General features: G+C 73.4%; 194 protein-coding genes, 7 tRNA genes, 3 rRNA genes, 1 other RNA gene, 2 pseudogenes and 1 riboswitch (2 of these 208 running past the window's edge). Of the genes and pseudogenes, 76 read left to right on the plus strand and 131 right to left on the minus strand.

From position 1 onward, the window contains the following. On the plus strand, positions 1–166 hold the end of the coding sequence (locus tag SCATT_RS08475) for an alpha/beta fold hydrolase (protein WP_014142583.1). 632 nt of this gene lie to the left of the window's left edge; only the last 166 of its 798 coding nucleotides appear in the window; its start codon lies off the left edge, out of view; it ends in the stop codon at positions 164–166. Further along, positions 160–1,020: a class I SAM-dependent methyltransferase gene (locus tag SCATT_RS08480; RefSeq protein ID WP_014142584.1), complete on the plus strand. Its 861-nt coding sequence runs from the start codon at positions 160–162 to the stop codon at positions 1,018–1,020. The genes SCATT_RS08475 and SCATT_RS08480 overlap by 7 nt, the downstream gene beginning before the upstream one ends. 11 nt (positions 1,021–1,031) lie before the next feature. Here SCATT_RS08480 and SCATT_RS08485 read toward each other — a convergent pair whose 3' ends face one another. Together SCATT_RS08485 and soxR are read right to left on the minus strand one after the other, a co-directional pair. Beyond that, on the minus strand, positions 1,032–1,673 hold the full coding sequence (locus SCATT_RS08485; RefSeq protein WP_173405629.1) for a ScbR family autoregulator-binding transcription factor: 642 nt from the start codon (positions 1,671–1,673) through the stop codon (positions 1,032–1,034). A gap of 90 nt (positions 1,674–1,763) precedes the next feature. Then, a complete protein-coding gene (soxR, locus tag SCATT_RS08490) occupies positions 1,764–2,237 on the minus strand; it encodes a redox-sensitive transcriptional activator SoxR (protein WP_014142586.1) in 474 nt (157 codons plus the stop codon). A gap of 161 nt (positions 2,238–2,398) precedes the next feature. Here soxR and SCATT_RS08495 point away from each other — a divergent pair, with 161 nt between their 5' ends. From SCATT_RS08495 to SCATT_RS08520, 6 genes are all read left to right on the plus strand, one after another. Next, entirely contained in the window at positions 2,399–3,292 is an 894-nt protein-coding gene (locus tag SCATT_RS08495) for a helix-turn-helix domain-containing protein (protein ID WP_014627712.1), read from the plus strand. A gap of 412 nt (positions 3,293–3,704) precedes the next feature. Beyond that, complete coding sequence (locus tag SCATT_RS08500; protein WP_014142588.1) at positions 3,705–4,157, plus strand: MarR family winged helix-turn-helix transcriptional regulator; 453 nt, start codon at positions 3,705–3,707, stop codon at positions 4,155–4,157. Positions 4,158–4,231: 74 nt separating this feature from the next. Next, positions 4,232–4,798 (plus strand): TetR/AcrR family transcriptional regulator, encoded by a 567-nt coding sequence (locus SCATT_RS08505; protein WP_014142589.1) that lies wholly within the window; start codon positions 4,232–4,234, stop codon positions 4,796–4,798. Between the two features lie 25 nt (positions 4,799–4,823). Continuing rightward, entirely contained in the window at positions 4,824–5,417 is a 594-nt protein-coding gene (locus SCATT_RS08510; protein ID WP_014142590.1) for a DUF4865 family protein, read from the plus strand. A 169-nt stretch (positions 5,418–5,586) separates the two neighbouring features. Further along, a complete protein-coding gene (locus tag SCATT_RS08515; protein WP_014142591.1) occupies positions 5,587–5,781 on the plus strand; it encodes a hypothetical protein in 195 nt (64 codons plus the stop codon). A 153-nt stretch (positions 5,782–5,934) separates the two neighbouring features. Next, positions 5,935–6,192, plus strand: coding sequence for a heavy-metal-associated domain-containing protein (locus SCATT_RS08520; RefSeq protein WP_014142592.1), 258 nt, complete (start codon positions 5,935–5,937; stop codon positions 6,190–6,192). Positions 6,193–6,316: 124 nt separating this feature from the next. On the opposite strand, the gene SCATT_RS08525 is transcribed toward SCATT_RS08520, so the two are convergent. The 3 genes from SCATT_RS08525 to recD2 all read right to left on the minus strand — a co-directional run bounded on the left by SCATT_RS08525 (position 6,317) and on the right by recD2 (position 11,380). Further along, on the minus strand, positions 6,317–7,084 hold the full coding sequence (locus SCATT_RS08525; RefSeq protein WP_014142593.1) for an SDR family NAD(P)-dependent oxidoreductase: 768 nt from the start codon (positions 7,082–7,084) through the stop codon (positions 6,317–6,319). Positions 7,085–7,594: 510 nt separating this feature from the next. After that, complete coding sequence (locus tag SCATT_RS08530; protein WP_014142595.1) at positions 7,595–8,884, minus strand: citrate synthase; 1,290 nt, start codon at positions 8,882–8,884, stop codon at positions 7,595–7,597. A gap of 207 nt (positions 8,885–9,091) precedes the next feature. Next, positions 9,092–11,380: an SF1B family DNA helicase RecD2 gene (gene recD2 / locus SCATT_RS08535; protein ID WP_014142596.1), complete on the minus strand. Its 2,289-nt coding sequence runs from the start codon at positions 11,378–11,380 to the stop codon at positions 9,092–9,094. A 223-nt stretch (positions 11,381–11,603) separates the two neighbouring features. On the opposite strand from recD2, the gene SCATT_RS08540 reads away from it, so the two are divergent. Next, positions 11,604–12,527: a ribokinase gene (locus tag SCATT_RS08540; RefSeq protein ID WP_014142597.1), complete on the plus strand. Its 924-nt coding sequence runs from the start codon at positions 11,604–11,606 to the stop codon at positions 12,525–12,527. A gap of 160 nt (positions 12,528–12,687) precedes the next feature. Here the strand turns inward: SCATT_RS08540 and SCATT_RS08545 are convergent, their stop codons facing one another. The 4 genes from SCATT_RS08545 to SCATT_RS08560 all read right to left on the minus strand — a co-directional run bounded on the left by SCATT_RS08545 (position 12,688) and on the right by SCATT_RS08560 (position 18,075). Further along, a complete protein-coding gene (locus tag SCATT_RS08545) occupies positions 12,688–13,497 on the minus strand; it encodes a putative protein N(5)-glutamine methyltransferase (protein WP_014142598.1) in 810 nt (269 codons plus the stop codon). A gap of 245 nt (positions 13,498–13,742) precedes the next feature. Next, positions 13,743–14,597: a sugar phosphate isomerase/epimerase family protein gene (locus SCATT_RS08550; protein WP_014142599.1), complete on the minus strand. Its 855-nt coding sequence runs from the start codon at positions 14,595–14,597 to the stop codon at positions 13,743–13,745. Next, positions 14,594–15,745: a dihydrodipicolinate synthase family protein gene (locus SCATT_RS08555; protein ID WP_041824564.1), complete on the minus strand. Its 1,152-nt coding sequence runs from the start codon at positions 15,743–15,745 to the stop codon at positions 14,594–14,596. Before SCATT_RS08555 ends, SCATT_RS08550 begins: the two co-directional genes overlap by 4 nt. A gap of 1,178 nt (positions 15,746–16,923) precedes the next feature. Then, positions 16,924–18,075: a Gfo/Idh/MocA family protein gene (locus SCATT_RS08560; RefSeq protein ID WP_014142601.1), complete on the minus strand. Its 1,152-nt coding sequence runs from the start codon at positions 18,073–18,075 to the stop codon at positions 16,924–16,926. A gap of 237 nt (positions 18,076–18,312) precedes the next feature. On the opposite strand from SCATT_RS08560, the gene SCATT_RS08565 reads away from it, so the two are divergent. From SCATT_RS08565 to SCATT_RS08575, 3 genes are all read left to right on the plus strand, one after another. Further along, on the plus strand, positions 18,313–19,539 hold the full coding sequence (locus tag SCATT_RS08565; protein ID WP_014142602.1) for a LacI family DNA-binding transcriptional regulator: 1,227 nt from the start codon (positions 18,313–18,315) through the stop codon (positions 19,537–19,539). Positions 19,540–19,599: 60 nt separating this feature from the next. Continuing rightward, positions 19,600–20,400, plus strand: coding sequence for a sugar phosphate isomerase/epimerase family protein (locus tag SCATT_RS08570; RefSeq protein ID WP_014142603.1), 801 nt, complete (start codon positions 19,600–19,602; stop codon positions 20,398–20,400). A 130-nt stretch (positions 20,401–20,530) separates the two neighbouring features. Continuing rightward, entirely contained in the window at positions 20,531–21,433 is a 903-nt protein-coding gene (locus SCATT_RS08575) for a LysR family transcriptional regulator (RefSeq protein WP_014142604.1), read from the plus strand. A 3-nt stretch (positions 21,434–21,436) separates the two neighbouring features. Here the strand turns inward: SCATT_RS08575 and SCATT_RS08580 are convergent, their stop codons facing one another. Both SCATT_RS08580 and speB read right to left on the minus strand, forming a co-directional pair. Further along, positions 21,437–25,312, minus strand: a complete 3,876-nt coding sequence (locus SCATT_RS08580; protein WP_014142605.1) for an ABC transporter ATP-binding protein — start codon at positions 25,310–25,312, stop codon at positions 21,437–21,439. Between the two features lie 118 nt (positions 25,313–25,430). After that, positions 25,431–26,402, minus strand: coding sequence for an agmatinase (gene speB / locus SCATT_RS08585; protein WP_014142606.1), 972 nt, complete (start codon positions 26,400–26,402; stop codon positions 25,431–25,433). A 151-nt stretch (positions 26,403–26,553) separates the two neighbouring features. Here speB and SCATT_RS08590 point away from each other — a divergent pair, with 151 nt between their 5' ends. Then, positions 26,554–28,050, plus strand: coding sequence for a PucR family transcriptional regulator (locus tag SCATT_RS08590; RefSeq protein WP_014142607.1), 1,497 nt, complete (start codon positions 26,554–26,556; stop codon positions 28,048–28,050). 165 nt (positions 28,051–28,215) lie between these two features. Continuing rightward, on the plus strand, positions 28,216–29,010 hold the full coding sequence (locus tag SCATT_RS08595) for a phosphatase (RefSeq protein WP_014142608.1): 795 nt from the start codon (positions 28,216–28,218) through the stop codon (positions 29,008–29,010). Positions 29,011–29,032: 22 nt separating this feature from the next. On the opposite strand, the gene SCATT_RS08600 is transcribed toward SCATT_RS08595, so the two are convergent. From SCATT_RS08600 to SCATT_RS08610, 3 genes are all read right to left on the minus strand, one after another. Then, positions 29,033–29,911, minus strand: a complete 879-nt coding sequence (locus SCATT_RS08600) for an acyl-CoA thioesterase (protein WP_014142609.1) — start codon at positions 29,909–29,911, stop codon at positions 29,033–29,035. 7 nt (positions 29,912–29,918) lie between these two features. After that, complete coding sequence (locus tag SCATT_RS08605) at positions 29,919–31,076, minus strand: acyl-CoA dehydrogenase family protein (protein ID WP_014142610.1); 1,158 nt, start codon at positions 31,074–31,076, stop codon at positions 29,919–29,921. Between the two features lie 173 nt (positions 31,077–31,249). Further along, positions 31,250–31,837: an SACE_7040 family transcriptional regulator gene (locus tag SCATT_RS08610; protein WP_014142611.1), complete on the minus strand. Its 588-nt coding sequence runs from the start codon at positions 31,835–31,837 to the stop codon at positions 31,250–31,252. Positions 31,838–31,998: 161 nt separating this feature from the next. Between SCATT_RS08610 and SCATT_RS08615 the strand changes: the two genes are divergently transcribed. The 6 genes from SCATT_RS08615 (at position 31,999) to glmS (ending at position 40,140) form a co-directional block, all read left to right on the plus strand. Beyond that, a complete protein-coding gene (locus SCATT_RS08615; RefSeq protein ID WP_014142612.1) occupies positions 31,999–33,669 on the plus strand; it encodes a carboxyl transferase domain-containing protein in 1,671 nt (556 codons plus the stop codon). 13 nt (positions 33,670–33,682) lie between these two features. Further along, positions 33,683–35,698 (plus strand): acetyl/propionyl/methylcrotonyl-CoA carboxylase subunit alpha, encoded by a 2,016-nt coding sequence (locus SCATT_RS08620; RefSeq protein WP_014142613.1) that lies wholly within the window; start codon positions 33,683–33,685, stop codon positions 35,696–35,698. After that, complete coding sequence (locus tag SCATT_RS08625; protein WP_014142614.1) at positions 35,695–36,654, plus strand: hydroxymethylglutaryl-CoA lyase; 960 nt, start codon at positions 35,695–35,697, stop codon at positions 36,652–36,654. Before SCATT_RS08620 ends, SCATT_RS08625 begins: the two co-directional genes overlap by 4 nt. Continuing rightward, entirely contained in the window at positions 36,651–37,820 is a 1,170-nt protein-coding gene (locus SCATT_RS08630; protein ID WP_014142615.1) for an acyl-CoA dehydrogenase family protein, read from the plus strand. The genes SCATT_RS08625 and SCATT_RS08630 overlap by 4 nt, the downstream gene beginning before the upstream one ends. A gap of 90 nt (positions 37,821–37,910) precedes the next feature. Continuing rightward, positions 37,911–38,186 carry a hypothetical protein gene (locus SCATT_RS08635; protein WP_014142616.1) on the plus strand — a complete coding sequence of 92 codons (276 nt, stop codon included), beginning with the start codon at positions 37,911–37,913 and terminating at the stop codon, positions 38,184–38,186. A 139-nt stretch (positions 38,187–38,325) separates the two neighbouring features. Then, entirely contained in the window at positions 38,326–40,140 is a 1,815-nt protein-coding gene (glmS, locus tag SCATT_RS08640) for a glutamine--fructose-6-phosphate transaminase (isomerizing) (protein WP_014142617.1), read from the plus strand. 37 nt (positions 40,141–40,177) lie between these two features. Here the strand turns inward: glmS and SCATT_RS08645 are convergent, their stop codons facing one another. After that, positions 40,178–40,699 carry a universal stress protein gene (locus SCATT_RS08645; RefSeq protein ID WP_014142618.1) on the minus strand — a complete coding sequence of 174 codons (522 nt, stop codon included), beginning with the start codon at positions 40,697–40,699 and terminating at the stop codon, positions 40,178–40,180. Positions 40,700–41,563: 864 nt separating this feature from the next. Here SCATT_RS08645 and SCATT_RS08650 point away from each other — a divergent pair. The 4 genes from SCATT_RS08650 (at position 41,564) to SCATT_RS08665 (ending at position 44,295) form a co-directional block, all read left to right on the plus strand. Continuing rightward, the gene (locus SCATT_RS08650) at positions 41,564–43,054 is read left to right on the plus strand and encodes a GlxA family transcriptional regulator (protein ID WP_014142619.1); all 1,491 of its coding nucleotides are present in this window, start codon (positions 41,564–41,566) and stop codon (positions 43,052–43,054) included. Positions 43,055–43,059: 5 nt separating this feature from the next. Then, on the plus strand, positions 43,060–43,674 hold the full coding sequence (gene orn / locus SCATT_RS08655; RefSeq protein WP_014142620.1) for an oligoribonuclease: 615 nt from the start codon (positions 43,060–43,062) through the stop codon (positions 43,672–43,674). Between the two features lie 111 nt (positions 43,675–43,785). After that, positions 43,786–43,861, plus strand: a tRNA-His gene (locus SCATT_RS08660). A gap of 83 nt (positions 43,862–43,944) precedes the next feature. Further along, complete coding sequence (locus SCATT_RS08665; RefSeq protein WP_014142621.1) at positions 43,945–44,295, plus strand: chorismate mutase; 351 nt, start codon at positions 43,945–43,947, stop codon at positions 44,293–44,295. Between the two features lie 19 nt (positions 44,296–44,314). Here SCATT_RS08665 and SCATT_RS08670 read toward each other — a convergent pair whose 3' ends face one another. From SCATT_RS08670 to SCATT_RS08680, 3 genes are all read right to left on the minus strand, one after another. Then, on the minus strand, positions 44,315–45,748 hold the full coding sequence (locus tag SCATT_RS08670; RefSeq protein ID WP_014142622.1) for a cellulose binding domain-containing protein: 1,434 nt from the start codon (positions 45,746–45,748) through the stop codon (positions 44,315–44,317). A 105-nt stretch (positions 45,749–45,853) separates the two neighbouring features. Continuing rightward, positions 45,854–47,281 carry a sensor histidine kinase gene (locus SCATT_RS08675; protein WP_014142624.1) on the minus strand — a complete coding sequence of 476 codons (1,428 nt, stop codon included), beginning with the start codon at positions 47,279–47,281 and terminating at the stop codon, positions 45,854–45,856. Further along, complete coding sequence (locus SCATT_RS08680; RefSeq protein ID WP_041824571.1) at positions 47,278–47,979, minus strand: response regulator transcription factor; 702 nt, start codon at positions 47,977–47,979, stop codon at positions 47,278–47,280. The genes SCATT_RS08675 and SCATT_RS08680 overlap by 4 nt, the downstream gene beginning before the upstream one ends. A 44-nt stretch (positions 47,980–48,023) precedes the next feature. Here SCATT_RS08680 and SCATT_RS08685 point away from each other — a divergent pair, with 44 nt between their 5' ends. Next, on the plus strand, positions 48,024–48,536 hold the full coding sequence (locus SCATT_RS08685; protein ID WP_014627722.1) for a hypothetical protein: 513 nt from the start codon (positions 48,024–48,026) through the stop codon (positions 48,534–48,536). Between the two features lie 19 nt (positions 48,537–48,555). On the opposite strand, the gene SCATT_RS08690 is transcribed toward SCATT_RS08685, so the two are convergent. Together SCATT_RS08690 and SCATT_RS08695 are read right to left on the minus strand one after the other, a co-directional pair. After that, positions 48,556–49,413 (minus strand): spermidine synthase, encoded by an 858-nt coding sequence (locus SCATT_RS08690; protein ID WP_014142628.1) that lies wholly within the window; start codon positions 49,411–49,413, stop codon positions 48,556–48,558. 184 nt (positions 49,414–49,597) lie between these two features. Further along, positions 49,598–50,050, minus strand: coding sequence for a hypothetical protein (locus tag SCATT_RS08695; protein WP_014142629.1), 453 nt, complete (start codon positions 50,048–50,050; stop codon positions 49,598–49,600). A gap of 219 nt (positions 50,051–50,269) precedes the next feature. On the opposite strand from SCATT_RS08695, the gene SCATT_RS08700 reads away from it, so the two are divergent. After that, a complete protein-coding gene (locus SCATT_RS08700) occupies positions 50,270–51,613 on the plus strand; it encodes a hypothetical protein (RefSeq protein WP_014142630.1) in 1,344 nt (447 codons plus the stop codon). Between the two features lie 28 nt (positions 51,614–51,641). On the opposite strand, the gene SCATT_RS08705 is transcribed toward SCATT_RS08700, so the two are convergent. Then, positions 51,642–52,241 (minus strand): histidine phosphatase family protein, encoded by a 600-nt coding sequence (locus tag SCATT_RS08705; RefSeq protein WP_014142631.1) that lies wholly within the window; start codon positions 52,239–52,241, stop codon positions 51,642–51,644. A 73-nt stretch (positions 52,242–52,314) separates the two neighbouring features. Next, positions 52,315–53,160 (minus strand): TetR/AcrR family transcriptional regulator, encoded by an 846-nt coding sequence (locus SCATT_RS08710; RefSeq protein ID WP_014142632.1) that lies wholly within the window; start codon positions 53,158–53,160, stop codon positions 52,315–52,317. Between the two features lie 276 nt (positions 53,161–53,436). On the opposite strand from SCATT_RS08710, the gene SCATT_RS08715 reads away from it, so the two are divergent. The 8 genes from SCATT_RS08715 to SCATT_RS08750 all read left to right on the plus strand — a co-directional run bounded on the left by SCATT_RS08715 (position 53,437) and on the right by SCATT_RS08750 (position 60,373). Next, the gene (locus tag SCATT_RS08715; protein ID WP_106435584.1) at positions 53,437–54,423 is read left to right on the plus strand and encodes a phosphatase PAP2 family protein; all 987 of its coding nucleotides are present in this window, start codon (positions 53,437–53,439) and stop codon (positions 54,421–54,423) included. Between the two features lie 61 nt (positions 54,424–54,484). Further along, positions 54,485–55,603 carry a hypothetical protein gene (locus tag SCATT_RS08720; protein WP_014142634.1) on the plus strand — a complete coding sequence of 373 codons (1,119 nt, stop codon included), beginning with the start codon at positions 54,485–54,487 and terminating at the stop codon, positions 55,601–55,603. Further along, entirely contained in the window at positions 55,600–57,159 is a 1,560-nt protein-coding gene (locus SCATT_RS08725) for a hypothetical protein (protein WP_014142635.1), read from the plus strand. The genes SCATT_RS08720 and SCATT_RS08725 overlap by 4 nt, the downstream gene beginning before the upstream one ends. A gap of 147 nt (positions 57,160–57,306) precedes the next feature. Beyond that, entirely contained in the window at positions 57,307–58,674 is a 1,368-nt protein-coding gene (locus SCATT_RS08730) for an AAA family ATPase (RefSeq protein ID WP_014142636.1), read from the plus strand. Positions 58,675–58,814: 140 nt separating this feature from the next. Further along, entirely contained in the window at positions 58,815–59,183 is a 369-nt protein-coding gene (locus tag SCATT_RS08735; protein ID WP_014142637.1) for a hypothetical protein, read from the plus strand. Positions 59,184–59,340: 157 nt separating this feature from the next. Next, the gene (locus SCATT_RS08740) at positions 59,341–59,985 is read left to right on the plus strand and encodes a bifunctional DNA primase/polymerase (RefSeq protein ID WP_014142638.1); all 645 of its coding nucleotides are present in this window, start codon (positions 59,341–59,343) and stop codon (positions 59,983–59,985) included. A 62-nt stretch (positions 59,986–60,047) separates the two neighbouring features. Further along, a tRNA-Lys gene (locus SCATT_RS08745) sits at positions 60,048–60,120 on the plus strand. Between the two features lie 180 nt (positions 60,121–60,300). After that, positions 60,301–60,373, plus strand: a tRNA-Lys gene (locus tag SCATT_RS08750). Positions 60,374–60,436: 63 nt separating this feature from the next. Here the strand turns inward: SCATT_RS08750 and SCATT_RS08755 are convergent. Next, the gene (locus SCATT_RS08755) at positions 60,437–61,699 is read right to left on the minus strand and encodes a M6 family metalloprotease domain-containing protein (protein ID WP_202446631.1); all 1,263 of its coding nucleotides are present in this window, start codon (positions 61,697–61,699) and stop codon (positions 60,437–60,439) included. A gap of 7 nt (positions 61,700–61,706) precedes the next feature. Then, a complete protein-coding gene (locus tag SCATT_RS08760; RefSeq protein ID WP_014142640.1) occupies positions 61,707–62,951 on the minus strand; it encodes a M6 family metalloprotease domain-containing protein in 1,245 nt (414 codons plus the stop codon). 358 nt (positions 62,952–63,309) lie between these two features. Between SCATT_RS08760 and SCATT_RS08765 the strand changes: the two genes are divergently transcribed. Next, entirely contained in the window at positions 63,310–65,169 is a 1,860-nt protein-coding gene (locus SCATT_RS08765) for a putative bifunctional diguanylate cyclase/phosphodiesterase (RefSeq protein WP_014142641.1), read from the plus strand. 38 nt (positions 65,170–65,207) lie between these two features. Here SCATT_RS08765 and SCATT_RS08770 read toward each other — a convergent pair whose 3' ends face one another. The 3 genes from SCATT_RS08770 to SCATT_RS08780 form a co-directional block, all read right to left on the minus strand. Then, positions 65,208–66,944: a glycosyl hydrolase family 18 protein gene (locus SCATT_RS08770; protein ID WP_014142642.1), complete on the minus strand. Its 1,737-nt coding sequence runs from the start codon at positions 66,942–66,944 to the stop codon at positions 65,208–65,210. Positions 66,945–67,198: 254 nt separating this feature from the next. Then, positions 67,199–68,350 carry an LLM class flavin-dependent oxidoreductase gene (locus SCATT_RS08775; protein ID WP_014142643.1) on the minus strand — a complete coding sequence of 384 codons (1,152 nt, stop codon included), beginning with the start codon at positions 68,348–68,350 and terminating at the stop codon, positions 67,199–67,201. Positions 68,351–68,445: 95 nt separating this feature from the next. Next, positions 68,446–68,964 carry a universal stress protein gene (locus SCATT_RS08780; RefSeq protein ID WP_014142644.1) on the minus strand — a complete coding sequence of 173 codons (519 nt, stop codon included), beginning with the start codon at positions 68,962–68,964 and terminating at the stop codon, positions 68,446–68,448. Positions 68,965–69,391: 427 nt separating this feature from the next. Here SCATT_RS08780 and SCATT_RS08785 point away from each other — a divergent pair, with 427 nt between their 5' ends. After that, entirely contained in the window at positions 69,392–70,147 is a 756-nt protein-coding gene (locus SCATT_RS08785; protein WP_014142646.1) for an IclR family transcriptional regulator, read from the plus strand. Between the two features lie 85 nt (positions 70,148–70,232). Here the strand turns inward: SCATT_RS08785 and SCATT_RS08790 are convergent, their stop codons facing one another. Further along, entirely contained in the window at positions 70,233–71,480 is a 1,248-nt protein-coding gene (locus SCATT_RS08790) for a chitinase (RefSeq protein WP_014142647.1), read from the minus strand. A 194-nt stretch (positions 71,481–71,674) separates the two neighbouring features. Between SCATT_RS08790 and SCATT_RS08795 the strand changes: the two genes are divergently transcribed. From SCATT_RS08795 to SCATT_RS08810, 4 genes are all read left to right on the plus strand, one after another. Then, positions 71,675–71,747, plus strand: a tRNA-Lys gene (locus SCATT_RS08795). A 165-nt stretch (positions 71,748–71,912) separates the two neighbouring features. Further along, entirely contained in the window at positions 71,913–72,245 is a 333-nt protein-coding gene (locus SCATT_RS08800; RefSeq protein ID WP_014627726.1) for a hypothetical protein, read from the plus strand. A gap of 126 nt (positions 72,246–72,371) precedes the next feature. After that, a tRNA-Lys gene (locus tag SCATT_RS08805) sits at positions 72,372–72,444 on the plus strand. Positions 72,445–72,584: 140 nt separating this feature from the next. Continuing rightward, complete coding sequence (locus tag SCATT_RS08810) at positions 72,585–73,577, plus strand: bile acid:sodium symporter family protein (RefSeq protein ID WP_014142648.1); 993 nt, start codon at positions 72,585–72,587, stop codon at positions 73,575–73,577. Between the two features lie 9 nt (positions 73,578–73,586). Here the strand turns inward: SCATT_RS08810 and SCATT_RS08815 are convergent, their stop codons facing one another. Continuing rightward, on the minus strand, positions 73,587–74,087 hold the full coding sequence (locus tag SCATT_RS08815) for a nucleoside/nucleotide kinase family protein (RefSeq protein ID WP_014142649.1): 501 nt from the start codon (positions 74,085–74,087) through the stop codon (positions 73,587–73,589). 243 nt (positions 74,088–74,330) lie between these two features. On the opposite strand from SCATT_RS08815, the pseudogene SCATT_RS38940 reads away from it, so the two are divergent. Beyond that, positions 74,331–74,931 (plus strand): annotated as a pseudogene (locus SCATT_RS38940) (GNAT family N-acetyltransferase). Here SCATT_RS38940 and SCATT_RS08830 read toward each other — a convergent pair. From SCATT_RS08830 to SCATT_RS08860, 7 genes are all read right to left on the minus strand, one after another. After that, on the minus strand, positions 74,891–75,775 hold the full coding sequence (locus SCATT_RS08830; protein ID WP_014142652.1) for an ABC transporter permease: 885 nt from the start codon (positions 75,773–75,775) through the stop codon (positions 74,891–74,893). The pseudogene SCATT_RS38940 and the gene SCATT_RS08830 sit on opposite strands and share 41 nt — an antisense overlap. Then, the gene (locus SCATT_RS08835; RefSeq protein ID WP_014142653.1) at positions 75,735–76,616 is read right to left on the minus strand and encodes an ABC transporter ATP-binding protein; all 882 of its coding nucleotides are present in this window, start codon (positions 76,614–76,616) and stop codon (positions 75,735–75,737) included. Before SCATT_RS08835 ends, SCATT_RS08830 begins: the two co-directional genes overlap by 41 nt. Next, a complete protein-coding gene (locus tag SCATT_RS08840; RefSeq protein ID WP_014142654.1) occupies positions 76,613–77,068 on the minus strand; it encodes a MarR family winged helix-turn-helix transcriptional regulator in 456 nt (151 codons plus the stop codon). Before SCATT_RS08840 ends, SCATT_RS08835 begins: the two co-directional genes overlap by 4 nt. Positions 77,069–77,190: 122 nt before the next feature. Then, positions 77,191–77,790 carry a lytic polysaccharide monooxygenase auxiliary activity family 9 protein gene (locus SCATT_RS08845; RefSeq protein ID WP_014142655.1) on the minus strand — a complete coding sequence of 200 codons (600 nt, stop codon included), beginning with the start codon at positions 77,788–77,790 and terminating at the stop codon, positions 77,191–77,193. A gap of 222 nt (positions 77,791–78,012) precedes the next feature. After that, positions 78,013–79,194, minus strand: a complete 1,182-nt coding sequence (locus tag SCATT_RS08850) for a low temperature requirement protein A (RefSeq protein WP_014142656.1) — start codon at positions 79,192–79,194, stop codon at positions 78,013–78,015. Between the two features lie 115 nt (positions 79,195–79,309). Continuing rightward, positions 79,310–80,815 carry a M1 family metallopeptidase gene (locus SCATT_RS08855; RefSeq protein WP_014142657.1) on the minus strand — a complete coding sequence of 502 codons (1,506 nt, stop codon included), beginning with the start codon at positions 80,813–80,815 and terminating at the stop codon, positions 79,310–79,312. Positions 80,816–81,011: 196 nt separating this feature from the next. Continuing rightward, the gene (locus SCATT_RS08860) at positions 81,012–82,469 is read right to left on the minus strand and encodes a peptidoglycan D,D-transpeptidase FtsI family protein (RefSeq protein ID WP_014142658.1); all 1,458 of its coding nucleotides are present in this window, start codon (positions 82,467–82,469) and stop codon (positions 81,012–81,014) included. Positions 82,470–82,574: 105 nt separating this feature from the next. Here SCATT_RS08860 and SCATT_RS08865 point away from each other — a divergent pair, with 105 nt between their 5' ends. Further along, on the plus strand, positions 82,575–83,858 hold the full coding sequence (locus tag SCATT_RS08865) for a PP2C family protein-serine/threonine phosphatase (protein ID WP_014142659.1): 1,284 nt from the start codon (positions 82,575–82,577) through the stop codon (positions 83,856–83,858). Here the strand turns inward: SCATT_RS08865 and SCATT_RS08870 are convergent. From SCATT_RS08870 to SCATT_RS08920, 11 genes are all read right to left on the minus strand, one after another. Beyond that, positions 83,747–84,757 (minus strand): glycoside hydrolase family 6 protein, encoded by a 1,011-nt coding sequence (locus SCATT_RS08870; RefSeq protein WP_014142660.1) that lies wholly within the window; start codon positions 84,755–84,757, stop codon positions 83,747–83,749. The two genes, SCATT_RS08865 and SCATT_RS08870, sit on opposite strands and share 112 nt — an antisense overlap. Before the next feature lie 508 nt (positions 84,758–85,265). Beyond that, a complete protein-coding gene (locus tag SCATT_RS08875; RefSeq protein WP_014142662.1) occupies positions 85,266–86,045 on the minus strand; it encodes an HAD-IIA family hydrolase in 780 nt (259 codons plus the stop codon). Positions 86,046–86,143: 98 nt separating this feature from the next. Next, positions 86,144–87,199 (minus strand): 2-aminoethylphosphonate ABC transporter substrate-binding protein, encoded by a 1,056-nt coding sequence (locus SCATT_RS08880; protein ID WP_014142663.1) that lies wholly within the window; start codon positions 87,197–87,199, stop codon positions 86,144–86,146. A 44-nt stretch (positions 87,200–87,243) separates the two neighbouring features. Then, positions 87,244–88,041 (minus strand): ABC transporter permease, encoded by a 798-nt coding sequence (locus SCATT_RS08885; RefSeq protein WP_014142664.1) that lies wholly within the window; start codon positions 88,039–88,041, stop codon positions 87,244–87,246. Next, positions 88,028–88,909, minus strand: coding sequence for a 2-aminoethylphosphonate ABC transporter permease subunit (locus tag SCATT_RS08890; protein WP_014142665.1), 882 nt, complete (start codon positions 88,907–88,909; stop codon positions 88,028–88,030). Before SCATT_RS08890 ends, SCATT_RS08885 begins: the two co-directional genes overlap by 14 nt. Further along, entirely contained in the window at positions 88,902–89,966 is a 1,065-nt protein-coding gene (locus SCATT_RS08895; RefSeq protein WP_014142666.1) for an ABC transporter ATP-binding protein, read from the minus strand. The genes SCATT_RS08890 and SCATT_RS08895 overlap by 8 nt, the downstream gene beginning before the upstream one ends. After that, positions 89,966–90,673 (minus strand): phosphonatase-like hydrolase, encoded by a 708-nt coding sequence (locus SCATT_RS08900; RefSeq protein ID WP_014142667.1) that lies wholly within the window; start codon positions 90,671–90,673, stop codon positions 89,966–89,968. Before SCATT_RS08900 ends, SCATT_RS08895 begins: the two co-directional genes overlap by 1 nt. Then, positions 90,670–91,788, minus strand: coding sequence for a TIGR03364 family FAD-dependent oxidoreductase (locus tag SCATT_RS08905; RefSeq protein ID WP_014142668.1), 1,119 nt, complete (start codon positions 91,786–91,788; stop codon positions 90,670–90,672). Before SCATT_RS08905 ends, SCATT_RS08900 begins: the two co-directional genes overlap by 4 nt. 144 nt (positions 91,789–91,932) lie before the next feature. Then, entirely contained in the window at positions 91,933–92,739 is an 807-nt protein-coding gene (locus SCATT_RS08910; RefSeq protein WP_014142669.1) for a GntR family transcriptional regulator, read from the minus strand. Between the two features lie 29 nt (positions 92,740–92,768). Then, positions 92,769–93,629 (minus strand): hypothetical protein, encoded by an 861-nt coding sequence (locus tag SCATT_RS08915; protein WP_014142670.1) that lies wholly within the window; start codon positions 93,627–93,629, stop codon positions 92,769–92,771. Between the two features lie 775 nt (positions 93,630–94,404). Next, positions 94,405–95,523, minus strand: a complete 1,119-nt coding sequence (locus SCATT_RS08920; protein WP_014142671.1) for an ROK family transcriptional regulator — start codon at positions 95,521–95,523, stop codon at positions 94,405–94,407. Between the two features lie 96 nt (positions 95,524–95,619). Here SCATT_RS08920 and SCATT_RS08925 point away from each other — a divergent pair, with 96 nt between their 5' ends. Together SCATT_RS08925 and SCATT_RS08930 are read left to right on the plus strand one after the other, a co-directional pair. Continuing rightward, positions 95,620–96,699 carry a Gfo/Idh/MocA family protein gene (locus SCATT_RS08925; RefSeq protein WP_014142672.1) on the plus strand — a complete coding sequence of 360 codons (1,080 nt, stop codon included), beginning with the start codon at positions 95,620–95,622 and terminating at the stop codon, positions 96,697–96,699. Continuing rightward, entirely contained in the window at positions 96,696–97,229 is a 534-nt protein-coding gene (locus SCATT_RS08930) for a heme-degrading domain-containing protein (RefSeq protein WP_014142673.1), read from the plus strand. Before SCATT_RS08925 ends, SCATT_RS08930 begins: the two co-directional genes overlap by 4 nt. A gap of 38 nt (positions 97,230–97,267) precedes the next feature. On the opposite strand, the gene SCATT_RS08935 is transcribed toward SCATT_RS08930, so the two are convergent. The 6 genes from SCATT_RS08935 to SCATT_RS08960 form a co-directional block, all read right to left on the minus strand. After that, the gene (locus tag SCATT_RS08935; protein ID WP_014142674.1) at positions 97,268–98,125 is read right to left on the minus strand and encodes a fumarylacetoacetate hydrolase family protein; all 858 of its coding nucleotides are present in this window, start codon (positions 98,123–98,125) and stop codon (positions 97,268–97,270) included. 131 nt (positions 98,126–98,256) lie between these two features. After that, positions 98,257–98,478, minus strand: a complete 222-nt coding sequence (locus SCATT_RS08940; protein ID WP_231905055.1) for a hypothetical protein — start codon at positions 98,476–98,478, stop codon at positions 98,257–98,259. Continuing rightward, the gene (locus tag SCATT_RS08945; protein WP_014142676.1) at positions 98,475–99,980 is read right to left on the minus strand and encodes a sodium:solute symporter family protein; all 1,506 of its coding nucleotides are present in this window, start codon (positions 99,978–99,980) and stop codon (positions 98,475–98,477) included. The genes SCATT_RS08940 and SCATT_RS08945 overlap by 4 nt, the downstream gene beginning before the upstream one ends. Further along, positions 99,977–100,183: a DUF3311 domain-containing protein gene (locus SCATT_RS08950; protein ID WP_014142677.1), complete on the minus strand. Its 207-nt coding sequence runs from the start codon at positions 100,181–100,183 to the stop codon at positions 99,977–99,979. The genes SCATT_RS08945 and SCATT_RS08950 overlap by 4 nt, the downstream gene beginning before the upstream one ends. A 10-nt stretch (positions 100,184–100,193) precedes the next feature. After that, positions 100,194–100,949: a class E sortase gene (locus SCATT_RS08955; protein WP_014142678.1), complete on the minus strand. Its 756-nt coding sequence runs from the start codon at positions 100,947–100,949 to the stop codon at positions 100,194–100,196. A 40-nt stretch (positions 100,950–100,989) separates the two neighbouring features. Continuing rightward, complete coding sequence (locus SCATT_RS08960; protein WP_202447161.1) at positions 100,990–102,318, minus strand: DUF445 domain-containing protein; 1,329 nt, start codon at positions 102,316–102,318, stop codon at positions 100,990–100,992. A 257-nt stretch (positions 102,319–102,575) separates the two neighbouring features. Here SCATT_RS08960 and SCATT_RS08965 point away from each other — a divergent pair, with 257 nt between their 5' ends. Further along, a complete protein-coding gene (locus tag SCATT_RS08965) occupies positions 102,576–103,895 on the plus strand; it encodes an SGNH/GDSL hydrolase family protein (protein WP_014142680.1) in 1,320 nt (439 codons plus the stop codon). Here the strand turns inward: SCATT_RS08965 and SCATT_RS08970 are convergent. Further along, the gene (locus SCATT_RS08970) at positions 103,829–104,221 is read right to left on the minus strand and encodes a MazG-like family protein (protein ID WP_231905056.1); all 393 of its coding nucleotides are present in this window, start codon (positions 104,219–104,221) and stop codon (positions 103,829–103,831) included. The genes SCATT_RS08965 and SCATT_RS08970 overlap by 67 nt on opposite strands. A 26-nt stretch (positions 104,222–104,247) precedes the next feature. Next, positions 104,248–104,688 carry an ATP-binding protein gene (locus SCATT_RS08975; protein ID WP_014142682.1) on the minus strand — a complete coding sequence of 147 codons (441 nt, stop codon included), beginning with the start codon at positions 104,686–104,688 and terminating at the stop codon, positions 104,248–104,250. A 204-nt stretch (positions 104,689–104,892) separates the two neighbouring features. On the opposite strand from SCATT_RS08975, the gene SCATT_RS08980 reads away from it, so the two are divergent. The 4 genes from SCATT_RS08980 to SCATT_RS08995 all read left to right on the plus strand — a co-directional run bounded on the left by SCATT_RS08980 (position 104,893) and on the right by SCATT_RS08995 (position 108,851). Beyond that, positions 104,893–105,753: a helix-turn-helix domain-containing protein gene (locus tag SCATT_RS08980; RefSeq protein WP_014142683.1), complete on the plus strand. Its 861-nt coding sequence runs from the start codon at positions 104,893–104,895 to the stop codon at positions 105,751–105,753. A gap of 3 nt (positions 105,754–105,756) precedes the next feature. Then, the gene (locus SCATT_RS08985; protein WP_014142684.1) at positions 105,757–105,972 is read left to right on the plus strand and encodes a DUF397 domain-containing protein; all 216 of its coding nucleotides are present in this window, start codon (positions 105,757–105,759) and stop codon (positions 105,970–105,972) included. Between the two features lie 17 nt (positions 105,973–105,989). Next, positions 105,990–106,295 (plus strand): hypothetical protein, encoded by a 306-nt coding sequence (locus tag SCATT_RS08990; RefSeq protein WP_014142685.1) that lies wholly within the window; start codon positions 105,990–105,992, stop codon positions 106,293–106,295. A 114-nt stretch (positions 106,296–106,409) separates the two neighbouring features. Continuing rightward, complete coding sequence (locus SCATT_RS08995; RefSeq protein ID WP_014142686.1) at positions 106,410–108,851, plus strand: transglycosylase domain-containing protein; 2,442 nt, start codon at positions 106,410–106,412, stop codon at positions 108,849–108,851. Positions 108,852–108,870: 19 nt separating this feature from the next. Here the strand turns inward: SCATT_RS08995 and SCATT_RS09000 are convergent, their stop codons facing one another. The 3 genes from SCATT_RS09000 to SCATT_RS09010 all read right to left on the minus strand — a co-directional run bounded on the left by SCATT_RS09000 (position 108,871) and on the right by SCATT_RS09010 (position 110,118). Then, on the minus strand, positions 108,871–109,188 hold the full coding sequence (locus tag SCATT_RS09000) for a DMT family transporter (RefSeq protein ID WP_014142687.1): 318 nt from the start codon (positions 109,186–109,188) through the stop codon (positions 108,871–108,873). Between the two features lie 37 nt (positions 109,189–109,225). Beyond that, a riboswitch (guanidine-III (ykkC-III) riboswitch) is annotated at positions 109,226–109,292 on the minus strand. Positions 109,293–109,311: 19 nt separating this feature from the next. Further along, on the minus strand, positions 109,312–109,614 hold the full coding sequence (locus tag SCATT_RS09005; protein WP_042507628.1) for a GroES family chaperonin: 303 nt from the start codon (positions 109,612–109,614) through the stop codon (positions 109,312–109,314). Positions 109,615–109,788: 174 nt separating this feature from the next. Beyond that, positions 109,789–110,118, minus strand: a complete 330-nt coding sequence (locus SCATT_RS09010; protein ID WP_014142689.1) for a DUF3618 domain-containing protein — start codon at positions 110,116–110,118, stop codon at positions 109,789–109,791. Between the two features lie 162 nt (positions 110,119–110,280). Between SCATT_RS09010 and bcp the strand changes: the two genes are divergently transcribed. The 3 genes from bcp (at position 110,281) to SCATT_RS09025 (ending at position 112,594) form a co-directional block, all read left to right on the plus strand. Then, positions 110,281–110,748 (plus strand): thioredoxin-dependent thiol peroxidase, encoded by a 468-nt coding sequence (gene bcp / locus SCATT_RS09015; RefSeq protein ID WP_014142690.1) that lies wholly within the window; start codon positions 110,281–110,283, stop codon positions 110,746–110,748. A gap of 200 nt (positions 110,749–110,948) precedes the next feature. Beyond that, on the plus strand, positions 110,949–112,472 hold the full coding sequence (locus SCATT_RS09020) for an MFS transporter (RefSeq protein ID WP_014142691.1): 1,524 nt from the start codon (positions 110,949–110,951) through the stop codon (positions 112,470–112,472). 39 nt (positions 112,473–112,511) lie between these two features. Then, positions 112,512–112,594: transfer RNA gene (locus SCATT_RS09025), tRNA-Leu, on the plus strand. Positions 112,595–112,660: 66 nt separating this feature from the next. Here the strand turns inward: SCATT_RS09025 and rdgB are convergent. The 4 genes from rdgB to SCATT_RS09045 form a co-directional block, all read right to left on the minus strand. Then, complete coding sequence (rdgB, locus tag SCATT_RS09030; RefSeq protein ID WP_014142692.1) at positions 112,661–113,275, minus strand: RdgB/HAM1 family non-canonical purine NTP pyrophosphatase; 615 nt, start codon at positions 113,273–113,275, stop codon at positions 112,661–112,663. Further along, positions 113,272–113,661: a hypothetical protein gene (locus tag SCATT_RS09035; protein WP_014142693.1), complete on the minus strand. Its 390-nt coding sequence runs from the start codon at positions 113,659–113,661 to the stop codon at positions 113,272–113,274. The genes rdgB and SCATT_RS09035 overlap by 4 nt, the downstream gene beginning before the upstream one ends. A gap of 2 nt (positions 113,662–113,663) precedes the next feature. Beyond that, positions 113,664–114,413: a ribonuclease PH gene (rph, locus tag SCATT_RS09040; RefSeq protein WP_014142694.1), complete on the minus strand. Its 750-nt coding sequence runs from the start codon at positions 114,411–114,413 to the stop codon at positions 113,664–113,666. 84 nt (positions 114,414–114,497) lie between these two features. Beyond that, positions 114,498–114,737: a PTS glucose/sucrose transporter subunit IIB gene (locus SCATT_RS09045; RefSeq protein ID WP_265736682.1), complete on the minus strand. Its 240-nt coding sequence runs from the start codon at positions 114,735–114,737 to the stop codon at positions 114,498–114,500. 371 nt (positions 114,738–115,108) lie between these two features. Between SCATT_RS09045 and SCATT_RS09050 the strand changes: the two genes are divergently transcribed. Continuing rightward, positions 115,109–116,410 carry a PTS transporter subunit EIIC gene (locus tag SCATT_RS09050; RefSeq protein WP_014627735.1) on the plus strand — a complete coding sequence of 434 codons (1,302 nt, stop codon included), beginning with the start codon at positions 115,109–115,111 and terminating at the stop codon, positions 116,408–116,410. A gap of 97 nt (positions 116,411–116,507) precedes the next feature. On the opposite strand, the gene SCATT_RS09055 is transcribed toward SCATT_RS09050, so the two are convergent. The 8 genes from SCATT_RS09055 to clpS form a co-directional block, all read right to left on the minus strand. Further along, positions 116,508–117,260 (minus strand): MBL fold metallo-hydrolase, encoded by a 753-nt coding sequence (locus tag SCATT_RS09055; RefSeq protein WP_014142695.1) that lies wholly within the window; start codon positions 117,258–117,260, stop codon positions 116,508–116,510. Between the two features lie 393 nt (positions 117,261–117,653). Further along, positions 117,654–118,604, minus strand: coding sequence for a PLP-dependent cysteine synthase family protein (locus SCATT_RS09060; protein ID WP_014142696.1), 951 nt, complete (start codon positions 118,602–118,604; stop codon positions 117,654–117,656). Further along, the gene (locus SCATT_RS09065; RefSeq protein WP_014142697.1) at positions 118,604–118,900 is read right to left on the minus strand and encodes a MoaD/ThiS family protein; all 297 of its coding nucleotides are present in this window, start codon (positions 118,898–118,900) and stop codon (positions 118,604–118,606) included. Before SCATT_RS09065 ends, SCATT_RS09060 begins: the two co-directional genes overlap by 1 nt. A 97-nt stretch (positions 118,901–118,997) precedes the next feature. Then, positions 118,998–119,126, minus strand: coding sequence for a putative leader peptide (locus tag SCATT_RS40285; protein ID WP_014142698.1), 129 nt, complete (start codon positions 119,124–119,126; stop codon positions 118,998–119,000). A gap of 93 nt (positions 119,127–119,219) precedes the next feature. Continuing rightward, positions 119,220–119,660, minus strand: coding sequence for a M67 family metallopeptidase (locus SCATT_RS09070; protein WP_014142699.1), 441 nt, complete (start codon positions 119,658–119,660; stop codon positions 119,220–119,222). A 132-nt stretch (positions 119,661–119,792) separates the two neighbouring features. Next, complete coding sequence (locus SCATT_RS09075) at positions 119,793–121,268, minus strand: amino acid permease (RefSeq protein ID WP_014142700.1); 1,476 nt, start codon at positions 121,266–121,268, stop codon at positions 119,793–119,795. A 388-nt stretch (positions 121,269–121,656) separates the two neighbouring features. Continuing rightward, complete coding sequence (locus tag SCATT_RS09080; RefSeq protein ID WP_014142701.1) at positions 121,657–122,253, minus strand: DUF2017 domain-containing protein; 597 nt, start codon at positions 122,251–122,253, stop codon at positions 121,657–121,659. A 53-nt stretch (positions 122,254–122,306) separates the two neighbouring features. Beyond that, complete coding sequence (gene clpS / locus SCATT_RS09085; RefSeq protein WP_014142702.1) at positions 122,307–122,609, minus strand: ATP-dependent Clp protease adapter ClpS; 303 nt, start codon at positions 122,607–122,609, stop codon at positions 122,307–122,309. Between the two features lie 145 nt (positions 122,610–122,754). On the opposite strand from clpS, the gene SCATT_RS09090 reads away from it, so the two are divergent. Both SCATT_RS09090 and SCATT_RS09095 read left to right on the plus strand, forming a co-directional pair. Then, positions 122,755–124,131 carry a nicotinate phosphoribosyltransferase gene (locus SCATT_RS09090; RefSeq protein ID WP_014142703.1) on the plus strand — a complete coding sequence of 459 codons (1,377 nt, stop codon included), beginning with the start codon at positions 122,755–122,757 and terminating at the stop codon, positions 124,129–124,131. A gap of 97 nt (positions 124,132–124,228) precedes the next feature. Beyond that, positions 124,229–124,816, plus strand: a complete 588-nt coding sequence (locus tag SCATT_RS09095) for an isochorismatase family protein (RefSeq protein WP_014142704.1) — start codon at positions 124,229–124,231, stop codon at positions 124,814–124,816. A 13-nt stretch (positions 124,817–124,829) separates the two neighbouring features. Here the strand turns inward: SCATT_RS09095 and SCATT_RS09100 are convergent, their stop codons facing one another. Beyond that, positions 124,830–125,132, minus strand: coding sequence for a hypothetical protein (locus SCATT_RS09100; protein WP_014142705.1), 303 nt, complete (start codon positions 125,130–125,132; stop codon positions 124,830–124,832). 292 nt (positions 125,133–125,424) lie between these two features. Between SCATT_RS09100 and SCATT_RS09105 the strand changes: the two genes are divergently transcribed. Then, positions 125,425–125,697 carry a hypothetical protein gene (locus SCATT_RS09105; protein WP_014142706.1) on the plus strand — a complete coding sequence of 91 codons (273 nt, stop codon included), beginning with the start codon at positions 125,425–125,427 and terminating at the stop codon, positions 125,695–125,697. A 10-nt stretch (positions 125,698–125,707) separates the two neighbouring features. Here SCATT_RS09105 and SCATT_RS09110 read toward each other — a convergent pair whose 3' ends face one another. From SCATT_RS09110 to SCATT_RS09120, 3 genes are all read right to left on the minus strand, one after another. Further along, complete coding sequence (locus SCATT_RS09110) at positions 125,708–126,334, minus strand: RDD family protein (RefSeq protein ID WP_014142707.1); 627 nt, start codon at positions 126,332–126,334, stop codon at positions 125,708–125,710. A 69-nt stretch (positions 126,335–126,403) separates the two neighbouring features. Beyond that, complete coding sequence (locus tag SCATT_RS09115) at positions 126,404–127,582, minus strand: RDD family protein (protein ID WP_014627737.1); 1,179 nt, start codon at positions 127,580–127,582, stop codon at positions 126,404–126,406. 307 nt (positions 127,583–127,889) lie between these two features. After that, positions 127,890–128,438, minus strand: a complete 549-nt coding sequence (locus SCATT_RS09120) for an ATP-binding protein (RefSeq protein ID WP_014142709.1) — start codon at positions 128,436–128,438, stop codon at positions 127,890–127,892. 340 nt (positions 128,439–128,778) lie between these two features. Between SCATT_RS09120 and SCATT_RS09125 the strand changes: the two genes are divergently transcribed. Next, a complete protein-coding gene (locus tag SCATT_RS09125; RefSeq protein ID WP_014142710.1) occupies positions 128,779–129,258 on the plus strand; it encodes an SsgA family sporulation/cell division regulator in 480 nt (159 codons plus the stop codon). A gap of 61 nt (positions 129,259–129,319) precedes the next feature. Here the strand turns inward: SCATT_RS09125 and SCATT_RS09130 are convergent, their stop codons facing one another. Both SCATT_RS09130 and hppD read right to left on the minus strand, forming a co-directional pair. Further along, positions 129,320–130,687 (minus strand): FAD-binding oxidoreductase, encoded by a 1,368-nt coding sequence (locus tag SCATT_RS09130; protein ID WP_014142711.1) that lies wholly within the window; start codon positions 130,685–130,687, stop codon positions 129,320–129,322. Between the two features lie 68 nt (positions 130,688–130,755). Next, positions 130,756–131,868: a 4-hydroxyphenylpyruvate dioxygenase gene (gene hppD / locus SCATT_RS09135; RefSeq protein WP_014142712.1), complete on the minus strand. Its 1,113-nt coding sequence runs from the start codon at positions 131,866–131,868 to the stop codon at positions 130,756–130,758. Between the two features lie 135 nt (positions 131,869–132,003). On the opposite strand from hppD, the gene SCATT_RS09140 reads away from it, so the two are divergent. After that, the gene (locus tag SCATT_RS09140) at positions 132,004–132,480 is read left to right on the plus strand and encodes an Lrp/AsnC family transcriptional regulator (RefSeq protein ID WP_014142713.1); all 477 of its coding nucleotides are present in this window, start codon (positions 132,004–132,006) and stop codon (positions 132,478–132,480) included. A 6-nt stretch (positions 132,481–132,486) separates the two neighbouring features. Here SCATT_RS09140 and SCATT_RS09145 read toward each other — a convergent pair whose 3' ends face one another. The 3 genes from SCATT_RS09145 to SCATT_RS09155 all read right to left on the minus strand — a co-directional run bounded on the left by SCATT_RS09145 (position 132,487) and on the right by SCATT_RS09155 (position 136,222). Further along, entirely contained in the window at positions 132,487–133,275 is a 789-nt protein-coding gene (locus SCATT_RS09145; protein ID WP_014142714.1) for a hypothetical protein, read from the minus strand. A gap of 69 nt (positions 133,276–133,344) precedes the next feature. Continuing rightward, the gene (locus SCATT_RS09150; RefSeq protein WP_014142715.1) at positions 133,345–134,052 is read right to left on the minus strand and encodes an IclR family transcriptional regulator; all 708 of its coding nucleotides are present in this window, start codon (positions 134,050–134,052) and stop codon (positions 133,345–133,347) included. 388 nt (positions 134,053–134,440) lie between these two features. Further along, the gene (locus tag SCATT_RS09155; RefSeq protein WP_014142716.1) at positions 134,441–136,222 is read right to left on the minus strand and encodes a DEAD/DEAH box helicase; all 1,782 of its coding nucleotides are present in this window, start codon (positions 136,220–136,222) and stop codon (positions 134,441–134,443) included. Between the two features lie 254 nt (positions 136,223–136,476). Between SCATT_RS09155 and SCATT_RS38515 the strand changes: the two genes are divergently transcribed. Further along, positions 136,477–136,575: transfer RNA gene (locus SCATT_RS38515), tRNA-OTHER, on the plus strand. A 102-nt stretch (positions 136,576–136,677) separates the two neighbouring features. Here SCATT_RS38515 and SCATT_RS09160 read toward each other — a convergent pair. The 10 genes from SCATT_RS09160 to SCATT_RS09205 form a co-directional block, all read right to left on the minus strand. Continuing rightward, on the minus strand, positions 136,678–137,433 hold the full coding sequence (locus tag SCATT_RS09160; protein WP_014142717.1) for a transglycosylase SLT domain-containing protein: 756 nt from the start codon (positions 137,431–137,433) through the stop codon (positions 136,678–136,680). A 499-nt stretch (positions 137,434–137,932) separates the two neighbouring features. After that, entirely contained in the window at positions 137,933–140,248 is a 2,316-nt protein-coding gene (locus SCATT_RS09165; protein WP_014142719.1) for a xanthine dehydrogenase family protein molybdopterin-binding subunit, read from the minus strand. A 43-nt stretch (positions 140,249–140,291) separates the two neighbouring features. Further along, positions 140,292–141,674, minus strand: coding sequence for a (2Fe-2S)-binding protein (locus SCATT_RS09170; RefSeq protein ID WP_014142720.1), 1,383 nt, complete (start codon positions 141,672–141,674; stop codon positions 140,292–140,294). Further along, the gene (locus SCATT_RS09175) at positions 141,671–142,543 is read right to left on the minus strand and encodes an FAD binding domain-containing protein (protein WP_014142721.1); all 873 of its coding nucleotides are present in this window, start codon (positions 142,541–142,543) and stop codon (positions 141,671–141,673) included. Before SCATT_RS09175 ends, SCATT_RS09170 begins: the two co-directional genes overlap by 4 nt. Positions 142,544–142,839: 296 nt before the next feature. Next, positions 142,840–144,450 carry a beta-N-acetylhexosaminidase gene (locus tag SCATT_RS09180; protein WP_014142722.1) on the minus strand — a complete coding sequence of 537 codons (1,611 nt, stop codon included), beginning with the start codon at positions 144,448–144,450 and terminating at the stop codon, positions 142,840–142,842. 68 nt (positions 144,451–144,518) lie between these two features. Further along, positions 144,519–144,986, minus strand: a complete 468-nt coding sequence (locus tag SCATT_RS09185) for a hypothetical protein (protein ID WP_014142723.1) — start codon at positions 144,984–144,986, stop codon at positions 144,519–144,521. A gap of 117 nt (positions 144,987–145,103) precedes the next feature. After that, on the minus strand, positions 145,104–146,765 hold the full coding sequence (locus SCATT_RS09190; RefSeq protein WP_014142724.1) for an alpha/beta hydrolase: 1,662 nt from the start codon (positions 146,763–146,765) through the stop codon (positions 145,104–145,106). Then, a complete protein-coding gene (locus SCATT_RS09195) occupies positions 146,762–147,172 on the minus strand; it encodes a hypothetical protein (RefSeq protein WP_014142725.1) in 411 nt (136 codons plus the stop codon). Before SCATT_RS09195 ends, SCATT_RS09190 begins: the two co-directional genes overlap by 4 nt. A gap of 178 nt (positions 147,173–147,350) precedes the next feature. Beyond that, the gene (locus SCATT_RS09200) at positions 147,351–147,638 is read right to left on the minus strand and encodes a DUF3039 domain-containing protein (protein ID WP_078590670.1); all 288 of its coding nucleotides are present in this window, start codon (positions 147,636–147,638) and stop codon (positions 147,351–147,353) included. A 30-nt stretch (positions 147,639–147,668) separates the two neighbouring features. Then, positions 147,669–148,253, minus strand: a complete 585-nt coding sequence (locus SCATT_RS09205; RefSeq protein ID WP_014142727.1) for a YqgE/AlgH family protein — start codon at positions 148,251–148,253, stop codon at positions 147,669–147,671. Between the two features lie 373 nt (positions 148,254–148,626). Here SCATT_RS09205 and murA point away from each other — a divergent pair, with 373 nt between their 5' ends. Then, positions 148,627–149,961, plus strand: a complete 1,335-nt coding sequence (gene murA, locus SCATT_RS09210) for a UDP-N-acetylglucosamine 1-carboxyvinyltransferase (protein WP_014142728.1) — start codon at positions 148,627–148,629, stop codon at positions 149,959–149,961. A 146-nt stretch (positions 149,962–150,107) separates the two neighbouring features. Here murA and SCATT_RS09215 read toward each other — a convergent pair whose 3' ends face one another. From SCATT_RS09215 to SCATT_RS09225, 3 genes are all read right to left on the minus strand, one after another. Continuing rightward, entirely contained in the window at positions 150,108–150,389 is a 282-nt protein-coding gene (locus SCATT_RS09215; protein ID WP_014142729.1) for an HU family DNA-binding protein, read from the minus strand. Positions 150,390–150,781: 392 nt separating this feature from the next. Further along, entirely contained in the window at positions 150,782–152,224 is a 1,443-nt protein-coding gene (locus tag SCATT_RS09220) for an NAD-dependent malic enzyme (RefSeq protein WP_014142731.1), read from the minus strand. A 470-nt stretch (positions 152,225–152,694) separates the two neighbouring features. Beyond that, positions 152,695–154,944 carry a HelD family protein gene (locus tag SCATT_RS09225; RefSeq protein WP_014627745.1) on the minus strand — a complete coding sequence of 750 codons (2,250 nt, stop codon included), beginning with the start codon at positions 154,942–154,944 and terminating at the stop codon, positions 152,695–152,697. A gap of 1,215 nt (positions 154,945–156,159) precedes the next feature. Here SCATT_RS09225 and SCATT_RS09230 point away from each other — a divergent pair. Further along, entirely contained in the window at positions 156,160–156,867 is a 708-nt protein-coding gene (locus tag SCATT_RS09230; protein ID WP_014142734.1) for an ANTAR domain-containing protein, read from the plus strand. Between the two features lie 23 nt (positions 156,868–156,890). Next, positions 156,891–157,622, plus strand: coding sequence for a GAF and ANTAR domain-containing protein (locus tag SCATT_RS09235; RefSeq protein WP_014627748.1), 732 nt, complete (start codon positions 156,891–156,893; stop codon positions 157,620–157,622). Between the two features lie 3 nt (positions 157,623–157,625). Here the strand turns inward: SCATT_RS09235 and SCATT_RS09240 are convergent, their stop codons facing one another. Genes SCATT_RS09240 through SCATT_RS38945 form a run of 6 tightly spaced genes read right to left on the minus strand, consistent with a single transcriptional unit; the run spans position 157,626 to position 161,341 of the window. Beyond that, complete coding sequence (locus SCATT_RS09240) at positions 157,626–159,413, minus strand: complex I subunit 5 family protein (protein WP_014142736.1); 1,788 nt, start codon at positions 159,411–159,413, stop codon at positions 157,626–157,628. Positions 159,414–159,417: 4 nt separating this feature from the next. After that, the gene (locus SCATT_RS09245) at positions 159,418–159,762 is read right to left on the minus strand and encodes a sodium:proton antiporter (RefSeq protein ID WP_014142737.1); all 345 of its coding nucleotides are present in this window, start codon (positions 159,760–159,762) and stop codon (positions 159,418–159,420) included. Then, positions 159,759–160,499, minus strand: a complete 741-nt coding sequence (locus SCATT_RS09250) for an MnhB domain-containing protein (RefSeq protein ID WP_014142738.1) — start codon at positions 160,497–160,499, stop codon at positions 159,759–159,761. Before SCATT_RS09250 ends, SCATT_RS09245 begins: the two co-directional genes overlap by 4 nt. Beyond that, complete coding sequence (locus tag SCATT_RS09255; protein WP_014142739.1) at positions 160,496–160,744, minus strand: hydrogenase subunit MbhD domain-containing protein; 249 nt, start codon at positions 160,742–160,744, stop codon at positions 160,496–160,498. Before SCATT_RS09255 ends, SCATT_RS09250 begins: the two co-directional genes overlap by 4 nt. Continuing rightward, the gene (locus tag SCATT_RS09260; RefSeq protein WP_014142740.1) at positions 160,737–161,168 is read right to left on the minus strand and encodes a monovalent cation/H+ antiporter complex subunit F; all 432 of its coding nucleotides are present in this window, start codon (positions 161,166–161,168) and stop codon (positions 160,737–160,739) included. Before SCATT_RS09260 ends, SCATT_RS09255 begins: the two co-directional genes overlap by 8 nt. Then, on the minus strand, positions 161,165–161,341 hold the full coding sequence (locus tag SCATT_RS38945; protein ID WP_014142741.1) for a hypothetical protein: 177 nt from the start codon (positions 161,339–161,341) through the stop codon (positions 161,165–161,167). The genes SCATT_RS09260 and SCATT_RS38945 overlap by 4 nt, the downstream gene beginning before the upstream one ends. Before the next feature lie 251 nt (positions 161,342–161,592). Between SCATT_RS38945 and SCATT_RS09265 the strand changes: the two genes are divergently transcribed. Beyond that, positions 161,593–162,741: a GDSL-type esterase/lipase family protein gene (locus SCATT_RS09265; RefSeq protein ID WP_014142742.1), complete on the plus strand. Its 1,149-nt coding sequence runs from the start codon at positions 161,593–161,595 to the stop codon at positions 162,739–162,741. Between the two features lie 75 nt (positions 162,742–162,816). Here the strand turns inward: SCATT_RS09265 and ssrA are convergent. From ssrA to ftsE, 5 genes are all read right to left on the minus strand, one after another. After that, positions 162,817–163,187: a transfer-messenger RNA gene (gene ssrA, locus SCATT_RS36190) on the minus strand. Between the two features lie 127 nt (positions 163,188–163,314). Then, entirely contained in the window at positions 163,315–163,794 is a 480-nt protein-coding gene (smpB, locus tag SCATT_RS09270; protein WP_014142743.1) for an SsrA-binding protein SmpB, read from the minus strand. Between the two features lie 18 nt (positions 163,795–163,812). Then, the gene (locus SCATT_RS09275; protein WP_014142744.1) at positions 163,813–165,018 is read right to left on the minus strand and encodes a S41 family peptidase; all 1,206 of its coding nucleotides are present in this window, start codon (positions 165,016–165,018) and stop codon (positions 163,813–163,815) included. Positions 165,019–165,184: 166 nt separating this feature from the next. Further along, on the minus strand, positions 165,185–166,102 hold the full coding sequence (gene ftsX / locus SCATT_RS09280) for a permease-like cell division protein FtsX (protein ID WP_014142745.1): 918 nt from the start codon (positions 166,100–166,102) through the stop codon (positions 165,185–165,187). A 39-nt stretch (positions 166,103–166,141) separates the two neighbouring features. After that, entirely contained in the window at positions 166,142–166,831 is a 690-nt protein-coding gene (gene ftsE / locus SCATT_RS09285) for a cell division ATP-binding protein FtsE (protein ID WP_014142746.1), read from the minus strand. 327 nt (positions 166,832–167,158) lie between these two features. Here ftsE and SCATT_RS09290 point away from each other — a divergent pair, with 327 nt between their 5' ends. Further along, positions 167,159–167,347 (plus strand): hypothetical protein, encoded by a 189-nt coding sequence (locus tag SCATT_RS09290; RefSeq protein WP_014142747.1) that lies wholly within the window; start codon positions 167,159–167,161, stop codon positions 167,345–167,347. Between the two features lie 83 nt (positions 167,348–167,430). Here the strand turns inward: SCATT_RS09290 and SCATT_RS09295 are convergent, their stop codons facing one another. The 4 genes and pseudogenes from SCATT_RS09295 to SCATT_RS09310 form a co-directional block, all read right to left on the minus strand. Next, positions 167,431–168,294, minus strand: a complete 864-nt coding sequence (locus SCATT_RS09295) for a hypothetical protein (RefSeq protein ID WP_239013300.1) — start codon at positions 168,292–168,294, stop codon at positions 167,431–167,433. A gap of 327 nt (positions 168,295–168,621) precedes the next feature. After that, the gene (prfB, locus tag SCATT_RS09300) at positions 168,622–169,728 is read right to left on the minus strand and encodes a peptide chain release factor 2 (protein WP_014142749.1); all 1,107 of its coding nucleotides are present in this window, start codon (positions 169,726–169,728) and stop codon (positions 168,622–168,624) included. A gap of 979 nt (positions 169,729–170,707) precedes the next feature. After that, positions 170,708–171,919: pseudogene (locus tag SCATT_RS39425) on the minus strand (serine/threonine-protein kinase); the annotation flags it as partial. Positions 171,920–172,131: 212 nt separating this feature from the next. Next, positions 172,132–173,814: a serine/threonine-protein kinase gene (locus SCATT_RS09310; RefSeq protein ID WP_014142751.1), complete on the minus strand. Its 1,683-nt coding sequence runs from the start codon at positions 173,812–173,814 to the stop codon at positions 172,132–172,134. 321 nt (positions 173,815–174,135) lie between these two features. Between SCATT_RS09310 and SCATT_RS09315 the strand changes: the two genes are divergently transcribed. The 5 genes from SCATT_RS09315 (at position 174,136) to SCATT_RS09335 (ending at position 183,628) form a co-directional block, all read left to right on the plus strand. Continuing rightward, on the plus strand, positions 174,136–177,162 hold the full coding sequence (locus tag SCATT_RS09315; RefSeq protein WP_014142752.1) for an FtsK/SpoIIIE domain-containing protein: 3,027 nt from the start codon (positions 174,136–174,138) through the stop codon (positions 177,160–177,162). Positions 177,163–177,401: 239 nt separating this feature from the next. Then, positions 177,402–178,772, plus strand: a complete 1,371-nt coding sequence (locus SCATT_RS09320) for an ABC transporter substrate-binding protein (RefSeq protein ID WP_014142754.1) — start codon at positions 177,402–177,404, stop codon at positions 178,770–178,772. Between the two features lie 4 nt (positions 178,773–178,776). Beyond that, positions 178,777–180,141 (plus strand): carbohydrate ABC transporter permease, encoded by a 1,365-nt coding sequence (locus SCATT_RS09325; protein WP_014142755.1) that lies wholly within the window; start codon positions 178,777–178,779, stop codon positions 180,139–180,141. Then, the gene (locus SCATT_RS09330) at positions 180,138–181,043 is read left to right on the plus strand and encodes a carbohydrate ABC transporter permease (protein WP_014142756.1); all 906 of its coding nucleotides are present in this window, start codon (positions 180,138–180,140) and stop codon (positions 181,041–181,043) included. The genes SCATT_RS09325 and SCATT_RS09330 overlap by 4 nt, the downstream gene beginning before the upstream one ends. A 194-nt stretch (positions 181,044–181,237) precedes the next feature. After that, the gene (locus SCATT_RS09335; RefSeq protein WP_014142757.1) at positions 181,238–183,628 is read left to right on the plus strand and encodes a bifunctional glycosyltransferase/CDP-glycerol:glycerophosphate glycerophosphotransferase; all 2,391 of its coding nucleotides are present in this window, start codon (positions 181,238–181,240) and stop codon (positions 183,626–183,628) included. Here the strand turns inward: SCATT_RS09335 and SCATT_RS09340 are convergent. Then, positions 183,537–184,625: an acyltransferase family protein gene (locus tag SCATT_RS09340; protein ID WP_014142758.1), complete on the minus strand. Its 1,089-nt coding sequence runs from the start codon at positions 184,623–184,625 to the stop codon at positions 183,537–183,539. The two genes, SCATT_RS09335 and SCATT_RS09340, sit on opposite strands and share 92 nt — an antisense overlap. Before the next feature lie 260 nt (positions 184,626–184,885). Here SCATT_RS09340 and SCATT_RS09345 point away from each other — a divergent pair, with 260 nt between their 5' ends. Continuing rightward, positions 184,886–186,448, plus strand: coding sequence for a hypothetical protein (locus SCATT_RS09345; RefSeq protein ID WP_014142759.1), 1,563 nt, complete (start codon positions 184,886–184,888; stop codon positions 186,446–186,448). A 66-nt stretch (positions 186,449–186,514) separates the two neighbouring features. Here the strand turns inward: SCATT_RS09345 and SCATT_RS09350 are convergent, their stop codons facing one another. The 3 genes from SCATT_RS09350 to SCATT_RS09360 all read right to left on the minus strand — a co-directional run bounded on the left by SCATT_RS09350 (position 186,515) and on the right by SCATT_RS09360 (position 193,111). Then, the gene (locus SCATT_RS09350) at positions 186,515–191,488 is read right to left on the minus strand and encodes an NAD-glutamate dehydrogenase (protein ID WP_014142760.1); all 4,974 of its coding nucleotides are present in this window, start codon (positions 191,486–191,488) and stop codon (positions 186,515–186,517) included. A 403-nt stretch (positions 191,489–191,891) separates the two neighbouring features. Further along, positions 191,892–192,554: an HAD family hydrolase gene (locus tag SCATT_RS09355; protein WP_014142761.1), complete on the minus strand. Its 663-nt coding sequence runs from the start codon at positions 192,552–192,554 to the stop codon at positions 191,892–191,894. Positions 192,555–192,604: 50 nt separating this feature from the next. Beyond that, positions 192,605–193,111 (minus strand): DUF6912 family protein, encoded by a 507-nt coding sequence (locus SCATT_RS09360; RefSeq protein WP_014142762.1) that lies wholly within the window; start codon positions 193,109–193,111, stop codon positions 192,605–192,607. 445 nt (positions 193,112–193,556) lie between these two features. Here SCATT_RS09360 and SCATT_RS09365 point away from each other — a divergent pair, with 445 nt between their 5' ends. Next, on the plus strand, positions 193,557–194,003 hold the full coding sequence (locus SCATT_RS09365; RefSeq protein WP_014142763.1) for an Rv3235 family protein: 447 nt from the start codon (positions 193,557–193,559) through the stop codon (positions 194,001–194,003). A gap of 83 nt (positions 194,004–194,086) precedes the next feature. Here SCATT_RS09365 and secA read toward each other — a convergent pair whose 3' ends face one another. Then, on the minus strand, positions 194,087–196,861 hold the full coding sequence (secA, locus tag SCATT_RS09370; protein ID WP_014142764.1) for a preprotein translocase subunit SecA: 2,775 nt from the start codon (positions 196,859–196,861) through the stop codon (positions 194,087–194,089). 296 nt (positions 196,862–197,157) lie between these two features. Here secA and SCATT_RS09375 point away from each other — a divergent pair, with 296 nt between their 5' ends. Together SCATT_RS09375 and SCATT_RS09380 are read left to right on the plus strand one after the other, a co-directional pair. Further along, positions 197,158–197,754 carry a GNAT family N-acetyltransferase gene (locus SCATT_RS09375; protein ID WP_014142765.1) on the plus strand — a complete coding sequence of 199 codons (597 nt, stop codon included), beginning with the start codon at positions 197,158–197,160 and terminating at the stop codon, positions 197,752–197,754. Positions 197,755–197,789: 35 nt separating this feature from the next. Continuing rightward, entirely contained in the window at positions 197,790–198,968 is a 1,179-nt protein-coding gene (locus SCATT_RS09380; RefSeq protein WP_041824585.1) for a winged helix-turn-helix domain-containing protein, read from the plus strand. A 65-nt stretch (positions 198,969–199,033) separates the two neighbouring features. On the opposite strand, the gene SCATT_RS09385 is transcribed toward SCATT_RS09380, so the two are convergent. The 7 genes from SCATT_RS09385 to mtnA all read right to left on the minus strand — a co-directional run bounded on the left by SCATT_RS09385 (position 199,034) and on the right by mtnA (position 208,427). Then, on the minus strand, positions 199,034–199,762 hold the full coding sequence (locus SCATT_RS09385; protein WP_014142767.1) for a response regulator: 729 nt from the start codon (positions 199,760–199,762) through the stop codon (positions 199,034–199,036). 199 nt (positions 199,763–199,961) lie between these two features. Beyond that, positions 199,962–200,642, minus strand: a complete 681-nt coding sequence (gene hpf / locus SCATT_RS09390) for a ribosome hibernation-promoting factor, HPF/YfiA family (RefSeq protein WP_014142768.1) — start codon at positions 200,640–200,642, stop codon at positions 199,962–199,964. Positions 200,643–201,248: 606 nt separating this feature from the next. Beyond that, positions 201,249–201,971, minus strand: coding sequence for a ComF family protein (locus tag SCATT_RS09395; protein ID WP_014142769.1), 723 nt, complete (start codon positions 201,969–201,971; stop codon positions 201,249–201,251). 114 nt (positions 201,972–202,085) lie between these two features. Continuing rightward, the gene (locus tag SCATT_RS09400) at positions 202,086–203,936 is read right to left on the minus strand and encodes an LpqB family beta-propeller domain-containing protein (RefSeq protein ID WP_014142770.1); all 1,851 of its coding nucleotides are present in this window, start codon (positions 203,934–203,936) and stop codon (positions 202,086–202,088) included. 44 nt (positions 203,937–203,980) lie between these two features. After that, complete coding sequence (mtrB, locus tag SCATT_RS09405) at positions 203,981–206,308, minus strand: MtrAB system histidine kinase MtrB (RefSeq protein WP_014142771.1); 2,328 nt, start codon at positions 206,306–206,308, stop codon at positions 203,981–203,983. Positions 206,309–206,315: 7 nt separating this feature from the next. Then, positions 206,316–206,993, minus strand: a complete 678-nt coding sequence (gene mtrA, locus SCATT_RS09410; RefSeq protein ID WP_014142772.1) for a two-component system response regulator MtrA — start codon at positions 206,991–206,993, stop codon at positions 206,316–206,318. 273 nt (positions 206,994–207,266) lie between these two features. Then, positions 207,267–208,427: an S-methyl-5-thioribose-1-phosphate isomerase gene (mtnA, locus tag SCATT_RS09415; RefSeq protein WP_237694764.1), complete on the minus strand. Its 1,161-nt coding sequence runs from the start codon at positions 208,425–208,427 to the stop codon at positions 207,267–207,269. Between the two features lie 559 nt (positions 208,428–208,986). On the opposite strand from mtnA, the gene SCATT_RS09420 reads away from it, so the two are divergent. Next, positions 208,987–209,982, plus strand: coding sequence for a glycerophosphoryl diester phosphodiesterase membrane domain-containing protein (locus tag SCATT_RS09420; RefSeq protein WP_231905058.1), 996 nt, complete (start codon positions 208,987–208,989; stop codon positions 209,980–209,982). A 140-nt stretch (positions 209,983–210,122) separates the two neighbouring features. On the opposite strand, the gene rrf is transcribed toward SCATT_RS09420, so the two are convergent. From rrf to ahcY, 5 genes are all read right to left on the minus strand, one after another. Continuing rightward, positions 210,123–210,239 (minus strand): 5S ribosomal RNA (gene rrf / locus SCATT_RS09425). Positions 210,240–210,336: 97 nt separating this feature from the next. Then, positions 210,337–213,459: ribosomal RNA gene (locus SCATT_RS09430) — 23S ribosomal RNA — on the minus strand. Positions 213,460–213,733: 274 nt separating this feature from the next. Next, positions 213,734–215,259: ribosomal RNA gene (locus SCATT_RS09435) — 16S ribosomal RNA — on the minus strand. Together the 16S, 23S and 5S rRNA genes form the textbook arrangement of a ribosomal RNA operon. Positions 215,260–215,924: 665 nt before the next feature. Then, entirely contained in the window at positions 215,925–216,539 is a 615-nt protein-coding gene (locus SCATT_RS09440; RefSeq protein WP_014142776.1) for a hypothetical protein, read from the minus strand. 141 nt (positions 216,540–216,680) lie between these two features. Next, the gene (gene ahcY / locus SCATT_RS09445) at positions 216,681–218,138 is read right to left on the minus strand and encodes an adenosylhomocysteinase (RefSeq protein ID WP_014142777.1); all 1,458 of its coding nucleotides are present in this window, start codon (positions 218,136–218,138) and stop codon (positions 216,681–216,683) included. 412 nt (positions 218,139–218,550) lie between these two features. Here ahcY and SCATT_RS09450 point away from each other — a divergent pair, with 412 nt between their 5' ends. Continuing rightward, positions 218,551–220,632, plus strand: a complete 2,082-nt coding sequence (locus SCATT_RS09450; protein WP_014142778.1) for a fructose-specific PTS transporter subunit EIIC — start codon at positions 218,551–218,553, stop codon at positions 220,630–220,632. 620 nt (positions 220,633–221,252) lie between these two features. Here SCATT_RS09450 and SCATT_RS09455 read toward each other — a convergent pair. From SCATT_RS09455 to SCATT_RS09480, 6 genes are all read right to left on the minus strand, one after another. Then, complete coding sequence (locus SCATT_RS09455; RefSeq protein ID WP_014142779.1) at positions 221,253–222,218, minus strand: cation diffusion facilitator family transporter; 966 nt, start codon at positions 222,216–222,218, stop codon at positions 221,253–221,255. A 113-nt stretch (positions 222,219–222,331) separates the two neighbouring features. Continuing rightward, a complete protein-coding gene (gene manA, locus SCATT_RS09460) occupies positions 222,332–223,528 on the minus strand; it encodes a mannose-6-phosphate isomerase, class I (RefSeq protein WP_014142780.1) in 1,197 nt (398 codons plus the stop codon). Between the two features lie 59 nt (positions 223,529–223,587). Continuing rightward, positions 223,588–224,745 (minus strand): SIS domain-containing protein, encoded by a 1,158-nt coding sequence (locus SCATT_RS09465; RefSeq protein WP_014142781.1) that lies wholly within the window; start codon positions 224,743–224,745, stop codon positions 223,588–223,590. Between the two features lie 33 nt (positions 224,746–224,778). Next, positions 224,779–224,964: a Trm112 family protein gene (locus SCATT_RS09470; RefSeq protein WP_014142782.1), complete on the minus strand. Its 186-nt coding sequence runs from the start codon at positions 224,962–224,964 to the stop codon at positions 224,779–224,781. Positions 224,965–225,088: 124 nt separating this feature from the next. Continuing rightward, the gene (locus SCATT_RS09475) at positions 225,089–226,447 is read right to left on the minus strand and encodes a phosphomannomutase/phosphoglucomutase (RefSeq protein WP_014142783.1); all 1,359 of its coding nucleotides are present in this window, start codon (positions 226,445–226,447) and stop codon (positions 225,089–225,091) included. Positions 226,448–226,679: 232 nt separating this feature from the next. Next, on the minus strand, positions 226,680–227,096 hold the full coding sequence (locus SCATT_RS09480; RefSeq protein WP_014142784.1) for a DUF3499 domain-containing protein: 417 nt from the start codon (positions 227,094–227,096) through the stop codon (positions 226,680–226,682). Positions 227,097–227,363: 267 nt separating this feature from the next. Between SCATT_RS09480 and SCATT_RS09485 the strand changes: the two genes are divergently transcribed. Continuing rightward, on the plus strand, positions 227,364–227,834 hold the full coding sequence (locus tag SCATT_RS09485) for a metallopeptidase family protein (RefSeq protein WP_041824592.1): 471 nt from the start codon (positions 227,364–227,366) through the stop codon (positions 227,832–227,834). Between the two features lie 18 nt (positions 227,835–227,852). Here SCATT_RS09485 and SCATT_RS09490 read toward each other — a convergent pair whose 3' ends face one another. Continuing rightward, positions 227,853–228,776, minus strand: the 3' portion of a protein-coding gene (locus tag SCATT_RS09490) for a DUF5719 family protein (RefSeq protein WP_014142785.1). It continues 573 nt past the right edge of the window; 924 of the gene's 1,497 nt are visible here — the last part of the coding sequence; its start codon lies off the right edge, out of view; its stop codon occupies positions 227,853–227,855.

The raw sequence follows: 228,776 nt of genomic DNA on the forward strand, positions 1-228,776 counted from the left end.
GGAGTCCGGCGCGCTGGCCGCCGCGCTGCCCGGGGCACGGCTGGTGACCCTGCCCGCCACCGGCCACCTGCCGCCGCTGGAGGCGCCGGAGCGGACCACCGCGGCGCTGGCCGCACTGCTGGACGAGACCGTGGCGGCGGACCGGAAGGGAGCAGCCGCATGCTGACGCAGGACCACTCCTCCTGGGGCCACACCGCCTCCACCGGGCTCGGCTTCACCAGCGAGGAGATCGTGGAGGCCCACTTCGCGGCGTGCGCCCCGCAGTACCGGGCCGCGCTGGAGACGGCGGGCATCACCCCGGGCGCCACCGTGCTCGACGCGGGCTGCGGCAGCGGCGCGTTCCTGCCCTGGCTGGCCGAACTCACCGGTCCCGACGGCCGGGTGCACGCCATCGACCTCGCCGCCGAGAACGCCGCTGCCGCCGCCGAACGGCTGCGCCGCGCGGTCCCCGGCCGCGGCCCCGACGTCCGCCAGGGCGACCTGCTGGACCTGCCGTACGCGGACGACACCTTCGACGCCGTGTGGTGCGCCAACACCACGCAGTACCTGGACGACGCCGAACTCGCCCGCGCGCTCGCCGAGTTGCGCCGCGTGGTGCGCCCCGGCGGCGTGGTGGCCGTCAAGGACCTGGACGCGTCCTTGATCACCGTGCGCCCCGGGGACCCGTTCCTGTTCACCGACTTCTTCCGGTCCGCCGCCGGAACCCCCGGCTACGCCCGTCAGCTGCTGCGCACCCGCGACCTGTACCGCCTGCTCGCCGAGGCCGGACTGGTCTCGGTACGGCAGCGGACCTTCGTCATCGAACACCGCGCCCCGCTGCCGCCCGCCGCCCGCCACTTCTACGGCCTGGCCTGCGCCAGCATCGCCCGCCAGGCGCTCGCCATGCCCACCCCGCCCGGCTCCCCCGCCGCCTGGCACCCCTTCCTCGACCCCGCCTCCCCCACCCACCCGCTGTGCTCCCCGAGCGGTTACATCAGTGAGGGGAACACGGTGGCGGTGGGGAGGGTGCCGGGGGGATGACCGGGCCGGGGTCAGCCCCCTTGCGGCTCCGCAACGGTGGCGCCCGGACGTACTCGGGGGCTGGTGTCGAGGTGGGTGAGGAGGCCGGGGACGGCGAGGGCGGGGAGCAGGTAGCGCCACAGGACGCTGATGCGGGGCAGCAGGTCGGCGCGGTTGGTGGCGGCCTGGGAGAGCAGTTGGATGCCGGTGAAGGCGCCGACCAGCAGCCGGGCGATCTCCTCCTCGTCCACGCCGGGCAGCAGCTCGCCCGCCCCGCGGGCCTCGCGCAGCAGCCCCAGGACGACCTCGCGCAGCCCCTCGTACGGGGTGGAGTCGGGCTTGCGGTAAGCGGCCTGCTCGACGGAGAGGCGTACGGCGCCGCGCAGCACCGGGTCGTGGCGCAGCCGCTCGGCGTACTCCATGGTCAGGTCGATCACCGCCTGGAGCCTGACCTTGCCGGGGCGCGGCACCAGGATGTCGGTCTGGTAGGCGACCACGGCGTCGGCGATGGCCTCCTTGGAGGGGAAGTGGAAGTAGAGGGCGCCCCGGGTGACCCCGCTGCGGGCGAGGATCTCGGTGGTGCTGGCGGCGGTGTAGCCGACTTCGTCGAAGACCTCGCCGGCCGCTTCGACGATCAAGCGGCGGGTCCTGACCGCCCGCGCCTGTCTCGCCATCGCCGCTACACGTCCCTCCTCAATAGAAACCAGCTCGTCCGCATCTTATGCGCCGAGTCCTTGCCCCCGACCGGCCGCCGCTCGCCTCCGCTACGCCCCGCCGCACCCGGCCCGGCGGAGCAGCCGGCGTGGGCCGGGGCCCTCCCGGCCCAGCCGGTCCAGCGGGTTGGCCAGCGGGCAGCGGTCGATGGACATGCAGCCGCAGCCCACGCAGTCGGTGAACTCGTCGCGCAGTTGCTGGAGTTGGCGGATCCGCGCGTCCAGGTCGTCGCGCCAGCGCCGGGAGAGGCTGGCCCAGTCCGCCCGGTTGGGCAGCCGGCCCTCCGGCAGCGTGGCCAGCGCCTCGCCGACCTCGGCGAGCGGGATGCCGACCCGTTGCGCGATCCTGATCAGCGCCACCCGGCGCAGCGTCTCGCGGCGGTAACGGCGTTGGTTCCCAGCGGTACGGCGGCTGGTGATCAGGTTCTGCCGCTCGTAGAAGTGGAGGGCGGAGACGGCCACCCCGCTGCGCCGGGAGAGTTCGCCGACGGTCAGCTCGTGCGCCTCGGGTGTCGCTGGGTCCATGGCCCGATCCTCGCACCGCACCGGGGGTACCTCAAGGAAACTTGAGGTTTTCGAGAGGTTTCCGGTGCCCCGGGACGGTTGGCGGGGGCCGTCGCGGCGCAGGCTTCCGGACGGGACGCGGCGGCCGGAGGGGGCGCGGCGGCCCGGCGTGGCGGAAGGGCGTGAGGCCGGTGCGCTACCAGGTCTGTCCCGAGGGGACATGGGAGACGGCGAGCCGTCGCCCCCATCCGCGGCTGCGCCCCGGGGTCATCTGCTACCGCGGCCACCGGCTGGCGCTGCCCGCGCCGCGCCGGCGGCTGGAGACCCCGGTGGGCGCGGTGACGCTGGTGCTGGGTTTCGGGTCCCGGCTGCGGATCACCGGGCCGGTGGCCCCGCCCGACTGGTTCGACTCCTGCCTGGCCGGGCTGCACACCGCCGCGTCGCTCGGCGAGCACGACGGACGGCTGCACGGCGTCGAGGTGCTCTTCACGCCGTGGGAGGCGTTCCGGATCTTCGCGGTCCCGCTGCACGAACTGGCCGACCGGGCGGTCCGCCCGCGCGATCTGCTCGGCCGCCGGCTCGACGACCTGGCCGGCGCGCTGGCCGCCCTGCCCGGCTGGGCGCCCCGGTTCGCGCTGCTGGACTCGGTGCTGGCCCGGTGGTCGGCGGGCGGCCCGGCCTGCGCGCCGCAGGTGGTACGGGCCTGGGACGAGCTGTGCCGTACCCACGGGCGGCTGCCGATCGCACGGCTCGCCGCCGACGTCGGCTGGAGCACCCGGCAACTGGAGAACCGCTTCCGCGAGCAGATCGGGCTGCGCCCGAAGGCCGCCGCCCGGGTGCTGCGGCTCCAGCACGCGCTGCGGCTGCTGACCGCCCACCGTCCGCCCGCGCAGGTGGCCGCCGCGTGCGGCTACTACGACCAGGCGCACCTGGGCGGCGAGATCAAGGCGATGACCGGCCGCACCCCGCTGGAGTTCGTCGCCCAGCGCGACCCCGCCACCACTCCGTCCCCGCCGGGCCCGCCCTCCCTGGACCGCCTCGCGGGCGCGGTGACGAGCGTCATCCTGCCGTCCTGAAGCCCCGGCCGGGGTTGCCCGGGGACCCGGTTCGGATTCTTCCAATACGGCCGGGGCCGGGGGTGGGAACGTGCTGGGGAAGCGGGGTCGTCCGGCCCGGGCAAGGGTTCACGGGAGAGCGGGCCGGGGGACGTCGCGGGGCGGGTGGACCGATGCCGTGGGGGACGGGAGAGCCCACGGCCGCGTACGGACACGGTGATCGGGGAGAGCGGCCCGGTGTCCGGCGCCGGCCATCCGTACCGCGTCCCGCTCCGCCCGGGGCTTCTCGGCACCCCGGGGACGGACCGGCCGTGCCGTCCGTCGGGCGTGGCGCCGCGACCCCGCCGATTCCCCGGGGACGCGGCGCCCGCCGCCCGTGCGCGAAGGTCCTTGCACAGGCCGCCAATCGTCGTGGACGGCTTACACTTGGCGTATGTCCGATGACCCGACGGAGGCGCTCGCCCAGGGGTGGTGCGCGCTGGCGGCGTTGCACGCGCGGATCGCCAACCGGGTCGAACGCGCCCTGCAGTCCGAGCACGGCATCGGGGTCACCGAATACTCGGTGCTCCGGGTCCTCGACCGGCAGCGCGAGCACCACATGCGGATGCAGCAGCTCGCCGCGGCTGTGGTGCTGAGCCAGAGCGCCACCACCCGGGTGGTCAACAAGCTGGAGGGCCAGGGGCTGCTCACCCGCTACCTGTGCCCCACCGACCGGCGGGGCATCTACACCGAGGTCACCGACGCCGGCCGCGAGCTGCTCCAGGAGGCGCGGCCGACCAACGACGCCGCGCTGCGCGAAGCCCTCGACGAGGCCGCGCACCTCCCCGAACTGGCCCCGCTGGTCAGGGCCGTCGAGGCCACCGACCCGGCCGCGGCCCCCGCGTAACCCGTACGCCCCCGCCCACGCCTGCCACCTCGGAACGTTGCTCACTGTACCTATCGGTATGTACAGTGCGGATCATGGACACCGCGGAACGGTTGATCGAGAGCACCCGTGAACTGCTCTGGGAGCGCGGGTACGTGGGCACCAGCCCCAAGGCGATCCTGGAACGGGCCGGCGCCGGACAGGGCAGCATGTACCACCACTTCAAGGGCAAGCCCGACCTGGCCCTGGCCGCCGTCCGCCGCACCGTGGCCGAGATGCGCGCCGAGGTCGACGCGCTGCTGTCGGCACCGGGCACGGCACGCCGGCGGATCGCCGCCTACCTGGGCCGGGAGCGCGACGCGCTGCGCGGCTGCCCGGTCGGCCGGCTGACCATGGACCCCGACATCGTGGCCAGCGACGAACTGCGGGCCCCGGTGGACGAGCTCTTCGACTGGCTGCGGCACCGGCTCGCCGAGGTGGTGCGGGAGGGCCGCGCCCGAGGCGAACTCCCCGCCACCGCCGACCCGGAGCAGCTCGCCGCCGCCGTCGCCGCCACCGTGCAGGGCGGTTACGTACTGGCCCGCGCGGCCGGTTCCGCCGAGCCCTTCGACCGCGCCGTCGAGGGCATCCTCGCCCTGCTGGCCGCGGCCGGCGCCGCCTGACCACCGCCTACCGCGAGGATCCGCCGTGTACGCGATGAGCTACGAGATCACCCTGCCCGCCGACTACGACATGGCGGTCATCCGCCACCGGGTGGCCACCCGGGGCGCCGCGCTGGACGACTTCCCCGGGCTCGCCGTCAAGGCGTACCTGATCCGGGAACGGGCGGCGGGCTCGCCGGTCAACCAGTACGCGCCGTTCTACCTGTGGCGCGAGACCTCCGGCATGAACCGCTTCCTGTGGGGTGGCGGCGGCTTCCAGGGCATCGTCGCCGACTTCGGCCGCCCGGCGGTACGGCACTGGACGGGGGTGGGGTTCGCGTACGGCCCGGCCCGGCACGGACTGCCCCGCACGGCGGTCCGTTCGGCGCGGCCCGTCCCGCAGGGCACCGACCTGACCGCGCTGGCCGAACGCGAACTCGCCGCGCTGCGCCGCCTGTCCGCCGCCCCCGGACTCCACAGCGCCGCCCTCGCCATCGACCCGCACACCTGGGAGCTGATCCGCTTCACGCTGTGGGAGCAGGCCCCGGCGGACGCCCCGGGCGAGGACGGGACGCGGTACGAGGTGCTGCGGCTGAACACCCCGGAGCTGGACGCTCTCCCGGCCGGCCGCCACTGGTGACATCCGGATAAGTCCGATCATCACTCCTTCTCGGCCCGGTGACGATTGTCACCGTTACGCCGGTTGTCGGTCACAGGAGTCTCACAGCAATCGGTCGCCCCCGGGTGCGGTCGTTCACCGGTCACAGGGTGATTGACCGACAGTCACCGTCCATCCGGGAGGTTCGACGATGCCCGACCGGGCCCTGTGGTCGTACACCGATATCGCCGCCCACATCAGAGTGCGGACCGACACCGTGCGCTCGTACCGCAAGTGCGGGCTGCTGCCGGATCCGGACGTGGTCGAGGGCGGCAGGCCGTTCTGGTACGCCGACACCATCCGGCTGTGGAGTTCACGGCGCCCCGGCAACCGCTCGGGCCGCTGACCGCGCGGGCGGCCGGGTGACGCGCGGGCCGGCCGGCGGGTGACGGAGGCGACACGCCCGGACGGCGCCCCCGCTCCCCCATGTACCCCCCAGGGGTATAAAGTCGTTCTCCGTACGGCCCCCAGGGACAGGTACCACCGGAGGAGAACAGACATGGGCACCGACAACTCCACGCTCGCCGCGACCGGTTCCGGGCCGGGCACCACGGTCGTCTACGCGGTCTCCGGCATGAGCTGCGCGCACTGCGAGAAGGCGATCGGCGAGGAGGTCTCCGCGCTGCCGGGGGTCACCGCGGTCGCCGCGGACGCCGCCACCGGCCGGGTGTCGGTGACCTCCACCGCGCCCCTGGACGACGAGGCGGTCCGCGCCGCCGTCGACGAGGCCGGATACGAGCTGACCGGCCGGGTCTGACCCCGCCGACCCGAACGCCACACGGGCGAGGGGCGGACGGAACCGGTCACGGTTTCCGTCCGCCCCTCGTCGTACGGGCGTTTCCGGCGCCGGACGGGGCTGCCGCACCCACGCGTCCGGCGGGTCAGCGGCCGAGCAGCTCGCCGCCGTTGCACTGGAGGATCTCGCCGGTGATGAACCCGGCCTCCTCGGACGCCAGGAAGACCACGGCCGCCGCGACGTCCCCCGGTCGTCCGACCCGGCCCACCAGCGTGCGCCCGGCCCGCCGGGTCAGCTCCGCCTCGTTGAGCCGGGCGCCGAAGAACTCGGTGCCGGCCACCGTGCCGGGGGCGACCACGTTGCACGTCACACCCTGCGGGCCGAGCTGGGCGGCCAGCGAGTGGTTCCAGGCGTGCAACGCCGCCTTGGAGGCGCCGTACGAGCCGCCGCCGCGCAGCGCGGCCAGCGAGGTGACGGTGATCACCCGGCCCCGGTCGCGGGTGAGCCGGTCCTTGACGGATTCGGTGACCAGCACGGCGGTGAGCACGTTGCGTTCGAAGTCGCCCCGCCACCGGGCCAGGATCCCGTGCGGTCCGGCGCCCACCGCCACCTCGCGGCTGCCCGCGTTGTTGACCAGCACGTCGATCCGCTCCGGCAGCCGGGCCAGCGCCGCCTCGACGTCGTCGGGGTCGGCGAGGTCGCAGGTGATCGGGGTGACCGCCAGGCCGTGGGCGGCGGAGATCTCGTCCGCGGCGGTCCGGAGCACCTCACGGCGCCGGCCGACGATCACCAACCGGTCACCGGCCGCGGCGAACCGTTCCGCGATCGCCCGCCCGATGCCCGTGCCACCACCGGTGACCACAACGGTGCGGGGACCCTCGTCCTCCGCCTGGACCGTTTCGTTCTGCGCCATTCGTGCCTTCCGCCCCAACACCCGGTGCCGACTGGGGGTTTAACGCTACGCGATGGGGTACCCGCACCCGGCGCAGGGGGCGCCCTCCACCCGCGTCGTACATCTGGCGTAGCCTGGACGGATTTGTCCCCGGACCGGCGCCGATCAAGGGAGACCTAGATCACACTCTGTGCAACGTAACCATGGAGGGGGGTCGTTGGTCTAACCGATCGATCACCGGGCTCCCGGCGGACCCGGTGACCACGATGGGCACGCCGTCTTGGGGGACGGCGGCCCGCGTAGCCGGGGCGAAGTGACCGGAGAGCTTGAGCGGCCCTCCCGGACGGTTTCGTCCCGGCATAGGCGCCTCTCGGCGCCCACCAGACGCCCGGTACGGACCCGTGGGGGGATCCGCTTCCGGGGCACGGGGGCGCCCCGCTCCGGACCCGTGGGGGGATCCGGCGCGGGGCGCTCTTCTGATTCGTGTCCGCTCGCCCCCGGGCGCTCCTGCCTTCCCCGGGGACGCCTGGCTCAGCGGGCCTCTACGGGGACGTAGTCGCGCAGCTCGACGCCGGTGTAGATCTGGCGGGGGCGGCCGATGCGGGAGCCGGGCTCCTTGATCATCTCGTGCCACTGGGCGATCCAGCCGGGGAGCCGGCCGAGCGCGAAGAGCACGGTGAACATCTCGGTCGGGAAGCCCATCGCCCGGTAGATCAGGCCGGTGTAGAAGTCCACGTTCGGGTAGAGCTTGCGGCTGACGAAGTAGTCGTCGCTGAGCGCGTGCTCCTCGAGGCGGAGCGCGATGTCGAGCAGCTCGTCGGACTTGCCGAGCGCGGAGAGGACGTCGTGCGCCGCCGCCTTGATGATCTTCGCCCGGGGGTCGAAGTTCTTGTAGACGCGGTGCCCGAAGCCCATGAGCTTCACGCCGTCTTCCTTGTTCTTCACCTTGCGGATGAAGGTGTCGACGTCGCCGCCGCTCGCCTGGATGCCCTCCAGCATCTCCAGCACCGCCTGGTTGGCGCCGCCGTGCAGCGGACCCCACAGGGCGTTGATGCCGGCCGAGATGGAGGCGAACAGGTTGGCCTGCGAGGAGCCGACCAGGCGCACGGTGGAGGTCGAGCAGTTCTGCTCGTGGTCGGCGTGGAGGATCAGCAGCTTGTCCAGGGCGCTGACCACGACCGGGTCGAGCTCGTACTCCTCGGCCGGGACGGCGAAGGTCATCCGCAGGAAGTTCTCGACGTAGCCGAGGTCGTTACGCGGGTAGACGAACGGGTGGCCGACCGACTTCTTGTAGGCGTAGGCCGCGATCGTCGGCAGCTTGGCGAGCAGCCGGATCGTCGAGAGGTTGCGCTGCTTCTCGTCGAACGGGTTGTGGCTGTCCTGGTAGAACGTCGACAGGGCGCTCACCACGGACGACAGCATCGCCATCGGGTGGGCGTCCCGCGGGAAGCCGTCGTAGAACCGTTTGACGTCCTCGTGCAGCAAGGTGTGTTTGGTGATCTCGCTCTTGAAGGAGCTGAGCTCGTCGACGGTGGGCAGCTCACCGTTGATGAGCAGGTAGGCCGTCTCCAGGAACGTGCCACGCTCGGCGAGCTGCTCGATCGGGTAACCGCGGTAGCGGAGGATCCCCTGCTCACCGTCGAGGAAGGTAATCGCGGACTTGTAGGCCGCGGTGTTCCCGTAACCGCTGTCCAGGGTGACCAGCCCGGTCTGGGCGCGCAGCTTGCCGATGTCGAAGCCCTTGTCACCAACGGTGCTCTCGACCACCGGGTAGCTGTACTCGCCGTCCCCGTACCGCAGTACTACAGAGTTGTCGCTCACGTCATCCTCACCGACGTTGTGCCTCTTCTTCGAGGTGCCCTGACTGGTTCTACCTTCCCCCATTTGCCGCACATACGTGCACCCGGGGTCAGTCAGACGGTGATTGGGTGGCACGCAGTGCCTATCTTCCCCCTCGGGAAGACCGCCCAACACCCCGGCCGGGCCCCGCCGCACGGATGGCCGCACGCCGCCCCGGGCCGGTCCCGGTCAGCTCTCCCGCACCGCGCCGCGCAGCCGGTGATCGAGTGCGGTGAAGCGTCGGCCTGCGGAAACGGTGCGTACCGCCTGTGCGAGTGCCCGCCGTGAGCCGACCAGAACCACCAACCGCTTTGCCCGGGTCACGGCCGTATAGAGCAGATTGCGCTGGAGCATCATCCAGGCGCCCGTGGTGACCGGGATCACCACGGCGGGATACTCGCTGCCCTGGGAACGGTGGATGGTCACCGCGTAGGCATGTGCCAGTTCGTCCAGTTCGTCGAAGTCGTAGCCGACCTCCTCGTCCTCGTCGGTGCGCACGGTGAGCCGGTGTTCGTCGTTGTCGAGCGCGGTGACCACGCCGACCGTGCCGTTGAAGACACCGTTGGCGCCTTTGTCGTAGTTGTTGCGGATCTGGGTGACCTTGTCGCCGACCCGGAAGACCCGGCCGCCGAAGCGGCGCTCGGGCAGGTCGGGGCGGCCGGGGGTGACCGCCTGCTGGAGGAGCCCGTTGAGCACCCCGGCGCCGGCCGGTCCGCGGTGCATCGGGGCGAGCACCTGGACGTCGCGGCGCGGGTCGAGGCCGAACTTGGCCGGGATGCGCCGCGCCACCACGTCCACCGTGAGCCGCCCGGCCTCCTCGGTGTCCTCCTCGGGGAAGAGGAAGAAGTCGGCGAGCCCCTGGGTGACCGGCGGCAGCCCGGAGTTGATCCGGTGGGCGTTGGTGACCACCCCGGACTGCTGGGCCTGGCGGAAGATCCGGGTGAGCCGCACCGCGGGCACCGGACTGCCCTCGGCCAGCAGGTCGCGCAGCACCTCTCCCGCGCCCACGCTCGGCAGCTGGTCGACATCGCCCACGAAGAGCAGGTGGGCCCCCGGCGGCACCGCCTTGACCAGCTTGTTGGCGAGGATCAGGTCGAGCATGGACGCCTCGTCGACCACGACCAGGTCGGCGTCGAGCGGGCGGTCGCGGTCGTAGGCGGCGTCACCGCCGGGCTTGAGCTCCAGCAGCCGGTGGACGGTGGACGCCTCCGCCCCGGTCAGCTCGGCCAGCCGCTTGGCGGCCCGCCCGGTCGGGGCGGCCAGCACCACCTTGGCCTTCTTGGCCCGGGCCAGGGTCACCACCGATTTCACGGTGAACGACTTGCCGCAGCCGGGGCCGCCGGTGAGCACCGCGACCTTCTCGGTGAGCGCCAGCCGCACCGCCTGCTCCTGCTCCGGGGCGAGCTCGGCGCCGGTCCGGTCGCGCAGCCAGGCCAGCGCCTTGTCCCAGGCCACGTCGCGGAAGGCGGGCATCCGGTCCTCCGGGCCGCGCAGCAGCCGCAGCACCTGGCCGGCCAGCGATATCTCGGCGCGGTGGAAGGGCACCAGGTAGACCGCGCGGATCGCGTCACCGCCGTCCGGATCCGGCACCCGCTCCCGGACCACCCCCTCGGCCTCGACCAGCTCCCCCAGGCAGTCGATGACCAGCCCGGTGTCGACCTGGAGGAGTTTGACGGCGTCGGCGATGAGGCGTTCCTCGGGCAGGAAGCAGTTGCCGTTGTCGGTGGCCTGGGAGAGCGCGTACTGGAGCCCGGCCTTGACCCGCTCCGGGCTGTCGTGCGGTATGCCGACGGCCTGGGCGATGCGGTCGGCGGTGAGGAAGCCGATGCCCCACACGTCGGCGGCGAGGCGGTAGGGCTCGTTGCGCACCACGGAGATCGAGGCGTCGCCGTACTGCTTGTAGATGCGCACCGCGATCGAGGTGGAGACGCCCACGCCCTGGAGGAAGACCATCACTTCCTTGATCGCCTTCTGCTCCTCCCAGGCGGCGGCGATCTTCCTGGTGCGTTTGGGGCCGAGGCCGGGGACCTCGATGAGGCGGGCCGGGTCCTGCTCGATCACCTCCAGGGTGTCGGTGCCGAAGTGGGAGACGATGCGCTCGGCGATGCGCGGGCCGACCCCCTTGATCAGCCCGGAGCCCAGGTAGCGGCGGATGCCCTGGATGGTGGCGGGCAGGACGGTGGTGTAGTTCTCCACGGTGAACTGCTTGCCGTACTGCGGGTGGGAGCCCCAGCGGCCCTCCATGCGCAGGGATTCGCCGGGCTGCGCGCCGAGCAGGGCGCCGACGACGGTGAGCAGGTCGCCCGAGCCGCGGCCGGTGTCGACGCGGGCCACCGTGTAGCCGTTCTCCTTGTTGGCGTACGTGATGCGTTCCAGCACGGCCTCCAGGACGGCGGGGCGGAACTCGCCCTGGCCCGGGGGCCGTTGCGGCTGCTTCCCCGGCTGCGGGCGGGGTTGTGACGGCGGTCGCGGATCCATCCGGTCGGCCTCCCTCCTGGCGTACGGGCCGCGGCCGGCTGCGCCGCCACCTCGATGTGACTGAGACGTTATCTCCCGTCACCGACATCGCGGGCGTGGGATCTCCAGCCTGTGGACAACTTCCGCGCGAGGGGATCGCCCCGCCGCGCTACCGTCGCAGAAGTGGTCAAAAACAGTCGTTAACGCGCCATAGCGAACGAAAAGGTCCGCAGAGAGGGCACCGATGCGGGACGGCGAGGACGGTTACGACCTGGTGGTCGTGGGGTCGGCCAACGCCGACCTGGTGGTACGGGTGGAGCGCCGCCCGGCGCCCGGCGAGACCGTGATCGGCACCGGCCCGGCCACCCACCCCGGCGGCAAGGGCGCCAACCAGGCGGTGGCCGCCGCCCGGCTCGGCGCCCGCACGGCGCTGCTGGCCCGGGTCGGCGACGACGACCACGGACGGCTGCTGCTGGACACCCAGCGTTCGGCGGGCGTGGACACCGGCGGCGTCCTGGTCGGCGGCGCCCCCACCGGGGTCGCGCTGGTCGCCGTCGATCCCTCCGGTGACCGCGGCGTCGTGCTGGTCCCCGGCGCCAACGCCCGGCTCACCCCGCACGACGTCGCCGCGGCCGGCGCGCTGCTGGCCGCCGCCCGGGTGGTCGCCGTGCAGCTGGAGATACCGCTGGAGACGGTGGCCGCGGCGGTCCGGGAGGCGGTACGGGCCCGTACCCGGGTGGTGCTCAACGCCTCGCCGCCGGCCCGGCTGCCCGCCGAGGTGCTGGCCGCCTGCGATCCGCTGCTGGTCGACGGGGACGAGGCGCGCGCCCTGCTGCGCGACGCCGGCGACCCCGCCGCGGACTCGGCGGCGCCGAAGACGTGGGCCGAGGCGCTCGCCGCGCGCGGCCCGCGCTCGGTGGTGATCACCCTGGGCGCCTCGGGGGCGCTGGCGGCGGGGCCGGACGGCATCGTCCACGTGCCCGGGCGCACCGTCGAGGCCGTGGACACCACCGGCGCCGGGGACGCCTTCGCCGGCGCCCTGGCCTGGCGGCTGGCGGCCGGGGACGGCCTCGCGGAGGCGGTGCGCCTGGCGGTGCGGGCGGGCGCCGCCGCCGTCACCCGGCCCGGCGCGCAGGCCGCGTTCCCCACCGCGCGTGAGCTGCCGTGACGCACGTCCCGGAACGCCGGAAGGGACCCGTGGCCGGGTCCCTTCCGTCTTCCCCCCAAGGTTCCCCGAGCCCCCCGGGAACCTGGCGAGGAGTACGACACGGCAGGCCGCCGGATGGTTGCACGCGCGGCGCGGGAAAGCCGCCGGAGCCGCCCGCCGGTCAGGCGGGCGGCGCGGTGCCGATGACGACCGTCGCCCCCAGATCGTCGCAGGAGACCACCCGGGCGCGCAGCCCGCCGCGGGTGAACGCCTCGGCGGTGCGCGGCGCCTGGCGTTCACCGGTCTCGATCAGCAGGTGGCCACCGGGGGCGAGCCAGCGGGACGCGCCGGCGGTGACCCGGCGCTGCACCTCGACCCCGTCCGCGCCCCCGTCGAGGGCGACCGCCGGCTCGTGGTCGCGGGCCTCGGACGGCAGCAGCCCGATCGCCCCGGTGGGTACGTACGGCGCGTTGGCCACCAGCACCTCGACCCGGCCGCGCAGCGCGGCGGGCAGCGGCTCGTACAGGTCGCCGTGGTGGACCGTGCCGCCCAGGCCGGCCAGGTTGCGGCGGGCGCAGCGCACCGCGGCCGGGTCGATGTCGGCGGCGTGGAGTTCGAGCCCGGCCACCGCGGTGGCGAGCGCCGCGCCGACCGCTCCCGTACCGCAGCACAGGTCGACCACGACCGCCCCGGGCCGGAGCAGGGCGGCGGCCTGACGGGCCAGGAACTCGGTACGCCGCCGGGGGACGAAGACACCGGGGTCCACGGCTATCCGCAGACCGCAGAACTCCGCCCAGCCCAGGACGTGTTCGAGCGGCAGCCCGCGGACGCGCCGTTCGACCATGGCGGCGAGCGCGGCGGGGTCGCCGGCGGCGTCGAGCAGCAGCCGCGCCTCGTCCTCGGCGAAGACGCAGCCCGCGGCCCGCAACCGGGCGACGACCTCGGCGGCGAGGAGCGGATCGGGGGAAACGGGTGACGACGGGACCGACATGAGAGCCTTTCGGGACACCGACGGGGGCTCCCTGGCGGTCGGTTACGCCCGGGTCACCGGACGGCCGCGGGAGGGGAGCACCCGGCCTGACACAGCGGTGATGGGTCCCACCTCCTCGGTTCCTCGACGGCTGCGGCGCGGGACGCGTCGTAACGCGCCCGGCACCGGGACGGCAACCCTACCCGACCACGGGCCACGCCTTCCCGTCCTTTTCCGCGGCGCGGCGCCGTCCTCCCCGCGGGACGTCAGCACACCAGCCGGCGGTAGCGCTCCGCCGTCCCGGCCACCACGCGCTTCCCGTCCCCGGCCCACAGCGCCGGGTTGAAGACCTCCACCTCGATGGGGCCGGTGTATCCGGCGGCGTCGACCATCTCGCGGAAGGCGCGCAGGTCCACGCAGCCGTCGCCGAGCTGTCCCCGGCCGAGCAGGACGCCCTCGGGCAACGGGGTGATCCAGTCGGCGAGTTGGAAGGCGGCGATGCGCCGTTCGGCGCCGGCCCGGGCGATCAGGTCCGGCACCCGGTCGTCCCACCACAGGTGGTAGGTGTCGACCACCACGCCCACCTGGTCGGCGGGGAAACGCTCGGCGAGGTCGAGCGCCTGGCCGAGGGTGGAGACCACGCAGCGGTCGGAGGCGTACATCGGGTGGAGCGCCTCGACGGCCAGGCGTACGCCGTGCCGGGCGGCGTACGGGGCGAGTTCGGCGAGGGCGTCGGCGACGCGTTCGCGGGCCGCCGTCAAGTCCTTGGCACCGGCGGGCAGTCCGCCGGAGACGAGGACGAGGGTGCCGGTGCCGAGGGTGGCCGCCTCCTCCACGGCGGCCCGGTTGTCGGCGAGGGCGGCGGCCCGCTCGTCCGGGTCGACGGCGGTGAGGAAGCCGCCGCGGCACAGCGAGCTGACGGTGAGCCCGGCCGCCCGCACCGTCTCGGCGGCCCGCCGCACCCCCAACTCCCGTACCGGACCGCGCCACAGGCCCACCCCGCCGATGCCGAGCGCGGCACAGACCCGGACCAGGTCGGGTACGGACAGCTGCCGGACGGTCTCCTGGTTGATGCTGAGCCGCCCGGCGGCGGGCGGGACGGGGGCGTTGTCGGTGGTCACTGGCAGACTCCGTGGACGGAGAGGAGGGATGCCATGCGGGATGCCGCGAGTTCCGGGTCGGGGAACAGGCCGAGTCCGTCGGCGAGCCGGTAGGCACGGGCCAGATGGGGCAGGGTACGGGCCGACTGGAACCCGCCGACCATGGTGAAGTGCGACTGGTGGCCGGCGAGCCAGGCGAGCAGCACGACGCCCGTCTTGTAGTAGCGGGTGGGCGGCGCGAACAGGTGGCGGGCGAGTTCCACGGTGGGGTCGAGCCGCGCGCGGAACGCCTCGGTGTCCCCGTGGTCGAGCAGGCGCACGGCCTCGGCGGCCAGCGGGGCCAGCGGGTCGAAGACGCCGAGCAGGGCGTGGCTGAAGCCGTGGTCGTCGCCCTGGATCAGCTCGGGGTAGTGGAAGTCGTCGCCGGTGTAGCAGCGCACCCCGGGCGGCAGCCGCCTGCGCAGGGCCACTTCGCGGCCGGCGTCCAGGAGGGAGACCTTGACGCCGTCCACCGCGCCGGGGCGGGCGGCGACGACGGCGAGGAAGGTCTCGGTGGCCGCGTCGAGGTCCGTGCTGCCCCAGTAACCGGTGAGGGCGGGGTCGAACATGGGGCCCAGCCAGTGCAGGATCACCGGGCGGCGGACCTGGCGCAGCAGCCGGTCGTAGGTGTCGGCGTAGTCGTCGGGGCCGGTGGCCAGCGCGGCCAGGGCGCGGGACGCCATCAGGACCGGCTGGGCGCCGCCGGCCTCGACGAGGGCGAGCTGTTCCTCGTAGGCGGCGGTCACCTCGGCGAGGGTGGCCGGGGGGCGGGTGAGCTGGTCGGTGCCGGCGCCGGCCGCGATCCGGCCGCCGCAGGCCGCCGCCTCGGCCGCCGAGCGGCGGATCAACTCGGCCGCGGCCGGCCAGTCGAGCCCCATGCCCCGCTGCGCGGTGTCCATCGCCTCGGCCACGCCCAGCCCGTGCGCCCACAGATGCCGCCGGAACGCCAGCGTCGCCTCCCAGTCCACCGCCGCCGGGGCCTCCGCCGCGGCCCGCCACGGATCCGCCACCACATGCGCCGCCGCGAACACCACCCTCCCCCGCGCCTCCGCCCCGCCCACCCACCCCACCCCGTCCCCCCGAGGCACATACCCCCGCAGCCCCCCACCCTCCTCCGGAAGCCGAAGCACCCGACAACGGGCCGCGCCGCCCGACCCGCCGGACGGGGTGGGGTGGGCTCCGCCCGGGGTGGGGTTGGCGCCCGGCGCGGGCGGCGGACCGCCGGGTGGGGCGGGTCGGCTGGCGCCCGGCGGAGTCGGCTGGCCGCCGCCGGGCGGGACGGGTCGGCCGGCGCCGGGCATGACGAGGTGGGCTGCGCCGGAAGCGGGACCAGCACCCGGCTCGGACGGGGTACCGGCGGGCGCGGCCGAAAGGGAGCTGGCGGGGCGGCCGTCGGCGAACGTGACAGCGTGGGCCCCGGCCGAAGCAGGGCAAGCGCCCGACGCGGGCGGCGGACCGTCAGGTGCGAGCGCCCCGCCGACCGGCACGCCGGGAACAGCGCCGGAGGCGGCCGGAGCAGAACCGGGAAGGGTGACGCCGGGCGTGGAAGGGTGGGCTCCGCCCGAGACGGGACGAGCGCCCGGCACGGCCGACCCGCCAACGGCCACCGCACACCCGCTCCGGGACACGGCCAACCCGCCGCCCGGCGGGATCGGATGGCCGCCGACCGCGACGGGACGGCTGCGGTCAGGCACCCCGGGGCGGGCCTCGCCCGAAGCGGGGCAGGCACGCGCCCCGGGCGGCGAACCGGCGGGCACGGCCAACCCGCCGCCAGGCGCCCCCTGGCGGGCCCCGCCCGAAGCGAGGCGGGACCCCGGCTCGGGCACGGAACCGCCGGACGGAGTCCGCCCGTCGGCCGACGCGGACGGAACGCCGTCCCGCACCGAGCACCCGTCCCCGGACGCGGACGGACCGTCGCCGGGCGGGGTGGGGTGCGACGCGGCCGAGATGGGCGGGGTAGCGGCGGCGACGCCGTCCCGCACCGAACACCCGTCCAGGGACGCGGACGGCCCGTCGCCGGGCGGAGCGGGGTGCGATCCGGCCGACGCGGGCGGGGTAACGGCGGCGACGCCGTCCCGCACCGAACACCCGTCCCCGGACGCAGCCGGCCCGTCGCCGGGCGGAGCGGGGTGCGATCCGGCCGACGCGGGCGGGGTAACGGCGGCGACGCCGTCCCGCACCGAACACCCGTCCCCGGACGCAGCCGGACCGTCGCCGGGCGGAGCGGGGTGCGATCCGGCCGACGCGGGCGGGGTAACGGCGGCGATGCTATCCCGCACCCGGATTCCGTCCTCCGGCGGAGTCGGTGTCATCGGGGGAGCTCCGGGACGGGGAGGCGGCGGGCTTGGGTGGAGGATTCCAGGGCCAGGGCGGCGAGGTGGACGCCGCGGGCGCCGGCGAGGAGGTCCCAGGGCCAGGGGTCGCCGAGGGTGACGTGGCGGAGGAAGAGTTCCCACTGGGCCTTGAAGCCGTTGTCCCAGACGCCGTTGTCGGGGACGTCCTGCCAGTGGTCGCGGAAGCGTTCGGTGGCCGGCTGGTCGGGGTTCCAGACCGGCCGGGGGGTGGCGGCGCGGTGCTGGAAGCGGCAGGAGCGCAGTCCGGCGACGGCCGAGCCGTGGGTGCCGTCCACCTGGAACTCCACGAGTTCGTCGCGGTGGACCCGGACCGCCCAGGAGGAGTTGATCTGGGCCACGATGCCGCCGGCCAGCTCGAAGATGCCGTAGACCGCGTCGTCGGCGGTGGCCGGGTAGGGCTTGCCGGCCTCGTCCCAGCGCCGTGGGATGTGCGTGGTGGCCAGCGCCTGCACGGAGGTGACCGGGCCGAAGAGTTCGTGGAGGACGTACTCCCAGTGCGGGAGCATGTCGAGGGTGATCCCGCCGCCGTCCTCGGCGCGGTAGTTCCACGAGGGGCGTTGCGCCTGCTGCCAGTCGCCCTCGAAGACCCAGTAGCCGAACTCGCCGCGCACGGAGAGGACCCGGCCGAAGAAGCCGCCGTCGACGAGGCGTTTGAGCTTGCGCAGCCCCGGCAGGAAGAGCTTGTCCTGGACGACGCCGTTGCGTACCCCGGCCTGTTGGGCGAGGCGGGCCAGGCGCACCGCGTCCGCCACTCCGGGGGCGGTCGGCTTCTCGCAGTAGACGTGTTTGCCGGCGGCGATCGCCCGTTCCACCGCGGCCACCCGCGCGGAGGTGACCTGCGCGTCGAAGTAGATCTCCACGGCGGGGTCGGCGAGGACGGCGTCGAGGTCGGTGGTCCAGTGGTCGAGGCCGTGCTGGGCGGCGATCTCCTCCAGCGCGAGGCCGCGGCGGCCGACGAGTACCGGTTCGGGCCACAGCGTGGTGCCGTCGCCCAGGTCGAGGCCGCCCTGCTCGCGCAGCGCCAGCACGGAACGGACCAGGTGCTGCCGGTACCCCATCCGCCCGGTCACCCCGTTCATCGCGATGCGCACCGTCCTGCGTGTCACGCGGACCTCCCGGTCTCGGCGATGGGGAAAGGCGGTAGCAAGCGCTTTCTGTCCGTCGCGTACGCTAGCCGCGCCCCGTCGCCGCGGACAAGAGGGACACCGCCCGGGACCGGTCCGGTCACCCGGGCCACACCGGGGGCCGCCCGGTGAGAGCATGTGGCCGTCAAACGGCACCGGGCGCGGCCCGGTCCGGCGGGGGCGGCGTGCCGCGGCACGCATCACGGAGGCGTACCAGCGATGACGGTGACACTGGCCGACGTGGCGGCGCGCGCGGGGGTCTCGGCCGCGACCGTCTCGCGCGTCCTGAACGGCAACTACCCGGTGGCCGACAGCACCCGCGAACGCGTGCTGCGCGCCGTCGACGAGCTGGAGTACGTGGTCAACGGGCCCGCCAGGGCGCTCGCGGCGGCCACCTCCGACCTGGTCGGGGTGCTCGTCAACGACATCGCCGACCCGTTCTTCGGCATCCTGGCCGGGGCCGCCCAGACCGAGATCGCCCGCGGGGCGGGTCCCTCCGGCACCCCGGCCCCGGCCGGAAGCGGAACCCCGTCCGGGCACCCCGGCGGCAAGCTCGCGGTGGTCTGCAACACCGGCGGATCGCCCGCGGCCGAGCTGACCTACCTCACCCTGCTGCAACGTCAGCGCGCCGCCGGCGTCATCCTGACCGGTGGCGCCGTCGAGGGCACCGAACACACCGCGGCCGTGGCGGACCGGCTCGCCCGGCTCGCCGCACAGGGCACCCGGATCGTGCTGTGCGGCCGGCCCGGGGTGGAAGCGGAATCGATACCCAGGGCCCGGCCGGAGGAGGCGCCGACCCGGGGGGCCGGGGTCTTCGGGGCGTCCGGCGGGGCCCCCGCGTCCTGGCCCGGCGCCCGGCGTCCCCGTACCCCCGCGCCGCGCGGCGGGGAGCCGGTGCCGGGGCCGGTCACGCTGGCGTTCGACAACCGGGGCGGCGCCTACGCGCTCACCGCTCATCTGCTGGCGCTGGGCCACCGCCGCATCGGGTACGCGGCCGGACCGGTGGACCGGACCACCACCCGGGAGCGGCTGGAGGGCCACCGGGCGGCGCTGGCCGCGCACGGGGTGGACCCGGCCGGCCGGCCCACGGCGCACGGCCCGTACGAGCGCGGTTACGGCTGCCGGGCCGCCGTCGAACTCCTCGCCCGCGACCCGGGGTTGACCGCGGTGGTGGCCGCCAACGACACCATCGCGCTCGGCGTCTGCGCGGCGTTGCGCGAGCGCGGGCTGCGGGTCCCCGAGGACGTCTCGGTGGCCGGCTTCGACGACCTGCCGTTCAGCGTGGACGCCGCCCCGGCGCTGACCACCGTCCGGCTGCCGCTGCACGAGGCCGGGGCGTGGGCGGGCCGGCTGGTGATGGGCGCCGAGGCGCCGCCGCCGGGTGACCGGGCGCTGGTGGAGGCCGCCTTGACGGTCCGGGCGTCGACGGCCCCACCACGGGGGTGAGGACGGGGCGCGGGGCGAGCCTCGTTGACCCGGTGGCCGGCGCTGCCTAGGGTCCGGACGATGAGGTTCGCGTTCTCCACGCTCGGGGTGCCGGGGCTGCCGGTCGGACAGGTCGCGCGGCTCGCCGCGGACAACGGGTTCCACGGGGTCGAACTGCGCGCCGCCGAGGGCGAGGAGCCGGTGCACACCGGGCTCGACGCGGCCGGCCGGCGCGAGGTGGCCGCCACCTTCCGGGCGGCCGGGGTGGAGATCCTCGGCATCGCCTCCTACCTGGAGGTGGCCGCGCCCGGCCCGGACGACCCCGTGCTCGACGGGCTGCGGGCCCACGTGGCGCTCGCCGCCGACCTGGCGGCGCCGTTCGTCCGCGTCTTCCCCGGCGGTGGCGGGACCCCGCCGGAGCAGGCCGACGCCGTCGCCGCCCGGCGGCTGGCCGCGGTCGCCCCGTACGCGGCCGAACGCGGGGTGCGGCTGCTGCTGGAGACGCACGACTCGCACCGCACCGGCGCGGACGCCGCCCGGGTGCTGGGGCTCGTCGGCCACCGGGCGGTGGGCGCGCTGTGGGACGTGCTGCACACCTGGCTCGGCGGCGAGGAGCCGTCCGCCACCTACCCGGTGCTCGCCCCGCACCTGGGATACGTCCAGGTCAAGGATGTCGCCTCGGCCGAGGAGAGCGCTCCGCTGCCGCTCGGGCAGGGCGTGCTGCCGCTGGCGGAGTGCGTGGAGGTGCTCAGCCGCGCCGACTGGGACGGCTGGCTGTGCTGGGAGTACGAGAAGCGGTGGTACCCGCGGGCCCCCGAGTTGGCCGGGCTGCTGCGGGCGGGGCGCGAGCACCTGGCGCGGCTGCTGGCCGGTTCCGCCTGATCCGCCGTTCGCGGCGGGGCGCACGATCGAGCGCCCGAGGCGGCCGGTCCGGACGGCGCCGGGCGGGTCCGGTTCCGCCGCCCCTCCCGTCGTCCCTCCCGCCGTCCGCCGGACGAACGGAGAGGACCGCATGCTCGACCTGGCCAGACTGCGCGCCCTGCACGCCGTCCACGTGCACGGTTCGGTGGGGGCCGCGGCGGGGGCGCTGGGGTACACCCCGTCCGCCGTCTCGCAGCAGATCGCCAAGCTGGAACGGGAGACCCGCACCACGCTGCTGGAGCGCAAGGGGCGCGGGGTGGCGCTCACCGACGAGGCGCACCTGCTGGTCTCCACCGCGCAGCGGCTGCTGTCGATCGTCGAGGAGACCGAGGTCGCCCTGGAGCAACGCCGCGGGCTGCCCGCCGGCCGGCTGACGATGGCCGCCTTCCCCACCGCCGCCCGCGGCATCTTGCCCGGCGTGCTCGCCCAACTGGCCGCCGACCACCCGGCGTTGGAGCTGCGGCTGGTCGAGCAGGACCCGCACGTGTCGGTGGACCTGGTGGCCCGGGGCGTGGTGGACCTGGCGGTCGCGCACGACTGGGACATCGCCCCGCTGCCGGCGCCGGACGGGCTGGAGCGGGTGGCGCTCGGCGCCGACCGCTGCGACGTGCTGCTGCCGGCCGGCCATCCGCTGGCGGACCGGGCCGAGTTGTGCCGGGCGGATCTGACCGCGCTGCGCTGGATCTGCCAGCCGCCGGGGACGGTGTGCCACGAGTGGCTGGTGCGTACCCTGCGGGCGTCCGGCGCGGAGCCCGATCTCGCCTACCAGGTGGCCGAGTTCGCCACCCAGCTGGCGCTGGTGGCCGCCGGTCTCGGGGTCGCCCTGGTGCCCCGGCTCGGCCGCGGTCCGGTGCCGGAGCAGGTGGTGGTGCGCCCGCTGGAACCGGCCCCGGTGCGCGGGGTGTTCGCGCTGTGGCGGGCCAAGGCGTCGCGCCGGCCGGCGATCGCGGAGACGGTGCGGGTGCTGCGCGCCCGCTGGCCGGCCGGGGGGTGACGGTCAGGCCGTGGCGGGTTCCTCCTGTCCGGCGAAGGTGCGCCACAGCCGCGCGTACCGGCCGTCGGCGGCGAGCAGTTCGGCGTGGGTGCCGTCCTCCACCACCCGGCCGCCGTCCATCACCACGACCCGGTCGGCGCGGGCGGCGGTGGTGAGGCGGTGGGCGACCACGAGGGTGGTGCGGCGGGTGGCGAGGCGGTCGGCGGCCTCGTTGACCAGGGCTTCGGTGGCCAGGTCGAGGGCGGCGGTGGCCTCGTCGAGCAGGAGCACGTCGGGGTCGACGAGTTCGGCCCGGGCCAGGGCGATCAGCTGGCGCTGGCCGGCCGACAGGTTGCGGCCCCGCTCCCCCACCCGGTGCAGGTAGCCGTCGCCGAGGCCGGCGATCATCCGGTGCGCCCCGACCGCCCGGGCGGCGGCCTCCACCTCGGCGTCGGTCGCCTCGGGCCGGCCGTAGGCGATGGCGTCCCGTACGGTGCCGGGGAACAGGTACGGCTCCTGCGGGACCACGCCGAGCCGGCGGCGGTAGCCGGTCAGGTCGAACTCGCGCAGATCGGTGCCGTCCACCCGCACGGAGCCCCGCGTCGGGTCGTAGAACCGGGCCACCAGCTTGACCAGGGTGGACTTGCCGGCCCCGGTCTCGCCGACGAACGCCACCGTCTGCCCGGCCGGGATGCGCAGCGCCACCCCGGTCAGCGCCTCCTCGCCGTCGCCGTACGCGAAGTGCACGTCGTCGAAGACGATGTCGCCGCGCAGCCCGTCGTCCGGCACCGGGCGCGGGGCGTCGGCCGCCGGGGTGCTGGTCGGCACCCGCAGCAGCTCGCGTATCCGGCCCAGCGACACCGACGCCTGCTGGTAGCCGTCGAAGACCTGGGAGAGCTGCTGGACGGGCGAGAAGAACAGGTCGATGTAGAGCAGGTACGCCACCAGCGCGCCGGCCGTCAGCGTGCCGTGGCCGACCCGTCCGGCGCCGACCACGATCACCAGCGCGGCGGCGGTGCTCGACAGGAACTGGACGAACGGGAAGTAGACCGAGATGTACCACTGGCCGCGTACCCGGGCGGCGCGGTAGTCGTCGCTGCGGCGGGCGAAGCGCTCGGCGCCGGCCCGTTCGCCGCGGAACGCCTGCACCACGCGCAGCCCGGCGACGTGTTCCTGGAGGTCGGCGTTGACCGCGCTGATCCGGTCGCGGGCGAGCCCGTACGCCTTGGCGGAGCGGCGGCGGAAGAACACGGTGGCGACGATCAGCGGCGGCAGGGTGGCGAAGACCACCAGCGCCAGTTGCACGTCGATGGCGAGGAGGGCGACGAGTATGCCGAAGAAGGTGAGCAGGCTGACGGCGGCGGTGACCAGTCCGGTCTGGAGGAACGTGGTGAGCGCGTCGACGTCGGTGGTCATCCGGGTCATCACCCGGCCGGTGAGTTCGCGCTCGTAGTAGTCGAGTCCGAGGCGCTGGAGGTGGGCGAAGATCTTCAGCCGCAGCGAGTACAGCACGCGTTCGCCGGTGCGTCCGGTCAGCCGGTTCTCGGCGACCTGGGCGGCCCACTGAACGAGGACCACCAGCAGGGCGAGGCCCGCGGCGGCCCACACCGCGCCGAGCGCCATCCGCTGGACGCCCTGGTCGACGCCGTGCCGGATGAGGACCGGCAGCAGCAGCGAGCCGAGCGCGTCGGCGCCGACCAGCGCCAGGCTGAGCAGGAGCACGGGGCCGAAGCCGCGCAGCAGCGCGCGCAGCCCGAAGTCGGGGTCGGCGGCGCGGGCGCGTTCCTCGTCGATCCCCGGGGTGTCGGTGGCGGGCGGCAACGCGGCGACCCGGGCCAGCAGTTCGGGGGTGGCCGGCATGCCCGCCAGCGCCCCGGCCATGCCGGGTCCGGCGGCCACGCCCGGGGTGGCGGCGCGGTGGTCGCCGTCCCGGCCGGTGTCGACGCGGTCGTGCGGCCACAGTTCGCGGGTGACGCCGTCGACCACGTGGCGGCGGTGGCGGACGGGGGCCGCGGCGGCGGGGGCGTCGAGGAGTCCGGTGGCCGACGATTCGCCGTCGCCGAAGCCGGGGGCGGTGCGGCCGGCCGGGTCGGGGGTGAGCGCGTCGGCGGCGAGTTCGTCGGGGTCGGTGAGGAGTTCGCGGTACAGGGCGCAGCGCTCGCGCAGTTCGGCGTCGGTGCCGATGTCCGCCAGGCGGCCGTGGTCGAGCACGGCGATCCGGTCGGCGAGCGCGAGGGTGGAGCGGCGGTGGGCGATCAGCACGGTGGTGCGGCCGGCCATCACCTGGCGCAGCGCGTCGTGGATCTCGGCCTCGACGCGGGCGTCGACCGCGGAGGTGGCGTCGTCCAGCAGCAGCAGCCGGGGGTCGGTGAGGACGGCGCGGGCCAGGGCGATGCGCTGCCGCTGGCCGCCGGAGAGGGTGAGCCCCTGCTCGCCGACGACGGTGTCGTAGCCGTGCGGGAGTTCGCTGATGAAGCCGTGGGCCTGGGCGGCGCGGGTGGCGGCGAGGATCTGCTCGTCGGTGGCGTCGGGGCGGCCGTAGGCGATGTTGGCGCGGATGGTGTCGGAGAACAGGAAGCTGTCCTCGGGCACCAGGCCGATGGCGGCGCGCAGCGAGTCGAGGGTGAGGTCGCGTACGTCGGTGCCGCCGACCCGCACGGCGCCGGAGGTCACGTCGTAGAAGCGCGGCAGCAGCAGCGAGACGGTGGACTTGCCGGAGCCGGAGGCGCCGACCACGGCGACCGTCTCGCCCGGTTCGACGCGCAGCGAGAAGCCGTCGAGGACCGGGTGCGCGGGGTCGTAGCCGAAGGTGACCTGGTCGAACTCGACGTCGGCGGGAGCGTCGGCGGGCAGTTGGCGGGCGTCGTGGGCCTGCTGGACGCGGGGTTCGGTGTCGATCAGCTCGTAGACCCGCTCGACGCCGGCCCGGGCCTGCTGGCCGACGGTGAGCATCATGGTCAGCATCCGCACCGGCCCGGTGAGCTGGGCCAGGTACGTGGAGAAGGCGACGAAGGTGCCCAGGCTGATCTGGTGGTGGACGGCCATCCAGCCGCCGAGCGCCAGCATCGCCACCTGGCCGAGCGCGGGCACGGCCTGGAGGGCGGGGTTGTAGCGGGAGTTGAGGCGTACGGTACGCAGCCGGGCGGCGAAGAGCCGGCGGCCGACCTCCCGCAGCTTGGACTCCTCCTGGCTCTCCTGCCCGAACCCCTTGACCACCCGGACCCCGGTGATCGCGCCGTCCACCACCCCGGCCACCGCCGCGGCCTGGCCCTGTGCGTACCAGGTGGCGGGGAAGAGCCGGGTGCGGCTGCGGTCGGCCAGGAACCACAGGGCGGGGGCGACGGCGAGGGCGATCACCGTCAGCAGCGGGGAGAGCACCGCCATGACGATCAGCGACATCACGAAGAGCAGGACGTTGCCGAGCATCATCGGGAGCATGAAGAGCATCCCCTGGATGAGCTGGAGGTCGCTGGTGGCCCGGCCGACGACCTGGCCGGTGCTCAGCTCGTCCTGGCGGGCGCCGTCGAGCCGGCCGACGCTGCGGAACATCGCGGTGCGCAGGTCGTGCTGGACGTCCAGGGCGAGCCGGCCGCCGTAGAAGCGCCGCAGGTAGGTGAGGAGGTAGACGGCGAGCGCGGCGACGATCAGCAGCCCGGCCCAGGGGGCCAGCGGCTTGCTGTGCCGCACGATCACGTCGTCGATGATGAGCCGGGGCACCAGCGGCACCAGGGCGGTGACCGCCATGCCGGCGAGCGAGGCGCCGAGGGCCAGCAGCACGTTGCGCCGGTAACGCCAGCAGTCGGCGCTGATCCGTCTCAGCCATCCGCCGCCGTCCGCCGCGGGTCGCCGGGGTTCCCCGGCCCGCTCGTCGCCCTGCCGTGCCCGCTCCGCCGCCGCCACCCGGATGCCCTTTCGTCGAACCCACGTTCCGCCGCCAGGCTGCAACACCGTGGGGTGCGGATTTCATCCTGCGGCAACAAAAGGGGCGGTCCGGGGGCGGACCGGCGGGGGCGGTGGCTCAGGCGCCGGTTCCCCGGGCGGCGGCGATCTGCCGCGCCATGAGGGTGGTCAGCTCGTAGGCGGTGTGCGAGGCGGCGACGGAGGTGATCTCCGCGTGGTCGTAGGCCGGGGCCACCTCGACGACGTCGGCGGAGACCAGGTTGCAGCCGGCCAGGCCGCGCAGGATCTCCAGCAGTTCGCGCGAGGTCATGCCGCCGGCCTCGGGGGTGCCGGTGCCCGGGGCGTGCGCCGGGTCGAGCACGTCGATGTCGATGGAGATGTACAGCGGGCGGTCGCCGATGCGCTCGCGCAGTTGCTGGGCGACCTCGTCCACGCCGCGCCGCATGACGTCGGCGGAGGTGACGATGCCGAAGCCCATCTTGGCGTCGTCGTCCAGGTCCCGCTTGCCGTAGAGCGGGCCGCGGGTGCCGACGTGGGAGAGGGCGGAGGTGTCGAGGATGCCCTCCTCGACGGCGCGGCGGAACGGGGTGCCGTGGGTGTACTCGGCGCCGAAGTAGGTGTCCCAGGTGTCCAGGTGGGCGTCGAAGTGGAGCAGCGCGACGGGGCCGTGCCTGCGGGCGACGGAACGCAGCAGGGGCAGCGCGATGGTGTGGTCGCCGCCGAGCGTCATCAGCCGGGCGCCGGTGTCGAGCAGGTCGTCGGCGGCGGCCTGGATGGTCTCGACCGCCTCGTTGATGTTGAACGGGTTGGCCGCTATGTCCCCGGCGTCGGCGACCTGGGCCAGCGCGAACGGGGAGGCGTCCTGCGCCGGGTTGTACGGGCGCAGCAGGCGGGAGGCCTCACGGATGGCGTTGCCGCCGAAGCGGGCGCCGGGGCGGTAGGAGACCCCGGCGTCGAACGGCACGCCCACCACGGCGACGTCGGTGGTGCCGACCTCGTCCAGCCGGGGCAGCCGGGCGAAGGTGGCCGGGCCGGCGAAACGGGGGACGCGGGAGGAGTCGATCGGACCGCGCGGCTCGCTGGTGGTCATGTTCGCTCTGTCTTCCTTCACTCGTTCGAGGGGTTTGGGAGATGCCGGGACGTTAACCGGCGCCTTCCGTGCGTCGACCCTAGGTGGCGGCCTGGCAGCGGTGAAGTGTACGTTTCCTCCATTCCGTACCGCCGATATGGATGGATCGTCCATGCCGGATCTCGCTCCGCCCACCCCCGCCGTCCCGTTGTCCGAACTGCTCGCGCAGACCGCGCCGGGGTTGCGGCAGGTCGCCGGTCCCCCGGCCGGCGAGGTGCTGGTGCAGTGGGTGCACGCCAGTGAGATGGCCGATCCGGTGCCGTATCTGCTCGGCGGTGAGCTGTTGTTGACCGCCGGTGTCCACTTCCCGGTGGACGAGGAGCGGGCGGAGTACCTGGACCGGTACGTGGCGCGCACCGTGCAGGGGGGTGCGGCGGCGCTCGGCTTCGGGCTGGCGCCGGTGCACGAGCGGACCCCGGGGGCGCTGGTGGCGGCGTGCGAACGGCACGGGCTGCCGCTGGTCGAGGTGGCGCCGCGGACCCCGTTCGCGGCGGTGGCGCGGGCGGTGTGGCAGGTGATGGCGCGGGCCCGGGAGCGCGAGCTGCGCCGGGTCACCGAGGCGCAGCGGGCGCTGGGGGCCGCGGCCGGGCGCCCCGATCCGGTGCCGGCCGTGCTGCGGCACCTCGCCCACCACCTCGGCGGCCGGGCGTGGCTGCTGGACGCGGGCGGTACCCGGGTGCACGCGGCGGGGGCCGCCGTCCCGGCCGGGGTGGAGGCGGCGGCGCGGGCGCTGGCCGCGGTGGTGCGGCCGGGGCGGGCCGGGGCGCCGGCGTCCGCCACCGACACGGCGGGCGGCACCCGGCTGGCCGCCTACGCGCTCGCCGCGGGCCCGGCCGGCGGCGGTTCCGGCGGCCTGGTGCTCGTCCTGGCCGCCGAGCGCCGGGACCCGGCCGACCACGCGGTGGCCGGCCTCGCGGCGGTGCTGCTGTCGCTGCTCACCGGGGGCTACCAGGGGGCGTCGGACGCGGGGCGCACGGCGGCCCTGGTGCGGCTGCTGCTGGGCGATCCGCCGGAGCGGGCGGTCGAGGCGCTGGCGGACGGCGCCGCGTCGTGGACCGTGGTGCACGCGGTACGCGGTGCGGGCGGCGTGCGGGACGGCGCCGCCCCGGGCGAACTGGCCGCCGCGCTGGGCACGCCGCTGGTGGCCGCCGGTGACGGCGACGGTCCGCTGCGCGCGCTGGTGGCCGGTGACCGGGAGATCACGGCGCGGCCGGGGTGGACGTTCGGGGTCGGCGCGCCGGCCGCCGCCGGTGATCTGGCCGCGGCCGACGCGCAGGCGGCCGGCGCGCTGCGCAGGGCGGTGGCCGGGCGCGTCCCGGTGGTGCGCCACGCCGCCCCGCACTCCGGCATCGCCGCGCTGCTCGCCCCCGCCGAGGCCGCCGCGTACGCCCGCTCCCGGCTCGCCCCGATCGCCGGCTCGCCCGCCCTGATCGACACCCTGCGCACCTGGATCTCGCTGTACGGCAACTGGGACCGCACGGCCGTCGCGCTGGGGGTGCACCGCAACACCGTCCGCCAGCGCGTCTCCCGCGCCGCCGCGCTGCTGGAGGCCGACCTGGACGACCCGGACGTGCGGACGGACCTGTGGATCGCGCTGCGGTACGGATGAACGACGGGCGAGCACGGACACGGCGCTTACGTACGCACGGCGGCCCAAACTCGCCCGTCCGGGTGAACGCTGGGCGGCGCCGCCACGGCCGCGTGCACCTGGACCGACCGCACCGCGGACATCCGCTCGCCGCACAGGCGTTCCCGGGCACGCGACAATGGAGTCATGCCCACTGATCACATCCCCTCCCGCCAGGACCTCGTCGACCACCTGCTGCGGACCCGCATCGCCGGTGACGTCGCCACCAGCCGGGAGAACAACCTCGACCACTACCGCGAACTGGCCGCCGGCAACCGCTACTACTGGCTCGGCCTCGACCTCGGCACGCGGTGGACGGACGAGGACGCGGTGCTGGAGCTGATGGCGCAGCGCTGCGGCGTCGTCGCCGACCGGGACCACCGGGCCGGGCAGGACACCATCGACCCGCAGCTGACGGTGGACGCGCTGGACCGGATGGCCGTCGTCCTGCGCAAGGCCGCCGCCGGCCGCCAGCGGGTGCTGGTCGCCACCGGCCACCCCGGCGGGCTGCTCGGCGTCCACCAGGCGACCGTCGCGGCGCTGCGGCAGGCCGGCTGCGAGATCGTCGCCATCCCCGAGGGGCTCCCCGCCGACGACGGCCGGGTCCTGCAGATCAGCGGGGTCGCCATGGTGCTGCGCAACGCCGCGCTGGTGCACACCCACTCGCCGGAGCCGATGACGGCGATACTCGACGCCCTGGAGGGGTCCGGCCGCCCCCTGCCGCACCTGGTCGTCGCCGACCACGGCTGGGCCGGGTGCGCGGCGCAGCGCGGCATCGACGCGGTCGGGTACGCCGACTGCAACGACCCGGCGCTCTTCGTCGGCGAGGCCGAGGGCACCCTGGCGGTCACCGTGCCGCTCGACGACCACGTGCCGCCGCACCACTACGAGCCGATGACCGCCTATCTGCTGAACGCGGCCGGGCTGGCCCCGGTCCGCTGAGCGGCGCGGGGCGGGCCGCCGCTCACCGCGAGCGCGGGACGCGGACCACGCCCTCCTGGATGACCGTGACCGCCAGCCGTCCGTCCTGGGTGTACATGTGGGCGGTGCCCAGGCCCCGGCCGCCGGAGGCCGACGGGGACCGCTGGTCGTACAGCAGCCACTCGTCGGCCCGGAACGGGCGGTGGAACCACATCGCGTGGTCCAGGCTGGCACCGACCACGTCCCCGACCGCCCAGCCGCCGCGCCCGTGGGCCAGCAGCACCGAGTCCAGCAGGGTCATGTCGGAGACGTAGGTGGCCAGGCAGACGTGGAGCAGCGGGTCGTCGTCGAGCTTGCCGCGGGTGCGGAACCACACCTGCGAACGGGGCTCGCGCGGCCGGCCCGCGGTGAGGAACGGCGGATCCTGCGCGTACCGCAGGTCCACCGCGGCCCGCGCCTCCAACAGCCGTTCCACGGTGCCCGGTTCGGGGAACCGGTCGGCGTGCGCCGGCAGCAGTTCCTCGGCGGTCGGCAGCGACTCGGGGTCGGGCGCCTGCGGCATCGCCTCCTGGTGCTCCATGCCGTCCTCGTACACCTGGAACGAGGCCGACAGGTGGAAGATCGGCTGACCGTGCTGGACGGCGACCACCCGGCGGGTGGTGAAGGAGCGGCCGTCGCGGATCCGGTCCACCTCGTAGACGATGGGCGCCCCCGGGTCGCCCGGGCGCAGGAAGTAGGCGTGCAGGGAGTGCGCGGGGCGCTCGGCGGGAACCGTGCGCCCCGCGGCCACCAGCGCCTGGGCCGCGACCTGCCCGCCGAAGACCCGGGGGACGACGGCGGGCCGGCTGAAGCCGCGGAAGATGTCCCGCTCGATCCGTTCCAGGTCGAGCAGGTCGAGCAGGGACCGCAGCGCCGCGTTCACCCGGTCCTCACAGCCCCATCGACTTGGCGATGATCGACCGCATGACCTCGCTGGTGCCGCCGTAGATGCGGGAGACGCGGGTGTCCGCGTACAGCCGGGCGATCGGGTACTCCAGCATGTAGCCATAACCGCCGTGCAGCTGGAGGCACTTGTCGATGACGCGGGCGGCGACGTCGGTGCAGAACAGCTTGGCGGAGGCGGCGTCGGCCACCGTCAGCTCCCCGGCGTCGTGCGCCTCCAGGGCGCGGTCGACCACCGCCTGCGCGGCGTCCACCTCGGCCTGGCAGTCGGCGAGGACGAACTTGGTGTTCTGGAACTCGGCGACGGTCCGGCCGAAGACGGTGCGCTCCTTGACGTACTGGGTGGCGAACCGGACGGCGGCGGCGGCCTGCGCGTAGGCGCCCACGGCGATGCCGAGACGTTCCTGCGGCAGGTTGTGGGTCAGGTAGGAGAAGGCCTTGCCCTCCTCGCCGAGCAGGTCCTCGACCGGCACCTTGACGTCGGTGAAGGAGAGTTCGGCGGTGTCCGAGGAGCGCAGGCCCAGCTTCTCCAGCTTGCGGCCGACCGCGTACCCCTCGCTGCTGGTGTCGACCACCAGGATCGATATCCCGCCGCGCCGGTCCTCCGGGGTGGCCGGCGAGGTGCGGGCGCAGACCAGGACGCGGTCGGCGAGCACGCCGCCGGTGATGAAGGTCTTGGCGCCGTTGAGGACGTAGTGGGTGCCGTCCTCCGACAGCTTGGCGGTGGTCTTCATGCCGGCCAGGTCGGAGCCGGTGCCCGGCTCGGTCATGGCGATGGCGGTCATCAGCTCGCCGGTGACGAACTTCGGCAGCCAGCGCTTCTTCTGCTCCTCGTTGCCGTACTTGAGCAGGTAGGGCAGGCACAGCGCGGTGTGCACGCTGCTGCCGCCGAAGCTGACCCCGGCGCGGGCGCACTCCTCGCTGATGACCGCGTTGTACTTGAAGCTGGTCTCGCCGGCGCCGCCGTACTCCTCGGGCACCTCGATGCCGAAGACGCCCAGATCACCGAGCTTGTAGTAGAAGTCGCGAGGGGCGTGGCCGGCCTCTTCCCACTCGTGGTAGACGGGGGCGACCTCGCTGGCGATGAAGTCGCGGATCGTGGCCCGGAACGCCTCGTGGTCCTCGTTGAACACCGTGCGCCGCACTGTGCGCCTCCCTCTTCCGGCTCTCCCGGCCGCGCGATGGTGCACAGTCGAACGGGCCGAGTCGAACGTACCAAGTTGTACTAAGCAAGCGCTCAGCAAGTTACTTCCGGGTCACCGCTTCTGTCCAGGGGCGCGGTCTCCCGGGGCCCCGGTACGAGGGGCTCCGGGGCGGCTCAGCCGAGCGCGGCGAACGCGCCGAGCGCCAGCCGGCGCAGCAGGGCGGCGGTGGCCGCGCGGCCGGGCAGGGCCCCGGGGCGGCCCAGGTGCGGGGTGGAGTTGAGCAGTCCGAAGACCGCGTGGACGGCGGCCCGCGCCTCCGCCTCGGCCGCCCGCGGGTACTCCCGGCGCACCACCTCGACCCACAGCTCCACGTACTGCCGCTGGAGCTGGCGGACCAGCTTGCGGTCGGATTCGCGCAGCCGGTCCAGCTCACGGTCGTGCAGGGTGATCAACGGGCGGTCGTCGAGCGCGAAGTCGGTGTGGCCGCGCACCAGCGAGTCGAGCGCCTCCCCGGAGCCGGCGGCCTCGGCCACCCGGCGCTTGCCCTCGGCGAGCAGCCGCCCGCTGATGCCGACGAGCAGCTCGGCCAGCATCGCGTCCTTCCCCGCGAAGTGGCGGTAGAGCCCGGGGCCGCTGATCCCGACCGCGGCGCCGATCTCGTCCACCCCGACGCCGTGGAACCCCCGCTCGGCGAAGAGCTGGGCGGCCTCCTTGAGGATCTGCTCGCGCCGGCTGGCACCGGCCCTGGTCGACTGCTGCATGAAAAAGATTCTAGACAGACAGGTTAGCGCGCGTTAACGTGTGGGCAGGAGGTTAACGGTCACTAACGCCACCGGCGTCCCATCCGGCCCGTCCGGTACGACGCCCGGGGCCGAGGCGGCCGTGTCTGGGGACGTCTGCGAGCAAGGGAGCTCGAAGGCCAATGCGTACGACCACTGGGGATCCGGGGACGGCGCTCCGGGCGGGGGCGCCGCCGGTGCTGGGCACCGCCGTCGATCCGGCGTCCGACGCCTACGCCGCCAACGCGGCGGCCCACCGGGAGCTCGCCGCCGAGCTGCGGGAGAAGCTGGCCACGGCCCGGCTGGGCGGCGGCGAACGGGCCCGGGCGCGCCACACCGCGCGTGGCAAGCTCCTCCCCCGCGACCGGGTCGACGGGCTGCTCGACCCCGGCTCGCCCTTCCTCGAACTGGCCCCGCTGGCCGCCGACGGCATGTACGACGGGCAGGCCCCCGCCGCCGGGGTGATCGCCGGGATCGGCCGGGTGGCCGGCCGCGAGGTCGTGGTGGTCGCCAACGACGCCACGGTCAAGGGCGGCACCTACTACCCGATGTCGGTCAAGAAGCACCTGCGCGCCCAGGAGGTCGCGCTGGAGAACCGGCTGCCCTGCGTCTACCTGGTCGACTCCGGCGGCGCCTTCCTGCCCAAGCAGGACGAGGTCTTCCCGGACCGCGAGCACTTCGGCCGGATCTTCTACAACCAGGCCACCATGTCCGCCCGCGGCATCCCGCAGATCGCCGCCGTCATGGGGTCGTGCACGGCCGGCGGCGCCTACGTGCCCGCGATGAGCGACCAGGCGGTGATCGTCCGCGACCAGGGCACCATCTTCCTGGGCGGCCCGCCGCTGGTGAAGGCGGCCACCGGAGAGGTGGTCACCGCCGAGGAGCTGGGTGGCGGCGAGGTGCACGCCAAGGTCTCCGGCGTCACCGACCACCTCGCGGAGAACGACGCGCACGCGCTGCGGCAGGTCCGCGAGATCGTGGCCACCCTGCCCGCCCGGCCCCCGCTGCCCTGGCCGGTCGCCCCGGTCGAGGAGCCGGTGGTCGACCCCGCCGGCCTGTACGGCGCGGTCCCGGCCGACCCCCGCACCCCCTACGACGTGCGCGAGGTCATCGCCCGGCTGGTGGACGGCAGCCGGTTCGCCGAGTTCAAGGCGGAGTACGGCACCACGCTGGTCACCGGCTTCGCACGGCTGCACGGCCACCCGGTCGGCATCGTGGCCAACAACGGCATCCTGTTCGGCGAATCGGCGCTCAAGGGCGCCCACTTCATCGAGCTGTGCGACCAGCGCGGCATCCCGCTGGTCTTCCTCCAGAACATCTCCGGCTTCATGGTCGGCCGGCAGTACGAGGCCGGCGGCATCGCCAAGCACGGCGCCAAGATGGTCACCGCGGTGGCCTGCACCCGGGTGCCCAAGCTGACGGTGGTGATCGGCGGCTCCTACGGCGCCGGCAACTACTCGATGTGCGGCCGGGCCTACTCCCCCCGCTTCATGTGGATGTGGCCCAACGCCAAGATCTCGGTCATGGGCGGTGAGCAGGCCGCCTCGGTGCTCGCCACCGTCAAGCGCGACCAGCTCGAAGCGGCCGGCGAGAGCTGGCCCGCCGACGAGGAGGAGCGCTTCAAGGCGCCCATCCGCGCCCAGTACGAGGAACAGGGCAACGCCTACTACGCCACCGCCCGGCTGTGGGACGACGGCGTCATCGACCCGCTGCAGACCCGCACGGTGCTCGGCCTCGCCCTGACCGCCTGCGCCAACGCGCCGCTGCCGCAGCGCGATCCGGGCGCTCCCGGCTACGGCGTCTTCCGGATGTAGGGGGGAACACCAGATGTTCGACACCGTACTCGTGGCCAACCGGGGCGAGATCGCCGTCCGGGTGATCCGCACCCTGCGCCGTCTCGGCATCCGCTCGGTCGCCGTCTTCAGCGACGCCGACGCCCGGGCCCGCCATGTCGCCGAGGCCGACACCGCGGTGCACATCGGCCCCACCCCGGCGGTCGGCAGCTACCTGTCCGTGGAGCGCCTGCTGGAGGCCGCCGCCCGCACCGGGGCCCAGGCGGTCCACCCGGGGTACGGCTTCCTCGCGGAGAACGCGCGGTTCGCCCGGGCCTGCGCCGAGGCGGGGCTGGTCTTCATCGGGCCGCCGGCCGACGCCATCGAGCTGATGGGCGACAAGATCCGCGCCAAGGAGACCGTCCGCGCCGCGGGCGTACCGGTGGTCCCCGGCAGCGACGGCAGCGGCCTGACCGACGGCCAACTCATCGCCGCGGCCCGGGAGATCGGCACCCCGGTGCTGCTCAAGCCGTCCGCGGGCGGCGGCGGCAAGGGCATGCGGCTGGTGCACGACCCCGCGCTGCTGGCCGAGGAGATCGCGGCGGCCCGGCGGGAGGCGCGCGGTTCCTTCGGCGACGACACGCTGCTGGTCGAGCGGTGGATCGAAGGCCCCCGCCACGTCGAGATCCAGGTCCTCGCCGACGGCCACGGCCAGGTGATCCACCTCGGTGAGCGCGAGTGCTCGTTGCAGCGCCGCCACCAGAAGGTGATCGAGGAGGCCCCCTCCGTCCTGCTGGACGAGGCCACCCGGGCCGCCATGGGCGAGGCCGCCGTGCAGGCCGCCCGGTCCTGCGGCTACGTGGGCGCCGGCACCGTGGAGTTCATCGTGCCCGGCGCCGACCCGGGTGCCTACTGCTTCATGGAGATGAACACCCGCCTCCAGGTGGAGCACCCGGTGACGGAGCTGATCACCGGGCTGGACCTGGTGGAGTGGCAGGTACGGATCGCCGGTGGCGAGCCGCTCCCCTTCGGCCAGGCGGAGGTGGTCCTCGACGGGCACGCCGTGGAGGCCCGGATCTGCGCCGAGACCGCCCGGGTCACCGCGGCCCCGGACGGCTCCCGGGTCGACTTCCTGCCCTCGGCCGGCCGGGTGCTGGCGCTGCGCGAACCTCAGGGCGAGGGGGTCCGCACGGACTCCGGGCTCGCGGTGGACACCGAGGTCGGCACCGCCTACGACCCCATGCTGGCCAAGGTGATCGCCCACGGCCCCGACCGGGCCACCGCGCTGCGCCGGCTGCGGGCGGCCCTGGCGGAGACCACGGTGCTGGGGGTCGACACCAACACCGGTTTCCTGCGTCGGCTGCTGGCCCACCCCGCCGTGGCCGCCGGGGAGTTGGACACCGGGCTGATCGGCCGCGAGGCGGCCACGCTGGTCGACGCCGGCGTGCCCGACGAGGTCTACGGGGCCGCCGCGCTGCTGCGCCAGGCCGCGCTGGCGCCGCCCGAGGACGGCTGGCGCGACCCGTTCTCGGTGCCCAGCGGCTGGCGGCTGGGCGCGGAGCCGGCCTGGACTCGCCATCCCCTGCGGGTGCCGGGCCACGAGCCGGTGACGGTCGCCGTGCGCGACGGCGAGGTGCGGATCGGGGACGCCGAGCCGGTGGCCGCCGCGCTGCACACCGACGGCGACCGGGTGATACTGCACTGGGCCGGGGTCACCCACCTCTTCCGCCACGCCGGTGACTGGCTGGGCCGGGACGGGGACGCCTGGCAGGTCGCCGACCACGACCCGGTCGAGGCGGCGTTGCACGGCGGTTCGGCGGCGGCCCACGCCGGAACGCTCACCGCCCCGATGCCGGGCACGGTCACCGTGGTCAAGGTGGCCCCCGGGGACGAGGTGAGCGCGGGCCAGTCGCTGCTGGTGGTGGAGGCGATGAAGATGGAGCACGTCATCGCCGCCCCGCACGACGGCACCGTCACCGAGCTGGACGTCACCCCCGGCAGCACGGTGGCTATGGACCAGGTGCTCGCGGTGGTGCTGCCCACCGCCTCCGCCGAGGAGGAACGGTCATGACCGGTGTCGCCCTGCCCGCCCCCGGGCTGCCGATGGCCGTCCCCCAGGAGGGGCTGCCGGCCCGGGTGCGCATTCACGAGGTCGGCGCCCGGGACGGGTTGCAGAACGAGAAGTCGACGGTGCCCACCGAGGTCAAGGCCGAGTTCATCCGCCGGCTCGCCGAGGCGGGGCTGACCACCATCGAGGCGACCAGCTTCGTCCACCCCAAGTGGGTGCCCCAACTGGCCGACGCGGAGCGGCTGATGCCCCTGGTCTCTGGCCTCGGGGTGCGGCTGCCGGTGCTGGTCCCCAACGAACGGGGGCTGGAGCGGGCGCTCGCCCTCGGGGTGCGGGAGGTCGCGGTCTTCGGCAGCGTCACCGAGTCGTTCGCCAAGGCCAACCTCAACCGCACGGTGGACGAGTCGCTGGCCATGTTCGAGCCGGTGGTGGCCAAGGCCCGGCAGGCCGGGGCGCGGGTGCGCGGCTACCTGTCGATGTGCTTCGGCGACCCGTGGGAGGGCGCGGTGCCCGTCCCCCAGGTGGTCGCGGTTGCCCGGCGCCTGGCCGACCTGGGGTGCCAGGAGCTGAGCCTGGGCGACACCATCGGGGTGGCCACCCCCGGCCACGTCGCCGCGTTGCTGACGGCGCTGGGCGAGGCGGGGCTCGGGCCGGAGCGGCTCGCCGTCCACTTCCACGACACCTACGGCCAGGCGCTCGCCAACACCCTGGCCGCGCTGCGCCACGGCGTGGCCACGGTGGACGCCTCCGCCGGCGGGCTGGGCGGCTGCCCGTACGCCAGGAGCGCCACCGGAAACCTCGCCACCGAAGACCTGGTCTGGATGCTGAACGGCCTCGGCATCGACACCGGGGTCGATCTGACCCGCCTCACCGCCACCAGCGTGTGGATGGCGGAACAACTGGGCCGACCCAGCCCGTCCCGTACCGTTCGCGCCCTCTCCCACGAGGAGTCGTCATGACGACCGACCACCGGCTGCCCGCCGAGTACGAGGAACTGCGCCGCACCGTCGAGGAGTTCGCGCACGACGTCGTCGCGCCCAAGATCGGCGAGTACTACGAGGACCACGAGTTCCCGTACGAGATCGTGCGCGAGATGGGGCGGATGGGGCTGTTCGGGCTGCCGTTCCCGGAGGAGTACGGGGGCATGGGCGGCGACTACTTCGCGCTGTGCATCGCGCTGGAGGAGCTGGCCCGGGTCGACTCCTCGGTGGCGATCACCCTGGAGGCGGGGGTGTCGCTGGGCGCGATGCCGATCTACCGGTTCGGTACGCCGGAGCAGAAGCGCACCTGGCTGCCGCGGCTGTGCTCCGGGGAGCGGCTGGGCGCCTTCGGGCTGACCGAGCCGGAGGGCGGTTCCGACGCGGGCGGCACCCGGACCACCGCGCGGCTGGACGAGTCCACCGGCGAGTGGGTGATCAACGGCACCAAGTGCTTCATCACCAACTCGGGCACCGACATCACCGCCCTGGTGACGGTGACCGCGGTCACCGGCCGCAAGCCGGACGGGCGCCCCGAGATCTCGTCGATCATCGTGCCCTCCGGCACCCCCGGGTTCACCGTGGCCAAGCCGTACTCCAAGGTCGGCTGGAACGCCTCGGACACCCGGGAGTTGTCGTTCACCGACTGCCGGGTGCCCAAGGAGAACCTGCTGGGCGAGATCGGCCGGGGCTACGCCCAGTTCCTGCGGATACTGGACGAGGGCCGGATCGCGATCTCGGCGCTGGCCACCGGGCTGGCCCAGGGCTGTGTGGACGAGTCGCTGGCGTACGCCAAGACCCGGCAGGCGTTCGGACGGCCGATCGGCGCCAACCAGGCGGTGCAGTTCAAGCTGGCCGACATGGAGATGCGGGCCCACACCGCCCGGCTGGCCTGGCGGGACGCGGCCTGGCGGCTGCTGAGCGGCGACCCCTTCAAGAAGGAGGCGGCGCTCGCCAAGCTCTACTCCTCCGAGATCGCGGTCACCAACGCCCGGGAGGCCACCCAGATCCACGGCGGCTACGGCTTCATGAACGAATACCCGGTGGCCCGCTTCTGGCGTGACTCCAAGATCCTGGAGATCGGCGAGGGCACCAGCGAGGTGCAGCGCATGCTGATCGCCAGAGAGCTGGGCCTCCCCACGGCGTAGCCCTCGGAAGCGGCCACGATCACGCTCATCCCTGCCCGATATCGGGCAGGGATGTTGCGTTTCCGGGGGCGGATCGCGCAGGATACAGCGGTGCTCGAACGCCGGACGCCCCATGACGACCTGATCGACCACCTGGTGCGCACCACACCGCTGCGACGCGGGGAGGCCGCCAGGGTGGTGCTGGACGTGCTGGCGTACTTCGACGAGCCGGCGGAGGAGTACGTCCGCCGGCGCCATCGCGAACTCCAGGCACGCGGGCTGGCGAACCCGGAGATCTTCGAGCGGATCGCCGAGGAGTTGCCGCACCGCGTGGTGGCCGCGCCGCAGTACTCGCTGCGTCAGCTGCGGCGCATCGTCTACGGCTGACCGGCCGGAGCCGGCCGGCCGCTGATCGTTAGCGGCGGGCGCGCTCCGTCCGGGCCGCGTTCTTCCGGCACCCGTTCTTCAGGGCCGCATTTCTCAGGCACGCATTTCTCAGGCACGCATTTCTACGGGAGGGACCACCATGTGCGGAATCGTGGGATACATCGGCAAGCGTGACGCCGCTCCGCTGCTGCTGGAGGGGTTGCAGCGGCTGGAGTACCGGGGTTACGACTCGGCCGGGGTCGTGGTCACCGGCAAGTCGGGCGGACTGAAGACCGTCAAGGCCAAGGGGCGGGTGCGGGAGCTGGAGGCCCGGCTGCCGAAGCGGTTCGCCGGCACCACCGGGATCGCCCACACCCGTTGGGCCACCCACGGCGCGCCCAGCGACGAGAACGCCCACCCGCACCTGGACGCCACCGGCGAGGTCGCGGTGGTGCACAACGGCATCATCGACAACGCCGCCGAGCTGCGGGCCAAACTGGCCGCCGACGGCGTGGAGTTCGCCTCGGAGACCGACTCGGAGGTGCTGGCCCATCTGATCGGCCGCTCCTCGGCAAAGACCCTGGAGGCCAAGGTCCAGCAGGCGCTCTCCCGGGTGGAGGGCACCTACGGCATCGCCGTGCTCCACCAGGGGTTCGCCGACCGCGTCGTGGTGGCCCGCAACGGCTCCCCGGTGGTGCTGGGCATCGGCGAGCACGAGATGTTCGTCGCCTCCGACGTGGCCGCGCTGGTCCGCCACACCCGCCAGGTGATCACCTTGGACGACGGGGAGATGGCCACCCTCAAGGCCGGTGAGTACCGCACGTACACCACCGAGGGCAGCCGCACGTCGGCCGAGCCGACCACCATCGAGTGGGAGGCCGAGTCCTACGACATGGGCGGCCACGACACCTACATGCACAAGGAGATCTTCGAACAGCCGGACGCGGTCGACCGGGTGCTGCGCGGGCGGATCGACGACCGGTTCGCCACCGTGCGCCTGGGCGGCCTCGGGATCGACGCGCGCGAGGCGCGGGCGGTGCGCCGGGTGAAGATCCTCGGCTGCGGTTCGGCGTACTACGCCGGGCAGATCGGCGCCCAGTTGATCGAGGAGCTGGCCAGGATCCCGGCGGACGCCGAGCCGGCCAGCGAGTTCCGGTACCGCAACGCGGTGGTGGACCCGGACACGCTGTACATCGCGGTGAGCCAGTCCGGCGAGACGTACGACACGCTGGCCGCGGTGCAGGAGTTGAAGCGCAAGGGCGCCCGGGTGCTGGGCGTGGTCAACGTGGTCGGCAGCGCGATCGCCCGGGAGGCGGACGGCGGCATCTACGTGCACGCCGGCCCCGAGGTGTGCGTGGTCTCCACCAAGTGCTTCACCAACACCGCGGTGGCCTTCGCGCTGCTGGCGCTCCACCTCGGCCGGGTGCGGGACCTGTCGGTCAGCGACGGCAAGCGGATCATCGCGGGGCTGCGCCGGCTGCCGGGGCAGATCGCCGAGATCCTGGCCGGCGAGGCGGAGATCGCCCGGCTGGCCCGGACGTACGCCACGGCGCGCAGCATGATGTTCGTGGGACGGGTGCGGGGTTACCCGGTGGCCCGGGAGGCCGCGCAGAAGCTCAAGGAGGTCAGCTATGTGCACGCCGAGGCGTACCCGGCCTCGGAGCTCAAGCACGGCCCGCTGGCGCTCATCGAGCCCGAGGTGCCCTCGGTGGCGGTGGTCCCCGACGACGACCTGCTGGAGAAGAACCGGGCGACCCTGGAGGAGATCAAGGCGCGCAGTGGCCGGATCCTTGCGGTGGCCCACCAGCCGCAGGAGGCCGCCGACGACACCCTCGTCGTCCCGCGCAACGAGGTGGAACTCGACCCGATCCTGCTGGGTGTCCCGCTCCAACTCTTCGCGTACCACGCGGCGTTGGCCCTCGGCCGGGACATCGACAAGCCGCGCAATCTGGCCAAGTCGGTCACGGTCGAGTAGCCGGCGGTACGGGCCCCGGCGGACATCCGCCGGGGCCCTACGGGATCACGATCACCGGGCGCTGGGCGCGGCGGGCCAGGCGGCCGGCCACCGAGCCGAAGATCTTGCCGATGATGCCGTGGGTGCTGCCGACCACGATGGCGTCGGCGGCGTACTCGCGGCCGACCTCCTCCAGTTCGTGGCAGATGTCGCCGCCGCGCTCCACCAGGATCCAGGAGACGTCGCACAGGTAGTCGGCGCAGGCCAGTTCCAGGCCGAGCACCTCGGTGCGGTGGTCGGGGACGTCCACGAAGACCGGGGGCTCGCAGCCGGCCCACACGGTGGCCGGCAGCCGGTTGGCGACGTGCACGATGATCAGGCCGGAACCCAGGCGGCGGGCCATGCCGATGGCATAGGCGAGCGCCCGTTCGCTGGAGAGGGAGCCGTCGAAGCCGACGACGACGCCGTGCTGGAAGGCCGGGTCGCAGGAATGACGCGTTTCGGTGTCCGCCCGGCGTTCCGCCGTGGGATCGGCGAGCGGTTTGCCGTCGGCGGGGTCGGGGAGCTCGTATCCGGCCATGATGGGGTTTTTCGGCGAAGGCGGCGCGGGAGGCGCCGCTGAAGCGGACAACGACAGCGGTGGCCGCGGGACCGGCTTTTTGGCCGGTTAGGGCGTTGCCCTCCCGCTGCCTCCAGAGTACGGCGGCGGCGCGTCGCTGCACAGATGCGCCGAGTGATTCACCGCAAGGTGTACTACCCGGAGTTTCCGAGAGAATGCCGGAGCTCGGCGCGAAGCGCAACGCCTCATGCCGGACCGGTCATCGCCGCACACCGCCGGACGGCGTAACGGAACCAATCCGTCCGGCCGTGGAAATGCCGTATGCCGTGGGGATCACAGCGCGCCGGAAACGGCCCGGGCGGCCGGTCCGGAGCACGCCGGCACCGGTCATGGGCGCCGTGCGCCGCCGGGTACGCCGTCCCGCGCTCCGGGCGCCGGGGGCGGGCCCGCCACCCCGGTGGGCGGCGCCGAAGGCGCGCGCGGAATGCGGTCGCGCCCCAGAGCGCACAACCGCGCACCACAACGGAGTTCGGTCAGGTCTTACGATTCTTTTCGGCCAACTTGCCGCACCCGTGCGCCCATCGCCCACACCGCTCCGTAACTCCCCCGTCACCAGCGCGAATGTCCTGACGGGGGGCGCACGAAGCGCTCCGCACCGGGGAGTTACCGGGCCATGCCGCCAAGGCGTACTTCCCAGCGGGCGCTACGAGTGCAACGCTTCGTGATCGAACGCTTCGCGCCAAGTTGTCATGTCGACTTAGTACCGGATGGTGAACTTGTCACCTCATCCTGAGCGAACACAGTAGATTCGATCTTGGGTAACACGGCGGGGGAAACGTGCAGTACCGAAAGGACGTTGCGTCGACCGAGGGGGGCTCATCCGCCATGACCCAGGACTCCAGGACCGGAGCGGCGACGGAGGCCACGACCCCGTCCCCCGCCCGCACCGCCACGGCCACCGCCACCGGTGGTGCGACCGCCGTCCGCAAACTCTCCGCACGGCGCCGCAAGGAAGTCGTCGCCGTGCTGATGTTCAGCGGCGGCCCGATCTTCGAGAGTTCCATCCCGCTGTCCGTCTTCGGCGTCGACCGCCAGGACGCCGGGGTTCCGCGTTACCGGCTGCTGGTCTGCGCGGGCGAGGACGGCCCGCTGCGCACCACCGGCGGCCTGGAGCTGACCGCTCCGTACGGACTGGACGCCCTGGGACGGGCGGGCACCGTCGTCGTCCCGGCCTGGCGTTCCATCTCCCAGCCGCCGCCCGCCGCCGCGCTCGCCGCGCTGCGCCGGGCCCACGAGGAGGGCGCGCGGATCATCGGCCTGTGCACCGGCGCCTTCGTGCTGGCCGCCGCCGGGCTGCTGGACGGCCGTCCGGCCACCACGCACTGGATGTACGCGCCGACGCTGGCCAAGCGCTACCCGTCGGTCCACGTCGACCCGCGGGAGCTCTTCGTCGACGACGGCGACATCCTCACCTCGGCGGGGACCGCGGCCGGTATCGACCTGTGCCTGCACGTGGTGCGCACCGACCACGGCGCGGACGCGGCCAACGCGCTCGCCCGCCGGCTGGTGGTGCCGCCCCGGCGCGGGGCCGGGCAGGAGCGCTACCTGGACCGGTCCTTACCCGAGGAGATCGGCGGGGATCCGCTCGCCGAGGTGGTGGCGTGGGCGCTGGAGCATCTGCACGAGCAGTTCGACGTCGAGACGCTGGCCGCCCGCGCGTACATGAGCCGCCGCACCTTCGACCGCCGGTTCCGCTCGCTCACCGGCAGCGCCCCGTTGCAGTGGCTGATCACCCAGCGGGTGCTCCAGGCGCAGCGGCTGCTGGAGACCTCCGACTACTCGGTGGACGAGGTCGCCGGGCGCTGCGGATTCCGTTCCCCGGTCGCGCTGCGCGGGCACTTCCGGCGGCAGCTGGGGGCCTCCCCGGCCTCGTACCGTTCGGCGTTCCGGGCCCGCCGGCCGCAGGAGGCGGAGCGGGGCGAACGGGACGGGCGCGGCGAGCGCGCGGAGCGGTTCGACCGGATCGAGCGGGACGGCCGCGGCGAGCGGATGGAGCGCGGCGACCCGCGCGGTGATCTGCTGCCGCATCCACGCCGCGCCGACGGCGACGGCCCCGGCCGCGGCGAGCCGGAGGTGTACGCCGCCCGCCAGTCCGAGCACGGCCGGGCGGAGGGCCCCGAGGTGGCCGGCGCCCCCGGTTCGTCCGTTCCGGCGCGGCTGCGCGGCGACCGGGGTGAGCGCGGCGCCCGGCTCGCGGCACGGCGGGCGGCCGGGCGCGGCCTGGGCCCGTCGCTGGCCCAGGGGGCCGCGGGGCTGACCCAGGCGGGCGGGCGCGGCCCGACGCTCCCGGCACCGTGGGATCGCCCCTTAGGGTGAGACGTATGAACGACCGGATGGTGTGGATCGACTGCGAAATGACCGGGCTCTCGCTGCGCCATGACGCGCTGATCGAGGTGGCGGCCCTGGTGACCGACTCCGAGCTGAACGTGCTCGGGGACGGGGTGGACATCGTGATCAAGCCGCCGGCCGAGGCGCTGGAGACGATGCCGGAGGTGGTGCGCGCCATGCACACCGCCTCCGGCCTGCTGGACGAGCTGCCCGGCGGCACCACACCGGCCGAGGCGGAGCAGGCGGTGCTGGAGTACGTGCGCCAGTACGTGAAGGAGCCGCGCAAGGCGCCGCTGTGCGGCAACTCGGTCGGCACCGACCGGGGCTTCCTCGCCCGGGACATGCCGGCCCTGGAGCAGCATCTGCACTACCGGATCATCGACGTCTCCTCGGTCAAGGAGCTCTCCCGCCGCTGGTATCCGCGGGCGTACTTCAACGCCCCGCGGAAGAACGGCAACCACCGGGCGCTGGCCGACATCCGGGAGAGCATCGCGGAGCTGCGCTACTACCGGGAGGCGGTCTTCGTACCGGCGCCCGGCCCGGACAGCGAGACGGCGCGGACCATCGCGGCCAAGTACGTCCTGCCCGGCCAGGAGCCGCAGGGGTAGTCGCCGGGGTCCCGGGCCCGCTGGTCCGGGGCCCGGACGGCGGGTGTGCGCGAGCACCCCCCGAAACCCTGTATGCTTCTTCTCGGCCGGTGCGGGAAAGCGCCGGTCATGGTGGGTGTAGCTCAGCTGGTAGAGCACCTGGTTGTGGTCCAGGATGTCGCGGGTTCGAGTCCCGTCACTCACCCCAGCCGATGAAGGGCCCGACCCGGGAGACCGGGTCGGGCCTTTCTCGCATGAACGGCCGGCCGAGGGCGGGAAGGGATCAGCACGTTGAGCAAGCAGGACGTTGGTCAGGCCACCGGGATCGAGGAGTCGGCCCGGCAGGAGTTGCTGCGGCTGCGGGCCAGCATCGACAACCTGGACGCGGCTCTGGTGCATCTGCTCGCCGAGCGCTTCAAGTGCACCCAGGCGGTCGGCCGGCTCAAGGCGGCGCACGACCTGCCGCCGGCCGACCCGGCGCGGGAGGTGACGCAGATCGCACGGCTGCGGCAGCTCGCCGAGGAGGCCCATCTCGACCCGTCGTTCGCGGAGAAGTTCCTCAACTTCATCATCGAAGAGGTGGTGCGCCACCACCGGGCGATCGCCGAGCAGTCCGCGTCGCAGGAGACGCCGCGGGGCTGACGCCCGGCGGTGGCGGCGCTCAGCCGCCGTAGGCCGCGAACGCCTTGGCGAAGTCGCCGGGGTTCTGGGTGATCGAGGAGCAGGTGGCGTCGGCGTAGTTCTTGGCGCCGCCCGCGCACTGCTTGTCGCGGGTGGCCGACCACATCGACAGCCACGCCAGCCCCTTGGACTTGGCGAACGAGGCCAGTTCGGCGGCGTCGGCGACGGTGAAGGTCTCCGCGGCGACGTCGTTGACGCCGATCATCGGGGTGACGGCGACCTTCTTCCAGGCGGCGGTGTCGGTGACCCCGAGGACGCTCTTGACCTGGGCCTGGGTGGCGGTGGCGGCGTCGATGGCGTACCGGCCCATGTCGCCGCTGTAGGAGGCGCCGTAGTCCATCGCCATCACGTTGACGGCGGCGACGTCCACGCCCTGGGCCTTGGCGTCGGTCAGCAGGTCGACGCCGTCCTGGGTGAGCCCGGTGGGCATCACCGGCAGGGTGTAGGAGACCTCCAGGCCGGGGTGGTCGTGCTGGAGGCGGGCGATGGCCTGGGCGCGGCGGGTGTTGGCGGCGGTGTCGGCCAGGGCGCCGCCCTCGACGTCGAAGTCGACCTTGGTGAGCCGGTAGGCGTCGATCACCTTGCCGTAGGCGGCGGCCAGGTCGGAGGCGGAGGAGCAGGCGGCGGCGAGTTCGGTGCCGTTGGCGCCGCCGAAGGAGACCCGTACGTCGCCGCCGGCCGCGCGCAGGTCGCCGATCCGGGCCGCCACCGCGTCGGCACCGAGGTCGGTCACCCCGCCCCACTTGGGGACGCAGCCGCCGCCGGAGGTGACGAAGGCCAGGTTGTACTGCTTGACCCCGGTCGCCTTGGCCTGCGCCACCAGGTCGTAGGGCGGGTAGAGGGAGGTGTCCACGTAGGGCGAGAAGCCGGCCGTGGCCGCGGTGCCGGTCCCGGTGCCGGAGGTCGGGGTGGGCGCGGGGCCGGTGGGGGACGCGGTCGGGGTGGGCGGCGCGGTGGTGGGCCGGCCGCTGGGGGTGGGGGCCGGGCCGCTGTCGACCGAACACGTGGCGCCGTCGATCAGGCAGCCGGCCGGGTCGGCGGCGCCGGTGACCACGAAGCCGACGGTGACCGAGCCGCCGGGGGCGACGGTGGCGTTCCAGTCCGCGGGCTTGACGGTGACCTGGTCGCCGTCGACGGTGTAGGTGCCGTTCCACAGCGAGCTGATGCGGCTGCCGGCCGGGAGCCGGAAGGAGAGCGTCCAGCCGGTCAGCGCCTGGCCGGTGGAGTTGCTGATCACGTACTGGCCGGTGTAGCCGCCGCTCCAGCCGCTGGTCCTGGAGTAGGCGGCACCGACCGGGGCGGCCTGGGCGGAGCCGGCCAGGGCGACGGCGGTCCCGGCCACCGCGGCGGCGGTGACCAGGCCGCCGATGAGCTTGACCCGGCGGCTGGGACGGCGGCGGTGCGAACTGCTCATGGTGTTGCCTGCCTTCGCGTGGTGGTGGGGGGCGGCAGCACGCTAACGGCAGGCAATCGGACAAAAGCCCAGTTCAGGCTGTGGGCGGCGGTTCTTATGGCGGCCTTAAGGAAGCGATCGGGTGAGGTAAAGGTTGGCTTTGTCCGCGGGGGGCGGCGCCGGACGGGACCTGGCCGCCCGCCGGCGTCCGGCGACCCGGTGGCCGCGCCGTCCACCGCCGGAACGGGGACGCAGCGCCAGCCAGAGGCGTACCTCGGTGCCGCCGAGCACCGAGGGGCCCAACGCCACGTCGCCGCCGGTGGATTCGGCGACCCGGCGCACGATGTCCAGGCCGAGTCCGGTGGAGCCGGGGCCGCCGTCGCCGTGGCCGCGGCGCAGCGCGGCGTCCGGGTCGGCGATGCCGGGGCCGGCGTCGGAGACGAGCAGGATCACCGCGTCCTCCCCGCTGTGCACGTCCACCGAGAAGGCGGTGCCCTCGGGGGTGTGGCGGAAGACGTTGCCGAGCAACGCGTCGAGGGCGGCGGCCAGTTCGGCGCGGGCCACCGGCACCCGGGCCGGGCGGTCGACGCCTGCGGTGCGCGCCCGGCGGCCCTGGTCCTCGGCGAGCGCGGACCAGAAGGCCATGCGTTCGCGGACCACCTCGGCGGCGTCGCAGCCGGCGGTGGCCGCGGCGGTGGCCGAGGTGTGCGCGCGGGCGGTGCGGATGATCTGGTCGACCTCGCGTTCGAGCTGGTCGACGGCGGCGCCGATCCGCCCGGCGGCGGGGCCCTCGCCGAGCGAGGCGGCGTCGAGCCGCAGCACGGTCAGCGGGGTGCGCAGCCGGTGCGACAGGTCGGCGGCCAACTCGCGTTCGTTGGCGAGCAGTTGGGAGACCTGGTCGGCCATGGCGTTGAACGCGGCGGCGGCGGAGCGCAGTTCGGCCGGGCCGTCCTCGCGCAGCCGCACCCCGAGGTCGCCGCGGCCCAGGTCGCGGGCGGCGGCGGCGAGCCGGACGGCGGGGCGCACCAGCCGGGTGCCGAGCCGGTCGGCGACCACCACCGAGCCGATCACCAGCCCCAGTCCGACCCCGCCGAGCACCAGCCAGGCGGCGGTGACCCCGCGGGCGAGGTCCTGGTCGGGGACGAAGACCTCCACCACGGCGACCGCGCCGGAGCCGACGGCGGTGGGTTGCAGCAGCGCGAAGCCGCCGGGCACGGCCGCCGTGGAGGCCCGGCCGAGCCGGGTGGTGGCGGCCAGTTCGGCGGCCGGGGCGCGGGGGTGGCCGATGACGGCGCCGGGGCGGGTGCCGTCGGCGGGGACGTGCACCGCGATCCGGCCGTCGGCGCCGGCCTGGGTGGAGGCCACCGCGCGTTCCAGCTGGGCGCGGTCGGTGGTGATGGCGAGCGCCGGGCCGATGGCGGCGGCCTGCCGTTCGGCGTTGGTCAGCGCCCGGTCTCGGGCCATTTCCCGCACCACCAGCCCCAGCGGCACCGCGAAGGCGAGCACCACCATCACGGTGACCGCGAGCACCACCTTGACCAGCGCCCATCTCATGCCGGCCGCCCCGGATCCGGGACGGCGGGCGGCTCCAGCTTGACGCCGACCCCGCGCACCGTGTGCAGGTAACGCGGGCGGGCCGCGGTCTCCCCCAGCTTGCGGCGCAGCCAGGACAGGTGGACGTCGATGGTCTGGTCGTCGCCGTAGGACTGCCGCCAGACCTCGGCGAGCAGCTCACGCCGGGCGACCACCACGCCGGGGCGGGCGGCGAGGTGGGCGAGCAGGTCGAACTCGCGCCGGGTCAGGTCGAGTACGGCGCCCTCCAGCGCCGCCTCGCGCCGCGCCACGTCCACCCGCAGCGCCCCGACTTCGAGGACCTGGGCGGACTGGGGCCCCCGGGCGCGCCGCAGCACCGCGGTCATCCGGGCGGACAGGTGCTGCACCGAGAACGGCTTGACGAGGTAGTCGTCGGCGCCGTCGTTGAGCAGCCGGACGATCTCGGCCTCGTCGTCCCGGGCGGTGGCCACGATGACGGGGACGTCGGTGACGGCCCGCAGCATCTTCAGCGCCTCCGCCCCGTCCAGGTCGGGCAGCCCGAGGTCGAGCACGACCAGGTCGAGGCGGACCTGGGCCGCCTCGCGCAGCGCCTGGAGCGCGGTGCCCACGCTGCGCACGGTGTGGCCGGCCTCGGTGAGGTGGCGGATGAGCGCCGAGCGTACGAACTGGTCGTCCTCGACCACGAGCACACTTGCCATGCCCGGCACCGTACCGGTGGGGCGATGCGGCAGGATGGGCGGCCATGCGAAGAGGATTGGCGCACGCCGGGGCGTGGGCGGCGGCCACCGGCACGGCGGTGGCGCTGTCGTGGCTGGGCGTGCACGCGGTGCTGGCGGGCACGGTCTACGATCCGCCGCGCGCCCTGCCGGTGCCGGCGGGCGGGCCGGGTGCGCAGCCGGTGCCCTCGGTGAGCGCGGTGGCCTCCGCGCCGCCCGCGCCGCGGCCCTCGGTGAGCGCTCCGGCGCGGCCGTCGCCGTCCGTTCCGCCCGCTCCGTCCACCCCGGCCGCGCCGTCGGCCACCCCGGGCAGCGGCGGCGGGGTGCGCGGCTACCAGGTCACCGGCGGCCGGGTCGCGCTCGACATGGGCGCCTCGTCGGCGACGCTGGTCTCGGCGACCCCGGAGCCGGGCTGGTCGATGCGGGTGTGGAAGCAACCGGGGTGGATCCGGGTGGACTTCACCTCCGGCAACCGCACCTCGTCGGTCTTCTGCACCTGGAACGGCCATCCGCCGACGGTGCAGACGTACGGTTCGTGAGCCCGCGGCGCGGCGCCGGTCAGTCGAAGGCGTCCGGCGGCGGGGCCGGCGAGGCGGTGGCGGTGGCGTCGCCGACCGGCTGGGCGCCGGCGGTGAAGTCGGCCAGGGCGCGGCCGTGTTCGAGGCGTCCGGGGTGCGGGTCGCAGGCGATCCGCCGGCTCAGCGCGGGGTACGGGGGCTCCTCGTCGCTGCCGAGCAGCAGCGCGTTGCCGAAGCGCCGGCCGCGCAGCACGGCGGGGTCGGCGGCCAGGCAGGCGTGGCGGAACCGGCCGCGTACGGTGGCGGCCTGGGAACGCAGGAAGGCGAGCCGGCCGCCGTCGGTGAGGTTGGCGGCGTAGGTGCCGCCCGGGCGCAGCACCCGGCGGACGGCGTCGAGGAACTCCCCGCTGGTCAGGTGGGCCGGGGTGCGGGCGCCGTGGAAGACGTCGGCGATCACCAGGTCGGCGTGGGCCTCGGGGAGCCTGGCGAGCCCTTCGCGGGCGTCCACCGGGCGGACCTTGATCCGCCAGGCGGGGTCCAGCGGCAGCTCCCGGCGGACCAGTTCGGTCAGCGGGGCGTCGATCTCCAGCACCTGCTGGGTGGAGCGCGGCCGGGTGGCGGCGACGTACCGGGGCAGGGTGAGCGCGCCGCCGCCGAGGTGGACCACGCGCAGCGGGCGTCCCGGCGGGGCGACCAGGTCGACCACGTGGCCCAGCCTGCGCTGGTAGGCGAAGTCGAGCCGGGCCGGGTCGTCGAGGTCGACGTGGGACTGGGGTGCGCCGTCGATCGTCAGCGACCAGGCGCGGGCCCGGTCGGGGTCGGGGACCAGCGCCGCCGTGCCGCCGCCGACGTCCGCGGTGACGCCGGTGGCCCGTGCCCTGGTGGTGCGTGCTGCCATCCGTCCAGTATGGGTGAGGCCCAGTGCCGCGTCGGCCAAGGTTTGCCCCGTCGCGACGCCCGGCACGGCGCCTCGCGGCGTTGCCGGATCAACCGAGTAGGCCCACTACGAAGCCGATCCGGCGCCTTGCGATCCACCGCACCGGACGCCGCTCCTTACCGGGCAAACCTTGGCCGACACGGCACTAGAGCTGGTCGGCGGCCTCAAGGGTGCGGGCGGCTTCGCCGAGGGCCTGGCGGAGCTGGGCGGGGTCGGTGACCTGGTGGCCGTCCTCGGGGCGGACGAGCCAGCCGGCGCCGGCCACCGGGGGGTCGTCGGTCCAGCGGCGGGCCCGGCCGTCGGTGCCGGTGCAGGCGCTGCCGGGCAGGTCCCAGCAGTCGGCGGTGCCGGGCGGCACCAGGAAGCCCAGGGTGTCCCCGGTGTGGTCGTGGAGCACCGGGCCGACGCCGGTGCGCAGCCGCAGGATGTCCACCGCCTCCAGGCCCTGCCGGGACGGCACGGTCACCAGGTCCCAGCAGTCCACGCCGGCCTCGCCGTCCGGGGCGGCCGGGACGGTCGTCGTCCCCGGGGCCGGGGCGGTGAACCGGCCGTACCGCTTCGCCGCGTACGGCCTGTGTGCCTCACCGGTGTCCAACACGGTGAACCCTCCTCGCAGTCGGGCGCGCCCTGCCTTGCCCCCTGACCAACGCGGAAGGACGTCAACGGCTACGGTTCCGTAACGCTGCAAAGGATGGCACTTCATGGCGAATCGCGGGTGAGATGTCCGTTTTGTAGTTGAAAACCCCCCGAGCGGCTCAGCGGAGCCGCTACGGTCGTGCCGCCGATCAGCCCGCAGCGCCGTCAGCGGAGGCCCGCCATGGCAACCTCACCGGCATCCCCGGCCCCCGGGGACGCCTCGCGCACGTCAGGCCCCAACTCCGCGTTCCGGCGGCTGCGCGGGGACCTGTCGCCGGGCGAGTTCGCGGCGGCGGTACGCCGGGCGGCGCGGGAGATCGGCGAGCGGGTGAGTTGCGACGCCCGTTACATCGGACGCGTGGAGGCCGGGGAGATCCGGTGCCCCAACTACGCGTACGAGCGGGTGTTCAAGCACATGTTTCCGGGCTACTCGCTCACCGAGATGGGGTTCGAGCCACGGGAGCGGGTGCGCGGCGGACGACGGTCGTCCCCGGCGGCCCGCGACCATCATCACAGTGACGAGGAGAGCGACGTGCTGCGTCGCGCATTCATGACCAGCGGCCCGGCGGTCGCGTTGTCCGCCGCGCTCCCTCCGGTGCCGGAGGTCTCCGGGCCGCGCCGGATCGGCGGCGGGGAGGTACGGGCGGTGGAGGAGGTGGTCAGATGCATCCGGGTGCTGGACGACCGGCACGGCGCCGACGACCTCTACCAGCGCGCCGGGCAATCACTGCGGGCCACCCACGAGTTGCTGGACCGGGCCGCGTACAACCGGGCCACGGCCGGCCGGCTGTTCACCGGGGCCGGTGAACTGGCCATCTCCGTCGGGTGGTTGGCGCACGACTGCGGACGTCCCGCGGACGCCCGCTCGCACTACGCGGAGGCGCTGGCCACCGCGCGCACCGCGGACGACGCCGGGCTGGAGGCGCACGCCTTCTCCAACCTGTCGTTCCTGGCCCGCGACGACGACCGGCCCCGGGAGGCGGTCCGGGCGGCGCAGGCCGGGCAGCAGGCGGCGCAGCGGGTCGGTTCGGCCCGGCTGTGCTCGCTGCTGGCGCTGCGGGAGGCGGGCGGCTGGGCGGTGCTCGGCGACCGGACGGCGTGCGAGCGGGCGCTGGCGCGGGCCGCGCGGCTGTACGCCCGGGGGCCGGGCGACGCGGATCCGGAGTGGATGACGTTCTACGGCGAGGCGGAGCTGGCCGGGCTGGAGGCGCAGTGCTGGTCCCGGCTGGGTGACGCGCGCCGGGCGGCGGACTGCGCCCGGCGCGCGGTGGCCCTGCAGGATCCGCACTTCAGCCGCAACATCGCGCTGTACAGCGCCCAGTTGGCCGGTGACCTGGCGGCCTGCGGGGAGCCGGAGGAGGCCGCCGAGGCCGGCCGGCAGGCGCTCGGTCTGCTGGACCAACGGGTGCGGTCCTCCCGGATCCAGGCGATGCTGCACGCCGCCGCCCGCAAGCTGCGCCCGTACGGTCACCGGGGCGCGGTGGGCGACTTCCTGGCCGGCCGTCCGGCGCCCCGGATGATCTGACCGCCCCGGACGTTCGCGCGGGGGCAGGTCAGTCGAGGTGGCCGGTGTCGTTCCAGCGCTCGACGGCGGGGGCGCCGTAGGCCCAGCCGAGGATGGAGAGCGAGGCGGGCGAAAGGCGCACGGTGGCGCCGAAGGCGAGGTCGTGGCCGAGCCAGCGGGCGCACAGCGCGCGCAGGAAGTGACCGTGGGCGAAGACCACCACGTCGCGGTCGGCCGAGCGGGCCCACTCGACGGTGTCGTCGGCCCGGGCGGCGACGTCGGCGACGCCCTCGCCCTCGGGGGCGCCGTCCCGCCAGATCAGCCAGCCGGGGCGGCGCTGCCGGATCTCCTCGGGGGTGAGCCCCTCGTAGGCGCCGTAGTCCCACTCGACGAGGGTGTCCCATTCCTTGGCGCGTTCGCCGAGGCCGGCCAGGTCGCAGGTCTCGCGGGCCCGGGAGAGCGGGCTGGTGCGCACCTCGACGTCGGCGCCGAGCAGTGCGCGCCAGGACGCGCGGTGGAGCCGGTCGCCGAGCAGGCGGGCGGTGCGCCGGCCCTCCTCGGTGAGGGGTATGTCGGTACGGCCGGTGTGCCGGCCGGTCCGTGACCAGTCGGTCTGGCCGTGCCGGACGAGCAGTATGCGCGGTGCCATCCCGGCGGGCCTCCTTGCGTTGCGCCGGTGAACGTGGTGCGCGGGCCCGTCGGGCCCGCGCCCCCATCATCGCTCACCCCTGCCCGGCGCCCGCCAGCAGCCCGTCGAGCAGGGCGTCGAGCCCGTGCTCGTACTGCTCCGTCCCGTGGTCCCGGCCGTTCTGCGCGGCGGCGACCTCGTCGGCGAGGTCCGTCAGATACGGGTAGCGCTCCGCGGGGAGAGCGGCCAGACGCGCCCGCAGCCGGGTGGCGCGGTCGGAGCCGGCGGGCGTACCGAGGTCTCCGGAGGCACCGGGTTCTTCGGAGTCGCCAGGGTCAACGGGCTTGCCGGGCGCGGCCGTTGCTCGCGGGGCGCAGGCGGCGGCTTGGCGGCCTCGGGCGGCCCACAGCGCGGAGCCGACGGTGTACTGCATCAGGGCGGTCTGCGCGCGGGCGGCGTCGCGGCGGCCGAGGCCGGCCCGCAGCATCAGTCCGAGCAGCCGGTCGACCACCGCCGTTCCCTCGTCGCCGTGGACCGGGCGCACGGTCACCAGCCGCAGCACCGAGGGGTGCTCGGCGAGCAGCCGGTAGACGGCCAGGCACAGGGCGCGGGCCTCCTCGCGGGGGGTGGCGCCGCTGCCCCGCGGCGGCAGTTCGACCTCGCCGAAGAGACGTTCGCGCACCGCGTCGACGATCTCGTCCTTGCCCCTGAAGTGGCTGTAGACGGCCATGGTACCGACGCCGAGGCGGGTCGCCAGGGCCCGCATGGTGAAGGCGTCGGGGCCGGCGTGGTCGAGCAGGTCGACGGCGGCGGTAAGGACGCGTTCGCGGTTGAGGCTGCCGCGCGGGGCACGGCGGCGGCGGGCGGACGCGGGATCCCGCGCCGGTCGGGTGGTGGCGGGCGCCGGCCGGTCGGTCGCGGGCGCCGGTTCTCCTGTCATCTGCGGCCTGGTCCCCGGCTCTGGTGAGGTGTGGGTGAACTGCTGGTTCCGGTGAGGCAACCCGGGGATGGCCCCCGGCGTCCTACCGCGTACCCGGCGGGCGGCCCGCGGACACCGGCCCCCGATGTGCGCGTTCGCTACCGTACGGCGTACGGTAGGCAACGTACAACGTACGTTCGGAACATCGCAAAAGAACCCCGACGAAGAGTGCAAGCGAACGATCGCCACCGGCCGGGCGGCCCGGGGGCCGACGGCAGAGACGGAGAAGACGGCCCGATGTCCAGCCCCCGCCCGTCGCCCCCCACCACCCCCGGCCGTCCCCGGCCGCGTGACGACCGGCCGGTCCACGGTTCCGGGCCCTCGGCGGACGTCTCCCCCGCACGGCGCCGGCCGGCTCCGCGCTGGTGGGCCGAGCTGCCGCTGATCGCCCTGGTCTACGCCGCGTACTCGGGCGGACGACTGCTGGTGGCCGGCGGGACCGGCTCCGCGGTGGCGCACGGCGAGGCGATCGTCCGCCTCGAACACACCTTGCGGATCTCCCCCGAGCACGCGCTCAACCAGCTCTTCACCCACCAGGCGTGGCTCGGGGTGCCGGCCTGCTTCGCCTACGCCACGCTGCACTACGTGATCACCCCGGCGGTGCTGGTGTGGCTGTGGCGGCGGCACAGCGGCAGCTACCTGTACATGCGCACCTGGCTGATGATCTCCACGCTGCTGGGGCTGATCGGCTTCTCGCTGCTGCCCACCGCGCCGCCGCGCCTGCTGCCGGCCGCCGCCGGTTTCCAGGACACCATGGCGCACTTCTCCCACCTGGGCTGGTGGGGCGCGGACGCCAGCGCGCCGCAGGGCCTGGGCGGGATGACCAACCAGTACGCCGCCATGCCCAGCCTGCACGTGGGGTGGGCGCTGTGGTGCGGGGTGATGCTGTGGCGGTACGCCGAAAACCGCGTGCTGCGGGTGGCCGGGCTGGCGTACCCGGTGGCGATCACCTTCGTGGTGCTGGGCACCGCCAACCACTACCTCCTCGACGCGGTGGCCGGGGTCGCCGTGATGATCGTCGGCCTGCTGCTGACGCGCCCGGCACGCCATCTCACCGCCCGCGTACGCTCCCGGTTCGCCCGCCGCGCCGCCCCCGCCGCCGTCCCGGCCCCGCCCGCCCTCGTGCCGGCCCCCCGCCCGGCGCCCGGACCGGCGGACCCGCCGGTGGCGGCCACCCCCGCCGCCGTCGCGGGCCCGGCCCCGGCGAGCCCGGCGGGACGCTGAGGCCGGCGGCGTCCGGGGCCCGGCGGCCCGCTCCGTCCGCCCCGGATGCCACACTGCCCGGGTGAGCGATGACAGCAACCGGGCCGGGTCGGTGGGGGCGCGTCTTGCCGAGGTGCGGGGGAACGGGGTGGCGCCGAAGGCGCTGGACGCCCGGGGGATCGCGGCGCTGGCCGCCAACCCGGGGTGCGGGCGGCGGGCGCTGGTGGACACCGCGGGGGTGGACAAGGCCGCGCTGGCCCGGGCGCTGGGGAGCCCGGCCTCCTTCGGGCAGTCGCGGTTCGCCTTCGGCCGCGGGCACGCCTTCGAGGCCGGGGTGAAGGCGGACGGCTGCCGGGAACTGCTGCGGCTGCTGGGCGAACGCCTCGGCGCCCCGGAGACCGGCCCGGACGGCGTCCGCCTCCCCGACCTCGCCGCCCCCGGCCCCGCCGGACGCGCCGAACGCACCCGGCTGGCGCTGCGCGAGGCCACCGAGGCGGCCGGGGCCGACGGCAGTTGGAGCGTGCTCGACCACCCGCTGCTCCCGCTGGACGTGGCCGGCGCGACCGCCTACGTCGAGCCCGACGCGGTCGTGGTCGCCCCGGACGGGCGCTGGACGGTGGTCGAGATCAAGTCGTTCCCGATCCTGGACGGCACCGCGGACCCGGCGAAGGTCGGCGCGGCGGCCCGCCAGGCCGCGGTCTACGTCGCCGCCCTGGAACGCCTGGACGCCGCCGCACCGCGCACCGATGCGCTGCTGGTCTGCCCCAAGGACTTCTCCAACCTGCCCACCGCCGAACTGGTCGACGTCCGCAGGCAGCTCGCGGTGACCCGGCGCCAGCTCGCCCGGATGACCCGCATCGAGGATATAACCGCCCGCCTGCCGCGCGGCGCCACGCTCGACGTGCGGCTGCCCGCGCCCCGGCTGGCGGCGGCGCTGGACGCGGTACCCGCCGCGTACGCCCCGGAGTGCCTGGCCTCGTGCGAGCTGGCCTTCCACTGCCGCGCCCAGGCCCGTTCCGCCGGCTCGGTGACCGTCCTCGGCCGCTCGGTACGCGGCGAACTCGGCTCGATCGAGACCGTCCCCGACCTGCTCGCCGCCGCCCACGGCCGACACGGCGACCCCGCCGACCCCGCGGTCGCGGCGCTGCGCCGGGCGGCGGAGCTGCGGGCGCTGGCGCTCGGCGAGGAGGGGCCGGCATGACGCTCTTCACCACCCTGGCCCGGGCGCAGGCCGTCGCGGCCGGGCGGGCCCAGCCGGTGGCGACGGTGCGCCACCGGCACCTGTCGGAGCGGCCGATGGTCTTCGTGCCGTTGACGACCGCGGGCGAGGTGGGGGCGCCGCTGGGGGCGATGGTGGGCACCGACCGCGACGACCCGGCGCTGCTGGTGGTACCCCAGCCGCGCGACCGTACCCTGCGCTTCGCCTTCCTCGCCGACCTGGCCGCGCACCTCCTGCCCCACCTGTCCGGCTACGAGGACGTGGTGGAGCACGAACCGGGCAAGGAGACCGACCCGGCGACCGGCCGCAAGGTCACCGTGGAGCGCCAACTGTGCGCCGACGCGCCGCAGTTGATCGTGGCCAACCCGGCCGTGGTGGAGTACGTGCGGCTGCTGGGGCGTTCGACGCGGTTCCGCCGCACCGCCGAGGAGGACCCGGCCGCGCCCCATCCGGTGCCGTCCCGGGTGCCGCTGCTGGGGCGGTGGCTGACGCACTACGGGGAACGGGCCCGTACCCCCGGCAGCGCGCTGCTGGTGACGATGACGCAGTTGCTGGCCCGGCACTGGGCCACCGGGCAGAGCGCGGCCGAGGACCAGCACCTGGGCGCCCTGCTGGCCTGGATCGACCCGCCGGACGGACTCGACGGGGCGACCGCGGCGCGGCGCGCGGAGAGCGCCCGGGGCGCCGACGGCCTGCTGCTCACCCCGCCCGCCGGTCCGGCCACCGACCCGGTCTTCGACAACGTCGCGCTCGCCCCGGCGATGGCCCGGTACGACGCCGCGCGGGAGTCCGGGGGCGACCCGGGCCCCGCCGAGCGGGAGATCCGCGACCTGCTCGCCGGTCAGCTGCGGCCCACCTGGGACGCCGTCTGGCACGGCGTGGACCTGCTGCGGACGCTGCCGGAGGCGGCGCACGCGGCCGAGCGGTGGAAGGGCGACCGCTGGTCGTTCACCGGCCACCGGGACCGGGTGCGGGCCGGCGAGCCGCCGCAGCCCCGGCTGGACGACGCGGTCACCGCGGCCCGCAAACTGGCCGGCCGGGAGACCGCCCAGGCCCGGCTGGACGCCCAGGAGGCGCTGGACGATCCGCTGGTGATGGCGGAGCGGCGGCTGGCCGGGGAGGCGTTCGCGGGCCGGGTGACCGCGGTGGAGATGGCGTACTCCGAGGGGCGGGTGGCCCGGCCGCGTCCGCTGGTGACGGTGGAGGTGGCCGACCGGCCGCTGCTGGCGGAGGGGGCCAAGGTCTACCGGGCGCTGCCGGACGGCCGGACCCAGGAGGCGGAGTTCACCGGCGGTACGGCCCCCGGCGCGCTGACGCTGCGGTTGCTGGGCGGCATGGGCCGCGGCAAGGTGCCGGACGCCGGTACGGTGCCCGTGGTGGGCGACCAGGTGTGCTGGACGCTCTTCGAGCACGCCCCGCGCGGCGGCCCGGAGCTGCCGGACGCGGAGGCCACCCCGTGGACGCACGGCGGCCCGTCCGGCCCCGGCGCGGCCACCCCGGAGCCGGCCGACGCCCCGACGGCGGACGACTTTCTGTGATCACAACGGACTTTTCATGACCAACTCCGGCCGCCGTCGGCCCAGTTGTCGCCGAGCGGGGACTACCTGGGCCGTCGGCCGGGGAAACATTCCGCTGGGCCGCCACCAGGCGGCCCGGTCCGCGACCAGTGAGCGAGGACGAGGGCGTTGAACGGTGACGGGACCGCGCGGGCCGGCGTGGCGGCGCCGGGGGACGGCGATCCCGCGGCGGCGGCCGGGGCGGCCACCGAGGCGATCCTGCGGGACGTGCGGTCCGGCACCCACCGCGGCGTGGTGGTCGACTCACCGCCCGGCGCCGGCAAGTCGACGCTGGTGGTGCGGGCCGCCACCGAACTGGCCGGGGCCGGCGAGCAGGTGATGATCGTCGCGCAGACCAACGCCCAGGTCGACGACCTCGCCGACCGGCTGGCCACCGCCGCCCCCGAGGTCACCGTCGGCCGGCTGCACGGCAGCGACTCGCCGCCCGACCCGGCGCTCGCCCGCCACCCCTCGGTGGCCGTCTCGGCCAAGCCGGCCGATCTGCGCGACCGCCAGGTGGTGATCGCCACCGCCGCCAAGTGGGGCTACGTCAAGGACGTCGAGCCGTGGCGGCAGGCGATCGTGGACGAGGCGTACCAGATGCGTTCGGACGCGCTGCTGCGGGTCGCCGGCCTCTTCGAGCGGGCGCTCTTCGTCGGCGACCCCGGCCAGCTCGACCCGTTCAGCGTGGTCGGCGCCGACCAGTGGGCCGGGCTGGCCTACGACCCGTCGGCCAGCGCGGTGGTCACGCTGCTGGCGCACAACCCCGGGCTGCCGCAGCACCGGCTGCCGGTCTCCTGGCGGCTGCCGGCCACCGCCGCGCCGCTGGTGTCGGGGGCGTTCTACCCGTACACGCCGTTCCGCAGCGGCACCGGCCACGGTGACCGGCGGCTGGCCTTCGCGGTGGCCTCGGACGGCGACGGGCCGGACCGGGTGCTGGACGAGGCGGCGGCCGGCGGCTGGGGGCTGCTGGAGCTGCCGGCCCGGCGCACCCCGCGTACCGACCCGGAGGCGGTGGCGGCGGTGGCCACGGTGGTGCGGCGGCTGCTGGAACGCGGCGGGGTCACCGTCAGCGAACGGTCGCCGGAGCCGGTACCGCTGACCGCCGACCGGATCGCGGTCGGCACCGCCCACCGCGACCAGGCGGCGGCCGTGCGCGCCGCGCTCGCCGCGCGCGGCGTCACCGGGGTCGCCGTGGACACCGCCAACCGCCTCCAGGGCCGCGAGTTCGACGTCACCGTGGTGCTCCACCCGCTCTCCGGCCGCCCCGACGCCACCGAGTTCCACCTGGAGACCGGCCGCCTGTGCGTGCTCGCCTCCCGCCACCGCCACGCCTGTATCGTCGTCTGCCGCGCCGGCGTCGCCGAACTCCTCGACGAGCACCCGTCCACCGAACCCGTCAGCCTCGGCGTCACCGTCAAATTCCCCGATGGCTGGGAGGCCAACCACGCCGTCCTCGCCCACCTCGCCGAACACCGCGTGACGTGGCGCCCATGACCGGCGCCCCCGTACGCCGCGGTGGGCGGTCACCTCTCGCGGCCCCGCGCGGAACGGTTACGGCCCTGGCACTTCGGGCTTCGCCCGGGGATGGGGCGTGCGGGACAATGGATGGCGGTCCACGAACTGGAGGGATGTAGATGTCCGAGCCGCAGCCGGCTCATCGCGCGTCGGACGGTGCCCGGTACCGGCCGCGGCGGCCCGCGTCGCTGATCTTCGAACCGCCGGCCCCCGGAGCCGACCCGGAGCACTTCTTCGACCTGGAGTCGATGGACGATCCGCAGCTGCTGCTGGACCGTTCGACCGAGCTGGCGCTGGCCTTCCGGGCGGCGGCCGACCGGGCCACCGAGTACCAGGCGATGGCGGCGGCGCAGCTGGCCGACCCGGGACGGTTCGACCGGCTCACCCTCGGCGCGATCGCCGAGCGGGCCAACTGGTCGGAGGACTACGCCAAGAAGATGGTGGAGTTCGGCGCCGAACTGCTGCGGCAGGAGCCGCGGCGCGACTGAGCCGGCCACCACGGGGACCGGAGGGATCCGGCCACCCCGCACGTGCAGATGCACCGGCATCACGTGCCACCGGCATATTAGCGGGCAAGGGCCGATGTGTCCCGAATTCCCGCCATCCACCGGTCCGGCACCCCGCGCGCCGCTAGATCTGTCCGTCATGAGCGAACGGTTCTGGGAGACAGGCGACGGCGGCGGGATGCCGGGCACGGCCCGGCGGGGCGGACACGGCGGCCGGGAGGACCACGGCCTGCCCGGCGCCGTGACGCCGGACACCGCGGCCCGCCCCGACCCCTTCGCGCACACCGCCCACGTCACCCCGGACGGCGCCGACTGGCTCGCCTCGGCCAGCGCCTTCCCGCGCAGCGTCCAGGCGCTGTGGTCGGCCCGCCCGGCGCGGGCGAGCGTGCTGCCCTGCGGCACCGTCTTCGACGTGGCCAACCTCCCGGCGCTCTTCGGCCGCCAGGTGCTCGACCAGTTGTGGACGGCCGGGCCGGGGTGCGGGCCGGTGTCCGTGCACCGCGGGCGGCTGCTGCTGTTCGCCGCCCCCGGCACCGCCGACCGGCTGCCGTCGCTGCTGGCCTGGGAGGAGTGGGGCGCCGCGGTGCCGCCGCTGCTGTGCCACGGCCGCGGGGACGTGGTGACCATCCCGCCGCTGGTGCCGGACCCGGCGTGGGAGGAGTCCGCGGGGCCGGCCCGCTGGGTGGTGGCCCCGGACTCCCGGTACCCGTGGCTGCCCGGCCCCGACGTGCTGCTGTGGGCCGTCCTGCGGGCCGCCCGCCGGGCCCGCAGCCGCCCGGTCTGACCTCGGACGTCGCCGATTTTCACTCTCCCGGACCAGGATGCTAGGGTCTTCAACGTCAACCGGCGCCGCTAGCTCAACTGGCAGAGCAGCTGACTCTTAATCAGCGGGTTCGGGGTTCAAGTCCCTGGCGGCGCACCTGGTCACCGAAGCGTCCCTCCACCTCGGAGGGGCGCTTCCGGCGTTCCGGGCCTCCGCGGCCGGACACGGTGCGGGACGTGGCGCGAATCACACCCGTCCCAGGCGTGATCAAGCCCTTCCGGGGGTACCGCGAGCGAACGGTTCATGTATGCTCGACTCGTCGACAACGACAGACACGCGCCGCTAGCTCAACTGGCAGAGCAGCTGACTCTTAATCAGCGGGTTCGGGGTTCAAGTCCCTGGCGGCGCACAGCTCACCGGCCCGGGAACGCCACGTTCCCGGGCCGTGGTGTTTTCCGGAACCCCCCGTTCCTCAGTGGTCCCGGGTGACCTCGACCCGCCAGCCGCCGTCGGCGTCGCGGGAGAGCACCCGCACCGTCAGCCCGGCGGCGCGGTCGGTGAAGCTCTCCCCGGTGCGGAACGGCGCGTCGTTGAGGGAGTTGAAGCTGGCGCTGCTGAAGTCGCAGGCGGAGCTGGCCGGATGGGCGTCGGCCACGGTGACCGGGCCGTTGCCGGATTCCACGTCGGTGCGGACCCGGTAGACCAGGACGCCCTCGGTGCACCCCTGGGCGTCGTTGCCGCGGGTGGTGCGGGCCTCCACCACGTAGGCGGCGCTGCGGCCGGAGGGGACGACCACGGCCTTGGTGCCGCCGCCCTCCTCCAGCGGCGCGAGGCGGATCCGCCGGCTGCCGGGGCCGGTCAGGCAGGCCAGCTGGGCGTCGGCGAGCCAGCCCAGCCGCCACTTGTGCCAGGCGAACAGGTCGCCCTGGAGCCCCCAGTCCAGCGACATGGTGTCCCACTGCCCGGCCAGCGCGTCGGTGCGGCGGAAGTCGTCGACGGCGTAGAGGTCGGGCAGGCCGAGTATGTGGCCGTTCTCGTGGGCGAGGACGCGGAAGCCGGCCTGGTCGTGGCCGTAGATGACGGAGACCCGGTCCAGCCGGGCGCCGTCGGCGGAGGTGGCCGCGGTGGCGCCGGTCCAGGTGACGGAGAGCACGGTCTCGTCGGCCGGGGGGCCGGCGTTGGGGGTGGCGATGACGTCCACCAGGTCGTAGCCGCGCAGCGGTATGTGCTGGGCGGCGGCGACCGCGGCCAGGTCGCGCATCATGGCCCGGTGGGTGTTCCAGCCGTAGCCGCGGGCTATCCCGTAGCCGCTGAACGGGCGGGGCATCCGCAGGTAGCGCAGCACCGGAACCGGCTGGTAGCGCAGCCTGCCGTAGGAGGCCCGGGCGTACCAGCGGGAGACCGCCGGGAAGAACTCCTCGTACCGGGCGCGGGCGCTGCCGTGGGCCGGGGCGTCGGGGAAGTCGACGAAGAGCACCAGCGCCCGCAGCGTGCCGGTGGAGCGGGCGTACGCCGGGTTGGGGGCGGCCGGGAACCCCTCGGACATCTCGACGCCGGGGCGGGCCGGGAGCGCGCAGGGCCGGGAGGAGGGGGCGGCGGCCGGCGGGGCGGAGGAGGAGGCGCCGCCGAGCACCGCCGAGCCGCCGGAGGCCACCGAGAGCACGGCGGTTATCGCGGCGGCCTTCACCCCGCCGCGTCCGCCGCCCGCACCGGCCCTGCGGTGCCCGCGCCTCATCGCCCGCTCACCGCTTCTCCACCGTGACCGGCCAGCCCCCGGAGCGGTCCCGGCGCCCGACCCGGAAGCGGATCACCGCGTCACGGCCGGGGCCGTAGCGGTGGGCGTAGGACTCGCCGGAGCGCAGCGGGGCGTCGGCGAGCGGCGGGTAGACCGAGTCTCCGTAGCAGCCGCCGGTGCCGGGGTGGCCGTCGAGCACCCGTATCGGGCCCTGCCCGGAGGGGACGTCGGTGCGCACCTCGTACAGCAGGACGCCCTCGGCGCAGCTGGTGGCGTCGTTGCCGCGGGTGGTACGGGCCTCGGCGGCCAGCGCGGAGACGGCGCTGGTGGGCACCACCAGCAGCCGGGTGCCGCGGCCGGGGGCCTCCACCGGGGCCAGCCGGGCGGTGCTGGTGCCGCGCCGGGCGGCGCAGGCCACCTGGTCGCCGTCGAGCCAGCCGTACTTCCACTTGTGCCAGCCGAACAGGTCGGGCGCCAGCCCGAATTGACTACCCATCAGGTCCCAGTCGCCGACCCGGGTGTCCCAGCCGGCTCCGGCTCCGCCGCCGTCCGGCGGGCGGGCGTACAGGTCGGGCAGGTCGAAGACGTGGTTGGTCTCGTGGGCCAGGACGTTGCGGTCCGGCGGGCGGTGTTCGAAGACGGTGACGAAGCGGCGGACGCCGGAGCCCGGGGCGGGCAGCGGGCGGTCCAGGCTGATCACCTTGGTGGCGTCGGAGTCCACCCCGGGGGCGCCGGGGTCGGCCACCAGGTAGACCACCGGGTAGCGCCCGAGGTCCACGGCGTGGCCGACGGCGGCCACCGCGTCGCGCAGGTACCGGCCACGGGGCGCCGCCGCCCAGTCCCGGTGGATGGCGTAGGCGCCGGCCGGCCGCGGCATGGTGAACCAGCGCGGCACCACGCGCGGGCGCAGCCGGAAGCGCCCGTAGGAGGCGCGGGCGAAGTAGGCGGTGGTGGCCGGGAAGTGATCGGTGGCCAGTTCGGCCGGGGGCGTCTCGGGGCGGTGGCCGGGGAAGGCGAGGAAGAGCAGCACCGCGCGGAGTTCGCCACGGGGCCGCGGATAGGCCGGATCCCAGTCGCTGACACCCTCGGAGTGGCGTACCGCGGTGCGCTCCAGGGCGCACGGGCCGCCGCGCGGGACGGCCACCGCGGGCCCGGTGGCCAGTGTCCAGGCGACCAGCGCGGCGAACCCCCACAGCAGCGCGGTCGCCCGGCGCGCGATGCGCCGGTCGCGGTCGGGCGTGCGCCGGGGCACGTCCGCTATGCCATGTGCTCGCACGCGACCTCCCCGGACCGGATCGGGTGACCTCGTCCCCCTCACCCTTGCCCCGGTTGCGGGGGTTTGCCCTGTTCTACTGGTCCGGACGGGTCAGTCTCGATCAGCTACGGTCCGTAACGGGCGATCGTCAGCGATCGTGGAGGGGCAGATGAGTACAGCACTCATGCACGAACGATCAGCCGGTCGCGTGCAATACCGCCGCCGTGCCAAGAATCACCGCCCGCACGGTGGCTGACGGACACCGCGAACCTCTATGATCGCCACATTTCCAGCGTGAAAACCGTCCGCGGCCGGACACCGGTCCCTCCCCGACTACTTGTGCGAGACGACTGCGATGCGGGAGCAAGCTGAAGGCAGACCCTCGGTCGGCCGGGAGAGCGAGCCCGCGACACATCCCTCAAGCATCACGGAGTGTGACGAGCTGACCCCCGGACGCCCCACCGGGCTGCTCCGCGACTACCACGCCGCCTTCAACGCCGCCCGGGGCGCGATGGCGCTCCTCGACCACGACGGCCACCTGCTGGCCGCCAACCCGGCGCTCGGCACCCTGCTCGGCTGCGACCCGGCCCGCCTCACCGACCGGCAGGCCGCCGACCTGGTGGGGCTGGGCGGCGACGAACGGATCCGGGACGCCTACCGCGAAGTGCTCAGCGGCCGACGGGACCGGCTGCGCTGCACCTGCCGCCTCAAGCACGCCGACGGCCACGCGCTCTGGGCCGAGGTCACCGTCGACCGGCTGCGCCACGCCGAGCCCTCGCTGCCCGCGCCGTGCGCCCCGGAGGCGGAACGGCCGGCCGCGCCCCGCCCGGTGGCCGGCCGCGCCGAGGGCACCGCCGGCGCGCTGCTGTGCGTCCAGGACGTCACCGAACGACGCGAACTCGCCGACCGGCTGCGCCACTTGCAGATGCACGACCCGGTGACCCGGCTGCCCAACCGCACCCTCTTCTTCGAACGCCTCTCCGCCGCGCTGCGCTCCCCCGCCACCGGCCGGGTCGGCATCTGCTACCTCGACCTGGACGGCTTCAAGGCGATCAACGACACCCTCGGCCACGCCATCGGCGACCGGCTGCTGGCCGCCGTCGCCGCCCGGCTCACCGCCTGCGTGACCGACGGCGGCCACCTGGCGGCCCGGCTCGGCGGGGACGAGTTCGCGCTGCTGGTCGAGGAGTCGGCGGGCACCGAACAGCTCACCACGCTGGCCGAGTCGGTGCTCACCGCTCTGCAACGCCCGTTCGACCTGGACGGCCACCGGCTCGCCGTCTCGGCCAGCATCGGCGTGGTGGAGCGCTCGGCGGCCGGCACCACGGCCACCGGTCTGATGCAGGCCGCGGACACCACGCTGTACTGGGCCAAGGCCGACGGCAAGGCCCGCTGGACGCTCTTCGACCCGGAGCGCAACGCCAACCGGATGACCCGCCAGTCGCTGTCGTCCACACTGCGCCAGGCGGTGGAGCGCGGCGAGTTCACCCTGGAGTACCAGCCGCTGGTGGCGCTGGACGGGGGGCGGCTGCGCGGCGTCGAGGCGCTGGTGCGCTGGGAGCATCCGCGGTTCGGCCGGCTCGCGCCGAATCGCTTCATCTCACTGGCCGAGGAGAACGGTTCCATCGTCCAGCTCGGCCGCTGGGTGCTGGCCGAGTCCTGCCGCTGGGCCCGCGCCTGGCACAAGGACCACCCCGAGGCGCCGCCGTTCGTCAGCGTCAACGTGGCGGTGCGTCAGGTGTGGGACTCCGACCTGGTGGGCGACGTGGCCGCGGTGCTGGACGAGACCGGGCTGCCGCCCGCGCTGCTCCAGCTGGAGCTGACCGAGTCCGCGGTGATGGGCTCCACCGGCCGTCCGTTGCAGGCGCTGTACGCGCTCCACGAGATGGGGGTGCGGATCGCCATCGACGACTTCGGCACCGGCTACTCCAACCTGGCCTATCTGAGCCGGCTGCCGGTGACCGCGCTCAAGCTGGACGGATCGTTCGTCCGCGGCTTCCGCTCCCGTGAGCACCCCAACCCGGCCGACGAGACCATCGTGGAGGCGCTGGTGCAGCTGGCCCACCGGCTCGGGATCACGGTGACCGCGGAGTGCGTGGAGAGCGCGGAGCAGGCCGAGCGGCTGCGCCGGATCGGCTGCGACACCGGCCAGGGGTGGTTCTACTCCCGGCCGGTCGCCCCGGACCGGATCACGGCGATGCTCGGCGGGGGCTGAGCCCTCCGCCGAGCACCGTCCGCGAGACGTGGCCGGTCTCAGCAGGCGCCGAGGTCCTGCCAGGCGCCCCACTGGCTGGCGCCGGGCACCTCACCCTGCGTCCACCACTTGGCCTGCCAGGTGTGGCCGTTGTAGGAGACGGTGTTGCCCGCGGTGTAGACCGCCGACTTGTCCCAGGCCGCGGCGGTGCAGGTGCCGGGGGTCGGGGTGGGGGTCGGGGTCGGGGTGGGGGTCGGGGTCGGAGTGGGCGTCGGAGTGGGGGTCGGGGTCGAGGAGCACGAGGCGGCCGAGCCGTTGGTGGCGTCCACGATCTTGTTGAAGAGCGTGGCCGAGGTGTCCAGGTCCAGCAGCGAGTACATCATCGAGCCGCCGAGCCCGTGGCAGTGCGCGTAGTCCGCCTTGGCCTGGATCGACTGGGCGCCCAGGCCCGTCCAGAACTCGGTGCCGTTGTAGAACCAGTTGGAGCCCGTCTTGGGGTCGTAGAAGGTGTCCGCCGGGTTGTCGACGATCCCGGTGAGCTCCTTGTAGTAGGCGGTGCCCGCGGTCTGGCTCAGGCTGCGCGCCGAGGCGGGGCCGGTGGCCGACTGGTACAGGCCGTGGTTGCTCCCGGCGGGGACGCCGGTCCAGCCGCGGTAGTACAGCGGGTAGCCCATGGTGAGCTTGGCCGCCGGGAAGCCGCCGGCGATCCCGTAGGCCGCGTCACCGGTGGTCCAGGCCTTGACGGCGTTGTCGGTGCTGTACTTCTCGGTGCCCGGGTCGACGGCCTTGGACGGGTCGTCGGGCGAGGAGTACGTCGGGTCCTGGTGGTTGGTGGGCCCGGTGGCGTCCCACGCGCCGTGCATGTCGTAGGTCATGACGTTCGCGTAGTCCAGGTACTGGCCGACCTTGTCGGTCTGGATCTGCGCGATCTTGTCCTGGCCGGCCGGCATCGCGGCGGTCAGCAGCATCTTGCGGTTGCCGGCGGCGCCGTACGCGTCCAGCTCGCTGCGGAACTCGGCCAGCAGCGCGGTGTAGTTGGCCTTGTCGGCCGTGCTGTAGTGGTTGCCCACATGGCCGCCCGGCGAGCCCGGGTACTCCCAGTCGATGTCGAAGCCGTCGAAGATCCCGGCGGCGCTGCCCGGGCCGCCGTAGCCGCCCTGCACCGGCAGGTTGCCCTTGATGAACATGTCGATGCAGGAGCTGACGAACTTCTTGCGGCTGGCGTCGCTGGCGGCGACGTCGGAGAAGTACTTGGAGTACGTCCAGCCGCCGATGGAGGCGACGATCCTCAGCTTGGGGTACTTCGCCTTCAGCTCCTTGAGCTGGTTGAAGTTGCCCACGATCGGCTGGTTCCAGGTGTCCGCCTGGCCGTTGACGCTGATGTCGGCGCCGAACGACTTCTGGTAGTCGGCGAAGGCGTCGCCCGCCCCGTCACCGGCGTTGGGGTCGCTCTCGTTGGAGGCGTCGGACGCCTTGGTGGCCTCGAAACAGGTCAGGTTGGACGGGTCGATGTTCTCGAACGAGTAGTTGAGGATGTCGAGCTTGCCGGCGATGCCGCGGGTGTCGAGGTCCTTGGGGTAGAACGCGTTGCCGTACACGCTCCACTGGTCGTAGTAGGCGATCTTCACGCCGCCGCTGCTCGCCGCCGCCGGGGCCGCCGCGGCGGCCGGGGCGGGGGCGGCCCCCGCCGACGCGGCCCCGGCGAGCGCGCCGACGGCCCCGGCGGCGAGCGCCAGCACCGACAGCGCGGCGGTCAGCGGTCTGTTGGCCTGTCGGCCCTTGCGGAACACATGCACGGGGACAACCTCCTGGTGTGGGGGCGCGGGCAGGGGACCGCGGTCGTGTATGGATAACTGCCGCGTCAGGTACGCGTCAATGGTCTGGACTAATCCTGGACTAGACCAATACCCGGGCCACGCCGCCGTTCCCCGGGAACAGAAGGCAACGGGCGACTGGACCACGGCCGTCCGCGACACGGCGCCCCGGCGGCGCGGTTGAGCAGCGCGCCGCCCCCGGGCCACCAGGCACCCGGGGGCGGTGAGGGGGGCGGTCAGGCGGACGCGGTCGGCAGCCCGTAGACGTCCGCGATCAGCTCGTACGAGCGCAGCCGGGCCTGGGGGCCGTGCGCGTTGGAGGTGAGCATCAGCTCGTCCGCGCCGGTGCGTTCGACCAGCGCGTCGAGCCCCTTGCGCACCGTGTCCGGGGTGCCGAACTCCACGTCGGCGAGCCAGGAGTCGGCGAACTCCCGCTCCATCGGCGAGAACGGGTACGCCTCGGCCTCCTCGGGGGTGGGGACGAGGCCGGGGCGGCCGGTGCGCAGCCGGAGCATGGCCAGCGCGCCGGTGAGCACCTGGCGGCGGGCCTCCTTCTCGTCCTCGGCGGCGAACGCCTGCACGCCGATGAGCGCGTAGGGGCGGTCGAGCACGGCCGAGGGCTTGAAGGAGTCCCGGTACAGCTCCAGCGCCGGCACCGTGTTGCGGGCCGAGAAGTGGTGGGCGAAGGCGAACGGCAGCCCGAGCGCCCCGGCGAGCTGGGCGCTGAACCCGGAGGAGCCCAGCAGCCACACCGGCGGGCGGTGCGGGGACTGCACGCCGCCGGGCGAGGTCGCCTGCACCGGACCGGGGACGGCGTGGATCCGCGCGTAGGGGTGGCCCTCGGGGAAGTCGTCGTCGAGGAAGCGGACCAACTCGGCGAGCTGACGCGGGAAGTCGTCGGCGCCCTCGCGCAGGCCGTCGGCGCGGCGCAGCGCGGCGGCGGTGGCGCCGTCGGTGCCCGGGGCACGCCCGAGGCCCAGGTCGATCCGGCCGGGGGCGAGCGCCTCCAGGGTGCCGAACTGCTCGGCGATCACCAGCGGGGCGTGGTTGGGCAGCATCACCCCGCCCGAGCCGAGCCGGATGGAGGTGGTGTGGGCGGCGAGGTTGGCCAGGATGACCGCGGGCGAGGTGCTGGCGACGCCGGGCATCGAGTGGTGTTCGGCCACCCAGTAGCGGTGGAAGCCGCGGGACTCGGCGAGCCCGGCCAGCCGGGCGCTGGTGCGCAGCGCGTCGCCCGCGGTGCGCCCGGCGCCTACGGTGACCAGGTCGAGCACGGACAACGGCACCGGGGCGGTGCCGTGGGCGGTGCCGCGGATGCCGTCGCCGGCCGCCGGTGCGGGGCCGTCGCTCCCGGACCGCTGCTCGTCGGTGTAGTGCTCGTCAGCCACGCTCGGTCGCCTCCCGGACGGATGGGTCGGTACTGCCGGGAGGGGACAACCGGAGCGATTCTCCGGTTATTCCCGGGCGGCGGACGGCACGGCCGTCAGGCGCCGGCCGTACGGGCCAGCAGGGCGAGCGGGTCGGCGACCCGGTGGGCGCGGGAGAGGGTGTCGCGCAGCTCGGACGGGGGCACCGCGAGCACCGGGCAGACCGCCTGCTCCAGGCAGTGGCGGGCCACCGAGCGACGGAAGAGGCGGGTGACCCGGCGCCGTCCGCCGGTGCTGACCACCAGCAGGTCGTCGGGGCGGTCGGCGACGGCCGTCAGCACCTCGCCGGGCTCGCCGCGCACCACCAGGGCGCTCATCCGCACGCCCTCCAGCCGGCCGCCGAACGCGTCGTCGAACGCCTGGGCCAGCCGCAGCCGCGCGGACCGCTCCCACTCGCGCAGCAGCGGCGGGCAGGGGCTGCGCAGATAGGCCGTCTCGCCGCCGGGCGGCGTCCAGGCGAGCACCGGGACGAGCAGCGCGTCCCGCCGCCGCGCCTCCGCGATCGCCCGGTGCAGGGCGGTGAGGCTGTTGAGCGATCCGCTCACCCCGACGATCACGCGTGCCTGCCCGGCCACGACGGCCCCTCCATGTCTGCTCGATTGCGTGTGTACGAACTGCGTGTCACCTATGTTCGACGTTTGAACACCAGGTAAAACAGGTGCCTCGCCTGTGTTTCGCAGGCATATTCGCCGGATTCACCTATCAATTTAGCAGCGAGGGTGGCGCGGCACCAAAGAAGCACGAAGCACGCGGACCGCTGGCGGGGCACGCCGGCGTACGGCGGGGGCGCATGGCTTGTGCCGTTGGCATATGCCAGAGTGACAATCCGCTGGACAACCCCACGGAAAGCGCTCTCGAAGTGGGCAACCCCGGCCCCCGGCAGGGCCGTTGAGGCTATCGTTGGGAGCGGCCGGCTTCCGGACGGTGCACCGCGCCACGCGTCCGCGCCGGGCGGCCCGGCCACGCACGAGGCAAGCGGTCACACCTGCTGAGGGGGACACCGTGGCGCTGGAGCACCGGAGGATGGCGCCCGCCTACGCCGTCCAGTACGCGATGCGGCTGCTGGAGACCGTCGACCGGCACGGCTGCGGCGTGAGCGGCGAGCAGCTCTCCCGTGAGCTCCGGGTGCCCGTGGGCGACCTCGCCCCGCTGCTGACGATGCTGCGGCGCGAGGGCTACCTCAGCGTCCTGCCCGACGGCGCCTTCGTGGTCGGCGAGTCGCTGCTGCTGCTCGGCACCACCAACCGCAAGCAGGCGCTGGCCGACAAGATCAAGGGCATCCTCAACCGGCTGCGCGACGAGGTGGGCGCCGCGGTCTACTTCAGCCGTTACGACGACGGCGAGGTGCGGATCGTGGACTACGCCGACGGCCCGGCCGCGCCCAGGGTCAACGAGTGGGTGGACTTCCGTTCCGCCGCCCACGCCAGCGCCGTCGGCAAGTGCCTGCTCACCCAGCTCGACCAGGACGGCCGCCGCGACCACCTGTCCCGGCACAAGGTGGCCCGGCTCACCTCCAAGACGATCACCAACGAGAAGGTGCTCTTCACCAAGTTGGACAGCCAGCCCGCCACCGTCCCCACGCTCGACCTCCAGGAGTACGCGGTCGGCACGGTGTGCGCCGCCGTCCCGGTCACCGTGGGCAGCGCGGTGTGCTGCCTGGCCGTCTCCATGCCGCTGGACCGGGCGCACCGGCTGCGGGCGGCGGCCGACACGCTCAACAAGCGGGCCGCGCCGGTGCTGCTGTCGCTGGCGTTCTGAAACCCCGGCGCGACGCAGCGCCTGGACGAACGGAGCGGGGCCGGGCGCGCACCCGCCCGACCCCTGCTCTGCTTTACGTCCGGCGTCAGCAGGGCCCCTCGTCCTGCCAGACCCCGGAGCCGCCGGTGGACGGGGCCTCACCCTGCGTCCACCACTTGGCCTTCCAGGTGTGCCCGTTGTACGAGACCTCGTTGCCGCCCACGTAGACCGCGGTGGGGCTGTAGGCCGGGGCGGTGCACTGGCCCGGCGAGGTGGGGGGCGGGGTGGGCGTCGGCGAGGTGGGCGGGGTGGCGCCGGCGAACTTCACCAAGAACTTGGTGAAGTCCCACGGGCTCTGCGGGACGCTGCTGCACGTGCCGGAGGTCTTGCCGTTGTTGTCCGGCGGGGTGCACTGGCGGTCGCGGTTGACCGACCAGTTGGTGAAGCGCGCCATGTGGTGGCTGGTGGCGTAGTCCAGCACGGCCTGGAAGTCCGACTGGTAGAAGTACTCGCCGCTGTCGCTGCGCCCGTTCATCTGGGAGATGCCCTCGTGGGCGTAGGCGGTGGCGGAGTCCCAGCCGAAGGTCGACTGGAGGACGGTGTTGAAGTTGGTCAGCGCGCTGGTCTGGGCGGCGGCGCCGCTGAAGCCGCCGTCGAACGGCATGATCGAGAAGTTGTCCGGGACGAACCCCTGCGACTTGGCCTCGTTCAGCATCTGCTTGCCGAACCAGCCGGTGCCGTCGGCGGTGCCGGCGGTGGTCACCGAGATGTAGATGCCCGGGTTCTTCTGCTGGAGGATCCTGGCGGCGCCGATCTCGTTGTGGACCGCCGCGGAGTTCTCGTACTCCGGCTCCTCGAGGTCGAAGTCGAGCGCCTTGAGCCCGTACTTGTCGACCACCTGCTGGTACGCGGCGGCGGTGGCCTCCGGGGTGCCGCACGCCTGGCCCAGCTTGGTGCCGGCGTAGCCGCCGACCGAGGCGGAGACGTCGCCGCCCTTGGCGCGGATCTGCGAGATGACCCCGGCCACCGCGGTGTCCGAGGCGACCGGGCTGGTCCCGTCCCAGGTGGGCGAACACCCGCCGCCGTTGGGCGCCAGGATGAAGGCGAGCTGGAACGCCTTGAGCCCGGTGGCGTCCATCACCTGACCGGGGTCCGGCGGATCGTTGTCCAGCGGCATCAGATACGGCGCGGCGGCGAACCAGTTGTTCCCGATCGCGGCGGGCTGAGCGGCGGACTGGGCGGCGGCCGTCGTGGGGGCGGCCTCGGTGGTGGCCGCCACCGCGGTCGACGCGGCCACCGAGAGCGCCGCCGTCGACACGACGGCGGCGAGCGTACGCAATCTACGGCGTTGCACGTGAGCCTCCCGGCAGGGTGTGGGAGTTGGTACAGACCAATCGCCCCACAGCGTGACTCTCTGACGCGACCGCGTCAATAGATTGGACTGGACCAGTCGCTCGCGAGCCCGGGCCGCGCCGGGGCACCCGTGGCACCGGGAAAGGAGGGGTGGTCGGGAGCACCCTCGGGGATCCGGTAGAGTTTTCCTCGCGGGCGCCGCTAGCTCAACTGGCAGAGCAGCTGACTCTTAATCAGCGGGTTCGGGGTTCAAGTCCCTGGCGGCGCACTTCACGGCAGAGCCGTTGACCTGGGCGTTCTCCCTCGGGAGGACGCCCTTCGTCGTTTCCGGGCGCCGGACGGGGGCGGTCGCGCCCCGGGCCGTGGGGATGAAGGTTCTCCCGGCCTGGCGGCATCATGCCTATACGGGGGCATTCCGGGAAGGAACGGCGTCATGGACACCTGGGCGACATGGACGACCGTGGGCGTGATCGCGGGCTCCGGTGGCGTGGTCACCGAGGAGGTCGGCCCGATCACCGGGGACCTCACCATCCACACCACCTGGCTGGACGGCGAGGCCCGGGTCGCGGTGCAGTACACCGGGGCCGAGGAGTGGTTCACCCTCGTCGGCAGCCCGGTCACCGCCCCCGACGAGAGGACCGGCCGCGCGGTCCACCAATCGGCCGTGGAGGCGGTACGCGAGGGCGGCGGATCCCGGCTCGAACACCCGGCCGAACCCCCGGCCGAGCCGGCCGCCGTCCCGGACCGGGCCGGCCTCCAGGGCTGACCCCGGGGCCGGCCCTGGACCCGGACCCGGACCCGTACCGGCCGCCCGCCGGGCCGGCCGGGCGTCGCGGCACGCCCGTGTACCGGAGCACCCCTCGGCATCGGTTAAGATTTTCACGTTGGTCCGGCGCCGCTAGCTCAACTGGCAGAGCAGCTGACTCTTAATCAGCGGGTTCGGGGTTCAAGTCCCTGGCGGCGCACTTCACGGCAGAGCCGTTGACCTGGGCGTTCTCCCTCGGGAGGGCGCCCTTCGTCATGTCCGGGGCCTTCGGGCCGGCCGGGGCGACCGCCCGGTGAGACGGGCCTTCCCCGGCGCCCCCGGACCGGTGATCATCGGGCCATGAGCACCGAGCAGACGGACCAGCACACCACCGCCCCGGCACCGGGGCCCGGCCCCCGCTCCCCCGGCGACCGCGCCGCGCGGCTGGCCGTGACCGTCTTCCCGCTGCTGGTGATCGCGGCGGGCGCGGTGGGGCTGGTGGCGCCGGCGCACTTCACCGGGTGGGCCCCGGCGGTCCCGTACCTGCTGGGTGTGGTGATGTTCACCATGGGGCTCACGCTCACCCCGCCGGACTTCGCGGCGATCGCCAGACGGCCCTGGGCGGTCGGCCTCGGCCTGGTCGCGCACTACGTGATCATGCCGGGCCTCGGCTGGCTCGTCGCGGGCGCCCTCGGGCTGCCGGCCCAGCTCGCGGCCGGGGTGATCCTGGTCGGCTGCGCGCCCAGCGGTACGGCGTCCAACGTGGTCACCTACCTGGCCCGCGGCGACGTCGCGCTGTCGGTGTCGGTGGCCACCGTCTCCACGTTCCTGGCCCCGCTGGTCACCCCGCCGCTGACGCTGCTGCTGGCCGGGGAGTACCTGCACGTGGACGCGGGCGCGATGGTCACCGACATCCTCAAGACGGTGCTGGTGCCGGTGGTGGCCGGGGTGGTGGTGCGGCTGCTCGCCGGGTCCTACGTGGACCGGGTGCTGCGGGCGCTGCCGTGGATCTCGGCGGTCACCATCGCCGTCATCGTGCTCACCGTGGTCTCCGGCAGCGCCGGACGCATCCGCGACGCGGCCGGCCTGGTGCTGCTCGCGGTGGTGCTGCACAACGGCCTCGGGCTCGCCCTGGGGTACGCGGCCGGCCGCGCGGCCCGGCTCGGCCGGCCGGGCAGCCGCGCGATGGCCTTCGAGGTCGGCATGCAGAACTCCGGCCTGGCCGCCTCGCTGGCCACGGCGCACTTCAGCCCGGCCGCCGCGCTGCCCGCGGCCGTCTTCTCGGTGTGGCACAACGTCTCGGGCGCCCTGGTCGCCGCCTGGATGGCGCGGCGGGGCCGCACCAGGGCGTAGGCGCAAAGGTCACGGCGTCACGATCCGCGGACGCGCCAGCACCGAGTTGTCGACGACGACGTCCGTCATCGGCACCGGGTCGACCTCCTCCAGGTAGATCCGCTCGGCCACCTGGTACCTGTCGCGGTGGATCGCCTCCGCCCCGGACCCGGCCCAGTCCTGGTCACGCTCGGCGCCCCGCCGCAGGGGCGGCTCCGCGTCCACCCGCAGCCAGATCCGGAAGTCCCGGTACGCGTCGATCCCGGGGCGGAAGGCGAAGACGCCGTCCACCACCAGCACCGCGTCGGGCGCGAGCGGTGTCGTCTCCGACGAGTGGTCCCGCTGGGTCAGCGGGTCGATGGCGCACAGCGCGCACCAGGCCGCCTCCGGTGACCGGCAGGGGTCCAGCAGCAGGCGCTTGACCGCCGCGTGGTCGTACGCGTCGCGGTAGCAGCCCTCGCCGGACACCCGGTCCGCCAGGTGCCGGTCCCGCCACGGCTTCTTGAAGTCGTCGAGGGTGGCCCGCGGCACCGGCCGCCCCGCGGCGGCGATCCGCTCGGCCGGTTCGTGCCCGAAGCTCGTCCTGCCGGCCGAGGGCGAGGACGCGTTCGGCGATCTCCTGGACCAGCGTGCCGCGCTCGGCGGAGGCCGCCGGAGGGCGGGGCTGCCGCCAGGACGAGGACGAGTGGACCACGTGCGCCTGTGGCGATCTCATGGGGCGAACCTGACGGGAGGCCCCGGGTGAGCCGCCGGGGGTGCGGTAGGTTGCCCGCCATGACCGAGCCCGTCCCCGCCGACCGGCCGCCCGATCCGCTCAGGACCGGACGGCTCGTGCTCCGCGCGTCCGAGGCGCGGGACCGTGCGGCCTTCATCGAGCTGTTCGCCTCGCCGGAGGTGGGTGCCCACATCGGTGGCCCCCGGCCGCGGGACGAACTCGAGCGCGCGGTGCCCGAGGTCCCCGGGCGGCGCCCCGGCCTTCTCGTGGCCGAACTCGACGGAGCGATGATCGGTCACGCTCGACCGGCGCGGCCCGGAACGTCTCGGGCGGGTCCGTCCTGAGGGCGGCGAGGCCGAACTCGGCTACCTGTTCCTGCCGCGGGCGTGGGGCCACGGGTACGCCGCCGAGGCGTGCGCGGCGGCGCTCGACCGGTTCGCCGGCGCGTTCCCCGGCGAGCCGGTGGTGCTCACCACGCGGACCGCCAACGCCCGCGCGATGCGCCTGGCGGCGAAGCTGGGCTTCACCGAGGTGGAACGGTTCGAGGAGTACGGCGCCGAGCAGTGGTTCGGCGTGTGGTCCCCGGGGCCGCCGTCCGGTCGGCCCCGTACCCGGAGCGTCAGCGGGCCAGCCGGCCCAGCAGCGCAGCGGCGGCCGTGATGCCGGCCACGGCGGCGACCGCCAGGGCCCCGAAGTCGGCCGCCAGATGCGCCGGGGTGCCGAGCAGCAGCCCGCGCAACGCGTCCACCTGGTAGCTGAGCGGGTTGACCCGGGTCACCGCCTGGAGCCAGCCGGGCATGACGGAGACCGGGTAGAGGGCGTTGGAGCCGAAGAAGAGCGGCATGGTGATCGCCTGACCGATGCCCATCAACCGGTCGCGGGTGAGCACGATCCCGGCGATCGTCATGGACAGGCAGGAGAAGAAGGTGGCCCCCAGCACCACGGCGGCGGCGACCCCGAGCAGCCGCAACGGGTTCCAGGTCAGGGCGACCCCCAGCACCGCGGCGATGACGATCACCACCACCGCCTGCACCAGCGCCTTGACCCCGGCGGCGAACGCCTTGCCGGTGACGAGCGCGGCCCGGGGCGTCGGGGTGACCAGCAGCTTGGTGAGCACCCCGGAGTCCCGCTCCCAGATGATCATGATCCCGTAGAAGATCGCGATGAACATCGCGGACTGCGCGATGATCCCGGGCGCCAGGTAGTCCAGATACGGCACGCCCCCGGTGGGGATGGCCCGGATGCGGGTGAAGGTCTCGCCGAAGATGATCAGCCACAGCGCGGGCTGGACGGCCCGGGTGTACAGCTCGGTGCGGTCGTGGCGGAGCTTTTGCAGTTCCACCGCGCACATGGCGAGCACCCGGGCGGGCAGCACCCGCCAGCCGGTACGCGCTCTGGGGGCGACGAGCAGCAGATCGAGCCCGGTGGCGGTGGCGTCGCCGGGGGCGGCGGTACGGCCCGGGTCAGCCGACGCGGGACGCCGTGCGGCGGGTGCGGCGCACATCGCTGAACTCCCCTCCCTCGTCGAGACTGCCGCCGGCCACGTCCCGGAAGACGTCCTCCAGCGACGGCTCGGACGCCCCGGGGACGCCGCCGGTACGCCGCCGCAGTTCGTCCTTGAGCTGCCGCGGGGTGCCGGAGGCGCGGATCCGGCCGTGGTGCATCAGCGCCACGCGGTCGCAGTACTGGTCGGCCTCGTCCATGTAGTGCGTGGTGACCAGCACGGTCATCCCGGTGGCCCGGCGCACCGCGGTGATGTGGTCCCACACGGTGGTACGGGCGATGGGGTCCAGGCCGATCGTCGGTTCGTCGAGGATGAGCAGCCGGGGGGCGCTGACCAGCGCCTGGGCCAGTTCGAGGCGGCGGACCATGCCGCCGGAGTACGTCTTGGCCAGCCGGTCGGCGGCGTCCGCGAGGCCGACGGCGGCCAGCGCCTGCCGGACCCGGGCGGCCCGTTCCCGCCGGGGGACGTCGAAGACCCGGGCGAAGAGCGAGACGTTCTCCCGGCCGGTGAGCCCGGCGTCGGCGGAGAGCTGCTGGGGCACGTAGCCGAGCAGCCGGCGCACCGCCATGCGGTCACGTGCCGCGTCGTGTCCGAAGACCCGTACCGTTCCGGCGGTCACCGGCAGCAAGGTGGTGATCGCCCGGATCGCCGTGGTCTTGCCGGCGCCGTTGGGCCCGAGCAGCCCGAAGACCTCGCCGGGGCGTACCGCCAGGTCGAGGCCGTCGACGGCCCGGGTGGCGCCGAAGTGGTGGACGAGGTGGTGGCAGACGACGGCGTCGGGCCCGGTGTCGCGTCCGGTGGGCGGCGGGGCGGGGGGCCGGGGGTCGGGAGGGTCGGTCATGGGGGTTCGGCCTCCTTGCGCAGGTTCTCCGCGAGTCGGCGCAGCGCCGGAAGGGCGGCGGCCAGCGCCCGCCGGTCGTCCTCGGGGAGGGCGGCGACCTGCCGGCGCAGCAGCGCGTCGCGCCGGTCCCGCCAGGCCCGCAGCCGTGCGGTCGCCTCCGGGGTGGGCAGCAGCCGGGCCGAGCGGCGGTCGCCGGGGTCGGTCTCCCGGCGCAGCAGTCCGGCCGCGCCGAGCTGGTTGACCAGGGTGGAGACCGAGTTGCCCGCGAGGTACAGCCGGCGGGCGGCGTCCGAGACGCGGATGCCGGGGTCTTCCTCGACCAGCCGCAGCAGTTCGACCTGCGCCCCGCGCAGCCGGGGCCCGGTGAGCCCCCGGCGCAGCGCGCGCCGTACCAGCCGGTGTATGCCGGCCAGCACATCGGCGAGGGCGTCGGGCAGCTCCGCTGCGGCCACATCGCCAGGTTAGCTCGCAACACGAGGTATCGCCCCGGGTCGGCGGGGCGGTGGCGAACGCGGACCGGGCGGGTCCCTCTCCGCCGCGAGGGGCCCGCCCGGGGTACCGGTGGCGAGGACGGTCAGAACTGCACGTCGGCGCAGGCGTAGAAGGCGTTGCCGGTGTCGGCGATGGTCCATACGCCGAGGATGAGCTGCTTGCCGGTGTGGCCGGAGGGGATGGTGGCGTTGTGCACCACGGTGGACGGCGGCTGGGCGCCGTTGTAGGGGATGGTCAGGAAGGGCTCGGGTTCCAGCTCGGAACGGGTGAGCGGGCGGGTGGGGTCGTAGCTGCTGTTGGTGATGTAGTACTTGAAGTCGGTGGTGGCGTGGCGGGCGGTGAGCGTCCAGGTGAAGTCGTAGCTCTGGCCGCCGGTGAGATGGGTGGCCGGCCAGTCGCCGCCGCGCGGGTCGTCGAGTTCGGCGAAGCGGTCGTTGCCGCCGCTGCATATGGTGCCGTCGGAGGGGCCGGCCAGGGGGAAGCCCTTGGGGCCCTCGACGCTCTGCGGCTCCCATTGGATGTCGCCGCAGTCGGTCACCGTGCCGGCGGCGCACAACGCCTGGCGGCTCGGTGGCGTGCTGATGTAACCGTGGCTGTTGGCGCTGCCGGTGGCCAGCACGGTGGCGCCGAGGACGCCGAGTCCGACCACGGCGGCACTGAGCTTGCCGCGCTTTGTGCGCATGGGGCACTCCTGACGTGCGTGGGGTTCACGATGTGGGGTGCGGTGCAGGGGGTGGAACGGGTGCAGGGGAACGTGCGGGGAAGGCGTGCGGTGTCGAGCGGGGGGAGGCGCTGCGGTCTAGACCAAGACGCACCATAGTCTTCATGTTTTCGCCATGTCCAGACCAATGCATGGCAGCGCTCCGCACCAACTCGGCGCACTTCCCCAGCAGTTGCGCGCCGCTCATCCCGCCGTACGCGCCCCCGTCCGCCCGCCACGCGCCGCCAGCGCCACCCCCACCACCACCGTCAGCGCCGACACCCCGCCCGCCAGCGGCACCGCGGCCCGCCCGGCCGGCGTGCAGCACAGCACGAGCACCGCGGCGCAGGGCAACGTGAGCTGCTGGGCGAGGCCGCGTTTGACGGTACGGGCGTGCAGCAGCCACACGGTGAACAGGTAGACGGCCGCCGGAACGGTGACCGCGGCCCCCGCCGCCCGCGCGCCGATGTGGGCCGTACCGACCGCCTCGGCCACCGCCACCTCCATCCCGGCCCCGATCGCCGCGGCCGAGGCGAAGACCGCGTAATGGCCGTAACCCCACGCGAACGCCCGCCGGTTGGAGGTGAGGCGTTCATGGATCGGCACCGCGAAGTAGATCCACCAGGCGGCGAAGACGATCAGCAGCCCGCCGAAGGCGAGCGGCAGCAACTCGCCGAGGCCACCGTGCCGGTCCAGCGCGGTCTGCACCGCGACCGTCGCCGCCGAGATCGTCTCGCCCAGCACGATGATGGTGAACAGCCCGTACCGCTCCGCGATGTGATGGGGGTGCCACGCGGTCGGACAGGCGGCCTCCGCCACCACCGGCACCGTCAGCTCCGCCGCCACCATCACCACGAAGGCCCACCACGGCACCGGACCCGGCGGCAGCAGCAACACCAACCACCCCACCTGGCACATCGCCACCCCGGCCGCGTACCGCCCCGCCGCCACCCGCTCCCGTCCGCGGCTGCCGTGCGCCGCGCGCGACCACTGGCCCACCAGCGCCAGCCGCATCACCAGGTAGCCGATCGCGGTCACCCCGAACTCACCCCGGTCGAACGCCCGCGGGACCCCCGCCGCCAGCACCAGCACCCCGGCGATCTGCACCAGCGTGGCGACCCGGTACGCCACGTCGTCGTTGTCGTACGCCGACGCGAACCACGAGAAGTTCATCCAGGCCCACCACACCGCGAAGAACACGGCCGCGTAACCGCTCACCCCGGCCGCCGCGTGGCCCGCCTCCAGCGCGTGCGCCAGGCGCGCCCCCGCCTGCGCCACCGCCACCACGAAACACAGGTCGAAGAACAACTCCAGCGGCGTCGCCACCCGGTGCCCCTCACCCCGGCCGCGCGCCGCCATCCGCCGGTACGGTCGGTACGTCGCCATGGCGCCCACTGTCCGCCAACCGTCCGCCGGCCACGGCGCGGCGCGCCGGACGGGTCACACCGGCAGCGCGAGGGCCGCCCCGCGAGACGGCGGGGCGGCCCTGGGGGGGGAGGCGTCAGCGGGTCGGGTGGGCGGGGTGCTCGGCGGCGGTCGCCTGGTGGATCTGCTTCCAGGACTTGGGCTGGTGCGGGGAGACGGCCGCGCGCAGACCGGCCTTGGCGGCGGTGGCGGTGGCGGGCCTGGCGGGGGTGTAGAGCCAGGTGGTGAAGAAGTCGCCGAGCTTCTTGCCGGAGATCTTCTCGGCGAGCTTCTGGAAGTCGGCGATACGGGCGTTGCCGTAGGCGTGGGTGGCGGTCCAGGTGCGCAGGATGCTGAAGAACGCCTTGTCGCCGACGGTGTTGCGCAGCGCCTGGAGGGCTTCGGCGCCGCGGTCGTAGACGGCGGCGTCGAACTGCTTGTCGGCGCCGGGGTCACCGGGCTTGACGGTCCAGAAGGGGTCGTTCGCCGGGTGCGAGGAGTAGACGTAGTCGGCGAGTTCCTGCGTGGTGCCCTCGCCGACGTGCTCCGACCACAGCCACTGGGCGTAGCTGGCGAAGCCCTCGTTGAGCCAGATGTCCTGCCAGCGCTCCAGCGAGACGTCGTCGCCGAACCACTGGTGGGCCAGTTCGTGGACGACCACCGAGACGTTGGAGCCCTTGGCGAAGTCGGCCGGGCTGTAGTAGGGCCGGGTCTGGGTCTCCAGCGCGTAGTGGGTGGTGGTGTTGGGCACGTAGCCGCCGACCGAGTCGAACGGGTAGCGGCCGAAGATCGAGCTCTCCCAGTCGATGACCTCGCCGGTGCGCTCCACGCTGGCGCGGGCCGCCGCCGCGTTGTCGCCGAGGTCCTTGCTGTAGGCGTTGATCACCGGCACGCCGCCGTCGGTGGTGCCGGTGGTGATGTCGAACTTGCCGACCGCGAGGGTGGCCAGGTAGGTGGCCTGCGGCTTGTTCTGCCGCCAGGAGTAGCGGGTCCAGCCGGCCTGTGAACTGGGCGTCGCGGGAAGGCCGTTGGAGATGGCCTGGGTGCCGTCGGGTACGGCGACCGAGACGTCGAAGGTGGCCTTGTCCGAGGGGTGGTCGTTGCTGGGGAACCACCACCAGGCCGACTCGGGCTCGTCGGCGGCGACCGCGCCGTCCGGGGTGCGCTGCCAGGCGGTGAAGCCGTTGACCACCACCTTGGAGGGGACGCCGGAGTAACGCACCACGATGGTGACGTCCGAGCCCTTGGCCAGCGGCTTGGCCGGGGTGATCCGCAGCTTGTGGGCGGCGGGGTCCTCGCTGAAGGCCGCCTTGTGCCCGTCGACCCGGACGTCCTGGACGCCGAGGGAGAAGTCGAGGTCGAAGCCGGACAGGTCCTGCGTGGCGGTGGCCAGCAGGGTCGCCGTGCCGCTGAGGGCGTCGGTCTTCGGCTGGTAACGCAGCCGCAGGTCGTAGTGGGAGACGCGGTAGCCGCTGTTGCCGTACGTCGGGTAGTACGGGTCGCCGATGCCCGGCGCTCCGGGCGTCGGCTCGGCGGCGGCTGCCGGGATCGCCAGCAGCAACGCGAGCGCGGACGCGGCCGAAGCGATGGCTCTCTTGCGCACAGGTCCTCCAACTCGGGGGCTCGAACCAGGGGTAGCGAGCGAACGGTTGGACGATATGCGGACGCGTGGCCGCGGGCCACCGGTTCTCAGGTGCCTGTCATGAAAGCTTCATGGCCGGGCAATACAAACGCGCCACCTTCGCGGGCGGTGCGAAGGTGGCGCGCGGTGGCGGCGTACCGCCTGGTCAGGAGGTGCGTCAGGAGGTGCCCAGGGCCGCCTTCGTCATCGCCTTGGCGATCGGTCCGGCCATGCCGTTGCCGCTGATCTCCGAGCGGACGCCGTCGGGGTCGTCGACCATGACGGCCACCGCGATCTCCTTGCCCGCGCTGTTCTTGGCGTAGGAGACGAACCAGGCGTACGGGTTGCCGCTGTTGTCGACGCCGTGCTGGGCGGTGCCGGTCTTGCCGCCGACCTCCATGCCGGGTATCTGCGCGTTGACGCCGGTGCCCTGCTGGACGACGCTCACCATGGCCGAGCGCAGCTGTTCGGCGGTGCGGGCGCTGACCGGGTGGGACTTGACGCTGGTGGAGATGGTCTGGAGGGCGTCGCCGCCGCCGTCGACCACCTTGGTGACCAGCCGGGGCTGCATCAGCTCGCCGTTGTTGGCGATCGCGGCGCCCACCATGGCCATCTGCAGCGGGGTGGCGCGCACGTCGAACTGGCCGATACCGGTCTGCCCGGTCGAGGACTTCGGCATGCCGGTCGGGTAGACGCTGGTCGCGACGCTGATCGGGATCTCCAGCTTGCTGTCGTCGAAGCCGAACTTGTCGGCCATCGCCTTGACCTTGTCCTGGCCGAGGTCGATCGCCATCTTGGCGAAGACGGTGTTGCAGGAGTACTCCAGCGCCACGCGTATGGAGGCGTCCTTGCAGGGCGCGGAGGCGTTCTCGTTGGGCAGCGGGTTGAGCGTGCCGGGCAGGGTGTACGGGTAGGGGCTGTCGGTCTTCTGGTCGACGGAGGAGTACAGGTTGTTCTCCAGCGCCGCGGCGGCGACCACGAGCTTGAACGTGGAGCCGGGCGGGTACGTCTCGCGGATCGCCCGGTTGTTCATCGGCTGCTGCTTGTCGGTGGTGTACTGCACCCACGCCTTGGCGTCCGCCTTGGAACTTCCGGCGATCTTCGACGGGTCGTAGGAGGGGGCGCTGACCAGGCCGAGGACGTCACCGGTCTTGGGATCGAGGGCGACGGCGGCGCCGTGCCGGTTGCCCAGGCCGTCGAAGGCGGCCTTCTGCACGGCCGGGTCGATGGTGGTGAGCACGTCACCCGGCTTGCCGTTCTTACCGGTGAGTACGTCGAAGAGGCTCTTGGTGCGGCTGTCGGTGCCGTTGAGCACGTTCTGGTAGACGCCCTCCAGCTGGGTGGCGCCGTACACCTGGGAGCTGTAGCCGGTGACGGGCGCGTAGAGGCCGCCGTTGGGGTAGGTGCGCTTGTACGCGAAGTCGCTGCCGGTGGTGCGGGCGGAGCCGGTGATCGGCTTTCCGGCCACGATGATGTCACCGAACGGGTTCGCATACCTCGCGATCATGTTCCGTCGGTTGTGCTTGTCGTCGGCGAGCGCCTGCCCCTTGACCGCCTGGACCCAACTGGCCCGCGCCATGACGGCGATGACCAGCAGCAGACAGAAAATCGATGTACGCCTGATCGTCTTGTTCATCCCGGGGAAAGGACGAACGGGGAGGGCGGTTGGTTCCCTCGGGTGACGCACACCGCACCGGCGGTCCCCGGGCCGGAGGCAAAGGCGACCCGATATGTTCGGATTGTGAGGAGCAGCCGATTCCGTGCGGCGCTGGAGGCGCTGGGCACCGCCGTCTCCGCCCACCAGGGCATGACCACCCCCCTGCTGGCGGTGATGGCGGTCTGCGTCGCCGACATCCTCGTCGGCCCCAACCACTTCCTCGCCCCGCTGATGGTGGTCGCCCCGGCGCTGGCGGTGGCCACCACGACCTGGCGGCGCACCCTGGTGGTGGGGGCGGTGGGGGGCCTGGCGCAGGCGGTGCTGGTCCGCTACGACGCCACGCTGACCAGCCACGACCGCCGGATCCTGGCCGGGATGGCGGTCGGCTACCTGACGGTGGTGCTCTTCAGCGCCTACGGGGCGTGGTGGCGGGAGCTGCGGTCCCGGCAGTTCCAGGCGGTGGTCTCGGTGGCCGAGGCGGCCCAGCGGGCCCTGCTGCGTCCGCCCGGGCCGCGGGTGGGCGGGCTGCGGCTGGCGGTGCGCTACTCCTCGGCGGCCGACGCGGCCCAGATCGGCGGCGACCTGTACGCGGTGCTGGACACCCCGTACGGCGTACGGGTCCTCATCGGCGACGTGCGCGGCAAGGGGCTGGACGCGGTGCAGACCTCGGCGGTGGTGCTGGGGGCCTTCCGGGAGGCCGCCTACGACGAGGACGAGCTGACCGGGGTGGCCCGGCGGGTGGACGCCAGCGTGGCGCGGCACGTGCCGGACGGCGAGTTCACCACCGCGCTCTTCGCCGAGTTCCCGGGCGGCGAGGGGGCGCCGGCCGGGAACGAGATCGAGATGCTGCACTACGGCCACGTCCCCGGGCTCAAGGTGGCCCCGGACGCCACCGTCACCACGCTGGAGCCCCCGGAGCCGTGGGTGCCGCTGGGGCTGACCCGTTTCGTCACCGGCGCCCCGGTGCCGTGGCGGGTGCCGCTGAGCCCGGACGACGTCCTGGTGCTGTGCACCGACGGGGTGGTGGAGGCGCGCGGCCACGCGGACGGGGAGTTCTACCCGCTGGCGGAGCGGATCGGCCCGCTGGTCGCCGGGGCCGCCGACGACCTGGAGGCCGCCGTCGAACAGGTCTCGGCGGATCTGCTGGAGTTCACCGCGGGGACGCGGACGGACGACTCGGTGCTGCTGTTGCTGGCCCGGGGGCGTCCGGCCGTCTCCGGGGTCACCGGGGTGGCGCACGCCCCGGTGGGAGCGGATCAGCGGGCGTTGCGGGCCAGGTCGAGCGCGTACTCGGGCCACCACTGGCCGGCCGGGGGTCCGCCGTTGCAGGGGCCGTCGGACTCGCCGGGGGGCTTGACCCACAGGTAGGCGTCGAGGAGCTTGCGGCCGGTACGGGTGGTGGGCGGGGTGCCCAGGGCCCGGCCGGGCGGGTTGCACCAGCCCTGCTGGGGGTCGCGGCCGGCCAGCGGGCCGTTGCCGTTGCGGCTGGTGTCGATCACGAAGTGCTTGCCGCCGAGCGCCTCGGACAGCCGCAGCCCGTAGGCGGTACTGGCCCGGGTGGTCTGGAAGTTGGAGGTGTTCAGGGCGAACCCGGCCGCCCGGTCGACCCCGGCGCGCCGCAGCGGTCCGGCCATCCGCAGCGGGTCGGTGATCCAGCCGGAGTTGCCGGCGTCCAGGTAGACCGCGGTGGCCGGCAGCGAGGTGAGCCGGCCGACCGCGTAGGCCAGCAGCGCATACCGTTCGTCCTGGTAGCGGGGCGGGGTGCAGCCGTCCACCATGTGGGCGACGGCGTCGGGCTCCAGCACCACGGTGGCCGGGCGGGGGCCGATCCCGGCGGCGAGGCGGTCGACCCAGGAGCGGTAGGCGGTGCCGTCGGGTGCGCCGCCGCCGGAGAACTGGCCGCAGTCGCGGTGCGGGATGTCGTAGGCCACCAGCAGGGCGCGGCGGCCGGCGGCTGCGGCCTGCCGGGTGTAGCGGGCGGCCTGCCCCTCGGGGTCGTCGCCGCCGATCCACTTTCCGGCCGGCTGGCGGGCGATCCGGTCGAGCAGCGCCGCGTCGGCGTCGTGGCCGTCCGCGCGCCACTGCTCGCGCTGCTGGACGGCGGCGCTGTCCGGGTCGGCCCAGAACGGGGCGCCGGGGAGCGCGGGGGCGGCGTGGGAGGTCTCGGTACGCGGCGCCCGGCCGGGCGAGGAGCACCCGGCCACCAGCAGCGCGACGCCCACCAGCGCGGCGGCGAGCGCGCCGGGACGGGCCGGGTGTGCGGACATCCACTCCCCCGTTCGACGACGAGACGAGACGACGCTGACCGAGGCGGCCGGCGGCCGGGCCGCCCCTGGCCCGCCCGGGGCCCACCCCGCCGCCGCGCGCCGCGCAGCGGGCGCACCGTGACGCCGCCGGGCCCGGCACGGCACGCGGGTGCGGCACCGGCCGGCTGCCATGCTGGCACACCCCGCCGGGCACCACCGCCGGGCGCGGCCGGTGGCGGCGGCACGCCACCCGACCGGTCCCGGCCGGGCACCGGTCACCCTGCGCGGCCGTTCCCTGACCTGGCGTCAACTCGCCCTGTACGTGGCGTCGTCGGCGCTCTACGGTGGACGGGACGGCCCGCCCGGCGGGGCGTCCTGCCGTCGGCCCGAACGGCGGAATCCATGGGCCTCCCCGGCCGCGCCGGACCACTCCCGCAGTCCGGAGGGCGCAACGGGAAGGGCCGCCGGGTCGGCGGTGCCGGGGGGAGCGGGCCGCCGACCGCGGCGCCCCGCCACGACGGGCGGCGGGTCAGACCAGGTCGATCAGGTCGGCGATGGAGTCGACCACCCGGGACGGGCGGAACGGGTGGCGTTCGATGTCGGCGGGGTGGGTGAGCCCGGTGAGCACCAGGAAGGTCTCCATGCCGGCCTCCAGTCCGGCGAGCACGTCGGTGTCCATCCGGTCGCCGATCATGGCGGAGGTCTCGGAGTGGGCGCCGATGGCGTTGAGGCCGGCCCGCATCATCAGCGGGTTGGGCTTGCCGACGAAGTACGGTTCCTTGCCGGTGGCCTTGGTGATCAGGGCGGCCACCGAGCCGGTGGCGGGGAGCGCGCCCTCGGCCGACGGCCCGGTCTCGTCCGGGTTGGTGGCGATGAACCGGGCGCCGGCGTTGATCAGCCGGATCGCCTTGGTGAGCGCCTCGAAGGAGTAGGTGCGGGTCTCCCCCAGCACCACGTAGTCGGGGTCGGCGTCGGTGAGCACGTAGCCGATGTCGTGCAGCGCGGTGGTGAGCCCGGCCTCGCCGATGACGTAGGCGGTGCCGCCGGGGCGCTGGTCGTCCAGGAACTTCGCGGTGGCCAGCGCGGAGGTCCAGATGGCCTCGACGGGCACGTCGAGACCCATCCGGGCGAGCCGGGCGTGCAGGTCGCGCGGGGTGTAGATGGAGTTGTTGGTGAGCACCAGGAAGGGCTTGCCGGAGCCGCGCAGCCGCTTGATGAACTCGTCGGCGCCGGGCACCGGGATGCCCTCGTGGATCAGCACCCCGTCCATGTCGGTGAGCCATGACTCGATGGGCTTGCGCTCTGACACGGGGACGTCTCCTCAGTCCGGAACGGTTGGGCCCAGGGTAGCCGGTGGCCGGCGCGGGGCGCGGGGGCGTCCGGCTGCCGGTCACCGGCGGGCGGCGGTCAGCTGCCGGTGGCCGTCTTCCAGGCGGAGACGTATCCGTCGAGTTCGCCGTTGATCTTCTTCCAGTCGGGCTGGAAGACGTCGACGCCGGACATGACGCGGCGCAGCGCGTCGGCGTTCTTGTCGGTGGGGTGGACGTCGGTGCGGGAGGGGAAGCCGCCGCCGATCGCGGAGACCTCCCGCTGCACCTCGGGGGAGAGCAGGTAGTCGAGGAACTTCTTGGCGTTGGCGGTGTGGGGGGCGTTCGCGACCAGGCCGGCGGCGTAGGGCAGGGCGAAGGTGGTGGGCCGGCCGCCGCCGTCCGGGGCGGGGAAGAAGATGCCCTGGGAGGGCATGGAGGCGGTGTCGGCGTAGTTCATCTGCACGTCGCCGTTGGCGACCAGCAGTTCGCCCTTGTCCACCTTGGCGGCCAGGGCGCCGGTGGACTTCGACGGGCCGACGTTGTTGGCCTGGAGCTTCTTGAGGAAGCCCATCGCCTTGTCCTGGCCGCCGAAGTCGTGCACGGCCTTGATCAGCACCGCGGTGCCGTCCCCGGCGACGCCCGGCGTGGAGTACTGGATCCTGCCCTTGAACCGGGGGTCGAGCAGGTCGCTCCAGGTCCTGGGGGGCCGCGGGAGCTGCTTGGTGTTGTAGACGAAGCACAGGTAGTTGTCGACGACGGAGGTCCACTTGCCGTCCGGGTCCTTGTCCGTCGCCGTGACCTTGTCCGAGCCGGCCGGGCGGTAGGCGGCGAGCAGCCCCTTGGCGTCGGCCTGCTGGATGAAGGGCGGCAGGGTGACGACCACGTCGGCCTGGGTGTTGGCCCGTTCGCGGGCGAGGCGCTGGACCATCTCGCCGGAGCCGCCCTCCACGTAGTCGACCTTGATGCCGGTCCTGGCCTGGAAGTCCTTGAAGACCTTGTCGTAGAAGCCGTCGCCGGTCTGCGACTTGAGCCCGTCGGCGCTGTAGACGGTGATCTCCTTGGCGTCGCCGGCCGCCGAGGTGCCGGCGCAGGCGGTCAGCGAGGCGCCCAGGGCGAGGACGGCGAGGACGGCGGTGACGGGGTTTTTGGGCATGGCGCGGGAAGCTCCTTGCTTCGGGTGGCGGTCGAGCGGGACGGTCAGCGGTACGAGGCCCGGGTACGTATCCGGGAGACGGCGAGGAGCACCAGCAAGGTGGCGGCCATCAGCACCACCGCCATGGCGGCCCCGGCGAAGAGGGCGCCGCGGTCGGTGGCGCCGAACAGGGTGACCGGCAGCGGCACCCAGCTCGGCGGGTAGAGCATCATCGTGGCGCTCAACTCGCCCATGGACAGCGCGAAGCAGAGCCCGGCGGCGGCGGTCAGCGACGGCAGCAGCAGCGGCAGCCGCACCCGCCACAGCACGTATCCGGGGCTCGCGCCCAAACTCGCCGCGCTCTGCTCGTAGGCCGGGTCGAGCCGGGTGAGCGCGGCGGACACCGACTGGTGGGCGAAGGCGGTGACGAGCACGGTGTGGGCCAGCACCACGATGGCGGGGGTGCCGTTGAGCAGCAGCGGCGGGGTGGAGAAGGCCACCAGCAGCGACAGCCCGACGACCACCGAGGGCACCGCCACCGGCAGCACGAACAGCGCCTCGACCACCCGTCGGCCGCGGCGGCGCAGCGCCTGCGCGGCCAGCGCCGCCCAGGTGCCCAGCGCCAGCGCGGCCACGCTGGCGACCACCGCGGTCACCAGCGAGGTGACCAGCGCGTGCAGGGCGTCCCCGTGCACGGCCTCGCGGTAGTGGGTCAGGGTGGGGCCGGAGGGGAAGGCGCCGCTCCAGCCGGTGGCGAACGAGGCCGCCACCACCACCGCGAACGGCAGCGCGAACAGCGGCAGGAACAGGACGAGGAAGACGGCCCGGGCGGCCCGGCGGCCGGCCCGGCTATGCACCAACACGGCGTGCTCCGGCGGGGGTTCGGGACAGGACGATCCGGTAGATCCCGTACAGGGCGACCGAGAGCACCACGTTGACCACGGCGACCACGCAGGCGCCGGGGTAGTCGGACTCCAGGATCGCCTTGCCGTAGATCAGCATCGGCAGGGTGGTGACGCCCTTGGCGCCGGTGAACAGGACGATGCCGAACTCGTTGAGGCACATCACCAGCACCAGCGAACCGCCGGCCGCCAGCGAGGGCAGCGCCTCGGGCAGCACGATCCGGGCGACGATCCGCGGCGCGCGGGCGCCCAGCGAGGCGGCGGCCTCGATCTGCGCGGTGTCCACCTGCGAGAAGGCGGCCAGCAGCGGGCGCATCACGAACGGGGTGAAGTAGGTGACCTCGGCGAGCAGCACGCCCCAGGGGGTGTGCAGGAAGTCCACCGGCCCGCTCGCCGCGCCGGTGGCGTCGGTCCAGATGCCGTTGACGATGCCGGTGGTGCCGTAGACGAACAGCAGCGCCAGCGTGATCAGGAACGACGGGAAGGCCAGGAAGATGTCGATGAACCTGCCGATCAGCCGGCCGCCGGGGAACGGCACGAACGCGATCACCAGCGCGAGGACGAACCCCAGCAGCAGGCAGCCGGCGGTGGCGCCGACCGCGATCAGCACGGTGTGCGCCAGCGCGGTGCGGAACCCCGCCGAGCCGAGGACCGCGGCGTAGGGGGCGAGCGAGTGGCCGCCGGAGTCGGGCGAGAAGGACTGCCGGACCACCAGGGCCAGCGGGTAGAGGAAGACCAGGGCGAGCAGGGCCACCGGCGGCACCGCCCACACCCAGCGCGGCACCCGTCCGGGGCCGGCGGCGGCGCGGGGCACCGTGGCGTCAGCCATCGCCGACCCCCGCCGCGAGCAGCACCGCGTCCTCGGCGGCGAAGTGGACGGTGACCGGGTGGCCGGGGGCGGGCGGCTCGCGCAGTTCGCGTACGTCGGCCATCACCCGGTGGCCGCCGACCTCGACCAGGAGCCGGTGGGTGGCGCCGCGCCACTGCACCTCGCGCACGGTGCCGGTGAGCGCGTTGGGCCCCTCGCCGAGCCCGACGAGGTGCGGCCGGACGCACAGCGTCGCGGTGGCGCCCGGCGCGGCGGGGCCGACCGCCACCTTCAGGTGGTGTCCGGCGAAGTCGACCCCGTCGGCGCCGACGGTGACCGGCAGCAGGTTGGCGCTGCCGACGAAGGAGGCGGTGAACTCGGTGGCGGGGGTGCGGTAGAGCTGCCGCGGGGTGCCGCAGTCCCGCAGCCGGGCGGAGTCCAGCACCGCGATCCGGTCGGCGAGGGTGAGCGCCTCGATCTGGTCGTGGGTGACGTAGAGGATGGAGACGTCGGGCAACTCCCGGTGCAGCCGGGCGAGTTCGGCGAGCATGCCGGAGCGCAGCCGGGCGTCGAGCGCGGAGAGCGGTTCGTCCAGCAGCAGCACGCCGGGGCGGACGGCGAGCGCGCGGGCGATGGCGACGCGCTGCTGCTGGCCGCCGGAGAGCTCCCGGGGGTAGCGGCGGGCGTAGCCGGACATGCCGGTCATCTCCAGCGCCTCGGCGACCCGGGCGGCGATCTCCTGCCGCGGCACCCGGCGGGCCTTGAGCCCGAAGGCGACGTTGGCCTCGACCCGCATGTGCGGGAAGAGCGCGTAGCTCTGGACGACCATGCCGATGCCGCGCCGGTGCGGGGGCAGCCGGGTGACGTCGCGGTCGCCGATGAGCACCCGGCCCGAGGCGGGGGTGACGAACCCGGCCACCGCCCGCAGCGCGGTGGTCTTGCCCGAGCCGGAGGGGCCGAGCAGGGCCATGACCTCGCCGGGGGCCACGGTGAGGTCGAACCGGTCGAGGACGGTGGCGGCGCCGTACCGGACGGTGACGGCGTCGAAGCGGATCCCCGCGTTCGGCGCGGCGGGCATCAGACCTCCTCCTCCCGTGCGGTCAGCAGGGCGGGCAACTCGGCGACGGAGCCGAGGACATGGGTGGCGCCGGCGCCGGTGAGCCGTTCGCGGTCGTGGGCGCCGGTGAGCACCCCGGCCACCACGGCGGCCCCGGCCCGGACGCCGGTGAGCATGTCGTAGGAGGTGTCACCAGCCACCGCGACCTGGCGGACGTCGTCGGTGCCGGTGCGCAGCAGGGCGGTGAGGACCAGGTCGGGGTAGGGGCGGCCCCGGCCGGCGTCGGCGGGGCACAGGGTCAGGTCGGCGATCTCCCGCCAGCCGAGGGCGTCCAGGATGGCGTCCTGGGTGGTGCGGGAGAAGCCGGTGGTCAGCGCCACCTTGCGGCCCTGGTCGCGCAGGGCGGCGATGGCCCCGGCGGCCCCGGGCAGCGCGGTGACCAGGCCGCCGTCGACCAGCTCGGCGTAGGCCAGCTCGAACTCGGTGTTGGCGCGCCGGGCCAGCTCCTCGTCGCCGAAGAGGGCGCGGAAGACGGAGATCTTGGACTCGCCCATGGTGGCGCGTACGTACGCCAGGTCGGGGGCGACGCCGAGCCGTTCGGCGGCCCGGGTGAAGGCCTGCTCGACCAGGCCGCCGTCGGCGACGGTGGTGCCGGCCATGTCGAGGACGACCAGCCGGGTGCGCGGGTCGTGGTCGGTGGGTGCGGGGGTGGGGGTCATGGTGGTCACCAGCCGAGTTCGTTCGCGGTGTCCTCGCCGATCGCCGGCGAGCAGGTCATGCCACGGCCGCCGGGGCCGGTGACCAGCCAGGCACCGTCGGGCAGTTGGCGCCGGTGGACGACGGCGGCCGGGTCCAGGCACTGGGCGTAGACGCCGGCCCAGCGGCGCCGGACGCGGGGTATCGGGCGGCCGAGCAGTTCGCCGGCCACGGTGGCGAGGTGGTCGTAGGGCTCCTCGTCCACGTCGAAGCCGAAGGGCTCGTCGTACTCGTGGGTGTCGCCGATGGTCAGGCCGCCGTCGAGGCGCTGCACCATCAGCAGTTGCATCCGGTGGGCGGCGGCCACCGGCGGCTGCGGCGACCCGGCCCGGAGCGCGTCGAGGGCGCCGCCGGCGTACGCCGGGTAGTAGCGGAAGCTGTCCGCGTCGGCGACGGCGGTGGTCAGCGTCTCGCCGAGCGGCTCGGTCTGCATCATCTGCAGCCGCACCCGGCGTACCGGCAGGTCGGGGGCGTGTTCGCGGACCAGGCCGGAGAGCCAGGCGCCGGTGCACAGCACCACGTGGTCGCCGTCGTGGCGGTCGCCGTGGTCGTCGGTGACGCCGCCGGGGTGGAGCCCGCGCACCTCACGGCCGGGGAGGAAGGTGTAGCGGCCGGAGGCGGCCAGGTGGTCGCGGAGGGCGCGCTGGGTGACCCGGGGTTCCACGGCGGCGTCCCGCTCGCACCACAGGGCGCCCAGCAGGTCGCCGCGGAGCGCCGGGTTGAGGGCGCGGACCTCGTCGGCGCCGAGCCATTTCAGGCCGCGTTCGCCGGCGTCGGGGCGGGCGAGGACCTCCTCGGCGACGGCCCGTTCGGCCTCGGAACGGACGGCGGTGAGCGAGCCGCCGGGCCGGAAGCCGACGCCGGGGACGCGGGCGCCGATCTCCTGCCACAGCTCCCGGGCGCGCAGCGCGGTGCGCAGCTCGGGACCGGCGGCCCGGCCGCCGACCCACACCAGGCCGAAGTTGCGGACCGACGCGCCGCGCGCCTCCCGCTCCCGTTCCAGATGGACCACCTCGTGCCCGCGGGCTACCGCGTGCCAGGCGTGCATGGTGCCGAGGGCCCCGGCGCCGACGATGACGACTCTCATGCCCCGGAGCTTGCGGGGCGGGCGTGGAGCGTCCACGTCGGAGCGATGAAGCGCCGGTGAACTCCCCATCACGTTTGGGCTAGACCCGTTATCTTTCTGTGACATGGATTCACCGTAGCGGCCGGGTACGACAACGGGCCAGGGTCAGTCGCCGGACAGCCGGGTGGTGAAGCTGAACCGGTCGCCGCGGTAGAGGGAACGCACCCGTTCCACCGGCCGCCCCCCGGTGTCCCGGGAGAGCCGGTGCAGCAGCAGCATCGGCAACGCGGGCGGGGTGCCGATCAGCAACGCCTCGCGGGGCGTGGCCAGTACGGTCTCGATCTTCTCCTCGGCGGTGGCGAACCGCACCCCGAGCCGTTCCCGCAGGTACGCGTAGAACGACGAGTCCGGGTCGAACTCCCGGTCCAGCGCGGGGAACCGGGCCACCGGCACGTAGGTGCTCTCCAACCCCACCCGCTCGTCGTCGGCGAGGAGCACGCGCTCCAGGTGCCACACGGGGTCGTCCGCGGCGATGTCCAGCTGCCCGCCGAGCACCTGCCCGGCCGGCCGCCGGTCCAGCCCGATCAGACTGCGGCCGGGCACCCGCCCCTGACGCCGTACCCCCTCGGTGTACGACACCAGCGACAACGGCTGCTCCAGCTTGGGCCCGGCGACCACCGTGCCACGCCCCCGGCGCCGCAGCCGCCCCTGGAGCAGCAACTCCCGCAACGCCTGCCGCACGGTCTCCCGGGCCACCCCGTAACGCGCCGCGAGATCCCGCTCGGTGGGCACCGCGCCGCCCTCCCCGAGCTGGTCGACCAGCGCCTCCAACTCGGTCTTCACCGCGTAGTACTTGGGTACGCGGCCGTGCTCGGGGATCCCGGCCCGCACCGGCCGGCCGGGGCCGGGGTCGGCGCCCTCGCCGACGGGGTCTTCGGGGACGTCCGGAGTCGTTCCGTGAGGCTGCTGCACGGGGCGATCTTCGCAGAAGCGCCCCGGCGTCAGCGCCGGCGCCGCCCGAAGAGGGTCACCAGGACGACGCCGGTGGTCACCAGGGCACAGGACAGCCCGAGGATGCGGGCCGAGTACCGCCCGGTTGCGGCCAGTTGGGGCCGGGGCGGGACCAGGTCGAACGCGTAGTGGTTGGACTCCCCCACCCACGCGCCGCCACCGCCGCGGCGCTGCATGGTGGTGGCGGAGGCGACGACGCGGTCGGGGGCGGCGGTGCCGTCGGTGAACCGCAGCCGCAGCGGTACGGTGACGGTGGCGTGCGCCGGCACCGTCAGCCCCGGGCCGTTCTCGCCGCCGGCCAGCCCCACGTTCTCCGCGTGCTCGGTCCCCTCGAACGCCACCGGCTGCCACCCGGCCCCGCCCGGCCGCCGCCACTCCAGCGCGATCCGCCCCGGCGTCAGCTTCCGCTCCGCGTCCACCAGGACGATCACCGGATGCACCTCCCGGCACTCGTCCCCGGTCGTGTTGCGCAACGTCAACGTGAACCCCCGCGCCCGCTCCCCCGGCACGTACGCCACCGGTCCCCCGTCGAGCCGGGCCACCACCGGGAACTCGGTGGCGGCGGGGTCCCCGCACACCGGCGGGGTGACGGCGGGGTCGGGCGGCGGGGCGGGGTCGGGGTGCGGGTCGTTCCGGCCCACGGCGGAAGCCGACCCGGCGCCCCGGGTCCGCCCGCTACGCGGCGCCGCCCCCACCGTCGCGCCGGCGCCCCCCGCGCCCCGGGCCGCCGCGGGCACCGGACCGGCGTACGGGACGGTCGCGGCGAGCGCGACGGCCGGGCCGGCGATGACGGCGGCGACGGCCGCCAGCGGGACCAGGGCCGCGGCGGGACGGACGGTGCGCAACTGCATGACGGTGCCTTCGTGTGCCACGGGGTGGTCGGGGTGCCGTCAGCAATGTCACACGCGGGGGCGGCGGGGCGGGGTCCGACGCGGTGGGGTGGGGTGGGGATGGCCCGGATGCGCGGGGTTGCCGTCCGGTTGGCGGAGTTCCCCTTGCGGGTTCGCTCGCGCTGACGGTCAGCCATTACCTCGCCGGGGTGCCCCCGATCCCCTTTCGTCGTGGCTGGCGTCACAGCTGTTTCCCCCCGCCCACCCGTGGCTGTCATCGCATAGCGCGGGGTGCGCACTGTCATCGTCGGGTCCGGGGGCCCTCCGGGGTGACTCCTCGCTCCCCGTATCCGCCACGGTTGCGCTCCGGCTACTGGGTCGCTGCGGGGACACCCCTGCACGCCCCCGTCCGGTCTCGTTCCGCGCTGCGGCACGGGGCGGGTAAGAAAAAGATCGGGGTCACCCCAACCTCCTCACTCACCCCCACCCGCGAAGAGAGGCACCCGCACGACGGCCGGAGGGGGTGTGCCGGGGGTGTCCCCGCAGCGACCCAGTAGCCGGAGCCAAGCTGTGGCGGATACGGGGAGCGAGGAGTCACCCCCGGCGCGCCCCCGACCCCGTACCGGCAGTAGGCGAAGCCCCCGGTGCCGAACCAAACCAAAACCCCACCCCACCCCCCCACCGGAGGGAAAGGGGCCCGCCCAGTCGTGGGCGCCGGGGTTCCGGGGGCACCCCGACACACCGGGGCCGACGGAGTCACCCCGGCACCCTGGAACGGGCGAACCGGCCACCACGTTCATGGCTGACCGCCAGCGCGAGCGAACCCGCGTAGGGCGAGGCGGGCGGCGCCGACCGCGACGAGGCGGGGGGCGTCCGGGGCGTCCGGGGCGACCGAGACGGGGACGGGGTGGCCGGCCCGGAGGGCGAGGGTGGCGGCGACGTGCCGGGTGTAGACGTCCGGCGCCGCGAGGACCGCACGGCCGCCGAGCACGACATGGTCGATGTCGAGGAGGGCGACGAGGTTGGCCGCGCCGACGCCGAGCAGCCGGGCGGCCCCGGCGGCGTCCCGGCGCCGGAGCGCGACGAGGCAGAGCGCCTCCAGGCAGCCCCGGTTGCCGCACCCGCACAGCGGACCCGCCAACTCCACCGTCTGGTGGCCGAACTCCCCCGCCCCGGTACGCGCCCCCCGGTACAGCGTGCCGCCGAGCACGAGGCCGGCGCCGAGGCCGGTGGCCAGGTGGAGGTAGGCGAAGGAGGCGGTGGAGTCGGGGCGGGCGGCCTGGACGGCGAGGGCGGCGGTGTTGGTGTCCTTGTCGAGCACGACCGGCAGGGAGAGGCGGTCGGCGAGCGCGTCGCGCAGCGGGTACCCGTCCCAGCCGGGGAACCCGGTGACCCGGTGGAGCACGCCGCGGGCGTGGTCGAGCGGGCCCGGCGCCGCGACCCCGGCGCCGAGGACGTCGGCCGCCGGGACGCCGGCGACCACGTCCCGTACCCGCGTGGCGACCGCCGACAGCAAGGTTTCCGGGGGCGCCCCGAGGTCGAAGGGGACGGTGCGGGCGGTCACCGGTTCGCCGGCGAGGTCGACGAGGACGGTGGTGAGTTCGTCGCGGTCGAGGTGGACCCCGACCGCGTACCGGGCGGTGCGCACCAGCCGCAGCAGGGTGCGGGGCTTGCCGCCGGTGGAGGGGGTGCGTCCGGCCTCGTCGGCGAGGCCGTCGGCGCGCAGCCGGGCGACGATCTTGCTGACCGCCTGCGGGGTGAGCCCGGTGCGTTCGGCGAGTTCGGCGCGGCTGACGCCGGGGCCGTCGCCCACGGTGGCCTGCCGCAGCAGTTCCAGGACGAGCGCGGTGTTGTGGCCGCGCAGCACCGGCAGGTTGGCCCCGGCACCGCCGATGCCGTCCGTCGGACCGCTCATCGTTCTCCCCCAGGGCCGCCGTCGTCCGTGGTGGGCCGCCGCTCCCACGGGCGGCCCTTGCTTGCACTTTAGCAACGCTGTTGTTTAAGTGGACGCATGAGCAATGCCCCGTTGCGCGTCGGCCTCATCGGCTACGGCCTGGCCGGCTCCGTCTTCCACGCCCCGTTGATCGCCGCCACCGACGGCCTGGTCCTGGACACCGTGGTCACCGGCGACCCGGAACGCCGGGCGCGGGCCGTCGCGGAGCACCCCGGGGTGACCACGGTGGCCGGCGCCGACGAGCTGTGGGCCCGGGCCGGCCGGCTCGACCTGGTGGTCGTCGCCTCCCCCAACCGCACCCACGTCCCGCTCGCCACCGCCGCGCTGCGCGCCGGGCTGCCGGTGGTGGTCGACAAGCCGGTGGCCGGCACCGCCGCCGAGGCCGCCGCGCTGGCCGACCTGGCCGAGGAACGCGGCCTGCTGCTGTCGGTCTTCCAGAACCGCCGCTGGGACAACGACTTCCTCACGCTGCGCGCCCTGCTGGACGACGGCGCGCTCGGCGAGGTCCGCCGCTTCGAGTCGCGTTTCGAACGCTGGCGTCCGGTCCCCAAGGGCGGCTGGCGCGAGTCGGGCGACCCGGCCGAGTACGGCGGCCTCCTGTACGACCTGGGCAGCCACCTGGCCGACCAGGCGCTCACCCTCTTCGGCCCGGTGCGCACCGTCTACGCCGAGGCCGACGTACGGCGGCCGGGCGCCGAGGCCGACGACGACACGTTCATCGCGCTGGAGCACGCGGGCGGCGTCCGCTCGCACCTGTGGATGAGCGCGGTGACCCCACAACTCGGGCCCCGGATGCGGGTGTTGGGCTCCACCGCGGGTTACGTCAAGTACGGCCTGGACCCGCAGGAGGCCGCGCTGCGCGAGGGGCGGCGGCCGGGCCCCGGCTGGGGCGAGGAGCCGGAGTCGGCGTGGGGCACGCTGGGCGCCGGCCAGTCCCCGCCGGACGGCGGCGGCGAGCCGGTGCCCACCCGGCCCGGTGACTACCCCGCGTACTACGCCGGGGTCGCCGCCGCGCTGCGCGAGGGCACGGCGCCGCCGGTCACCGCCCGGGAGGCGGTCGCCGTCCTCCAGGTGCTGGAGGCCGCCCGCCGCTCCGCCCGCGAGGGCCGCACCGTCTCCCTGGAGGAACGGGCATGAGCCACCCGACCCCGTCCACCCCGCGCCCCGAGGCGGGCGAACGCGAACGGGCCGCCGCGCTCGTGGCCGAGCTGGAGGAGCAGGAACGCCGCCTGGTGCTGCCCCGGCTCACCCATGAGGACACCTGGCGGCTGGGCACCCTGCTGCGGGAGCTGGCCGCCGTCCGGCGGGCGCCGGTGGCGGTCTCGGTACGCTGCGGTGAGCAGCGGCTCTTCCACTGCGCCCTGCCCGGCTCCAGCGCCGACAACGACGAGTGGATCGAGCGCAAGTGCCGGGTGGTGCGCCGTTACGGGGAGAGTTCCTACCTGGTCGGGGCGCGGTTCCGGGCGAAGGGGACGACCTTCGAGGCGTCCGCGCGGCTGGATCCGGCGCGTTACGCCGCGCACGGCGGGGCGTTCCCGCTGCGGCTGACCGGGGGCGGCGCCGCGGTGGCCGGTGTCGTCGCCGTCTCCGGCCTGCCGCAGGCCGAGGACCACGCGCTCGTCGTGGAGGCGCTGGAACGCCTGACCGGCGAGGGCGCGCGGGGCTGACCTTCCGGTCCCCGGCGCGGGGCCGGGGACCGGGGGCGTTACGCCTGCTTCAGCTCCTGGCGCTGCCGGCCCAGCCCTTCGATCTCCACCTCGACCACGTCGCCGGGGCGCAGGTAGGGCTTGGGCTCGGGGCGGCCCATGGCGACACCGGCCGGGGTGCCGGTGCTGATGACGTCACCGGGGTGGAGCGTCATGAACTGGCTGACGTAGCGCACCACATAGGCCACCGGGAAGATCTGGTCGGCGGTGGAGCCGTCCTGGCGCAGCCGCCCGTTGACCCACAGCCGTACGGTGAGCGCCTGCGGGTCGGGGACCTCGTCGGCGGTGACCAGCCAGGGGCCCAGCGGGCTGAAGGTCTCGCAGTTCTTGCCCTTGTCCCACTGGCCGCCGCGCTCCAGCTGGAACTCGCGCTCGGAGACGTCGTTGGCGACCGCGTACCCGGCGACGGCGGCCAGCGCCTGCTCGTCGGTCTCCAGGTAGCGCGCGGTGCGGCCGATGACGACGGCGAGTTCGGCCTCCCAGTCGGTCTTGACGCTGCCGCGCGGGATCAGCACCGGGTCCTCGGGGCCGACCACGGTGTCCGCGGCCTTGAGGAAGACGATGGGCTCGGCGGGGACGGCGGCGCCGACCTCGGTCGCGTGGTCGTAGTAGTTGAGCCCGATGCAGACGATCTTGCCGACGCGGGCGAGCGGCGGGCCGATCCGCGTCCCCGGGGCGTCGACGGCGGGCAGCGTGCCCTCCTCGGCGGCCCGGCGGATCCGGTCCAGGGCGGCGGGGTCGGCGAGCAGGGCGCCGTCGACATCGGCCACCAGGGCCGAGATGTCACGCGGGATCCCGGCAACGTCCAGCAGCGCAGGGCGTTCCGCTCCGGCCGGTCCGACACGCAGCAGCTTCACCAGTGGACTCCCGTGGTCGTGGGTGGGCAGGGCTTGCGGGCCCGCCGCCGTGCGGACCCGCGCCCACGGCCCGGCTCAGCGGCCGACTTGTTCGATCCTCCAAGCCCGATCGGCCGCTCCGCAACACCCGCTCACCTGCTGGACTCCCCGGCATCCGGTGTCACCCGCGCCCCACGCGACAACACCGCCCGCTCGACCGCCGTCCACGCCGTGGTGGTGACCAGGTAGACCCCGGCCGCGAGCGGCACCACCGCCGCCGTCACCAACGTCCCGAACGACAGCAACGGCACCCACCGGGCACCCGGTGCCGCGTTCTGCGCCGCCATGGCCGAGCGGGGCCGACCAGCGCTCACCCAGTGGCACGTTCACGTTCGGACACCGGCTGGTTCCACGCCTCCTCGGCGAGCACCTCGGTGTCCGGGCGGGGGTCGTGGGGGCGGGGGGTGGCGTAGGTGGCGGCGAGGGTGACCGCGATGTTGACGCCGAGGGCGAGGAGTCCGGCGTTGACGCCCCAGAGGGGGTCGTGGCCGGAGAAGACCAGGGCGCAGACGGTGCCGAAGCCGGCGGCGAGGCCGGCGACGGCGCCGGGCAGGGTGAGCCGGCGCCAGAGGAGGCCCACCAGGACCATCGGCACGAGTTGGGCCATGCCCTCGTAGGAGATGAGCGAGAGCCGCACCAGGGTCTCCGGTACCTGGTAGGTCATCAGGAGGGCGAGGGCGCCTGCGGCGACCACGACGACCTGGGACCACAGCTTCTGGCGGTTGGCCAGCCGGGGTACCGCGCCCAGTACGCTGCGGCCCCACATCGTGCCGATGACCAGCATGAAGACCGCCATCGGCACGATCGAGGAGAGCGCCGCCGCGACCCCGACCAGGCCCACCAGCCAGGCCGGCAGGGCGTCCACCACCAGCTTGAACAGCGCCAGGTTGGAGCCGGCCCCGGTCAGTCCGGGCACCACGAACAGCGCCGCCATGCCCAGCAGCACCGGGACGAAGAGCAGCACCTGGTACCAGGGGAGCCAGACGGCGTTGCGGCGCAGCACCTCGGCGTCGCGGGCACCGAGGTAGCCGACGACCGTGGTCGGGAAGACCACCACGGTCAGGGAGTTGAGCAGGCTGGTGGTGATGAACCAGCTCTGGCCCAGCCCCGGGGAGGCGTGGCCGGGGAAGGTGAGCCACTGCGGCCGTTCGGCGACCATGCGGTGGAGCAGGTGGCCGTAGCCGCCGAAGTAGTGCAGCGGGACGTAGACCGCGAGCACCGCGAGGGTGCCGATGACGAGCACGTCCTTGAGCACCGACACCCACGCGCTGCCGCGCAGTCCGCTGACCACCACGAAGCCGGTGGTGACCAGGAAGGCGATGAAATAGGCCCAGTTGAGGCTGATCGTGCCGTAGGAGATGGTGGCGACCACCACGCCCATGCCGGTGATCTGGAGCTGTACGTACGGCAGCAGGCAGACCGAGGCGAGGACGGCGACGGCGGCGCCGAGCCAGGGGCTGGCGAACCGGTGGGCGACGATGTCGGTGACGGTGACGAGGTCGTGGCGGCGGGCGTAGGACCACAGCATGGGTCCGGCCAGGTAGCCGACCGCGTAGCCGCAGGAGAGGTAGGCGACCACGTAGAGCACGGGGACGCCGTAGTTGTAGCCCCAGCCGGCGGCGCCCAGGTAGCTGAAGCTGGTGTAGCTCTCGCCGGCCATCAGCACCCAGATGAAGACGGTGCCCAGGCTGCGTCCGCCCACCGACCACTCCCCCAGCCCGCCGGCCCGGCCGTGGCCGCGTACCGCGAGCAGGCCGAGGACCACGGTGAGCACCATGAAGGCGGCGAAGACCGAGGTGGCGACGGTGGCGTTCACCGGCGGGCCGCCGGGTCCCCGCGGTGCGCCAGCCAGACGGCGACCGGGGTGGCCACGGTGGCGAGCAGCATCCAGAAGAACAGGAACGGAATCCCGAAGACCGTCGGCCGTACCCGGTTGACCAGCGGAAGCGCCACCAGGAAGAGCGCGTACGGAACGAGCAGCCAGAGCAGTGACCGGCGGCGGGCGAAAGGCTTGGACACGGCGACGACCCTAACGCGCCCCCACCGGGCGGCGCGGCTCCTCGGCACGCAACCGCGCCCACACCACCAGCCGGTAGCGCGAGGTGAACTCCGGCGTGCAGGTGGTGAGTGTGAGGTAGTAACCGGCCCCGGTCATCCGCCGCTCCGGGTGGACGCCGCTGTACGGGACGGGGGCGATCACCGTGCCGTCGTACGGGGAGGTCTGCGGCACGGTCTGCTCGACGGCGTAGGTGTAGCGGGCGTCGGCGGTCTCGATGAGCACGGTGTCGCCGGGGCGTACCCGGTCGAGGTGGCGGAAGGGTTCGCCGTGGGTGTTGCGGTGGCCGGCGAGGGCGACGTTGCCGGGCTGTCCGGGTTCGGCGGTGCCCGGGTAGTGGCCGACGTAGCCGAGGTTGAGCACGGTGGCCTTGTCGGTGCCCTCGGCGATGGGCGCGGTCAGGCCGATGGCGGGGACGCGGATGACGGCGTAGCCGGAGCCGGGACGGGGGTCGCCGGGGGCGGGGCCGCCGGCGGTTCCGTGGTGGCCGGCGGGTGACGGGGCGGGGCCGCCGCGATCCGGTCCGGCGGACGGCGGCGGCGTGGCGCCCGGGGCGGCCGAGGGGCGGGCGTCCCAGTCGCGTTCCAGCGCCGCCACCTCGTGCCGGGCACCGGCCTCGGCCTCGGCGTTGGTCCACCACAGCGCGTGGACGACCAGCAGCAGCACCACGGCCCCGATGGTCACCGCCGCCTCGCCCAGCGCCCACAGCACGCGCCCGGCCCATCTCATGGCCGCACACGGTAACTGACGATGCGTCAGCTTGCCAGGCTCAGGCGCCCGCCAGCCGGGAGACGGTGTAGATCAGCAGCCCGGCCAGCGCGCCGACCACGGTGCCGTTGATCCGGATGAACTGCAGGTCGCGGCCGACGTGGGCCTCGATCTTGCGGGAGGTCTGGTCGGCGTCCCAGCTCGCCACCGTCTCGGTGATCAGCGCGGTGATCTCGTCCCGGTAGGTGGTCACCACGTAGGTGGCGGCGTCCTCCAGCCAGCCGTCCACCTTCTCACGCAGCCGGGCGTCGGAGGTCATCCGGGCACCCAGCGAGAGCAGCGCGGACCGGGTGCGCAGCCGCAGTTCGCTGCGTTCGTCCTCGGCGGCGGCGACCACGGTGGCGCGGACCGCGTTCCACGCCGACTCGATGACGTCCTGCACCTCGGCGCGGGCGAGCAGATCGCGCTTGAGGCGTTCGACCCGGGCCCGGGTGTCGGGGTCGGAGCGCAGTTCGGCGGCGAAGTCGGCGAGGAAGCGGTCGATCGCGCCGCGCGCCGGGTGGTCGGGCATGTCGCGCATCTCGGTGACGAAACGCAGCAGTTCCTTGTAGACCCGCTCGCCGATCCGGCGGTCCACGAAGCGCGGGGTCCACCCCGGGGCGCCGCCCTCGACGGCGGCCATCACCGAGTCGCCGTGGGCCACCAGCCAGTCGCGGGCGCGGACGCAGACCAGGTCGACCACCTTGCGGTGGCCGCCGTCGGCCACCACGCGGTCCAGCATCCGGCCGAGCCCGGGGGCGACCTCCAGCGCGTCGGCCCGCCGGTTGACCGCCTCGGTGACCACCGCCTGCACGTCGGAGTCGCGCAGTACGGTCAGCGCGCCGCGCAGCGCGGCGGCGGCCTGCTCGGTGACCCGGTCGGCGTGCTCGGGCTCGGAGAGCCAGCGGCCGAGCCGGGCGCCGATGCCGACCGCGCGCAGCCGGGCCCGTACCACCGGCGCGGACAGGAAGTTCTCGCCGACGAACTCGCCGAGCGAGCGGCCGAGGACGTCCTTCTTGGTGGGGATGATCGCGGTGTGCGGGATCGGCAGCCCCAGCGGGCGCTTGAAGAGCGCGGTGACCGCGAACCAGTCGGCCAGCGCGCCGACCATGCCGGCCTCCGCCGCCGCCGAGACGTACCCCGCCCAGGCCCCGGCACCGGCCGCCTGGGCCCACCGGGCGAGCCCGTAGACCACCGACGCGGTGACCAGGAAACCGGTCGCGATCAGCTTCATCCGCCGTACCCCGCGCCGCCGTTCGGCGTCCGCCGGGCCGAAGGCGAAGCCGCCGGGGTGCCCCGGTCCGGTCCGTTCCGCCGGGCGCTTCGCACCGGTATTCGTCACCGCGTCCATCCGTTCCACCCCGTGATTCTCCCTGGCCGGCCGCTTCCGGCCACGGTGGTGGAACGAACGGCGGGTTCCCGTCGTCCTCCCCGGTGGCGGCCGGTGCCCGTACCGGCGACGGGCCGTCGGAAGGGTGTGCGGACGCCGTGGGATCATGGAAGGGTGCCGCGGACCGGATTCGCGGTGCGCGTCGGCGCCGTGCGCCCGGACGCGCCCGCCGCGCCGGGAGCCCGCGTCTGCCCGAGGAATCCGAGGAGAAGCACCGCGTGACCCGGAAATCCGGTTATGCCCTGCTCGCCGCGCTGGCCGCGGTGGTCGCCCTGGTCTGTACCGCGATCGTGGTCGGCGTCGGGGGCGCACGGACGGAGACGTCCACCGACGCCGAGGCGCCCCGCCCCAGGGCCTCGGCCGCCGCCCCCGCCATCGCCGGCACCTGGGTGGGCACCTGGTCCGCCGCCGCCGCGGCGACGGAGCCCGACACCCCGCACGGCTACCCGGACACCTCGATCCGCAACGTGGTCCACACCAGCGTCGGCGGCACCGCGGCCCGGGTGCAGCTCTCCAACGTCTTCGGCACCGTCCCGGTGACCTTCACCCACGTCACCCTCGGGGTGGCCGACGCGCCCAGCAGCCCCCGCGCGGTCCCCGACACCCTCACCACGCTGGCGTTCGGCGGACGCCCGGCGGTGACCATACCGGCGGGCCAGTCGGTGGTGAGCGACGCGGTACGGCTGCGCGTGCCCACCGCAGCCGACCTGCTGATCACCACCTACTCGCCCACCCCGGCCGGGCCGGTCACCTACCATCCGCACGCCCGGCAGACCTCCTACCTGGCCCACGGCGACCACGCCGGCGACCCGTCCGGCGCCGCGTTCACCGAGCGGAGCCCGTACTGGCGTTACGTCACCGCCGTCGACGTGTGGACCGACGACGCGAACGGTGCCGTGGTCGCCCTCGGCGACTCCATCACCGACGGCGTCACCTCCACCGTGGACGCCGACCACCGCTGGCCCGACTACCTGGCGCAGCGCCTGCGCACCAGCCCGGACGGCCCCCGGCTCGGCGTCCTCAACGCCGGCATCAGCGGCAACCGGATCCTCACCGACGCCGCCCCCTCCATCGCCTGGAACGGCCCGCGCGCCCTGGAACGCGCCTTCCGCGACGCGCTCTCCCGCACCGGCGTCAAGGCGATGGTCGTCGAACTCGGCATCAACGACATCATCGAACTGCCGCACCGGACCGACCCCGACGCCATCGTGGCCGGCCTCCAGCAGATCACCCGCGAGGCCCACGCCCACGGCGTCCGGGTGGTCGGCGGCACCCTGATGCCCTTCGGCGGCCAGCGCAGCTGGACCCCGGCCCTGGAACGGGTACGCCAACGCGTCAACGCCGCCATCCGCAGCGGCAAGGTCTTCGACGACGTCGTCGACTTCGACCACGCCCTGCGCGACCCGCGCCACCCGCAGCGCCTGCTGCCCGCCTACGACTCCGGCGACCACCTCCACCCCACCGACGCGGGCTACGAGGCGATGGCCGACGCGCTCTCGCTGCCCACGCTGACCGGTCCCGCCCCGGCCGGGGTCTGACCGCCCAGCGACCGCTCAGCCACGTACGCGAGGCGTTCCTCGAACACCTCCGCCGCGCGCGGCGTGATCGTCCTGAGCGCCACCATGCTCGTGACGATCACGTCGCACAACTCCGCCTGCACGTCCTCCCACGTATGGCTCCGGCCCTTGCGCGGATTCCCCCCGGTCACCCCGTGCACCGCCTCGGCCACCTCCCCCGCCTCCTCGGTGATCTTCAACACCCGCAACAACCGCGCCACCTCCGGCGGTGCCGTCCCGCACTCCTCGTCGAGCCAGCGGACGAGGCGGTCGACGGTGTCCCAGTGGGTTCGCATGTGGTGCTCCATGGAGGACACCGTACGGGGGCCGGGCGTCATCGGGGGACCGCGTTCCGGTTCCGCGCCGACAGCCTCATCTCGGCCCAGACGCTCTTGCCGACGACCTGGGGGACCACGCCCCAGCGTCCGGCCAGGGCCACCACCAGCAGCAGCCCGCGTCCGCCCTCGGCGCCGTCCACGTCCGCCGCCGGGCACCGGCCGCCGTCCCCACCGTCCGGAACGCCGGTGGCCCAGTCGCGCACCTCCACCCGCAGGCACGGCCCGTCGAGGTGATACGCCACGGCCACGCCGCTGCCCCGTGAGGCCCGTCCGTGGACGACCGCGTTGGTGACCAACTCGCTGACCAGCAGCGCCAGATCGTCCGCGATCTCCGGGATGCCCCACTCGGCGGCCAGTTGCCGGGCCCTGCCGCGCGCGGCGGTGACGGCGGGCCGGTACCGCCGGTACCGGAGGTGTTCCGTCCGCTGGACAGTCATGCGCGCCCCCTTGGCACAGGTGTGTGGCCATACCTCGATCCGGTGACAGTGCGTTGATGGCTCATCGACACTGTGCGAGCATCATGCGCAGCAACGCTGATGAAGTGTCAAGTCCACACTTTGCCGATTCGCACCCATGGTTGCCGCCGCCCAGCGGTGAACGGCAGACTTGACCTGCGCAAGGAGTAGGGGGACGTCCCGAAAATGCCCATCAACACCAACCCGACGATCCGTCAACGGCGTTTGGCGAGGCGACTGCGCGAGCTGCGGACCGCCGCCGGGCTGACCTACGCCGACGTCTCCGAGGTACTGGGCTCCGACCGGTCCAAGATCGGGCGCATCGAGAACGCGCAGTCGGGCATCCGCCTCCCGGATCTGCGGGCCCTGCTGGACGCCTACGGCGTGACCGACCCCGCGCAGCGGCACGAGATCGAAGTGCTGGCGCGCGAGTCGAAGCAGAAGGGATGGTGGTCCCGCTACAGCCACGCCGTCGACTCCGCCTACGCCGCGTACGTGGCCGTGGAATCCGACGCCGGCGAGCTGTACAACGTCGAGACCCACCTCGTACCGGGCCTGCTGCAAACTCCCGAATACACCAAGGCCCTCATCGAGTTGCAGGTTCCCGACGCCACCGCCGAACACGTCGAAACGCAGATCACCGTACGCAGCGAACGCCGCAAGGTACTCACCCGGGAAAACCCGCTCCAACTGTGGGTCATCATCTCCGAAAGCGTGCTCCACCACCGGGTGGGCTCCCGGGGCGTCATGAAGGCCCAGCTCGAATCGCTGGCCGAGGACAGCAGACTGCCCAACGTGCAGCTCCAGGTACTCCCCCGCGAGGACCCGATGAACGCCTGCCTGTTCGGGCCGTTCGTCATCATGAGCTTTCCGACGGCCAGCGAGACGGACGTGGTCTACACCGACTCGTCCACCAGCACCGTCTACTACGAGGACCCGGCCGACGTCGATGTCTACACCACACTGTTCCGCCGCTTGAACATGGCGGCGACAAACGTCAACAAGTCACGGGCGCTCATCCTGGACGCCATAAGGGAAATGGGGTAGACGATGAATACGTACATCGAATCCGCGTCGGCGGCCGGAGTTGAGTGGACGAAGTCTTCCCACTCGGGAAACAACAACAACTGCGTCGAAGTCGCCGCACTCGGCACCGGCATACGCGCCATACGTGACAGCAAGGACCCGCACGGCCCCGCGCTGACCTTCACGGCAAGAGAATTCGCCGCGTTCGTACACGCCGCCGCGGACGGCGAGTTCGACTGAGCCGAGGCACACGGAACGTGGCCGAAGCCGGGGAGGACGAGCTGGCCGCCGCCGAGGAGCAGCTGCGGCTCGCGCTCGGCATCCACGGCCTGGACCGCGGGCGCACCCGGGCGATCGTCCTCGCCGGCCTCGGTCACGTCCAGCTCGAGCAGGGTGACACCGGCCGGGCGCTGGCGACCTGGCAGGCGTTCCTCGACTGCGCGACCGGGGTGCGTTCGGTGCGGGTGGACAACGGGCCGGCCGGCATCACCGCGCGGCTGCGGAGCGTCCCCGCAGGCCCCGCCGCGCAGGCGCTCCGGGAGCGGATCGCCGGCCTCGGCTGAAGGCGGCGCCGACCTGGACGTTGCGCCATCCCGGTGGAAAGATCCCGCCGTTCGGAGCGTCACAAGGTAGTTACGGGTACAACCTCAGGCCATGGCCGAGGAGTCTGTACAGACATGAGCGACGAGCCTTCACGGCCGGACGACGGGGACGCGCGGGCACACGGCGCGGGGCACCGGCACCGCAGGAGGCGCCGGCGGACCGGGTGGCGGCGGCTGGTGCCGACGTGGCGGATGACGCTCGGCGGGGTGCTGCTGTTGCTGCTGCTGGTGTGCGGCGGGTTCGTCGCGGGGTACCTGCTGGTGGACATCCCGCCCGCGAACGCCGCGGCGACCGCGCAGAACAACGTGTACCTGTACGCGGACGGGACCACCGAGATCGCCCGCAGCGGCGCGGTCAACCGGCAGAACGTACCGCTCAGCCAGGTGCCCCGCAGCGTGCAGCACGCGGTGCTGGCGGCGGAGGACCGCGACTTCTACTCGGAGTCGGCGGTGGACCCGCGGGCGATGGTGCGGGCGGCGTGGTACACCCTCAACGGCCGTGGCCGGCAGTCGGGTTCGACCATCACCCAGCAGTACGTGAAGAACTACTACCTCACGCAGTCGCAGACGGTGAAGCGCAAGGTGGAGGAGTTCTTCATCGCCATCAAGCTGGACCGCGAGGAGAGCAAGGACCAGATCCTCGAAGGCTATCTGAACACCAGCTTCTACGGCCGCAACGCCTACGGGATCCAGGCCGCCGCGCACGCGTACTACAACAAGGACGTCTCCAAGCTGACCACCGCCGAGGGCGCGTACCTGGCCTCGTTGCTCAACGCGCCGAGCGCGTACGACGTGGTGGCCGAGCCGCAGAACAGGGACCGGGCGGTGGCCCGCTGGAACTACGTGCTGGACGGCATGGTCAAGAAGGGGTGGCTGAGCGCGGCGGAGCGGCAGCGGATGCGGTTCCCGATGCCGGTGAAGTCGGTGCTGGGCAACGGGCTGTCCGGGCAGCGCGGTTACCTGGTGGAGGCGGTGCGCAACTACCTGATCGAGAACAAGGTGGTGGACGAGCAGACGCTCGCGGCGGGCGGCTACCGCATCGTCACCACCATCGACAAGGCCAAGGAGGACGCCTTCGTCAAGGCCGCCCAGGACCAGTTGCTGAGCAAGCTGAGCGGTTCCGGCAGCGACCGGTACGTACGGGCCGGCGGCGCATCGGTGGATCCGGCCACCGGGGACGTGGTGGCGCTCTACGGCGGCCTGGACTACACCAAGCAGTACGTCAGCAACGCCACCCGCCACGACTACCAGGTGGGGTCGACGTTCAAGCCGTTCGTGCTCGCCTCGGCGCTGGAGCACTCGGCCAGCACCCAGGACGGGCAGCCGATCACCCCGGACACCCGGTACGACGGCACCAACCACCGTGAGGTGCAGGGGCCGGACGGCCCGGTGGGGTACGCGCCGGCCAACGAGGACGACCGCTCCTACGGCGACATCACGGTCACCGAGGCCACCAACCGCTCGGTCAACGCCGTCTACGCGCAGATGGCGCAGGACGTCGGCGCGCAGAACGTCAAGCGCACCGCGATCGACCTGGGCGTCCCGGAGAACACCCCGGACATGCCGAGCCGGCCGGCGATCGCGCTGGGCACCGCGACCGCCAGCGCGGTGGAGATGGCCTCGGCGTACGCGACCCTCGACGACCACGGGCGCTACCTGCCGTACTCGCTGGTGGCCAAGGTGAGCCGGGGCGGGGAGAACGTGACCCTGCCGCACCGGGATGGCCGCCAGGCGGTGAGCCGGCGGGCCGCCGACACCACCACGGCGGTGCTGCGGGACGTGGTGGACAGCGCCGACGGCACCGGCAACGCCGCGCAGGCCGCCGGGCGCCCGGCGGCCGGCAAGACCGGCACCGCCGAGTTCGACCAGGCGGTGTGGTTCGCCGGCTACACCCCCGACCTGGTCACCGTGGTCACGGTGATGGGCGAGGACTCCGACACCGGCAAGCACGAGTCGCTGTACGACGTCACCGGGCTGGACCGGGTCAACGGCGGCGGCTACCCGGCGCAGATCTGGGCGCAGTACACCGCCGACGCGCTCCAGGGGCGTCCGGTGGCCGACTTCGACCTCCAGGCGGCCGGGGACACCGGTCTGCCGCCGTCGGCCCCGCCGTCCTCGTCCTCCTCCGCGCCGGCCTCGCCGCCGGCCAGCGCTCCCCCGGCGACGCCGCCGGGGACCACGGCGCCGCCGCCGACGCCGCCGGCGACCTCGGGGCCGCCCACCATGAACCCGGCCGGCGGCGGCCAGGGCGGGGTGACGGTGGGGACCAGCGGCGGTCCGGCCGGGGGCGCCACGGAGGGCGGCGCGGGCGGTCCGGGCGGCGGTACCTCCACCGGCGCCAGCCGGGGCGGCGAGGGCGGTACGACCGTGGGCCCGTCGGGCGGCGGCCAGGGCGGCGCCTCGGCGGGGACGGCGGGCACCGGCCCCGGCGGGGCGGAGGGCGGCGCCCAGGGCGGACCGGGTGCCGCCGGGGACGCCGGGGCGGCGGACGGCGCCCAGGGCCCGCCGCCCCCGTGACGGGTACGCCCGCCCGGGCTCACTTCGAGGTCAGCTCCAGGCCGACCACGGCCGCGACCAGCAGGGCGAGGAAGAAGACCCGGGCCGGGCGGACGGGCTCACCGAAGAGCACCATGCCGAGCACCGCGGTGCCGACCGCGCCGACGCCCACCCAGACGCCGTAGGCGGTGCCCACCGGCAGCCGCCGCACGGCCACCGTCAGCAGCCCCATGCTCACCACGACCCCGGCCACGGTGACCACGCTCGGCCAGAGCCTGGTGAACCCGTCGCTCGCCTTCATCGCGACCGACCAGCACACCTCGAAGACCCCGGCCAGCAACAACAGGACCCACGCCACGACGACACCTCCACCAGGACGGACGACTTCCACAGGGGGTGCGTCGTCTTTGCGGGTCCCGGTACGGCGCGTCTCGTCGGGTCCTTCCCACGCTAGCAAACGGGGCGGGTCACCCCGGGAGGGTCACAGGTACAGGCCGGTGGAGTCCTCCGAGCCCTGGAGGCGTTCGGCGGCCACCGCGTGCAGGTCGCGCTCGCGCATCAGCACGTAGGCGACCCCGCGCACCTCCACCTCGGCGCGGTCCTCCGGGTCGAACAGGACCCGGTCACCCACCTCCACGGTGCGCACGTTCTGCCCCACCGCGACCACCTCGGCCCAGGCGAGACGGCGTCCGACGGAGGCCGTGGCCGGGATGAGGATGCCGCCGGTCGAGCGGCGCTCGCCCTCCGGGATGTCGGTGCGGACCAGCACCCGGTCGTGCAGCATGCGGATGGGCAGCTTGTCGTGCGTGCGCGCGTCGGCGACGGCGCCGCTGTCGAGGGACGTATTCGAGCTCACGTGCACGACGTTACCCGGCGCTCGCGGCGGACGGGCGCCGGGTGCCCGGGATGGGAGGGTACGTCCCCGCGTCCCGGGCCCGGCGCCGCGCGGGCGGGCCGGTCACTTCTTCTTCTTGCGCTTCGAGGAGCGCCCCGCGAGCAGCGCGACCAGCGCCACCGCGGCGATCGCGGCCGGCACCACCCGTTCCATGCGGGGGGAGCCGTCCTCGGCCACCAGCTCACCGCGGACCGAGGAGATCACCCGGTTCACCGTCACGTAGGCCCGCCCGGCCGTACGGTCCACCGCCTGCCGTGCCGAAGCCCGCGCGTTGCCGGCGATGGTCTTCGGGTGCAACCGCACGCCGATCTCGTCCAGCGTCACGGCGAGCTCCTGCCGCCTGCGGACGATGTCCGCCTCGATCTGAGCGGGAGTCCTGCCACCATCCGCCACCGCGCTGCCTCCGTCACCTCGACCGATATCGTTAGACCTTCAGTGCGGACAGTCTGTCAGCTCGGCCCGGCCGGTGCCGCGCGGCACCCCCTTCGGCGCCGCGACCGCCCGCCGGACGCGACGGCGTCCCGCCCCCGGAACCGACGACGAGGAGCCCCAGCCATGAGCGAGCGCCTTCAGCCCGGCGACACCGCCCCCGCGTTCAGCCTCCCCGACGCCGACGGCGACCAGGTCCGCCTCGCCGACCGCCTCGGCCGCAAGGTCATCGTCTACTTCTACCCCGCCGCGCTCACCCCGGGGTGCACCAAGCAGGCGTGCGACTTCACCGACAACCTCCAACTCCTCGCCGACGCCGGTTACGACGTGATCGGCGTCTCCCCGGACAAGCCGGAGAAGCTGGCGAAATTCCGCGAGCAGGAAAACCTGAAGGTCACCCTGGTCGCCGACCCGGAAAAGGAGGTCATGAAGGCGTACGGGGCGTTCGGCGAGAAGAAGCTGTACGGCAAGACCGTCACCGGGGTGATCCGGTCCACCGTGGTGGTCGACGAGGCGGGCAAGGTCGAGCGGGCGCTGTACAACGTCAAGGCCACCGGCCATGTCGCCAAGATCATCAAGGATTTGGGGATCTGAACGCGGGTACCCGGTGGGGCGTCGGCGAGTGACGACCACCGAGAGGCCATTGAATCGGACATCCGGGTAATTCAGGTAATTCTTGACGATGCGGGACCGAAGCCCCGGCCGGCCGGGACCTTGGTTTAGCGCTCCCCTTTTTGCGCAGGCGTCCCTCGGCCGAAAGGCCGCGGAGGTCAAGCCGACGAGAGGAACGCACCGTGCCGACCCGCGATCCCGAGCACCAGGCCGAGGCGGAGGTCGATCCGGAGGTCTACCGACGCCACCGGACGCTCTTCCGGGTCATCAGACGCCGTCAGAACCCGCGGCTGCGCCGTACCGACATCACGGTGACCGACGAGGCGGCGGTCAAGCGGGCCGTGAAGGCCGCGGCGCTGGGCAACGCCATGGAGTGGTTCGACTTCGGGATCTACAGCTACCTCGCGGTCACCATCGGCCACGTCTTCTTCCCCTCCACCAGCGACACCGCCTCCCTGCTGTCGTCCTTCGCCACCTTCGCGGTGGCCTTCCTGGTACGGCCGTTGGGCGGGGCGTTCTTCGGTCCGCTGGGCGACCGGGTGGGGCGCAAGAAGGTGCTGGCGCTCACCATGATCATGATGGCGGTCGGCACCTTCGCCATCGGGCTGATCCCCTCCTACGCGGCGATCGGCTTCTGGTCGCCGGTGCTGCTGATCCTCTTCCGGATGATCCAGGGGTTCTCCACCGGCGGTGAGTACGGCGGCGCCTCGACGTTCATCGCCGAGTACGCCCCGGACAAGCGGCGCGGATTCTTCGGCAGCTTCCTGGAGTTCGGCACGCTGGCCGGCTACATCGGCTCCGCGGGGATGGTCACCATCCTTACCAGCGTGCTCAGTTCGGGGGCGATGAACTCCTGGGGCTGGCGGCTGCCGTTCCTGGTGGCCGGGCCGCTCGGGCTGATCGGTCTGTACCTGCGGCTGAAGCTCGACGAGACCCCGGCGTTCCAGCGGCTGGAGTCGGAGAACGGCGCGGCCCGGGAGATCCGCGCCAGCGAGGCCGCGCAGGGCGTGGAGACGCTGGGCAAGGGCGAGTTCCGGGCCATCTTCACCCAGCACTGGCGGCGGCTGGTGCTGTGCGTGGCGCTGGTCGGCGCGTACAACATCAACGTCTACCTGTTCCAGTCGTACCTGCCGACCTACCTGTCGGACCAGCTCAAGTACAGCCCCACGCACGGCCTGGTGATCCTGTTGGCCGTCCTGGTGCTCCAGATGCTGGTGATCAACCAGGTGGGCCGGCTCAACGACCGGTTCGGCCGCAAGCCGTTGCTGATGGCCGGCATGCTGGGCTTCCTCCTGCTCTCGGTGCCCTCGTTCCTGCTGGTCAAGCAGGGCAGCGTGGTGGCGGTGGCGGCGGGCATGGTGATCCTGGCGCTGTCGCTGGTGTGTCTGCTGGGCACGATGTCGGCGGCGCTGCCGGCGCTCTTCCCGACGCAGGTGCGCTACGGCTCGCTGTCGATCGGGTACAACGTCTCCACCTCGCTGTTCGGCGGGACCACCCCGCTGGTGATCACCGCGCTGCTCAGCGCCACCGGCACCGATCTGATGCCCGCCTACTACTCGATGGCCGCCGCCCTGGTCGGCGTGGTCGCGGTGGCGTGCATGCGGGAGACGGCGCAGCAGCCGCTGGAGGGCTCCCCGCCGGCGGTGGCCACCAAGGAGGAAGCGGTCGAACTCGTCCAATCCCAGATCCAGGAGCCCCGGTTCTGACCTCGGCACCCGGCGCGAGAGCCTAGAATGAGGCGCGACGCGGCCGTGGTGCAATGGCTGACACAGCAGGTTTAGGTCCTGTGGCCCTCACGGGCTTGAGGGTTCGAATCCCTCCGGCCGCACGCCGAACACCGGTGCCCCGGACCGCGGTTGCGGTCCGGGGCACCGGTGCGTCGGGGTACGGGCCGTCAGCCGAGCAGTTCGGCGACGACCGGGGCGAGCGCCCGGAACGCCTTGCCGCGGTGGCTGATGGCGTTCTTCTCCTCCGCCGTCAGCTCGGCGCAGGTACGGCTCTCGCCGAGCGGCTGGAGGATCGGGTCGTAGCCGAAGCCGCCGGTGCCGGCCGGGGTGTGGCGCAACGTGCCCTCCAGGCGCCCCTCGACCACCCGCTGGGTGCCGTCGGGCAGCGCGAGGGCGGCGGCGCAGGCGAAGTGGGCGGCGCGGTGGTCGTCGGCGATGTCGGCGAGCTGGGCCAGCAGCAGCCGCAGGTTGGCCTCGTCGTCGCCGTGCCGGCCGGCCCAGCGGGCGGAGAAGATGCCGGGGGCGCCGCCGAGGACGTCCACGCAGAGCCCGGAGTCGTCGGCGACCGCGGGCAGCCCGGTGGCGCCGGCCAGCGCGTGCGCCTTGAGCAGGGCGTTCTCGGCGAAGGTGACCCCGGTCTCCTTGACGTCGGGGACCTCGGGGTAGGCGTCGGCGCCGACGAGTTCCACGGCGAGGCCGGCCCCAGTGAGGATCGCCCGCAACTCGGTGACCTTGTGGGCGTTGCGGGTGGCGAGTACGAGGCGCTGCACGGCGGCGGTCATCCCTTCGGGCAGGCGGTGACGAGGTCGGCGGCGCCCCGCTGGACGGGGGCCACCTCGACCGGTTCGCCCTTGTCGAGTTGGTCCTTGGCGTTGGCGACGGCCTGGGAGAGTTCGGCCACCGCCTTGCCGGCGGCCGGGCCGGGGGTCTTCCCGGCGATCTCGTCGAGGTCCTGCTGGATGGTGCGCAGCACGGTGGCCGCCTCGCGCGGGTCGTCACCGGCCTTGCGGGCGGCTCCGGGCAGCGCGTCGGCCTGGGACCGGACGGCGGCGGCGACCGAGGCGCAGTCGCGGTGGCCGCCCTGGCCGCCGCAGCCGGCCACGGTGACCGCCGCGGCCAGCCCCAGCGCGGCGGCGGCGAGGGTGGTGGCGCGTACGGTGCCGGCCACGGTCAGCTCCGCGCGGCGGCGAGGGCGGCGCGCTGGACGGCCTCGAGTTCGGCGTTGCCGGCCACCGCGAGGTCGAGCAGGGCGTCGAGCTCGGTACGGGCGAAGGGGGCGCCCTCGGCGGTGCCCTGCACCTCGACGAAGCGGCCGTCGCCGGTGCAGACCACGTTCATGTCGGTCTCGGCGCGGACGTCCTCCTCGTACCGCAGGTCGAGCATGGGCACGCCGTCGATGATGCCGACGCTGACCGCGCTGACCGATCCGGTGAGCGGCTGCGCCTTGGCCTTGACGAGCTTGTGCTCCTGGGCCCAGGAGACGGCGTCGGCCAGGGCCACGTAGGCGCCGGTGATGGCGGCGGTGCGGGTGCCGCCGTCGGCCTGGAGGACGTCGCAGTCGAGGACGACGGTGTTCTCGCCGAGCGCCTTGTAGTCGATCACGGCGCGCAGCGAGCGGCCGATGAGCCGGGAGATCTCGTGGGTGCGCCCGCCGATCCTGCCGCGGACCGACTCGCGGTCGCCGCGGGTGTTGGTGGCGCGCGGCAGCATGGCGTACTCGGCGGTGACCCAGCCCTCACCGCTGCCCTTGCGCCAGCGGGGCACGCCCTCGGTGACGCTCGCGGTGCACAGCACCCGGGTGTCGCCGAAGGAGACGAGTACGGAGCCCTCCGCGTGCTTGCTCCATCCGCGTTCGATGGTGACCGGGCGGAGCTGTTCGGGAGTGCGTCCGTCGATACGGACCCCAGCATTCACAGACATGCTCCCGACCCTACCGACAAAAGCGTCGAGGCCCGCCCCGGGTCTGCCGGAGCGGGCCTCGACGTCGGCCAGGGGCCGTGAAGGTCACATCATGTCCTCGATCTCGGCGGCGATCGGGTCGGCGTCGGTGCCGATGACGACCTGGATGGCGTTGCCCATCTTGACGACGCCGTGGGCGCCGGCCGCCTTCAGGGCGGCCTCGTCGACCAGGGAGGCGTCGTGGACCTCGGTGCGCAGCCGGGTGATGCAGCCCTCGACCTCTTCGATGTTGTCGAGCCCGCCGAGGCCGGCGACGATCTTCTCAGCCTTGCTGGCCATGTCCACTCCTGTTGTCCGGGGCCCTCGGCCGCCCGCGTGGTGCGCGCGCCGGTCCGGTGAAACGTTAACGCACGGTCGGCCCGCCTTCGCGATCACCGCGGTGAAGGCCGGCGACGGCTTTCGACCGGGGCGGGAGGAGGGCTCTCCATGCGACTGGTCTACACCATTCTACGTGCGCGGCACCAGCACTCCGGACGGTGCGAAACTGAAAGGGTCCCGCCGAGCCCTTTACGACTACACCGCGTGTCGGAGTTGCCGTAAATCGTGGATTCCTTTATGGAGTCCCGACGTGTTACAACTGGTCTACACCACTGTGGTGTAGACCAGAGCCGCGGGCCGTCCCCCTGTCAAGCCCGCCTCTCACCAGGAGGAATCTGATGAGTACGGCCACCGCTGCGGCGGCGCCCGCGAAGAAGCGGGGATCCGGCCTTTTCCAAGGATTGCAGAAGATCGGGCGGAGCCTCCAGCTTCCGATCGCGGTGCTCCCGGCGGCGGGCATCCTGCTGCGCCTCGGCCAGCCGGACGTCTTCGGCGCGCAGGGCCTGGGCTGGGACAACGTGGCGAAGGTCTTCGCCGGTGCGGGCGGCGCCCTGCTGGACGCCTCGCTCGGCCTGCCGCTGCTGTTCTGCATAGGCGTGGCGATCGGCTTCGCCAAGAAGGCGGACGGCTCCACGGCGCTCGCCGCGGTCGTCGGCTTCCTCGTCTACTACACCGTGATCCACCAGTTCCCGGTGGCGTGCGGCGCCGGCGCCTCGTTCGTCTCGACCGGGTCGCTCGGCGGGGCGTGCGTCAAGGGGGCGACGGTGACCCCGGCCGCGTTCCAGAACCCGGGGGTGCTCGGCGGCATCATCATGGGTCTGCTCTCCGCGGTGCTGTGGCAGCGGTTCCACCGCACCAAGCTGGTCGACTGGCTCGGCTTCTTCAACGGCCGCCGGCTGGTGCCGATCATCATGGCGTTCGTCGGCACCGCCGCCGGTGTGCTGGTGGTCCTGGGCTGGCAGCCGATCGGTGACGCGATCAGCTCCTTCGGCAAGTGGATGACGGGCCTGGGCGCCGTCGGCTCCGGTCTGTTCGGCCTGGTCAACCGTGGTCTGCTGCCGATCGGCATGCACCAGTTCGTCAACACCGTGGCGTGGTTCCAGATCGGTGACTTCACCAACTCGGCCCACCAGGTGGTCCACGGCGACCTCAACCGCTACTTCGCGCACGACCCGTCGGCCGGCCAGTTCATGTCCGGCTTCTTCCCGATCATGATGTTCGGCCTGCCGGCGGCGGCGCTGGCCATCGCGCACTCGGCCCGTCCGGAGCGGCGCAAGGCGGTGCTGGGCATGATGGTGTCGGTGGCGCTGACCGCCTTCGTCACCGGCGTCACCGAGCCGATCGAGTTCTCGTTCATGTTCATCGCGCCGGTGCTCTACGCCATCCACGCGGTGCTCACCGCGCTGTCGATGGCGATCACCTGGGCGCTGGGCGTCCACGCCGGCTTCACCTTCTCGGCCGGCGCCATCGACTACCTGCTCAACTGGAACCTGGCGACCAAGCCATGGCTGATCATCCCGATCGGCCTGTGCTTCGCGGTGGTGTACTACGTGCTCTTCCGCTTCGCGATCACCAAGTTCAACCTCCCCACCCCGGGCCGGGAGCCCGAGGAGGAGGTCGAGGACATCACCAAGGCGTGACGTCCGGCCCGCACCGCGGAACGTGAGGAAGGCCCCCGGAACCATGGCGGTTCCGGGGGCCTTCGCGGTGCCCGGGCCGGGTGCGGCGCGGCAGCGGTCACAGGCGGTAGACGGCGCCGGAGCGGGCCAGCTCGACCGGGCCGGGGAACGCCTCGACGGCGTGGGCCAGGCTGACCGCGGGGTCGGTCCACGGCGGGATGTGGGTGAGCACCAGCCGTCCCACCCGGGCCCGGGCCGCGTGCTCGCCGGCCTGGCGCCCGTTGAGGTGGAGGTCGGGGACGGTCTCCTTGCCGTGGGTGAAGGACGCCTCGCACAGGAAGAGGTCGGTGCCCTCGGCCAGTTCCACCAGCGGCTCGCACGGCCCGGTGTCCCCGGAGTACGTCAGCGACCGCCCGCCGTGCTCGACCCGGAAGCCGAACGCCTCGACCGGGTGGCAGACCCGGGCGGCGGTCACCGTGAACGGGCCCACCCGGAAGGTGCCGGGGGCCAGGGTGCGGAAGTCGAAGACCTCGCTCATGCACTTCTCGTCGGGGACGTCCGCGTACGCCGTGGCCAGCCGGGACTCGGTGCCCGCCGGCCCGTGCACCGGGATCGGCTCCGGCATGCCGCCCTCGTGCCGGTAGTAACGGGCCACGAAGTAGGCGCACATGTCGATGCAGTGGTCGGCGTGGAGATGGCTGAGGAGTACGGCGTCGAGGTCGTACAGACCGCAGTGGCGCTGCAGCTCGCCCAGGGCGCCGTTGCCCATGTCGAGGAGCAGCCGGAAGCCGTCGGCCTCCACGAGGTAGCTCGAACAGGCCGATTCCGCGGAGGGGAACGACCCCGAGCAGCCGACGACGGTGAGCTTCATGCAGGAGCCTCCAGCGGTTCCGGGGGGTCTTGCGCGGTCGGTGGCGGCCGGCACATCGCCGTGCGGGCGCCATCGGGCACCGGCGGCCACGAGGCGGGGGGGCGGGAGGTCCCGCCGGGCGGCCGGCCGGGATGGCGGAGTCGGTGGGGCGGGCCGCCATTGTTCCCAAGAGGGTAAGGCGCCTCGCCCGCCCCGGCGCCGCCATGGACCCCTGGTGTGGGCGGAATCACCAGTACGGGCGGGGGCGCCCCGGCGGGTCGCGAACCGGGCGGGGCGCACCGCGTTGCGCACGCCCCGGAACGGCTGTGCGCCCCGCCACCCGGCCGGAGTACGGCGTGGGGACGGGGCGCTGTGCCGGGGGCGGAGCAGGCCCGGCGGACCGGGCGCGGAGGGTCAGGCCCAGAGCTGGCCGTGCAGGGCCTCGACCGCGTCCTGCGTGGAGGCGGCGGTGTAGATGCCGGTCGACAGGTACTTCCAGCCGCCGTCGGCGACGATGAAGACGATGTCGGCGGCGGCGCCGCCCTTGACGGCCTTGCGGGCCACGCCGAGCGCGGCGTGCAGCGCGGCGCCGGTGGAGACCCCGGCGAAGATGCCTTCCTGCTGGAGGAGTTCACGGGTGCGGCGCACCGCGTCCTCGCTGCCGACCGAGAAGCGGGTGGTGAGCACCGACTCGTCGTACAGCTCGGGGACGAAGCCCTCGTCGAGGTTGCGCAGCCCGTAGACCACGTCGTCGTAGCGGGGTTCGGCGGCGACGATCTGGACGCCGGGGACCTTCTCGCGCAGGTAGCGGCCGACGCCCATCAGGGTGCCGGTGGTGCCCAGGCCCGCCACGAAGTGGGTGACGGTGGGCAGGTCGGCGAGGATCTCCGGGCCGGTGGTGGCGTAGTGGGCGGCGGCGTTGGCCGGGTTGCCGTACTGGTAGAGCATCACCCAGTCGGGGTGCTCGGCGGCCAGCTCCTTGGCCACCCGCACGGCGGTGTTGGAGCCGCCGGCCGCCGGTGAGGAGACGATCTCGGCGCCCCACATGGCGAGCAGCTGGCGGCGTTCCTCGGAGGTGTTCTCCGGCATCACGCACACGATCCGGTAGCCCTTGAGCCGGGCGGCCATGGCGAGGGAGATGCCGGTGTTGCCGGAGGTGGGCTCCAGGATGGTGCAGCCGGGGGTGAGCCTGCCGTCCCGCTCGGCCTCCTCGATCATGTGCAGCGCGGGCCGGTCCTTGACCGAGCCGGTGGGGTTGCGGTCCTCCAGCTTGGCCCAGACGCGCACGTTCTCGGCGGGCGACAGGCGCGCCAGGCGGACCAGCGGGGTGTTGCCGACCGCCGCGAGCGGGCTGTCGTACCGCATCAGCGGCCGGCCCCTCGTCCGCCGGCGCCGCCGGCCACCGCGGGCAGGATCGTCACGTTGTCGCCGTCGGCCACCTTGCTGGCGAGGCCGTCGAGGAAGCGCACGTCCTCGTCGTTGAGGTAGACGTTGACGAAGCGGCGCAGCCCGTTGCCATCCACGATCCGGTCACGGATGCCCGGGTGGCGGGATTCGAGGTCGGTGAAGAGCTCGTCCAGGGTGTCGCCGCTGCCCTCGACGGCCTTCGCGCCGTCGGTGTAGGTGCGGAGGATGGTCGGGATACGGACCTCGATGGCCATGGGTGCACTCCAGTGCGGAAGTCAATGAGGAAGCACGGCAGCGAAGGGCGGCGCCGGGCGGCGGGGTGGTGCGGGGGCGGTGCGCAGCCGCGGCGGGCTAGCGGGCCGGGCGGGACGCAGCGCGGGTACACATGGCGCTGGCGAGACGGCACAGGTCGACGTGGAGCCGGGCGACGAGCAGCATGCCCGGCGCCTTCTCGTGTTCGCTCACGTCGTGGAGAACCATACGGACATCGTATCGATTCCCCCGATGGCGCCGAGACGGGCGTTCCAGGATGCGGACGCTCCGATGGACGCCACCCGGCCCTCCCGCCGGAGGTCACCGGCTGGTCGCCGGATACGCGGCGACCACCTCGACCTCTTCCTCGGTGACGACACCGTCCACGATGCGGAACGAGCGGAAGGAGACCGGGCCCTCCTCGTTGCCGCACTCGGCGGTGGAGACCAGCACGTAGTGGGCGCCGGGCTCGTTGGCGTAGGAGATGTCGGTGCGCGAGGGGTACGCCTCGGTGGCGGTGTGCGAGTGGTAGATCACCACCGGCTCCTCGTCCCGGTCGTCCATCTCGCGGTAGAGCTTGAGCAGGTCCGTCGAGTCGAACTCGTAGAAGGTGGGCGAGCGGGCCGCGTTGAGCATCGGGACGAAGCGCTCCGGGCGGCCGGTGCCCGCCGGGCCGGCGACCACGCCGCACGCCTCGTCCGGGTGGTCCGCGCGCGCGTGGGCGACGATCGCGTCGTGCAGGGCCTGGGTGATGGTCAGCATGCCTAGAGCATAGGAGGGGCCCGGCCGGGCGTCGGTGGCGGTGCGCGAACGCCTCCGGGGCGGGGCACGGAGACGCGGCGGGCCGCCCCCGGCTGGTGCCGGGGGCGGCCCGTGGACGCGGGGGCGCCGGGGTCAGACGCGTTCGACGGCCTGCTCGCGCCGGCCTTGCGGCTGCTTGGCGAAGACCTCGGGGTTGCGGGCCTTGATCACGTAGTAGGAGACGATCATCAGCAGCGCCCACACCGGGGCGGCGTAGAGCGAGACCCGGGTGTCCTTGTCGATGCCCATCAGCACGATCACCACGCCGATGAAGGCGAGCGCCACCCAGCTGGTGACCGGGGCGCCCGGCATCCGGAAGTCGGAGGCGGGCAGCTCACCGCGGTTGACCTTGGCCCGGTAGCGGATCTGGGCGCACAGGATCATGATCCACGCCCACATGCCGGAGATGGTGGCGAAGGCGACGACGTAGGTGAACGCCTGGGACGGCCACTGGTAGTTGATCCACACGCCGACGAGCATCAGGGCGGCCGAGACGGTGGTGCCCAGCAGCGGGGTGCCGCTGGCGGTCAGCCGGTTGAAGACCTTGGGGGCCTGGCCGTTGAGGGACAGGTCGCGCAGCATGCGGCCGGTGGAGTACATCCCGGAGTTGCAGGACGACAGCGCGGCGGTGAGGACGACGAAGTTGACGATGCCGGCGCCGAGCGGCAGGCCTATCTTCCCGAACGCCACCACGAAGGGGCTGTGGCCGGCGGAGAACTCGGTCCACGGCACCACGGACATGATGATCAGCAGCGCGCCGACGTAGAACAGACCGATGCGCCACGGCACCGTGTTGATCGCCTTGGGCAGGGTCTTCTTCGGGTCCCTGGACTCGCCCGCGGTGACCCCGACGAGTTCGACGGCCATGAAGGCGAACATGACGATCTGGAGCGTCATCAGGGTGCCGCCGATGCCCTTGGGGAAGAAGCCGCCGTGCGACCAGAGGTTGGCGACCGAGGCGGTGTGGGCGGCCGGGCCCAGCGCCAGGGTGAGGACCCCGATGCCGATCAGGATCATGCCGATGATGGCGGTCACCTTGACCATGGAGAACCAGAATTCCAGTTCACCGAAGAGCTTCACCGAGATCAGGTTGACGAAGTACAGCACGATCGTGAAGACCAGCGCCGACGCCCATTGCGGCACCCCTGGCCACCAGTACTGGACGTAGCTGGCGGCGGCGGTCACCTCGGTTATCCCGGTGACCACCCAGAAGAGCCAGTAGGTCCAGCCGGTGATGTATCCGAAGAACGGTCCGAGGAATTCCCGGGCGTATTCCGAGAAGCTTCCGGAAACCGGGCGGTACATCAGCAGCTCGCCCAGCGCCCGCATGATCAGGAAAATGATCACGCCGACGACCGCGTAGGCGAGGATGAGGCTGGGGCCCGCTTTGGAGATCGCCTTGCCGGCGCCGAGGAAGAGCCCGGTGCCGATGGCCCCGCCGATGGCGATCATCTGGATCTGGCGGTTGCCGAGTCCGCGCTGGTAGCCCTCTTCGGGGGCCACTTCGGTTCCGGTTCCCGCTGCGGCCTCGTCGCCGGCGATCTGAGGTGCGACCCGCTCTGAGGTCATGGTCGTGCGCCTTTCTCCACGTCTGCACGCCCGGTCGGGCCGTGATGACCGGACCGGGTCCTGATTCCCCCGGATGGAGTTGCACGCCGACGATCGGCCGGCACAGCGCGCCGCCTGGGCAAGGGTGGCGCCCGGCAAGCGGTCGTGTGTTCCTATCACGGACCGGCCGGCCGGGCGGTCAGATCATCGTGACACAGCTCACTCCTATAAGCGGATGAACAACCCGCAAATGGGGCATAGGGCGCAGACAGCGTGATGGGATCGTTATGCGGATTTGAGCGTCCGCTGAGCGAACGCGCCCGAGCAGGCGGCAGCCTCCCGCACCCGACCCGGGTACGGGGGAACGTCGCAGGTCAGCCTGGGTGCCATGGGCGGAGCCCGGGCACGGTCAGGGCATCAGCGCCTCGATCAGCGTCTCCTGGAGGCCGCCGAGCCACAGGTAGGCCATCACCAGCGGCTTGCGCGGGTCGCTGTCGGGCAGCCGGTACAGCGCGCTGTCCTGGTCCTCGCTGACCTCCAGCCGCACCCCGATGGTCAGCCGCAGGTCGTTGAGGGCGCCGAGCCACTGCCGGGCTGCCGCGGGGGCGAGCCGGAGCACCGCGCCGCCGCCGGCGTCCGGGGCGAGCGCGTCCAGGGCGCGGACCACGGCGAGCGCGTCCTCCCGCTTGCGGGCCCGCAGGTCGTTCTCGGTGTAGCGGCGGAACTCCGCCGAGGCCGCCTCGGACTCCTCGTCCGGCTCCTTGGCGGGGTCGACGTAGGCGCTGGGGAAGAGGCGGGCGAGCGCCGGGTCGGCAGGCGGGCGGGTCGGCCCCTCGGCGAAGAGCGCGGCGAGCGGATCGGCCTCCGCGTCCTCGTCCGCGCCGCCCGGCCCGGGGCCGATCAGCTCCAGCAACTGCACGGCGAGGCTGCGGAGGATGGAGATCTCGACCTCGTCGAGGGCGATCGCGGCCCCGCCGTCGGGGGCGGCTTCGAAGTATCCGGCCATGAGGCCCGTACGTCTCCCAGGTGCGTCGGGTCGGCGGTCAACAGCGGTTTCGGTCAGCGGTCCTGGCTGAGGGTGGCCCACAGACCGTAGCCGTGCATGGCCTGGACGTCGCGCTCCATCTCCTCGCGGGTACCGCTGGAGACCGCGGCACGCCCCTTGGTGTGCACGTCCATCATCAGCTTCTTCGCCTTGTCCTTGGGGTACCCGAAGTACGCCTGGAAGACATAGGTGACGTAGCTCATCAGATTGACCGGGTCGTTGTGGACGACCGTGACCCAGGGCACGTCGGGCGAGGGCACCTCGGCGGGGGCCTCGCTGGACTCCGTGCGCTCGATCTCCATGGGGGCGACGCTCACATGTCCATGCTGCCACTCGGCGGGCGCCGAAGCGATCGAGGACGGGGTGCAAATGATCACTGCGGGGCGGTCCGGCCGGGGCCTACCCTGAAATCGTCAGTCTGACGACTATTGGGGGTAGGATCCGGTCATGGACACTCCAGCAATGGACAGGGCCGCAACCGCCGCGCCGGGCGCCGACCGTCTGGCCGGCTCCGCCCTGGGGCTGCCGGTCGCCGTACCGTCCACCGCGCTGTTCACCGACCGCTACGAGCTGACGATGCTTCAGGCCGCGTTGCGCAGCGGTGCCGCCCACCGCCGCTCGGTCTTCGAGGTCTTCACCCGGCGGCTGCCGGAGGGGCGCCGCTACGGGGTGGTGGCGGGCACCGGCCGGGTGCTGGACGCCATCGAGAACTTCCGGTTCGACGACGACGTGCTCTCCTTCCTCTCCCGGGAGAACGTGGTGGACCGCGACACCCTCGACTGGCTGGCCGGCTACCGGTTCCGCGGCGACGTGCACGGCTACCCGGAGGGCGAGGTCTACTTCCCCGGCTCGCCGCTGCTGCGCGTCGAGGGGACCTTCGCCGAGGGCGTGCTGCTGGAGACGGTGATCCTGTCGATCCTCAACCACGACTCGGCGGTGGCCGCGGCGGCCTCCCGGATGGCGGTGGCGGCGGGCGGCCGGCCGCTGATCGAGATGGGCGCCCGGCGCACCCACGAGCTGGGCGCGGTCGCCGCCGCCCGGGCCGCGTACGTCGGCGGCTTCACCACCACCTCCGACCTGGCGGCCGGGTTCCGCTACCACATCCCCACCGTGGGCACGAGCGCGCACGCCTTCACCCTGCTGCACGACACCGAACGGGACGCGTTCACCGCCCAGGTGGAGTCGCTGGGCCCGGGCACCACGCTGCTGGTGGACACCTACGACCTGACCGAGGCGGTGCGCACCGCGGTCGAGGTGGCCGGCCCCGGGCTGGGCGCGGTCCGCATCGACTCCGGCGACCTGCTGCTGCTGGCCCACCGGGTCCGCCAGCAACTGGACGACCTGGGCGCCACCGACACCAAGATCGTGGTCACCTCCGACCTGGACGAGTACGCCATCGCCTCGCTGGCCGCCGCCCCGGTGGACGCCTACGGGGTGGGCACCTCGCTGGTGACCGGCAGCGGCCACCCGACCTGCTCGATGGTGTACAAGCTGGTCGCCCGGGCCGCCGACGGCACCGACGGCCGGCCGGACGCGCCGCTGGTGCCGGTGGCCAAGAAGTCGCTGGGCGCCAAGGCGAGCACCGGCGGACGCAAGTGGGCGGCCCGCCGGCTGGACGCGGACGGGGTGGCCGAGGCCGAGGTGGTGGGCACCGGACCGGTGCCCGAGGAACTGGCCGGCCGGCAACTGCTGGTCCCGCTGATCGAACGCGGCGAGGTGGTGGCCCGCGAACCCCTGGACGCGGCCCGCCGCCGGCACATCGCGGCCCGCGCCGGGCTGCCGCTGTCGGCCACCCAGCTCTCCCGCGGCGAGCCGGTGATCCCCACCGAGTTCGTCTAGACCCGTCGTTGTGTGACCGCCGCGGCGCCCTGGGTACGTACCCTTCGTCTCCCTCTCCCCGAAGCCTGACAGCCTGAAGTCTGATAGGACGTGCACCATGCACCGGGCCCTGATCGTCGTCGACGTGCAGAACGACTTCTGCGAAGGCGGCAGCCTGCCGGTGGCCGGCGGAGCCGACGTGGCCGCCGCCATCACCGATCTGGTGGCCCAGGCCACCCCCGGCTACCGCCACATCGTGGCCACCCGTGACCGCCACATAGCGCCGGGCGACCACTTCTCCGACCACCCCGACTACGTCAGGACGTGGCCCGCGCACTGCGTGGCGGGCACCGAGGGGATCGGCTTCCACCCCAACTTCGCCCCCGCGGTGGCCTGCGGGGCGATCGAGGGCGTCTTCGACAAGGGCGCCTACTCGGCCGCGTACAGCGGCTTCGAGGGGGTGGACGAGAACGGCACCGCGCTGGCCGACTGGCTGCGCGCCCGTGACGTGCGCGAGGTGGACGTCGTCGGGATCGCCACCGACCACTGCGTACGGGTCACCGCGCTGGAGGCGGTGCGGCTGGGGTTCGCCACCCATGTGCTCCTCGACCTGACCGCCGGGGTCGCGGCGCGGACCACGGAACGGGCGATCGAGGAGATGCGCGCGGCCGGGGTGGAGCTGTCCGGCAAGCCGGTGGTGGGGTGAGCCCGGTACCGGGTCAGTAGCGGCGCAGGGTGCGCGGGGGGTGCCAGGGCTCGCTGTCGTCGGTGCGGCAGGAGCGCCACACCAGGCCGTCGGGGTGGTGGAGGACGACGCTGATCTCGTCCGGGCTGGGCGGCTCGGCGTTGCCGCTGAGGCGGACGGTGCGGAAGCCCAGGTTCCGTACCCGGGTCAGGGCGCGCTGGCGGTTGGCGGCGTGCACCAGGACGCGTACCGTCGAGCCGTCGGCGGCGTCCGGGCGCGGCAGCGTCAGGGCGACCACCACGCTGCCGCTGGGCAGTTTCACGAATCCACCGGCCACGGTCTCTCCCTGCCTTCGCCCCGCACCATGAGTCTGCCCGCCGTGCGCTTACCGGGAAAACCGGTTTTCCGACGAAAGGGCGTACCGCTGCGGCGTCCGTACCGTCATGAATCCGTGCGCCCCCTGTGCTTCACACCGTGGGTTAGGTCACGCTTACCGGGAGTTCCCCGCGGGCATCCGGAACCGTAGAGTCGATGGGCGGCACGCCCGCACGACGCCCCGGTACCGCGACCTGCCCGACGTCTCCTCCCGTACCCCTGCGGGGGGACCCCCATCGAGGACGGATTCCGCCATGCCGCGTCCGACCCCCGCACAGCTCGGCTACGGTTCGGCCACCGTGGTCTGCTCCACCCTCGTCATGCTGCTGCTGTCCGAGGTGAGTTCGCCCGCCGGGGTGGTCGCCATCTCGGTGGCCGGCCTGGCGCTCGGGGTGCTGGTGGCGCTGACCCTGGCGATGCCGTGGCCGGGCCGGGCCCGTTCCGGTTCCGCGGCCGGGGTCGCCGAGCGCCGGGAGACCGCCCGGGTGCCGCAGACCGTCGGCGCCCGGACCGACCGGGGGCGCTGACCCGGCGCGGTCACGGCACCGAGACGACGACGGTGCGGGCCGCCTTGTCGTGCAGCGCGTGGTGGTAGGGCTGGTCCCACAGACACCACGCCACGTTGACCAGCCAGAACACCGAGCCGCAGCAGGGCACGACGGGCGGCAGCGCGTAGACGGCCGCCCGCACCCAGCCGGGCCGGCCGGCCGGGTTGGTGCCGCTGTCGAGCATCGCCACCCGGATCCGCATCCACCGCTTGCCGAGGGTCTGGCCGCGGGTGGTGAGCATGTAGCCGTCGTAGCCGAAGTAGACCAGGGCGTAGATCAGCTCCTGCCAGAAGCTGCGGTTGGTGTCGTTGTAGTCGTAACCGCCCCAGGCGAAGCCCAGGATGATGCCGATCGGGATGCCCACGATCAGCGCGTCGGCGATCCGGGCCACCAGCCGTCTCCACCGGGCGGCCAGCGGCGGCATGCCCAGCAGCGGATCGGTGCCGGTGCCGTAGGGCGTCCCGTACGGCGGCGCGGGCGGCGGCATGCCGTGGGGGCCGCCGTACGGGCCGCCCTCGGTGCCGCCGCCCTCCGGTGCGCCGGCGGCGTCGGGGTACTTCCGGGAGGGCTCCTCCGGCGGCTCGCCCGGCCCGGGCGTCGGGGGGTCGGTGCTCATGTACCGAGTCAAACCCGGCCCGGGGCGCCGCGCCCGCGGCCGCATCCGTTCGGGGGACCCCCGGCGCGCTCAGCCGCCGGCGACGAAGGTGCGGGCGGCCTTGTCGTGCCAGCACTGCCGCCACGGCCGGTCGAACAGGCACCAGGCGACGTCCACCACACCGACGACCACGAAGCCGAGCAGCTGGCGCACGAGCACCCGGCGCAGCGCCTGGCCGAAGCCGGGGGTCAGCTGCGACTCGATGTCGAGCACCCGCACGTTGACCAGCTTCTTGCCCAGCGTGCGCCCCCATTTGACGGTGGGCAGCGCCTCGTAGAGCACCCCGGCGACGAGCAGCGCGCCGAGGACGGCGGCGAGGATCGCGCCGGTGGTGCCGTCGATCAGCCAGACCTGCACGGTCTCGCCGGTCCGCCGGGCGGCCTCGATCTTGTCGTGGATGTGCCGCAGGGCGGCGAGGACCAGGGGGAACGCCCCGGCGCCGACCACCGCGCCGACGATCAGGGTGTCGATGACCCGGGCGGCGAGCCGGCGGGCGGTGCCGGCCGGGCGGGCGGGGTCCTGGGTGTCGAGGAAGGGGTTGGACACCGGGGGGCGCCAGGGCAGCGCGGTCCCGGCCGCCGGGTCGGCACCGGGGAGGGGGGCGGCCTTGGTGCCGGAGGAGGGGTCGGAGCCGGCCCGGGCGAGCTGTTCGATCTGCCGCTGCCAGGGCACCTGCTCGGGGCCGGCGGCCGGGGTGGCCGGGGTCTCCACCGGCGGCGCGTGCCGCGGGTAGCCGTAGCCGCCGGAGGGGGCCTGCGGGTAGCCGTACGCGGGGCCGGACACCGGGGCGGAGGGGGCCGGGGCGGGCGGGGCCTGGGGCTCCTCGGCGCGCCCCCAGGTGACGCGGCCCTGGCCGGCGGCGGGCGGCCGGGCGGGGCCGGTGCCCCACGCGGACGGGGCCGCCGGGGCGGGCGGGGCCGGCTCGTCCTTGGGCACCTCGGCCACCGGGGCCTGCGGATCCTCGTCGAGGAACATCACCCCGGACTGGTCCACCGTCCTGGGGCGCGGCGCGGCCGGCGGGGCCGCCTGGACGGCGGAGGGGTCGAGGGCGCCGGGCGGCGGCGCCAGCACCTCGCCGGGCTTCGGCTCGGGCCGGCTGGTGCCGGGCACCCAGGCCGTGCCGTCCCAGTAGCGGACGTAGCCCGGGATGGACGGATCGGGGTAGTACCCGGCCCGGGGTCCGTTGCTGCCAGCGCCAGCGGAGGTCACCAATGCCCCCAACTCCCATCAGAACCGACACACCGTCAAGCCGGCTGTCGCCGCCGGGCCCGCCGTCTGCGGCCGGGCCCGCCTCCACCTGTCGGGGGAAGACACTAACGAAACACGCGGCGCACCGGAGCGCCCTCCGCCCGCCGGGCCGACGGCGCGGGGCCGGCGGACGGCCACGTCGGCGGAGCCACCGGGAAGTGTACGGGGCACGTTCCACCGGTACGCCCACGCCGCCGAAGGTCACTCGTCCGGATGGCGCCGTGAACGGGCGGGCGGCCGTGCGCCGTTCGGCGTACCGGAGGGCGGGTCAGCTCAGCACTCCGTCGCGGTCGAGGTCGAAGCGGCAGATCACGGTCTTGCCGCCGGCCAGCCCCGGCACCCACCACAGGGCGTCGGTGAGCCGCTGGACGATCATCAACCCGCGTCCGGAGTCGGGGAGTAACGCCTCGGCCGTGTTCTCCGGCAGCTCGGCGGAGAACCCCTCGCCGACCGGGAGCACCGGGGGGCTGGAGTCCTCGTCGGTCACCTCGATGAAGAGCCGGCGCGGCCAGCAGCGCAGCGCCAGGTCGATGCGGCGGGCGGCGCCGGGCCGGGTGCGGAAGTCGTCGGGCACCGCGTGGTGGATGACGTTGCCGACCAGTTCGGAGACGACCAGCCGGGCGTCCTCGGCCAGATGCGGCAGGCCCCAGTCCTCCAGGGCGGCACGGGTCATCTCCCGGGCCGCCCGCACCGTGCCGGGCGTCTCCGCGAAGAGTGTCAGCGCCCGGAACCGCTCCGCGGGCTCGGACGGTTCCGGACCCGACCGGGTGAGCACGGCGAAGCTCTCGAAGCCCGGCCCACTCTTGCAGGTGTTCATCAGTCCCCTCCTGTTCGCCGTACTCCGCTGAGCCCGGCACCTCCAGTCAATGCCGTGCGGGCGCGGCGCGGGAGCGTACACAGGGGGGTTCATGTGGACACCGTGGGGGCGCAGGGGCGTGCGCCGGTGGGCCGGCCTGGGAGAAGGCCGCCGGGCGCGGCGCGACCGCGGCGGCCCCTTTAGCCGGTGCGGCGCCGTGCCGGGCCACGTTCGGCAAAATCCACCGCGCCGCGCCGAAGTCGCGTAATGGTGTGGGGGATATGCGCTCTCTCCCGGTGCGGCCCCCGCAGCGCCCGCTGCGACTTCCGCCAGGGGCCGCCGAGGAAAGGACGTCGTCTTCATGCACACCGTGGTGGAACGCGAACTCGAACTGAGCCTGGTGCTGTCGCCGGAGCGCAGCGTCCCGGTGCCGGCCCGGCTGGAGTACCGGGCCGACGATCCGTTTGCCGTGCACTTCACCTTCCACGTCACCTCGGACGCCCCGGTCACCTGGACGTTTGCCCGGGAGCTGCTGATCGACGGGGTGTTCCGGCCGTGCGGGCACGGGGACGTGCGGATCTGGCCGGCCAAGTCGGAGGGGCGCCCGGTGATCTGCCTGGCGCTCAGCTCGCCGGACGGCGACGCGCTGCTGGAGGCGGCCTCGTCGCCGGTGGCGGCGTGGCTGGAGCGCACGCTGCGCCTGGTGCCGCCGGGCAGCGAGCACGAGCAGCTCGGCCTCGACCAGGAGCTGGGCGAGCTGCTGGCGCCGACCGGCCGCGACCGGGAGGAGTCCTGGCTGCGGGAGGCCCGCCCGGGCGACGACGCCCCCGAGGGCGCGTAGTGCCGGACGCCGGTACGGGGGCGCACGCGCGTCGCACGTCCGCTCCCCGTACCCCGGCGGGTCAGAGCACCTTGCCCGGGTTGAGGATGCCGAGAGGGTCGAAGACCGCCTTGATGCCGCGCTGCAACTCCAGCCCTACGGGCCCGAGTTCACGGGCGAGCCACTCCTTCTTCAGGACGCCGACGCCGTGTTCGCCGGTGATCGTGCCGCCGAGTTCCAGCCCCAGCGCCATGATCTCGTCGAAGGACTCGCGGGCGTGGCGGACCGCTTCGGGGTCGCCGGGGTCGAAGCAGACGATGGGGTGGGTGTTGCCGTCCCCGGCGTGCGCGCAGACGCCGATGACGAGGGCGTGACGGTCGGCGATGGCGGCCACCCCGTCGAGCATGTCGGCCAGCCGGGAGCGGGGCACGGCGACGTCGTCGATCATCGTGGTGCCGGTGATCCGTTCCAGCGCGGTGAGCGCCAGCCGGCGGGCCTGGAGCAGCATCTCGGACTCGGCGGCGTCCTCGGCGGGCACCACGGCGGTGGCCCCGGCGGCGGTGCACAGCTCACCGAGGGCGGCCAGGTCGGCGGCGGGGTCGGGGGTGTCGTAGGCGGCGAGCAGCAGCGCCTCGGTGGTCTCCGGCAGCCCCATGCGGGCCAGGTCGTTGACGGCCCGGATGGTGGTGCGGTCCATCAGCTCCAGCAGCGAGGGGGCGTGGCCGCGGGCCATGATCGCGCAGACCGCGTCGCAGGCGGCCCGTACCGAGGGGAACTCGGCGGCCACGGCGAGCTGGCCGGCGGGCGCCGGCTTGAGGGCGAGCACCGCCCGGACCACCACGCCCAGGCTGCCCTCGGAGCCGACGATCAGCCGGGTCAGGTCGTAGCCGGCCACCCCCTTGGCGGTGCGGCGGCCGGTGCGCAGCAGCCGTCCGTCGGCCAGGACGACGTCCAGGCCGAGCACGTACTCGGCGGTGACCCCGTACTTGACGCAGCACAGGCCGCCGGAGCCGGTGCCGATGTTGCCGCCGATGGTGCACTGCTCCCAGCTGGAGGGGTCGGGCGGGTAGTACAGCCCGTGTTCGGCGACGGCCCGGGAGAGGACGGCGTTGACCACGCCGGGTTCGACGACGGCGGTGCGGTCCACCGGGTCGATGGCGAGGACGCGGTCCATCTTGACCAGGGAGAGCACGATCCAGCCGTCCCCGGCGTTGGCGGCGCCGGACAGCCCGGTGCGGGCGCCCTGCGGCACCACCGGTACCCGCAGCTCGGTGGCGGTGCGCATGACGTGCCGCACCTGTTCGACGGTGCGGGGCAGCACCACGACCGCGGGGGTTCCGCTCGCGCAGAAGCTCGCCATGTCGTTGGCGTACGAGGCGGTGACGTCCGGGTCGGTCACCACCGCCTCGTCGGGCAGGCCGGAACGCAGCCGTTCCACGAGATCCGTCATGGTCCCCAGCCTGGCACCGGGCGGCGGCACGGGGAAGGAGCCGTGCGGCGCCCGGTGCGGCGGGCCGGTCACAGGTTGCCGCGGCGCTCCTGCTCGCGCTCGATCGCCTCGAAGAGCGCCTTGAAGTTGCCCTTGCCGAAGCCCATCGAGCCGTGGCGCTCGATCATCTCGAAGAAGACGGTCGGGCGGTCCTGGACCGGCTTGGTGAAGATCTGGAGCAGGTAGCCGTCCTCGTCGCGGTCGGCGAGGATCTTCAGCTCGCGCAGCGTGTCGACGGGCACCCGGGTCTCGCCGACCCACTCCCCCAGCGTGTCGTAGTAGGAGTCCGGGGTGTCGAGGAACTCCACGCCCGCCTCGCGCATGGCGCGCACGGTGGCCACGATGTCGTTGGTGGCCAGCGCGATGTGCTGGACGCCGGGGCCGCCGTAGAACTCCAGGTACTCGTCGATCTGTGACTTCTTCTTGGCGATGGCCGGCTCGTTGAGCGGGAACTTCACCTTGCGGGTGCCGTCGGCGACCACCTTGGACATCAGCGCGGAGTACTCGGTGGCGATGTCGTCGCCGACGAACTCCTTCATGTTGGTGAAGCCCATGACCTTGTTGTAGAAGGTCACCCACTCGTCCATCTTCCCGAGCTCGACGTTGCCCACGCAGTGGTCGATGGCCTGGAAGCGGCGCGGGACGGGCGCCACCAGCGGCTCGCGGGCGTCGTATCCGGGCAGGTACGGGCCGTCGTAGCCGCTGCGGTCGACCAGGGTGTGCCGGGTCTGGCCGTAGGTGGCGATGGCGGCGAGCACCACGGTGCCGTGCTCGTCCTTGAGCTCGTAGGGCTCCTCCAGGCCGGTGGCGCCGTGCTCGACGGCGTGGGCGTAGGCGGCGCGGGCGTCGGGGACCTCGATCGCCAGGTCGACGACGCCGTCGCCGTGCGCGGCCACGTGCTCGGCGAGGAACCGGCCGTGGTCGGTGGCCGGCTTGATCACCGAGGTGAACACGAAGCGGGCGCCGCCCGACTCCAGGACGTAACTGGCGGTCTCCCGGCTGCCGTTCTCCGGTCCGGAGTACGCGACGAGCCGCATGCCGAAGGCGGTCGAGTAGTAGTGCGCGGCCTGCTTGGCGTTGCCCACCGCGAAGACGACGGCGTCCATGCCTTTGACGGGGAACGTGTCCTGGGTCTCAGTCATGTCAGAAGCGTCCCGCCACGGCTCAAGGTGCGCAATAGTTTGCGATTTGGCTGGACATACTGCCTAGCGATATCCGATTTGTGCTCGGCATTCTGTACATGATGACTATGAAGAGGGGCGGAGGTGGCATTTTCCATGGGCATCGACGCGCTGGACGGGCGGCTGATCACGCTGCTGGCCGAGGAGCCGCGGATTGGGGTGCTGGAGGCGTCCCGGCGGCTCGGGGTGGCCCGCGGCACGGTGCAGGCCCGGCTGGACCGGCTCCAGGCCGGCGGGGTGATCCGCGGGTTCGGGCCGCAGGTGGACCCGGCGGCGCTGGGCTATCCGGTGACCGCCTTCGCCACCTTGGAGATCAAGCAGGGCCAGGGCCCGGACGTGCGGGCCCATCTGGCCGGGGTGCCGGAGGTGCTGGAGCTGCACACCACCACCGGGCAGGGCGACATGCTGTGCCGGCTGGTGGCCCGCTCCAACGCCGATCTGCAACGGGTGATCGACCGGGTGGTCGGCTTCGAGGGCATCGTGCGCGCCGCCACGGCGATCGTGATGGAGAACCCGGTGCCGCTGCGGATCATCCCGCTGGTGGAGCAGGCGGCCCGGGACACCGGGCGCTGACCGCGGTCAGCAGGACGGCAGCGGGCGTCCGGTGGACAGCGCGTCGAGGGCGTCGAGCGCCCCGCCGAGGTCGGCGACGGGTACCAGGGTGAGCCCGGCGGGCAGGCTGGCCTTGGCGTCGGTGCACTCGTCGCGGGGGGCGAGGAAGACGGTGGCGCCGTCGCGCTTGGCGGCCTGTTCCTTCAGCGCAACGCCGCCGACGGCGCCCACCGCGCCGCTCGCGTCGATGGTGCCGGTGCCGGCGATCACCCGGCCGCCGGTGAGGTCGCCGCCGTGGCCGTCGCCACGGATCTTGTCGATGATGCCGAGGGTGAACATCAGCCCGGCGCTCGGGCCGCCGACGTCGGCCAGCCGGAGCTTGACGTTCACCCGGGCGGGTGACAGCCGGAGGTACCTGAGGGCGGCGGTGGTCGCCGCGTCCTGGGACTGCTTCATCTCGTCGGCGTTCTGCCGGGCGATCTGCTGGGGCGAGCCGTTGCCGGGGTAGACGGCGTCCGTGGGCATCACCGCCCGGTCGGTGCGGAACCACCCCTCGACCACGTCGAGCAGGTGCACCGACGCGTCGGGCCCGGTGGCCTTGATGGTGACCATCCGCAGCTGCCCGGCGGTCCCGCGGGTGGCGGCCCCGGAGACGGTGATCACCTGGGTGCTCTGGTATCTGCCGAGCACGTCGGCGGTGTCTCCCGGCTGCGCGATCGTCATCGGCAGCGGAGCGGACGCGGCCACCGCGAGCAGCGCGACGACGAGGGCGGAACAGGCGGCGAGGATCCTGGCGCGAGAAGACACGTAGGGCATTAAAGCCGCTCCCGCCCCGGCTCCCGTCCCCGGGGCGCGCCGCGCGGAGGGCGGGCGGCGGGGCCGGGATCAGCGCAGGGCCTGGGCCACTTCCTGGGCGGCGGCCACCACGCGGGGGCCGACCCGGTCGGGGATGACGTCGGAGAGCATCACGACGCCGACGCTGCCCTCGATGCCGGAGACGCCGACCAGCGGGGCGGCGGCACCGGAGGCGCCGGCCTCCAGCTCGCCGTGGGTGAGGACGTAGCCGGGGGTCTCCGGGGCCGGCTCGCCCGGGTGACATCGGTCGGGGCCGCCGGGGGCGGGGACGGTGGCGCGGCGGCGGGCGGCGCGGCGGCGCCCCTCCAGGATCGCCTTGCCGGCCGCGCCGCGGTCGAGGGCGTGGCGGAACCCGGTGCGGTAGGCGACGTGGTAGTCGGTCCAGGAGGGTTCGACGACGGCGACGGCGAGGGCCTCGTTGCCGTCCACCAGGGTCAGGTGGGCGGTGGCGCCGATGTCCTCGGCGAGCGAGCGCAGCGCGGGCAGCGCGGCCTCGCGCAGCAGCGGGTGCACCTGGTGGGCCAGGCGCAGCACGCCGAGGCCGACCCGGGCGCGTCCACCGAGGTCGCGGCGGACCAGCGCGTGCTGCTCCAAGGTGGCCAGCAGCCGGTAGACCACGGTGCGGTTCACCCCGAGCCGGGTGGCCAGTTCGGTGACGGTGAGCCCGTGATCGGTGTCGGCCAGCAGCTTGAGGACCTTCAGTCCCCGGTCGAGCGTCTGTGAGGTCTCCGCGGTCACGACGCCCCCTCCTCGACGGTGAGTGGCGGCTGCTCCCGGTGACCGCCGCCGTGCCGTCGGCAGCGCTCGCGAAGGCCGCCGGTCGCGTGGTACCCGGCTGCGCTCCGCGGCGGCGCTGCCACGGTGCGTGCGTGTCCGGGACAGTAGCGAGGCGTACCGCTGAGCGGAAGGGTTCGTCCACAATCCGGGCACAGAGCTTTACCAATCAACGACCGAGCGGGGTGTTACGGCCTGTTTACTCGCATTGCGCAAAGCGGAATCTTGACCTCGGCATGAATTCCGGACCCGGCCCGGCGGCGGCCGGCGGCGGTTACCGGTCACCGGTCACCGCCGGCCGTCACCGGCGACCGTCACCGGCGCCCCGTCCCCACCGGCCGCCCCGGCGCCGTCAGCGCATCCGGGTCGCCCACTCCTGCACCTTCTTGATCCGCTCCTGGATCTGTCCGGCGGTGGCCTCCGCACTGGGCGGGCCGCCGCAGACCCGGCGCAGTTCGTTGTGGATCACCCCGTGCGGCTTGCCGCTCTGGTGGTTGTAGGCGGCCACCATGGTGTTGAGGCGCTTGCGCAGTTCCAGCAGTTCCTTGTGGCTGACGACCGGGCGCCGTTCGGCGGGGAGTTCGACCAGGTCGGCCTCGGCGTCGGGCTTGCGGCGGCTGTGCGCGATCTGCCGGGCCTGCCGCTTCTGGAGCAGCAGCTGCACCTGGTCGGGTTCGAGGAGACCGGGGATGCCCAGGTAGTCCTCCTCCTCCTCGCTGCCGGGGTGGGCCTGCATGCCGAACTCGGCGCCCTCGTAGAGCACCCGGTCGAAGACCGCGTCCGACTCCAGCGCCTCGAAGGGGAGTTGGTCCTCGGTGACCTCGTCCTTGCCCTTCTCGGCCTCGGCGAGCAGCTTCTCCTCCTCGGCGTACGGGTCCTCCTCGCCGCCGTCCTTCTTCGGCCGGTCCAGGACGTGGTCGCGCTCGACCTCCATCTCGCCGGCGAACCCCAGCAGCGTCGGGATGGTCGGCAGGAAGACCGACGCGGTCTCGCCGCGCCGCCGGGAGCGCACGAAGCGGCCGACGGCCTGGGCGAAGAAGAGCGGGGTGGAGATGGTGGTGGCGTAGACCCCGACCGCGAGCCGGGGCACGTCCACGCCCTCGGAGACCATGCGCACCGCGACCATCCAGCGGTCGTCGGAGGCGCTGAACTCGTCGATGCGCTTGGAGGCGCCGGCGTCGTCGGAGAGGACCACGGTGGCGCCGGTGCCGGTGATCTCGCGGAGCAGCTTGGCGTAGGCGCGGGCGGTGTCCTGGTCGGAGGCGATCACCAGGCCGCCGGCGTCCGGGATCGCCTTGCGCACCTCGGTCAGCCGCCGGTCGGCGGCGCGCAGCACGTTGGGGATCCAGTCGCCCGTGGGGGCGAGCGCGGTGCGCCACGCCTGGGCGACGGCGTCCTTGGTCATCGGCTCGCCGAGCCGGGCCGCGATCTCGTCCCCGGCCTTGGTCCGCCAGCGCATGTTGCCGCTGTAGGAGAGGAAGATCACCGGCCGCACGACGCCGTCGGCGAGGGCGTTGCCGTAGCCGTAGGTGTAGTCGGCGACCGACCGGCGGATGCCGTCGGAGCCCTCGGCGTAGCTGACGAACGGGATCGGGTTGGTGTCGGAACGGAACGGGGTGCCGGTGAGCGCCAGCCGGCGGGCGGCCGGTTCGAACGCCTCGAAGCACGCCTCGCCCCACGACTTGCTGTCGCCGGCGTGGTGGATCTCGTCCAGGATCACCAGGGTCTTGCGCTGCTCGCAGCGGTTGCGGTGGAGCATCGGGCGCACCCCGACACCGGCGTAGGTGACGGCGACGCCGTGGTATTCCCGGGAGAGCGGTCCGGCGCTGTAGTCGGGGTCCAGCTTGATCCCGACCCGGGCGCCGGCCTCGGCCCACTGCTTCTTCAGGTGCTCGGTGGGGGCGACCACGGTGACCTGCTGGACGATGTGGTTGTGCAGCAGGTACGAGGCGAGGGTGAGGGCGAAGGTGGTCTTTCCGGCGCCCGGGGTGGCCACCGCGAGGAAGTCCTTCGGCTGCTGCTGGATGTACGCGTCGAGCGCCCCCTGCTGCCAGGCGCGCAGCTTTCCGGCCGTGCCCCACGGAGCGCGGCCGGGGAATGCGGGTGAGAGGTGGTGGGAGGCGGTTGTGGTCACGGTCTCCGATCCGTCTCTCGGGGTACGTACGAAAACCGTGCCAGCCTACCGGCGCGCGGCCGTCCCGCCGGACGACGACGGCCACCGGCGGGCCCGCTGTCGCACGGGTCACATCACGCCGGGTGGCCCACGGTGCGACCCGGCGCGGTGGCGGGCCGTTCGTGAACGGCGTATGGCGGTCCCGTCGCGGTCGGTCCGCGTCCGTCGGCCCGCCCCCGGGGGGCCGCCCCCATGGTCGTCGCGACGGGGAACACGGCCGTGTGCCCGAGTGGTTGAGGGGCTCGCCCGCGCGGCATCCATCAGCGGCCTGGCGGCCGCGGGGAGTGACGCCGGTTCGATTCCGGTCACGGCCTCCGGACGGCGGTGGTGCGCCGTGCGTACGGAAAGGAACCCGCGCCCCGGTGCGGGGTGCGGGTTCCTTTCCGTACGGCAGTGCGGCGGGAACGCCGGGCGGCTTAGTACGCCGAGTTCACGTTGTCGATGGAACCGTAGCGGTGGGCCGCGTAATTGCAGGCGGCAACGATGTTGGCGACCGGGTCGTACAGGTCGTTCGCGGTACCGGCGACGTGGTAGGTGTCGAATGTGGGCTGGATCACCTGGAGCAGGCCCTTGGACGGGATGCCGGCGGCGGCGTTCACGTCCCAGTTGTTGATCGCGTACGGGTTACCGCTGGACTCGCGCATGACGTTGCGGTGAATTCCCTGGTAGGTACCGGGAATGCCGTTCTGGTGCATGATGTCGAGCGCGTGCCGGATCCAGCCGTCGAGGTTGTCGGGGTAGCTGGGGGCGGCGGGCTGGGCCTGGATCGGCTGCCGGCTCTCGGAGCGGTTGGCGGCCTCCGGCTGGGTGTGCACCTCGGCCGGCGGCTTCGGCCAGTCCTTGGCGTTCTTGGCGGCGGTGGCCTGGGCGGTGGCCTGCTTGGCCACGCCGGCCGCCTGCGCGGTGACGTCGATCTGCTTGACCTGCGGCTCCGGCTTGTCGGCGCCGCCCATGGTGTAGCTGGCGACGGTCATCACCGGGTTGGCCGGGACGGCGGCGTGGGCGGTGCCCGGGGTCACGGTGAAGCCCAGGACGGAGGCGCCGACGGCGGCCAGACCGGCGGCGGAGACCAGGTGGTTGCGGGTCAGCCGGGTTGCTGCGACGGCGGCCACGTTGCTCTTGGCGACGCGGTCGGCGCCCTTGGCGACGCGGTCGGCAGCGGTGGCGGCCATGGTGCTTCCCGTCGCCCGAGCGGCGGTGGCCGCTGCGCCGGCGGTCCGGGTGATCCGGTCCACAGCCGTGGAAACGGTGCGGTTCCGGGTCAGACGGTTGAAGGCATCAATGGCGGGAATGGGCATGACTGAGCGTGTCCTCTTCCGGTTGCTGGCCCGCAGTCGCCTTCCGGCAAAGAAAGCGCCGGACGATCTGGACGGCGCCCTGCGGTCCCGGCAATTGTTAGCGGCCGGAAATTGCCCGGGCAAAGGTGTGACCTACTAAGCGGCTTCGTCGCCGCCCGGTTCGCCGGTACCGGAAAAATCGCCCGGATCGCCCGTGGGGCATGCCTTCGCGTATCCACTAGGCGGCTTCGTAAGTGACGTGCGCCCTATGGGCGGGCTCACACGGAGGAGCCCTCCGCATCGCTTTCCGTGACGCGATCGTCACCGGATTTCCGCGACCCGGAGGGCTCGTTTCCGGGGCCGACCCGGAAGAGGACGGGGGAAAGGGGGAGGGTCAGGCCGTGGGGGCCTTGACCACCGCGGCCTGCGGGCGGATCGGCAGCCGGTTCACCGGGCGCCCGGTGGCCGCCCGCACCGCCGAGGCCACCGCCGCCGGGGCGGCCACCACCGGCACCGCGCTGACCGCCTTGGCGCCGAACGGGGCCACCACGTCCCGTTCCTCGACCAGCTTGACGATGCGCACCGGCGGCGCGTCCAGCGCGGTGGGCAGGGCGTAGCCGGTCAGGGAGGGGCGTTTGACCGTGCCCCGCGAGGTCCGCAGGTCCTCCATGAGCGCCATCCCGACGCCCTGGGTGATCCCGGCCTCGATGCGGGCGGCGACCTGGCGGGGGTTGAGCAACCGCCCGACGTCCTGGGCGACCGCCATCTCCACCACGCGCACCGAGCCCAGCTCGATGTCCACGTCGACCACGGCGCGCACCGCGGCGAAGGCCAGGCCCACGAAGGCGTCGCCCTGCCCGTTGTCGTCCAGCGGCTCGGTGGGGTGCGGCCGGCACTGTGCGGTGGCCCACAGCTCCTTGCCGTCCAGCGCCTCGGCGACCGTGGTGCTCAGCACCCCGTCGTAGGAGGTGATCTTGCCGTCGGTGATGGTCAGCAGCTCCACCGACATCCCGAACTTGGCGGCCAGCGGTTGCAGCAGCTGGGTGCGGACCATCTTGGCGGCGCGCTCCACCGCGCCGCCGGAGACCCAGGTGTGCCGGCCGCGGGCGGAGGGCCCGGCGGGCGGCTGGTCGGTGTCGGCGGGGAGCACGGTGACGTCCTCCACCCCGAGGACCTCCTGCACGATCTGCCGGGCCAGCGTGGTGAACCCCTGGCCGGTCTCGACGGCGGCGCAGATCACCGTGGCCTCGGTGCCGCGCACCTTGACGGTGGCGGTGGAGACCTCGTCGTGGCCCTCGGCGCCCAGCATGTGGACCATGCCGAGCCCGTAGCCGACGCCGCGGCGGATCACCCCGGGCTCCCCCGCGCCCTCCAGGCCGCCGGGGAGCAGCGCCGGTTCCTCGGCCGGCGGCAGCTCCGCGTCGCGCACCGCCTTCAGCAGCTCGCCGACGGGGGCCGGGCAGGTCACGGTCTGCCCGGTGGGCAGCAGGTCGCCGGTGGCCATCACGTTGCGCATCCGGATCTCGGCCGGGTCGAGGCCGAGGCGGGCGGCGAGCTTGTCCATCTGGCCCTCGTAGGCCGCGCAGACCTGCATCGCGCCCTCGCCGCGCACGTGGCCGGAGGGCGGGTTGTTGGTGCGCACCGCCCACCCCTCGACGAAGACGTGGGGGACGACGTAGGGGCCGGCGGCGAAGGAGACGGCGGCGGCCAGGGCGTCGGAGGAGGCGTCCGCGTACGCCCCTGCGTCCAGCAGCAGCTGGGCCTCCACCTTGACCAGCCGGCCCTCGGCGTCGGCGTGGTGGCGGTAGCGCAGCAGCGCCGGGTGGCGGTGGGCGTGGCCGAGGAACGACTCCTCGCGGGTGGCCACCAGCTTCACCGGGCGGCCGGTGCGCAGCGCCAGCAGCCCCAGCGGCAGCTGGAACCCGGGGTCCTCGCGGTCGCCCATGGCCCCCGGCACCCCGGTGACCACCACTTTCACCCGTTCGGGTGCGAGGGCGAAGCAGGCGGCGGCCAGGTCGCGGTCGGCGTGCGGATCGGTGGAGGCCACGTACAGCTCGACGCCGCCGTCCGGCCGGGGCACCGCGAGCCCGGCCTCGGCGCCCACCGGGGCCGGGTCCTGGCGGCCGATCCGGTAGAGCCCCTCCACGATCACCTCGCCGGTGACCGACGGGTCGCCGAAGCGCAGCGGGATGTGGCGGACCAGGTTGCCGTCCGGGTGCAGCGGGGGCGCGGCGAACGCCTTCTCGGGGTCGGTGACGGGCTCCAGCACCTCGTACTCGACCATGATCGCGGCGGCGGCCAGCCGGGCGGTGTCGGGGTGCTCGGCGGCGACCGCGGCGATCGGCTCGCCGTGGTGGCGGACCACGTCGTGGGCGAAGACCGGGCGGTCGGCGACCCGGCGGCCGTGCATGGCGTCACCGGGGACGTCCTGGTGGGTGACGACGGCGTGCACCCCGGGCATGGCGGCGGCGTGGCTGGTGTCGATCGACACGATGCGGGCGTGCGGGTGCGGGGAGCGCAGCACCGCGGCCCACAGCAGCCCCTCGGCCCACAGGTCGGCGGCGTAGGGATAGGTGCCCTGCGCCTTGGCGTCGGCGTCGACGGGGAGCAACGAGGCCCCCACCCCGTGCGTCCGCTCCCCCGGCGCGGACGCGTCTGACGCGCCCGCGGCCACAGCGGTCGTCGCGGTCACCGCATCGGGTCCAGTCATTCGGCCAGCTCTCCGGTCAGCTCTGTCGTGGCGACGGGGCGGGTCACGGCGCGCTCCCGTCGGCGGGGGGTGCGGGGTCCGGCTCGGCGGTGGCCTGGTGCGGGATGCGGCCGGCCGCGGAGTCGGGGGCGGCGGGCTCCTCGGCCGCGGTGGCCTCGCGTTCGGCGACGACCTGGCGGACGGCGGCGAGCACGCCCTGGTAGCCGGAGCAGCGGCACAGGTTTCCGCAGATCGCCTGGCGGGTCTCCAGCTCGGTGGGGCGGTGGTTGCCCTCCAGCAGGTCGTGGAGGGTCATCGCCAGCCCCGGTACGCAGAAGCCGCACTGCACGGCGCCGTGGTCGACCAGGGCGCGCTGCACGTCGGAGGGCATGCCGTCGCGGGCGAGCCCTTCCACGGTGCGGACCTCGCTGCCCGCGGCGGTGGCGGCCGGGGTCAGGCAGGAGGCGACCAGCCGTCCGTCCACCTGGACCGAGCAGGCGCCGCACTCGCCCTGCTCGCAGCCGTCCTTGGCGCCGGCCAGGCCGAGCCGTTCCCGCAGGACGTACAGGAGGGACTCGCCGAGCCACGCGTCGGTGACGGGCCGGTCCACGCCGTTGACGTGGAGGACGTAGGAGGCGGTGGAGTGCTCACTGTGGGCGTCGGGAACCTCGGGGACGTCGGGGAGTCCGGCGGCCTCCCCGGCGGCGGCCTCGGGTTCGGGTCCGGGCTCCGGGACGGGTTCGGGTTCGGGGACGGCGTCGGGTCCGGGGGCGGCGGGGGCCTCGGGTGCTTCGGGTGCGGCCTCGGCCTCCGGGGCCGGCGCGGGCTCCGCCGGGTCGGGGCGCGGGTGCGGTTCCGGTCGCGGCTCGGGGTGGGGGTGGGCGGCCTGGTCGATCGCGGCGCCCACCGGGTACTCGCCCGAGTCGTCGCCGGTGTCCCCGGCGGTGAACGGCGCGGACCAGGGCGCCGGTTCGCCCTCGGGCCCGGGCTCGTGCGACGGCTCGTGCGGCGGCGCCCACTGGTGCGTTCCGGCCGACTGCTGCCACTCGGCCGCGCGCTGGGCCGCCGCCGACTCCTCCCACGGGCTGGCCGGCGCCTGCGGGTGGCCGCCGTAGTCGTACCCGGCCGGCTCGGCGCCACCGGTGAACTCCCCGGCGGCGTACGGGTGGTAGCCGTCGTGGGGCGCGTCGGCGGTGTGCGGGGGTACGTAGCCGTGGCCGGGGGCGGCCAGCGGGTCGGCGCCGGGGGGGCCGGCGGCGAACTCGGCGAAGTGCTCGGCGAAGGAGACGTGCATCGTCGCGTCGGCGTCGTACCCCTCGCCGCGCGGCATCGGCTGCCAGCCGGTGTCGTGCTGCGGATCCCAGTGGGCGGCGGCCGGGGTACCCGGGGCGTACCCCGGATCCGGCCGGCCCGCCGCGTTCGCGTCCGTGGTGCCGTCGTCGCTCACGAAAGAGCCCTCCCCAGTGCCCGGCGGGCCAGTGCGGCCACCGTACGCCGCAGATGTGCCACGGCGGGCGGCAGTTCGCCGTCCACCGCGTCCGGAATGCAGGCCATGGCGACGTACTCGCCGAACACGCCGGTCACCTGCGGGTCCAGTGTCCGGGTGCCGTCCCAGTCGATCAGCCCGGCCACCCACGCCTCGGCCTCCAGCGGGCGCAGCGGCATCGGGGCGACCGCGCCGACCGCGCACCGCACGCCGCGCCGCGCCGGGTCGAGCACCAGCGCCACCGAGGCGATCGCCCGGCCGGGGCCGGTTCTGGCGGTGGCCTTCAGGAAGACCTGCGGGGCGTGGAGCAGCGGGGCGCGGACGTAGGCCAGCAGCTCGCCGGGGCGCAACGGGTCGCGGCCGGCCAGCAGATGGCCCACCGGCACCTCCCGGCTGCCCTGCGGCCCGGCGAGGACCACGGTGGCCTCCAGGGCGGCGAGCACCGGCAGCGCGTCGCCGGTCGGGGCGGCGGTGGCGATGTTGCCGCCCAGCGTGCCGGCGTTGCGGATCTGCGGCGGACCGGCGGCCCGGGCGGCGGCGGCCAGCGCCGGGATGAGCGCGGCGAAGTCCGGGCGCCCCATGCGGGCGTGGGTGAGCCCGGCGCCGAGTACGGCGTGCCCGTCGGCGTAACTCCAGCCGCGGATCTCGCTGATCCGGCCGAGTCCGACGAGCGCCGCCGGGCGCAGCAGACCGGAGTTGACGGCGGCCATCAGATCGGTGCCGCCGGCGACCGGCACGGCTGCGGGCATGGCGGCCAGCGCCGCCACCGCCTCGTCGAGCGAGGCGGGCAGCGTCACCGTGCGTCCCGTCTGCCGTGCGTACGTGCTCAACGCAGCTTCCCTTCCACGGCGCCCCGCGGCCATCCGGCCGTCACGACCATGCCCGGCCTTGTCGCCGTACGGTACGTGCTGACAGCCCGGTCACGGCAACTCTGGCACATGATCCCAAGCGATCAACCTGTGGGTCCGTGAAGCGCGTTTCCTTCCGGGTCATGGTGGTGTGGGCGGGTTGACCACGGTCTTGACCCTGCGCGGAGTTGGCCGCCTTCCGGGCGTCCTGGGCGGATTCCGCCGGTGGCGCACGGCGCGCGGCGCGGGGGTGGCGCGGCACGGCGCCCCGACACGCCTCACACGATCGGGGGCGGTCCTTCGATCGGACGTCCGACGACGCCGGGGCGCCGCTGCCAGGGCCGCGGGCCGCCGGGCGGCCGGTACTCCACCCCGAGGGCGTCGAGCCGGACGTAGTGGGCGCGCATCCGGGCGGAGAAGGCGGCGAAGTCGCGCTCGGCCGGGGCGGGCAGCGCCGACCAGGCCACCTCGGCGAAGGCGGCCAGCCGCGGGAACGCCATGTAGTCCACGGCGCGCACCGAGTCGAGCACCTCGGTCCACACGTTGGCCTGGGTGCCCATCACGTGCGCGGCCTCCTGCGCGGTCAGCTCGGCCGGGACGGGCTCGAAGCGGTAGACGTCCTCCAGGGTGCGGACGAAGCCGATGGGCACCGGTTCGTCCGGGCCGTCGGCCTGCCGGTGGTCGAGGTAGACGTACTGCTCGGGGCACATCACCACGTCGTGGCCGGCGCGGGCGGCGGCGATCCCGCCCGCGTAGCCGCGCCAGGAGGAGACGGCCGCCTTGGGCGCCAGGCCGCCCTGGAGGATCTCGTCCCAGCCGATCAGCCGCCGGCCGCGCTCGGCGAGCCAGCGGTCGAAGTGCGCGATGAACCAGCTCTGCAGCTCGTGCTCGTCGGCGAGTTCCAGGTCCACGAGGCGGTTCTTGGCGGTGAGCGAGGCGCTCCACTGCTCCTTGGGGCACTCGTCCCCGCCGATGTGCACGAAGGTCGCCGGGAAGAGCTCCAGCACCTCGCTGAGCACGTTCTCGTAGAAGCGCACGGTGGTGTCGGTGGGGGCGAGTACGTTGGGGTTGACGCCCCAACTGGTGAGCACGGGGAGGGTGGTGGTGTCGACGACGTCGGTGTTGCCGAGTTCGGGGTAGGCGGCGATGGCGGCCTGGGAGTGACCGGGCACGTCGATCTCGGGCACCACGGTGATCTCGCGTTCGGCGGCGTAGGCGACGATCTCGCGGATGTCGTCCTGGGTGTAGTAGCCGCCGTGCGGGCGCTCGTCCCACAGCGTGGATTCCCGCAGGCCGACCTTGGTACGGGTGCGCCAGGCGCCGACCTCGGTGAGCTTGGGGTAGCGCCGGATCTCCAGGCGCCAGCCCTGGTCGTCGGTGAGGTGGAGGTGGAGCACGTTGAGCTTGTGGGCGGCGAGCAGGTCGAGGTAGCGCAGGACGACGTCCTTGGGCATGAAGTGGCGGGCGACGTCGAGCAGCATGCCGCGCCAGGCGAAGCGGGGGGCGTCCTCGACGGTCACGCACGGCAGCCGGGCCTCGCGGGCCCCGATCGGGGCACGCCGGAAGGCGTCGGGGCCGAGCAGCTGACGCAGCGTCTGGGCGCCCCAGAAGAGCCCGGCGGGGTCGCCGCCGACGAGTTCGGCGCGGTCCGGCCGTACGGTGAGCCGGTACGACTCGGTGCCCAGCGAGCCGTCCACGCGCAGCGCCAGGGCGCCCGCCCCCTCGCCCGGCGGCAGCCCCACCCCGAACGCGCCCGCCAGGACGCCCCGCAGCCACCGCTCGGTCCGCTCCGTCCCCGGCCCCGCGTCCACCCTCGTCCGCCCGTCGACGACGAACGCCGCCCCGGGCTCGGTCCGACGGAGGCTGCGCGGTGCGGGGATGAGGTCCATGCCTCGTGCCTACCGGCTCCGCCGGTCCCGGGGCAAGGGTCTGGTCTGGTCCGGCGTGGCGCGGGGGGTCATTGCGGGGACTGGGTGGCGGTGGGTGGGATGAGGCATGTCGTATCGACACCGAACGAAAGCTTGGTCGGCGGCGCCGGCGGCTTCCCGGCGCTCTCCACACTCACGGTGAAACGGTTGTCCGGAGCCGTCGCCTCCACGATCGCGCTCACCCTCGGCCCGCCGTACGGGCGGTAGCCCGTGATGGTGTAGCCCTCGCGCTCCAGGGCGGCGCGGATCTTGTCCACGGCCGCCGTGTGGTGCTCCACGGGCAGCGGGGAGTACGCCGAGTACATCAACTGGAACCGCTCATCGGTCGACGTCTCGCCGTGCTTGCCGAAGCACGGGCCGAACAGCGAATCGGGGCTGCCGGGCTCAAGTTCCAACCCCGCCGCGCCGGCCGCCTCCTCGGTGAAGCGGCGCGCCCAGTCCAGGGCGTCCTGCCTGCTCATCCGCGGCAGCGGGGCGTTCTTCCCCTCGTCGGACACGCAACCTCCGGTGAGCAGTGACAGCGACAAGGCGGCACACGCCGCCAGGAGGGCGGACCGGCCACGGTGCCGTGCGGCGTCGTCCGCGTGTCGATTACGCAACTGATCCCTTGTCCGTCATGGCCAATTGTAGGTGGGCGGATCAGGCGTGGGGTCGACCGTCAGCGGTTCGTACCCGGCGATGATCCGGCCCTGGTTGTGCAGGCTCTCGCTGAGCGTGCCGTTGGGGTCGACGGCCCAATATCCGCTGTGCCCATGGGTGTCGACGGCGAAGTCCCGGGCGCCGAACGACTCCCGCGCCGGGTTCTTGCCGAGTGTCGCGTCGGAGAAGTACTCGATGACCGGGTCGTCGGCGGCGGAGCCGACGAATACGTGGTCAGCGGTCATGTGGAGCCCGCGGACGTTGTCCACCGTCATGCCGGGGCTGCCGACCACCACGATGTCGTCGGCGCCCAGCCCGTGCGGATCGTCCGCCGCGGCGGCGCCGACCGTGGTGGAGCCGTAGCTGTGCCCGATCACCGTGAGGTGGCTGTGGAGCGGCCCCTGGGCGGCCCGCAGGTCCTGGACGAACTGCCGCAGGTTCCGACCGCCTTCCTCGGCGAGCCCGGTGCCCGCCACCCCGAGGTCGAAGTGGTCGCCGGGGACGTCCTCCTGCGGCGGGTCGTAACCGAGCCACGCGATGACGGAGGTGTCGTCTCCGGCGCCGGCTCTGGTCGCGGCCATGCGCAGCTTGTCGATCCGGTCGATCTGCCCCGGCATCGACGCCAGGTTCGTGTTGGTCCCCGGCACCAGCACCGCGGTGTTGGCGGCGGTGTCGGGGTTGCCCATGGCGACGACGGCGCGGCCGGTGCCGGAGGGGTCGAGGCGCAGGAGGTAGAGCCGGCGGCCGGGGTCGTCGTCGGTGGCGTCGTCGAGGCGGGACTTGAGGGCGCGCAGGGCGTCCTGTTGCTGGTTCCACTGGTCGGCGGTGAGGCCGGTGCCGGGGCCGGGGCCGCCGCGGCCGTCCAGGTATTCGTCGAGGAGGAGGCGGTTGGCCTGGTCGCGGGCGGTGGCGGGAAGGCCGCCGAGGGCGCCGATGAGCTCGGGGTGGAGGGTGAGGTAGCTCTGCTGCTCGTCGTGGCTGAGCGAACGCCACCAGGCCGCCGCCCGCTTCGGGTCCTTGCCGTCCGGGATGGCGTAAGGGCCGATGCCCAGCAGGCGGGTGGCCCCGGTGCTCTCCTCGGCCGCGGTGCGCAGCGCGTCGTCCTCGTCGAGGGTGCCGGGGGTGAGGGTGGCGAGGGCGCGGGCGCCTTCCTCGTCGGCCTGTTCGGCGTCCTTGACGGCCTGGTCGATCATCCGCTGGTAGGCGGCGAGTCGACGGTCCCAGGCGGCGGTCTCGTCCTGACGGTGCGGGTCCGCGCGGCCCTCCTCGACCCAGCGGGGAAGGGTGACGCGGCCGGTGGCGTCGTCCACCGTGAAGTGGTCGTGCTCGGCGTTGGCGACCGCGCTGCACAGGTTGCCCTGGGCCTCCGAGAGCCGGGCGTGCAGGGTGTCGAGCACGGTGGCGTAGGAGACCGCGTCGACCTGGGCGGCCTCCAACTGGCTCTCGATCCGGGCGAGTACGGGCAGCGCGGTCTGCGCGCCGAGCCCCTGCCAGGCGGGGTGCAGGGGGCCGGAGACCCGGTGGGTGTGGTGCTGGTGGGCGGTGGCGAAGGCGTCGGCGAGGCGGTGCCAGGAGCGGGCCGCCGCCTCCAGGTCGGCGAAGTCCTGCCGCGCCAGCCGGGCGAAGGTGCCGCTCACCGTTTGAGGTCCCCGGAGAACGCCTGGTAGACGCGGTCGTCGTGCCACTCGTGGCCGTTCGCGGTGTCGGTGAGCAGCGCGCCGATCCGGCCGATGCGCCGGTGCAGCCCCTCGAAGGCGGCCGTCCATCCGGCGGCGTCCGCCTCCAGCCGGGCGCCGGAGCCCCAGCCGGCCAGCGAGGCCGCGGCGGCCCGGACGTCGCGCAGTGCCGGGGTGACCGCCTGCGCCAGGTCACCGGCGACGGTGCCGGCCGCGGCGGCCGAGGCGCGCAGCACGGAGGGTTCGACGCCGAGCCGGTCACCGTCGGGGGAACCGGCACCCGTACCGCCACCCGCCCTCGGGTCCAGCCGCGTCCCGCCCCCGTCGAACGCCGCCCACTTGCCGCGGGCCGTGCCCCCCTCGCCCACCAGTCCCCCTCGTACCGGCCCTCGATCCCCGTCGGACGGCTCCCTACGGTACGAGGGCGCGCCGGGGGCGCGCATCCGTACGGGTACTCAGCGGCTCATGAGCACGCGAACGCGCCCGCAGGCCGCCTGCCGGGGCGGGCGGGCGGCCTGTGGGGCGGGACGGCGGGCGGGGCGGGGGCTACTTGTCGCCGCCCTTGCCGCCCTTGTCGTTGCCGCCGGCGTCCATGGACTCGAAGATCTCCTTGCACATGGGACAGACCGGGTACTTCTTCGGATCGCGGCCGGGCACCCAGACCTTCCCGCACAGCGCGACCACCGGGGATCCGGAGAGCGCGCTCTCCATGATCTTGTCTTTCTGGACGTAGTGGGCGAAGCGCTCGTGGTCGCCGTCGCCGTTGGACACCTGCGGTGTCGGCTCGACAAGGGTCCCGGTACCCGTCCCGCGCTCGGGCTCAAGAGTGCTCATGGGACCCAAGGGTACTCATGGCGGACCTCCTCAGTTGAGGCTCGGGTCGTCCGGGTAGGTGGCCACCATCGCCAGTTCGTTGCGCTGGCGGCGCAGCACCGAGCGCCACAGCCCCTCGGGCGCCGGGGAGGAGATGTCGCCGGGTTCGGACTCGACCACGTACCACGCGCCCTCGACCAGTTCGTCCTCCAGCTGGCCGGGGCCCCAGCCGGCGTAGCCGGCGAAGATCCGCAGCGAGCCGAGTTCGGCGGCGAGGAGTTCCGGCGGGGCCTCCAGGTCGACCAGGCCGATGGCGCCGTGCACCCGGCGCCAGCCCAGCGGTTCGGCGGGCGCCCCCTCGCCGCCGGGCGCCTCGCCGGGGACGACGGCCAGGCCCAGCGCGGAGTCGAGCGAGACCGGGCCGCCCTGGAAGACCACCTGGGGGACGCCGGCCAGCCGGGCCCAGGGCTCCAGCACGTCGCCGACGCCGACCGGGGTGGGCCGGTTGAGGACCACGCCGAGCGTCCCCTCCTCGTCGTGGTCGAGGAGGAGGACCACCGCCCGGTCGAAGTTGGGATCGGCGAGGGAGGGCGTGGCCACGAGCAGTCGGCCGGTGAGCGAGGACACCTCCGTCATGACCACATGATCCCGCATCCGCGGTCGGGATGGGCGCTTCTCGGCCGTGCCGGGGGCCGGGAGGGCGGACGGGGGCGGCGCCCGGGGCGGCGGGGGCGCAGGTGGGGGCGTACGGCGGGGCGCGCGCCGGGGAACCGCGGTGACCGGCCGGTGGCCGACGGGCACCGGCCTTGACGGGGGCGGCCGTCGGGCGCATTACCATTTCTTCCGGTACCGCGCCCGCCTCCGCAGCCACGCCAGTTGCGGCGCGCGCGCATGTCCGCCCCGGTACGGCGGGACGCGTCCGCCCAGGTGAACGGGTGTACGAATGGCCCGGGCGTACCGTGGCCGGCGCCTTCCCCCGTCCTCATCCTTCTCCAGGAACGCGAGCCCCATGACCGACGACGTCCTGCTTGTCCACGGCGGCACCCCGCTGGAGGGCGAGATCCGTGTCCGCGGCGCGAAGAACCTCGTGCCCAAGGCCATGGTGGCCGCCCTGCTCGGCAGCGGTCCGAGCCGGCTGCGCAACGTCCCCGACATCCGTGACGTGCGGGTGGTGCGCGGGCTGCTCCAGCTGCACGGGGTCACGGTGGGCCCGGGTGAGGAGCCCGGCGAGCTGGTGCTGGACCCCTCGCACGTGGAGAGCGCCAACGTCGCCGACATCGACGCGCACGCCGGCTCGTCGCGCATCCCGATCCTGTTCTGCGGGCCGCTGCTGCACCGGCTGGGGCACGCGTTCATCCCGGGCCTGGGCGGCTGCGACATCGGCGGGCGGCCGATCGACTTCCACTTCGAGGTGCTGCGGCAGTTCGGCGCGGTCATCGAGAAGCGTCCGGAGGGCCAGTACCTGGAGGCCCCGCAGCGGCTGCGCGGCACCAGGATCCGGCTGCCCTACCCGTCGGTGGGCGCCACCGAGCAGGTGCTGCTGACCGCGGTGCTGGCGGACGGGGTCACCGAGCTGTCCAACGCGGCCGTGGAGCCGGAGATCGAGGACCTGATCTGCGTGCTGCAGAAGATGGGCGCGATCATCTCGATGGACACCGACCGGACGATCCGGATCACCGGCGTCGACCGCCTCGGCGGCTACAACCACCGGGCGCTGCCGGACCGCCTGGAGGCCGCCTCCTGGGCCAGCGCGGCGCTGGCGACCAGGGGCGACGTGTACGTACGCGGCGCCAGCCAGCGCGAGATGATGACCTTCCTCAACACCTACCGCAAGGTCGGCGGCGCCTTCGAGGTGGACGACGACGGCATCCGGTTCTGGCACCCGGGCGGCGCGCTCAACGCGATCGCGCTGGAGACGGACGTGCACCCCGGCTTCCAGACCGACTGGCAGCAGCCGCTGGTGGTGGCGCTCACCCAGGCGTCGGGGCTGTCCATCGTGCACGAGACGGTCTACGAGTCGCGGCTGGGCTTCACCTCGGCGCTCAACCAGATGGGCGCCCACATCCAGCTGTACCGGGAGTGCCTGGGCGGCACCCCGTGCCGGTTCGGGCAGCGCAACTTCCTGCACTCGGCCGTGGTCTCCGGGCCGACCAAGCTCCAGGGCGCCGACCTGGTCATCCCCGACCTGCGCGGCGGCTTCTCGTACCTGATCGCGGCGCTGGCCGCGGAGGGCACCTCGCGGGTGCACGGCATCGACCTGATCAACCGCGGCTACGAGAACTTCATGGAGAAGCTGCGGGCGCTCGGCGGCCACGTGGAGCTCCCGGCCGGCGTCCGCGCCTGACGGCCGTACGTCGCCGTCCACGGGCCCGTACGGGCCGTGGACGGCGACGTACGGGTACGGAGAGAGGGCGGCCACCCCGGTGGGGGTGGCCGCCCTCTTCCGTCGGCTCGTCAGCGGCCGTCGCCCAGCGGCGCCGGGCCGGCTGCTTACTTGCCCTTGGCGGCTTCCTTGAGCTTGGAGCCCGCGGTGACCTTGACGGCGTGGCCGGCCGGGATCTCGATCGGTTCGCCGGTCTGCGGGTTGCGAGCGGTGCGAGCGGCACGGTGGGTGCGCTCGAAGGTCAGGAAACCGGGGATGGTGACCTTCTCGTCGCCCTTGGCGACGACCTCACCGACGGTCTCGGCGAGGGCGGCCAGAACGGCGTCGGCGTCCTTGCGGGTCACCTCGGCGCGGTCGGCCAGCGCGGCCACCAGCTCACTGCGGTTCATATTCGTACTCCCGTGTTCTTCTTGCCGTTGAGGCGTGTTGCGTCCTCGGCCGCCTCTGGATGGAGGAGGACCGCCGCGTTTTGAAGCCGATGTTGCCAGGTGCCTCGGACACAGTGTGTGCCCGGGCCTGAGACACGAGCCTCTCGCCCGAGTAGGCATCCTGCCCCCACCAGCGGCGGGAAAGCCAATCCGGCACCCGGGAGGGTCACACGAAAAGCGCCACAGCAACGGCTTGGTGACGCTGCGTTCCCATACGGCCGCGCGACGAGGGCCGCCCGGCGGCCCGCCCGCTCGCGTCTGGGCGACACCCTAGGGGCAGGACGGGCCGGGCGGCGGCGCGACGCGCCCCGGCCGGGCGGCGGATCCGTGGCCGCGCCCGGCCGGGCCGGGGTTCACTGCCCGGCGGAGGGCACCACGGCGGGGGCGGCCACCCCCTGGGCCCGGGCGGCGTCACGGACGGCGCCGGCCACCGCGCCGGCCACCTTGTCGTTGAAGACGCTGGGGATGATGTAGTTGGCGTTGATCTCGTCGTCGGCCACCACGTCGGCGAGGGCCCCGGCCGCGGCCAGCATCATCTCGGTGTTGACGGTGCGGGACTGGGCGTCCAGCAGGCCGCGGAAGACGCCGGGGAAGACCAGCACGTTGTTGATCTGGTTGGGGAAGTCGCTGCGGCCGGTGGCGACCACCGCGGCGGTCTCCCGGGCCACCGCCGGGTCGACCTCGGGGTCGGGGTTGGCCAGCGCGAAGACGATGGCGCCCTCGGCCATGGCGGCCACGTCCTCGCCGCCGAGCACATTGGGCGCGGAGACGCCGATGAAGACGTCGGCACCGCGCACGGCCTCCTTGAGGGTGCCGGTGATGTTGTCGGGGTTGGTGTTGTCGGCGATCCAGCGCAGCGCCGAGCCCGGGTCGGCGTCGACCAGGTCGGTGCGCCCGCTGTGCACCACCCCGTGGATGTCGGCGACCACCGCGTGCTTGACGCCGGCGGCGAGCAGCAGCTTGAGGATGGCGGTACCGGCCGCGCCCGCGCCGGACATCACGACCCGGACGTCCTCGATCTTCTTGCCGACCACCCGCAGCGCGTTGGTGAGCGCGGCGAGCACCACGATGGCGGTGCCGTGCTGGTCGTCGTGGAAGACCGGGATGTCCAGCGCCTCACGCAGCCGGGCCTCGATCTCGAAGCAGCGCGGCGCGGAGATGTCCTCCAGGTTGATGCCGGCGAACCCGGGGGCGATGGCCTTGACGATCTCCACGATGGCGTCGGTGTCCTGGGTGTCCAGGCAGATCGGCCAGGCGTCGATGCCGGCGAACCGCTTGAACAGGGCGGCCTTGCCCTCCATCACCGGCAGCGCGGCCTTGGGGCCGATGTTGCCCAGGCCCAGCACGGCCGAGCCGTCGGTGACCACGGCCACGCTGTTGCGCTTGATGGTCAGCCGGCGGGCGTCCTCGGGGTTCTGGGCGATCGCCATGCAGACCCGGGCGACGCCGGGGGTGTAGACCATGGACAGGTCGTCACGGTTGCGGATGGGGTGCTTGGACGCCATCTCGATCTTGCCGCCGAGGTGCATCAGGAACGTACGGTCGGAGACCTTGCCGATCGTGACGCCCTCGATGGCGCGCAGCTTGGTGACGATCTGGTCGGCGTGCGCGGTGGACGTGGCCGCGATGGTCACGTCGATCCGGAGCCGCTCGTGGCCGGAGGCGGTGACGTCCAGGCCGGTCACCGACCCGCCGGAGGACTCCACCGCGGTGGTGAGCTGGCTGACCGCGGTCCCGCTGGCCGGGACCTCCAGTCGCACCGTGATCGAGTAAGAGACGCTCGGCGCCGTTGCCATGCCGACTTTCCTCCGCTTGTCCGTGTCGTGTCCATGGATCGGGCACGAGACATCCGATGGTTGCACCTACCGGTGGGTAGGCGGTAACCAGCCCCGGTCGCTCGACGGAACGCCGGATTGCGGAAAGATACTTCCACGATGCGGGATGCCAGGGAAGGCTTTTCGGCCACCCGCACCCCGGAACCCAACCCTCCGGAAAGCGGATCCGGCCAAGGGGAATGGTCTTCAGGGGAGTCTTTGTTAATCTGAATACGGCACCGGCCCGATCCAAGCCCCCGGGCCCAACCATTGTCGCTACGAGCGACCGCTAGCCGCGAGGCGAGCATGGCGGGTCGGTGTCGCAAGCGTCACGAAGGGCGCCCCCCGTCGAGCACGGGGGGCGCCCTTCGTGGTCGGGTACGCGCCCGTACCGGGGCGTCCCCGCCCGCGCCGGAGCCGGGCGGGCAAGCGGGGAGGCCGGCGCGTCGTCCTCAGTCGCGCAGCAGGTCCGGGACGCCCGCCGCGTCGGGCTCGTCCCGTTCGCCGGCGACCACGGTGAGCTGCTGGGTGGCCCGGGTCAGCGCCACGTAGAGCACCCGCAGCCCGGCCGGCGACTCGTCGGCGATCTCGGCCGGGGAGACCACCACCGTGGCGTCGTACTCCAGCCCCTTGGCCTCCAGGCTGCCCAGCGGCACCACCCGGTCGCCCAGCCCGGCCAGCCACCGCCGGGCCTGCGCGCGGCGGCCCATCGCCACCACGACCCCGACCGTCCCCTCGACCTCGGCCAGCAGCTCCTCGGCCGCCGCCCGCACCGCCGCGCCCAGATCGGCGCCGGCCACCGTGAAGCGCGGCACCACCCCGGTCGAACGCACCGCCGACGGCGCCTCCATCCCCGGCATGGCCAGCTGGAGCACCCTGGCGGCCAGCTCGGCGATCTCCGCCGGGTTGCGGTAGTTGACGGTGAGCGTGAACCGCCGCCGGGTCCGGGAGCCCAGCGCCTCGTCGCGCGCCCGGGCGGCCTCGTCCGGGTCGCTCCAGGAACTCTGCGCCGGGTCGCCGACCACCGTCCAGGTGGCGCTGGTGCCGCGCCGGGCCACCATCCGCCACTGCATGGGCGTCAGGTCCTGCGCCTCGTCCACGATGACGTGGGCGTACTCGGTACGTTCCTGCTCCCGGCGTTCGGCGCGGGACCGGCGGGAGAAGTTGCGGTCGGCGAAGGTGGTGACCTCCTCCAGGCCGGTCAGCTCGTCCAGCGGGTCCACCTCGCGCGGCTTGGGCGGCTTGGGCGGGGTGCCGAGCAGCACCCGCAGCTCGTCCAGGAGCGCCACGTCGTGCACCGAGAGCGGACCGTCGCCGGCCGCCCCGAGCCGGGCCAGCGAACGGGCCACCAGCCGCGTCTCGCGGGGCGCCAGCACCCGCCGCGACCAACGGCCCAGCCGCCGCTCGTCGGCCATCGCGGCGAGCACCCGGCGCGGGGTGAGCACCGGCCACCACGCCTGGAGGAAGCCGCCGAACGCGTCCTCCCCCGACACGTCCTCGTCGAAGGCGGCCCGGGCCTCCGCGATCAGCTCCGGGTCCATCAGGTGACGGCCGCGCCCGGACTTGGCCCACAGCGCGTCCAGCACCAGCCGGCGGGCGCGCGGACGCATCAGGTTGAGCGGGGCGGTGCCGCCGAGGACGTTGCGGCGGATCCGGGCGAGCTCGTCGGCGTCCAGCTCCAGCCGGCCGCCGAAGGCCACCACACGCAGCGAGGTCGGCACGTCGGCGTTGTCCAGCGCGCCGCGCGCGGCCCGGCGCAGCACCTGCACCATCCGGGAGGAGCCCTTGACCCGGGCGACCGCGGGCTCGTCGTAGGTGGTCGCCTCGGCGCCGTCCAGCAGCGAGCCCAGCGCGCGGATGGCCACCTGGCCCTCCTCGCCCAGCGAGGGCAGCACGCCCTCGGTGTACGACACCAGCAGCGGCGTCGGGCTCACCACGAGGATGCCCCCGGAGTAGCGGCGGCGGTCCTGGTAGAGCAGATAGGCGGCGCGGTGCAGGGCCACCGCGGTCTTGCCGGTGCCGGGGCCGCCGGTGACCTCGGTGACGCCCGGGGCGGGGGCGCGGATCACCATGTCCTGCTCGGCCTGGATGCTGGCCACGATGTCGCGCATGGTGTGGCCGCGGGCCCGGCCGAGCGCGGCCATCAGGGCGCCGTCGCCGATCACCACGAGTTCCTCGCCGTCGAGGGTGGCGGTCAGCTCCGGACGCATCAGGTCGTCCTCGACGCCGAGGACACGGCGGCCCTTGCTGCGGATCACCCGGCGGCGCACCACCCGGCCCGGGTCCTTGGGGGTGGCCCGGTAGAACGGCGCCGCGGCCGGCGCCCGCCAGTCGATCACCAGCGGCGAGTAGTCGGCGTCCAGCACGCCGAGCCGCCCGATGTGCAGCGTCTCGGCGATCTCGGCGCGCCGGTCCGCCCCGATGGCGTCGTCGGCGACCTCGGTCGCGGTGAACGCCCCGTCCGGGCCGCGCCTGCCGTCCTTGCCGCGCAGCAGGTCGATCCGGCCGAAGAGGAAGTCCTCGAACTCGGAGTTGAGCCGGCTGAGGTGGACGCCGGCCTGGAAGACCTGCGCGTCGCGCTCGGCGAGGGCACCGGGGGTGCCGACCTGTGCGCGCTTCTCGGCGTCGTCCACGAGGAACTCCGCCTCGTGGATCTTCTCCTCCAGTCGGCGGTACACCCGGTCCAGGTGCGCCTGCTCCACCCCCACCTCCCCGGCGTCCCGAGAACCGTCCCGGGCCGCGCCCGGCTTGCTCGGGGTGAGGGAGTCCGCGCCGCGCGAGCCGTTTCGGGCTGCGCCCGGCTGGTCCGGGGTGAGGGGATCCGCGTCGCGCGGGACGTCTTGGGCTGCGCTTGGGTCCGTGGTGTTCGCTGCCTTGTGGTCGGCGGCGCGGACCATGTCACGCCCGGCCGTCCCGGCTCCGTCCCGGCCGGCGGCGTCGGCACCGTGCCGAGCCACGTCCTGCGTTGCCACGCAAGGACCCCCTTCTTGCAAACGTCGTGCGGTGGCCCCTGCGGGGCAGCCTGCAACCGTACGCCAAAGTTGCCGTATCCGCTCGCGCTGGCGGTCACCCATTTACCTCCCCGGGTGCCCCCGGTCCCCGTCTCGTCGTGGCTGGCGTCACGGATGTTTCCCCCCGCCCACCCGTGGCTGTGTTCGTACAGTGCGGGGTGCGCACTGTCTTCCTTGGTTTCCGGGGGCCCTCCGGGGTGACTCCTCGCTCCACGTATCCGCCAAGGCTTGGCTCCGGCTGCTGGGTCGCTGCGGGGACACCCCTGCACGCCCCCGTTCTGTTGCGTTCCGCGCTGCGGCACGGGGTGGGTGAGAAGGAGATCGGGGTGACCCCAACCTCCTCACTCACCCCCACCCGCGAAGAGAGGCACCCGCACGACGGCACAAGGGGGTGTGCCGGGGGTGTCCCCGCAGCGACCCAACAGCCGGAGCGCAACTGTGGCGGATACGCGGAGCGAGGAGTCACCCCCGGCGCGCCCCCGACCCCGTACCGGCAGTAGGCGAACCACCCCGGTGCCGAACCAAACCAAAAACCCCACCAACCACCCACCGGGCAGCGGGCCGCCGGGGGCCACCCCGGCAACCTGAAACGGGCGAACCGCCCACCACCGCATGGCCGTCCCAGCCGTGGGCGACGGGGATCCGGGGGTACCCCCGCCACACCGGGCCCGCCGGCGGCGACCCCGCATCCTGAAACGGGCGAACCGGCCACGGAGTAATGGCTGACCGCCGGCGCGAGGGAACCCCCTGACCGCCAGCGCGAGCGAACCCGCACGTCGGGAAGCCGGTACAGTACGTACGTTGACCGTGCTCGCAGTCGGGAATGTGCTGCGGAGCTCTCCAGCGCGTGGTGTGAAGCCATGCTCGCCGAAGAGGTTCGTGGTGGTTTCGTCAGACATTCCAGACATGCGTACCGGTTTCCGGCTCGCCGAGGCCCTGGCTGGGGCGGCCACGGCGCTGCACGCGGCCGAGGGGCCGGAGCAGACCATGGACACCGCCGTCGCCCTCGCGCGGGAGATCGTGCCGGGGACCGCCGAGGCGGGGATCACGCTGATCGAGCGCGGCACCCGGGTGCGTACCGGTGCCTGCACCACCGAGGCGGTGCGGGCGGTGGACGCCGCGCAGCGCAGCGGGCCGCAGCGTCCGGCGGCGCCGTACTGGGAGGCGCTGTGGGAGCGTCCCGTGGTGCGCCGGGAGGACACCGCGCGCGATCCGGCCACCGAGGCCGCCGCCAAGCTGGGCCTGCGTTCGCTGCTGTCGTTGCGGCTCTCCTCGGGCTACCGGCGGCTGTCCATCCTCAACCTGTACGCGTCCGGCGCGGACGCCTTCGACGACCGGGCGGTGCGGATCGGCCGGTTGCTGGCCGCGCACGTCTCGGTCGCCCTGGACTCCGCGCGGGTGCAGGAGCAGCTGACCGAGGCGATGCACACCCGGGACGTGATCGGGCAGGCCACCGGGGTGCTCATGGCCAAGCTCGACCTGGACGCGCGGGAGGCGTTCCGGCGGCTGGTGCGCGCCTCGCAGCAGGAGAACGTCAAGGTGCGGGACATCGCCTTCCGGGTGGTGGAGACCATCGGCGGCGGAAACGGCGAGCGGGGCAGCGGCATCGATTGACCCGGCGGGGGCAGACGAGGGTCGTGACCGCCTATGGCCCAGGGCTCGATTTCTCCGCGTTGCACCGCACGCTGGCCGGCACCGCCGGACTCGACGAGTTCCTCCAGGAGCTGACCGTCCGGGCGGTCAAGGCGATGCCGTACGTGGACGGGTGCAGCATCATGCTCCGCCGGGACGGCCGGCCCGCCACGGTGGCCAGCAGCGACGACGTCTCGCGGCTGCTGGACGAGCGGCAGTACGAGGCGCTGGGCGGGCCCTGCCTGAGCAGCGTGGAGCACGACCGGGAGCAGATCGTCGCGGACGCGCGCGACGAGCGGCGGTGGAACGGGTACGCCGACTTCCTGCTGGAGCGGGGCGTCCGCTCGGTGCTCGCGGTGCCGATGGGGCTGGACGGGGACGGGGTGGGGGCGCTCAACTTCTACGCCCGGCTGCCGCACACCTTCGACGCCGACGCGGTGACCGCCGCGCGCCGGCTGGCCGCCCAGGCGGCGGGCGCGGTCCACGTGGCGTTGCGCATCGACCGCCACCTGGAGGAGACCGAGGACCTGCGGACCGCGCTGACCTCCCGCTCGGTGATCGACCAGGCGCTGGGGATCGTCATGGCCCGTCGGCGCTGTCCGGCGCACGAGGCGCTGGAGCTGCTGCGCCGCGCCTCCCAGCACCGCAACCTGAAGTTGCGGGAGCTGTGCGCCGGGATCGTCGAGGAGGTCAGCGGCGCCCCGCCGTCCACCGGGGGCTTCCAGCCACGCCGGTGAGCCTCACCAGTGGGTGAGCACCGCCAGCAGTCCCATACCGGCCGCCGTCCAGGCCACGTAGTCGCCGATGTGGCCGGACTGGAGGCGGCGCAGCGGGCCGGTGCGGCGCAGCGGGGCGACGAGCGCCGGGCGGTACAGGGCGAGGGCGGCCAGCGCCACCGCGACGGCGGCCGACACCAGCCCGAGCAGCACGCCGGGCAGGGTCCAGCCGACGGCGGGGGGCGAGGGGGTGCCGGGCGGGCGGGCGTCGAGGACGGCGGCGGCGTAACCGGCGTGGTCGGTGAAGGAGACGGCGGCCCGCGCGACGGCGTCGGCCAGCGCGGGGACCGTACCCACCGCGAGCGCACCGAGCAGCAGCGCGGCGGCGACCGCGACCATCGGCGGCGGCACCGCGCGGACCTCGCCCTCGGTCTCCGGCTCCTCGCCGCTGCCGGAGGTGGCGTCGGCGCCGTCGTCGGTGAGGGGGCGCCCGGCGCCGAGGAAGACCCGGCCGGCCGCGCGCAGCACCGCGGCCCCGGTGAGGGCGGAGACCAGGACGAAGAGCACCGGCAGCGGGGTCGCGGACTCCTCGGCGACCGCCTTGCCCAACCCGGTGCCGAACGGCGGCAGCCCGGCCAGGGCGAGTCCGCCGACCGCGACGAGCGTGCCGAGGAAGGGCAACTCGCGGGCGCGGCCGTGCAGTTCGTGTTCGTCCACGCTGCCGTAGCGGTCCAGCAGGACGCCGGCGCAGGCGAAGAGCGCCGCCTTGGTGCCCGCGTGGCCGAGGACGTACAGGGCGATGCCGGCGGTGGCCTTGGGGGTGAACAGGGCGAGCGCGGTGAGGAAGAGGCCGGTGTGGGCGACGGTGGAGAAGGCGAGGAGCCGTTTGAGGTGGCGTTGCTGCCAGCACATCACGGCGCCGAGGACGGCGGTGAGGACGCCGAGGACCAGTAGCGCCCGCCGCGCGTCGGCCGCCGGTACGCCGCCGGGGCCGGCGAAGACGGTGTGGTAGACGCGGAAGACGCCGTACACCCCGGTCTCCACCATCACCCCGGACAGCAGCATGCACACCGGGGTGGGGGCGACCGCGTGGGCGTCCGGCAGCCAGAAGTGGAAGGGCACGGCGGCCGACTTGACCAGCAGCCCGGTCAGCACCAGCACGAACGCGGCGGTGAGCACGGCGTCGTGCCGGGGGAACTGGTCGAGCCGGCGGCCGATCTGGGCCATGCCGAGTTGGCCGGTGCGGGCGTAGAGCAGGCCGATGCCGAGCAGACTGGCGTAGCCGCCCAGGGAGTTGACCACCCCGAAGGTGAGGCCGCCCTGGACCGCGCGCCGGGCTTCGACCCGGTAGCCGGTGAGCGCGTAGGCGACCACGCCCATCAGCTCGAAGAAGACGAAGGCGTCGAAGAGGTCGCCGGTGAGCGCGAAGCCGGCCATGCCCGCCTGGAAGAGCAGGATCATCGCCGGGAAGGCGCCGGGGGTGCGGCGCGGCGGTTCGGCGAAGTACCGCCAGGAGTAGACCAGTACGGCGGCCGACAGCAGCGAGGCGAGTGCGGCCAGGCCCAGTCCGGTCCGGTCGCCGACGAGGACGATGCCGACGCTGTGGCCGTGTACCGGGGTCCAGCCGCCGAGCCAGGAGACGACGGGGCGGGGGCCGCGGGCGAGTTCCGCGCCGGCCAGCGCGGTGGCGGTGGCGGCGCACAGGAGGCCGAAGGTGTCGCCGGCCTGCCGGGGCAGATGGCGGCCGGCCGCGGCCAGCAGCGCGGCCCCCAGCAGCGGCACCACCACGATCAGCGGCAGCAGGCGCTCCACCCGCTCACCCCTTCAGTTCGGAGAGCGCGTCGGGGTCGACGGTGCCGTGGCGTTTGGCGATCTGGATGACCAGGGCGAGCAGCAGCGCGGTGACGGTGGCACCGACCACGACGTCGGTGAGGGCGAGTGCCTGCACCACCGGGTCGACCACCGGCCGGCCGGGCTTGATGTCGGAGAAGACCGGGGCGGTGGCGCCACGCCGGTAGCCGACGGCGAGCAGCAGCACGTAGGTGGCGGACTGGGCTACCGACAGGCAGCCGACCGCGTGCACCAGGTTGCGGCTGGTGGCGATGCCGGCCATCCCGGCCAGGAAGACGTACCCGGCGACCAGGTACGGAAAGACGCTCATGCCTCCTCGTCCTCCTCCTCGATCTCGACGGCCTGGTCGAGGAAGGAGGCCAGCAGGACGACCACGCCCGCCGCGACCTCCATCCCGACGGCCGCGTTGAGCAGCGGCACGGTGCCGCCGGACGACATGGTGTTGAGGGTGCCGTGCGGCAGCGTGTTGGTCAGGTAGGCGGCGCCGGTCAGCAGGGCGGCGGCGCCGAGGACCAGATAGGCGGCCTCGCCCGCGGCGTCGGCGAGTTCGTAGGCCCAGGTGGGGCGGACGCGTTCGATGGCGCGGTAGTCGGCGCCGATGTAGAGCAGGTGGAGGGCGGTGGCGACGACGACGCCGCCCTGGAAGCCGCCGCCGGGGCTGAGCTGGCCGTGGGCGATCACGTACAGGCCGATCAGCAGGGTGACCGGCAGCGCGACGCGGCCGTAGCGGCGCAGGGCGGGGACGACGGGGGCGGGCTGCGGCGGCACCCGGTGTTCGTCGCTGGCCTGGCGCAGCAGCACCAGGGTGCCGATGACCGAGGAGAACAGGATGGACTCCTCGCCGAGGGTGTCGAAGGCGCGCTGGTCGAAGTTGACGGAGCTGACGGTGTTGGCGGTGTGCTGGCGCAGCGCCGTCCATACCGCGCGGTCGCCGTAGGGGTGCCAGGCGCCGCCGAAGCGGGGCAGGCCGAGGCAGGCGGCGGTCAGCAGGACGGCGAGGACCGCGAGTCCGGCGGCCAGCACCCAGCGGCGTTCGCGCAGGCTCACTCGCGCCGCCCCTTGCGCCGTACCTTGCGCACCGTCAGCATGATCATCAGCGGGGTGACCGCCGACCCCACGGCCAGCTGCGACAGGCCGACGTCGGGTGCCTGGACGACCGTGAAGAGCACCGCGAAGCCGAGGCCGAGGAGCGACAGGACGATCGCCTGGCGGGCCGGGTCGCGGTTGAGCACGGCGGCGGTCGCGGCGACGGCGACGAAGACCAGGGCGAGCGCGATGAGGACGTCAGCCACGGCTGACCGCCTTGCTGGTGACCGCGCCGCCGACGATCAGCAGCACCCCGATGACCAGCAGCTTGACCAGGGAGCGGCCGGGGCCGGTCACCACGCACAGCGGGATGACGGTGAGCGGGGTGCCGACGAGGGTGACCGGGGTGAGCAGCCGCGCGCCGGGCGGGGTGCGCCGGATCTCCTCGTCCAGGAGTTTGGCGAAGACCAGGGTGCCGGCCGGGCCCAGCACCGAGATCACCAGGGCGAGGTCGACGTAGGCGGTGCGTCCGTAGCCCTGCGCGAGCAGCAGGAAGACCAGGCAGAGCAGCAGGGTCGCCATGTTCTGGGCGACCACGCGGCGTCCGGTGGTGCCGCGGGCGGCGCCCCACAGGCAGGGTCCGACGCCGCCGGCGAAGACCACGGCGGCGGCGATCAGCCAGCCGTTCACCCGGTCACCGCCCGCCGGGCCACGTACGCGCTGACCGCGCCGAGCAGCGCGGCGACCGCGCCGATCGCCGTCTCCAGCACGTCCACCGTGCTGATCAGCATCAGCCACAGCACCAGCAGTCCGGCCCACCAGCCCGCCACCTCGGCCACCGCCCGGACGTCACGCCGCCTCACGTCAACTCCACCTCCGCGCCGCCGGGTACCCGCCATCGCCCGCGTTGCACTCCGGAGAAACCCCAGCAAACCACGTAGAACGGGTGATTCACCGGCGCGACGCGTATCCCGCCGCCCGGGATCGGCGAGTTGACGGTGACGGCACGCCAGGAAGGCGTCGGGGCGCGGGCCTTGGGGGCCGGAGCGTGTCCGGCGGACCGGCGGAGGGAAGATCGGGACGGAGGAACGGCACCGATCGGGAAGGACCCCCCATGGCCCGCACCTGGCACGACGTACCCCTGACCGGCGGCCCCGTGGAGTTCCGGGGGGCGCTCGACGCGCGGCGCACCGAGCACGGGGTGCTGCCGCTGCGGCTGCCCGGCTGGACCCGGGCGCAGTACCCGGACGCGTTCGTGCGGGGCGTGGCGGAGATGCCGGCCGGGGTGCGGCTGGCGTTCGCCACCCGGGCGCGGACGCTGGAGCTGGAGGTGCACACCACGGTGTGGCGGTTCGAGGGCGAACCGGACGCGGTGCCCCCCGGCGTCTTCGAGGTGTACGCGGACGGGGAGCCGGCCGGGCGGACGGCGGTGCCGGCGTGCACGGTGTGGTGGCTGACCGGGCCCCGGGCGAGCCCCCGGGTGGTCCCCGGCCCGGCGGCCACCGTGCGGTTCACGCTGCCGCCCGGTACCGAGCAGGTGGAGCTGTGGCTGCCGCAGCAGACCCCCACCGAGCTGGTGGCGTTGCGGGCGGACGCCGAGGTCACCGCCCCGGCGCCGGACGGCCGCCGCCGCTGGGTGCACCACGGCAGCTCCATCAGCCACTGCCTGGGCGCCGACGGGCCCACCGGCACCTGGCCGGCGGTGGCGGCGCTGCGCGGCGGGGTGGACGGGGTCAATCTGAGCCTGGCCGGCAACGCCATGCTCGACCCGTTCGTGGCACGGGTGATCCGGGACGCCCCGGCGGACCTGATCAGCCTGAAGGCGGGCATCAACATCGTGGGCCGGGCGGCGTTCCGGCTGCGCACCTTCGGCCCGGCGGTCCACGGGTTCCTGGACACCGTGCGGGAGGGCCATTCGGACACCCCGCTGCTGGTGATCTCCCCGGTGACCGCCCCGGCGCTGGAGGAGACGCCGGGGCCGGCCGGGGCGGACGGCGACGGCATGCTGACCGCCCTCGGCGATCCGGCGGACGTGGCGGAGGGAGCGCTCACCCTGGGCGTGGTGCGCGAGGAGCTGGCGCGGATCGTCGCCGAGCGCCGGGCGCACGACCCCCGGCTGCACTACCTGGACGGCCGGGAGCTGTTCGGCCCGGCGGACGTGGCCGACCTGCCGGACGGGCTCCACCCCAACGCCGCGGCCACCCGGCGGATGGGCGAGCGGTTCGCGGTGCTGGCCTTCGGCCCGGACGGGATCTTCGGCTGAGCACGAAGAGACCAGGGAGCCGGAAAAGCCGAAGGGCCCCGCCGGTGTCGGCGGGGCCCTTCGGCCACATGGGACGAGTGGAGATGGCGGGAATCGAACCCGCGTCCTGAAGTGCGGAAACAGGGCTTCTCCGAGCGCAGTCTGCTGTGCTTTTCTCAGCCCCGGCGGTCACGCAGACAAGCCGCCGACGGGCTCAGCCACTGTTTGATTTCCCACCAGATCCCGTGGCCGGACCTAGTGGTTTAGTCCCCTAGCTGATGCCAGACACCGGGCCGGGAACACTCCCGGGCTGACACTTCGCGAGTCGCTACTTAGGCAGCGAGGGCGAAGGAATCGCGCTTGTTGTTGGCGATTATTTTTTTGCGACACGTGGTTTACGAGATCATTGCCGCTTCCTCGGCTCGCTTCCCCTGTCTCGACAGCTCCAGTCGAAACCGATCATCCCCATGTTCTCTTCTCAAGGTGCGGCCCTCGCGGGGCCTGGGCCACGCGACGGCGTCGAGCCCATGGTACGGGATCAACGGGCGGCCGGGCCAGCGTATTCCCGCCGGGCCCGGGGCGCGCCCCGCCGGGTCAGCCGCGGCTGCGCCGCCGGGCCGCCGACATCGCCCGGTCCGCCTCGCGGCGGTCCTGCTTCTCGCGCAGGGTCTGGCGCTTGTCGTAGTCCTTCTTGCCCTTGGCGAGCGCGATCTCGACCTTCGCGCGGCCGTCCTTGAAGTACAACGCCAGCGGGACGATGGTGTTGCCGGTCTCCTGGGTCTTGCCGACCAGTTTGTCGATCTCGGCTCGGTGCAGCAGGAGCTTGCGCTTGCGGCGTGCCGAGTGGTTGGTCCACGTGCCCTGGCTGTACTCGGGGATGTGGACGTTGTGCAGCCACGCCTCGCCGCCGTCGAGCTGCGCGAAGCCGTCGACCAGCGAGGCGCGTCCCTGGCGCAGCGACTTGACCTCGGTGCCGGTGAGCACCAGGCCCGCCTCGTAGGTGTCCAGAATGTGATAGTCGTGCCGCGCCTTCTTGTTCTGCGCGATCAGCTTGCGACCGGTCTCTTTAGCCATAGCCTGGTCATTCTCCCACTACGAGGCGGTGCCGAGGCCACTCAATACCGTCTCGGCGGCGGCCCCCGCGTCCCGGCCGCCGGCCACCGTCAGATCGGGGCGGATGCCGTGGCCGTCCACGGTGCGGCCGGACGGGGTGCGGTAGTGGCCGACGGTCAGCTCGGCGACCGAGCCGTCCGGCAGGGTGCTGGGCATCTGCACCGAGCCCTTGCCGAAGGTGGGCGAGCCGGCCACCACGGCCCGGCCGCGGTCCTGCAACGCCCCGGCCAGCAGCTCGGCGGCGCTCATCGTGCCGCCGTCCACCAGCACCACCAGCGGCGTGGTGGTGTCGCCGCCCTGGGCCGCGTACAGCGAACGCGTCCGGCCGTGCACGTCGTAGCGGGCCACCAGGCCGCCGTCGAGGAACGCGGAGGCCACCTCGACGGCCTCGGTGACCAGTCCGCCGCTGTTGCCGCGCAGGTCCAGCAGGACGCCGCGCCGGTGGTCGCCGGCGGCCAGCGCGCGCCGTACCCGGCCGGCCGTGCCGTGCGGGAACGAGTCCACCGCGATCTGGAGGATCCCCGGGCCCGGGCGGGAGACGGTGACCGTCTCGGCGGTGAGCACCGCGCGGCGCAGGGTGACCGTACGGTCGCGGGCGCCACGCCGCAGCACCAGCCGGACCGGGCTGCCGGGGCGGGGCGCGGCGGTGGCGTCCGGGTCACCACCGGCCCCGCGCAGCCGGGCCACCACCTCGGTCACCGGGCGTCCGGTCACCGCGGTGCCGTCCACCGCCACCAGCCGGTCGCCGGTGCGCACCCCGGCCCGGCGGGCGGGCGAGGCGTCCTGGACGCGGCTGACGCGCACCACGCCGTCCGGCGCGCGGCGCACCCACAGCCCGACCCCGGTGTAGCGGCCGTCGAGTTCCTGCTGGAAGCCCTCGTACTCCTGGGCGGTGTAGAACGCCGCCCAGCGGTCGCCGCTGCGGCTGACGAGCGCGGCGGCGTCCTGCGGGCCGACGGCGCCGTCGTCGATGGCGCGGGCCAGGCGTGCGGCGTCGAGCCGGTCGGCGGCCGGGGTGTACGGGCGCGGACGGGTGCGGACGGCGGCCGGGGCCGGGTCGCCCTCGGCCGCGCGGCCGAAGGAGCCGGTGGCCGCGCCGGTCGCCAGCACCGCCCCGAAGACCAAGGTCAGCGTCACCCCGCGGCGGATCGACCGGGGTTCGGCGAACATCGTGCGGCCGGACATGCCCGGGAGTGTAACGCCACGGCCGCGTCAACGGCGGGGCGCGTGGGCGGCGTTGGGCGGTGACCGGAACGACGGCGGGCGCCGCACGGACCGTTCGCACGACGGCGTCCGTACGGCGCCCGCAAGCGCCTTCGCACGGCGCGGACTTGGGGCCCGCGCCACAGGGTCACACCTTCAGGTACTTGCGCAGCGCGATGAAGGCGGCCAGGGCGGGCATCAGTATGCCGACCACCAGCACCAGCGGCAGCACCTTGATCACATCTCCCCAGCCGAGGAAGTGGATCAGCTGCACCTTCTGCGCCAGGCCGAGCCCCGCGTCGATCAGGTAGTAGCGCCCCACCAGCAGCATCACGCAGGCCACCACGCCGCCGATGAGCCCGGCGAGCGCGGCCTCCATGATGAACGGCATCTGGATGTAGAAGCTGGAGGCGCCCACCAGCCGCATGATGCTGGTCTCCCGGCGCCGGCTGAACGCCGAGACGCGCACGGTGTTGACGATCAGCAGCATCGCCACCGTCAGCATGAACGCCAGCACCGCCAGGGCCACGATGGTCATGCCGTTGAGCAGCCCGAAGAGGTTGTCCAGCAACTTGCGCTGGTCCTGCACCGACTGCACGCCGGGGCGGCCGTCGAAGGCGCTGGAGATCACCTGGAACTGGGTGGGGTCCTTGAGCTTGACGCGGAACGAGTACTGCATCTGGTCCGGGGTGATCAGATCGGCCCCGGGCTGCCCGGCGAACTGCTCCTTGTAGTGCTTGTACGCCTCCTGGGGCGTCTCCTTGTAGATCTTGTCGACCACCGGCAGCTTCTTCAGATCGGCCTCGATCTGGTCCATCTGCTCCTGGGTCACCGCGCCCTTGGAGCAGTTGGCGGTCTCGGTGCCGTCGGCCTTGTTGCACAGGAAGATCGACACCTGGACCTTGTCGTACCAGTAGCCCTTCATGGAGCTCACCTGCTCACGGGCGAGCCAGGAACCCCCGGCGAGCGCGAGGGAGAGGGCGACGGAGACGATCACCGCGAAGGTCATGGTGAGGTTGCGCCGGAGACCGACGCCGATCTCCGACAGGACGAACTGGGCGCGCATGAGGACCTTTCTGCCGCTGCCTCGGCTGCTGTTGGGGTTTCAGTGCTGGTAGCCGTAGACACCGCGTGACTGGTCGCGGACGAGCCGCCCCTGCTCCAACTCGATGACGCGCTTGCGCATCTGGTCGACGATCTGCTGGTCGTGGGTGGCCATCACCACGGTGGTACCGGTGCGGTTGATCCGGTCCAGCAGCTTCATGATGCCGACCGAGGTCTGCGGGTCGAGGTTGCCGGTGGGCTCGTCGGCGATCAGCAGCAGGGGCCGGTTGACGAACGCCCGGGCGATCGCCACCCGCTGCTGCTCACCGCCGGAGAGCTCCCCCGGCATGCGGTCCTCCTTGCCGCCGAGGCCGACCAGGTCGAGCACCTCGGGCACGGTCTTGCGGATCGTGCCGCGCGGCTTGCCGATGACCTCCAGGGCGAAGGCCACGTTCTGCGCCACGGTCTTGTTGGGCAGCAGCCGGAAGTCCTGGAAGACGGTGCCGATCTGACGCCGCATGTGCGGCACCTTCCAGTTGGACAGCCGGGCCAGGTCCTTGCCGAGGACGTGCACCGAGCCGGTGTCGGTGCGTTCCTCGCGCAGCATCAGCCGCAGGAACGTGGACTTGCCGGAGCCGGAAGAACCCACCAGGAAGACGAACTCGCCCTTGTCGATCTCCAGCGAAACGTCGCGGAGCGCGGGACGGTTCTGTTTCGGATAGGTCTTGCTCACATTGTCGAAACGGATCACAGCGATGCACCAGGGGTGGACTGGAGGGACGGACAGCCGACAGCACGGCTCTCCCGGTGGGGCGACCTTACGCGAAGCGCGCGCGAGCGCGCAGTCGCCGTCCGTGGTTGGTGGGTTTCCTCACCCGCTATAGGGGGACAAAGGTCGCATCGGTCACATCCGCCCGAACCGTTCCGCACGGGGCGCGCCGATTCGGCCGGAAGCTGGCACAGTGGGAGGAGGGCGGTACGCGGGGCACGGGTGGACGCGCCCCGGGGAACCGCCGGACGCCCCACGGCGTTAGGACAGGTGATACATGCGGCAGGGCCGTGTGGGAGGAGGCGGCGCATGACTTGCGACCGACTGGTGTGCGCCAACTGCGCCGGACCCGTCGCGGAGGGCCGCTGCGCCGTCTGCCGGGCCAACCGGGAACGGCTGCACCAGGAGAACCCCTTCGCCGCGCTGACCCCGGCGACCCTGGTCGCGCTGCTGCTCGCCCTGATCGCCGTCGCGGTGCTGGTGCGCCAGGCGGTCTGAGGCCGGGCCGCGGTACGGGAAAGGGGCCGGGTGGCGCGCATGGCCTGCGCGCTCCCCGCCCCCTTGTGACGTACCGGCCCCGGTCAGGCCGCGTTGCGCCGGTTGGCCAGGCGCGGCATCAGCCGGAAGCCGATCCCGCCCGCGATCATCGTCGCGGCGCCCACCAGCAGGAACGTGGTCTGCCCCGCCCCGGTCTCGGCCAGCTGCTCCTTGGCCTTGGCCTGCGTGACGGCCTGGGTGTCGGTGGACGTGTTGTTGTTGCCCCCGCCCCCGCAGTTCACGCTGTCCTGCGACAGCGTGCAGGTGCCGCCGTTGCCGCCACCGCTGTTGCCGGTGCCGCCGCTGTTCGCGGTGCCGCCGCTCTGGCTGCCGGTGGTCGAGCCCGCGCTGGTACCGGTCGACGTCCCGGTGCTGGTGCCCGTGGACGTACCCGTGCTGGTACCGGTGGAGGTGCCCGTGCTGGTACCCGTCGAGGTCCCGGTGGACGTACCCGTGGAGGTACCGGTGGACGTGCCGGAGTCGGTACCCGTGCTGGTACCGGAGTCGGTACCCGTCGAGGTGCCGGTGGACGTGCCCGTGGACGTACCGGTCGAGGTTCCGGTCGACGTACCCGTGGAGGTACCGGTGGACTCACCGGTCGAAGTCCCGGTGGATTCACCAGTGCTCGTGCCGGTCGAAGTGCCGGTGCTGGTACCGGTGGAGGTACCCGTGCTGGTGCCGGTGGAGGTACCCGTCGAGGTACCCGTGGACTCGCCGCCCTGGGCGCCCTGGGCGGCCCCGGCGACGGAGCCGCCGTCGGTCTCGCCGCCGTCCAGCGCGACGCTCACGCCGTGCGAGCCGGCGTTGACGCTCACGCCGCCGGCCTGGATGCCGATGGCCTGGGCGGTGCCGACCGCGGTCAGTGAGGCGCCGGCGGCGAAGACGGCGCCGGCGGCTATGCGTGCCATGCGCACGCGAGTTTTACGGTTGGTCATCAGCCAACTACCCCCAGTAGCTGCTAGCTCGAATTTGGGGCAGCTATGCGCAGGGGCGCGGTGGCCCGGGGTGTTCGCGGTACGGGATTCACGCCCGTCGCCCCCCGTCGGCTCACACCCCGTTCATAGATATGCCGGGCGCCAGCTTTCCTACTTTGCCGTGCATCGTCAAGGGCATTTCATACGCAATGCCCGGAACAATGGGCTATGTCAATGCCCCGGCCACCCAGCCTTTGCGAAAAAGGCACATGCCGCGGTGCCCAAGAGCCCGCGGCATGGGTCGTCGGCGCGCTTCCGCGCCTACTTCTCGCGCTGCTTCCGCCAGCGGATACCGGCCTCCAGGAAGCCGTCGATCTCGCCGTCGAGGACGGCCTGCGGGTTGCCGACCTCGTGGTCGGTGCGCAGGTCCTTCACCATCTGGTAGGGGTGGAGGACGTACGAACGCATCTGGTTGCCCCAGGAGTTGCCGCCGTCGCCCTTGAGGGCGTCCATCTTGGCCTGCTCCTCCTGGCGGCGCCGCTCCAGCAGCTTGGCCTGGAGGACGTTCATCGCCGAGGCGCGGTTCTGGATCTGCGAGCGCTCGTTCTGACAGGAGACCACGATGCCGGTGGGCAGGTGGGTGATGCGCACCGCGGAGTCCGTGGTGTTGACGCCCTGGCCGCCGGGGCCGGAGGAACGGTAGACGTCGATGCGGAGTTCGGACTCGTCGATCTCGACGTGGTCGCTCTGCTCCACCACCGGCAGCACCTCGACGCCGGCGAACGAGGTCTGGCGGCGCCCCTGGTTGTCGAAGGGCGAGATGCGCACCAGGCGGTGGGTGCCCTGCTCGACGGAGAGCGTGCCGTACGCGTACGGGCTCTTGACCGCGAACGTGGTCGACTTGATGCCCGCCTCTTCGGCGTAGGAGGTCTCCAGCACCTCGGTGGGGTAGCCGTGGCGCTCGGCCCAGCGCAGGTACATCCGCTGGAGCTGCTCGGCGAAGTCGGCGGCGTCCACCCCGCCGGCCTCGGCGCGCACGCTCACCAGCGCCTCACGCGCGTCGTACTCGCCGGACAGCAGCGTGCGGACCTCCATCTCGTCCACCGCCTGCCGTACCGAGACCAGCTCGGTCTCGGCCTCGGCGCGGGTGTCGGCGTCGTTCTCCGCCTCGGCGAGTTCGAAGAGCACCGCCAGGTCCTCGATGCGGGAGCGCAGCGCCTCGGTCTTGCGCAGCTCGCCCTGGAGGTAGGAGAGCCGGCTGGTGATCTTCTGGGCGTTGTCGGGGTCGTCCCACAGCGAGGGGGCCGCGGCCTGCTCCTCGAGCATGGCGACATCGGCCCTCATCTTGTCGAGGTCCAGAACGGCCTCGATGGACTCCATGGTGGAGGAGAGGGACTTGAGCTCTTCGGATGCGTCGAGGATTGCCACGCCTCAAGCGTAGCCGGTGGCCGCTGCGGCTCGCCCGTGTCCGGCGTCACCCCGGGAGGGCCCCGGCGCGGGAGAGGCGGCCGGCCGGGGTGACGGTCCACAGCTCCAGGCCGCCTGAGGCGGTGGCGGCGACCGGCCGGGAGGTGGGGGCGGGCAGCCCGGTCACGGTCCAGTCGGTGGGGTCGGCGGTGGGGGTGGCCGGGCCGACGGCCTGGGTGAGGCCGCCGCCGTCCGCCGGGGCGAACACGTAGACGTGGTGCCCGCGCACCACCGCCTCCGGGCGCCCGGCGGCCGACAGCCGGCCGATGATCTGGGTGGGCCGCCAGGCCCCGTTGGCGTACGGCAGCCGCAGCACGGCGCCGTCCGCCTTGCGCACCACGAAGGCATCCAGGGTGCCCGGGGCGCGGGAGAGGAGGGCGGGGGCGGCAGTGACGCGGCCGGGGGTGGGGACGACGGCCCAGGCGTTCCAGCGGTCGTCCACCAGGGAGGCGGTGACCAGGTCGCCGCCGGTGCGGCCGACGAGGTCGATGCGGCCGGGGGCGGAGGAGGCGGCGGCCGGGGCGGCGTCGAAGCGGGTGCGCTGGTCGACCATGTACCAGTCGTTCCACACCCCGCCGGCCAGCGTGCGCCGGTAGAGCAGGCCGTCGGTGCCGAGGGCGAACAGGTCGAGGCTGCCGGGGCGGGCGGAGACCACGGCCGGGTCGTCGGCGACGTGGATGCCGGTCAGCAGCTGCCAGCTTCCGTACCGGCCGTCGGACGCGTCGCGGGTGATGTACCACACATTGCGGTCGGTGCCGGTGACGAAGACGTAGGTGGCGCCGGCCATCCGCACCGCGCGCGGGCCGCCGGCCGGGCGGACCGGCGGGGCGGGGGCGTCGCGGAAGGCGGACCAGTGCGGCAGGACGGCCGGGGTGCCGGTGCTGCCCTGCGGGGAGGCGGCGCCGGCGGTGGGCGCGGTGGGGGTGGTGCGGTGGCCGGCCCCGCCGTCGGGGTGGTGGTCGTCGCGGCTGTTGGCCTTGGCGTCGTCGCCGGAGGAGGCGATGGCCCAGCCGCCGAGGCCCGCGGCGACCACGGCGGCGGTCGCGGCGGCGGCCAGCCGGAGCCGGCGGCGGCGCAGCGTCTCGGGTTCGGCGCGGCGGGGGCCGGCGCCGCGTCCGGCACCGGGGTCGCGGCGCGGGTAGGCGGCGAGTTCGCGGGCGGAGGGGAGCTTGATGTTGGTGTGGGTCTCGCGGCTGGAGTCCGGGGCGGCGGAGCGCACCAGGGGGACGGCGCCGCGGCGGGGGCGGGCGGGTTCCTCGGCGGCGCCGGGCGCGGCGGGGTCGGCGGCCGGGTCGGCCGGGGGCGCGGCGACGCGCAGCGGCGGCAGTCCGGCGAGCCCGGGGAGCTGTTCGCGCAGCCGGTCACCGAGTTCGCCGGCGGTCAGCCGGGAGGCGGGGGCCTTGGACAGGCACTGGGCGAGGATCTGCCACAGCGGGTCGGGCAGCCCGGGGACCGGGGCGACGGTCTCGGTGACGTGGCGGCGCAGCACCGCCCCGGGGTGTCCGCCGCCGAACGGGGTGGCCCCGGTGAGCAGTTCGTACAGGACCGTGGCGAGCGCGTAGATGTCGACGCTGGCGCGGGGCGGCAGCCCTTCGATGATCTCCGGGGCGAGGTAGTCGGGGGTGCCGATGATGCGGGTGGCGCGGGTGCGGCGGGGCGAGTCGACGAGCCGGGCGATGCCGAAGTCGGTCAGGAGGGCGGGCGGGGCGCCGCCGGGGCCGGCCGGGGCGGCGGTGTCCAGCAGGACGTTCTCGGGCTTGACGTCGCGGTGGACGACGCCGGCGGCGTGGGCGGCGGCGAGCGCGTCGGCGACGTCGGCGGCGACGGCGACCGCGGCGGCCGGGGCGAGGCGGCCCTCGCGTTCCAGCCGGGAGCGCAGGTCGCAGCCGCGCACCAGGTCCATCACGAGGGCGAGGTCGGTGCCGTCCACCACGAGGTCGCGGACGCCGACGATGCGCGGGTGGTCCAGCGAGAGCAGCGCCGTGCGTTCCTGGACGAAGCGGCCGACCAGGTCCTGGTCGGAGGCGAGGTCCTCGCGCAGCAGCTTGATGGCGACCGGACCCTCGGGTCCCTCGCCCAGCCACACCGTTCCGGCCGACCCCCGCCCGAGCACCTGCTGGGCGGTGTACCGGCTGCCGATCTTCCGTGCCAAGACTGCTCCGACTCATCCGACGTCCGGGACGTCATCCGACGGTCTGTTGGCGACAAAGCTACGCGGAGGACCGCCGGTTGGGGGCACCGGATGGTGGTGACCGCGGCTTCTGCGGGGGAAATCACCCTTCGGAAGTCGATAAATCTCCTAACTCGCGGTCCGCCGGGACGCGTGGGCCCGGTCCGCGGACCGGGCCCTTATCTGACGCTCCGTCAGTTTCCTTGGTTCAGGTCGTGCGCCGCGGAACCGATCGTGGAGACCCAGTGCCAGGCGGTGCTGACCAGGCTGGAGGCGGTCTCCCACAGCGAACGGCCCTTGGCCACCCACTCCGGCAGCGGGGTGAAGTTCCACACCAGCACCGCGACGACCACCAGGACGACGATGGTGAACAGGCACCCCTTGAGGCAGCCGGCGCCGGGGATGCGCATCCGGCTGCGCGGACGCGGCTCGCGGCGCGGGGCGGGCTCCCGGCGGGGCGGGGGCTCCCGGCGCGGGGCCGGCTCCGGCTCGGGCCGCCGGGACGGCTGGTAGCGCGGCGGCTCCGGTTCGTACCGCTGGGGCGGCGGCGGGGCCGGGCGGGCGCCGTAGCCGGCGGCGGGCGGCCCCGGGCGGCGGCGCGGCCGGTGGCGCAGCGGGTCCTGCGCGGGGTCGAGGTAGCCCAGCTCGGTCTGCTCGTTGCGCTGCCGGGCCGCGTTGAGCTGGGACTCCCACGGGTGCGGGCCCTGCGCGCCGGGCTGCTCCGGCGGCATCGGGGGCATCACCCGGGTGCCGCCGGCCGGCCCGGCACCGTCGGCGCCCGCGGTGGGCGGCAGCAGGCTGGTGGCCGCCTCCGGGTCGCCCGCGGACAGGCCGCGGCTGCCGCCGGGCAGCACTTGCGTGGGGTCGGCCTGGCCGCCGGCCGGGAGCACCTGGGTCGGGTCGGCGTCCGGGCCGGCCATGGCGGCGCCGGTGCCGGGGACCCGGGCCGGCCGCGGGTCGGGGGCGAGCAGCGCGGCGACGCCCAGCGCCGTCTCGGCGGCCTCCGGGGTGGCGTGCACCCCGATGCCGTGGGCCACCACGCGCAGCGCCCGGGCGAGGCTGACGGCGCTGGGCCGCTCGTCGGGGTTCTTGCGCAGACAGCGCTCGATCACCGTCCACAGCGGCTCGGGCATGGTGGACGGACGGCGCGGGTCGGCGCTCAGATGCTGGTGGAGCACTTCCAGGGCGCTCTCGCCGCGGAACGGCGGACGGCCGGTGGCCAGCTCGTACAGCAGGATGCCGGCGCCGTAGACGTCCACCGCCGAGGTCTGCGGGCGCCCCTCGGCGGACTCCGGCGCGACGTACGCGGGGGTGCCCACGAATTCATGCGTACGGGTGACTCCGGGCGAATCCGCCAGCCGGGCGATGCCGAAGTCGGTCAGCATCGGGTGCATCTGCGAGCCGTCCGGGGTGGCGGCGAGCAGGACGTTGGCGGGCTTCAGGTCGCGGTGCACGACGCCGTCGGCGTGGCTGGCGGCGAGCGCGTCGGCGATCTGCGCGGTCAGCAGCGCCGCGCCGGCCGGGCTGAACGGGCCGTTCTCCCGCACATAGCGATGGAGATCCGGACCGTCGACCAGGTCCATCACCAGGGCCAGCAGCTCCCCCTCGACCACCAGGTCGCGGGTGCGCACGATGTTGGGGTGGGAGAGCCGGAGCAGCACCGAGCGCTCCCGGAGGAAACGCATGACGATGTCCGCGTCGCCGGCCAGCTCCTCCTTGAGCACCTTGATGGCGACGACCTCGCCGGCCTGTGACGCGGTGCCGGCGCCGCCGCCCTGGGGGTACACCGTCTCGCGGACCCGGGCCCGCCAGACGGTGCCCGTGGCTCCTCGCCCGAGCACCTCCTCGAGCAGGTATTTGCTGCCTACCGGCCGCACGTCATGCGCTCCCAGATCGTGGTCGAGTGGTGTTCTCCGGCCCGCCGGACCCGTGCGGGCCCGGAACCGCCCCGTACGCCCGGTCCACTGTAGTGCCGGACCGCCGGTCGGGCCGGGGACCGCGAGCCGGGGGCTTCGGTGTAGGACGCGGACGGCCGCCGGTTGGTTGCCCCGGCCGGCGGCGGGCCGGGGCGCCGGGGCCGCCGAGGGGGGCGCCGGACGCGAGGTGTCGGTGGCAGGTGGGAGGATGCCTCCCGTACGACGCGGTGGGGGGCACGGCGCCCCTGCCGGGCTTCCCGGGGAGAAGGGACGCGCACGACGATGCAGATCCGGCTGACCGTCCTCGGGCCGCGCAGCGGCCGTGGCTGCGATGTGCTCGTCACCGCTCCGGCGGGGACGGTGCTGGGCGCGGTGGCCGGTGCGCTCGCGGCGAGCGCCGGTTCCGGGCGCCCGGCGCCGCGCTCCGGCGCGTCGGTGGTGCTCTACGCGGGGGCCCAGCGGCTCGATCCGGCCACCGCCCGGCTGGGCGTGCCGCCGCTGGTCGACGGGGCGGTGCTCGCGCTGCACGCCCCGGCGGACCCGGGCGGCTTCGACCGTACGCCGCCGGAGGCGCCCGCCCGGCTGCACGTGGTCGGCGGCCCGGACGCGGGCGGGGTCCACCTGCTCCAGGGCGGCCGGGTGCGGATAGGGCGCTCGGGCGACGCCGACGTCCCGCTGGACGACCCGGACGTCTCCCGGCTGCACTGCGTGGTCACCGTGGACCCGGCGGGCGGCCGGGTGACCGTGGCCGACCTGGGGTCCACCAACGGCACGTGGCTCGACGGCCGCCAGGTCGGGGAGCGGGCGGTGCCGGTGGCGCCCGGGGCGCTGCTGCGCATCGGCGAGTCGACGCTGCGGCTGGAGGCGGCCGAGGGGGCGGGGCGGGCGGTGCCGCCGCTGCCCGCGGGTCCGCCGGTGGTGCCGGACGCGGAGGGCCATCTGCGGGTCACCGTGGCGCACGGGTCCGGCGCCCGCCTGCTGCCCGCGCCGCGCGATCCCCGGCGCGACGACCAGGGGCGGCGCCCGGCCCGGCCCGCGCCCGCGGTGGCCAGCGCCCCGGACGGCCAGGACGCCGCGCTCGACCGGGCGGCCGGGGCGCGCCGGGAGACCACCACGCACGCCGGACGGGGCGGGATACTGGGCGGCCCGCTGCGCCCGGAGGCGTTCGCCCCGGCCGCGGAGGGCGCCGACGCGGAGGGCGCGGGGACGTCCCGCGGGATCTCCTCGGCCATAGGCGCCTGGGCCCGGCGGATCGCGGCCGGCCGGGGCACCGGGCGCGGCGCCGGCGGGCGGGACGCGGCCGAGCGGCTGGCCGCCGAGGCCGCCGCGCTGCGCGACCGCGCCCCCGACCCGGCCTGCGTCCTGGTCACCGCGCTCGGTCCGGGGCCGCGGCTGTGGGAGCGCACGCCGGAGCATCCGGACGCGCTGACGGTGCGGCTGGGCACCGCCGACCTGCCCACCGGCGCGGCGGACGTCCCGGCGCCGTCGGACGGCCCGGCGGTGCTGCCGGCGGTGCCGGTCACGGTGGACCTGCGGCGGTCCGGCTCGCTGGGGCTGGCCGGGCCGCGTCCCCGGCTGAGCGGGCTGGCCCGGTCGGTGGTGGCCCAGCTGTGCGCGCTGCACGCGCCGGCCACCGTCGAACTCGTCCTGATCAGCGCCGACCGCGAACGCCCCGCCGAGCAGCGGGCCGACGAGTGGGGCTGGCTCAACTGGCTGCCCCATCTGCGTCCCGCCCACGGTCAGGACTGCCGGCTGCTGGTGGCCTTCGACCGCGACCAGGCCGAGGCGCGCACCGCGGAGCTGGCCCGGCGGCTGGCGGACGGTCCGCTGGGCCCGGGGTGGGCCGGGGCGGACGACGACTCGGTGGCCGCGGCGGCGGCCGGGCGCGGCGGCGGCTTCACGGTCGTGGTGGTGGACGGCGATCCGGGGTCGGCGGCGCTGCGGGAGACGGTGGAGCGGCTGGCGCACGCCGGTCCGGCCGCCGGGATCCATCTGGTGTGCCTGGCCGACTCGGTGGAGCGGCTGCCCGCCCGGTGCGGCGCGGTGGCCCGGCTGGAGGGCGAGGTGGCGACCGCGCTGACGCTGCTGCCCGAGGGGCCGGGCCAGGTGACGGTGGACGCGGTGTCGGGGGCCTGGGCCGAGCGGTTCGGGCGGGCGCTGGCGCCGTTGCGGGAGGCGGACGGGGCCGGGCCCCGGGTGCGCAGCGCGCTGCCGCCGACGGCACGGCTGCTGGACGAGCTGGACCTGGCGTTGGCGACCCCGGCGAAGATCTCGGCGCGGTGGCGTTCGGGGGCGGCGGGGCGGGCGGTGCTCGGCGCCGGTCCGGAGGGGCCGGTGGCCGTCGATCTGGTCGCGGACGGGCCGCATCTGCTGGTGGGCGGGGCGCCCGGGTCGGGCAAGACGGAGCTGCTGCGGTCGCTGACGGCGGCGCTGGCGGCCTCGGCGCCCCCGGACGAGCTGGCCCTGGTGCTGCTGGACGGCGCCCCGGAACGCGGTGAGGGGCTGCGGCTGTGCACCGACCTGCCGCACGTGACGACGTACCTGGCCGCCGCCGACCCGGCCCGGATGCGGCAGCTGGCCCAGGCGCTCGGGGCCGAACTCCGTCGCCGCGAGGAGCTGTTGGGCCCGGTGGCGTACGAGGCGTGGCGGGCCGCGCGGGTGGCGGCGGGTCCGGCGTCGGCCACGGCGGGCGCGGCGGGGCCGGCGGCGGACGGCGCGGAGCCCGGCTCCGTCGCGCTGCACGACCGGACCGGCGCCGGGCTGCCCCGGCTGGTGCTGGTGGTGGACGACTTCGACGCGCTGGCGGCGCCGGCGCTGGGCAGCCCCGGCCGCCCCGCCGCCGGTTCCGTGGTGCGGGCGGTGGAGGCGGTGGCCCGGGCCGGGGCGCGGCTGGGGGTGCACCTGATGGCCGCCACCGGACGGCCGGAGCGCACCGCGGGCACCGAGGCCGACGAGCTGGCCCGGCTGCGGATCGCGCTGCGCACCGGGGATGCGGAGTCGGCGACGCTGCTGGTGCACGTGGAGGAGCCGGCCGCGCTGGACGAGTCGGTGCCGGGGCGGGGCTACCTGCGCCGGCCGGACGGCGCGGTGACCGCGTTCCAGACCGGCCGGGTCAGCGGGCGCATCCCGCGCACCGCGACGCTGCGGCCCACCGTGGTGCCGGTGGAGTGGGAGCGGATGGGCGACCCGCCGGCCCGGCGTCCGGTGCGGGAGCTGGGCAACGGTCCGACCGATCTGGCGCTGCTGGCCAGCGCGTTGCACCGGGCCGCCGAGTCGGTCGGCGCCCAGCCCGGCGAACCGCTGCTGTGACCCGGCGGACGGCCCCGTCGAGGCGCCCAAGTCACGCCCGCCGAACGGGGTTTGACCTTGCATCACGTCATGGTAACGATCACCGTTCCGGCCCCGCAGGCGGCCTTGCGAGGGGTGACCGGGCGGCGTAGGACTGTGCCGCACGGTAACTGCGAGCAGCGCTACATCACGGGGGACGGGACGCCCGGCGCGTAGGTTCCGGCGCCGCCGGTGGCCGGCCCCCACGAGGGGATGGGCACATGCGTGGAGCGGGCGGGGTGCGGTCCGTCGTGACGGCGGCGGTGGTGGCCGCGCTGGCGGTCGGCGCGGCCGGCTGCGGCAGCGGCGGTGGCAAGGGCGGCGGCAGCGGGTCCTCCCCCGGCACGGGCGGCGGCCGGCCCTCGGTGAGCCTGCCGGACCTGCACGGCCAGCACCTGGAACTGGCCGCCGTGTGGACCGGGCCCGAGCAGAAGAACATGGAGAAGGTCCTCAAGGAGTTCGAGAAGCGCACCGGGGCCACCGTCACCTACACGCCCACCGGCGACAGCGCCTCCACCTTCCTCGGTACCAAGATCGCGGGCGGCAAGCCGCCGGACGTCGCGCTCCTGTCCCAGGTCGGCGTCCTGCACCAGTTCGCGCAGAAGGGGTGGATCAAACCGGCCGACGCCGAGGTGCAGCGGCAGCTCGACGCCAACTACTCCAAGGGGTGGCAGGACCTGGGCGCGTACCAGGGCAAGCGGTACGGGGTGCCGTTCAAGGCCGCCAACAAGTCGCTGGTCTGGTACAACTCCGCCGCGTTCCAGAACGCGGGGGTGGCGGTGCCGAAGACCTGGGCGGACTTCCTGAAGACCGCGCAGGCCATCTCCGACTCCGGCACCCCGCCGGTCTCGGTGGGCGGCGCGGACGGCTGGCCGCTGACCGACTGGTTCGAGAACGTCTACCTCAGCCAGGCCGGCGGCGAGAAGTACGACCAGCTCACCCAGCACAAGATCAAGTGGACCGATCCGTCGGTGAAGGCGGCGCTGACCACCCTCGCCCAGCTCTTCGGCAAGGACCAGCTCCTCGCCGGGGGCCGCAACGGCGCGTTGCAGACCGACTTCCCCAAGGCGGTCACCCAGACCTTCACCGGCAACCCGCCGGGCGCCGCCATGGTCTACGCGGGCGACTTCGCGGCCAGCTTCATCCTGGCCAACACCAAGGCCAAGGTGGGCGCCGAGGCCAAGATCTTCCCGTTCCCGGCGGTGGGCGGCGGGCGTCCGCCGGTGGTCACCGGGGCCGACACGGCGGTGGCGCTGACCGGGGGCAAGGGCGCCCAGGCGCTGCTGGCGTTCCTCGCCTCCCCGGACGCGGCCCGCATCTGGGCCCAGGCGGGCGGCTTCATCTCGCCGGACAAGTCGCTGGACCCGTCGGTCTACCCGGACGAGGTGACCCGGTCCATCGCCAAGCAGCTGATCGACGCCGGTGACACCTTCCGGATGGACATGTCCGACCAGGCGCCGGCCGCGTTCGGCGGCACCAAGGGCGAGGGCGAGTGGAAGGACCTCCAGGACTTCCTGGCGCATCCGGACGACATCGCCGGGGCGCAGGCGAAACTGGAGCAGGACGCCGCCAAGGCGTACGGGAACGGCTGACGCCATGTCGTCCGCATCGGTCGCCGCGGGGGACGCGGCCGGGCCCGTGGCTCCCCCCGCCCGCCGGCCCCCGGCCGGCCGGGGCCGGGTGCTCGGCGCCCGGCCGTGGGTGGCGGCGCTCTTCCTGCTGCCCGCGCTGGTGCTCCTCGGGGCACTGGTGGTCTACCCGATCGGCTACTCCGTGGTGCGCTCCCTGTTCGACGCCGACGGGTCGCGCTTCGTCGGGGCGCACAACTACGGGGCGGTGTTCTCCGATCCGGGCACGCTGACCGCCATCCGCAACAACGCGATCTGGGTGGTGGTGGCCCCGTCGGTCACCACCGCGCTCGGCCTGATCTTCGCGGTGCTCACCGAACGGGTGCGCTGGGGAACCGCGTTCAAGCTGGTGGTCTTCATGCCGATGGCGATCTCCATGCTCGCCTCCGGGATCATCTTCCGGCTCGTCTACGAGCAGGACCCGGCCCGCGGCGTGGCCAACGCGGTGATCACCGGCGTCCACGACACGTTCGCCGAGGCCTCGGCGTACCCGGGGGCCCGGCCCCGTCCCGGCGCCGACCTGGCGCCCTCGGACGGCGGCGGGTACACCACCCGCACCGCCGCGCGCCCCGGCAGCCCGGCGCTGCTGCCGCTGGTGGGCATCGCCCCCGGGAAGCTGCCGTCCGGCGTGGCCGACGCCCGTCCGCCGGCCGCCGGGGACGGGGTGCGGGGCACGGTGTGGCTCGACTTCACGCCCGGTGGCGGCGGTGCGCCGGGGGTGATCGACCACGGCGAGAAGGGGCTGAAGGGGGTCACGGTGCAGGCGGTGCGGGACGGCCGGGTGGTCGCCACCGCCAAGACCGGCGCCGACGGCACCTTCACGCTGCCCGACTCCGCCGCCGGCGCCCGGCTGCGGCTGCCCGCGGCCAACTTCGCCACCGCCTACGACGGCGTCGACTGGCTCGGCCCGGCGCTGGTGACCCCGTCGATCATCGGCGCCTACGTGTGGATGTGGGCCGGGTTCGCCATGGTGCTGATCGCCGCCGGGCTCGCCGGGGTGCCGCGGGAACTGCTGGAGGCGGCCCGGGTGGACGGCGCGGGCGAGTGGCAGGTCTTCCGGCGGATCACCGTGCCGCTGCTGGCACCGGTGCTCGTCGTGGTGGCCGTCACCTTGATGATCAACGTGCTCAAGATCTTCGACCTGGTCTACATCATCGCCCCCGGGGCCACCCAGAACGACGCGATGGTGCTCGCCCTCAAGCTGTATCTGACGTCCTTCGGCGGCGGCGACGACCAGGGTGTCGGCAGCGCGATCGCCGTGCTGTTGCTGCTGCTGGTGCTGCCGGTGATGGTCTTCAACATCCACCGGATCCGAAGGGAGACCCGCCGGTGACCGCCATCGACACGGCGGCGGCCACGTCCGCCCCGGTGCCCGTACGCCGCCGTCCGTCCGTGGCCGCGCGGCTGGCGGGCCGGGCCGGCGGCGGGGTGGTGCGCCTGGTCCTGATCCTGGTGGCGCTGTTCTGGCTGATGCCCACCATCGGCCTGCTGCTGTCGTCGCTGCGCTCCCCCACCGACATCGCCGCCTCCGGCTGGTGGAAGGTGTTCACCGCGCCCTCGCAGCTGACCCTGGCCAACTTCCGCGCCCTGCTGGGCAACGGGGAGGTCACCCACTCGCTGCTCAACACGGTGTGGATCACCGTGCCCTCCACGGTGCTGGTGGTGGTGATCGGGTCGCTGGCCGGATACGCCTTCGCGTGGATGGAGTTCCCCGGCCGCGACTGGTGGTTCCTGACGGTGGTGGGGCTGCTGGTGGTGCCGGTGCAGATCGCGCTGATCCCGGTGGCCAAGCTCTTCGGCGCGCTGGGCATCTTCGGCTCGATCACCGGGGTGGTGCTCTTCCACACCGCCTTCGGGCTGCCGTTCGCCGTCTTCCTGCTACGCAACTTCTTCGCCGAGATCCCCCGCGAACTGCTGGAGGCGGCCCGGCTGGACGGCGCCGGGGAGGCGCGGATCTTCACCACCGTGGTGATGCCGCTGGGCGGACCGGCCATCGCCTCGCTGGGCATCTTCCAGTTCCTGTGGGTCTGGAACGACATGCTGGTCGCCCTGATCTTCGCCAACAGCGACGCCGCCCCGATCACCGTCGCCCTCCAGCAGCAGGTCCGCCAGTTCGGCAACAACATCGACGTGCTGGCGCCCGGCGCGTTCGTCTCCATGGTGATCCCGCTGGTGGTCTTCTTCGCCTTCCAGCGGCAGTTCGTCTCGGGGGTGATGGCGGGCGCGGTGAAGTGACGTCCGGCGCCCGTCAACCGGCGCGTCGCGCGCTCACCCTTACGACGGGCGCGGCCCCTTCGGGGCGGGCGCGCCGGGGGCACCGGCGTAACCCGGCGCCCGGCACGGGAGTTGGCCCAGCGAAACGGCCCACGCCGCCGCGCGGCGCGTGCGGGGCGGCGGGGCCACCGCCGCTGTCGATCCCTGGATGTGCCGTGCCCCGGTTCAGCGTCATCGTGCCCGCCTTCAAGGTCCAGGCATATCTGCCCGAAGCCCTCCAGTCGGTGCTGACCCAGTCGTACCGGGACGTGGAGGTGATCGCCGTGGACGACCACTCGCCGGACCACTGCGGCCGGATCATCGACGAGGCCGCCGCCGACCCCCGCGTGGTCCCCGTCCACCTGCCGGAGAACGCCGGGCTGGGCGCGGCCCGCAACGCCGGCATCGACCGGGCCCGCGGCGACTACCTGCTCTTCCTCGACGGCGACGACACCCTCACCCCCGGCGCCCTGCGGGCCGTGGCCGACCGGCTGGCCGCCACCGGCGACCCCGACGTGCTCGTCTACGACTACGCCCGCACCTACTGGAACGGCGATGTCCAGCGCAACGCCCTGGCCCGGCTGCTGGCCGAGGAGGAACCGCCGGTGTTCACCGTGGCCCAACGCCCGGAATTCCTGCGGCTGTTGATGATCGCCTGCAACAAGGCGTACCGGCGGGACTTCATCGCCCGGCTCGGGCTGGCCTTCCCGCCCGGCTACTACGAGGACACCCCGTGGAGCTATCCGACGCTGCTGGCGGCCGGGTCGGTGGCGGTGCTGGACCGGGTCTGCCTGCACTACCGGCAGCGGCGGCGCGGCAACATCCTGGGCACCACCAGCCGCTGCCACTTCGACATCTTCGACCAGTACGACCGGGTCTTCGCGTTCGTCGGCGCCCGCGCGGGGCTCGGGGTGTGGCGGCCCCTGCTCTTCCAGCGGATGCTCGACCACCTCACCACGGTGCTGGCCGCCCCCGACCGGCTGCCGCCCGACGCCCGCGCCGAGTTCTTCCGGCGCTGCCGCGCCCAGTACCGCCGCTACCGGCCGCTGGCCGACCGGGCCCGGCCCGAGCTGCTCGCGGCGGTGGCGGAGGGCACGGTGGCGCCGGGGGCGGTGCCCGCGCCGGGGCGCCGGGCCCGGCTGCGGTACCTGCTGATGCGGCTCGGCGCCCGGCGCACCTTCCGGCTGATGTGGTCCGCCGACCGGGCCCGCGGCCGGCTGCGGGCGGCCGGCCGGCGCGGCTACGCCCTCGCACGGGCCGCCCTCCTCCAGCTCCACTACCGGGTGCAGCGGCTGCGCCCGCTCGACGCCGACCTGGCGGTCTTCGCCGCGTACTGGCACCGCGGCTACGCCTGCAACCCGGCCGCCATCGAGGCCGCGGTGCGCGAACACGCCCCGCACATCCGCACCGCCTGGATCACCGGCCCGGAGTACGCCCACACCCTGCCGCCCGGGGTGCGCCGGCTCCACCCCGGCTCGGCCGCGTACTGGACGGCGCTGGCCCGGGCCGGCTACCTGGTCAACAACGTCAACTTCACCCACCGGCTGGTCAAGCGCCCCGGCCAGGTCCACCTCCAGACCCACCACGGCACCCCGCTGAAGCGGATGGGGCTCGACCTTCAGGCGTACCCGGCCGCCGCCGCGGGGGTCGACTTCGGGCGGCTGCTGCGCCACGCCGACCGCTGGGACTACTCGCTGTCCGCCAACCGCCACTCCACCCTGGTGTGGGAGCGGGTCTACCCGGCCCGCTTCACCACCTTGGAGTTCGGCTACCCGCGCAACGACATCCTCCACCGGGCCACCGCCGACGACGTGCTGCGGGTCCGCGCCGAGCTGGAGATCCCGCCGGGCACCACCGCGATCCTGTACGCGCCGACCCACCGCGACTACCGGCGCACCCCGCCGGAGGCCCCGGACCTCGCCCGGCTGGCCCGCGCCCTCGGCCCCGGCTTCACCCTGCTGACCCGCGCGCACTACTTCCACCGCCCCTTCCCGGCCGCCGACGCCGACGGGGACGCCGCCACCGTGCTGGACGTCTCCGCGCACCCGCGGGTCGAGGAGCTGTACCTGGCCGCCGACGGGCTGCTCACCGACTACTCCTCGGTGATGTTCGACTACGCCAACCTCGACCGGCCGATCGTCGTCGCCGCCTGCGACTGGGAGGCGTACCGGGCGGCCCGCGGCACCTACCTGGACATCACCCGGCACGCCCCCGGCCCGGTGGCCCGCACCGAGGAGGAGCTGATCGCGGTCTTCACCTCGGGCGAGTGGTGCGGGGCGGAGTCGGCGCGCCGGCGGGCGGCGTTCCGCGCCCGGTTCTGCCCGTACGACGACGGCCACGCCGCGGAGCGGGTGGTGCGCCGGGTCTTCCTCGGCGAACACCGGCGGATGACGGACGAGCTCTCCCCGCTGGTCGTCCCGCTGGCCGACCGGACCCCGCCGCCGGCCGCGCGGGCGGCGGCGGCCCCGGCGGCGGTCAGCGTCCGAACAGCGGCAGCCGCGCCAACGGACGCGGAAGGCGCGGTTCCACCGCCCACTTCGCGGCCTTGCGCACCGGAGGTGTCGTGAGCAGCAGCGCCAGCGCCACCGCCCCGGCCGTCAACGACACCACCGCCAGCGGCCCGGAGCCGGCCACGATGTCGTACAACCCGCCCGCCTGCGCGGACTTCACGATCAGGCCGTGCAGCAGATACGGGTACATGGTCACGGTGCCCAGCGCGGTCAGCCACAGCCGGCGGCCGGGCACCAGCGCGAGGGCGGCGGCCACCAGCACCGCGGAGGCGGCGAACAGGCCGACGCGGATGGCCAGGTACTCCACCGTGCCCACCCCGAGGTCGGAGGCGCCCCACTCCATCGACAGCCAGTCGGCGTTGGCCCCGGGCGCCAGCAGGTAGGCCACCGGCAGCGCGGTGACCATCGTGACGGCCGCCCAGATCCGCACCGAACGGCGGCGCAGCACCTGGAAGTGGCCGGGCTCCAGGAAGAGCCCGGCGACGAACCACGGCAGGAACTGGAGCACCCGGGAGAGCGCCAGGTCGGTGCTGACCGAGGTCACCCCGGCCACCAGCGAGACCACCACGGCCAGCGGCACCGGCCACGGCACCGCCCGCCACACCGGCGTGGTCAGCCGCCACACGAACAGCGCGATCAGGAACCAGCACAGATAGCTGGGGTAGGTCAGGTCGAACTTGAACGGGTGGCCGTCGGCCTCGGCGACCACCACCAGGTAGAGCGTCTCGAAGATGAGATACGGCAGCAGCACGGTCTTGATGAGCTTGCGCACCTGTTCCGGCCGGGCCTCGAAGCGCCGCGAGAAATAGCCGCTGAGCAGGATGAACGCCGGCATGTGGAAGGCGTACACCACCAGGTAGGCCGCCTTGACGGCCCGTGAGTGGCCGATCAGCGGATACCAGTTGTGCCCGATGACGACCAGCACGACCAGCAGGAACTTCGCGTTGTCGAAGAACGGGTCACGGGCCGGCCGCGGTCTGGCACTGACCGGCGACTCCCCCTGCGGCTGCCCGGACGCGGTCCCGTTCGTCTGCAAAGTGTCGGCGGTGGTCACTGGATCGAAACTAGTGAGGACCCCCCGCCTGTCCGCAAGGGGGCGGGCGCGGATAACTCCTACGGGTGACATGACTCATACGACGAACTGGTGCGTCCGGCGGGTTTCGGGCGAAACCAGCAATCCGCGAAATTCGCTGATCGTTCCAAAACGACCCGCGGCCGTCGTCCGGCGGCGACCCGCCCGCCGCCTTCCCGTAACCCCCGGGCGGTCATTGTCCTTCGGGTGCCCGGGCGGCCCCGGCGGACGCGGGAGGGTTCATGGCGGGTGTGCTGACGGCGGCGGCGCGCGAGGGGCGCGGCGAGGGGCCGGGCGGGAACGGCACGGCGGGCCGGTGGCGGGACGCGGCGGGCCGGTGGCGGTCGCTGCGGCCGGGGCCGTACGCCGTCACCGCCACGCTGTTCTTCGCCCTCGTCACGGTGCTCGCCTGGCGCAACCCGGTCATCTCCGACTTCGGCCAGCACGCCTCGGCGATCGAACGGATCAAGGCCGACCCGCTGCACCCCGCCAACCCGCTGGTGGACCTGCCCGGTGACGGCAGCCCGTACTACTCGCCGCTGATCGTCGCCCTCGGGCTGCTGGCGCGCGCCACCGGGCTCGCCGGGCGGGAGGTGCTGCGCGGCTGGGGCGCGGTCAACGCGGCGGTGCTGGCGGCCGGGGTGGCGGCGTTCGCCCGTACGCTGAGCCGGCGCCGCTGGACGCCGGTGGCCGCGCTCGCCGCGATGATGCTGCTGTGGGGGGTCCGGCCGGCCGCGTGGAGCGGGTTCCTCAACCCCGGCGCGCTCACCCGCAACCTCACCTTCCCGTCCACCTTCGCGTTCGGACTGACGTTGCTGACCTGGGCGTTGACGGCCCGGGCGGCGCGGGCCCGGCGCGGTTTCGGCACCCACGCGGCGATCGGGGTGCTGACCGCGCTGATCCTGCTGATCCACCCGATCACCTCGATCGGCGCGGCGGCCGGCATCGCCGCGCTGGTGGCCGGGTGGCAGCACCGGTGGGACCGGGCGGCGCTGGCGCGGTGGGCGGTCACGGTGACCGTGGCGGTGGCGGTCGCCGTGCTGTGGCCGTACTACGACGTCTTCGCGCTGGCCGGGGACACCACGGTCGACAAGTTCCACAAGCAGCTCTACGGGCGGCGGCTGCTGACCTGGTACGGGCTGGGCGTGGTGGGGCTGCCGGCGCTGGCCGCCCGGTGGCGCCGGCACCGGCTCGACCCGCTGGTGCTGCTCTTCGCCGCCGACGTGGCGATCGCGGCCTACGGCTGGTTCAGCGGCCGGTACACCTACGGGCGGATCTTCGGGCTGCTGCTGGTGCCGCCGCAGTTCGCGCTGGCGGTCGAGGTGACCGCCCGGCGGCCGTGGCGGACCCGGCGCACCGTGACGGCCTGGGTGGCCGGGGCGGCGGCCGGTGTCGGACTGGTGGTGCAGCTCGGCTCGATCGTCCCGCTGCCGCCGTTGCAGCACCTGGTGACGTGGCCGGAGTACGGGTGGGCGGCGCGGCACATCCGCCCCGGCGAGGTGGTGCTCAGCAACGACTACCGGGCCACCCATGTGCTCCCCGCCTACGGCGCCTTCCTGGTCTCCGGCGCCTGGCCGGATCCGTCGCTGCCGGTGGCGGTGCGCAACCGGCGCGCGCACGACGTGCGGGTCTACTTCTCCCGGCACGCCTCGGCCGGCGTCCAGCACCTGGTGGCCGCCCGGTACCACGCCCGGTGGGCGCTGCTGGACCGCGGGCAGCCGGTGCCGTCCGGCGGCCGTACGGTCGCCGTCTCGCCGGTGACCGGGGAACGGCTGGTGCGGCTGGCGGTGCCGCCCGGCCGGTGAGGCGGGGCGGGAACGCCGCACGGGCCGCACCCTGGAAGGGGTGCGGCCCGTGCGGGCCGACGTGGATCAGCTGTGCGACCTCAGCAGGGTGCGCATGGTCCGCATCGCCACCGACAGATTGGCCAGGTCGAACGATTCCGACCCCTGGATCTCGTCGAGGGTGGTGCGGGCGCGGCCGAGCAGGGCGGCGTTCTTCCCCTCCCAGGCGGCGAACCGCTGCTCGGGCGATCCGGAGCCGTCACCGGCGGAGAGCACGTCCTGGGTGAGGGCGGCGTGCGCGGCGAACAGGTCCTCGCGGATCGCCGCGCGGGCCATCGACTGCCAGCGGTCGGCGCGCGGCAGCTCGATGATGCGGTCCAGCAGCTGGGTGATGCGCAGCCGGTCGGCGAGGTCGTAGTAGATCTCGGCGACCTCCAGCGGGTCCTTGCGGGTGCGGTCGGCCACCGCGACGATGTCCAGCGTCGGGAAGGCCGAGGAGAACCCGGCGACCCGGTTGGCCAGCTCCTCGGGGACCCCGGCTCCGGTCAGCTCGTCGTGGATCTGCTGGTACCACGCCTGGTCGGCGCCGCGCAGCAGCTTGGGCAGCTGGGCCCAGACCGCGGCGACGCCCTCGCCGAAGAAGTCGATGGTCTCGGCGATGGCCAGCGGCTGCGGGCGGTTGTTGAGCAGCCAGCGGGTGCCGCGTTCGACCAGGCGGCGGGAGTGCAGCCGGACGCGGGTGAGCACGGCGGCGTCCACCACGTTGTCCAGCGCCTCGACCTCGTCCCAGATCCGGCCGAGGCCGAAGATGGCGCGGGCCGCGGTGTGGGCGCGGACGATCTCCTCGGTGGAGGCGCCGGTCTCCTCCCGCAGCCGGTGCAGGAAGGTGGTGCCGCCGGAGTTGACGGTGTCGTTGACCAGCACCGTGGTGATGATCTCGCGGCGCAGCGCGTGGCCGTCGACCTGGGTCTCGAACTTCTCGCGCAGCGCGTGCGGGAAGTAGGCGTGCAGCAGGCCGCGCAGGTAGGGGTCGTCGGGGAGCTCGGTGGCGAGCACCTCCTCGGCGGCGGTGATCTTGGTGTAGGCGAGGAGCACCGAGGTCTCCGGCTGGGTGAGTCCCTGGCCGGCGCCGAGCCGTTCGCGGATCTGCCGGTCGGCGGGGAGGAACTCCAGCGCCCGGTCGAGCTTGCCCTCGCGCACCATCCGGCGGATGTACCGCTGCTGGGCCGGCAGGAGGCTGTGCGCCTCGGCCATGGAGTTGGCCAGCGCCACGTTCTGCGCGTAGTTGTTGCGCAGCACCAGCGCGCCGACCTCGTCGGTCATCTCGGCGAGCAGCGTGTTGCGCTGCTTGACGGTGAGGTCGCCGTCGGCCACCACCGAGTTGAGCAGGATCTTGATGTTGACCTCGTGGTCGGAGGCGTCCACGCCGGCCGAGTTGTCGATGGCGTCGGTGTTGATCCGGCCGCCGGTGCCGTCGGGGCCGCCGCTGCGGGCGAACTCGATGCGGCCGAGCTGGGTCAGGCCCAGGTTGCCGCCCTCGCCGACGACCTTGACCCGCAGCTCGCTGCCGTCCACCCGGATCGCGTCGTTGGCCTTGTCGCCGACGTCGGCGTGGGACTCGGTGGACGCCTTGACGTAGGTGCCGATGCCGCCGTTCCACAGCAGGTCGACCGGGGCCTTGAGGATCGCCTTCATCAGCTCGGCGGGCGTCATCTTCGTCGCCCTCCCCTCGATGCCGAGCGCCTTGCGGACCTGCGGGGTGATGGTGATCGACTTGGCGGAGCGGGGGTGGACGCCGCCGCCCGCCGAGATCAGCGAGGTGTCGTAGTCGGCCCAGCTGCTGCGCGGCAGCTCGAACATGCGGCGCCGCTCGGCGTAGGAGGCCGCCGCGTCCGGGTCGGGGTCGAGGAAGATGTGGCGGTGGTCGAAGGCGGCGACCAGGCGGATGTGCTCCGACAGCAGCATCCCGTTGCCGAAGACGTCGCCGGACATGTCGCCGATGCCGACGACGGTGAACTCCTCGCTCTGGGTGTCGTGGCCCATCTCGCGGAAGTGGCGCTTGACCGACTCCCAGGCGCCCTTGGCCGTGATGCCCATCTTCTTGTGGTCGTAGCCGACCGAGCCGCCGGAGGCGAAGGCGTCGCCGAGCCAGAAGCCGTAGGACTCGGCGACCTCGTTGGCGATGTCGGAGAAGGAGGCGGTGCCCTTGTCGGCGGCGACCACCAGGTAGGTGTCGTCGCCGTCGTGGCGGACCACGTCCTTGGGCGGTACGACGTCGCCGCCGACGAGGTTGTCGGTGATGTCGAGCAGGCCGGAGATGAACGTCTTGTAGCAGGCGATGCCCTCGGCCAGCCACGCGTCCCGGTCGGCCGCCGGGTCGGGCAGGCGCTTGCCGACGAAGCCGCCCTTGGCGCCCACCGGCACGATCACCGTGTTCTTGACCATCTGCGCCTTGACCAGGCCGAGGACCTCGGTGCGGAAGTCCTCCCGCCGGTCCGACCAGCGCAGACCGCCGCGGGCGACCTTGCCGAACCGCAGGTGGACGCCCTCCACGCGCGGCGAGTAGACCCAGATCTCGTACGCCGGGCGCGGCGCGGGCAGCTCCGGGATGGCCTGCGGGTCGAACTTCATCGACACGTACGGGTGCGGGCGGCCCTCGGCGTCGCGCTGGAAGTAGTTGGTGCGCAGCGTCGCCTTGATCAGGGTGAGGAAGGAGCGCAGGATGCGGTCCTCGTCGAGCGAGGCCACCTGGTCCAGGGCGCCGTCGAGCTCTTCGAGGAGCCCGTCGGTCAGCTCGCTGCCGGCCCGCCGGTGCTCCGGGGAGAGCCGCGCCTCGAAGAGGTTGACCAGCAGCCGGGTGGTGTGGACGTTGGTGCGGAGGGTGTCCTCCATGTAGTCCTGGCTGAAGGTGGCGCCCGCCTGCCGCAGGTACTTGGCGTAGGCGCGCAGCACCATCGCCTGACGCCACGTCAGACCGGCGCGCAGCACCAGGGAGTTGAAGCCGTCGTTCTCGGCCTGCCCGGTCCACACCGCAGCGAAGGTGTCCTGGAAGCGCTCGCGGGCGTCGTCGCCGAGGTCGCCGGCCGAGCGGTCGATGCGCAGCCCGAAGTCGTAGATCCACGCCCGGCTGGAGTCGGCCCGCTTCAGCTCGTAGGGGCGCTCGTCGACCACCTCGACGCCGAGGTGCTGGAGCACCGGCAGGACGGCGGTGAGGGAGACCGGGGCACCGGTGCGGTAGATCTTGAAGCGGCGCTCGCCCGGGGAGGCGGCGACCGGCTCGTAGAGGCTGAGGGTGAAGTCGTCCTCGGGGCGCAGCCGCTCGATGTGGGTGAGGTCGGCGACCGCGGTGCGCGGCGGGAAGTCGGCCTTGTACCCCTCGGGGAAGGCGTGCGCGTAGCGGCGGGAGAGTTCGGCGGCGCGCTCCTCGCCGCATTCGGCGCCCAGCGCGTCGGCGAAGCCGTCGTCCCACGAGCGGGCCGCCTCCACCAGCCGGGTCTCGATGCGGTCGATCTCGGCGTCGGTCAGCTCCGGGGTGGTGGCGCCGGTGGGGACGCGGACCACGAAGTGCAGCCGGGACAGGACCGATTCGGTGTTCCAGGCGGTGAAGTCGACGGTGCTGCCGCCCAGTTCCTCCATGAGGATCTCGGTGAGCCGCAGCCGGACGGCGGTGGTGTAGCGGTCCCGCGGCAGGTAGATCAGGGCGGAGTAGTAGCGCCGGTACTCGTCCTGGCGCAGGAAGAGCCGCAGCCGGCGGCGCTCCTGGAGGTACAGGACGCTGGTGACGATGGGGCGCAGTTCGTCGGCGCCGGTCTGGAAGAGCTCGTCGCGCGGGTAGGTCTCCAGGATCTGGAGCAGGTCGCGGCCGTCGTGGCTGTCCGGCGAGAAGCCGGCGCCGGAGAGCACCTCCTGCACCTTGCGGCGGATGACCGGCACCCGGGTGACCGACTCGGTGTAGGCGGCGGACGAGAACAGGCCGAGGAAGCGGCGCTCGCCGGTGACGTTGCCGTCGGCGTCGAACATCTTGACGCCGACGTAGTCCAGGTAGGACGGGCGGTGGACGGTGGCGCGGCTGTTGGCCTTGGTGAGGATGAGCAGCTTGTGCTCGCGGGCCTTGGCGCGGGCGTCCTGCGGCAGCCGGTGGAAGGCGCCGGAGACCGGGTGGGTGCCGTCGTGGTCGCGGTGGGTGGGGTCGGCGCGCAGGATGCCCAGACCGGTGCCGGGGACGGCGACCAGCACGTCCTCGGGGCCGCCGTCCGGGCCCGGCTCGGTGGCCAGCTTGTACTCGCGGTAGCCGAGGAAGGTGAAGTGGTCGTCGGCGAGCCAGCGCAGCAGCTCCCACGCCTCGCCGACCTCCTGCTCGGGCAGCGGCGGCGGGGTGGCGGCCAGCTCGTCGGCGATGCGCAGCGCGGCGTCGCGCATCTTCGTCCAGTCCTCGACGGACTCGCGCACGTCGTTGAGGACGCGGCGCAGGTCGGTGGTGATCTGCTTGAGGTCGGCGCGGTCGGTCTCGCGGTCCACCTCGACGTGGATCCACGACTCGATCAGCGCGTCGTGCGGCAGCTCGGCGCCGGGCAGCCCGGCGTGGGCCGCCTCGACCAGGTTGCCGGTGCCGAGGATCTCCAGCAGCTTGCCGGCGACGTCACGCCGGACGACGACCTGGGGGTGGATGACCACGTGGATGGCGCGGTCCTGGCGGGACAGCTCGTTGGTGACCGAGTCCACCAGGAACGGCATGTCGTCGGTGACCACCTCGACGACGGTGTGGCTGCACGTCCAGCCGTTCTCCTCCACGGTGGGCGTGTGCACCCGCACGTTGGCGGTGCCCTGGGGGCGGGATTCGGCCAGCCGGTAGTGGGACAGGGCGGCGCCGTAGACGTCGACCGGGTCGCGGTCGAGGAGGTCCTCGGGCGCGGTGTGCAGGTAGTAGCGGTGGAGGAACGTCTGGACGGCCTCGGTGGTGTCGAGGCCCTGGCCAGGTTGTCCCCCCGCCGGGCTGTTCTCAGCTACCCGGGCCGCTCGGGTGAGCAGCTCGGCCTTGGCTTCGTCCAGCTTGGTCTGCATGTCCTCTGACTCCTGTCGCGCGCCGTTGCGTGACGTGAACGGGTGTGGTGAGGTCACGTCGGCCCGGCGCGGGATTGCCGTTCGGAGTCGACGTTATGCCTCGACGGTGGGGATCCGGGTTGATCCGGTGGCATGTGACCCGGATGTGACGATCGGCGCGGTCCCGGTGCGGCCACCGCACCGGAGGCGTCAGGTCCCGGGCAGGTGCTCCCGGGCCGGAGGCGTCGTCGCCCCCGCTCGCTATCGCGCTGATCACGAGGCCAAGGCTATCGCTTGGGGCCCCAAACCTGTCAGGGACCTTTTGTGTACAAGGACACACTGCGATACTTCCACTTTGGACAGAGCGCGGGGCAGGCGCACCCGGTGACATGCCTCCGTGCGCCCCCGACACGCGCCCCGGTACTCAGCCGGCCAGCCGTCCGGCGGTCTCCACGGCCTCGGCGAGGGTGTCGACCACCGGCACCCCGGCCGCCGCCAGCGCGGCCCGGCTGTGCGAGCCTCCGGTGTAGAGCACGGCGTGGGCGCCCACGTGGGCGGCGGCCAGGGCGTCGTCCAGCGCGTCGCCGATGACCACGGTGTGCCGCGGGCGTATCCCGTCCAGGGCGGCCAGATGGCGCTCCATGTGCTCGGCCTTGCTGCCGCCGGAGGGGCCGGTGCGCCCCTGCACCCTCACGAAGCGCCGCTCGATGCCGAACCGGCGCACCAGCGGCACCAGGTCCTCGTGGCCGTACATCGACAGCAGCGACTGGCTGCCGCCCGACCCCTGCCAGGTGTGCAGCAGCGTCTCGGCGCCCTCGGTGAGCCGGCAGCCGGCGCGGTGCTCGGTGTAGTGGCGGTGGAAGGCGCCGTCCATCCGCCGCCACTCGGCGTCGGTGGGCATGCGGCCGATCAACTCGGCGTAGAAGTGCTGGATCGGTATGCGGTAGGTGTCGCGGTAGCGCGCCAGGGACAGCGGCGCCAGCCCGACCTCGGCGAAGGCGGCGTTGGTCGCGCTCAGCACGGCGTCGATGTCGTGGAAGAGCGTGCCGTTCCAGTCCCAGACGATGTGCGGCGTGGACGTCCCCATGGGTCAAGACGGTAACCGAGGGGTGTGACAACGCGCCGGGGGCGGCCGGCTCAGCCGATCAGGGCGGGGATCTCCTGGGTGGCGAACCACAGCAGCTCGTGGTCCTCGGCGCCGTCCACGGTGAACCGGGCGTCCTCGTCCCCGGTGTCGGCGGCGCCGATCACCGCGGCGGCGGCGGCCACGTCCTCGCGGGCGTCGTCGGCGTCCACGTGCACCGCGGCGGCCTTGGCCAGCGGCACCGGCCGGGCGATGCGCACCGCGCCGAGCGCCTGCGGGTCCAGGCCGCGGTCGGGGTCGTAGGAGACGGCGGCGTCGGCGACGTCCACGGCGACCACGACCCGGCGCGGCACGGCCGTGGGGTCGAGCGCGATCAGCCGCAGGGAGCCCTGGGCGGCCCGGGTGAGCGCCGCGTACTCCAGTTCCTCGATGTCGTCGGAGACGTACCACTCGCGCAGCGCCGGGGTGACCGCGTAGGCGTCCAGCGGGGCGGGGCCCAGCTCGCCCGCCTTGTGGGCCTCGGCCAGTCCTGGCAGGGTCGTGGGGATGTAGACGCGCATCGCTGCCGCTCCGTGAAGGGCCGGTGGGGAACGCTGTGCACTGACAGCTGCGCTCAGCATACGGTCGCGCCGGCGCCGCCGGTCAGCCCGGTGGCGGGTGGTCGTGCTCACGGTGGCGCCGGCGGGCGTCGCGCCGGGACGCCGGGTGTCCTCCGTTCCGGTGCATCGAGGACTCACGGTGGCGCCGGCGGGCGTCGCGCCGGGACGCCGGGTGTCCTCCGTTCCGGTGCATCGAGGACCGCCCCTGGACAGAGCATCACCGTCCGTTCGTCCGCTCTGGCCTGCGCGAACACCCTCCCGTTCACCCTGATAGGTGAACTTTCGGGGCCCTTCGGCGGCGGAGTTCCACCCCTTGCCGGTCACCGTACGCGGTCGTAGGAAGGCTCTCGACCACGCAGAGCTACCGCCCGGCCGTATCCGCCGGGCCCGTGGAACGGGGACCCGCATGAACACCGCCACCACGACCCGCACCGTCCCGACCCGGCGGACGGGCACCACCGCGCCGCCGTCCCGCACCGACCCCCGCCGCCCCGCCACGGCACGCCGGGCCGGCCCCGTGCCCGGCGCGCCCCGCTGGTTCGCCGACCGCCTCGTCGAAGTGCTCAGCGGGCGGCGCCCGGCCAGCTGGCTGCTCAGCCACACCGGCGGCGCCGACACCTACGACCGGCTGTGGGACCTCGCCGCCCGCGGCGTGCTCCGGCCACCGGCCGGCCACCCCGCCCCCGTCGTCCGCCGCTGCGGCTGCCGCCCGGCCCGCCCCGGCGCGCTGGAGGTCTTCGCCACCGTCGCCTCCGGCCCCGCCGTACGCGCCCTCGCCTTCCGCCTGGAACGCGGCGCCGACCAGCGCTGGCGGTGCACCGCCGTGGACTTCGCGGGCCCCTCGTGGCGGTGAGCGCGACGGCCCCCGCGAAACGCCGAAGGCCGGCCCCGCGATGCGGAACCGGCCCGGCAGAGGTGGCCTCGGTCGGCGGGGCGCTACTTCTTGCGGCGCCGGCCGCCCTTCTGCTGCTTGCGGCGCTCGGCGCGGGTCAGCCCGTCGCCCTCCTCGCCGGCGGCGGGCTCGCTGGTGAAGTCGCCCTCCACGATGTCGCCCTCACCGTCCACCTTGGGCGCGGAGAAGTGCAGCCGGTCCGGGCGCTGCGGGGCCTCCAGGCCCTTGGCGCGGATCTCCGGCCGCGGGGCGCCCACCGGCACCGCCTCCTGGCCACCCTGCGCCGGCACCTCGTCGGCCGCCACCGGAACCTCCTCGACCTGCTGCTCCACCTGGACCTCCAGGTTGAACAGGTAGCCGACGGACTCCTCCTTGATGCCGTCCATCATCGCGTTGAACATGTCGAAGCCCTCACGCTGGTACTCCACCAGCGGGTCGCGCTGCGCCATGGCCCGCAGGCCGATGCCCTCCTGGAGGTAGTCCATCTCGTACAGGTGCTCACGCCACTTGCGGTCCAGCACCGACAGCACCACGCGGCGCTCCAGCTCACGCATGATGTCCGAACCGAGCTGCTCCTCACGGAGCTTGTACTGCTCGTGGATGTCTTCCTTGATCATCTCGGCGATGAGGTCGGCGGTGACCCCGGCCCGGTCCCCGGCCTCCTCCTCGACGTCCTCGACGGTGACCTTGACCGGGTACAGCTGGGCGAAGGCGCTCCACAGCTTCTCCAGGTCCCACTCCTCCGCGAACCCCTCGGAGGTCTCCGCCTTGACGTAGTCGTCGATGGTGTCGTCCATGAAGTGGACGATCTGCTCACGCAGGTCCTCGCCCTCCAGCACCCGGCGGCGCTCACCGTAGATGACCTCGCGCTGCCGGTTGAGGACCTCGTCGTACTTGAGGACGTTCTTGCGGATCTCGAAGTTCTGCTGCTCGACCTGCGACTGGGCGGAGGCGATCGCCCGGGTGACCATCTTGTTCTCGATCGGCACGTCGTCCGGCACGTTGGCCATGGCCATGACGCGCTCGACCATCTGGGCCTTGAACAGCCGCATCAGGTCGTCACCGAGCGAGAGGTAGAACCGCGACTCGCCGGGGTCGCCCTGACGGCCGGAACGGCCGCGCAGCTGGTTGTCGATACGCCGCGACTCGTGGCGCTCGGTACCCAGCACGTACAGCCCGCCGAGCTCCTTGACCTCCTCGAACTCGGCCTTGACCGCCGCCTCGGCGCGCTCCAGCGCCTCCGGCAGCGCCGCCGCCCACTCCTCGACGTGCTCCACCGGGTCCAGACCGCGCTGCCGCAGCTCGGCCTCGGCGAGGTCGTCCGGGTTGCCGCCGAGCTTGATGTCGGTGCCGCGGCCGGCCATGTTGGTGGCCACCGTCACCGCACCCTTGCGGCCGGCCTGGGCGACGATCGTCGCCTCCCGGTCGTGCTGCTTGGCGTTGAGCACCTCGTGCGGCACGCCGCGCTTGGCGAGCTGCTGCGAGAGGTACTCGGACTTCTCCACCGAGGTGGTGCCCACCAGCACCGGCTGGCCCTTGGCGTGCTTCTCGGCGATGTCCTCGACGACCGCCGCGAACTTCGCCTCCTCGGTGCGGTAGATCAGGTCCGGCCGGTCCAGCCGCTGCACCGAGCGGTGGGTCGGGATCGGCACCACGCCCAGCTTGTAGATCTGGTAGAACTCGGCGGCCTCGGTCAGCGCCGTACCGGTCATCCCGGACAACTTGTCGTACAGCCGGAAGAAGTTCTGGAGGGTGATGGTGGCCAGCGTCTGGTTCTCGTTCTGGATCTCCACCCCCTCCTTCGCCTCGATCGCCTGGTGCATGCCCTCGTTGTAGCGGCGGCCGGCGAGGATACGGCCGGTGTGCTCGTCCACGATCATGACCTCGCCGTCCATGACGACGTAGTCCTTGTCGCGCTTGTACAGCTCCTTGGCCTTGATCGCGTTGTTGAGGAAACCGACCAGCGGCGTGTTGACCGACTCGTAGAGGTTGTCGATGCCCAGCCAGTCCTCGACCCGGGAGACGCCCTCCTCCAGCACGCCGACCGTGCGCTTCTTCTCGTCCACCTCGTAGTCGCGGTCGAGCTTGAGGCGCAGCACCAGCTTGGCGAAGTCGCTGTACCACTTGGTGGCCTGGTCGGCCGGGCCGGAGATGATCAGCGGGGTACGGGCCTCGTCGATGAGGATCGAGTCGACCTCGTCCACGATCGCGAAGTTGTGGCCGCGCTGCACCAACTCCTCCTTCGACCACGCCATGTTGTCACGCAGGTAGTCGAAGCCGAACTCGTTGTTGGTGCCGTACGTGACGTCACAGGCGTACTGCTCCCGGCGCTCGGCCGGGGTCATGTTCGCCAGGATGCACCCCACCGACAGGCCCAGGAAGCGGTGCACCCGGCCCATCCACTCCGAGTCACGCTCGGCCAGGTAGTCGTTGACGGTGATCAGGTGCACGCCCTTGTCGGAGAGCGCGTTCAGATACGCCGGCAACGTACCCACCAGCGTCTTGCCCTCACCGGTGCGCATCTCGGCCACGTACCCCAGGTGCAGCGCGGCGCCGCCCATCAGCTGGACGTCGTAGTGGCGCTGGCCGAGCACGCGCTTGGCCGCCTCGCGCACCGTGGCGAACGCCTCGGGCAGCAGGTCGTCCAGGCTCTCGCCGTCGGCGTAACGCTGCTTGTACTCGTCGGTGAGGCCCCGCAGCTCGGCATCCGTCAGGTTGACGAAGTCCTCTTCGATGGAATTGACCTGGTCCGCGATGCGGTGCAGCTTGCGCAGGATCTTTCCCTCACCTGCGCGCAGGATCTTGCCGAAGACGGACACGTAGGCTGGCTCCTTGCCGGTCGGGCCTGGCACGTTACTCTCGCGCTGGGCACAGCGGGTGGTTCCCTCTCCCCGGTGGGAGACCCGCCGGGGACGTCCTTGTAGGGCCCGCTGCAACGGCCATCGTAAGCGAGGACACCAGCGGGTCGGGAGGTCCGCCGTAGGACCGGCGTGCTGTCACCCCGGGCGGTGACGGAAAACGTACATAAAGGGGGCACCGGCGGGCCGGCGCCCACGGGCGCGCAGGCCGGGAAAACGGTGTGCCCCCCGCCACCGGGCAACGCCATACTCCGTGGATGGAACCCGTTTCGCTGACCACCGAACGCCTGCTGCTGCGGGCACCGGAGCCGGGCGACGCCGCCGCCGTCCACGCCGCCTGCCAGGATCCGGAGATCCCGCGCTGGACCACGGTGCCCTCCCCCTACACCCGCGCCCGCGCCGAGGCGTTCGCCTGCGAGGACTCCGCGGCCGGCTGGCGCGACGACACCGCCTACACCTTCGCCGTGCTCGCCAAGGACGACGGCGCCCTGGTGGGCGTCATGTCCCTGATACGCCTCGCCGAGCTGCACACCCCGCGCCACCAGGCGGAACTGGGCTACTGGACCGCCAAGGAACACCGCGGTCGCGGCTACACCGCCGAAGCCGCCCGCGCCGTGTGCCGCTGGGCCTTCACCGACCTCGGCGTGGAACGCCTGGAGTGGTACGCCGACGTCGGCAACGACGGCTCCCGGGCGGTCGCCCTCAGCACCGGCTTCCACATGGAGGGCACCCTGCGCGCCCGCGACGTCCAGGGCGGCGCCCGCCGCGACGTGTGGATCGGCTCGCTACTCCCCTCCGACTGGGGCCTGGCCCGCGAGGGCGCGACACCGTACGAGCCGTCGCCGCGGGGGTGACGGGGCTGTCAGTGGCGGCTCCTACGCTGATCGACATGACGAACCCGCCGCCCGAGGTCACCCTGTCCGCCGACGACGCCCGCAGGATCGCCCTGCGCGCCCAGGGGCTGCTCGGCGCCCCCGACCGGCGCGGCGGGGTACGCGGCGTGCTGCGCCACCTCGGCGCCGTGCAGCTCGACACCATCTCGGTGCTGGCCCGCTCGCACGAACTGGTCCCCTACGCACGCCTCGGCGCGGTGGGCCGGGAAGCGGTGGAACGGGCCTACTGGGGCGGCGGCCACGCCTTCGAGTACTGGTCGCACGCCGCCTGCGTGCTGCCCGTCGAGGAGTGGCCGCACTTCGCGTTCCGCCGCCGGGCCCGGCGCGCCAAGGGCTACCGCTGGCACACTCTGGAGGACTCCGAGCGCTCCCGCGCCGCGGTCCTCGACCGGCTGGCCGCCGAAGGCCCGCTCACCGCAACGGAGTTGGGCGGCGCGAAGAACGGCGGCCCGTGGTGGGACTGGTCGCAGACGAAGATCGCCGTGGAGCTGCTGCTGGACACCGGTGACGTGGTCTGCACCGAGCGGCGCGGCTGGAAACGCGTCTACGACCTGGCCGAACGCGCGATCCCGGACCACCTGCTCCACGACGACCTCACCGACACCGAGTGCATACGCCGGCTCGTCGCCCTCGCCGGGCGCTCCCTCGGCGTGGCCACCCGCGCCGACCTGGCCGACTACCACCGCCTCAAGGGCGAGCAGGTGGACGCCGTGCTCCCGGACAGCGGCCTGGTCCCGGTGGCCGTCGAGGGCTGGGCCAGGCCCGCCTGGGCCGACCCGGCGGCGCTGGCCCGTCCGCCCCGCGGACGCCACCGCACCACGCTGCTCTCCCCCTTCGACTCCCTGGTGTGGGACCGCGCCCGCACCGAACGGGTCTTCGGCTTCGCCCACCGCCTGGAGGCGTACGTCCCCAAGGCCGAGCGGATACACGGCTACTTCGCCATGCCGCTGCTCGCCGGCGGCAGGCTGGTCGGCCGCGTCGATCCGGCCCGCGAAGGGCGCACCCTGGTCGCCCGGCAGGTGTCGGTGGACGGCGAGAAGGCGGTGCGTCCGCTCGCCGAGGCGCTGTGGGAGGCGGCGCGCTGGGTGGGGTGCGAGTCGGTACGGGTGGAGCGCTTCGACGACGCGCGGCTGGCGGGCGCGCTGGAGAGGGAGCTGCGGGAGGCGGCGGGGTAGCGCGAGGCCGTGGGGCCGGGCCCGACGGTGGGGGCCGGCGCCCCGGGCCGCGGTGGCGGCGGGGGTCAGCGGATTTCGAGGATCTTCTCGCGCATCGCGTAGACCACGGCCTCCATCCGGGAGTGGAGCTGGAGCTTCTCCAGGATGTTGCGCACGTGGTTCTTGACCGTGTTCTCGCTGATGAAGAGTTCCTTGGCGATGTCCCGGTTGTTCATCCCGGTGGCCACCAGCTTGAGGACCTCCAGCTCGCGGTCGGTCAGCCGGGGCGCCGGCACCAGGCGGCGCTCGTCGGTGCGCTGGATCATCGACTTGAACTCGGTGAGCAGCTTGGAGGCCATCGACGGGCTGATCTGCGACTGGCCGTCGGCCACCGCCCGGATCGCGGTGGACACCTCGTCGGTGGAGATCTCCTTGAGCAGGTAGCCGGTGGCGCCCGCCTTGATCGCCTCGTAGAGGTCGGCCTCCTCGTCGCTTATGGTCAGCATGATGATCTTGGCGCTGGGGGCGACCTCCTTGATCGAGGTGCACGCCTCGATGCCGCCGCGCCGGGGCATCCGCACGTCCATCAGCACGATGTCGGGCAGCAGGTCGGCCGCCTTCTCCACGGCCTCCGCGCCGTCGCCCGCCTCGCCGACGACCTCGATGTCCTCCTCCTGGGCCAGCACGATCTCCAGACCGCGCCGGAAGAGCGCGTGATCGTCCACGACCAGGACCCTGATGGGCTCCCTGCGCCGCTCGCCCGCGTCCCGGCCGCCCTCGTACTCGTCGGCCGCCGACTCGAAGCCGTCCGGCATCGGTTCCCTCCCCCTCAGGCCAGTGCACCTCGTAGCCGCACAGCGCAGCGCGGCGCCAACCGGGCAGCGCCGGACCCCGGTTGACTCCCCAGCCATGATTCCATGCCCGCAGGACGGAGGCCGGATTCCGTCGGCCGGAACGGTCCCGCGGGCCAACGGGCGGCGCCCCCGGCGAACCGGGGGCGCCATGGTGCGTCGGTCACCGGTGGAGCGCTCCGCCCGCACCCGTGGGGGCCTCCTGCGCCGCCGGGTCCTCCTTGAGGTAGATCACGCCGTAGTCGTAGCCGTGCCGCCGGTAGACGACACTTGGCTGGTTCCTTTCGGAGTCGACGAAGAGATAGAAGTCGTGTCCGACCAGTTCCATCTCGTACAGCGCCTGGTCGAGCGTCATCGGGGAGGCGGTGTGCGTCTTCTCGCGCACCACCAGCGGCCCTTCCCCCTTGACCTCCAGCGGCCCCATCCGGGTGGTGGGGACGCCCTCCGGCTCCGGCTCGGCGCCGGCCCCGTCGCCGTTGCCCGCCAGCGGGGCGGTGAAGGCGGCGACGCTCATCGCGGACCTGCCACCGCGACGGGCCGCGTGCCGCTTGTCGGCGAGCTTGCGCAACTGCGCTTCCAGCTTGTTGGTCGCCATGTCCAGCGCCGCGTAGGGGTCGGCCGCCGCGGCCTCGGCCCGGATCACCGGACCCCGGGAACGCAACGTGATCTCGACCCGGTCGGAACGGTCGGCCTGCCGGGGGTTGTGCTCCTTGGAGAGTTCGACGTCCAGGCTGATGATCTTCCCGTCGAACTTCTGGACCTTGTCCAGGCTGAGCTTGTCGGCCACGTGCTTGCGGAACCGCTCGGGCACTTCGGTCTTGCGGCCCTTGACGACGATGTCCACGCAGAACTCCGTTCCCGGACCGGCCCGCGCGAGCGGAACCGATCCTTTGCGCTAAGGCCGGCGGGCACCGGTCCCGCCGGGCACTGCGTCAAACAGCTACCCCGCCAACACCCGGCGAAGTCCAGGCATCGCCGAAGCGGCGGAGTCGCGGCTTCCACCACCTCCTCCCCCCGGGGAGAGATTGAAACCCCACCCGATCGAGGAATCCCCACCCGATCGAGGGGCGGCGTCCCGGACCGTTGACATGACCCGCGACGACCACCGGGGAACAGGCCCCCGCCCCCGGGCCGGACCCGTTCCGGAACGCCCCTAGCGGTCCCTCCGGGCCCCACCGACGCCCGGACCACACGGCGGATGCCCCGGCGGCGCCCCCGGGCCCGCCATCACGATGGGCGGCACACCTGCCCCTTCCGGACGCCAAAGCCGCATCGCCGATCACTCCCGACATAGCGCCTGACACTCCTCACAACCGAACATAGCTCCGCCGACCCCGCCTCGGCACCCCCGGACCCGAAGAGGGCGTGAGACCCGAAGAGGGCCTACCGCGACACGCGGACGTGGGGTGCGGTCGCGGCCGGCGCTCACGTGAAGCACCGGCGCCCCTCGTCACCCGTACGTCTTCTCCGCCACCGCGACCACCGCCGCGCCCACCACCCGGCCCCCCGCCTCCCTGACCGCCCGCGCCGCCTCCACCACGGAGGCGCCGGTGGTCAGCAGGTCGTCCACCACGACGACCCAGCCCGAGGTCAGCAGGCGTTCGGCGCCCTTGACCACGCCCAGCGCCCCCGCCAGGTTCGCCAGGCGCTGCGACGCGGTGAGCCCGGCCTGGTCGGCCACCGCCCGCCGCTGCCGCAGCACCGGGAGGACCTGCGCCCCGACACCGTGCCGACGCAGCTCACGCGCGGCCCGCAGCGCGATCCGGCGCAGCGGATCGTGGCCGCGGGCGGCGGTGGAACGGGGGGAGGAGGGGACGGGGACGAGGAAGAGGGGGTCGGGTGCCGCTCCGGGGGCCCCCTCCCCCACCCTCCCCTCCGCCCCCACCACCCCTCGCACCGCCTCCGCCAACGCCCTCCCCAACGGCTCCGCCAACCGCAGCGCCCCACGCTCCTTGTGCGCCAGCAGCACCGCGCGCGTACTGCCCTCGTACACCCCGGCCGCGTGGACCGGGGGCAGCCCGGGCGGGACCGGGTCGGGCCGGACCCGCCGTACGGTGCCGGGTCCGTACAGCCCCGCCCGGCATTCGTCGCACAGGGTGCAGCGCGCCCGACCGCACCCGGCGCAGTCGACCGGCAGCACCAGATCGGTGATCTCCCGGTACCAGCCCCGCATGGGGATCATGTTGCACGGGATCGGCGCGGCCCGCCAGCCCCTGTGGATAACTCCGCGGGACACCGTCCGACCAGCGGTTTCCCTATAGGTGGGACCGGTGCGCCGACTCGGCGCTCACCCCGGGTACACCGGGGCCGTCCCGTCCGGTGACACCTGCTTCCAGTCGGCGTCCGGCGGGAGGCGGAACATGCCCTCGTCGGTGGTGTCGATCAGCAGCGGACGCTTCTGGTCCTCGAACGCGGCCACCGCGGACACCTTGCTGATGCCGGGCAGGGTCGGGGTGTAGGCGGCGGAGCCGTCGGTGTCCACGTACTGGAGTTGCTGCACCCCCCGGGAGGGGCGGCCGACGACGACCAGGCGGCTCTCACCCGCCCAGGACGCCGCCTCCACGTCCTCCAACTGCGGGGCGACCGTGCGCAGTTCGGTCACCGAGACCACCGGACGGGCGGCGGTACCGGAGCGTTCCACACGGCCGAGCTGGAGCGTGGTGCGGTCGCCGTGGCTCACCAGCAGCGCGATCCGCACGCCGTCCGCGGCCACCCGCAGCGCCTTGATGCGGCCGTCCGCGAGGTTGGGCACGGTGACCTCCGTGGTCGTGCCGTCGTGCCACATCAGCAGCCGGGGGTGGCCGGGGTCGCGGTCGGCCACCCACAGGTCGCCGAGCCCGTCCCAACTGGGCGCGCTCAGCCCGCGGTTGGCGCCGACGACGGCGTCCGTGCTGGTGAGCGCCTGGCGCTCGGTGCCGTCGGCGGACAGCGGCGCCACCCACAGCGACCTGCCGTCGGTACGCACCCCGGCCGCCGTCTTCTCGTCCCGCGAGACGGCGACCGACCGCAGCCGCGCCGTCGCCGTCTCCCCGAACGGGCCGGACACCGGGCGGGCGGTGTCGGCGCCGTCGGTGACGCTCACCAACCGGTGGTCGGTGTCGACGAAGAACTGCTGCGAGCCGTCCCCGGCGACCCGGGACGGGGCGTACACCTGCGCCTGGTCGTGACCGAGCGAGCACAGCGACGAGCCGTCCGCGCGGTTCAATTGCACCGCGGAGACCTGAGCCGACGTCTGGTCCTGGACCGTGTGCAGGATCTGCGCCGCCATCCGCTCGCACCGGTCCCGGACGACGACCTGGTTCAGCGGACCGCTCAACCGCACGGTCAGCCGGCCGGAGTCGTCGAGGGTCAGCTTCTGGTCGCGTCCGGCGAGCCGGGTCCCGGGCGGGAACGCGGAGGAGACCACCGGCTGCAGCCATGTGCTCGGGCCCCCCAGCAGCGCCTGGACGGTGGAGGTCACCGGGTCTATCCGGCGCCGCAGGTACACCGGGTCGGCCACCAGCACGTCGGCCGCCGCCCGCGACCGGTCGGCGTCCGGGCCCGGCTGGGCGAAGTAGTACATGTTGACGGAACGGTAGATGCGCTGGAAGTCGGAGTCGGTGAGCACCAGCCCTTCCGGCAGGCTGTCGATCCGCCACTCCCCGTTCACCTTCACCAGGTGGAACGAGGTGCGGTACGTGGACTGGACGGGCGCGTAGGAGTGCTTGCTGTCGACGGCGGCGACCTGGGTGGCCGTCAGGCTGACGGTGGTTTCGGTGGCGTCGGCGTCGGTGCTGCCGTCGCTGCTGTGGCCGCCGCGTCCCTGCGAGAGGCTGAAGCCGGCGCCGGAGACGACGGTGGTGCGGGCGAACGGGTTCCAGCCGGTGGCCTGGCCGGTCAGGTAGCGCCGCGCGGTCTGGTAATCGGCCTCGTCGCTGGTGGTCGCCTCCAGGAAGCCGCCGACGATCGCCAGTGGCTGCTCGTTCTTCTGCGGCTGCACCCCGAAGACGCGGACCTGGGGGTCGGCGTCCACCCGGGGTTCGCCGCCGACCTTGGAGACGTCGCTGCTGTCGGGCATCGAGGCGCACCCGGCCAGCACCAGGGCGCAGCCGAGCAGCGCCGCGGTCCGTGTGAGCGTGCGCCGGCGCACGTTCCGCATGCCGGTTGTCCTCCCCCGGCCCACCGGGCCGCGCTCCGGGCCGCTCAGCGGTCCCGCTCCTGCTCCTGTTTCCGCTCCTGCTGGTCGCCGTCCCCGGTGGGGGCGCTCCGCGGGTTGTGCGCCGGGCGCGCGCCCGGCGCGGGGTACGTGTCCTCCCCGTCGGCCGCTCTTGTGGCGACGGCCGCGGACGCCACCGCGGGCTCGGGGGAGCGTGGTGCCACCACCCGCGATCCGCTGCCCGGCAACGCGGCCGGTCCGGCGGAGACCGGCGGCGGGGGCGTACGCCCCGGGGGCACCGGAAGGTCGGGCAGCGCGGACCGCGCGGCGCGCGCCGTCGCGGTCCCCGGAGCTTGCTCGGGTGCGCCTTCCGTGCCCGGCGCGCCCGCCCGCGCTGCGCCCGGTGTCGTACCGTTCACGCCGCTCGTGCTCCGGGCCGTGCTCCGGGCCGCCCTGCGGCGCCGTGAGTCCTCCGGTTCCAGCGGTATCGGGGAGCCGCGCAGCGACTCGCCCGCGGTACGCGGCAGGGTCAGCCGGAACTGGGAACCGCCGCCCGGCTCGCCCCACGCCTGGAGCCAGCCGCCGTGCAGCCGGGCGTCCTCCAGCGCGATGGACAGGCCCAGGCCGGTGCCGCCGGTGGTCCGGGCGCGGGCCGGGTCGGCGCGCCAGAAGCGGTTGAAGACCCGGGTGGCCTCGCCGGGCTTGAGGCCGACGCCGTAGTCCCGTACGGCCACGGCGACGGCACCGGCGGCGGAGGCGAGGCGCACCACGACGTCCCGTCCCTCGCCGTGTTCGACGGCGTTGACGACCAGGTTGCGCAGCACGCGTTCGACGCGGCGGGCGTCCGCCTCGGCGATGACGGGCTGTTCGCCGCCGCGGACGACGATGCGGCTGCCCTTGCGTTCGGCGAGGGGTTCGGCGGCGTCGACGACGCGGTGGACGACTTCGCGCAGGTCGATCGGCTCGGCGTCGAGGGCCGCCGCTCCGGCGTCGAAGCGGCTGATCTCCAGCAGGTCGGCCAGGAGGGACTCGAAGCGTTCGATCTGGCTCTGGAGGAGTTCGGCGGAGCGGGCGGTGACCGGGTCGAAGTCGCCGCGGGCGTCGTGGATGACGTCGGCGGCCATCCGCACGGTGGTCAGCGGGGTGCGCAGTTCGTGGGAGACGTCGGAGACGAAGCGCCGCTGCATCCGGGACAACTCCTCCAGCTGCTGGATCTTCGTCTGGAGGGTCTGCGCCATCTTGTTGAACGATTCACCCAGCCGAGCGATGTCGTCCTCGCCGCTGACCTTCATCCGTTCCTGGAGGAGGCCGTCGGCGAGCCGTTCGGAGATGCCCGCGGCCATCCGCACCGGGGTGACCACCTGCCGTACCACCAGCCAGGCGATGGCGCCGAGCAGGACGACGACGAAGACGCCGGCGGTGGCCAGGGTGGTCTCGACCAGGTTGAGGGTCTTCTCCTCCTGGGTGAACGGGAAGAGGTAGTACAGCTCGTACGCCTTGCCGCCGATGTCGTTGAGGCGCTTGCCGATGACCAGGCCGGGCTGGCCTTCCGGGTCGCCCTCGCGGATGATCCTGGTGTCGCGCTGGTGGGCGCCGGACTGGGTGGCGACGGTGTTGCGCAGCGCGGCGGGGACGCTCTCCTCGGGGAGGACGTCGCCGGAGGCGCGCGGGCCGCGGGTGCTGGGGCTGCTGTCGCCGCGGTAGAGCTGCTGGTCGGCGTCGGAGCTGAGGGCGACGACGTAGTACACGCCCTGGCCGCCGCTGGCGAGCTGCTGGACGAGGGTGGTCAGCCAGGTGCCGGGGTCGGTCTGGCCGCGTCCGGTGGCGGTGCCGGAGGGTCCGGTGGTGCCGGTGTCGCCCTGGCCGCGCGGGTCGCTCTCGCCGGCCGCGAGCCCCTGGGCGACGTTGAATCCGCCGAGCGCCTGGCCCTGGGCGGCGCGGGTCTTGGCCTCCAGCAGCCCGTTGCGGACCTGGCCTATGACGACGAGGCCGAGCACCAGCACCACGCCGAGCGACATCAGCAGCGTGGTGGCGACCACCCGCAGCTGGATGTTGCGCCGCCACAGCCGGGCGGCGGGCAGCAGGGGACGCTGGGCGGCCCGCCCCACCAGCCGCAACAGCGGCAGCGCGCCGAGGCCGGCGGTGCCGCCTCGGCCCGCCTGGTGGGAACCGGTGCCGGTGCCGTCCCGTTCCGGCGCGAGGGTGCCGCCGCCGGTGCGCCGCTCGGTGCGCTCGCCGACGGCCGCGTACTGCGCGTCTTCCACGTACTCCCCGTACTCCAGGTGTCCCCCCTGGTGCCGATGGTTCGCCGGCTCGGGCGGGCGGGCGCCCTGGCGGGGGCGCGGCACGCCGGGGCCGCCCTGACCCGTCGCCATGGGCAGCTCAGCCCGGCCCGGCCTTGTAGCCGACGCCGCGGACGGTGACCACGATCTCCGGGCGCTCCGGGTCCTTCTCGACCTTGGAACGCAGCCGCTGGACGTGCACGTTGACCAGGCGGGTGTCGGCGGCGTGCCGGTAGCCCCAGACCTGTTCCAGCAGCACCTCGCGGGTGAAGACCTGCCACGGTTTGCGGGCGAGCGCCACCAGCAGGTCGAATTCGAGCGGGGTGAGGGCGATGGCCTGCCCGTCCCGCTTGACCGAGTGGCCGGCCACGTCGATGACGAGGTCACCGATGGCCAGCTGCTCCGGCGTGGGCTCCTCGGCGCGCCGCAGCCGTGCCCGTACCCGGGCCACCAGCTCCTTCGGCTTGAACGGCTTGATCACGTAGTCGTCGGCCCCGGATTCGAGGCCCACCACCACGTCGACCGTGTCGCTCTTCGCGGTGAGCATGACGATCGGCACCCCGGACTCGGCCCGGATCTGCCGACAGACGTCGATCCCGTCCCGGCCGGGCAGCATCAAATCCAGCAGCACGAGATCGGGCTTCGTCTCCCGGAAGGCGGCCAGAGCCTTGTCACCGTCCGCCACGAACGACGGCTCGAAGCCTTCTCCACGCAGGACGATGCCGAGCATCTCGGCCAGTGCGGTGTCGTCGTCGACGACGAGGACGCGTCCCTTCATATCGACATCATCCCATTTTCGCATTCGCGACATGGACAAGGGTGATTCAGGTCACTGACCTGCGTCGACACACGGCGGTCCGGGACGGGGCCGGACGGCCCGGGACGGGCCGCCAAGCACCGGTCGCGGTGGGCCGCCGTGGTGCCGTACGGGGCAATCCTTCCAGGTACCGGCGCCCGTGGATACCGAAAGTCGTCACTGAACGGAAGGGACGGTCGTCATCGGTGACGGGTGACGGTCGTCATCGGCGGCGGATGACGACCGTCGAGGCCGTCACGGCTGGGCGCGGACGGGGCCGGGGCGGGCGGCCAGGGCGGCTATGGAGGAGCCGGTGACCGGGGAGGCCACGCCGGTCTCGGTGACCACGGCGGTGATCAGTTCGGGCGGGGTGACGTCGAACGCCGGGTTGTACGCCGGCGTGCCCAGGGGCGCGACGGGGATGCCGGTGGCGCCCTCGCGGTCCGGGCCGGGGCGCGGTCCGGTCAGCTCGGTCACCTCCTGCGCGGGGCGCTGCTCCACCTCGATCGCGGTGCCGTCGGGGGTGGCCAGGTCGATCGTGGTGGTGGGGGCGACCACGACGAAGGGGACGTTGTGGTACCGGGCGAGGACGGCCAGCGGGTAGCTGCCGACCTTGTTGGCGGTCGAGCCGTCCGCGGCGATCCGGTCGGCGCCGATCAGCACCGCGTCGACCTCGCCGGCCGCGAAGAGCGACCCGGCCGCGCCGTCCGGCAGCAACGTGTGGGCGACGCCGGCCCGGGCGGCCTCGTAGGCGGTCAGCCGGGCGCCCTGGAGCAGCGGCCGGGTCTCGTCCACCCACAGCCGGCGCAGGAGTCCGCCGCGGTGGGCGGCGAGGACGACGGCCAGGGCGGTGCCCTCGCCGCCGGAGACCAGGGCGCCGGTGTTGCAGTGGGTCAGCACCCGGTAGCCGCCGCCGGGGACGAGTTCGTCCAGCAGCGCCAGGCCGTTGCGGGCCATGCGTTCGCTGGCCCTGGCGTCCTCGGCGTGCAGCGCGCGGGCCTCGGCGAGGGTGGCCGCCGCCGCGCCCGTGTCGTCGGCGCCGCCGGTGACCGCGGTACGGTACGCGGCCAGCGCGCGGCGCACCCCGTAGGAGAGGTTGACGGCGGTGGGCCGGGCGCCGGCGAGTTCGTCGGCGGCCTGCCCGACGTCGTAGCCACGGGCGGCGGCCAGGGCGACGCCGTACGCTCCGGCGAGCCCGAGCAGCGGCGCGCCGCGGACGGCGAGGGTACGGATGGCCTGGACGAGCGCGGGCACGTCCGTACAGAACAGTTCGACCTCCTCGACGGGGAGCCGGGTCTGGTCGAGGAGGACCAGCACGGGCCCTTCGGGAGGCTCTTCCCAGCGGAGAGCGGGTTTCGGCTCCGGGGTCCCGGACCCCGTGCCCTTGGCCAAAGGCTGTACGGACTGATCACCCATGTCGTCAGTCTGCCCCGCGGAGCGGAGGCGTTGAACGGGCGCGGCGCAATTCGTCCGAGGCCGGCCGGTCGTGGTGGCCCGGTGCCGCCGCCGTACCGACCGTTCCGGGCCGGGCGCGGAGCCGGGCGCGGGGCGGGCTTCGCGCGGCGGCGGGAGGTACGGGCGGTCGTGACACGATGACCGCGGACCCGGACCGGCCGGTCCACCGGCCGCGTCCCGGCCGCACCGTTACGAAGGAGTCCCGATGAACAACTCTCCGGGCTGGGATCCGCCCGGACCCGCCCCCTCCGATCCCGGTCGGCCCCCGGCCGACGGTGACGCCCCGACCGAGGGCGGAGCGGAGCGTCCCGCGGCCGAGGGTGCCCCACCGCCGAACTGGTCCGAACGGCAGCCTCCGCCGGCGCATTGGCCGACCGCCGGCGGAACGCCCGCTTCCGGCGCCGCTCAGCCCCCCGTCCCGCCCGCTCCACCCCAGCAGGTCCCGCCGCCCCGGCACCCGATGCCCGGCCCGTACGGGTGGGGCCCCGGACCGGGCGGCAGGCCGCCGTACGGCCCCGGGATGCCCGGGATGCCGCCGCCCGGCCCGTACGGTCACCACCCGGCGTACTACGCGGCGCCCAAGCCCGGCGTCATACCGCTGCGCCCGCTGAGCGTCAGTGACCTGCTCGAAGGCGCGGTCGCCGCGGTACGGGCGCACTGGCGGACCGCGCTCGGCGTCTCGCTGTCGGTCTCGGTGGTCGTGCAGGCGATCTCGACGGCGGTCAACGGCGCGTTCTTCGCCCACACCGCCAACCCGTACTCGCTGACCACGGCGGGACGGTACGTCGACCCGGGTGAGGCGCTGCGCTCCCTCAGGCGGCTCACCGCCCAGGCGGCGGTCACCTCGATCGTGGGCATGCTCGGCCAGGTGCTGGCCATCGCGCTGCTGACCATGGTGGTGAGCCGGTCGGTGCTGGGGCGCCCGGTGACGTTCGCCGAGACGTGGCGCGACGCCCGGCCTCAACTCGGCCGTCTGCTCGGGTTGTTGCTGGTGGTCGTGGTGGTCCCGGCGTTGGGGCTGGGGATCGGCATCGTGCCCGGGGCGATCGTCGCGGACACCGGTTCGGTGGGGGCGGGGATCGCCCTGGTCATGCTGGGCGGTGCGATCGCCTCGGCCGTCGTGTGCTGGCTGGCCGTCAGCCTGAGCCTGTCGGCGCCGACGCTGATGCTGGAGAAGCAGGGTGTCCGCGCCGCGCTGACCCGCTCGTTCCGGCTGGTACGCGGTTCGTGGTGGCGGATCTTCGGCATCGGGCTGCTGTCCGGGCTCCTGGTCTTCCTGCTCACCGCGTTGCTCCAGGTCCCGTTCACCACGATCGCCTTGAGCGCGGGGCCGGTGGGCTCGTGGCCCAACCTCGTCGTCACGGCCGTCGGCGCCGTCATCGGCACGACTCTCGCTCTGCCGTTCACGGCGGGCATGACCACGCTGCTCTACATCGACCAGCGCATCCGGCGTGAGGGCCTCGACATCGAACTGGCCCGCGCGGCTGGCATCCAGGGCTACGGCGCCACTCGCTGATACGGAAAGAGGGCGGGGTCCGGGGAATCGTCTGATTCCCCGGACCCCGCCCTCTTTTCTTCGGAGCTTTTGGGACTAACGCGAAAAGGCCGTTGGCCCGTACCGGATGACACACGGTACGGGCCAACGACCCACAAATTGTTCGGCGGCGTCCTACTCTCCCACGGGGTCCCCCCCGCAGTACCATCGGCGCTGAAAGGCTTAGCTTCCGGGTTCGGAATGTAACCGGGCGTTTCCCTAACGCTATAACCACCGAAACACTATGAAGTAAACAACCAGACCACACAACACACCCTACACGGGGATTGTGACGGTTCGTTACCTCAGAACCTACACAGTGGACGCGAGCAACCTATGGACAAGCCCTCGGCCTATTAGTACCGGTCAACTCCACCAGTCACCTGGCTTCCATATCCGGCCTATCAACCCAGTCGTCTACTGGGAGCCTTACCCCATCAAGTGGGTGGGAGCCCTCATCGGGAAGCAGGCTTCCCGCTTAGATGCTTTCAGCGGTTATCCCTCCCGAACGTAGCCAACCAGCCATGCCCTTGGCAGAACAACTGGCACACCAGAGGTCCGTCCGTCCCGGTCCTCTCGTACTAGGGACAGCCCTTCTCAAGACTCCTACGCGCACAGCGGATAGGGACCGAACTGTCTCACGACGTTCTAAACCCAGCTCGCGTACCGCTTTAATGGGCGAACAGCCCAACCCTTGGGACCGACTCCAGCCCCAGGATGCGACGAGCCGACATCGAGGTGCCAAACCATCCCGTCGATATGGACTCTTGGGGAAGATCAGCCTGTTATCCCCGGGGTACCTTTTATCCGTTGAGCGACGGCGCTTCCACAAGCCACCGCCGGATCACTAGTCCCAGCTTTCGCTCCTGCTCGACCCGTCAGTCTCACAGTCAAGCTCCCTTGTGCACTTACACTCAACACCTGATTGCCAACCAGGCTGAGGGAACCTTTGGGCGCCTCCGTTACCCTTTAGGAGGCAACCGCCCCAGTTAAACTACCCATCAGACACTGTCCCTGATCCGGATCACGGACCCAGGTTAGACATCCAGCACGACCAGAGTGGTATTTCAACAACGACTCCACCCAAGCTGGCGCCTGAGCTTCACAGTCTCCCACCTATCCTACACAAGCCGAACCGAACACCAATATCAAACTGTAGTAAAGGTCCCGGGGTCTTTCCGTCCTGCTGCGCGAAACGAGCATCTTTACTCGTAATGCAATTTCACCGGGCCTATGGTTGAGACAGTCGAGAAGTCGTTACGCCATTCGTGCAGGTCGGAACTTACCCGACAAGGAATTTCGCTACCTTAGGATGGTTATAGTTACCACCGCCGTTTACTGGCGCTTAAGTTCTCAGCTTCGCCCTGACGAATCAGAGCTAACCGGTCCCCTTAACGTTCCAGCACCGGGCAGGCGTCAGTCCGTATACATCGCCTTACGGCTTCGCACGGACCTGTGTTTTTAGTAAACAGTCGCTTCTCGCTGGTCTCTGCGGCCACCCCCAGCTCACCGTGCACGACGGATCACCAGGAATGGCCCCCCTTCTCCCGAAGTTACGGGGGCATTTTGCCGAGTTCCTTAACCATAGTTCACCCGAACGCCTCGGTATTCTCTACCTGACCACCTGAGTCGGTTTAGGGTACGGGCCGCAACAGCACTCACTAGAGGCTTTTCTCGACAGCATAGGATCATCCACTTCACCACAATCGGCTCGGCATCAGGTCTCAGACTATGTGTCATACGGATTTGCCTGCATGACGTCCTACACCCTTACCCCGGGACAACCACCGCCCGGGCTGGACTACCTTCCTGCGTCACCCCATCGCTCACCTACTACCACGTTGGACCGGCGGCTCCACCACTCCCCCTCACTCCGAAGAGATCAGAGGCGGCTTCACGGCCTTAGCATTCGAGGATTCAGCGTTGGCGCACTGCCACGGGTACCGGAATATCAACCGGTTGTCCATCGACTACGCCTGTCGGCCTCGCCTTAGGTCCCGACTTACCCTGGGCAGATCAGCTTGACCCAGGAACCCTTAGTCAATCGGCGCAAGAGTTTCCCACTCTTGTATCGCTACTCATGCCTGCATTCTCACTCGTGAACCGTCCACAACTACCTTCCGGCGCTGCTTCACCCGGCACACGACGCTCCCCTACCCACCCACACCCTCGTTGGAGGTATTGTGTGAGTGACACGACTTCGGCGGTGTACTTGAGCCCCGCTACATTGTCGGCGCGGAATCACTTGACCAGTGAGCTATTACGCACTCTTTCAAGGATGGCTGCTTCTAAGCCAACCTCCTGGTTGTCTCTGCGACTCCACATCCTTTCCCACTTAGCACACGCTTAGGGGCCTTAGTCGATGCTCTGGGCTGTTTCCCTCTCGACCATGGAGCTTATCCCCCACAGTCTCACTGCCGCGCTCTCACTTACCGGCATTCGGAGTTTGGCTAAGGTCAGTAACCCGGTAGGGCCCATCGCCTATCCAGTGCTCTACCTCCGGCAAGAAACACACGACGCTGCACCTAAATGCATTTCGGGGAGAACCAGCTATCACGGAGTTTGATTGGCCTTTCACCCCTAACCACAGGTCATCCCCCAGGTTTTCAACCCTGGTGGGTTCGGGCCTCCACGAAGTCTTACCTCCGCTTCACCCTGCCCATGGCTAGATCACTCCGCTTCGGGTCTTGAGCGCGCGACTGACTCGCCCTGTTCGGACTCGCTTTCGCTACGGCTACCCCACACGGGTTAACCTCGCCACGCACCGCAAACTCGCAGGCTCATTCTTCAAAAGGCACGCAGTCACGACCGCCAAGCAAAACCTGACGGCGACGCTCCCACGGCTTGTAGGCACACGGTTTCAGGTACTATTTCACTCCGCTCCCGCGGTACTTTTCACCATTCCCTCACGGTACTATCCGCTATCGGTCACCAGGGAATATTTAGGCTTAGCGGGTGGTCCCGCCAGATTCACACGGGATTTCTCGGGCCCCGTGCTACTTGGGTGGCTCTCAAGCAAGCCGCTGATGTTTCGACTACGGGGGTCTTACCCTCTACGCCGGGCCTTTCGCATGCCCTTCGCCTACACCAACGGTTTATAACTCGCCGACCGGCCGGCAGACCGGTCAAGAAAGCTCCCACAACCCCGCCTGCGCAACCCCTGCCGGGTATCACACACAAACGGTTTGGCCTCATCCGGTTTCGCTCGCCACTACTCCCGGAATCACGGTTGTTTTCTCTTCCTGCGGGTACTGAGATGTTTCACTTCCCCGCGTTCCCTCCACACTGCCTATGTGTTCAGCAGTAGGTGACAGCCCATGACGACTGCCGGGTTTCCCCATTCGGACACCCCCGGATCACAGCTCGGTTGACAGCTCCCCGGGGCCTATCGCGGCCTCCCACGTCCTTCATCGGTTCCTGGTGCCAAGGCATCCACCGTGCGCCCTTAAAAACTTGGCCACAGATGCTCGCGTCCACTATGCAGTTCTCAAGCAACGACCCATCCCCCACACCCAACACCTCACGGCGCCTTCGGCGAGACCGGTCTCCATGTCCGAGGGGACTCATCGTTCCCTCAGGACCCAACAGCGTGCCCGACACCACCCCGCTCAAGGACCACGTTCCACGCCGAAGCAGTACTAGTGCCCATCACAAGGCCATGCCGAATAGTCAACGTTCCACCCATGAGCAACCGTGCGAGACACTCGCTCGCATCCGGCTATGTGCTCCTTAGAAAGGAGGTGATCCAGCCGCACCTTCCGGTACGGCTACCTTGTTACGACTTCGTCCCAATCGCCAGTCCCACCTTCGACAGCTCCCTCCCACAAGGGGTTGGGCCACCGGCTTCGGGTGTTACCGACTTTCGTGACGTGACGGGCGGTGTGTACAAGGCCCGGGAACGTATTCACCGCAGCAATGCTGATCTGCGATTACTAGAGACTCCGACTTCATGGGGTCGAGTTGCAGACCCCAATCCGAACTGAGACCGGCTTTTTGAGATTCGCTCCACCTCACGGTATCGCAGCTCATTGTACCGGCCATTGTAGCACGTGTGCAGCCCAAGACATAAGGGGCATGATGACTTGACGTCGTCCCCACCTTCCTCCGAGTTGACCCCGGCAGTCTCCCGTGAGTCCCCATCACCCCGAAGGGCATGCTGGCAACACAGGACAAGGGTTGCGCTCGTTGCGGGACTTAACCCAACATCTCACGACACGAGCTGACGACAGCCATGCACCACCTGTACACCGACCACAAGGGGGCCCCCGTCTCCAGGGTTTTCCGGTGTATGTCAAGCCTTGGTAAGGTTCTTCGCGTTGCGTCGAATTAAGCCACATGCTCCGCCTCTTGTGCGGGCCCCCGTCAATTCCTTTGAGTTTTAGCCTTGCGGCCGTACTCCCCAGGCGGGGAACTTAATGCGTTAGCTGCGGCACGGACAACGTGGAATGTCGCCCACACCTAGTTCCCAACGTTTACGGCGTGGACTACCAGGGTATCTAATCCTGTTCGCTCCCCACGCTTTCGCTCCTCAGCGTCAGTATCGGCCCAGAGATCCGCCTTCGCCACCGGTGTTCCTCCTGATATCTGCGCATTTCACCGCTACACCAGGAATTCCGATCTCCCCTACCGAACTCTAGCCTGCCCGTATCGAATGCAGACCCGGGGTTGAGCCCCGGGCTTTCACATCCGACGCGACAAGCCGCCTACGAGCTCTTTACGCCCAATAATTCCGGACAACGCTCGCACCCTACGTATTACCGCGGCTGCTGGCACGTAGTTAGCCGGTGCTTCTTCTGCAGGTACCGTCACTTGCGCTTCTTCCCTGCTGAAAGAGGTTTACAACCCGAAGGCCGTCATCCCTCACGCGGCGTCGCTGCATCAGGCTTTCGCCCATTGTGCAATATTCCCCACTGCTGCCTCCCGTAGGAGTCTGGGCCGTGTCTCAGTCCCAGTGTGGCCGGTCGCCCTCTCAGGCCGGCTACCCGTCGTCGCCTTGGTAGGCCATTACCCCACCAACAAGCTGATAGGCCGCGGGCTCATCCTGCACCGCCGGAACTTTCCACCCCAGGGCATGCGCCCTAAGGTCGTATCCGGTATTAGCCCCGGTTTCCCGGAGTTATCCCAGAGTGCAGGGCAGATTGCCCACGTGTTACTCACCCGTTCGCCACTAATCCACCCCGAAGGGCTTCATCGTTCGACTTGCATGTGTTAAGCACGCCGCCAGCGTTCGTCCTGAGCCAGGATCAAACTCTCCGTGAATGCTTCCGGGCTATCCCGGTGACACAGTCACGAGAGCGGCACGGGCCGGAGGAATAATCCGGTCCGTGCACAGCGTCCTCGCTGTGTTTTCTTCAAAGGAACCTCATCCATCCAGGCCGTCAGGCCCGGCGGACGGGGTATCAACATATCTGGCGTTGACTTTTGGCACGCTGTTGAGTTCTCAAGGAACGGAAGCTTCCTTCGTTGCCGTTTCCGGCCCCTCCGGGCTTTCCCTTCGTTGTCTCCAACCTTACCAGATCCGTTTTGCGTTTCCGCTTTCCGTTTCCGGCCCCCGGTTGGATCGGGGTTTCACCTTCGGCGTTTCCGCTTTCCGGTGTCTCCGACCTTAGCAGATTCGCTTTCCGCCGGTGAAATCCGGCTTCGGCTCGTCCGAAAGGTAATTCGGAGGTTGCTCCGCCCGATTCCGCGGACGCGAAGTACGAGGACTTCGGGTCTTGGGGATCTTGGTGGAGCCAGGGGTAGAAGCTACCCGACCGTCACGCGCATGTCCAGCTCCGTGACAACCGTGTAAACCTACCTCCCCACACACCTGGTGTCAACCGGGTTTGCGGGGCGCAGTGGAGACTAGCAGGTCAGCGGGGCCGGACGCACATCGAGGGAAGTGGCCCGGCCGCCGGGGGCGAGCGGTGGCCGGGGTGGCGGATTCATCCGAACGCCGAGGGCGGCGTGTCGAGGTCCTCCAGCTCGATGCCGGGCGCCGCCAAGACGACGTCGCCGGCCAGGTGGACGGTGTGGCGCTCGCCGGTCTGCACGTCGCTGACCTGGTACTCCTCCACCATCAGGGGGTCGTTGTCAGTGGCGTGTGCTGTCCTGTCGACCAGGGCCCAGGACTGGTCCAGGGTGCGGGGCGCGAGCACGGGGGAGGTGAGCGCGACGAGTCGGACGCGGGTGGCCGGGGCGCCGGGCTCCAGCCGGAGCAGCCGGGCGGTGGCGACGAGAAAGGCCGGGGACGCGCCGGTGAAGGCGTGGGCGGGGACGTTTCCCTCCCGTGCGTGCTCGCCCGTGGGGTCGGTGCGTACCCAGGTGACGCCGTCGAGCGCGGCGCCGCGTACCTGCCAGCCGCCGGCGTGGAGTTCCAGTCGTACCGGGCGGCCCAGGGCGTCGGTGGTCAGGTCGACGGAGCCGGTGTCCCGGCCGTCCGGGGAGGTGGTCCGGGCGGTGTAGCGCCAGCCGGAGGGGCCGGTGGCGCAGTGGAAGTGTTCTTCGCCGAGGGGGGTGTGGTCGTGGGTGTCGTGGAACGAGTAGCGCCCGCGTGGCATGGTGAGGGCTTTCGGTTCGCCCGGAGCCTGCTGTTCCGGGGTGTCGCTGTGCTGTGGGCCGTGCTGGGAGGGTACGTCCGGGGCCGGTGGAAAGGGCGAGGCCCCCGCCGGTGGGACCGGCGGGGGCCTGCGCCTGGTGGCTCAGTAGCGGTAGTGGTCGGGCTTGTAGGGGCCCTCGACCGGGACGCCGATGTAGGCGGCCTGGTCCGGGCGGAGCGTGGTGAGCTTGACGCCGAGCGCGTCGAGGTGGAGGCGGGCGACCTTCTCGTCCAGGTGCTTGGGCAGGACGTAGACGTCGGTCGGGTACTCCTCGGGCTTGGTGAACAGCTCGATCTGGGCGATCGTCTGGTTGGCGAAGGAGTTCGACATCACGAACGAGGGGTGGCCGGTGGCGTTGCCGAGGTTGAGCAGGCGCCCCTCGGAGAGCACGATGATCGACTTGCCCTCGGGGAAGGTCCAGGTGTGGACCTGCGGCTTGATCTCGGTCTTCACGATGCCCGGGATCTTGGCGAGGCCGGCCATGTCGATCTCGTTGTCGAAGTGGCCGATGTTGCCCACGATGGCCTGGTGCTTCATCTTGGCCATGTCGGAGGCCATGATGATGTCGCGGTTGCCGGTGGTGGTGACGAAGATGTCGGCGGTCTCCACGACGTCGTCCAGGGTGGCGACCTGGTAGCCGTCCATCGCCGCCTGGAGCGCGCAGATGGGGTCGATCTCGGTGACGATGACCCGGGCGCCCTGGCCGCGCAGCGACTCCGCGCAGCCCTTGCCGACGTCGCCGTAGCCGCAGACCACCGCGACCTTGCCGCCGATGAGGACGTCGGTGGCGCGGTTGATGCCGTCGATGAGCGAGTGGCGGCAGCCGTACTTGTTGTCGAACTTGGACTTGGTGACCGCGTCGTTGACGTTGATCGCCGGGAAGAGCAGCACGCCCTCGCGCTGCATCTCGTACAGGCGGTGGACGCCGGTGGTGGTCTCCTCGGTGACGCCGCGGATCTCGGAGGAGAGCCGGGTCCACTTGGTGGGGTCCTCCGCCAGGGTGCGGTTGAGGAGTTCGAGGATGATGCGGAACTCGTCGCTGTCGGCGGTGGACGGGTCCGGGGCGGCGCCGGCCTTCTCGAACTCGACGCCCTTGTGGACCAGGAGGGTGGCGTCGCCGCCGTCGTCCAGGATCATGTTGGGGCCGCCGGTGGGGCTGTCCGGCCAGGTCAGCGCCTGCTCGGTGCACCACCAGTACTCTTCGAGGGTCTCGCCCTTCCAGGCGAAGACGGGGATGCCGCGGGGGTTGTCCGGGGTGCCGTCGGGGCCGACGGCGATCGCGGCGGCGGCGTGGTCCTGGGTGGAGAAGATGTTGCAGGAGGCCCAGCGCACCCGCGCGCCCAGCGCCACCAGGGTCTCGATCAGGACGGCGGTCTGCACGGTCATGTGCAGCGAGCCGGTGATGCGGGCGCCGGCCAGCGGCTGGGACTCCGCGTACTCCTTGCGGATCGCCATCAGGCCGGGCATCTCGTGCTCGGCGAGGGTGATCTCCTTGCGGCCGAACTCGGCCAGGGAGAGGTCGGCGACCTTGTAGTCGGGGTTTGCGGGGGTCGACGTCATGCGGTGGGCTCCTCGCGGTTGACGGATCGCGGGTGGGCGTCGTTCTGTCCGCTGCGGCCGTCCGGTCGGCCGTATGACGGCGTGCCGAACGGGACCGGGGAGCCGGTCCTGATACCGCAGCGCAGTCCGTCGGAGGCCCTCTCTCCCTCGGCCGGCCCGCGTCGTACGGGGCCGCCCGACCGCCATCAGCAGCGACGTCTGGCCCCTCGAATCTACACCGAACGGGGGTGGCTGCCCCAGCCCGTCCGGGGAATCCGCGCGAGGGCGGCCGGCCGGCGCGGGGTGGGCCGACCGGGTGGCATCCGGGCGTGTCCGGGGGCTTCGCCCTGGCCGGCGGGTGATGGAGGATGCGACGAGCGGTCGCCGCGGGCGGCCGGTTTCGGTACGGAAGACGGAAGAAGGAGACGACCACGTGACCAGGCCAGCCGATCCCCCCGAGGACGCGGGGACCGCACGCGAGGGGCTGAAGCTGCTCGCGGTCACCGCCTGTCCCACCGGGATCGCCCACACGTACATGGCGGCGGAGAAGCTGACGCGGGCCGCCGAGGCCGCGGGGGTGTCCATCAAGGTCGAGACGCAGGGCTCGATCGGGGCGGAGAACGTTCTGACTGACAACGATGTCAGCTCGGCGGACGGGATCATCGTGGCGGCGGACAAGGAGGTGGATCTGAGCCGGTTCGTCGGCAAGCCGGTGCTGAAAGTGCGGGTGTCGGAGGGGATCAGCCACCCGGAGCGGCTGATCGAGCAGGTGCGTGACGCGCCGGTGCACCGGGGGGACGGGTCCGCGGGCGGGGCGCGGGGCGTTCCGGCGGGCGGTGGCGGCGGGCGGGACGGGTCCGGCGGCCCCGCGGTCGCGGGCAAGGAGCGCAGCGTCACGTACAAGTCGCTGATGAACGGGGTCAGTTACATGATCCCGTTCGTGGTGGTCGGCGGGTTGCTGATCGCGGTGTCGCTGGCGTTCGGGGGCCATCCGCAGCCCAGTGGCGGGCTGGTGATCCCGCCGGGGTCGTTCTGGAAGCACGTGAACGACGTCGGGGTGATCGGGTTCACGCTGATGGTGCCGGTGCTCTCCGGTTACATCGCCTACGCGATCGGGGACCGGCCGGCGCTGGTGCCGGGCATGATCGGGGGCTGGATCGCCAACACGGGGGCGCTGTACGACTCCAAGGCGGGGGCGGGCTTCATCGGGGCGATCGTGACCGGTTTCCTCGCCGGTTACCTGGTGCTGTGGATCAAGAGGGTCCGGGTGCCGAAGTTCGTCCGGCCGATCATGCCGATCATCGTGATCCCGATCGTGGCGACCACGTCGCTGGGGCTGTTCTTCATCTATGTGATCGGGCGGCCCATCGCGTGGGTCTTCGAGCATCTGACGAGCTGGCTGAGCGGGATGACGGGGACGAGCGCGATCGTGCTGGGCGCGATCCTCGGGCTGATGATCGCGTTCGACATGGGTGGTCCGGTGAACAAGACGGCGTTCCTGTTCGGTGCGGGGCTGATCGCGTCGGGCAACGGGACGGTGATGGGGATGTGCGCGGCGGCGATCCCGGTGATGCCGCTGGGGCAGGGGCTGGCGACGCTGGCGCGCCGCCGGCTCTACAGCGAGCAGGAGCGGGAGACGGGGGTGGCCGCGTTGTTCATGGGCTGCTTCGGGATCTCGGAGGGGGCGATCCCGTTCGCGGCGGCGCGGCCGGGGAAGGTGATCCCGGCGAACATGCTCGGGGGTGCGGTGGCCGGTGCGGTCGCGGGGCTGACCGGGGTCACGGACGCGGTGCCGCACGGTGGTCCGATCGTGGCGGTGCTGGGCGCGGTCGGCGGGGTGCCGTGGTTCTTCGTGGCGGTGGTGGCCGGTGCGGTGGTGACCGCGGTGACGACGGTGGGGCTGGTCTCGACGGAGGGCGGCGGCCGGGTGCCGGAGGCGGTGGTGCCGGCCGTGGTGGCGGCGCCGGTGCCGGCGGTCGCGGGGGCCGGTACGGGTGCGTTCGCCGCGCCGGCCGCGGCGGTGGCGGTCTCCGGGGCGGTCGCCGTGGCCGAGGAGCCGGTCGTGCTGTCCGGGTATCTGACCGCGCCGAGCGTGTCGTTGGAGCTGGGGGCGCGGGAGAAGGACGCGGCGGTCGCCGAGTTGGCGGGGCTGCTGGCGGCGACCGGCCGGGTGGCGGACGAACGGGCCCTGGTGGAGGCCGCGTTGGCCCGGGAGGCGCAGGGGACGACCGGGCTGGGTGAGGGGATCGCCGTTCCCCATGCGAAGACGGACGCCGTGACGGCACCTGTGGTCGGGTTCGCCCGGTCCGGGGCAGGCATCGAGTGGGGCGCGCCGGACGGTACGAGGGCCCGGCTGCTGTTCATGATCGCGGTGCCGGAGGCTGCGGCGGGTGACGAGCATCTGCGGATCCTCGCGATGCTCTCGCGGAAGCTGATGGACGCCGGTTTCCGCGAGCGCCTGCTGGAGGCGGGGTCCCGGGAGGAGGTGCTCGGGGTGCTGTCGGAAGTCGGCTGAGGGAGCCGAACGTGTCCCCGGTTTCGGCCGGGGTGGCCGGGGCGGAGTCTCCCACCCCCGGCGCGGGCGCCCGAGTTGGGGATGCGGTACGGGTTCGGCGCCGGTCTGGCGTGTCAGGCCGTCCGGGGCTTGGGCCATGGTTGGAGCGCCGCACCGCGCTCGGGGTTGCCGATGCGTTGACCGGCTCGGCGCCGGTCCGACGGGTCGGGCCTGCCGGGGCCTGGGCCATGGGTCGAGCGCCGTGGCCGCGTCCGGGGCGGGGTGCGCGTCAGGCCGCGTCGCGGGGACGGGGCGCCATGCCCGCACCCCCGCCCCGGCGACCGAGGCCGCACCCTGCCGGGGACGGCACCGGCACCACGCCCGTACCGCCCACCCCGACGCCGTATCCGCGCCCCGAGCGGCTACCGGGGCCGGTCCTCCCCCGCCGCGGCTCCCTCCGGCACCGCACCGACGCCGAATCCGCACCGGCTACCAGGGCCGACCCCCACCACGGACAGCACCGGCACCCCCACCGGGGCGGCACCGTACCCGTACCGCCCGCACACCCGACCGGGGCCGCGCCCCGTCGAGGGCGGCACCGAAGCCGGAACCGCACCCGTACGCCGCGGCCCCCCACCCGGTCAGTGGCCTGGGCCGCCTGGGGTGGCTAGGGGGTCGGGGCCGGCGGCTGCGGCTTGTTGGGAGTAGATGTCGGGTTCGAGGTAGATGACGCGGGCGATGGGGACGGCGGCGCGGATGCGTTCCTCGGCGGCGTCGATGGCGCGGGCGACCTGGGCGGCGGTGTCGTCGTGGCGTACCGCGATCTTCGCGGCGACGAGGAGTTCTTCGGGGCCGAGGTGGAGGGTGCGCATGTGGATGACGCCGGTGACGGTTTCGCCGTCGGCGGCGGCGGTGCGGATGGCGGCGACGGTCTCGGGGCCGGCGGCCTCGCCGAGCAGGAGGGATTTGGTCTCGGCGGCGAGGACGAGGGCGATGGCGACGAGGAGGGCGCCGATGCACAGGGTGCTGACGCCGTCCCAGACGCCGCTGCCGGTGGCGAGGGAGAGGGCGACGCCGGCCAGGGCGAGGACGAGGCCGATGAGGGCGCCGAAGTCCTCCAGCAGGACGACGGGGAGTTCGGGGGCCTTGGCGCGGCGGACGAACTGGGCCCAACTGAGCTTGCCGCGCAGCTCGTTGGATTCCTTCAGGGCGGTGCGGAAGGAGAAGCCCTCGGCGACGACGGCGAACAGGAGGACGCCGACCGGCCAGTACCAGGATTCCAGGGCGTGCGGGTGGCTGACCTTCTCGTAGCCCTCGTAGAGCGCGAAGACGCCGCCGACGGTGAACAGGACGACGGAGACGAGGAAGCCGAAGACGTAGCGTTCGCGGCCGTAGCCGAAGGGGTGTTCCTCGGTGGCTTTCTTCTGGGCGCGTTTGCCGCCGATGAGGAGGAGGGCCTGGTTGCCGGAGTCGGCGATGGAGTGGACGCCTTCGGCGAGCATGGCGGAGGAGCCGCTGAAGGCGAAGGCCACGAGCTTGCTGACGGCGATCGCGAGGTTGGAGCCGAGGGCCGCGATGATCGCCTTGGTTCCGCCGGACGCGCTCATGGGTGCAGGGGTCCCTTCCGCGGGCCCGGCGCGCGGGCCTGCCACATTGCCATCTCTTTACGGAGCGGTCATTGTCGCAGGCCCGTCGCCGGGCGGGGGCGACGGGATCGTGGTCAGACCACGTCGGTGGCGCGGAAGACGGTGCCCTGGCCGGTGAGGGTGACGGTTTCGCCGGCGGGGACGAAGGCGGACTGGCCGCGGTGGAGGGTGAGCGTGCCGTCGCCGGTCAGTTCGGCGTGTCCTTCGGTGCACAGCAGGATCTGCGGGGTGCGGGGGCTCAGCCGGCGGGGGTCGCCGTCGGCGGCGAGGACGTGGCGGGAGAGGCGGAACTCGTCGATGGGGGTGTCGTAGACCTCTTCGCCGCCGGCGTCGGCCTCCGGGCGCAGCACGGCGGGGTCGCCGGGTTCGAAGCGGGTGACCTTGAGCAGTTCGGGGACGTCGACGTGCTTGGGGGTCAGGCCGCAGCGCAGGACGTTGTCGGAGTTGGCCATGAGTTCCACGCCGAGGCCGTCGAGGTAGGCGTGGGGGACGCCGGCGCCGAGGTAGAGGGCTTCGCCGGGCTGGAGCGTGACGTGGTTGAGGAGCATCGCGGCGAGGACGCCGGGGTCGCCGGGGTGGTGGTGGGCGAGGTCGGCGTAGGCGGCGTAGGCGGTGGCGTGCGGGGTGGGGCCGTCGGCGAGGGCGGCGGCGGCCGAGGCGGCTTCGGCGACGGTGTCGGCGGTGGCGGCGCGGTCGGCGGTGAGGATGGCGGCGAAGACCTCGCGGAGCGCTTCGCCGGCGGGGCGGGCGGCGCGCAGGATGTCGGCGTAGGGCTTGAGGGCGCCGACGGCGAGGGCGTCGAGGAGGTCGGCGGTCTCGGCGGGGCGGCGGAAGCCGCACAGTCCCTGGAAGGGGGTGAGGGCGCAGATCAGCTCGGGTTTGTGGTTGGCGTCCTTGTAGTTGCGGTGCGGGGCGTCGAGGGGGATGCCGCGGGATTCCTCGTCGGCGTGGCCGGCCTTGGCCTGGTCGAGGTCGGGGTGGACCTGGAGGGAGAGCGGGGCGCCGGCCGCGAGGACCTTGAAGAGGAAGGGCAGCCGGGGGCCGAACTTCTCGGTGGTCTCCTTGCCGAGCCGGCCGTCGGGGTCGGCGGCGATGGCCTGGTCCAGCGGGAGTTGGCCGTCGGGGCGGTCGAGCCGGGAGGGGGCGCCGGGGTGGGCGCCCATCCACAGTTCGGCCTGGGGTTCGCCGGTGGGCTCGGTGCCGAGGAGTTCGGGGATGGCGGTCGTGGAGCCCCAGGCGTAGGGGCGCACGGTGTTGGCGAGGCGGTCCATGGAGCGCGGTGCTTCCTCTTTGCGTGGGCCGGCGGGTGCGGGCCCGTGGTGGACGGGTCTCAGGCGTCGGGTGCCGGGTGGTGGCCGAGGGCCAGGTAGACGGCGGTGAAGTCGGTGAGGGTGAGGAGTTCGGCGAGGGCGACCACGGGTGCGCCGGGGGGTGTCTCGATCTCGCTGACGCCGGTGGCGTGGGCGGCGGCGGCTTCCTGCACGGCGGGTACGGGTGCGGTGCCGCTGTCGCGCAGCAGGACGATGCGGGGGCGCAGCCGGTCGGGTTCCTCGACCCGGTCGCGGAAGAAGTCGTCGAGGTCGCCGGTGGTGCCGCCGCCGTCGGCGGTGAGGACGGCGTGGTGGCGGTCGACGGCTTCGGGCAGGGCGGCGCCGAGCGCGGGGAGTCCGGCGAGGGTGGTCAGGGCGTCGGTGAAGCGGCGGGCGACCGGTGCGGTGGCGGTGCCCTGGTGCCACACCAGGGGCAGGGTGCCGGTCAGTTCGGTGGCGAGGCTCTTGGCGGGGTTGCGGTAGGTCTCGGTGGCCGGGCCGAAGCGTTCGGCGGCCTGGTCGAGGCGGTCGGCGAGGGCCTGGACGTGCTCGGGCGGGGCGGCGAGGAGGCCGAGGCGGTCGGCGAGGGCGAGCAGCGGGGTGAGCAGGGCCCAGAAGGCGCCGGGGTCGGCGGCGGAACGCAGCGTCTCGACGGGTTCGGTGGCCGGGTCGGCGGTGGCCTCGGCGTAGGGGGCGTGGGCGAACGGCAGGGCGAGGCCGTGGACCTGTTGCAGCGCTTCGGCGAGGGGGGCGTCGGCCGGGGCGACGGCGGCGACGGCGCAGTCGCGCCGGTAGGCGGCCTCGACGAGGGTGGTCAGTCCGGGCTCGGTGCCGTAGGGGGTGGCGAGCAGCACCAGGTCGGACGAGCCCGCCCAGCCGGGGAGTTGCCAGCGCAGGTCGTGCGGGGCGGGGCCGGGGCCGGTGGCGGGCAGGGTGAGGACGGGGCAGGCGGCGAGCGTGCCGAGCAGGTCGGCGATGTGGCCGGGGGCGGGGCCGGGGCCGGCGACCAGGACGGTGCGGGGGCGGCCGTCGGGTTTGAGGCCGGCGAGCCCGGCCTCGGCGGCGTGCCGGGCGGCGGTGCGTACCCGGGCGCCGGCCGCGGCGACGCCGAGCAGGAGTCCGCCGGTGTCGGCGCGGGCGAGGGCGTCGGGGTTGTCGAGCGAGGACTCGTCGAGCATCGTGGGCCTCCGGCCTGGCGCCGCCGCGGGTGGCTATGCGGGGCGGCGGGCCTCGTCGATGAGAAGCACCGGGATGCCGTCGCGTACCGGGTAGGCGAGGCCGCAGTCGTCGCCGGTGCAGATCAGTTCGGCCGTCTCGGTGTCCTCGCCGGTCTCGCGCAGCGGGGCGTGGCAGGCCGGGCAGGCGAGGATCTCCAGGAGGCTGGCTTCGAGCGGCATGTGCGGTTCCTCTTCGGCGGTCGTCGGGGTGCGTGCCGGGCTGGCGTGGCCAGCGTACCGCCGTGGGTGCGGGGGTGGCGGCCGGGGACGGTGGGGCCGTCCCCGGCCGCGTCGGTCCGCCGGGTCAGCCGCGGACGATGGCGAGGACCTCGTCCTTGAGGCGTGCCACGGTCCGCGCGTCGCGGGCTTCGACGTTGAGCCGCAGCAGCGGTTCGGTGTTGGAGGGGCGGAGGTTGAACCACCAGTCGGTGGTGGTGACGGTGAGGCCGTCGAGGGTGTCGATGGTGACGCCGTCGCGGCCTTCGTAGGCGGCGCGGACGGCGGCGGTGCGGCCGGCCTGGTCGTCGACGGTGGAGTTGATCTCGCCGGAGGCGGCGTACCGGTCGTAGGCGGCGACCAGGTGGGAGAGGGGGGCGTCCTGTCCGCCGAGGGCGGCGAGGACGTGGAGGGCGGCGAGCATGCCGGTGTCGGCGTTCCAGAAGTCGCGGAAGTAGTAGTGGGCGGAGTGCTCGCCACCGAAGATGGCGCCGGTGTCGGCCATCTCCTGCTTGATGAAGGAGTGGCCGACGCGGGTGCGGACCGCGGTGCCGCCGCTCTCCTTGACGACCTCGGGGACGGACCAGGAGGTGATCAGGTTGTGGATGACGGTGGAGCCGGGGTGCTTGGCGAGTTCGCGGGCGGCGACCAGGGCGGTGATCGCGGAGGGGGAGACGGGTTCGCCGCGCTCGTCGATGACGAAGCAGCGGTCGGCGTCGCCGTCGAAGGCGAGGCCGATGTCGGCGCCGGTCTCGCGGACCTTGTGCTGGAGGTCGACGAGGTTCTTCGGGTCGAGCGGGTTGGCCTCGTGGTTGGGGAAGGTGCCGTCGAGTTCGAAGTACATGGGCACCAGTTCGACGGGGAGCCCTTCGAAGACGGTGGGGACGGTGTGGCCGCCCATGCCGTTGCCGGCGTCGACGGCGACCTTCAGCGGCCGGATGGAGCCGAGGTCGACCAGTTCGCGCAGGTAGTCGGCGTAGTCGTGGAGGATGTCGCGCTGCGTGACGGTGCCGGGGGCGGCGTCGGTGGCGGGCAGGCCGGTCTCGCTCCAGCGTTCGGCGAGTTCGCGGATCTGGGCGAGGCCGGTGTCCTGGCCGACCGGGGCGGCGCCGGCCCGGCACATCTTGATGCCGTTGTACTGGGCCGGGTTGTGGCTGGCGGTGAACATCGCGCCGGGCAGGCCGAGCTTGCCGGAGGCGAAGTACAGCTCGTCGGTGGAGCACAGGCCGATCTCGGTGACGTCGGCGCCCCGGGAGGCGGCGCCGCGGGCGAAGGCCCGGGAGAGCCCCGGTGAGGAGGGGCGCATGTCGTGGCCGACGACGATCGCGGTCGCTTCGGTGACGGTGGCGAAGGCGGCCCCGAACAGTTCGGCGAGCGCCTCGTCCCACTGGTCCGGGACGACACCGCGGACGTCGTACGCCTTCACGATGTGTGACAGGTCGGGCACAGCAGCTCCAGGGTCAACTTCACCCGCCGGTCGAAACGGCAGGCTGGTGGACGGACATCTGGGCCTTAACCTACCCGGCCGCGCGGCGTGGCCGACGAGTACGCGACACGTCGGCCACGAGTACGGGAGGTGACCGTGGGGTGCGCCGACCGGCGGGATCGTCCGGCGGGGGTGGTGCGGGGGGCCAACCGGGCGGGAGCGGCGCGGTGTTGACGGGGCGTGACGCGGCCGGTCAGGGCTCCGGGGAGCGCAGCACGCGCAGGTGTCCGCGGCGGGCGACCTCGACCGGATCGCCGTCGCGGCCACCGGAGGCGGCGGGGCGGCGGGGCGGGCGGGCGGCCTCGCGGACGGCGTTGGCGAGCGCTTCGAGGTCGTCGCCGGTGGGGCGGGCCGGGCCGGGGTCGACGGCGAGCCGGACGACCTCCCAGCCGCGGGGCGCGGTCAGCCGGGCGGAGTGTTCGGAGCACAGGTCGTAGCAGTGCGGCTCGGCGTAGGTGGCGAGCGGACCGAGGACGGCGGTGGAGTCCGCGTAGACGTACGTCAGCGTCGCAACGGCGGGTCTACCGCACGCGGTGCGCGAACAACGACGTACAGGGCTCACGACGTTGGACGGTACCGCACTCTTGAGCGGGCCGCGACGACTCTCCACGACCTCACTCGCTCGTGTCGTACCGGTTCGCCGGGATCGCGTACCTCGTGCCGTAGGGGACGACCTGCGGGAAGGCTCGCTGGTCCAGGTGGCGGACGGGACGGAACGGTCACCGATCATGACATTGGGCGCCATTTGTGGCATCGGGAGCGTTCAACCGTGCTCGACCGAGCGGTCGCCTTTGCGCCGGGAACGGGCATCCGACGACATCACGGCTGTTGTACGGCATGCCGTACGCCGGGCGCGGCGAGGGCTACCCTTCCGGTGATGGACACGTCCGTACCTCCTTCCGCCTCCGGCCGGCCGCCCGGACCGCGCCGCCGTGACCGGCACGGCCGTGGCATGCGCGGCCCGATCGCGCCGCCGCAGGTGCCGTTGGCGGTCAGCCGTTCCGAGGCCTTCGACGACCTGGTGCGGGACGCGGCGGACCGGCTGGAGCGGCGCTGGCCGCAGCTGGCCGAGGTGGAGTTCGCGGTGCAGGAGGTGCCGCCGGCGATCACCGACGCCGACGAGGTGGACGTGGCCGACCTGGTGCCGCTGGGGCGGCTGATCCCGGCGGACGGGCCGCCCGGCCGCGGCTCCCCCAACCGCATCGTGGTCTACCGGCGGCCGGTGGAGATCCGGGCCAAGGGGCGGGACGAGCGGGCCCTGCTCGTCCACGAGGTGGTGGTCGAGCAGGTGGCCGAACTCCTGGGGCTGTCACCGGAGAACGTGGACCCGCGCTACGGCGAGGAGTGACGGGCCCACGCCCGTGGCTCAGCGCTGGAGCACCGTGAGGTCCTGCCGGGCGACCGGCACCGCGACCGTGCCGCCGTCGTCCGGCAGCGGCTGGATGGTGAACGCGGGTACCGCGTCCTGCGGGAGCGCCAGCATCCGGGAGGCGTGGACGGGTCCGCCGGAGAGGGTCTCCACGGTGACCGCGAAGGTGCCCTTGAGGCCGGCGGGGGCGGGCGGGGCCACCGCGACGGTGGTGCCGGGCCTGACGGTGACCGTGGTGGTCGCGGGCGAGCCGCCGCCGCTCCCGGCCGAGCTGCTGATGCGTACCGTGGCGGCGGCGGTGGGGGCGGTCAGCGCGATGGTGGAGCCCTTGGCCCGGTTGTCGGCGGCGGTGGCGCGGGCGCCGACCGGCGCGGTGGCCGGGATGAACGCCGTTTCCTGGTTGAGCCCCTTGCCGCGGGTGACGCGTACCGCGGCGACGAAGGGGGCGCCGCCCCGGTCGGTGGGGGTCAGCCGCAGCGAGCCGGGCTCGCCCTGGGTGAGCGAGGGCAGGTCGACGGCGGTGGTCATGCCGCTCTTGACGTGCAGCGTCTCGTGGCCGGCCGGGGTGATCGGCCCTTGCGGGGTGAGGAGTTGCACCTTGAGGTCGGCGTCGTTGTCGCCGGTGGCGTAGGCGATCAGGCGCACCGAGGTGGCGTCGGCGGGGATGCCGGGGATGACCGCGTCGGCGGCGGGGGGCGCGGTGGCCGGCAGCCAGTCGCCGCCCGCCTTGGCGTCCATCGCCTGCAGGTCGGCGCCGACCCGGCCGCTGCGTACCGCGACGTGCACGGTGAGGTCGCCGGCGTGGCCGGCGGCGAGGGTGGAGAGCAGGACGGGGACGGTGGCGCCGCCGGGGACGGTGATGCCGTCGCCGCCGGTGGTCTTGACGGCCCCGTTCGCGTCGTACAGCTCGATGTCGACGAC

It is taken from the genome of Streptantibioticus cattleyicolor NRRL 8057 = DSM 46488 (assembly GCF_000240165.1).
GTDB lineage: Bacteria > Actinomycetota > Actinomycetes > Streptomycetales > Streptomycetaceae > Streptantibioticus > Streptantibioticus cattleyicolor.

Bases quoted from the DNA above. Each gene is read 5' to 3' on its own strand.
- SCATT_RS08480 (WP_014142584.1), top strand. From the start codon at position 160: ATGCTGACGCAGGACCACTCCTCCTGGGGCCACACCGCCTCCACCGGG.
- SCATT_RS08485 (WP_173405629.1), bottom strand. From the start codon at position 1,673: ATGGCGAGACAGGCGCGGGCGGTCAGGACCCGCCGCTTGATCGTCGAA.
- soxR (WP_014142586.1), bottom strand. From the start codon at position 2,237: ATGGACCCAGCGACACCCGAGGCGCACGAGCTGACCGTCGGCGAACTC.
- SCATT_RS08500 (WP_014142588.1), top strand. From the start codon at position 3,705: ATGTCCGATGACCCGACGGAGGCGCTCGCCCAGGGGTGGTGCGCGCTG.
- SCATT_RS08505 (WP_014142589.1), top strand. From the start codon at position 4,232: ATGGACACCGCGGAACGGTTGATCGAGAGCACCCGTGAACTGCTCTGG.
- SCATT_RS08515 (WP_014142591.1), top strand. From the start codon at position 5,587: ATGCCCGACCGGGCCCTGTGGTCGTACACCGATATCGCCGCCCACATC.
- SCATT_RS08520 (WP_014142592.1), top strand. From the start codon at position 5,935: ATGGGCACCGACAACTCCACGCTCGCCGCGACCGGTTCCGGGCCGGGC.
- SCATT_RS08525 (WP_014142593.1), bottom strand. From the start codon at position 7,084: ATGGCGCAGAACGAAACGGTCCAGGCGGAGGACGAGGGTCCCCGCACC.
- recD2 (WP_014142596.1), bottom strand. From the start codon at position 11,380: ATGGATCCGCGACCGCCGTCACAACCCCGCCCGCAGCCGGGGAAGCAG.
- SCATT_RS08540 (WP_014142597.1), top strand. From the start codon at position 11,604: ATGCGGGACGGCGAGGACGGTTACGACCTGGTGGTCGTGGGGTCGGCC.
- SCATT_RS08545 (WP_014142598.1), bottom strand. From the start codon at position 13,497: ATGTCGGTCCCGTCGTCACCCGTTTCCCCCGATCCGCTCCTCGCCGCC.
- SCATT_RS08565 (WP_014142602.1), top strand. From the start codon at position 18,313: ATGACGGTGACACTGGCCGACGTGGCGGCGCGCGCGGGGGTCTCGGCC.
- SCATT_RS08570 (WP_014142603.1), top strand. From the start codon at position 19,600: ATGAGGTTCGCGTTCTCCACGCTCGGGGTGCCGGGGCTGCCGGTCGGA.
- SCATT_RS08575 (WP_014142604.1), top strand. From the start codon at position 20,531: ATGCTCGACCTGGCCAGACTGCGCGCCCTGCACGCCGTCCACGTGCAC.
- speB (WP_014142606.1), bottom strand. From the start codon at position 26,402: ATGACCACCAGCGAGCCGCGCGGTCCGATCGACTCCTCCCGCGTCCCC.
- SCATT_RS08590 (WP_014142607.1), top strand. From the start codon at position 26,554: ATGCCGGATCTCGCTCCGCCCACCCCCGCCGTCCCGTTGTCCGAACTG.
- SCATT_RS08595 (WP_014142608.1), top strand. From the start codon at position 28,216: ATGCCCACTGATCACATCCCCTCCCGCCAGGACCTCGTCGACCACCTG.
- SCATT_RS08610 (WP_014142611.1), bottom strand. From the start codon at position 31,837: ATGCAGCAGTCGACCAGGGCCGGTGCCAGCCGGCGCGAGCAGATCCTC.
- SCATT_RS08615 (WP_014142612.1), top strand. From the start codon at position 31,999: ATGCGTACGACCACTGGGGATCCGGGGACGGCGCTCCGGGCGGGGGCG.
- SCATT_RS08620 (WP_014142613.1), top strand. From the start codon at position 33,683: ATGTTCGACACCGTACTCGTGGCCAACCGGGGCGAGATCGCCGTCCGG.
- SCATT_RS08625 (WP_014142614.1), top strand. From the start codon at position 35,695: ATGACCGGTGTCGCCCTGCCCGCCCCCGGGCTGCCGATGGCCGTCCCC.
- SCATT_RS08630 (WP_014142615.1), top strand. From the start codon at position 36,651: ATGACGACCGACCACCGGCTGCCCGCCGAGTACGAGGAACTGCGCCGC.
- glmS (WP_014142617.1), top strand. From the start codon at position 38,326: ATGTGCGGAATCGTGGGATACATCGGCAAGCGTGACGCCGCTCCGCTG.
- SCATT_RS08645 (WP_014142618.1), bottom strand. From the start codon at position 40,699: ATGGCCGGATACGAGCTCCCCGACCCCGCCGACGGCAAACCGCTCGCC.
- SCATT_RS08650 (WP_014142619.1), top strand. From the start codon at position 41,564: ATGACCCAGGACTCCAGGACCGGAGCGGCGACGGAGGCCACGACCCCG.
- orn (WP_014142620.1), top strand. From the start codon at position 43,060: ATGAACGACCGGATGGTGTGGATCGACTGCGAAATGACCGGGCTCTCG.
- SCATT_RS08670 (WP_014142622.1), bottom strand. From the start codon at position 45,748: ATGAGCAGTTCGCACCGCCGCCGTCCCAGCCGCCGGGTCAAGCTCATC.
- SCATT_RS08675 (WP_014142624.1), bottom strand. From the start codon at position 47,281: ATGAGATGGGCGCTGGTCAAGGTGGTGCTCGCGGTCACCGTGATGGTG.
- SCATT_RS08680 (WP_041824571.1), bottom strand. From the start codon at position 47,979: ATGGCAAGTGTGCTCGTGGTCGAGGACGACCAGTTCGTACGCTCGGCG.
- SCATT_RS08685 (WP_014627722.1), top strand. From the start codon at position 48,024: ATGCGAAGAGGATTGGCGCACGCCGGGGCGTGGGCGGCGGCCACCGGC.
- SCATT_RS08690 (WP_014142628.1), bottom strand. From the start codon at position 49,413: ATGGCAGCACGCACCACCAGGGCACGGGCCACCGGCGTCACCGCGGAC.
- SCATT_RS08700 (WP_014142630.1), top strand. From the start codon at position 50,270: ATGGCAACCTCACCGGCATCCCCGGCCCCCGGGGACGCCTCGCGCACG.
- SCATT_RS08705 (WP_014142631.1), bottom strand. From the start codon at position 52,241: ATGGCACCGCGCATACTGCTCGTCCGGCACGGCCAGACCGACTGGTCA.
- SCATT_RS08710 (WP_014142632.1), bottom strand. From the start codon at position 53,160: ATGACAGGAGAACCGGCGCCCGCGACCGACCGGCCGGCGCCCGCCACC.
- SCATT_RS08715 (WP_106435584.1), top strand. From the start codon at position 53,437: ATGTCCAGCCCCCGCCCGTCGCCCCCCACCACCCCCGGCCGTCCCCGG.
- SCATT_RS08725 (WP_014142635.1), top strand. From the start codon at position 55,600: ATGACGCTCTTCACCACCCTGGCCCGGGCGCAGGCCGTCGCGGCCGGG.
- SCATT_RS08735 (WP_014142637.1), top strand. From the start codon at position 58,815: ATGTCCGAGCCGCAGCCGGCTCATCGCGCGTCGGACGGTGCCCGGTAC.
- SCATT_RS08740 (WP_014142638.1), top strand. From the start codon at position 59,341: ATGAGCGAACGGTTCTGGGAGACAGGCGACGGCGGCGGGATGCCGGGC.
- SCATT_RS08755 (WP_202446631.1), bottom strand. From the start codon at position 61,699: ATGAGGCGCGGGCACCGCAGGGCCGGTGCGGGCGGCGGACGCGGCGGG.
- SCATT_RS08765 (WP_014142641.1), top strand. From the start codon at position 63,310: ATGCGGGAGCAAGCTGAAGGCAGACCCTCGGTCGGCCGGGAGAGCGAG.
- SCATT_RS08800 (WP_014627726.1), top strand. From the start codon at position 71,913: ATGGACACCTGGGCGACATGGACGACCGTGGGCGTGATCGCGGGCTCC.
- SCATT_RS08810 (WP_014142648.1), top strand. From the start codon at position 72,585: ATGAGCACCGAGCAGACGGACCAGCACACCACCGCCCCGGCACCGGGG.
- SCATT_RS08830 (WP_014142652.1), bottom strand. From the start codon at position 75,775: ATGTGCGCCGCACCCGCCGCACGGCGTCCCGCGTCGGCTGACCCGGGC.
- SCATT_RS08835 (WP_014142653.1), bottom strand. From the start codon at position 76,616: ATGACCGACCCTCCCGACCCCCGGCCCCCCGCCCCGCCGCCCACCGGA.
- SCATT_RS08845 (WP_014142655.1), bottom strand. From the start codon at position 77,790: ATGCGCACAAAGCGCGGCAAGCTCAGTGCCGCCGTGGTCGGACTCGGC.
- SCATT_RS08850 (WP_014142656.1), bottom strand. From the start codon at position 79,194: ATGGCGACGTACCGACCGTACCGGCGGATGGCGGCGCGCGGCCGGGGT.
- SCATT_RS08860 (WP_014142658.1), bottom strand. From the start codon at position 82,469: ATGAACAAGACGATCAGGCGTACATCGATTTTCTGTCTGCTGCTGGTC.
- SCATT_RS08870 (WP_014142660.1), bottom strand. From the start codon at position 84,757: ATGTCCGCACACCCGGCCCGTCCCGGCGCGCTCGCCGCCGCGCTGGTG.
- SCATT_RS08880 (WP_014142663.1), bottom strand. From the start codon at position 87,199: ATGCCCAAAAACCCCGTCACCGCCGTCCTCGCCGTCCTCGCCCTGGGC.
- SCATT_RS08890 (WP_014142665.1), bottom strand. From the start codon at position 88,909: ATGGCTGACGCCACGGTGCCCCGCGCCGCCGCCGGCCCCGGACGGGTG.
- SCATT_RS08895 (WP_014142666.1), bottom strand. From the start codon at position 89,966: ATGCCCGCCGCGCCGAACGCGGGGATCCGCTTCGACGCCGTCACCGTC.
- SCATT_RS08905 (WP_014142668.1), bottom strand. From the start codon at position 91,788: ATGAGAGTCGTCATCGTCGGCGCCGGGGCCCTCGGCACCATGCACGCC.
- SCATT_RS08915 (WP_014142670.1), bottom strand. From the start codon at position 93,629: ATGCAGTTGCGCACCGTCCGTCCCGCCGCGGCCCTGGTCCCGCTGGCG.
- SCATT_RS08920 (WP_014142671.1), bottom strand. From the start codon at position 95,523: ATGAGCGGTCCGACGGACGGCATCGGCGGTGCCGGGGCCAACCTGCCG.
- SCATT_RS08925 (WP_014142672.1), top strand. From the start codon at position 95,620: ATGAGCAATGCCCCGTTGCGCGTCGGCCTCATCGGCTACGGCCTGGCC.
- SCATT_RS08930 (WP_014142673.1), top strand. From the start codon at position 96,696: ATGAGCCACCCGACCCCGTCCACCCCGCGCCCCGAGGCGGGCGAACGC.
- SCATT_RS08955 (WP_014142678.1), bottom strand. From the start codon at position 100,949: ATGAGATGGGCCGGGCGCGTGCTGTGGGCGCTGGGCGAGGCGGCGGTG.
- SCATT_RS08960 (WP_202447161.1), bottom strand. From the start codon at position 102,318: ATGGACGCGGTGACGAATACCGGTGCGAAGCGCCCGGCGGAACGGACC.
- SCATT_RS08970 (WP_231905056.1), bottom strand. From the start codon at position 104,221: ATGGAGCACCACATGCGAACCCACTGGGACACCGTCGACCGCCTCGTC.
- SCATT_RS08975 (WP_014142682.1), bottom strand. From the start codon at position 104,688: ATGACTGTCCAGCGGACGGAACACCTCCGGTACCGGCGGTACCGGCCC.
- SCATT_RS08980 (WP_014142683.1), top strand. From the start codon at position 104,893: ATGCCCATCAACACCAACCCGACGATCCGTCAACGGCGTTTGGCGAGG.
- SCATT_RS08985 (WP_014142684.1), top strand. From the start codon at position 105,757: ATGAATACGTACATCGAATCCGCGTCGGCGGCCGGAGTTGAGTGGACG.
- SCATT_RS08995 (WP_014142686.1), top strand. From the start codon at position 106,410: ATGAGCGACGAGCCTTCACGGCCGGACGACGGGGACGCGCGGGCACAC.
- SCATT_RS09005 (WP_042507628.1), bottom strand. From the start codon at position 109,614: ATGCTGCACGACCGGGTGCTGGTCCGCACCGACATCCCGGAGGGCGAG.
- bcp (WP_014142690.1), top strand. From the start codon at position 110,281: ATGAGCGAGCGCCTTCAGCCCGGCGACACCGCCCCCGCGTTCAGCCTC.
- rdgB (WP_014142692.1), bottom strand. From the start codon at position 113,275: ATGACCGCCGCCGTGCAGCGCCTCGTACTCGCCACCCGCAACGCCCAC.
- rph (WP_014142694.1), bottom strand. From the start codon at position 114,413: ATGTCTGTGAATGCTGGGGTCCGTATCGACGGACGCACTCCCGAACAG.
- SCATT_RS09050 (WP_014627735.1), top strand. From the start codon at position 115,109: ATGAGTACGGCCACCGCTGCGGCGGCGCCCGCGAAGAAGCGGGGATCC.
- SCATT_RS09055 (WP_014142695.1), bottom strand. From the start codon at position 117,260: ATGAAGCTCACCGTCGTCGGCTGCTCGGGGTCGTTCCCCTCCGCGGAA.
- SCATT_RS09060 (WP_014142696.1), bottom strand. From the start codon at position 118,604: ATGCGGTACGACAGCCCGCTCGCGGCGGTCGGCAACACCCCGCTGGTC.
- SCATT_RS09065 (WP_014142697.1), bottom strand. From the start codon at position 118,900: ATGGCCATCGAGGTCCGTATCCCGACCATCCTCCGCACCTACACCGAC.
- SCATT_RS40285 (WP_014142698.1), bottom strand. From the start codon at position 119,126: ATGGTTCTCCACGACGTGAGCGAACACGAGAAGGCGCCGGGCATGCTG.
- SCATT_RS09070 (WP_014142699.1), bottom strand. From the start codon at position 119,660: ATGCTGACCATCACCCAGGCCCTGCACGACGCGATCGTCGCCCACGCG.
- SCATT_RS09075 (WP_014142700.1), bottom strand. From the start codon at position 121,268: ATGACCTCAGAGCGGGTCGCACCTCAGATCGCCGGCGACGAGGCCGCA.
- SCATT_RS09080 (WP_014142701.1), bottom strand. From the start codon at position 122,253: ATGGCCGGATACTTCGAAGCCGCCCCCGACGGCGGGGCCGCGATCGCC.
- SCATT_RS09090 (WP_014142703.1), top strand. From the start codon at position 122,755: ATGGACAGGGCCGCAACCGCCGCGCCGGGCGCCGACCGTCTGGCCGGC.
- SCATT_RS09095 (WP_014142704.1), top strand. From the start codon at position 124,229: ATGCACCGGGCCCTGATCGTCGTCGACGTGCAGAACGACTTCTGCGAA.
- SCATT_RS09105 (WP_014142706.1), top strand. From the start codon at position 125,425: ATGCCGCGTCCGACCCCCGCACAGCTCGGCTACGGTTCGGCCACCGTG.
- SCATT_RS09110 (WP_014142707.1), bottom strand. From the start codon at position 126,334: ATGAGCACCGACCCCCCGACGCCCGGGCCGGGCGAGCCGCCGGAGGAG.
- SCATT_RS09120 (WP_014142709.1), bottom strand. From the start codon at position 128,438: ATGAACACCTGCAAGAGTGGGCCGGGCTTCGAGAGCTTCGCCGTGCTC.
- SCATT_RS09125 (WP_014142710.1), top strand. From the start codon at position 128,779: ATGCACACCGTGGTGGAACGCGAACTCGAACTGAGCCTGGTGCTGTCG.
- SCATT_RS09130 (WP_014142711.1), bottom strand. From the start codon at position 130,687: ATGACGGATCTCGTGGAACGGCTGCGTTCCGGCCTGCCCGACGAGGCG.
- hppD (WP_014142712.1), bottom strand. From the start codon at position 131,868: ATGACTGAGACCCAGGACACGTTCCCCGTCAAAGGCATGGACGCCGTC.
- SCATT_RS09140 (WP_014142713.1), top strand. From the start codon at position 132,004: ATGGGCATCGACGCGCTGGACGGGCGGCTGATCACGCTGCTGGCCGAG.
- SCATT_RS09145 (WP_014142714.1), bottom strand. From the start codon at position 133,275: ATGCCCTACGTGTCTTCTCGCGCCAGGATCCTCGCCGCCTGTTCCGCC.
- SCATT_RS09160 (WP_014142717.1), bottom strand. From the start codon at position 137,433: ATGGCCGCCACCGCTGCCGACCGCGTCGCCAAGGGCGCCGACCGCGTC.
- SCATT_RS09165 (WP_014142719.1), bottom strand. From the start codon at position 140,248: ATGACTGGACCCGATGCGGTGACCGCGACGACCGCTGTGGCCGCGGGC.
- SCATT_RS09180 (WP_014142722.1), bottom strand. From the start codon at position 144,450: ATGGACCTCATCCCCGCACCGCGCAGCCTCCGTCGGACCGAGCCCGGG.
- SCATT_RS09200 (WP_078590670.1), bottom strand. From the start codon at position 147,638: ATGAGCACTCTTGAGCCCGAGCGCGGGACGGGTACCGGGACCCTTGTC.
- SCATT_RS09205 (WP_014142727.1), bottom strand. From the start codon at position 148,253: ATGACGGAGGTGTCCTCGCTCACCGGCCGACTGCTCGTGGCCACGCCC.
- murA (WP_014142728.1), top strand. From the start codon at position 148,627: ATGACCGACGACGTCCTGCTTGTCCACGGCGGCACCCCGCTGGAGGGC.
- SCATT_RS09215 (WP_014142729.1), bottom strand. From the start codon at position 150,389: ATGAACCGCAGTGAGCTGGTGGCCGCGCTGGCCGACCGCGCCGAGGTG.
- SCATT_RS09220 (WP_014142731.1), bottom strand. From the start codon at position 152,224: ATGGCAACGGCGCCGAGCGTCTCTTACTCGATCACGGTGCGACTGGAG.
- SCATT_RS09230 (WP_014142734.1), top strand. From the start codon at position 156,160: ATGCGTACCGGTTTCCGGCTCGCCGAGGCCCTGGCTGGGGCGGCCACG.
- SCATT_RS09245 (WP_014142737.1), bottom strand. From the start codon at position 159,762: ATGAGCGTCTTTCCGTACCTGGTCGCCGGGTACGTCTTCCTGGCCGGG.
- SCATT_RS09265 (WP_014142742.1), top strand. From the start codon at position 161,593: ATGGCCCGCACCTGGCACGACGTACCCCTGACCGGCGGCCCCGTGGAG.
- smpB (WP_014142743.1), bottom strand. From the start codon at position 163,794: ATGGCTAAAGAGACCGGTCGCAAGCTGATCGCGCAGAACAAGAAGGCG.
- SCATT_RS09275 (WP_014142744.1), bottom strand. From the start codon at position 165,018: ATGTCCGGCCGCACGATGTTCGCCGAACCCCGGTCGATCCGCCGCGGG.
- ftsX (WP_014142745.1), bottom strand. From the start codon at position 166,102: ATGCGCGCCCAGTTCGTCCTGTCGGAGATCGGCGTCGGTCTCCGGCGC.
- SCATT_RS09290 (WP_014142747.1), top strand. From the start codon at position 167,159: ATGACTTGCGACCGACTGGTGTGCGCCAACTGCGCCGGACCCGTCGCG.
- SCATT_RS09295 (WP_239013300.1), bottom strand. From the start codon at position 168,294: ATGGCACGCATAGCCGCCGGCGCCGTCTTCGCCGCCGGCGCCTCACTG.
- SCATT_RS09315 (WP_014142752.1), top strand. From the start codon at position 174,136: ATGCAGATCCGGCTGACCGTCCTCGGGCCGCGCAGCGGCCGTGGCTGC.
- SCATT_RS09320 (WP_014142754.1), top strand. From the start codon at position 177,402: ATGCGTGGAGCGGGCGGGGTGCGGTCCGTCGTGACGGCGGCGGTGGTG.
- SCATT_RS09325 (WP_014142755.1), top strand. From the start codon at position 178,777: ATGTCGTCCGCATCGGTCGCCGCGGGGGACGCGGCCGGGCCCGTGGCT.
- SCATT_RS09345 (WP_014142759.1), top strand. From the start codon at position 184,886: ATGGCGGGTGTGCTGACGGCGGCGGCGCGCGAGGGGCGCGGCGAGGGG.
- SCATT_RS09350 (WP_014142760.1), bottom strand. From the start codon at position 191,488: ATGCAGACCAAGCTGGACGAAGCCAAGGCCGAGCTGCTCACCCGAGCG.
- SCATT_RS09355 (WP_014142761.1), bottom strand. From the start codon at position 192,554: ATGGGGACGTCCACGCCGCACATCGTCTGGGACTGGAACGGCACGCTC.
- SCATT_RS09360 (WP_014142762.1), bottom strand. From the start codon at position 193,111: ATGCGCGTCTACATCCCCACGACCCTGCCAGGACTGGCCGAGGCCCAC.
- SCATT_RS09365 (WP_014142763.1), top strand. From the start codon at position 193,557: ATGAACACCGCCACCACGACCCGCACCGTCCCGACCCGGCGGACGGGC.
- SCATT_RS09375 (WP_014142765.1), top strand. From the start codon at position 197,158: ATGGAACCCGTTTCGCTGACCACCGAACGCCTGCTGCTGCGGGCACCG.
- SCATT_RS09380 (WP_041824585.1), top strand. From the start codon at position 197,790: ATGACGAACCCGCCGCCCGAGGTCACCCTGTCCGCCGACGACGCCCGC.
- SCATT_RS09385 (WP_014142767.1), bottom strand. From the start codon at position 199,762: ATGCCGGACGGCTTCGAGTCGGCGGCCGACGAGTACGAGGGCGGCCGG.
- SCATT_RS09395 (WP_014142769.1), bottom strand. From the start codon at position 201,971: ATGCGGGGCTGGTACCGGGAGATCACCGATCTGGTGCTGCCGGTCGAC.
- SCATT_RS09400 (WP_014142770.1), bottom strand. From the start codon at position 203,936: ATGCGGAACGTGCGCCGGCGCACGCTCACACGGACCGCGGCGCTGCTC.
- mtrB (WP_014142771.1), bottom strand. From the start codon at position 206,308: ATGGCGACGGGTCAGGGCGGCCCCGGCGTGCCGCGCCCCCGCCAGGGC.
- mtrA (WP_014142772.1), bottom strand. From the start codon at position 206,993: ATGAAGGGACGCGTCCTCGTCGTCGACGACGACACCGCACTGGCCGAG.
- mtnA (WP_237694764.1), bottom strand. From the start codon at position 208,427: ATGGGTGATCAGTCCGTACAGCCTTTGGCCAAGGGCACGGGGTCCGGG.
- SCATT_RS09420 (WP_231905058.1), top strand. From the start codon at position 208,987: ATGCCCGGGATGCCGCCGCCCGGCCCGTACGGTCACCACCCGGCGTAC.
- SCATT_RS09440 (WP_014142776.1), bottom strand. From the start codon at position 216,539: ATGCCACGCGGGCGCTACTCGTTCCACGACACCCACGACCACACCCCC.
- ahcY (WP_014142777.1), bottom strand. From the start codon at position 218,138: ATGACGTCGACCCCCGCAAACCCCGACTACAAGGTCGCCGACCTCTCC.
- SCATT_RS09455 (WP_014142779.1), bottom strand. From the start codon at position 222,218: ATGAGCGCGTCCGGCGGAACCAAGGCGATCATCGCGGCCCTCGGCTCC.
- manA (WP_014142780.1), bottom strand. From the start codon at position 223,528: ATGGACCGCCTCGCCAACACCGTGCGCCCCTACGCCTGGGGCTCCACG.
- SCATT_RS09465 (WP_014142781.1), bottom strand. From the start codon at position 224,745: ATGCTCGACGAGTCCTCGCTCGACAACCCCGACGCCCTCGCCCGCGCC.
- SCATT_RS09470 (WP_014142782.1), bottom strand. From the start codon at position 224,964: ATGCCGCTCGAAGCCAGCCTCCTGGAGATCCTCGCCTGCCCGGCCTGC.
- SCATT_RS09485 (WP_041824592.1), top strand. From the start codon at position 227,364: ATGGACACGTCCGTACCTCCTTCCGCCTCCGGCCGGCCGCCCGGACCG.